Below are 187,744 nucleotides of genomic sequence, written 5' to 3'. Positions count from 1 at the left end.
AACCAGAAGTGGGTGACGGATGTGACCGAGTTCAGCGTCGGCGACCGGAAGCTCTACCTCTCACCGGTCATGGACCTCTTCGACCGGCAGATCATCTCCCACACCATCAGCTCAACCCCGAACCTGGAGCTGACCAACACGTCGCTGCGCGAGGCCCTGACCACGCTCGAGGACGGACAGCAACCGCTGGTGCATTCGGATCAGGGTTTCCAGTACCGGCACGTCTCCTGGCGCGTTCTTCTGGAGGGTGCCGGCGCGGTTCAATCGATGTCCCGTAAGGGCAACTGCTACGACAACGCGGTGATCGAGAACTTCTTCGGACACCTCAAGGAAGAGCTCTTCCACCATGTCCGGTTCATCAGCACCGACGCACTGGCAGCGGCGCTGCACGAGTACATCCGCTGGTACAACACCGAACGAATCTCAACAAAGCTCGAGGGCCTGAGCCCGCTGCAATACCGGACCCAGGCCCTCGCAGCCTAGGCTCTTACCAACCAGTCCAACTTTCGGGGACCAGTTCAAGCCCTGCGCCGGACATGATGCCATTGTGCCCACTCGAGCGAGCGAAAAATGGGCAAGTCCCGCGTGGGGAGCAGGGGCAATGGGGCCCCGTCCTGGCCAGTCTTTACCAGTCCTAGCCAGTCATCACCCGTCCTGGCCAGTCATCACCCGTTCTGGCCAGTCCTGGCCGGTCCGAGCCAGTCATCACCGGTCCTGGCCGGCCGGCCTCCTGTAGCGCCGGCACCAGGCGAGCATGGCCACAGTGATGCCTGCGATGCCGAAGACCCAGATATTGCCTGCGGCGTCGCCGATGACCAGGCGCTTGCCCGCTTCCAGGGTGGACCACCAGCCGGTCAGCGCGTAGCAGAGAACTCCGCAGGCCGCCGTCGGGACGACCGAACGGAACGCCGCCCCCAGCCACAACTGGACCGAGCCCAGCAGCACGAGGGCCGCGACGGCGCCCCACGGGAGCTCCACGCCGCCCAGGACCAGGTCGTGGCGGTGCAGGGCCGTGCCGGCCAGGGCAACAAAAAGAGCTGCCGGCACGGCGGCGGCAATGCCGCCTGCCGTACCGGCAGCTCTCTTAGTCACGTTGTGGCGGAAGCCCGGAGACCGGGATCAGACCTTGGCGCGGGCGCGGTTGGCCTTGGCACGCTCGTTGGTGTCCAGGATGACCTTGCGGATGCGGATTGAATCCGGGGTAACCTCAACGCACTCGTCTTCGCGGGCGAATTCGAGGGACTCTTCGAGGGTCAGGTCGCGCGGCGGCGTCAGGTTCTCGAAGGTGTCCGAGGAGGCTGCACGCATGTTGGTGAGCTTCTTTTCCTTCGTGATGTTCACGTCCATGTCGTCGGCGCGGGAGTTCTCGCCCACGATCATGCCCTCGTACACCTCGGAGGTGGGCTTGACGAAGAAGGAGCCACGTTCCTGCAGGTTGATCATGGCGAACGGGGTCACAACACCGGCGCGGTCGGCGATCATCGAACCGTTGGTGCGGTACTCGATGGGGCCGGCCCACGGCTCGTAGCCTTCGGAGATGGAGGCGGCGATGCCGGCGCCGCGGGTGTCCGTGAGGAACTTGGTGCGGAACCCGATCAGGCCACGGGCCGGAACGATGAACTCCATGCGGCACCAGCCGGTGCCGTGGTTGGCCATGTTGGTCATGCGGCCCTTGCGGGCGGCCATCAGCTGGGTGACGGCGCCGAGGTACTCTTCGGGCACGTCGATGGTCATGTGCTCCATCGGCTCGTGGACCTTGCCGTCGATGGTCTTGGTGACCACCTGCGGCTTGCCGACGGTCAGTTCAAAGCCTTCGCGGCGCATCTGCTCGACCAGGATGGCCAGTGCAAGCTCGCCACGGCCCTGGACTTCCCAGGCGTCGGGACGCTCGGTGGGGAGAACCTTGATGGAGACGTTACCGATCAGTTCCTTGTCGAGGCGGTCCTTGACCTGGCGGGCCGTGACCTTGGCGCCCTTGACCTTGCCGGCCAGCGGCGAGGTGTTGATACCGATGGTCATGGAGATGGCCGGGTCGTCAACCGTGATCAGCGGCAGCGGCTGCGGGTTCTCGGCGTCGGTCAGGGTCTCGCCGATGGTGATTTCCTCGATGCCGGCAACAGCAACGATTTCGCCGGGGCCGGCGGATTCCGCGGGAACACGGTCAAGTGCCTTGGTGGCCAGCAGTTCGGTGATCTTGACGTTCTTCAGCTCACCGTTGGCACGTGCCCAAGCGACGGTCTGGCCCTTGCGCAGGGTGCCGTTGTAGATGCGCAGCAGCGCCAGGCGGCCCAGGAACGGGGAGGCGTCAAGGTTGGTGACGTGCGCCTGCAGGACACCGTTCGGGTTGTAGGTCGGGGCCGGGATGTGCTCGATGATGGCCTGGAAGAGCGGCTCGAGGTCCTCGTTTTCGGGGGCGCTGCCGTCGGCGGGCTGCTCGAGGGAGGCGCGGCCGACCTTGGCGGCGGCGTAAACAACCGGAACGTTCAGGATCTTGTCCAGGTCGAGGTCCGGAACTTCGTCGGCGAGGTCCGAGGCCAGGCCCAGGAGCAGGTCCATGGACTCGTGGACAACTTCTTCGATCCGCGCGTCGGGGCGGTCGGTCTTGTTGACCAGGAGGATCACCGGCAGGTGCGCGGCGAGGGCCTTGCGCAGCACAAACCGGGTCTGGGGCAGCGGGCCCTCAGAGGCATCAACGAGGAGGACGACGCCGTCGACCATGGACAGGCCGCGCTCGACCTCGCCACCGAAGTCGGCGTGGCCGGGGGTGTCGATGACGTTGATGGTGATGGTTTCGCCGTTGGAGGACGGTCCGTTGTAGGCCACCGTGGTGTTCTTGGCCAGGATGGTGATGCCCTTTTCGCGTTCCAGGTCACCGGAGTCCATGACGCGGTCTTCGAGGTGGTTGTGCTCGGCAAAGGAGTTGGTCTGCTTGAGCATGGCGTCGACCAGCGTGGTCTTGCCGTGGTCAACGTGGGCCACGATCGCGACGTTGCGCAGGTCACTGCGCGATGCAGTGGCTACCGCGGTGTTGGTGGTGGTTTCAGACATGCGTTATTGCTCGATTCAGTGGTGAAGTCAGCTGTGGTATCGCGACATTTCCAACCGGAACGCACGACAGATAAGTCCCTTTGGCACAGGGCACCTACTACCATTCTAAACGCTAGGTCATTTATTGGCCTAAAATGCGGATCGGCGACCGGCGGCCGGGCCGTCGCCAGAGCGTGACGGGCGCACGGAAGTGGTCTATTACGTGTGAGTAAAGTCACTGGATTTTCCGGGGCCCATGCACCATCATTGCTCTGATAGCAGCAAGCAAGCCCGGAGACATTCATGCGAAACGCCTCGGCCCTGTCCCGCTTCGTCGCAATGATGATCGCCACCGGCGTGGTTCTTGGCGGCTGCGGGCAGGCCTCTTATTCACCTGCGCCCGACTCGGGCTCTTCCGAACTCGGCTCTTCCGAAGTCGGCTCTTCCGACGCGGGATCATCAGAGGCGGGATCTTTGGGCGCGCCACTGACCGGCAGCGGGTCCGGAGCGGCCATGGGCGCGGGAGTGCCGGTCGCGGCGGGATCCGTGGCGAAGACACGCATCGGGTCCACCATCGACCCCGCCGCCCTGCCGAGTGGCTCGACCTACCGCAATCCTGACAACGGCCGCAACGAGATCATCGTCAAGGACACCAGCAACATCGCTGTGCTGATTGGCGACTCACAGTCGGAACCGGCCTATGGCTGGCCCAGGCAGGGTCTGGCCGCGGCTGGGTACAAGGTCTTCTTCTGTGGCCGGGGCGGCACCGGTTTCGTGGCGTCCAACGGCAAGACCGGCAACTACATTGACGCGCTTCAGCGCGGCGACTGGAAGCTCCCCTACGGCGCTCCTCCCCTCGTGGTGATCGAAGGCGGCGGGAACGATGCCGCACGGGGCGCCTCCGACGCGCAGATCGTCGCCAACGCGGAACGGCTGATCGCGAGCATCCAGCAGCGTTACCCCGCGGCCCGGATACTCATGGTGGGCACACTCGGGCGCGGCGCCCACTACGGCGGAGGACGCCGGAGCGAGGTGGACGCGCTTCTGGGGCGGGTGGCGGACCGTCACGGGCTGCCGTTCGTCAGCGCGGGCGACTGGCTCACCCGGTACAACCTGACAGGCTCGATGGCGGACCGTGTCCACCTGAACCGGCAGGGCCACGCGGCCCTGGGCGCCGTTTTCGGCCAGCGGCTGCAGTCCATGGGGTTTGACTACGCTGACCCGGGCATGCTCGCCGGCTTGTCCCACTACGCGGGACGGGCCGCCGGCGCCGGGTTGTCCCACTAGCGCAGGACCGGCCACTAACGCAGGCGGGCCACTACGCAGGACCGGCCCCCAGTTTCAGACGGACCACAGCACAGTAGACGGACCACATCACAGCAAAGGAGCCGGTGTCCGCCCCCAAGGGGAGGACACCGGCTCCTGTGCTGCCAGCTGCTGCGGTGCTGCTGGCGGCGGACTCGTTCAAGCCCTACGGAAGGCAGCCGCTCAGGCCACGTCCATTTCCGGCGGCAGCATGAGGCCGGCGCCGGGGATGGCGTTGAGCAGCGCCCGGGTGTAGTCCTGCTGGGGCGACTCGAAGACGTCGTCCGTTGAGCCCGTTTCCACCAGCTTGCCCTTCTCCATGACGCACACGCGGTCGGCGATCTGCCGGACCACCGCGAGGTCGTGGGTGATGAACAGGTAGGTCAGGCCGAGCCGGGACTGCAGTTCGGCGAGCAGGTTCAGCACCTGCGCCTGCACCAGCACATCCAGTGCCGAGACAGCCTCGTCGCAGATGATCACTTCGGGGTCCAGGGCCAGGGCGCGGGCGATCGCGACTCGCTGGCGCTGGCCGCCGGAGAGTTCGTTGGGGTACCGCTGCATGGTGGACTGCGGCAGTGCCACCTGGTCCAGCAGTTCCCGGACCTTCTTCTCGCGGCTGGCCTTGTCCCCGATCCTGTGGGTCCGCAGCGGTTCCTCGATGGTCCGGAAGATGTTGTACATCGGGTCCAGGGAACCGTACGGGTCCTGGAAGATCGGCTGCACCCGGCGCCTGAAGGCGAAGAGCTCTTTGCTGTTCAGCGTGGAGGTGTCCACGCCGTCGAAGATGATCTTGCCGGAGGTCGGCGTCAGGAGGTTCAGGACCATCTGCGCCACTGTGGACTTGCCGGATCCCGACTCCCCCACGATCGCCGTCGTGGTTCCCCGCTTGACGTTGAAGGAGATGTCGTCGACGGCGGTGAAGTCCGTGGACTTGCCCAGGCCCGAACGCAGCTTGAAGACCTTCCTGAGGTTCTGGATCTGCAGGACGTCGTCGGACTTGGCCGGCTCAACCACGCCGGTCTCGCCCGGGGCGAGCATGTCGTCGGTTTCCACGCCGAGTTCCTTCGCGGCCTGGATGCGCCGGGACGCCAGCGACGGCGCCGAGGCGACCAGCCGCTGGGTGTACGGGTGCTGCGGGTTCTGCAGCAGCTCCAGCGAGGGCCCGGATTCGACAACCTGGCCGCGGTACATGACCACCACCTGGTCGGCACGCTCGGCGGCGAGGCCGAGGTCGTGCGTGATCAGCAGCACCGCGGTGCCCAGTTCCGTGGTCATCTTGTCCAAGTGATCAAGGATCTGGCGCTGCACGGTCACATCGAGCGCCGACGTCGGCTCGTCCGCGATGAGCAGGCGCGGCTGGCAGGCGAGCCCGATCGCGATCAGCGCGCGCTGGCGCATGCCGCCGGAGAACTCGTGGGGGTACTGCTTGGCGCGGCTGCCGGCGTCGGGCAGCCCGGCCTGGGAAAGGACCTTGGCGACGTCGTCGGGGCCGCTGGGGAGTCCGTTGGCCTTCAGCGTCTCGCGGACCTGGTCACCGATCTTCCAGACCGGGTTGAGGTTGGACATCGGGTCCTGCGGGACCATGCCGATGCTGTTGCCGCGGAGTTCGATCATCCGCTTTTCGCTGGCGTTGGAGATGTCCTCGCCGTCGAACAGAATCTGGCCTGTCGTGACGCGCCCGTTGCCCGGGAGCAGGCCGATGGCAGCCAGCGCGGTGGTGGACTTGCCGGAACCCGACTCGCCCACGATCGCGACGGTTTCGCCCGGCATGACGGTGAGGCGGGCGTTGCGGACGGCGTTGACCTCGCCGTTGCTGGTGGTGAACCCGATGGCCAGGTCCTTGATTTCAAGCAGCGGGCGCTCAGTGGCGTACCCAGCTTCCTGGAAGTCAACAGAGGCGCTCATGGTGTCCCCTTTCATCGCTTGCGGGCTTTGGGATCGAGCGCATCACGCAGGGCGTCGCCCAGCATGATGAAGCTCAGGACGGTGATGGACAGCGCGATGGCCGGGTAGAGCAGCGGCATCGGGTTGGACCGGAGCGAGGCCTGCGCCGCCTGGATGTCGTTGCCCCAGGACATGACGCTGGGCGGCAGCCCGATGCCCAGGAAGGACAGCGTGGATTCGGCCACGATGAACGTGCCCAGGGAGATGGTGGCCACGACGATGATCGGGGCCAGCGAGTTCGGCATCACGTGGCGCATGAGGGCGCCGAACTTCGAGACACCCAGCGAGCGGGCGGCCGTGACGAAGTCGGCGTTGCGGACCTCGATGACGGCGCCGCGGGTGATGCGGGCAATCTGCGGCCAGCCGAAGGCAACCAGGATGAGCACCAGCGTCCAAACCGTCCGGTTCGTCCGGAACATCGGCAGCTGCATGAGCACGATCGCGCCCAGGATCAGGGGCAGGGCGAAGAAGATGTCGTTGATGCGGGCCAGGACAGAGTCGATCCAGCCGCCGTAATAGCCGGCCACGGCCCCGAGGATGCCGCCGATCAGCAGCACTCCGATGGTGGTGAAGAGGCCCACCGTCACCGAGGACCGCGTACCGAAGATGACGCGGGCGTAGACGTCGCAGCCCTGCTGGGTGAAGCCCAGCGGGTGGCCCGCGGCGGGGCCCGCGTCGGAGTTGGCCAGCTGGCAGGCCTCCGAGGTCGGGTCGATCTGCGAGAAGAATCCCGGGAAGACGGAGACCGCGACGACCACCAGGATCAGGAACGCGGAGATCAGGAAAAGCGGCTGCTTGCGCAGATTCTTCCACGCCGCGCCCCACAGGCTCAGCGGTGCGGCTTCGTCCTTAACCCGGTCCGTTACCAGGAGCGGGGTCTCGGAGACATCGGCCACGAAGTGCTCGGTCCGGCGGACCGGGCGGCGGGAATCGGAGTGCCGTGCGGTGGTGGTGTTATCAGGAGTCATAACGGATCCTCGGGTCAAGCCAGCCGTAAAGCAGGTCAACGAGCAGGTTGGAGAGGCAGTAGATCAGCACCAGGACGGTGACGATCGAGACCACCGTGGGCCCTTCCCCGGACAGCACGGCCCGGTAGAGCCGGTTGCCTACGCCCGGGACGTTGAAGATGCCTTCCGTGACGATTGCCCCGCCCATCAAGGCACCGAGGTCGGCGCCCAGGAACGTAATGACGGGAATCAGGGAGTTGCGCAGGATGTGGACGCGGACCACCTGGAACCGGGAGAGGCCCTTGGCGGTGGCAGTGCGCACATAGTCGGCGTTCATGTTTTCGATGACCGACGTGCGGGTCAGGCGCAGGACATAGGCGAACGATCCCAGTCCCAGCACGATCGCCGGCAGGATGAGGTCCGGGATGGTCGCGGCGGAGCTGACGGTCGGCTTGGCCCAGCCGAGCTGGACGCCGATGGTGAACTGCAGCAGGAAGCCGAGGACGAAGATCGGGATGCCGATCACGACCAGGGACGCGACCAGGACGGTGGCGTCGAAGAGCTTGCCCTTGCGCAGGCCGGCGATGAGGCCGAAAACGATGCCGAAAAAGGCCTCGAAGATCAGCGCCATGATGGCCAGCCGCGCCGTGACAGGGAAGACCTCGCCGAGCACGGCGGCGATGGGGCGTCCGGAGAAGTCCTGGCCCAGGTCAAACGTGAAGATGCTCTTGAGGTAGAGCAGGTATTGCATCCAGAACGGCTGGTCCAGGTGGTACTGCATGCGCAGCTTGGCTGCCACCGCCTCGTTCACCGGCTTGTCGCCGAACAGGGCCACGATGGGGTCCCCGGGCAGGCTGAAGACCAGGAAATAGACCAGCAGTGTTGCGCCCAGGAAGACGGGAATCAGTTGTAGGAAACGCTTGAGGATGTATGTCGACATCAGCGAGTCACACCCTCGTTGGCAGGCATCCTGTCCAGGGATGCGGCGGAGTTGTTCATCAAAGAACCTTTTCACTATGGATGCAGGCCGGCGCCGGTTCACTCACGGCGGCAGGGCTGCGAAAAGTTCGCCCGAAAGAGCCGGGCATCAAGAGAATAAATGGAGGGGAAGCACGACGACGGCGGAGGCCCCAGTATGGGCGGCCCCCGCCGTCGTTTTGTTGTTACTTACCGGTTACGTTGTAGTACAGCGGGACGCCGTCCCAGCCGTAGTCGACGTTGGTGACCTTGTCGCTCCAGCCGCCCTGGGCAACCTGGTACCACAGGGGGATGGCCGGCAGGTCCGTCAGGAGGATCTCCTGGGCCTTGTTCATGGCCTTGTTGCCGTCGCTGACCGACGCGGCGTTCAGGCCGTCAGAGATGGCCTTGTCAAACGTCGGGTTGGCGTAGTTGGCGTCGTTGGAGCCGGCACCGGTCTTGTAGATCGGGCCGAGGAAGTTGTACAGCGACGGGTAGTCTGCCTGCCAGCCGGCACGGATGGAGCCGGTGAGGGTCTTGGCGGTGGCGTCGTTGCGGGCTTCCTTGAAGGTGGCGTACGGCTTGCCTTCAACCTTGATGCCGAGCGTGTTCTTGAGCTGGTTGACTACAGCCTCAACCCAGGCCTTGTGGCCGCCCTTGTCGGCGTTGTAGGCAATGGTGAAGGTCTTGTTCGCGTCCCACTTCTGGATCGCGTCGGCCTTGGCCCAAGCTTCCTTGGCCTTGTCGGCGTTGAAAGTCAGGTTCTCAGCTCCGGCGATCGAGTCGCTGTAGCCGTCAAGCACGGGGGCCGTGAAGTCCTTGGCAGGCTGGCGTGCGCCGTTGAAGATCACCTTGGTGATCTCTTCGCGGTTGATCGCCATGGAGATCGCCTGGCGGCGGAGCTTGCCGGCCTCGCCGCTCCATTCCGGCAGGTATTCCGGGATGGCGATGGTCTGGTTGCCGGCGTACGGCTTGTTGATGGTGCGCTCGCCGAGGTCAGACTTGAAGTTCTTCAGCGCGCTGGTCGGGATCGTCTGCAGGATGTCCAGGTTGTTGGACATCAGGTCCTGGTATGCGGAGTCGTCGTTCTGGTAGATCTTGAACGTCACGCCGGCGTTCTTGGCCTTGCGCGGGCCGTTGTAGTCCGGGTTCGGAACGAGCTGGATCTGCACGTTGTGCTGCCAGCCGCCGTCCGCGAGCTTGTACGGGCCGTTGCCGACCGGCTTCTCGCCGAAGCCCTTCGGGTCCTTCAGGGCACCGGAGGGAACCGGAACAAACGCGGTGTAGCCCAGGCGAAGCGGCCAGTCAGATTCCGGCTGCTTCAGTTCCACGGTGAACGTCTGGTCGTCAACGACCTTCAGGCCGGACATGGTCTCGACGGTGGAGCCTTCTGCGCTGGCTTCGTCGTAGCCCTTGATGCTTTCGAAGAAGCCACCGCTGAGCTGCGCGTTCTTGGCTGCGGCACCGAAGTTCCAGGAATCGACGAAGGACTTGGCCGTGATGGCCTCGCCGTTCGTGAACTTCTGGTCCTTCTTAACCTTGATGGTGAAGTGCTGGCCGTCCTTGCCCTCGATGGACTCGGCGAGTTCGTTGACCGGCTTGCCGCTGGGGTCGTAGCTGACCAGGCCCGCGAAGATCATGTCGATGACCTTGCCGCCGCCGACTTCGTTGGTGTCGGCGGGCATGAGGGGACGCTGGGGTTCGGAGCCGTCGGCGAGGATCACTTTGCTGGTGTCGCCGCCGGTACTGCCGCTACCGGTCGCGGAGCCACTGGCACCGCATCCGGTCAGGGCGAGGGCGGCGATAGCCACCATGCCCAGTGCTTTGGAAGTGCGCGAAAAACGCATTCCGCCTCCTATGAGTTGTGGGAGTTCGTGAGGGAAAAACTTATGCTTCCCCGTAAGCAGGCACAGGGGTATCCCCTGTGACGTGCTTCATATGGAAGTAGCCTAGCCCTAAACCGTCCAAATGTTGGAACTCTGTTGCCAAACCGTGATCCGACAATCTCATGACGATTAACGTCAAGCGGAGTGTATTTCAAGTCACACGCTACCGACTGGTAGTATTCGCCCGCCGTGTGACCTGGGTTACCCGCGGTTAACTGGAATCCGCTGGGGTTTCCCCCATTTTCCAGCCCTGCGGATAGGCCTCAGCTCGCCCCGGACAGCAGCTGCGCGCGCAGTTCGCGGCGCTCGCGCTGCTTGTCCGGATCCGGCAGCGGAACCGCCGCCAGAAGCCGCTGGGTGTAGGGTTCCTGTGGGTTGCGAAGGATCTGGTCCCGGGTACCCTGCTCCACGATCCTGCCGCGCTGCATGACACAGATCCGGTCCGCGAGCACGTCCACCACCGCGAGGTCGTGGGTGACGAACAGGCAGGCGAACCCCAGTTCCTTTTGCAGGTTCTGGAACAGATCGAGCACCTTGGCCTGGACGGAGACATCGAGGGCGGAGGTGGGCTCGTCGGCGACCATGAGCTTCGGCTTGAGCGAAAGGGCACGAGCGATCCCCACGCGCTGTTTCTGCCCGCCGGAGAGCTCATGCGGGTAGCGGTTCCGGTAGTTCCGCGGCAGCTCGACCTGGTCAAGGAGCGCCTCGATCCGCTGCTGCAGTTCGGCCCCCTTCGCGGCCTTTGCCAGGAACATCGGCTCCCCGATGCTTTCCCCGATGGGCAGCCGGGGGTTGAGGGACGACGACGGATCCTGGAACACCATGCCGACATGCCGGCGCATCTCATGGAGCTGCCGGCCGTTCCTCTTGGCCGCGGAAATGTCCTGCCCGACGACGCGCATGGTGCCTGCCGCCACCGGCAGCAGCCCGACGGCGGCCCGGCCGATGGTGGTCTTGCCCGAACCCGACTCGCCGACGAGGCCGACCACCTGTCCGGGATAGATGACCAGGTTGGCCCCTTCCACAGCACGGAAGGCCGGAACCCGGCCCTGTTTCGGGTACTCGATGGCGACATCGGTGAGCTCCAGGACCGGCTCCCCCTTCGGTTTGGCCGCCTCGGCCGCGGCCAGGGCGGCGGCGTTTTCGCGCTCGCGCCGGATCAGCTCGTCTTCCGGAATGGACAGGATCTCAACGTGGGTCGCGGCGGCGAGGGCGGCGGTGACGTCCACGTCCGCCGCGGAATCCGCGCTGCCCTGTCCCAGGTGAGGGACCGCAGCCAGCAGCGCCCGGGTGTATTCGTGCTGCGGGTTGTGGAAGATCTGGGCTGCCGTACCTGTCTCCACGATGACGCCCCTGCGCATGACCGCGATCCGGTCGGCGAGGTCGGCCACCACTCCCATGTCGTGGGTGATGAGCACAATGGCACTGTCCAGTTTGTTGCGCAGGTTGCGCATGAGGTCAAGGATTTCGGCCTGGACAGTTACGTCGAGGGCCGTGGTCGGCTCATCAGCGATGAGCAGCTTCGGGTCGCAGGAGAGCGACTGCGCGATCATGGCGCGCTGGCGCTGGCCGCCGGAAAGCTGGTGCGGGTAGGACCGGAAGGCCTTCTCCGGATCGGGCAGTTCGACAAGTTCCAGCATCCGCAGGGCCCGGAGCCTCGCTTCTTCCGGGGAAACCTCATTGTGCAGACGCACAGTTTCCACAATCTGCGACCCCACGGTGTAGACCGGATTCAGGGCCGTCATCGGCTCCTGGAAGATCACCGCGACGTCCTTGCCGCGCACTGCGCGGATATTGCTCTCGTTGGTTCCCAGCAGCTCACGGCCGCCGAGCTTGACACTTCCTGTCACACGGCTGTTACTCGGCAGCAGGCCCAGCAGAGCCATCGAACTTGCACTCTTTCCGGAGCCGGACTCCCCCACGATGGCGAGCACTTCGCCGGCCCGGACCTCGTAGTTCAGGCCGATCGCAGCCGGGACCCATTTCTTGTCCACGCCGAAATCCACGCTGAGGTCCCGGACCTCCAGGACGGTTTCACCTTTGCCAGGCACGGGTGCGGCCGGCGGATCGAGGGTGATGAAGTCAGTCATGATGGGCTATCCTTCCGCCGGGCCGCCGGTGCACCGGGGATTAGTGCTGCGGCTCGGAATACTGAATTATTGGGGGCATGAGCTCTACGCCGCACGCCGGAAATGTTGAAGTCTTCAAAGCACGAACCAACAAGTGGTTCGCGTTGCTGTCCTGGGCGGTGGCCGCGTTCGGTGTCGTGGTCACGGTCGTCATGGCCGGTCCGGGGGCGCTGGGCGGCGTCGCCCCGCTGGCCTTCATCGCTTTCATGGGCTGGCAACTGTTCTGGATGCCGTCCGTTATAGTCCACGACGCGGGCGTCACCCTGGAGAATCCGTTCCGCTCGATTGAGGTGCCGTGGGCCGCGCTGGTGCACGTCGATACGCGCTTTGCCCTGACGCTTGTCACCGCCGAGAAGAGCTACACGTCCTGGGCCGCGCCCGCCCCCGGCATCTGGGGCGGGCGCCACGCCCGTCCGGAGGACCTCCACGGCCTGCCGGCAACCACCTACGGTCCCGGCAAGTCGGTCCGTCCGGGAGATCTGAAGACCACGGACTCCGGCCAGGCTGCCATGCTGGTGCGGGCACGGTGGCATGAGCTGGTGGAAGGCGGGCAGCTCGCCGCCGGCGACGCCGCCAGCACGGCCGCAACCGTGACCGTCCATTGGGTGGCGATTGGCGCCGTCGTACTGCTCCTGGCGGCGAGCTACCTGGCGATTACCGCCGGCTAGATCGGTCCTGCAGGGGGCCGGCACCTACTGGCCCCGTGTTCCGTCAGCAGGCCCGTCGTCGCGGAGATCCTTTGGCGCGGAAGCGTCGAGGCCAGTGCCAGCGCCCGCCTGCACGGCCGGATCCCCGTGATCCTTTGCCTTCTTGGCGTTGAACTTCTTCTGCCGCGGGTCAAACGCGTCCCGGAGTCCGTCACCGATGAAGTTGATGCTGAGGCAGATCAGCACGATGAACATGCCCGGGAACCAAAACAGCCAGGGCCGCGTGGCGAAGGCCTGCTGGTTCTGCGAGATGAGCAGGCCCAGGGACGTGTCCGGCGCCTTGACGCCGACGCCGAGGTAGCTCAGCGCCGTTTCGGTGAGGATCGCGGCGGACATGGTCAGTGTCACGTTCACGATCAGCACGCCGACGGCGTTGGGCAGAATGTGCTTGAAGATGATCCTGGCGTTGCTGGCGCCGGAAATCCGGGCCGCATCCACGAACTCGCGTTCGCGCAGGGACAGGAATTCGCCGCGCATCAGTCGGGCCAGCGCGACCCAGCTGATCAGGCCCAGGAAGATTCCGAGGGCCAGGACGCCGTTGGTGCTGGCGAAGGAGGCGAACCAGCTGCCCTGGTCCCGGCGGCCGGCGAGCTGCGCCATGACGGCGGCCAGCAGCAGGGCGGGAATGATGATGATGACGTCGGTCAGGCGCATCAGGATGGCCTCGGACCAGCCGCGGAAGTAGCCGGAAATGGCACCGACCACGACACCGATCAGTCCGGCGATGAGGCCGATCACGATCATGATGGTGATGGACTGCTGCGCGCCGCGCATGGTCATGGCGAAGACGTCCCGGCCGATCCGGTCCTGGCCGAACGGATGCTCGCCCCAGGCCAGCGGCCACAACGATGAGGTGGGCGCGCCGCCGTTGACGAGCGGGGAGACTTCCTCGTGCGTGTACTTCCACCAGCCCGGGATGCCCAGGTAGCCCACGGAAGTGAACGCCAGGATGAAGATGAAGGAGAACACCACGAGGCCGATAATGGCGCCGGAGTGTCCGAGGAAACGCTTCCGGACGATCTGGCCCTGGCTGAGGCCCTTGGCCTCAAGGACCGGCTCAATGCCGGCCGCGGCTGATATCCGCGAGGCTTCGTCTTCGGCCATGATTACTTCCTGCTGACTTGGCTGGCTCATGCTTTTACCCTTACGCGCGGATCCAGTGCGGAGTAGGCGAGGTCCGCGATGAGGTTGAAGACCATGGCCGTGATGGCGACGCAGATGAAGACGCCCATGACCGGGTTGGGATCGACGTGCGCGATCCCGTCCAGGAAGAGGAAGCCCATGCCGCGGACCGAGAAGACGGTTTCGGTGATGACGGCACCGCCGATCAATGCCCCAATGTCGAAGGCCACGATCGTGGCGATCGGGATCAGGGCGTTGCGGAAGGCGTGGCGCATGATGACGGTCCGCTCGCTCAGACCCTTGGCCCGGGCCGTGCGGATGTAGTCCATGTTCATGATTTCGAGCATCGAGGCCCGGGTGAAGCGTGTGTAACTGGCCAGGGAAATGAGGATCAGGGCCAGGGTGGGCAGGATCAGGTGGGTAAAGGAGTCGAGGCCCAGGACCCAGAAGTCGCCCTCAATGTTCGGCGTGCTGGCGCCGATGGTGGCGATCGGCCGGCCCCGCACACGGCTGTTGTTGAAGTACGTGGGCCATGCCTGCATGTACCGGTCCAGCAGGATCAGGACACCGACGAGGAACGAGGTGATGCCCGCGGCCCGCATGGACTGCCCGCGGTCGTAGCCGCCCACCAGGTAGCCGATCCCGACGCCAATCAGGACGAAGGCGACCGACAGCACCACGATCATCAGGAAGGTGGCCTCGTTGAGCAGCGGCTGGAGGAGGAAGTACAGCACGACCCCTACGCCGACGGCGATGAGGGCCGACTGCAGGGCCTTGCGGTTTTTCAGCCCGGCGGAGAGCAGGGTCACGGCGAAGGCGATGCCGACGCCGGCGATGGCGATGACCACCGGGCCCAGGCCCGGGGTCTTGAACCATTCGGTGGCGGAGAAGTAAATGAGCACCGCGGCGACGAAGCCGAAGACCACGGCGCCGGCGAGCAGCCGGCGCCGCATGGGCCCGCCCAACGCGACGGCTGTCACTGCGCCGACGACGACGCCGATCCCGAGCGCCACAGGCAGCGGCACCTCGGGGTTCCGCAGGAAGTTGTTGAAGCCGATGGCGCCGAACTCCTTGAGCAGGACGGCCACCCAGAAGATCGGCAGCGAGAAGAACAGGAACGCCATGAACGTCACGCCGTAATCCAGGGTGCTGTACTGCCGCAGGGCAGTAATGATGCCCAGGGTGATCCCGATCAGGATGGCGAGCACCGTTGCCGCGGTGACGAGCGTCAGGGTCTGGACCAGCGCGTTGCCCAGGGCATCCGTGATGGGCTGGCCGGCGATGTTCTTCCCGAGGTCACAGGAGTTGGCGAACGGAACGAGGCACTGGACAGCGCCGCCGAACCATTTGAAGTACCGCAGCGGGGCCGGAGTGTCCAGCTGCAGGAGCTCGGTCCTCGCGTCCATGAGCTGCTGCTTCTGCGGCGTGGGGTTGGCGCGGAATTCCTCGAGGGGATCACCGGACGCCGCTGTCAGGAGATACACGAAGTAGGACGCGCCGAGAAGGATGAGGGCGGCAGTGACGAGCCGCCGGAAGATGTAGGTCACCATTGAAATAGAACCTCGGAATTCGGGTCCAGGGATTGCCCGGACCGGTCGCGGAGTTTGGCCGGTTCCCGCCGATGTGGCGGCGGGCCACGGCATCGCCAGGATATCGCCAGAAAGGCGCCGGGACCGAAGAAGCTGTGGTCCCGACGCCTTTCCAGCAGTGTTACTTGGGGTCGCGGGCTACTTCTGAGCCCATTCCCAGAAGTTCCACCAAACGCCGGTCTGGTTCGGCATGTACTTCACACCGGTGATGCGGTCGCTGTACGCGTCCACGCCAACCGACTGGAACAGCGGCAGGCCGTAGGCCGAATCCCAGATCATCTTGTCGATCTGCGCGACGAGGCCGTCCTGCTTGCTCTTGTCGGTGGTGACAATCAGTTCGTCCATCAGCTTGTCGGCTGCAGGGTCGCTGAACTGGTTGAAGTTGGAGTCGTTGCCGGACTTGAAGATCTGCGGGACGCCGGACACGCCGACCCCCGAGTTGCTCCAGCCAAAGATGGTGGCATCGTAGCTGCCGTCACCGAGGGCCTTGCCCCAGTCAGACTTACCGAGGCCGCCGTCGACGATCTTGAAGCCGGCCTTGGTGGCGGACTCGCTGATCAGGGAGAAAGCGTCAACACGGTTGGGGTTGTCCTTGTTGTACATGATGCGAACTTCGGGGGTGGCGCCGTTGAGGAGCTTCTTGGCACCCTCGATGTCCACACCCTGGTAGGCGGAGGAACCGTTGTTCTTGGCCGACTCGGCGTACGGGGCCTGGTCCGGAACGAAGAGCTGGGAGTCAAGCGGTGCAGCCTTCGGATCCAGCTTCTTGACGATCTTGTCGACGATGTCCGCACGCGGGACGGCCTTCATGAACGCTTCGCGGACGTTCTTGTCGGCAAACGGGCCCGAGTAGTTCAGGTCGATGTGGTCGTACGCGAGCTGGTTGCCGACCTCGACCGTCACGCCCTGGCTTTCGAGTGCCTTGAGCTGCTCCACGGTGTCCGCGGATGCCTGCGGGGCGATGATGTCGGCCTCGCCGTTCTTGAGCGCCTGGACCTGGGCGGGTGCCTCACCGATGTAGCGGACGGTGATTTCGTCCAGATTGGCTTCCGGTCCCCAGTTGTAGTCCTTGTTCTTGACCATGGTCAGGGACTGGTCCTGGTTAATGCTCTTGACGAGGAACGGGCCGTTGGAGAGGTACAGGCTCGGATCAGCCGGCAGGGTCTTGGTGTCAAAGCCGGTGTTCCACATGTCCGCCATAGCCTTGAGCTGGGCGTTCGCCGGCTTGGGGGCCTTGGAATCGCCGCGGGGCATGCCCTTCAGCAGGTCAATGAACGCCTTGGTGTCCGCCAGGCCTGCCTTCTTTGCCAGGACGTGGGCGGGGATGTCGATGCCGGGGCCGCCGATGGCGATTTCCCAGTCCGCGAAGGGCTTGGAGTACTTCAGCGTCATGCTGCGGCCGTCGTCACCGAGTTCCGGGAAGTCGGTGAGCGCGATGCCGGTGGGGTCGCCGGCGTAGGAGAAGTAGGACGTTCCAGTCTTACCTTCCGCATCGGCGTCGTTGTAGTAACCCGAGAAGGCGGCCCACTGCAGCACGAGGTCGGCCGCGGTGACGGGAGTGCCGTCGGACCACTTCACGCCGTCGTTGATGGTGTACTTCACCGTCAGCGGATCGTCAGAGACCTTTTCCATCTTGCCGAACTTCTCATTGCGGACAACGTTGAGCTTGTTGTCGATGTAGAAGAAGCCCGAGTGCGTGGCGTAGCTGACCTTTGAGTTGATGTCAGTGTTTCCATCGGCCGTATTCGGGTTGAACGTATTAAACGCGTTGACCTCTACTACGGTTGCCGATCCGCCTTGCTTGCTTGCTGCCGCCGCAGTCGTCGGGGTTGTCCCGCCGCTGTTGCCCGCGCAGGCGCTGAGGGCGATGGCAGCTGCTGCCGCCACGCCCACTGCTTTGGAAATACGACCCAAGCGCATTCCGCCTCCTTGTTTCTGTGGTGTGGGTGAGACCGGCGCCGAAGGCGCCAGACAGACGTCCACACTCCCCCAGCGGCAGTGTGGCCCGTCTCACATGGCATGAAGCGTAACCCCAAAGAGCGTTCGGAGCCACCAAAGTTGACTCACCGTAAAGTTCGTTATGGAGCTGCAACATTGGACGGGTTCCGCGGGGCGAGCTTTCCCACAAAACGTTGACGGCGGCGTAACAAAAAGATAAGAGGGCCGTATACAGGAAAAGCCCCGATCCGAGAATCGGGGCTCCTCCAGTTAATCCTTAATTACTTGGCAGAATGACCGCGCTGCCGGGCGGCGGACGTCAAACGTTGAAACGGAATTCGACCACATTCCGCAGTCGAACAACGTCACGGGTGGCCATTCGTTCGTCTCAGAACGGGATGTCGAGAATGACGGCTTCACTGGACGGGGCGCCTAAATGGGTCGGGCCACCACCAGCGATGTCGCGATCGGCGCTCAGCCCTGAGGCGGGCCGCGTCCAGATAGTCCTCGCGGGCAGCATCAAAGACCTCGTGCGGCAAACTCAGCGTTGCACGGCTCAACTGGCGTCCTACCAGCAGATCGCTGATTGCCCCCGGGATCTCCCGCATCCCCCGAGCACCTTTCACGGACCGCCTGAGCTGCACGCCCTGCTCCGTGAGCCGCATCCCCCAGGATGAGTCGACCTCAGCAAGGCTGGAACCGACCAGGATCGCTATTGCCGTCTCTACCCGATCCCGTGAAGGAACGTCGGCCTGCAGCATGTCCCACCCCGACAGCAGCGCCCTGATCGACGACGGCCGCTTCGCATCATGCAGCAGGGTCATGAGCGTCGCAGCGTCAGACATTTCCATGCGGTCCATGCCGCTCAGGCTAGCGCAATTCGAGCAGCCCACGCCTCGGGAGCGATTTCCATCTCGGAAGAACGTCATTTTCCCCAACTTTTTACTAGTTGCAGTGGAACTCCAGCACGGTTCCGTCGCCGAGCAACGTCTTAGTGTTTGCTTCCGTGAGCCGAAAACCGTCACGATAACATCCAACGTGGGCACGTTGCTGCTGAGCCGTCGTCAACCGATCATGTAGGCGAATCCCCGCCCGCCTGAGGCCGCCGCGTGGACAAAGCCTCTGGCTTTATGAAGGAACGCGGTGGCATAGGCCACCTCGGACTCCAGCACCTGGCCAAGCGAGTAGGTCCCGCTCAGGCCGGCTTTGATGTCGTGGTCGTTGATCGTCTCAAGGTCCCGGGCGATCAACGCGACGTCGTGAGGCGGGAGTGCGCGCACCCACGGGCGCCATGTAAAACCATCGTCGGCATATGTCACCTGCCCTTCAAACATTCGGTAGGCCGCTCTGGCTGCAGCACCGGAAGAGCGCGGAGCAGTGAGCCGCTGCAGGTACGGTCACGCCTTGTCGAGGTAGAGGAGGTCCCGCTCCGGCAGGGATTGCCGGAAGTCTGTGACGCCCTGCCTGAATCCAGGTTCGAGACCGTACGCGTCCGCGAGCGGATCGGAACCGATCACCGTGAGTGGGTCAGCAAGTGCTTTCCCGGTCTGATCGCTGTCAAACGCGTATGCGTAGTATCTAATTCCCATGCGACGATTCTGAGCGGGCAACATGCTGCGCGGGCCAGAATCCTTCCGTGTGTGGATAACTTGAGGCCACGGACCAACGGTATGGGCTGGCATATAACGTGCATGCTCCTCATCCCCGCGGCCAGGAACGTCTTCGACGCCGTCAACTTAGGCGTTCCAAGTCAAGTTGGCCAAGTCATCCAAAAAAAGCCGCCCGGCACTCGAAAGTACCGGGCGGCGTCTAAGCAGGATGAGCAGGGGAACTAGACGTTGAAGCGGAACTCCACGACGTCGCCGTCGGCCATGATGTATTCCTTGCCTTCGATCCGGACCTTGCCGCGGGCCTTCGCCTCGGCCATGGAACCGGCCTCGATCAGGTCATCGAAGGAGACGACCTCGGCCTTGATGAAGCCGCGCTGGAAGTCGGAGTGGATCACGCCGGCAGCCTGCGGGGCAGTGTCGCCCTGGCGGATGGTCCACGCGCGGGTTTCCTTGGGGCCGGCCGTCAGGTAGGTCTGCAGTCCGAGGGTGTGGAAGCCGACGCGGGCCAGCTGGTCCAGCCCGGATTCATCCTGGCCGTTCATTTCCAGCATCTCGCGCGCTTCTGCCTCGTCGAGCTCCACCAGGTCGGACTCGAGCTTGGCGTCCAGGAAGATGGCGTCGGCCGGGGCCACGAGGGCCCGCAGTTCCGCCTGTTTCTCCTGGCTGCCGAGGATTCCTTCGTCGGAGTTGAAGACATAGATGAAAGGCTTGGCCGTGAGCAGGCCGAGTTCCTTGAGGTGCTCCATCTCGAGCTTGTCGCTCTTGATGGACGAGAAGATGGTGTCGCCGCGTTCCAGTACTGCCTGCGCCGCCAGGATGGCTGCCAGCTCGGCGGCCTCCCGCTTCTTGATCTTGACTTCTTTTTCGATCCGCGGGATGGCCTTTTCGATGGTCTGCAGATCGGCCAGGATCAGCTCGGTGTTGATCGTCTCCATGTCGGAGCTGGGATCGACCTTGCCGTCGACGTGGATGACGTCCGGGTCATCGAACACGCGGACAACCTGCGCGATGGCCTCGGCCTCGCGGATGTTGGCGAGGAACTGGTTGCCGAGGCCCTCGCCCTCGGAGGCGCCCTTGACGATGCCGGCGATGTCCACGAAGGACACGGCGGCGGGCAGCAGGCGCGCGGAGCCGAAGATGCCGGCCAGCTTTTCAAGCCGGGCATCCGGCAGGTTCACGACGCCGATGTTGGGCTCGATCGTGGCGAACGGATAGTTCGCCGCGAGGACCTGGTTTCGGGTCAGTGCGTTGAAAAGGGTTGATTTGCCGACGTTGGGCAGTCCGACGATGCCAATAGTAAGAGCCACGAGCATATATTCTACCCGCACCGGCCGCCGGCCGTTGCGGCGGCCGGCGCGTGCGCCCGTGCGGCGGCATGGTGCCGGCGGGTGTGCGGGGCGGTGGGGGTTGTTCCCGGGGTGTCCCCGGGTGTGTTGTAGCGGGTGAGTCCCGGGTGTTCCGGGCGTCGGAGCCAAAACTGTCACAGGGGCATGCCACAGTGAAGGCATGGAAGCATTTTCACTGATTCTCGCCCTGCTCATGCTGCTCACGGGCGCCATAACGGGCGCCGCCGTCGTCTATGTCCTGCTGCGCCGGCGCTACGTGGCCGTCGAACAGGACTTCGACGCCGTGTCCGCCCGGCTCTCCGACGTCAGCGCCCAGTTCGCCGCCGCCGACGCCGAGAGGCGCCTGCTCGCGGCCCAGAACCGCGAGCTCGGCGAGTCCCGGAACCACGACGGCAGTGTGCTCCGTGCGCTGGCGCCCGTGGCGGCAAAGCTCACCGCCGTGCAGCAGCAGGTAGCCCTGCTTGAACGCGACCGGCTGGAGCAGTACGGCCAGCTGGCCCAGCAGCTGCAGGAGGCCCGCCTGTCCGATGAGCAGCTGCTGCGGTCCACGCATGCGCTGGAGTCTGCCCTGCGCTCCAACAGCGCCCGCGGCCAGTGGGGCGAGGTCCAGCTGCGCCGGGTGGTCGAGGCGGCAGGCATGCTGCGGCACGTGGACTTCCACGAACAGGTCCACAGCGGGCAGGCCCACAGCTCCGGCACGGACGGCACCCTCCGGCCCGACCTCGTGGTGCAGCTGCCCGGCGACAAGCAGCTGGTAGTCGACGCAAAGGTCCCGCTGGCGTCGTATCTCGCCGCCCAGGACCTCGGCGCCGCCCAGGCCGGCCAGCAGTCCTCGCAGCTGCCCGGCAGCCAGCAGGCGCACCTCGCCGCCCACGCCAAGGCCCTGAAGGCCCACGTGGACGCGCTGGGCAGCAAGAAGTACTGGGACATCCCCGGCAACTCTCCGGAGCTGGTGGTCTGCTTCCTGCCGGCGGAGTCGATCCTGGCCGCCGCCCTCACGGCCGACCCGGCCCTGCTGGACTACGCACTGGCCAAGAACGTGGTCCTGGCCTCCCCCGGGACCTTGCTGGCCGTGCTGAAGTCGGTGGCGTTCACGTGGCGGCAGGACGTGTTGACGGACAGTGCCCGGGAACTCTTTGAGCTCGCCCGGCAGCTCTACGACCGGATGGGCACACTCGGCGAAAACGTCACCAAGCTGGGATCCTCGCTGAAGACCTCGGTGGAGCGGTACAACTCCATGGTCGGGACCCTTGAGGCCCGGGTCCTGCCCACCGCGAGGAAGCTGAACGCCCTGGAAGCCGCCGGACTGGCCACTCCCCCGGCCGTCGAAGTCACGCCGCGGGCAGTCGCGGCCCCGGAACTTCAGCCCCGTGACGAGTCAGAAGAGTCCGCGGCCTAGGCGTACTGCGCGCTTAGGTCTCAGGCCTAGGACTGTCCGGGGCCCAGGACTGTCCAGTACCTGGGACTGTCCAGCGTCTAGGACTGTTCAGTACCTAGGACTGTTCAGGGCGGGTGCCGCGGCCGCCGAGGGCGCGGGTGACGTCGCCGGCCTGCTTCAGGGTGGCCCGGAGCTCCTTCGGCAGGGAGAACAGGAGGTCTTCCTCGGCCGTGACGACTTCCTCGACCGATCCGTAGCCGTAGTCGGCGAGGAGCCGCAGCACGTCCTTGACGAGGACTTCCGGGACAGAGGCCCCCGACGTCACGCCCACCGTGGCGACGCCCTCGAACCACGTCTCGTCAACCTCGTTGGCGAAGTCGACGCGGTAGGAGGCCTTGGCGCCGTATTCCAGTGCCACCTCCACGAGGCGGACGGAGTTTGAGGAGTTGGCGGAGCCCACCACGATCACCAGGTCCGCCTGGGGCGAGATCTTCTTGATGGCCACCTGGCGGTTGGTGGTGGCGTAGCAGATGTCGTCGCTGGGCGGGTCCTGCAGGGTGGGGAACCGCTCCTTGAGCAGGCGCACCGTCTCCATGGTCTCGTCCACGCTGAGGGTGGTCTGTGAGAGCCAGATGACCTTTTCCGGGTCGCGGACCGTGACCTTGTCGACCTCGTGCGGGCCGTTGATGATCTGGATGTGCTCGGGAGCCTCGCCAGCGGTGCCTTCGACTTCCTCATGGCCGTCGTGGCCGATCAGCAGGATGTCGAAGTCATCCTTGGCGAACCGGACGGCTTCGCGGTGCACCTTGGTGACCAGCGGGCAGGTCGCGTCAATGGTGCGCAGGCCGCGGTCCTCGGCGGACTGGACGACGGCGGGCGAGACTCCGTGCGCGGAAAAGATCACGAGGGCGCCTTCCGGGACCTCGTCGGTTTCATCGACGAAGATGGCGCCCTTCTCCTCGAGGGAGCTGACCACGTGGACGTTGTGCACGATCTGCTTGCGCACATAGACCGGCGGGCCGTAGTGTTCCAGGGCTTTTTCCACCGCGATGACCGCACGGTCCACGCCGGCGCAGTAGCCGCGCGGGGCTGCCAGGAGAACCTTCTTGGGACCGGCGACCGGGGCCGCCGCCAGGACGTCTTCCGGTGAACGCCGCCGGCGCGGAACGGAGGGCATCGGAACGGAAACAGCGGTGGTGGTCATGCTCCCATGCTACCGGTGTTCGATCCTGCCCCGATTGCGGCCACCGGCTGCCCGGACAGCCACTCCCGTGCCCAGCAGCACTGCTCCCGCAACTGCCGCAGCGACGATCCACTGGCCGAAACTGGCAGAGCACGCCGCGACGAACTCGTTCTTGAACAGTTCCGCCACATCGTTGCCGCTCGAGGTCCCGGCGACGGCGGCGCCGGCGGCATCGCTGGCCAGCTTCCACACCCCCGCGAGCACCAGCGCTCCAACGCCCATTCCGACCAGCACGGTCCACCGGCGTCGGGCCGCAACGAACGCCAGCATGAACGCGATGGCCGCGCCGACCGCAACGGCGTAGCCCATCGGGGCATAGACGGTGACGCGTTCGATCATCTGGCGCTGGTCAGACTGCCCGATATGGACCAGCACCTGGCCAGGCGCCTCCAGCGGAAGGGTGGTCGCTTCAGTGACCTGTTTGGCCACCAGCCCGGCCAGCGGGGCGACATCAAGGGTGAGCGAGGAGGTGCCGTCCACCTCCGGCGGCAGCGTGCTGGGGTCCGCGAACGTGAGGCGGTGGCTCTTGCGCAGGGTTTCAGCCCAGGCCTCGGGGTAGCCGGGCAGTCCCGTCAGCGAGCGCGCCGCGCTGTCCAGGACCGGCCGCGCCAGCTCCGTGAAGGCTTCGGGAATGCCGGCACTGGCGGCCAGGCCGTCGACGGCGGCCGCGGCCAGCCGCTGCTGGAACGCCGGATCCTTGCCCAGCGGTGCGGTCAAGGCAACGAAGCCGTCTTCCTGGACGATGTTCTGGTCCACCCACATGGCTGGAACGGCGACGGCTGTCATCAGGAGCCCGACAAGGACGGCGACGGCAGAGACAAAAGTGCGCAAGGGATTCCTAGAAGGTTGATGGCATCCCTCCCATCCTAGGGCGGTGCCGGGCGCGGCCATAAAGTCGGGCCCCGGTGGTAGAGCTATGGATAGAGTTGAACGTGACAACTTCCGGCTGCCGGCCGGCCCACCCGCCCGGGACCGGGCCGCCGGCCGTCCCGGTGGTAAAGGACTTGCCGTAAACGGCACGCAGCAAAGGACACGCACGCATATGCACAAGGCACTCCACCAGGCATTCCCGGCCATGGAGCCCACGCATGCCTGAGGACGCGGCGGCGGCCACCACGCTACCGGCCACCGCGGCCCAAACCAGTCCGGACAATCCCTGGCCGCTGCAGTTGCTGTCCCAGAAGCTCAAAATGCATATCGACCGCGCGCCCTCGGCATGGGTTGAGGGGCAGGTGATCGAGCTCAACCGGCGTGGCAGCAACGCCTACCTGACGCTCCGGGACATCGACGCCGAAATCTCGCTGCCGGCATCGGTCTGGACCACAGTGCTGGACCGCCAGGCCGCCCCGCTGGAACGCGGCTCCCGGGTTGTGGCCCTGATCAAGGCCGAATTTTGGCTCAAGACGGGCCGGCTGAACATGTCCGTGAAGGACATCCGGCCCGTGGGCCTCGGCGATCTCCTGGCCAGGATCGAGCGGCTGCGCCAGGCCCTCGCTGCCGAAGGCCTCTTTGCCGATTCCCGCAAGAAGCGGCTCCCCTTACTCCCGCACCGGATCGGCCTGATCACCGGCCGCGACTCTGACGCCAAGAAGGATGTGCTGCGCAATGCCGCCCTGCGCTGGCCGGCCGTCGAATTCGAGATCCGCGAAGTGGCGGTCCAGGGGAACACCGCCGTGGCCCAGATGATCGCGGCGTTGCGGGAGCTCGATGCCCACCCGGTGGTCGACGTCATCGTCATCGCCCGCGGCGGAGGCGCCCTGGAGGACCTGTTGCCGTTCAGCAGCGAGGAGCTCATCCGGGCGGTCGCGGACGCGTCCACCCCCGTGGTGAGCGCGATCGGGCACGAAGCGGACCGGCCCATCCTCGATGACGTAGCCGACCTCAGGGCATCAACGCCCACCGACGCCGCGAAGAGGATTGTTCCCGACGTCGCCGAGGAGCTTGTCAGGGTCCGGCAGGCACGGGATCAGCTCCGCCGCGGGGTCACCCGGCTCGTGGAACGCGAGGGCGACCGGCTGGCGTCCCTGCGTTCCCGCCCCGTGCTGCTCTCCCCCGACGTCATGATCAGCCAGCGCCACGAGGACGTCGAACGGCTAAAGGTCCGCTCGCATTCGGCGATCAGCGCCGCCGTCGTGCGGGCAGCGGACCAACTGGTCCACCTCAAGGCGCAGGTGCGTGCACTCTCGCCGCAAAAGACGCTGGATCGCGGCTACGCGGTGGTCCAGCTCGCCGGCGCCGGAACCGGCCCCGCGACGCACCGGGATGTGGTGCGGCACCCCTCGCAGGCGCCCGCCGGCACGGACCTCACGGTTCGGGTGGCCGGCGGCCGGTTCACCGCCCAATCCACCGGCGGCCAGGAACCGGCCGAGGAATAACCTCCGCGTTCGAACACGGCCACACGTCAGCGCCACCGACCGGCGCCACCGAACAGCAGCACCGCGGCAGAGACCGCGACAACCAAGGAGCACCCACATGGCAGCAGAACCCAACCCGAACGCCGACATCGAGGCCCTCAGCTACGAGGACGCCCGCGAGCAGCTGGTCGCCGTCGTGGGCAAGCTGGAGGCAGGCGGCGCCAGCCTGGAGGAATCCCTCGCGCTGTGGGAGCGCGGCGAGGCCCTCGCCAAGCGCTGCGAACAATGGCTGGAAGGCGCCCGCAAACGGCTCGCCGCCGCCCGGGACCAGGCTGCGGACAAGAACTAGGCGCCCGCCTTCCAGGACCGCCGGTCAGGACCGCCGCACCAGCTCGCGTTCCAGGTCCAGGTCCAGGTCCGGAACCGGCCACTGGAGATTCAGGTCGTCGAGGGCCTCCAGGAGGAGCTGCTGCACCGCGATGCGGGCGTACCACTTCTTATTGGCCGGCACGACATGCCACGGCGCCGACTCCGTGTTGGTCTTCTCAAAGGCCTTCTGGTACGCGTCCATGTAGTCGGGCCAGAAAGCCCGTTCCTTCAGGTCTCCACTGCTGTACTTCCACTGTTTCGCGGGGTCATCCAGCCGGGCCAGGAGCCGGTCTTTCTGCTCGTCGCGGCTGATATGCAGCATGACCTTGACGATCTTCGCTCCGGCAGCTGCCTGCCGGGCCTCAAACTCGTTGATGGCCCGGTAGCGGCGCTCCAGTTCCTCGGCGTCCGCCCAGCGGTGGACGCGGTGGATCAGGACGTCCTCATAGTGGGAACGGTCGAAGACCCCCACCATGCCGGCCGCCGGCACTTCCTTTTCGATCCGCCAGAGGAAGTCGTAGGACTGCTCCTCGGGCGTGGGCGCCTTGAACGACTTCAGCTGCACGCCCTGCGGATTCATCTGGCCCATCACGTGGTTGACTATGCCGCCCTTGCCCGCGGTGTCCATGGCCTGCAGGACCAGCAGCACGCGTTTCCTGCCGCCGGTCCTGGACTCGGCGAACAGCTGCTCCTGCAGTTGCGTGAGCTTGCCGTCAAGTTCGGCGAGCAGCTGCTCGCCGTCGGCCTTGTCGCCGTCGTAGCCCGGCGTCGAGTCCGGGTCCAACGACTCCAGGCTAAAGCCCTTCCCGACCTTCAGGAGTTTCCAGGGGCGGTCATCGAATGTCGCGGAGCCTGCCATCAATGCCTCTTTCCGGTTGGCGCAGCCGCAGTAGACGGAGCAGGAGCCCCGTTGCGCTGCTGACCGAAGCCTAGTTCCCCTTATACCGGCTCAGGAAGTCCGCCATGCGGTTGATTGCTTCTTCGAGGTCCTTGACGTTGGGCAGCGTCACCATCCTGAAGTGGTCCGGACGGACCCAGTTGAACGCCCTTCCGTGTGACAGGAGAATCTTCTGCTCGCGCAGCAGGTCCAGGACAAACTTCTCGTCGTCGCGGATGTGATAGACCTCGGGGTCCAGCTTCGGGAACAGATACATGGCCCCGCGGGCCTGTTGCGTGCTGACGCCCGGGATGGCGTTGAGCATGTCGTAGGCCTTGTTCCGCTGCTCCAGGAGGCGTCCTCCGGGCAGGATCAGGTCGTTGATGCTCTGGTAGCCGCCGAGGGCGGTCTGGATGGCATGCTGGGCCGGAACATTGGCGCAGAGGCGCATGTTGGCCAGCAGGTTGATGCCCTCGAGATAGTCCGCGGCGTCCTTTTTCGGCCCGGAAATGGCCATCCAGCCGGCCCGGAAGCCGCAGACCCGGTAGGCCTTGGAGAGCCCGCTGAAGGTCAGGCACAGGACATCGTCCCCCGTGAGCGAGGCGAGGTTTACGTGTACCGCGTCTTCGTAAAGGATCTTCTCGTAGATTTCGTCGGCGAAGAGCACCAGGCCGTGCTTCTCCGCCAGGGCGACGATCTTTTTCAGCGTCGCCTTCGGGTACACCGCACCCGTCGGGTTGTTCGGGTTGATGACCACGATGCCCTTGGTGCGCGGCGTGATCTTCGCTTCCATGTCCTCGAGGTCGGGCTGCCAGCCGGTTTCCTCGTCGCAGAGGTAGTGCACGGGCTTCCCGCCGGCCAGGGCAACCGAGGCAGTCCACAGCGGGTAGTCCGGAGTGGGGATGAGGACCTCATCGCCGTCGTCGAGCAGGGCCATGAGCGACATGGTGATCAGTTCGCTGACGCCGTTGCCGAGGTAGATGTCATCCACGTGGATGTTCTGGATCCCGCGGGTCTGGTAGTACTGCGAGACGGCGGTGCGGGCCGAAAAAATGCCGCGCGAGTCGCTGTAGCCCTGGGCATGCGGCAGATGGCGGATCATGTCCACCAGGATCGCGTCCGGCGCTTCAAACCCGAACGGAGCCGGGTTTCCGATGTTCAGTTTGAGGATGCGATGACCCTCCGCCTCCATCTGCTGGGCGGCCTGAAGGATCGGTCCACGGATGTCGTAAAGGACATTATGAAGCTTGGTGGACTGCTTGAATTCTGCCATTCATCAAATATGCCATATGGAGGATGTACTTCTGCTGAGACATGACTCACACGCGGACGCCGCGTTAACAACAACGACGCCGGCACCCAGGCTGTGAGCCCGGGCACCGGCGTCGCAGGGTCGCCAGTGGTCTACTGCTGGGCGAGGCCCTTTTCCTTCAGCCACGCCTCGGCGGCATCTTTCGGGTTCTGTTTCTGGCTGCCGCTCACGGCACGGTTGAGGTTGATGAGGTCTTCCGTGGTGAGGACCTTGGACACGGCGTTAAGCGTTTCCTTTGCCTTGTCCGTCATCTTGGCCGAGTTGTACAGCGGCAGCACCTGCTGGGCGATGAAGTTGTTCTTCGGGTCCTCCAGCACCACGAGGTCGTTGTCCGGGATGGACGGGGTGGTGGTGTAGATGTCCGCGACCTGGACCTGATCCGAGAGCAGCGCCTTGAGCGTGACGGCGCCGCCGCCGTCGCTGAACGGCTCGAGTTTCTTGGGCACGCAGTTGTAGTTCTTCGCCAGGCCCGGCAGGCCGTATGCGCGCTCGGCGAAGGTCGCCGGGGCGCCGATGACGAGATCGCTGCAGACCTTTGCCATGTCTTCGATGGACTTCAGCTGGTACTTCTCGGCCGTGGCCTTGGTGACCACCATGGCGTCCTTGTCCTCGGCCTTGGAGGCCTCGAGCACGGCCAGGCCCTGTGGGAGCTTGGTCGGGAGTGCCTTCGCGATGTCCTCGGCAGAGACCTCGGTGGCGTCCTTGTTTACATACAGCAGCAGGTTGCCGCTGTAGTCGGGAACGACGTCCACCGAGCCGTCCTGGACTGCCTTGATGTAGACCTCGCGCGAGCCGATGTTCGGCTTGGTGCTGGCGGTGACGCCGGCGGCGTTCAGGGCGCCGGCGTAGACCTCGGCCAGGATCTGGCTCTCGGGGAAATCAGCCGAGCCGATCACCAGGGCGCTGCCGGAACCGGAGGCGGCACCGCTGCTGGCCGGGGCCGAGCTCAGCGGGTTTGATGAGCCTCCGCAGGCGGACAGGGCCATGGCCAGGCCGACGCCGACGGCCAGGCCGCCGAATGCGCGCCGGCCAAGGCCTCGTTGGCGGGATTCCTTCATGACGTACCTCCTTGAACAACAGTCTCCGCGATTACGGGGTCTGTGAGATCAACCGCAGCCTGCTGGCTGCGGTTCGGCTTGGACGAGGCGCCCCGTGACAGGAACAGCCTCTGGATGAGGGCAAGGACGAGGTCGACGCTGATGGCAAGGGCGGCGATCAGCAGCGAGCCGCCCAGCATCTGCGGGAAGTCGGAGAGCACGAGCCCGTCGAACAGGTAACGGCCCAGGCCGCCCAGGTTGATGTAGGCGACCACGGAAACGGTGGCGATCACCTGGAGCACCCCGGTCCGGAACCCGCCGTACATCACCGGCAGCGCGTTCGGGAATTCCGCCCGGAACAGGACCTGCCATTCGGTCATGCCCATGGCGCGGGCGGCATCCACCACGTTGCGGTCGACGCTGGAGATTCCGGCGTACGTGCCGGCGAGCAGCGGCGGCACGGTCAGGATCACGAGTGCCCAGATCGGCGGCATCAGCCCGATGCCGGCGAGCAGGACGAACAAGGTGAGCAAGCCGAGGGTGGGCAGGGCGCGCAGCGCGCCCGCGACGGACACGATCGCAACCCGCCCGCGGCCCGTGTGCCCGACGAACAGGCCGATGGGGACGGCGATGGCGATGGCGATCACCATCACCAGGCCCGTGTAGAACAGGTGTTCGGCCAGCCGCACCGGGATTCCGGCACTGCCGGACCAGTTCTCCGGATCGCTGAGCCAAGCGAAGGTGTCCGTGACGACGTTATTCACGCGTTTCCCCCTCCGGTCTTGGGACGCGAAAACCGCAGCGCCGCGGCGGCACGGCCAGTCTTGTCCGGTCCCGCATCTGAACCGGCGCCGGCACCCGTGGCCGCCGCGGCCCGGGTCCAGGGTGTCAGCAGGCGTTCAAGCAGCACCAGGACGGCGTCCATCAGCAGCGCCAGGATAAGGATGGCGATGATGCCCACCACCACTTCGGTGACGAAGTCACGCTGGAGGCCGGAGGTGAAGAGCATTCCGAGGTTGCCGATGCCGAGCAGGGCCGCGACGCTGACCAGCGAGATATTGCTGACCGAGACCACGCGCAGCCCGGCGAACAGCACCGGCAAGGACAGCGGCAGGTCGATCTGCATGAAGCGGGCGAAAGGTTTGAACCCCATGGCGACGGCGGCCTGCCGGAGGTCTTCATCCACCGAGTCAAAGGCATCCAGCGTGGCGCGCACCAGCAGGGCGACGGCGTAGATGGTCAGGGCCACCACCACGTTGACCGGATCCAGGATCCGGGTTCCGAGGATGGTCGGCAGGATGATGAAAAGCGCCAGCGAGGGGATCGTGTACAGCAGCGAGGACCCGGTGAGCACCACGGACCGGAGCCCGCGGCTCTGCCGGGCGAGCTGGGCCAGCGGAACGGCGATGAGGACCCCGAACACCATCGGCAGGATGGCCAGGATGAGGTGCTGGCCGGCGAGGTTGAAGACTTCCGCCCTGTTGGCCAGGAACCATTCCATCAGAGCCCTCCGTGCCGGACGCTGCGGTCCGACTCGATGACGGCGAGGACTTCGGCGGCTGCGATGACGCCGGCCACCCGGCCGTCGTCGTCCACGGCGACGCCGAGGCCCGAGGGTGAGGACAGGGCTGCGTCCAGGGCCCGGCGGAGCGTGTCGCCCTTGCGGAACAGGGATCCTCCAGGAACCATCGCCGGACCGGCTCCGGTGCCGGTGCGGGGCCCTGCCCAGCCCAGGGGCCGGAGCGCGTCGTCGACCACCAGCTGCCATTCATCGGAGCTGCCCTCTGCCCGGAGCTGATCGGGTGTGAGGGTGGGGACGGGGTGGATGGTGACACCGTCCGAGGGGCTGAACGCAAGGTGCCGGAACCCGCGGTCGCGGCCCACGAAGGAGGCCACGAACTCGTTCGCCGGGGCCCGCAGGATCTCCGCCGGGGCGGCGTACTGCGCCAGCTTGCCGCCGACGGCGAACACGGCCACTTTGTCCCCCAGGACGGTGGCCTCGTCGATGTCGTGAGTGACGAAGACGATCGTCTTGGCCAGGTCATGCTGGAGCCGGAGCAGCTCCTTCTGGAGTTCATCGCGGACCACCGGGTCCACGGCGCTGAAGGGCTCGTCCATGAGCAGCACCGGAGGATCGGCCGCGAGCGCCCGGGCCACGCCGACGCGCTGCTGCTGTCCGCCGGAGAGCTGGGACGGATACCGTTTGCCGAGGGAGGAGGCCAGCCCGACGACGTCGAGCAGTTCCTGGGCGCGCTTGCGGGCCTCGGCTTTGGACACCCCGTTGAGCCGGGGAACGGTGGCAATGTTGTCCAGCACGGAGCGGTGCGGCATCAACCCCGAGGACTGCATGACGTAGCCCATGGACCGCCGCAGCTGCGCGGCAGGGATTGAAGTGACATCGGCCCCGTCGACGGTGATGACACCGGACGTGGGCTCCACCATGCGGTTGATCATCCGCAGGGACGTGGTCTTACCGCAGCCGGAGGGTCCGACGAAGACAGTGATGGCGCCCTTATCGATGGACATGGTCAGCCCGTCAACGGCGGCCTGACCGCCTTGGTACTGCTTAGTGACGTTCTGGAACTCGATCATGGCTTCGGCCATTTCCGGGCTTACCTAACTGTTGGCGGCAACATTGGTCGGGGCAGCGCACTGTTAGTCAGCGTGCTGGCCATAAAGCAGTTAGCTCATAGACTAACCAGCACCCCAGACTATGTCAGCGGCACGGGGCTCCCGTAAGGCTTCGGAAGCACAACGATTTTGGATGGGTGGCGCGCCGGAATTCCTTCCGGCGCGCCACCGGGGCCAATGTGTCACCGGGCGGTGTGCTTCAGCGCGGCCGCCGCCCACCCTTCGCGCCACTGCTGTTTCCGCCGTGGCGGCCCTTCCCGCTGTTCTTGCCACTGCCGTGGCCCTGCCCGTTCTCGTGGTTGTCCCGTTCGGCCGACCGCTGGCTCTTGCCCGCCACGGCGATCTTCTGGTGCCATTCGCGCTGGTAGGCGCGCCGTGCGGCCGCGTCGTGGCGGCGGGCCAGTGCGGCGAGTTCGCGCTGCAGCTTCAGGTAGCTGGCCCACCGGCGGTCCTCCAGGGTGCCGTCGGCAAGCGCGGCCTGCACGGCACAGCCGGGCTCCCGGCCGTGCGCGCAGTCCGAGAAGCGGCAGTGCTCGAAGAGCTCTTCGAGGTCGCCGAACATCTCCTCCATTCCTCCCTCGGCGTCGAAAACCCCGAAGCCGCGCACCCCCGGCGTGTCCATCAGGACGGCGCCGCCGGGCAGGGGAACGAGCGCGCGGGACGTGGTGGTGTGCCTGCCTTTGCCGTCGCCCGCGCGCACTGCCCCCGTCTCCTGGGCCGGGACGCCGGCGAGGGCATTGATGAGCGTGGATTTTCCGGCGCCCGAGGGCCCCAGCAGCACCAGCGTGCCGCCGGGCGGCAGATGGCCCAGCACTTCGTCCAGGCCATCGCCGTTCTCGGCAGAGGTGGTGACGACGTCCACGCCGGCTGCCTGGCGCACGACCGTCCCCACGACGTCGCCAGCGAGGTCCGCGATGTCCGCCTTCGTGATGATCACGAGCGGCGTGGCACCGGAGTCCCACGCCGCGACCAGGGTCCGTTCGAGCCGGTTGTGCGTGAGCGGACGATCCACCGGAACGACGATCCCGACGACGTCCATGTTGGCTCCAAGGACCTGTGCCTCGGACGAGGCCTCGAAGGCACGCTTGCGGCTCAGCTCCGAGTGGCGGGGCAGAATGCCCACGATCGCGGGCTCCCCCGCCGCGTTCGGGCCCAGCCAGACCCAGTCCCCGGTGGCGGGAAGCTCCCCGCCGCGCGGGTAGGGCAGGTGGTTTGTTCCGCCGCCGTCGGCCACCAGGACGAGGTTGCGGTCCACCCGGATGACGCGGCCCGGGCGGTCGCCTCCCGGCACCGGCTGGGCCGCGAACCGCTTGGCGACGCCGGCTGTGTAGCCGTAGTGGACAGGACCGTCCGGGAACGCCTCATCGGAGGGTCCCAATGAATTGAATGCCGGTGAAGTGAATACCGGCGAAATGAATACGGATGAATTAATTGCAGATGACGGAGGTACGGATGTATTGGTGAAGGTGGCGCTGCCGGCGCCCGGGGATGCAGGATGAATGGTCAACGAAAACCCTTTGGTGGGGCCCCGTGGTGCGGCGCGTGCGCGCGGCGGCGGCTTGTATGCCGCCCAGCGACCAGCGTTTGATGGCTAGGCTGCGGCGTGGGACGGGGCAGGAGTAATGACATGGCTTGCATCGGTGCGCTGCGCGCTCAGAAATATCGCATTCATTGCTTCCACCTCCCCGTCGATTGCCAGCCTGCTCCGGCCGGCGGTTTCTACAGAATAGCCATCGTGCCGGTGCCTGGCTAGTGATTTAGCCGGAAAGTTTTCCGTTCAGCGGCCTCTCGCGGTACAGGCGCAACCCGGCATCCACGAGCGAGACGCGGTTCAGCTCCGCCACCTCATCCAGCGGAATCCAGGCCGCGTGGGTGGTGCTGCCGTTCACCTCGTGGCGCAGTTCCCCGCCCGTGATCGTCGCCTCGTAGACCAGCCGGAGCGACTGGAAGTCCCGCTCGCCGCCGTCGAGCCGGACTTCGGATGGCCAGTGCCCGACGTCGATCCCCAGCATGGCGCCGACGTCGGCGTCGTAGCCGGTTTCCTCGTGGATCTCGCGGCGGCACCCGTCCACCGGGTGTTCGGCCAGGTCCAGGCCGCCGCCGGGCAGCGTCCAGCCCTCGCGTCCGTCCTGCTTCCAGTACGCCAGGAGGATCCCGGCGTCGCGGATGATGACGGCGTAGGCGGCGGGCCGGGTATCGAATTGCATGCTCATCCCTCCAGCGTAGTGGCCTGCGGATTGCCGCCGGCTAGTCCTGTTCCGCCACCAGCTGCAGCACGCCGAAGACCGGCTCCTGCGCCAGGACCCGGACATCGGTGATCCCCGCGGCGGCCAGGGCCCCGCGGAACGATTCCTGCAGCCGCGGCACGTTCATGCCGAGTCCGCCGCCCAGGATGACGGGGCCCTCGATGCCGAGCTGCCGGACGGTCTGCGCGGCGAGGTCGGCGAGGTCGCGCCCGGCCTGGTCCATCAGGGCGAGGCTCGGCGCATGGCCGGCGTCTGCGGCCTCCACCACGAGCCGGGCCTGCTGGGCCCAGAACCGGCGCCCGGTCTCGGGCGAATGGAACATGGCGATCAGCTTGTTCGGGTCATCCACCCCGCAGGATGCCAGCAGGGCCGTGGAGAGCTCGTCCGGTTCCAGCCCCTGGTTCATCCGGCGCAGGCTGTGGCGGACGGCCTCCCTGCCCAGCCAGTAGCCGCTGCCCTCGTCGCCGAGCAGGTAGCCCCAGCCCCCGGCCCGGGCTTCCTCGCCGCGGCCGTTCTTCCCCCACGCGGCCGAACCGGTGCCGGCGATGACGGCGACGCCGGTGCTGGCACCTCCGGCGGCGAGCAGCAGACGGGAGTCGTGGACCACCGTGATCCGGGCGCCGGGCACGTGCGGGGCAATCAGTGCCGCGAGCGCCGCGGCGTCGTCGTCGGTGTCGATGCCGCCGGCTCCTGCGTAGACCTGGGCGACGCCTCCCCCGCCGATCCTGGCGAAGAGTTCCGCCAGGTTGACCGCGGCTTCCTCGGGGCTGACGTTCTGGACATTGGAGCTGCCTACCGATTCATCGGCCACGGGCGCGCCGTCCTCGAACCGGACGCCCCGGGTTTTGGTGCCGCCAATGTCCAGGCCGATCACGGCACCCGTCCCCGCCGTGGCAGATGGCGTGGTGGAAGATGGAACGGAGTCCGCCGCCGGCGGCATGTCAGTGTTAGTCACTGGAACAGGTTACTGAATCGCTGCAAGGAGCCCGCAATGCCCCACGATCTTTTCGGCACACCCGTCATCGCGGCGCCCATGGCCGGAGGCACCTCTACACCGGCCTTTGTCGAGGCCGTGCACCGCGCCGGCGGTCTGGGCTTCCTGGCGGCCGGCTACAAGAGCGTGGCCGCCATGCAGGCGGAAATCCGCACCGTCCGGGAGTCCGGCGCCCGGTTCGGCATGAACGTGTTCGTCCCGGACCCGGCCCAGCTGCCGCCGTCCGCGGCGGTGCTGGCGGAGCTCGAGGACTACCGGCTGCAGCTGCGCGCCGACGCCCGGCGCTACGGCGCGGAGCTCCCGCAGTTGCGGCTCGATGACGACGACGAATGGCAGGGAAAGATCGATGCCCTGCTGTCGGACCCCGTGGAGCTGGTCAGTTTCGCCTTCGGCCTGCCCGGCCCCGATGTCGTCCGGGCCCTGCAGCGGGCGGGATCGGCGGTGCTTGCCACTGTCACCACCGCCGACGAGGCCGTGCAGGCAGCCGGGCAGGGCGTGGACGCCCTGGTGGTGCAGCACACGAGCGCCGGCGGACACAGCGCGGCGTTCCTTCCGGCCCCGGAGGCGCATCTGGCGCCGCCGGGCGGGTCACAGCTGGCACTGCCGGGCGGCACGACGGCGGAGCTGCTCGCCGAGGTGCGGTCCGCCGTCGGCCTCCCGCTGGTGGCTGCGGGCGGCATCATGGATGCGGCCGGGCTGGACGCCGTGCTGCGCGCCGGGGCCGTTGCAGCCCAGCTCGGCACCGCGTTCCTCCGCACGGACCAAAGCGGCGCGAAGCAGCTGCACAAGGATGCCCTGGCGGATCCGCATTTCACCCGGACCCGGCTGACACGCGCCTTCACCGGCCGGCAGGCGCGGGCCCTGGAGAACGAATTCGTCCGCGACCACCCCGGGGCGCCGGGGGCCTACCCTGCCGTCCATCACCTCACGGCACCCCTCCGGGCCGCGGCCGCCGCTGCCGGCGACGCGGAACGCCTGAACCTGTGGGCGGGCACGGGCTGGCAGAAGGCACAGGCCGGACCAGTGGCCGGCGTCGTGCACGGGCTGCTCGCCGCCCGCTGACCCCGCCCGTACCCCGAAGTCGCCGGAAACGTGCCAAACCGCCGTCACCTTACGGCGACTTCGGGGCCAACCGGCGACCTCAGCGCACCGGTGCACCCGCCGGCCCGGCTCAGCCTGCCGAGCGTTCGCGCACGAAGCCTGCGAGGAGCGCCGGACCGTCACGGAGCACGAGTTCGCGGAACAACCGCACGGGATCGGGCTCGGCATCGGCCTTGGCATTTCGCGAAACCGGCTCCCGCCAGGCGAGGCCGATCTCGCGGAACGCCAGGTCCGATTCCAGGGGAATCTCCACCCAGCCGGGACCGCCGTCATTGGCTTCCATGCCCCGCGAGGGGTTGTGGCTGTCCTGTGCGGCCCTGCCGGGTGCGGAGCCGCCGGGCGGCAGGATGCTGACCCCGAGACCGGCCGAGACGAGGCCGCGGACCGTGTGCGAGTCCTGGCTCTCGAAGGCGATGCGCGGGCGGAACCCCGCCTCCCGGAACAACGCGTCGGTCAGCGAGCGCATGCCGTAGCCGGGCCCCATCGCCACGAACGGTTCCTGCCGGATCTCGGCGACCCGGGCACGACGGCGGCCGGCCAGGGCATGACGGTGGTGGACCACCAGGCGCAGCGGTTCCCGATACAGCGCGGCCGAACCGATCCTCTTGCTGGGCGTGGCAACGGGTGCCGTGAGCGCCACGTCGGCGGAGCCCGCGGCCAGTTCCGCGAGGCAGCCGTCCCGTGCGCCCTGGCTAAGGTCAAAGGCAGTCTGCGGGTGCCGGCTCCGGAACGCACTGATGAGCAGCGGCAGCATTGCCTCACCGAAGGTGTGCTGGAACGACACGGCGATCCGGCCGCGGACCACTTCCGATTCGTGCCTGACACTGTCCAGCCCCGTCTGGAATTCGGCCAGGGCGGCCTCGATGTGGGGCATGAGCGCCCTCGCCGCGGGCGTCAACCGCACACCCCGGCCGTCCCGGATCAGCAGCTCCGTCCCCACAATGGCGCTGGCACGGGCAATGGCACGGCTCACGGTCGACTGCGGCAGGCCCAGGAGCTCGGCCGTCTCGGTAATGTGCTCCGTCCGCCCCAGTTCCGCCAGCAGCGGCAGCAGGGGCAGCAGCTGCACCAGCTGCCTGTGTTCGACGTCCATGTTCCGCTCCCCTGCACTGATCCATATTTGCTATCTATCCTATGGAAATCATGCATTAGAAGCATCCCTCGTGCAGGCTTTAGCCTGAAAGCATGCCACGTTTTTCCGCACCCTCCGGCACCGGCCCACGCCCCTCAACCCAGCCCGCAGCCCGGCCCGCAGCTGATCCTGCAGCTGACGCTGCCGCGTGGGCGGGCCATCCGAAGGGCTCCACAGCCTACCGCCGGATCCTCGCCGGGCTTGCCTTTGCCGGCGTCGCAACCTTCGCCCAGCTCTACTCCACCCAGGCGGTGCTCCCGCTCCTGGCGGCGGATCTTCGCGTCTCGGCCGCCGAGGCCGCGCTGACGATTTCCCTGGCGACGGTGGGGCTGGCCCTGACGGTGCTCCCGTGGTCCTTCCTGGCCGACCGGATCGGCCGGGTCCGGGCAATGATGTGGGGCATCTCCGCGGCCACCGTCCTGGGCCTGCTGGTCCCTCTGGCCCCCAGCTTCCCCGTGCTGCTGTGCCTGCGGATGCTGGAGGGGATGGCCCTCGGCGGCATCCCGGCGATCGCGATCGCGTACCTCAACGAGGAGGTCAACAAGGCCCATGCCGCCCTTGCCGCCGGGAGTTATGTCGCCGGGACCACCCTGGGCGGCCTGGCCGGCCGGCTGGTGGCCGGGCCTGCGGGCGAACTGTGGGGCTGGCGGGCCGCGGCCCTGGCCGTCTCCGTTCTGGCCACCGGAGCGGCAGTCCTGTTCCTCGTTCTCGTGCCGCGCGCCCAGGGCTTCAGCGCCGCGGCCGCGGGCGGCTTCCGCGGGGCCCTGCGCACGCTGGCCGGCCATGGCCGCAATCCCCGGCTGCTGGCCCTGTACGTCCAGGCGTTCCTGCTCATGGGCGGTTTCGTGGCCGTCTACAACTACCTCGGATTCCGGCTCTCCGGGGCACCGTTCAGCCTGCCCGCCACCGCGATCAGCCTGATCTTCCTGGCCTACCTCTCCGGAACCGTCTCGGCGCGCTGGGCAGCGGGGCTGACGTCGCGGTTCGGCCGGCGCACCGTCCTGATCGCCGGCACCGCACTGATGGCAGGCGGCCTGGCCCTGACGCTCGCGGAACAGCTGGCCGCGATCCTGGTGGGATTACTGCTGTTCACCGGCGGATTCTTCGCGGCGCACAGCATCGGCTCCGGCTGGACCGGGCTGATCGCCACGACGGGCCGGGCGCAGGCCGCCTCGCTGTACAACCTGGCGTACTACCTCGGCTCCAGCGTGCTTGGCTGGGCCGGCGGCCTCATCTTCCAGCGGCTCGGCTGGACGGCCCTTGCCCTGACGGTCATCGGACTGGCCGGCGCGACGGCGGCAATCACCGCCGTCGCGCATCCCGCTCCGGCGCCCGCGCCCGCGCCGGCAACAACAGCCGCCGGCGGCCGGGCCACAGCAGCGGGCTAGGCATCGGGCCCGCGGGCTACCGCGTTGCCTCGATCGCCTGTACGAGGTCGGCGACGATATCGGCCGGGTCCTCCAGCCCCACCGAGATCCGCAGCAGGTTCGCGTGCGGCTTGGCCGTGGCCTCGACCGGCCGGTGGGTCAGGCCGGCCGGGTGCTGGATGAGCGTGTCGATGCCGCCGAGGGAGACGGCGTGGGTGATCATGCCGACGGCGGCCGGGATCCGCTCGGCGTGCTCGGCGCTGGCGAGCTCGAAGGCCATGAGCGATCCCGGCCCGGACATCTGCGTGCCCACGAGGCCCTGCGGGTCGCATTCGGCCAGTCCCGGATAGTAGACCCGCCTCACGAGCCCGTGCCCTGCCAGGGCCACCGCGACTTTTTCGGCGCTGGCCTGCTGGGCGCGGACCCGGACCGGGAGCGTTGCCAGGCCGCGGTGCAGCAGGTAGGCCGGCCACGGGGTCAGGATGCCGCCGGTCACGGCCCGGATCTGGCGCAGGCGCACCGCCCATTCAGAGCCGGCGGCCACCACGCCGCCCATGGCGTCCCCGTGGCCGCCCAGGAACTTCGTGGCACTGTGCAGCACCATGGCCGCGCCGTGCTTGAAGGGTTGCTGCAGCACCGGGCTGGCGAAGGTGTTGTCCACCAGGAGCGGCACGCCGTCGGCGGCGGCGGCCACGCGGGTGATGTCCACCAGCTCGAGGGTCGGGTTGGCCGGCGTCTCCAGGATCACCAGGCCGGTGTCCGGGCGCAGGGCGGCGCCGACGCCCTCCGGCGTCGTGAAGGTGACCTCGTTGCCCAGGACGCCGGAGGCCAAAAGGTAGTCGCTGCCTCCGTAGAGCGGACGGACGGCGACGACGTGCTTCTTGCCCGCGGCCACAACCGCCAGGAGCACGGCGCTCAGCGCCGCCATGCCGGTGGCAAAGGCGACAGACTCGGGCGCGCCTTCCAGGACGGCGACGCCCTCTTCGAAGCGTGCCACCGTGGGGTTCCACAGCCGCTGATAGACCGTGCTTTGCCCCTCCACATGTGAGCCGCCGGTGGCCATGTGCTCGTAGGCAAGGCCTCCGTCGTGCACGGACGGCAGGGGCGCCGTCGTGGACAGATCGATAGGCACCGCGTGGACGCCCAGTTCCGTGAGCCCGCTCCGGCCTGCGTGGACCGCCAATGAATCTTGAGAAAGCACCCTAGCTCCTTACGAATATTCACCATTGAATTCCGCAAGTATCTGGCAATAATTCGCGCTTTTGTAGGGGTTCTGAATGGAACTGTCGGATAACGCCGTTTATGATGAACGGAGAACACTACTAGGAGGATCCGTGAGCAGCACTGCGAAGAATGTTCGGCCGGGGGCCAGCGAGCCGCTGGACGCGATCGACGAGCGCCTGCTCGCTGCCCTCGTCGCGGACGCCCGCATCTCGAACAAACAGCTGGCAGAGCTCGTGGGGATCGCGCCGTCGACCGCGCTGATGCGCACCCGCGCCCTGTCCGAGCGCGGCATCATCGAAGGCTTCGAGGCCAACCTGAGCCTGTCCGCGATCGGGCGTTCGGTCCAGGCCCTCATTGCGGTCCGGCTCCGCGCCCATGACCGGGAGCAGATCGACCGCTTCACTGCCCGGGTGCCCAAACTGCCGGCAGTGCTCTCGACCTTCCACACATCCGGGTCAGTGGACTACCTGCTGCACATCGCCGTCGCCACCACTGAGGACCTCCGGGACTGGGTTCTGGACAACCTGGCCACCGACCCCGTGGTGGGCCACACCGAAACCACGCTGGTCTTCGACCACATCCAGGGCAACCACGGTCCGCTGCCCTAGCGGGCCCCGCCGGTGCAGCTAGACGCAGTGCAGTTAGACCCGGCTCCGCACCGGACCCGCCGGGGCCCTTAGACCCGGCGCAGGGCGCTCCGCAGCGTAACGGCCGCCAGCGTCAGCGCGGCGGCGGCGCACACCGTGACGAAGCCGGCGACGGCGCTCTGCAGCCCGACGATCCCCGCCGCGAGCCCCAACCCGATCACCGGGAAGGCGCTGCCAAGGTACGTGATGACATAGACGGTGCTGATGATCTGGGCGTGCCGGGCGGCTTCCACCCTGCCGGCAACGTCGTTGAACACGGTCCGGAAGGCCACGCCCTGCCCCACGCCGGCTGTGATGCTGGCCAGAATCAGCAGCCAGGGGCTGCTCCAGGCGGCGGCCGCGGCGATCAGCAGGACGGAGACGCCCAGGACGGCCAGTCCGGCGGACACGGCAAACCGTCCGCGGATGGCCAGCAGCTGGCTCAGGGCTGAGGACCCCAGCGTCAGGCCCGCCAGCAGGCCGATCAGCGGCCGCGAATCGGCGTGGACAATCTGGGCGAAATAGCCGGGGGCGAGCGAGAGGCAGAAGCCAAAGACGGTGAAGCTCAGGAAGCCCACGGAGGAGGCCAGCCAGAAGGCGCCGCGCGCGTCGCTGGAGACCGAGGGCCGCCGCGGCGCCAGGACCCGCAGGGTCTGGGGACCGGCGTGCAGGCTGATGGCGGGCCGCGCCTTGAGCAGGTAGAGGGGCACCAGCACGGCGGCGAGGACGATGGAGTGCAGGTAGTACGGCGTCGACGTCGGGCCCGGCAGGAGGGACAGCATTCCGCCGATTGCGGGACCGGCCGCCACGCCGCCGGCCGAGGCCAGGAGCGTGAACCGCGAGGCCCACTCCGGCCGGCTGGGCAGCAGCTCGCGCAGGGCAGCCGAGCTGGCCCCGGTGGCGAGCGCCACGGCGACGCCCTGCAGGGCGCGCCCGGCGGAGAGCGCCACGAGGCTGCCCGCGGTGGCGAAGACAAAGCCGCCGGCCAGGCCCACCAGGACTGCCAGCACGAGGGCGGCGCGGCGGCCGATATGGTCGGACCAGTGGCCGGCCAGGACGAGGGTGGCCACCAGCGCCAGGACGTAGGCCGAGAACGCCACCGTGACATCGAGCGCCGTAATTCCGAGTTTTGCCTGCAGCAGCGGGTACAGCGGCGTCGCCAGATTGGCGCCGACGAGCAGCGTGAAGATCACGACCCCGGCCATCACGAGTCGTGCGGTGGTGGAGGCGTCCCAGCCCCAGCGGTCAGCTGTGGCCGGGCGCATGCGGAGTTCGCTGAAGACAGTCATGGCCGTGCCCTTGCAAAGTGCAGGGCCGGGCTTTCCCTGTTGTGGGGGAACCGCCCGGCCCGGTTGAAAGATTGGTATGTACAGAATGCAATACCAGTGATCTGCATGGCCAAAATCTGTGTCAAAATTGAGCAAAACAGTCATTCTCGGGCTGTTGAAGTGAACCGGAGTGATGATTTGAACAGTCTGGACCCCACCGACCTGAAGATCCTGCTGGAGCTGATCCGGGATCCGCGGATCCAGATCGGCGAGCTCAGTGACGCCTTGGGCATCGCCCGGAACACCGCCCAGTCGCGCGTGCGGCGCATGCTGCGCTCGGGCGTCCTGCACGACGGCGGCCGTGAAATCGATCTGGAGGCGGTGGGGTACGACGTCGTCGCGTTCGTGACGATCGAGGTCAACCACCGGGAGCTCGACGGCGTCGTAGGGGCCCTGCGGCTGATCGCCCAGGTCCTGGAAGTCCATGAGATCTCGGGGCGCGGCGACGTCTGGTGCCGGGTGGTGGCGACGGATACGCACAATCTCCAGGCGGCCCTCCGGTCGATCCTTCGGGTCAAGGGAGTCATCCGCACCGAGACCGTCCTGGCGCTGCACACCCATATCCCCTACCGAACGGAGCCGCTGATCAGCCGGCTCGCGCAAGGCAGCGCACTGACGCCCGGCCGGTCCGCGTCGCGACGGGCCGGCTCCGCCGAATTCCAGGTGAACAAAGGATAATGTCCCGGTGACTATCATCGACAACGCCGTCTACGTTGACGGCATCCGCAGCGCCGAGCCGCGGAACCTCGAGCAGACTTTCGAGACCCTGACCGAGCACGGGGGTATGGCCTGGATCGGCCTGTACCGGCCGACCTCTGCGGAAATGGCGGCCGTGGCGGCCGAATTCAACCTGCACGGGCTGGCGGTGGAGGACGCGATCTCTGCCCATCAGCGCCCCAAACTCGAACGCTACGACGACAACCTGTTCACTGTGCTCCGGCCCGCCCGGTACCTGGACGAGACCGAGACCGTGGAATTCGGCGAACTCCACGTCTTCACGGGGCGCAACTTCGTGGTCACCGTCAGGCACGCCGAGACGAAAGTCGTGGGCAAGGTCCGGCGCCGGATGGAGGGCCGGCCCGATCTGCTCCGCCACGGGCCCGAGGCCGTCCTGTACGCACTCATGGACCAGGTGGTGGATGACTACGGTCCCGTGGTGGCCGGGCTGGAAAACGACATCGACGAGATCGAGGACCAGCTCTTCAGCGGCGACCCCCTGGTGTCCAGGCGGATCTACGAACTCGCCCGGGAAGTCATCCATTTCCAGCGCGCCATCCACCCGCTCCCGGCCATGATGCAACAGCTCCGGCGGGGCTTCGAGAAGTACCGGGTGGACACGGAACTGCAGCACAGCCTGCGCGACGTCGAGGACCACGTGGAGCGGCTGATTTCCCGCGCCGATTCGTTCCGTGACCTGTTGCAGAATGCGCTCACCCTGGACGGAACCCTGACCGCCAACCGCCAGAACGAGGCCAGCGCGGAACAAAACGAGCAGGTCAAGAAGATCTCGTCCTGGGCGGCGATCTTCTTCGCGCCGACATTTGTGGCCGGACTGTATGGCATGAACTTCGACCATATGCCGGAGCTGCACTGGACCCTTGGCTACCCGATGGCAATCGCGCTCATGGCCGGCACGGCGGCGCTGATGTACGCCATATTCAAGAAGAAGGGCTGGCTCTAGCCAGCGGCGCGGCGGTTCCGGACCTGGACCATGAGCCGGCGGAACGCCAGGACGAAGACCACCTCGATCAGCACCATCAGCCCGAGCAGCAGCCACTTCCCGCTGCTGATGAAAACGATGGCCCCGGTGAGGACCAGAATGCTCCCCAGCGCCAGGGAGTAGACGGCAAATCCGAGGGCTACCCGGGCACTGCGGACGCCCGTGCGGAAGCCGAAGCCCTGCGGTTCCCCACCGGGGTACCCGGCAACCCGGTCCGGACCGGCGGGCTGGAGTTTATCGAACTCTTCCCAGGGGTCGCGGTCCTGCTGCTGATTGGTCATGTTCTTATTATCCCGCGGACCGGATCATCACGCCGCTGAGACCGATCCGATGTGAGTCGGTGGAAGATTCTCGTACCGTCACATTTTCGTGCTGTCACGACGACGGGGCCCGGACCAGTGGTCCGGGCCCCGTCATTGCAGACCTGTTGGCTACTTGTCGTGGCCATGCCCGCGAGAGTCGCCGTGCTCGCGCGAGTCGCCCTGCTCGTTGGACTTGCCGGTGTGTTCGCTTCCGCGCCCGGCCGGCGCGGCACGGTGTTCAGCGGCATTGGCCTGGCCGGCGGCGCGGTGTTCAGCGGCGTTTTGGTGCGCCCAAACGCTATTGCCGTTCGATACGTGGGACCCGTCGGCTTCCGGCGCGTCGGCGGAGTCCTGCGAATCATCTTCTGCAGGTGCCGGGGACTCCGGAACAACGGGTGCCGGTGCTGCGGGGGCTTCCGGGGCCGGAGCGGGGGCAACAGGCTCCTGCGCGTCCGGGCCCTCTTCGGCGCCCTGATCGTCCGCGCCCTGGTCTTCCGCACCCTGGTCTTCCGCGCCCTGATCAACGGTGCCCGCGGCTGTGCCCTGATCATCCGCGCCTTGATCATCCGCACCCTGATCGTCCGACTCCTGGTCATCCGACTCAACCGGTTCGCCGGATTCAGACGGTTCGCCGGGTTCGGACGATTCTTGATCAGCGGCTTCCTGGTCGTCCACTCCCGGCGTCTCCGACTCGGCCGGATCGGCCGAGTCGGCCGGATCGGCCGAGTCGGCCGGATCGGCCGAGTCGGCCGGATCGGCCGAGTCGGCCGGTTCAGAGGTTGCCGTGTCCGTCGCCGTCGTGGTCGACGTCGGGTCGGCCGGGAGATTGGCGGTCGCGGTGGCGGCCGCCGCGCCGGCGCCGCCAGTGATGACGACGGAGGCGACTACTACTGCCTTGCCGGTAGTGCCCAGCGCACTGAGCCAGCCGATGATTCCTGCCACGGGAGATTCCTTTCAAAGCGGTTAAGAGACCGCTGCCGTCCCCCCGGTCGGCAGCCAGCGCCACATTACCGCCCGCAACAGAACAATGGTCGGCCCTTCAGCCGTTTAGGCCACATCCTGAGCCAATGCTGATCAAACCCTGAGCCTCGGGGCGATCGTCACGCGGCTCTAGGCGGCGCGCACGTCGACCTCGCCGGGTTCCGCTCCGTCGCTGCCGAAGACCAGGTGCCGGTTGGCGACTTTCTCGCTGAAGAAGCGGTCGTGGCTGACCACGACGACGGCCCCGGGGAAGTGGAGCAGTGCCCGCTCCATGACCTGGGTGCTGGACATGTCCAGATGGTTGGTGGGCTCATCAAGCAGCAGCACCGAGGCCCCGGACAGCAGGCACTGGGCCATGGCGACGCGGGCCTTCTGTCCGCCGGAAAGGTTCCCGATCTTCTGTTTGAGATCGGCCTCCGAGAACTGGAACATGGCGAGAAACCTGTTGACGGACTTCTTCGTGGCGCTGAAGGCCAGGCTGTCCGGCAGCGCGTTGACCGCGTGCGAGACGGTGTCGGCGTCGTCGAGCTCTTCCAGCATTTTGTTGTAGGAAACAAAACCCGGCCCCTTCGCCCAGACCACTTCACCGGAATCCGTCGGTTCCTCCCCGGTCAGCACTTTCAGCAGCGTGGACTTGCCGCTGCCGTTGGAGCCCAGGACCACAATCCTGTTGCCGCGGCGGATCTCGAAGCTCAGGTCCTCGAACAAGACCTTGTCGCCGTAGGACTTGCCCAGCCCTTCGACCCGGCAGAGGACATCCTTCACGTGCAGCCCGCCGTAGATCTCGGTGACGATCTGGTCCACCGGACGGGGTGTCCGCGCTTTCTTGATCTTGGCCAGCTGGTTCCCCAACCCGCGGCTGGCGGCTTTGGCGGCCTCGCGGCGGTCGGCGATGCCCTCCGCTTCAAAGGCCAGGAGCTCGGACTCATGGACGAACTGCGCCTCGAGCGTTTTGAGCCGGAACTGCTTCTGGACCACGTACTCGGCGAAGTTTCCCGGGTATTCGTGCAGATGGAAGTTTTCCACTTCGATGATCCGGGTGACCACCGCATCGAGGAACTTCCTGTCGTGCGAGACGATGATCGCGGCGCCGCGGTAGTCGCGGAACCAGTTTTCGAGCCATTCGACGCCGGCCACGTCGAGGTAGTTGGTGGGTTCATCGAGCAGCAGGACGTCCGGACCCTCCAGCAGGATCTTGGCCAGGGCGGCGCGGTTGCGCCACCCGCCGGAGAGTTCGTCAATCGCGCACGTGCGGTGGGCGTCGCTGAACCCCAACGTGGTCAGGACTGTGTCGATGCGCCGCTTGTAATCCCACCCGTCGAGGCGGTCCATGTCCTCGAAGAGTTCGGCCTGGCGCCGGATCAGCCGGTCGAGCTCGGCGCCGGCGGGGTCCGCCGCAATAGCGGTGTCGATGGCCGCCAGCTCTGCCTCGGCAGCTTTGATCTCGACGAACAGTCCGTCAAGGACCTCAAGGATGGTTGCCTCGCCGTCGAGCTCGGAAAACTGGGAGAAGTACCCCACCCGGGTTCCCTGCTCCACAGTGACCGTTCCTGCGTCCGGGGAGACCTGGTCCAGGATGAGCTTGAGGATGGACGTCTTGCCGGAGCCGTTTTTGCCGATCAGGCCCACCCGGTCCCCGGGCTCCAGACGGAAGAACGCCTCGCGGAGGATCTGTGTGTTGTCGAAGCGGACGCTGACGTCGTGCAGCCGGATCAGGCTCACTGCTGCGCGAGACGGTTGCGGACGATTTCGCTAACGGCCTTGCCGTCAAAACGTCCGGCCACCGTGGCGGTGACGGGCTTCATCACTGCCCCCAGCTGACGCATGGACAGCTCGACGCCGTCGGCCTTGAGCGCCGCGATGGCCTCGTCCACGATCGTCTCGACTTCCGCCGCGGTCAGAGGCTTGGGCAGGTAGGCCTCGATCACCTCGGCCTCGGCGATCTCGGCGGCGGCACGCTCGGCTTCGCCGGCCTCGGTGTAGATGCGGGCCGTGTCGCGGCGCTTGGCGGCTTCCTTTTGCAGGAGTGCGGTCACCTGTGCGTCGTCCAGCACGATCGGCGTCTTACCCGACTTCTCCCGGGTTTCGATCTCGCCCAGGACGTTGCGCACGGTGGTCAGGGCAACCTTGTTGCGGTCCTTCATGTGGTTCACGACGTCGGCGTGCAGGCGTTCTTTCAGGGTGGTCATAGTTCTCCTCGTGTTGTTAACAAGGCTAGCGGCAGAACCCGTTGGCCCCGATCGCCGAGATGATCCGCTGGGCGTCGTCGTCCGAGAGGGCGGGGACGTCCCCGCTGAACTCCGCCTTTGCGGCGGCGATGAGCTGGTCCGCCGTCGATTGCCCCACCAGGCGGCCGCACAGGCGGCGGGCCTTGTCGACTGCCTGGTCGCCTGGCAGGCGGGGGTTGATCTTGGCGAGCGAGGCCAGGAGCGCTTCCCGCTGGGCCTGGTCAGGCTTGGGCAGCGACGCCGGCAGGCCCGCCGTTGGGGTCCCGGCGGACGGCTCGGGGCTCGGGGAGGCGGAGCAGGCCGCGGTCAGCAGAACAGAGAGCAGGGTCAGTGCGATCGCGGTGGTGTTCTTCATCGGTGGTGGCCTTGTCTGCACTGGATGTCCATCTGGGATGCCTGCGCTTGATTCGGTTGCCATGCCGCTGTTACTAGGTTGGGTTTTGCCGCGCGGATTGCTGCGCCGGCGCGGCCACGGCGCCGATCACGCAGGTTCACACCATCTCATGAAAACTCTTTTTGCCCCCACCCGGGGTCGCCGGCAATGCGACACGTTGCGGCTGTTCCAAATGGCGAGAGACTGGCGTAGCGTGACCCTCGTCACATCCGGTTGAGGATTGGTATCGGCCCGCTTCGCTTCGGAAGAAGGAATCCATGGATCGCCGGACTTTTCTCGCTGCAATGGCGGCTGCCCTGGCTGCGGCCGGGGCCAGTTCCGCTGCCACACCCCCTGGGCCGGGTCCGGCCCCCTCCACGCCATCCCTTGCCCGTACGGCCACCTCTGCCTCCCGGGCTCTCAAAGGCGCAGCCCACGGCGGAGATGATGCGCTGGCATTGAGACAAATCCGGAGTCTGAACGCCAACTGGTACTACTCCTGGGGATCCGCGTATACCGTCACGACCAACCCGGCCTTTGTCCCGATGGTGTGGAGCGCGAATGCTTTGCTCCGAAAGGACGCCCTTGGCGACGTGGCCAGGCAACTTCCCCAGACGAGGACCAAACACCTCCTCGCTTTCAACGAGCCGGACCACCCGGGCCAGGCCAGCATGTCCGTCGATGAGGCCATCCGGTTGTGGCCCCACCTTCAGTCCACCGGCCTGCGTCTGGGGTCTCCGGCCACGGTCGGTGTCAGGAGCCCGTGGCTGGACCACTTCATGGCCAGGGCGCGGGAGGCGAACCTCCGCATCGACTTCATGACGATGCATCACTACGGCCCGCCGAACCCAGAGAGTTTCCTCGCAAGAGTCTGGTACCTGCATCACCGGTATGGAAGGCCGGTCTGGGTTACCGAATTTGCGGTTGCGGACTGGCAGGCAACCCCGGCACGCCCCTCCCGGTACACCACCCGCGAGACCGCCCACTTCATGCAGGCTGCGGTCGCCGGCATGCGAGTGATGCCCTTCGTCGAACGGTTTGCGTGGAAAACCAGGGAACCCAGTGACCCCGTCATGGGCCCGTCAGCCCTCTATCAAACGAACGGCGGGCTGACCTCACTGGGCCGGCTGTACGCTTCGCTGTGACTGCCCGTCGAGAGTCGGAGGGAGACCCGCCGCTACTTGTCCGTGCTGTTCGGCCCATCCCTTCGGGTGGGAAGCACGAGGAGTGCGTCACCGACGGGACGTTCCGCGCCGCCCGAGGGGATATTCAGAACAGCCCCTCCGGCAACTGCTGTTGTCGAACCGCCACCGTCCAGGTTAATCGCCTGGACCATGCCAAGGGACGCGGCGACGTCGGCCTCTTCCTTCAGGCTTAGGCCCAGTGAGGCCGTCGAGCGTCCATCGGCTGTCACCAGCATGGTTCTCCCTTGGGCATCGGTGCCGGCGAAAGTCCGCGGGTTTCGCTTGTGGACCCAGCCGTAGTAGAAGCTGTTCCCGTCATTGGGGTGGACCATGCCGTCACGCTTGGCGGTGACCACTGCCTTGCCGTTCTTGACCAGCAGCGGGCCGCCGTTGACGACGGTGGTGGCCCTGTCCGTGGAGAAGGACCTTCCGTCCTGGTCGAGCAGACCGGTGTTAATTTTCAGCTTGGCGCCCACCGTGGCGATTGTCCGCAGCCGTGCGACGTTGGTCCCGGTTGCCTGGACGGTGCGTCCGCCGGCAGGAACGGCCGTGCCGCGTGTCCCGGCAATTGCGGTGACGGTGCCGTGGCTGTCCACCGCCACTTCAAGGCCCGGACCGGCCGGGGTGGACGGCCCGAATTCAGGCGTGAAGGCCACGAGTTCGTTGGCGTTCGTGCAGGTGACGTCGTGGAGTGCGAGCGGGGTGGGCAGGCCGTTGGCGCCGCCGCAGTTGCGGATCAGGCCCGGCACCCGGTCAGTGCCGTCCAGAGCCGCCGAACCGGAAGCGGAGGAGACGGAACCGGCCCAGGTCAGCCGCTGAATGCTGGTGCTGTTCTTCTTGCCGTCGATGACCAGGGCCGGGCGGTCCGCGACTGGTTCGCTGAGGGTCTTGCCGCCGTAGACGCCGACCCCGGCGGGGTCACCTTCGGCGCCGGCTGCCGGGTCGAAGACGAAGTAGCCCGCGTTGACGGCGGCGATGGCGCTGGCGTCAGCAGCGAGCTGGCTGGTGGTCTCCGGTTTTTCCAGGTCCGGGCCGAAGGAGCCGGCGAGCCGGCCCGTGAAGGTCTTGGGATCGATGGTGATGACCTCCAGGTTCCAGGGCCCGCGAGTGTTCGTGCTGGCGTCGGCGTCGCCGTCCCAACCCGTATAGATCACGGAGGAGGCAAACCCGGCCGCCTTGATCTGCGCGACCACCGGGTTGCCATCGGCCTTGGCGGCGAGGTGACCGGCACGGACCCGGTACCCCAGATCCCCGCCGGCGTCGGCCAGCTGCGGGGACTGGACATGTTCGACGCGGGCATCGACCCCTGCCGCATCGAGTTTGTCGGCGATGTGCTGCGCTGTGGCCTGGCTGGAGAGCGCCGAGGCTGGGGCGTCAGGATCCGGTGAATCCGAGGGTATGGCCACTTCGGCTGTCCAGAACAATGACGGGTCTGCTCCGCCGCGGCTGATCTTTGTCCGGGTAACGCCCGGGGCGAGGGCGGTCACCGTCCGGTTCTCGGGCAGGTCGGCGGGGCCAAGGTCGAGGTGGGCGCCCTGGGCCGCTCCGGTGTCACCTTTCTGGCTGCCTTCCGCATGAGTCGGGCCGACGGGGCTGAGGAGCGCTGAACAGACGGCGAGAACAAGGCCGCCGGTCAGGGCGCCGCGGTGCTGTAGGGAGGCTTTCATCCGTCCACCGTAGACAAGCCGCCATGCCGATTCCGCCTGTTTCACGCGGCGTTGGGCACCTGTTGGCCGAACCTTCGCAGGACGTTTACCGATGCCGCGGCGACCGGTCGGGAGCACCGAACCACCCCGCACCCGCCGTGCCGCCGCACCGCACCTGCCTTGCCGCCTGCCACTGTCCGGCCCGCGGCTTAGGCTGGTCGCATGCCACCAACGCCTGCCCCGTCTCCGGTCCCGGTTGAAGTCCTCGTCCCGCCAGGTACGGCCGAGTGGTGGCAGATCGTTGCCGCACTTGCCCCGGTTGCGGTACTCGTTGCTGCAGCCGTGGGAGCGTTCATGGCCTGGCGGACGCTGCGCCAGAAGGCCGTCGCCGACGACCGGGCGGAGTGGTGGAAACGGACCCAGTGGGCGCTGGACCGTGCCCTGGATGAGGACCGGGACAGCAAGGCCCTGGGGCTGGCAGCGCTGGATGTGCTCGCCCGCAGCGAGTTGGCCCGCGACGAGGAGCTCGAGCTCCTGGACATCGCGTGGGAGTCCGTGAACGGGGCCGAGGAGAGCACCGGCAGCGGGCAGCACGTCTCTGCGAAGTTTTCCGGCTCTGCGGCCGTCTCGCAGCACCGGGTTCAGGTCACCGCCGCCAGACTGCGCGTCAGACTCGACGAGCGGCTCGGCCGCACAACGCCTCCCGGCACCGCGGCCCTGGCCAAGGAAGCGCCCTAGCCGCGGTTGGCCCTGTCCATGAGTGGGAGCACCATGATGACGGCCGCGCAGACGCACCCGGCGCCGCACAGGGGGCAGAGGTAGCCGACCGCCCTCTGGTCGTCCGCCCAGAAGGCGGGGATCGTGGCCACCTGCGCAAAGCCGGCCCGCTCCAGCATCCCCAGGGAAGAATGCTGTGGATCGGCCGAGACCCAGGACGCCGACACGACGTCGTGGCAGCCGCGGGCCTTCAGAAAGTCCAGGCAGGCCGCGAGCACGGTCGAGCCGACGCCCATCCCCCTGGCTGCGGGTGCGACGACAATGGACTTCAGCTCCCCGACCCGGCGCCCGACCAGGCCGGCGTCGACCCCAGGAAAGCGCAGGCGGTCCTGCAGTACGGCGCGTGACGCCTGGTCCAGGACGCGGGCGGTCCCCGCGCCCAGGAGCTCACCGCCCCTGCCGCGGGCGCGGATGAGGACTCCCCCGCCCTCGGCTGTCAGTTCCGCCAGAGCTGATGGCTGGATGAAACCGGAGCCGAGGGACTCGTTGAGGAGGGCGGCTGTTTCTCTGGCCACGGCGGACCCTGGTGCCCCGACGTGCAAGGTTACGTTCGACGCCGGCCGGGTCACGATCCCTGTGGCTGCCATGTTGCTCCTCTTCCCGGACGGGCTAGTCTGGCCTCCCGGACCACGCCCGCATGCGGCGGGACCGGGAAAGCCGTTGGTCAGCCGACGAGGTACGCTCCGCTGGTCCGCGACACGGTGGTGTAGCCGAACCGTGAGCCGGTGACGCGGACGCTGAGCTTGGTGCCCTTGTCGGCGGTCCGGACCTTGTAGCTGGATGCATAGGCGTCAGAGATCGGGACGCCGTTGCGCAGCCAGCGGTACGTGAAGGCAGTGCCCCAGGACCAAGTGCCCCGCTGCACGGTCACGACGTTTCCAACCTTGACGGTGCCCGCAATCGTCGGGGTGGCCGAAATCAGGGGCAGACCCGCCACCCTCCCCGACGCGCTGATCGTCTGGTACAGGCCGCCCGTCGCGATCGGGGACACACTGACCGAGATCTTCTTGCCGGCATCGTCCCTCGTCAGGACGTAACTCCAGGCGTAGGCCCCGTCGATCGGTACGCCGTCACGCCGCCAAATTACGTCCGATTCGACCCGGTCGTACCAGGGATCGCGAGTCAGGGTCAGCTTCGACCCGACGCCCAGGGTCCCGGTAATGGCCCGCGTCGACACTCGCGCGGTCACGGGCTTTGGCGCAGTGACTTTCACCCGGGCGGTGATGTAGCCGGGGGCGGAGGCGGCCACCAGGACGCTCGGGGTCTTGCCAACCTGGGACTCATTCGGAGTATAGGTCGAGCCGGTGGCAGCTACCGTCCCGTCCGGGGCGAACCAGCTGTAGGTGAACTTCAGCTTGTCGGAGGGTAGGGACCAACTTCCGGTCGACACCTTCATCGGAGAGCCGGTCACGGCGTCTCCGGTCACCACCGGTTTGGTGACGTTGGTCAGCTGCTTCAGCTCCCCGGCCGCCGGCACGGCGACCGGGTTGGAGTAGATTTTGGTGTCGTACCAGGAAGGATTGGTCATGAGCACCAGGGTGCGGCCCTGGTCCGCGGCCGTGATCTTGTAGGTCAGCGCTGTAGCCCCGGGAATCGTGCCGCCGTCCCGAAGCCACTGGTAGGTGTGCGGGGTAGAACCGGCCCAGGGAACGTCATCAGCCGCCGTGAGGACCTCCCCGAGGCCCGTGCTGCCGGTGACTACGGCGCCGGGCTGGGGGTCGAAGTCAGAAACCTTTCGCTGTTTAGAGGTCGCGGCGGCCGGCTTGAACCCGGGCGCGTGGCCGGTGATCCTGACGCTCAGCAGCCCCGTTGATCCCCAGCCCTTCGGGTCGAACATTTCCGCGGTGGCACCCGGGATGGGCTTGCCGTCGCGAAGCCACTGGTACTGGCGGTAGATGACCGGAGCCCCGCTAAAAGACCCCCCAGCGAACACGAGGCGGCTGGGCCTATCCGGGTGGGTGTCCAATTGAGCGATGACAACGTCCCCCGCAACGACGGACGGGACAGCGCCGCCGGCGTTCGTGACGGGGGCGGTCTTGGCGGACTGCAGGGTCGTCTTTGCATAGCTCGGCGCAGCCGCCGTGGTCTTGACCCGGAGGCCCGTGCCGAGGTCCGCCGTGGTGAGCAGGTAGGTGGGGCCGGTGGCGCCCGGGATAGGCACGTCGTTGCGCAGCCACTGGTGCGTGAGCTTGGCGTCCGCAGGATCCCAGGCGCCGTCAACAACGGTCAGGGTGCTGCCGACCTGGGGGGGCCCGCCAATGCCGGGCCGCGGGCCGGCGACGGCGCCGCCGTTGACCAACATCGGGTACGGATGCCCGTCCGGCGCCGTGCAGAACCTGACTGAGTCGACCACCGGGCCGCAGGAATCGATGTTCGGTGGAATGGCCCACTGATCGGGATCGGCCTGCGCCGGAACGGCGAGGCCCGCAAGCGAGAGTGCGGTGAGCGAGAGCGCGGTGAGTGCCCCGGCGATGCCTAAGCGGGTGGTCTTCTTGTTCAATTTTTCCCCCAAGTCTTTGAGCCGGCTCCCGGCTCCCCCGTCGCCGAGCATAATACCCAGACACCATTTCGACAATGATTGCGCAGGTCAGGGGCCTGGAATGATGGTATTGCTCTGCACCGGTCACGGGTCCGCGGGCAACGCGGCCCACCGTACTCAGTCGGGCTGACGGCCGCGGATCCTGAATGATCCGGCCTTACAGCCGGACCAAACAGTCGGGCCACGCACTCAAAGGTTCAAAAACCCTTGAAATCTGTGGAGCTAAGGAGATTCGAACTCCTGACCTCTTCGATGCGAACGAAGCGCTCTACCAACTGAGCTATAGCCCCGAAGCAACGCCGGTCCTGACGGAACGGCGTTGCCGGTGTCCCTAGGCTACAAACTATCTGCGCTGTTTTCCAGCCAGCCCCGGAAAGTCTCGGTGCCGTGTCGCGCGGCCGGCACCAGATCTAGCCCCGGGACATGAAAAACCCCGGGCAGCCATTGCTGGCTGCCCGGGGTAATCTCGGGAAGGACGGGCCGGATCAGGCGCGGCGCCGCTGGAGGACGTCATCCAGGTTGCTCAAGGCGCTCTGGGCCTTGCTGAGCTGCTTGGTCTCGGAATCCTCGGCGGTCTGCGGATCGGACGCTGCCGGCCGCGCTGAGGCCTGCTTGAGGGACGGCTTTCCTACGGCCTTCGGCGCTTCGGGAAGGTCGAGTGGCATCGGGGCTGCACGTTCGGCCTTCGGGGCTTCGACGTAGGTGGGCTTGGGAACCTCGACGGGCTCCCAGCTGGTGCCCTCCGCTACTGCACCCGTGCCGGCGGCCGCAGCCGCCGAGGCATCCCCCGAGGCTACGGCTTCGGCGAGGGCGGCCTGGCGGAGTTCCAGTGCGGTCAGTGGCTTCGGCGCGGGCTCGGGCGTGTTGCGGCCCGCTTCGGCGTCGAAGAGCGGGCTTTCCGGCCGGGTGCCGGGGCGGCCGGCGGGAACCGAGGGGGTCTGTTCAGGCACGGACGGCCGCGCAGGAGTGCGTTCCGGGCTGGCCATGGCTGCACGGAATGCAGCGTTCATTTTCCGCCGGCGATCGCGGACGGCCAGGCGGCGGAGCAGCGCCACTGCGGCGACGGCGCCCAGGAGGGCGGTCACCGGCAGCCAGCCTGAACCGATGCCGAAAAGTCGAAGGGCTCCGGATACCACTGCCGTGAGGAGAGCCAGGAGCCCGGCTACCGCCAGCACCAGGCGCCCCCACCGAATCCGGAACGGCGGGGAGCCCTCCGCAGCAATCGGGCTCAGCTGAGGGGTCGCCGCCTTGCCCGCACCGGGCCCAGGTGTGCCGCCGGCCGGTTCTGCGCGCTGAGTGCTGATCATGGGTTTCTCCTGCTGCGCCGCCATTTTCATAACCTTCCCCGCCTGTGGATCTGCTGGTTCCATGTCAACGACGTCCGCCAGGAATTCGCCTGCAGGCTGCAGCTGGTGGCGTCCGTTCCGGAGAACGTAAGGCGCCACCCACACGATCCAGAGCGCAACAGCAATGACAAGGATCACAGAGCTGCTAAGAGGGAAGTCCACACTCAAAACCGTATGAGGTATATGGGGTGCTGGCCCGCATTGTCAGGGGTGTGTCGTGCGTGCGGCGGCCGCTGCCCGACGTCGGGGCGTTGTGGCTGGTCAGGCGGCTGTCGCGGGCTTCAGGACTGGCGGGTTCTCAGCCACCGTGCGAGGAGGCCTTCCGGTACTTCTTCCGCCGTGAGCGCAAAGGTCCGGTGGTCCGCCCATTCACCGTTGATGTGCAGGAACCTGGGCCGGAATCCCTCGTCGCGAAAGCCGAGTTTCTCCACCACGCGCAGGCTCGGCGCGTTCTCCGGCCTGATGTTGATCTCCATGCGGTGCAGGCCAAGGGTGCCGAAGCAATAGTCCGTCGCCATGGCCACCGCGGTGGGGGCGATCCCCCGGCCGGCCCGTTCCTTGTCAACCCAATAGCCAAGCGTCGCCATCATGGCCGATCCCCATACGATCGAGGACACCGTCAGCTGCCCCACGATCACCGGTGCCTGATGGCCGGGTGTCCATTCCGCGATCACGAAGGGCAGCGCCGTCGCCTGCGCGGCTTGGGCCTTGAGCGAACGCACCATCTGCCGGTAGTCCGGCAGACCGCCGCCGGGGACCGGGTTCGATGCCTCCCAGGGGGCCAGCCACTCGCAGTTGCGGGACCTGAGTGCTGTCCACTCCTTGCGGTCCCGGTACCGGATCGGGCGCAACACGATGTCGCCGCTCTCCAGGGTCACCGGCCAGGTGAAGCTGCCCCCCACGGGAGTTATTTGGCGAGGCTGGGGGCCAGGCTGGACGCGAAGCCGGGCAGCCATTCGCGCAGGCCCGGGCCGAGGTCCTCGCTGTCGCAGGCGAGCTGGACGCAGGCCTTGAGGTAGCTGAGCTTGTCGCCGGTGTCATAGCGGCGGCCGCGGAAGATGACGCCATATACGCCGTAGCCCTCGCCGGTGCCGGCCGAGAGTTCCTGCAGGGCGTCCGTGAGCTGGATTTCCCCGCCGCGGCCGGGCGCAGTGCGCTCCAGCACTTCAAAGACGGCCGGGTGCAGCACATAGCGGCCAATTACGGCCAGGTTGGACGGGGCGTCCGCGGCGTCGGGCTTCTCCACGAGCTGGTTGATGCGGACGTAGTCCTCACCGCCGATTGCCTCGACGTCGGCGCAGCCGTAGGCACTGATCTGGGACGGGTCCACCTCGATCAGAGCGACCACCGACCCGCCGGTCTTGGCCTGGACGTCGATCATGGTGCTGAGCAGCTCATCGCGGGCGTCAATGAGGTCATCGCCCAGGAGGACAGCGAACGGCTCCTGCCCGACGTGCTGCTTGGCCCGGAGGACGGCGTGGCCAAGGCCCATGGGATCGCCCTGGCGGACGTAGTGGATGTCGCCGAGGTTGCTGGCGGCCTGGATGGACTCGAGCTTCGCGGTGTCGCCCTTAGCCTTCAGGGTGGACTCCAGCGCGGGGACGCGGTCGAAGTGGTCCTCCAACGCCCTCTTGTTGCGGCCGGTGATCATCAGGATGTCGTTCAGGCCGACGTTCACGGCCTCCTCGACGACGTACTGGATGGCCGGCTTGTCAACGACAGGCAGCATTTCCTTGGGCATGGCCTTCGTGGCGGGGAGGAACCTGGTACCAAGGCCCGCGGCGGGGATTACGGCCTTGCGGACGGAAGCGTTGGGTGTATTCACACGACTAATCTAACGGAGGGACGAATCATTGCGTAATCATTGTGCGAACCGCCCGCCGGGCCTGCCCGGTGCAGCGCGGCCGCAAGAGGCAGGGGAAGGGCCAAGATGGCGTCAAAAGAAGAAATACGCTCCGGCCACAGGGCGGCGCGTTCCGTGCTGCCGCCGGCCGCGCAGGATGCCGCCGCGGCGGGCATCGCCAGCCATGGGCTCCAGTGGGCCTCCGGGCTGGCCAGCGGCCGCCAGGGCACCTTCGCGGCGTACCTCGGGGTGGGCGCCGAACCGCCCACATTGCCGCTGCTGACGGCCCTGGTCGATGCCGGTCACCGGGTGCTGCTGCCGGTTTGCGAACCCGATATCGAGCTCAGCTGGGTGTACTGGACTCCCTTGTCCGGATTTGTCCGCAGCCGTTACGCGCCCATCCAGGAGCCTGTCGGTGAGCGACACGGCGCCGACGTCATGCGGGACGCCACCGCCATCTTCCTCCCGGCCACGGCGGTGGATTTCTCGGGCAACCGAATCGGACAAGGCGGCGGCTACTACGACAAGTTTCTTGCCGCCCTGGCCGCCATGTCCTCCGCGTCCGGCGGGGCGCCCGGCGGGGCGTTCGAGGGAGTCGCGTTGCCGACTGCCGCCGTCGTGTATGACACGGAGGTGCTGCCCGCCGGCAGCATTCCGGCGGAGTCGTTCGACCGGAAAGTCGACACGGCGCTGACACCGGGCGGGATCATCCGGCTCGGCTGATCCCGCCCCACTGATCCGGGCTCGTGCCAAGGTGATAGAATTGGCACTCAGGCCCTGCGACTGCTAAGGACGGAACCGGTCGATAGACATATCGGCGGTGATCCGGACTCGACAGCACGGGACCTGCTCGTTTGCCCCTGAGGAGGATTTCCAGTGCCCACGTATGCATACGCCTGCAAGGACTGCAGCCACGCCTTCGAGATCGTGCAGTCGTTCAGCGACAACTCCTTGACGTCCTGCCCCGAGTGCCAGGGCACGCTGCGCAAGAAGTTCAACAGCGTCGGCGTAGTGTTCAAGGGCTCCGGCTTCTACCGGACCGATTCGCGCGACGCCAAGGGCAGCACGGTTTCTCCGGCTCCTGCTGCGCCCGCGGCCACCCCCGCAGCCGCAGCCGCGGCCAGCTAAGGCATCTGCCGGGTTGGCGCCGGCTGCCAGCTGGGCCACGGCCGGCTGAGCCTGGGCACTGCCTGAACCGCTGGGCCCTGTCCGCTGTGGCCGTTGTCCACATAGGACGCTCCCCAGCTCCCGCCGCCCTGGGCGGATCCGTAGCGTGGCGGCATGGCACTTTTCCTCAGCGCGGTTTTCCCGCCCTCGTTCCGGACGGCTGCCCCGGCGGCATCCGGGCCCTCTTCCACGCCTTCGTTCAGGCCGTTCCGCGTCGCAATGCCCGAAGTGGCCTCCGGCCGCTGGTCCCGCACCGGGATCCGCCCCGTCAGCCCTCCTCCCGCCACGTCTTCCACCGCCGGCCGTCCGTTCCGGAGCCGGATCCGTCCCGCGAAACCCCGCAGTCAACCGCCCCGTGGCCACCCATCGCGGCGCCGCCTGCGCGGCTGGCTGAACCGGAACCGGCGCCTTATCGCGGTCCTCCTGTTCTGCATCCCCGCCGGTCTGACGGTTCAGCAGCTGGCTCCCCCGCCCGCTGACACGGTCGCAGCCTTCGCCGCAGCGGCCGACCTGCCGGCCGGAAAGACCCTGGAACCCGGCGATGTCAGCAGGATCAGCGTGCCGCCCGGCCTCGTTCCTGCCGGCAACCCGGGCAGCGAGACCGCGTTCGAGGGCAAACAGCTGGCCGCACCGCTGCGCCAGGGCCAGCTCCTCACCGACGCCCAGATCCTTGGGCCGGGCTTGCTCGCCGGAAGCCCGCCCGGCTCTGCGGCCGTGCCGCTGAGGATGGCGGATCCGGCCTCCATCCAGCTCGTCTCACCCGGGCAGTTCGTCAACGTGGTGCTCACCGGCGGCAACGGCACGGAACAACCCGGCGAAAGCCAAGTCCTGGCCGAAGCCGTGCCGGTGCTCTGGACGTCGGCGCAGGGCGGTAAGGCCGGCCCCTGGCCCGCCGCTGCGGAGACTGACGGGCTGGTGGTGGTGGCAGCACCGGCCGACCAGGCACGCAGGCTGGCGGGCGCGTCTACCCAGGGCAAGCTGTTTTTCGTGCTCGTAGCGTCACCGCCGGGCTAGCGTTCCCGCAGTGCCAGCGTGCCAGCCGTGCCAGGGTGCCCGGGCAGTTGGCTCGGGCCGACGCCTGCTGCGCCCACAGGCTCTGCTGCGGACGGCTGCGTCAGCCCCAGTGCGGTGGCTTCTGTTCCTGGAGCCAGGCGTCGTGATCGTAATTATCAGGCTGGTCACCCCAGCGCCGGGGGTCGTCTTCCGCCGCCTTGTTCGGCAGCACACCCTCGGCCACGGTGGCCTGTGCCTCCGAACGGCGGGAAGTCCCCTTCGCGGGGTCCATGTCCGGCCCGTCGCCGGTCGATTCGCCGGGCTTTGGCCCAGCGGTCGTCGGCCCAGCGGTGTGGGCCGCGGCCCCCGCCGCGGCGTTGGTTGCGGCGGCTTCGTGGGCGCCGGTGTTGCCATTGTCGCCGGTGTTCGAGGTGTCGCCAGTGTTGCCGTTGTCGCCGGTGTTCGAGGTGTTGCCGGTGATGCCGTCCGCATTCATGCCGCCGGCCTCCTTACTGCCTGTGTTGCTTGTCATTGCTGATGCGGGTGCCTGCCGGCGGAGTTCCTGGCCGGCAGTTTCGTGGCCGCGGAATACCTGTCCCGCGGGTTCGGCCGCCACGTGGTACTCGGCGGCCCGGGCCTCGTCGATCGCCAGGTGCTCGATGCCGTCGTCGAAGAACCCGTGCGCTGTCCGCAGCCGGCTGGACGCTGTGGGCTTCTCCAGCCCGAGGTAGCCGCCAATCCGATCGGCGCAGGCCGAGGGGTCGGTGAAGACCTCTATGGTCCATAGTGGCATGTACCGCCAGCCAAGCCGCTCCAAAAGCTGCGGCCGGAGCCTGCTCCGTTCCCGGACGCTCATCCGCCGGTAGTGGCCGGTGCCATCGGACTCGATCGCCACCGGACGGGGAATCTCCGCGTCGTCCTGGCCGATGGTGGTCATCGGATCGGCGGCCGCCACCATGTTCAGGACACCGTCGTACTGGTGCCACACGCGTGCCCCGCGTGCCCGGAGCCGGTCGCCCAGGTCGGCCACCAGCGGATCGGCGCCGAGCGCCTGCTCGCTGGCCGCGGCCCGGGAGGCGGGGCTGCCAAGGTCCGTGTTGCCCGCGATCTCACGGTCCAGGAGTTCGTAGAAGTCCACGGCGCCGTGGCTGAGGCGGCTGACATCGAGGTCTTCGGGGCGGAAGCAACTGAGCACGTGCAGGGACCGGCGCGCACGCGTCATCGCCAGGGCGAATTTTGCGCGGCCCCCCTCGGCGGAAAGCGGCCCGAGGCTGTGGAGGGTGCGCCCGTGCGGGGTGCGGCCGTAGCCCGGGGAAAAGATGACGTGGTCGCGGACCAGGCCCTGGGCCCGTTCCAGATCCACCACGCGGAAGGACTCATCCCCCGCCGTGAAAAAGCTGCCGAGCATGGGGTAGTTGGGCAGTTGGGCCCTGATGGCCTCGCCGATCCGGGCGGCATGGCGGAGGCTGCCGGTCACCACGGCCAGCGACGTGCGGGGGCGGAGCCGGGCGTGCTCGAAGACCAGTTCCACGGCACGGTTGACCTCGGCAACAACCGATTCGACGCCGTCGTGGTCAGCGCTGGGCAGCCCCGTGCCGTCGGGGAGATACTCCACGCTGAGGGTACGGTCAAGGCCCGTGGCGGATTGCCCCTCCGGGAGGCGGGTGAGTTCCCCGCCGTAAAAACCCTTGCTGAGCTGGCGCACCAGGTCTTCATCGACCGCACGGTACACGGTCCTCAGGTTCCAGACCGGAAGCACGGCAGAGAGTGCCCGGTACGAGCTCTCCACGCTTTGGTAGGAGCTCTCCCCCGCGGCGAGCCGTTCGACGCCCACGGTAAAGGTCCGCGGGCTGGCGATCTGTTCGTCGCCGAACGCGATGACCTGCCGGGACCGGGCGATCGCCGGGAGGACGGCCTGCAACGAGGTCGTCTCGGCGTCGAGGATCACGACGGCATCGAAGGTCTGCTCGATCGGCAGGAGGCCGGTCATGAGGTAGGGGCTGACGGACCACACGGGTACCAGTGTGGGCAGCAGCTCCTGCGCCTGGCCGCTCAGGGCTGCCAGGGTCACCCGGCCGTCCTTCAGCAGGCTGCGCAACAGCTCGGCCTGGCGGGGGTAGGCTGCGATGGCCGTGCGCCAGCGCTCGGACAGGTTCCACCGCAGCCGGGCAGCGCCGCTGGCGATATGGGCGTTGTCCGCGAGCCGGTACTCCGCCTCAAGCTGGCGCAGGGCGTCGCCGTCGGACATGGCGAGGTAGTCATCGCCGCTGATCATGGCTTCGAGGGCCGACTGCCACCAGGCGAGCTCAAGTTCGGCGGTCACCGAACCTTCCGGGACCTCGCGCTCGGCAAGGTCGGCGAGGAGCTCGCCCAGGCCGTGCTCACGCATGCTTTCGACGAGCAGCGTGCGCTCCGGAAGGGTCTCAAGGGTCGCGGTGTCGGCGACGAGCCGCCGCACCCGGGGCAGGAGTTCGTCGTAGGGTGCGCGGTCCAGCTCGCCGCCGGCGGCGGTGTGCTTGACCGCCAGGCCGAGTTCAGCCAGTTCCGCTGCGAGCTCCCGGTACAGGCCGGTGATTTCACCCAGCCCGGACGGCACGGCCGGGTGCCGCTGCGTGGTCGCGTAGCCGGACCAGGCGGCGCGCTGTTCCTGGACGAGGACCAGGGAGCTGTGCAGGTCCGCGATGTGCACGCCGGGCCGGACGTACTCCTTGGCCACCCTGCGCAGCCGTGAGCGCTGCATGGACGGCATTTCGATCCCGCGTTCCCTGCGCCAGGCGGAAGACGCCGTGGCCGAAATCAGGTCGTGCACGGGCCGGTCAAAGATGTCGGGAGTGAATTTGTCCAGGCTTTCGCGGACGGCCACGAGAAGTTCAATCTGCTCGCCCCATTCGGCGAAGGTCCGGCCGAGCCGGATCTCTGCGTGTTCCGCCACGGCATCCATGCGCCCGCGCAGCAACGGCAGTTTTTCCGCCACGGACTGGGCAACGCCCTGCGCTTCCTGCGTCTCCTTGCGGGTCAGCAGGCGCGCGCCGTGCCAGGGGCTGGTGGTCGACGCGCGGCTGAAGCTGCCGAGCTCGGCGGCGCGGCGGAGCCGGCCCGCGAGTTCCTCGCGGTCCCGGATGTTGTCCAGCACGCTGCGCTTGAGCCGGACGGTCGTCGCCGGTGCCGGCTGGATGGAGGTCAGCTCTGCCAGCGACTGCATGGCCTCATACGGCGAGCAACCCCAGCGCGCCCGGACGTTGTGCAGGGAGGCCACGTGGTCCATCAGGGCGTGGCGGTGCCCGGTCAGTGTGGCGTGCAGGTTGGTCAGTTGCGGCTGCAGCGACTTCTCGTTGCGGACGATCGCCCGGACCAGCTGGCCCTTGAGCTGCAGCGGGCTGGCGTTGCCGGTGAGCTGCAAGAGGACCGAGTCCAGGCCCAGGCCGTCCAGCTGCCCGGAGATCTCGGCGAGGCTGGCCCGCCGGTCGCCAACCACCAGGACGGACTTGCCCTCGTCCACGAGGGCGCCGATGGTGTTGATGACGGTCTGGGTCTGGCCGGTGCCCGGCGGGCTGCTGACCACCAGCGAGTCGCCCGCCCGGACGGCGTCGATCACATACTGCTGGTCCGTGTCGGCGTCGAGCAGCAGAAGCTCCTCGGCCGGGTCCCGGTCGTCCGTGCTGGGGAAGCGGCCGGGCTCCAGCGCAGGCACGTCGACCAGTTCGCCGGAACCGGACCGTGCCAGCGCGGTGACAAGGGGGTTGTTCTGGTTTATCCACGGATCATCGAGGTTGCCGGAGAGGTCGGCGAAGGTGGAGACGAGCAGATTGTGTTCGACCTCCGCGCCGTGAATCGGCTGGACCAGGGTGCCCAGGCGGTCCAGGACGGGCTGCGGGTCGTACCGTGCCGTGCTGTACGCCATCCGTGTCACCGCGTTGACGTCGAAAACGATCCCGTGGACGGTCTTGAGGTGCCGGACCAGCGCCGGGTTGATCTGCGCCTGTTCGGTGAGCTGCAGTTCGTAGTCGTCCTCGCCGGGGCGCACCGTGAGGGAGATGGCGGTGAGCATGACCGGGGCCGAGATCCGTTGCGGTTTACCGCCGACGGCGGACGTCCAGACGACCGTGCCGGCGGAGAAATACCCCGCGTCGATGCCGCGGTCGTTGGCGAGTTCGAAGATCTTGGAGCGCAGGTTCCGCGATGCCCTGGCCGCAACAACGTACTGCTGGCGGTCGCGGATCAGGGTCGAGAGCCGGGTGCGCCGCCCTGCCATCAGCTGCGCAAGCCCCGAGGGGTGGGCATGAGTGAGGTCAATTGAGCCTTCGGGCGTCTTCGTGAAGCGCAGCATGGTATCTGCACCGGTGACGGGCTTGAGCCCCGACAGCCATTTCCTGAACTCCTCGGAGCCCTCGGGGTGGCCTTGACCAACTGACACTGCTGCCTTCTTTTCTGTGCTCGACTTCTCTGTGCCGGACCGCGGCGGGCTCGACTCTGGCGCGTTCGTCGTATCAACGCTCGTCTGTGTTGCGTCCGCGCTTTCCCTGGCCGCATCTTGTGTGCTCGCGGTTGCCAGGCTCGCGCGGGACGCCTTGGACCATACCGGCATGCTTTCGAGGGTAGCCCGAATCCCCCGCAGGTGCGGGGCCGCAACACTGGTCGGTGCGAAATTCAGGCTGAATTGTCAGAAACATTGTCAGGAACAAAATGAAATGGCCGGCCTCGAAAGGCCGGCCATTCAGATTGCTATTCCCACTCGATGGTTCCCGGCGGCTTGCTGGTCACATCCAGCACCACGCGGTTGACGCCGTCCACTTCGTTGGTGATCCGGTTGGAAATCCGGGCCAGGAGCTCGTAGGGCAGCCGCGACCAGTCGGCGGTCATGGCGTCCTCGGAGGACACGGGGCGCAGGACAATCGGGTGTCCGTAAGTGCGGCCGTCGCCCTGGACGCCCACGCTGCGGACGTCCGCCAGCAGCACCACGGGCATCTGCCACACTTCGTCATCCAGTCCGGCCGCGGTCAGCTCGGCGCGGGCGATCGCGTCGGCCTTGCGCAGCAGGTCCAGGCGTTCCTTGGTGACATCGCCGACGATCCGGATGCCGAGGCCCGGGCCGGGGAAAGGCTGGCGACCGACGATTTCCTGCGGCAGGCCGAGCTGGGCACCGACCGCACGGACTTCGTCCTTGAACAGGGCACGCAGCGGTTCAACCAGTTCAAACTGCAGGTCCTCGGGAAGCCCGCCCACATTGTGGTGGCTCTTGATGTTGGCCGCACCTTCGCCGCCGCCGGATTCGACGACGTCGGGATACAGGGTGCCCTGGACGAGGAACTTGATCTTCTCGCCGTGAGCTGCTGCCTCGGCGATGATCGCCAGTTCGGCTTCCTCGAAGGCGCGGATGAATTCGCGGCCGATGATCTTGCGTTTGGTCTCGGGATCGCTGACGCCGGCAAGGGCGCTCAGGAAGCGCTCCTGTTCGTTGGCGACGTAGAGCTTGACGCCGGTGGCGGCCACGAAGTCACGTTCGACCTGTTCGGCTTCGCCCTCGCGCAACAGCCCGTGGTCCACGAAGACGCAGGTCAGCTGGTCGCCGACGGCGCGCTGGACCAGGGCAGCGGCCACTGCCGAGTCGACACCGCCGGAGAGCCCGCAGATGACCCGGGCGTCGCCGATCTGGTCACGGATCCGCTGGACCTGTTCTTCGAGGATGTTGCCGGTGGTCCAGTTCGGTTCCAGCCCGGCGCCCTTGAAGAGGAAGTTCTCCAGGACCTGCTGGCCGTAGGCCGAGTGCTTGACCTCGGGGTGCCACTGGACGCCGTAGAGGCGCTTGTCCTCATTGGCGAACGCCGCGACGTCGGCGCCCGCCGTCGTCGCGAGGACCTCAAAGCCCTGGGGGGCTTCGTGGACGGAGTCGCCGTGGCTCATCCAGGTGCTCTGGTGCTGGGGCATGCCGGCCAGGATGGAGCGGCCCTCGCCGAGGGTGGTGGTCTCGGTGGCGCCGTATTCGCGCAGGCCCGTCTGGGCCACCTTGCCGCCGAGGGCGTTGGCCATGGCCTGGAATCCGTAGCAGATGCCGAAGACCGGGACGCCGGCCTCGAAGAGGTCGGCACCGACGCTGGGGGCGCCGTCGGCGTAGACGCTCGAGGGGCCGCCCGAGAGGATGATCGCGGCGGGGTTCTTGGCCAGCAGCTGCTCGGTGCTGTACGTATGCGGAACCACTTCCGAATACACATTCGCTTCCCGGACGCGGCGGGCAATCAGCTGCGCGTACTGGGCACCGTAGTCAACAACCAGAACCGGCCTGTGGGACGTCTGGGATGCAGTGGGAGTAGTCACCCCACTAGCCTACTTTGCGCCGCCGCCCGCCCGCACATTGAGAAGCCGGTGCGGCCCCGAATCGCGGGCCGAGGTAAGCGAACTCACATGCCCGACGGCGGCTGCCGGCGTCGGGTTCCTGTTCAGGATGGCGCTGCTCCGGAGGGCTGCGTGTTCAGTACCGCTGGGGCGCCTGCGGGTTTGCTGCGAGTTCGGCCTCGACCTCTGCGTGGAACTTCTTCTCGACGAAGAAGGACAGGAACGGCACGACGCCGCCCAGGGCCATAACCACCAGCTTGGTGAACGGCCAGCGCATGAGCGACCAGAGCCGGAAGTTGGAAATCAGGTACACGACGTACATCCAGCCGTGCACGATCAGGACCGTGACGGAGAGGTTGACGCCCCCGATGACCCCGGGAGGCTCGGCGTCGGCGAATCCGAGGCCGAACGGCTGGCCGGTGACGGCGTTGGTGCCGCCGGCGAAGAGGTACTGCCCGAAGCCGTACCGGGCGATCAGTTCGGCGCAGAGCAGCAGCAGCATCGTGCCCGTCAGGTAGGCGAGCACCTTGTAGAACTTCAGGGCGGACCGGATTTGGGCCTCGGTGCCGCCGAAGCGGCGCTTCTTCCCGGCTTTCCCCGTGCCGTTGGTGGTCTGCGGCTGGATGGCGGGCTGGGGCTCGATCATGATTGCACTCTCGGGTCTGTGGGGTGGGGGGCTGTGGGGTGGGAGTCGGTGGGCTCGTCGGCCGCGTCGTGGGAGGCCGCGTGGCGGTCGTTGGGGGGTTCTTCCCCGGCCGGTTCCTCGTCGAGCGCGTCTTCGAGGTCGCGGCGGTAGTCGTCCTTCACGAGCCGCCACCAGATGAACAGCGCGAAGCCGGCAAAGACCACCCATTCCACGGAATAGAAGAGGTTCAGCCAGTTGACCTGCTGCGCGGGCGGCTGCGGACCGATCCGGAGGGGCTTGACGTCGCCGCCGGTGGCCGCAGCCCCGACGTCGGTGCCGCCGACCAGTTCGGTGGTTGCTGCGACAAAGCCCGGGTAGCTGCTGACGTTCCAGTCGTTGATGAGTTCGGCGACCGAGACGGCGCTGGCGCGGCCGGGTCCGGGATCGGTCTGCGGCAGCGGGGACTCGGACGGCAACAGCCGCCCGGTCAGCTCGATGGTGCCCGACGGCGGCGCCACGGCGTCCGCGGGATCCGCCACCCAGCCGCGTGCGACCGGAATCCAGGTCTGCGGTGTGGCCCCTCCGCCCTTGAGGACCGGGGCATCCTTGACCGCGAAAGCCGAAACGATCCAGTAGCCCTGCGCGCCGTCATTGAGGCGGCCGGCGACGAGGACCTGCTTCTGGGGGTCGTAGCTTCCCGTGGCGGTGACCATCTGGTCAGCCACGGATCCGGGGAAAAAGCCGCCCGGCTGCAGGACCGAGGTGAGCTGCCGCGTTTCCTCCGTTGTGGTGGAGACCGGGGCTTCGGCCTGCGTTGAACGGCCGAACTGCCACTGGCTGAGCAGCACAAAGACCCCGGAAATGGCGATCGCGAACACGAGTCCTGCGATCCAGCGGGGTTTGAGGGCAGTTTTCAGCACCCCTTAAAGGTACTTCGTCCCTGTGTAGAACACCGAAACGGGCCGTCGTCAGTGGTCGAAGAACACCAGGCTGGAATTGATCAGCTCGGCGATCACTTCGGCGTCGTAGGCGCGGCGGAGCGACTCACGGAAGGACTCTTTCGACAGTGAGCGTGCCAGGGTCGCGAGCACTTCGAGGTGATCGGAAAAGGAGCTCGCCGGTGTGGCGATGAGCAGGATCACCGTGGCCGGGCCGTCCGCCGCGCCGAAGTCCAGCGCCCTGCCGTACTTCGTGATGCCGACCGCGATGGATGTCTGTGACACGAGCTCGCTGCGGGCGTGCGGCAGGCCCACACCGCCGGGCAGGCCGGTGGCGAGCTGGTGCTCCCGGGCATTGACCTGCTTGAGGAAGCCCTCGAGATCGGAAATGCGTCCGGCAGCATGCATGCGTTCCGCGAGCTGGGAAGTGGCGTCGAGCTTGTCCGTGGCATCCATTTCGAGGATCACCATCTCGGGTGTGGTGAGCTCGGCGTCGTACCGGTCCAGTGGTTCCGCCAAGAGATGTCCCTTCGAAGTGGCGTCAGTGACGCCGGCCGGCAGTCCAATGACTAGCGTGATGATCCTGCACTGCCGGCCGGCGCTGAGTCTCAGCGCAGGGGCACAATGTCCTCCACGCCCAGCCGTGCGGCATCGGCGGATTCGTCGTCCGGCTGCTGTTGGCTCAGGCGCTCGGCATCAACCCGGGCCAGATAGTGCTTGATTTCGCCCTCGCGCTGCGCATCACTCCAGCCGAGAACGTCTCCCATTAGTTTAGCGACTACCGGAGCGGCGGACACACCGCGGTCCCACGCTTCGATCGAAATCCGGGTGCGGCGGGTCAAGACGTCCTGGACATGCCGGGCGCCCTCGTGCGTGGCCGCGTAGACGGCTTCGGCGGCCAGGTAGTCGTCAGCGCCCGGCAACGGCTCGGCCAGTTCCGGACTGTCCGCGATGAGCGCCAGCACCTCCGGCGTCATGGCACCGTAGCGGTTGAGGAGGTGTTCGATCCGGGCAACGTGCACGCCGGTCTCCTCCGCCATCCGGTTCCGCTGGTTCCATGCGGCCTTGAAACCGCTCGCCCCCAGCAGGGGGACGGACTCCGTGCAGCTGGCCGGGACACGCTCGTCCATGCTGCGCGTTGCCTCGTCGACCGCGTCCTTGGCCATGACCCGGTAGGTGGTCCATTTACCGCCTGCCACCACCACCAGACCCGGCACGGGGTGGGCCACCACGTGTTCGCGGGAGAGCTTGGCGGTGGAATCGCTTTCCCCGGCCAGCAGCGGCCGCAGCCCCGCATAGACGCCTTCGACGTCCTCGCGGGTCAGCGGGCGCTTGAGGACCTTGTTGACGTGTTCGAGGAGGTAGTCGATGTCCTTGCTGGAGGCCGCGGGGTGGGCCTTGTCGAGGTGCCAGTCGGTGTCAGTGGTCCCGATGATCCAGTGCCTGCCCCAGGGGATCACGAACAGCACGGATTTCTCGGTCCGCAGGATCAGCCCCACCGTGGACTGGATCCGGTCGCGGGGCACCACGAGGTGGATGCCCTTGGAGGCCCGTACCTTGAGCTGCCCGCGGTCTGTCACCATGGCCTGGGTTTCGTCGGTCCAGACACCGGTGGCATTGATGACCTGCTTGGCCCGGATTTTGAAGCTGGAGCCGTCCTCGTGGTTGACCACCTTGGCGCCGACCACGCGCTCGCCTTCGCGCACGAAGTCCACAACCGACATCTGGTTGACCGCGTGGGCGCCATAGTGCGCCGCGGTCCGCACGAGGTTGGCGACGTACTTGGCGTCGTCGACTTGCCCGTCGTAGTAGCGGATGGATCCGACGAAGGCGTCGTCCTTGAGGCTGGGGGCGGCGCGCAGGGTTCCGCGCCGGCTCAGGTGCTTGTGGAACGGGACGCCGCGGCTGTGCCCGCCGGTGATGGACATCGCGTCGTACAGGGCGATTCCGGCGCCGACATAGGGCCGCTCCAGGAACGGCTTGTGGAGCGGGTACAGGAACGGGACCGGCCGGGCCAGGTGCGGTGCCAGCACGGAGAGAATGAGGCCGCGCTCATGCAGTGCCTCTTTGACCAGGCCGAAGTCGAGCATTTCGAGGTACCGGAGGCCACCGTGGATGAGCTTGGAGGACCGCGATGACGTCCCGGCGGCCCAGTCGTTCGCCTCGACAATGCCGACGCTGAGCCCGCGGGTGACGGCGTCGAGGGCGGCGCCGGCACCCACGATGCCTCCGCCCACGATCAGGATGTCGAGTTCTTTGCCGGGGGCGGTGCTGCCCCTGAGCACAGTGAGTGAAGCCTCGCGTGCCGCTGGCCCGAGGGCACCTCCGGCCTCGGCAGAACCGCCGGGAAAACTGTTCATGTCACGCCTCCATCCGGATCGAACCTCGTAGGGCACCAGACTACGTCCAAGTTTCCCGGATGGGCAGGGCCAATCAACGCCCGGCGTGCGGTTTCAGTTGCCGGCGTACGGCGAGACGACGACGTCGACGCGCTGGAATTCCTTCAGGTCCGAGTAGCCGGTGGTCGCCATTGAACGGCGCAACGCGCCGACGAGGTTGGAGGTGCCGTTGGTGTGGTGGCCGGGCCCGAACAGGACCTCTTCGAGCGGCCCGACCGTTCCCACGTTGACCCTGTCGCCGCGGGGCAGTTCGAGGTGGTGGGCTTCCTGGCCCCAGTGCCAGCCCTTGCCGGGGGCTTCGTCGGCGCGGGCCAGGGCGCTGCCCAGCATCACGGCGTCGGCGCCCATGGCGATGGCCTTGACGATGTCACCGGAGGATCCCATGCCGCCGTCGGCGATCACATGGACGTAGCGTCCCCCGGACTCGTCCATGTAGTCCCGGCGGGCCGCCGCGACGTCGGAGATCGCGGAGGCCATCGGCGAGTGGATGCCCAGGGCGCGGCGGGTGGTGGTGGTGGCTCCGCCGCCGAAGCCGACCAGCACGCCGGCGGCGCCGGTGCGCATCAGGTGCAGGGCCGGGGTGTAGCCGGCTGCCCCGCCGACAATCACGGGAACGTCGAGTTCGTAGATGAACTGCTTGAGGTTCAGCGGCTCGTGGTCCTTGGAGACGTGCTCAGCCGAGACAGTGGTGCCGCGGATGACGAAGATGTCGACGCCGGCGGCCACCACGGTCTTGTAGTGTTCCTGCGTGCGCTGCGGGGTCAGGGAGCCGGCCACCGTGACGCCGGCGGCGCGGATCTCGGCGAGGCGGGAGGTGACCAGCTCGGGCTGGATCGGCGCCTGGTAAAGCTCCTGCATGCGCCGGGTGACGGCCGGGCTGTTGGTCTCGTCGGCCAGGCCCGCGATTTCGTCCAGTACGGACTGAGGGTCCTCGTACCGGGTCCACAGGCCTTCGAGGTCGAGCACACCGAGTCCGCCAAGGCGGCCCAGGGCGATGACCGTCTCCGGCGACATGGCCGAATCCATCGGCGCCGCGATGACCGGCATGTCGAACTTGTAGGCATCGATCTGCCAGGAGACGGAGACGTCCTTGGGGTCACGGGTGCGCCGGTTGGGGACGATCGCAATGTCATCCAGGGAGTAGGCACGACGCCCACGCTTGCCTCGGCCAATCTCAATCTCGTAAGTCACTGCTCTAGGTTATCCCAGCGGACGCGCGGCTCCGCTTCGACGTACTGTGAACGTCATGGACCAGCGCTGGATATTCGACGGACACATTGCCGGGATCGGCACGGGGTCGGGCCTGCGCGCGGTCGTGGGCCTGTGGACGCAGTCCCCCTTCGGGCCCCTCACCGACGCGATGGTCCAGCTGCCCTCCGGCCACCGGATCCTGCTCGCGCCGAGCGTCGAAGCCGCCGATTTCATCAGCGCGGTCTACAACTTCGACGAGACCTGCATCGTGTCCCTGGCATCAGAGCATCGGTCCGGGCAGCTCGGTCTCGACGCCGGCCCGCTGCGGATCCGCGCCCGGCTCGGGTCCCGCACCCGGCTGGGCGCCGTGGCGCGGCTGGTCCCCCGGGCTCTGGCGGTGCATCCGCGCTGGCTGCGCGCGGTCAGCCCCGTTGCGGCCAGGGTCCTCCCCGGCGTACGCACTGCGGGCACGGCCAAGGGCGGCCGGCGGGAATACTACGGGGTCACCGATCTGCATCGCATCGACTCCGCGACCGTCAGCTGGAACGGCGCCGACGCCGGCCCGCTCGCCGCCGTCCGCCCCGCCGTCGGCTTCGGTTTCAGCAGTGTCCCGCCGGAACCCAGCCTGGCCCGGGTGCGGACGACCATCGAGGGCGCTCCGCTTACTCGCCGCTGACGTTCTCGGTGTCCGGGACGGTGAGCTGGGACTCGAACATCCGGAAGTACCGGCCGCGGCGTGCCACCAGTTCCTTGTGGGTGCCTTGTTCCACGATGCGGCCGTCCTCGAGCATGTAGACCACATCGGCCTTCTCGATCGTGGCCAGGCGGTGGCTGATGGCGATGATGGTGCTGCTGCGGTCAGCGAAGAGCCGCGTGAAGATCCGGTGCTCCGCCAGCGCGTCGATGGCCGACGTCGGCTCGTCCATCACCATGAATGATGCGCCGCGGTAGAAGTTCCGGGCCATCGCCAGCCGCTGCCACTGCCCGCCGGAAAGGCCGGAGCCCTTCCGCCCGCGCGGGTCCTCCATCCAGTTGCTGACGTGGTTGTCCAGGCCGTTGGGCAGTTTGTTGATGAATTCGAGGGCTTCGGCATCCGCGGCGGAGCGGCGGACCCGTCCGTCGTCGCGGGGCGAATCGACGTCGCCGAAGAAGATGTTTTCCGCCGCGGTGGCGAATTCGTATTTGAGGAACTCCTGGCTGAGCACCGCCAGGTGCCGGTGCCAGGAGGTGACGTCGACGGCGGCGAGGTCCACGCCGTCGAGCATCACCTGCCCGGAATCGGGACGGTACAGCCCGGCCAGGATACGGATCAGGGTGGACTTGCCGGCGCCGTTCTCCCCCACGATCGCGATGTGCTGGCCTTGCCGGATGGTCAGCGAAATGCCGCGGATCACCTCCAGGTCGCTGCCGGTGTAGGTGAAGCGGATGTCCCGCAGTTCCACCGTCTTCGGCGCCTGCAGCAGCGGCGGGGCGTGGCCGGACGGCACGGGCAGGGCCATGAAGAGCTCGTAGTCCGTGAGGTTCGCCAGGTCCTCGTCGATCGAGCTCAGTGAGGAGACGAGGCTGTTGGCGGTCGAGAGGGCGCGGCTGACAATCTGCTGGACATAGAGGAACTGCCCCACCGGCTGGGCCCGGGCGATGATCTGGCCCACCACCCAGATCAGTGACACCACCTCCGCGCCGTACTGCAGGGCATCGGCCGCGAGCTGTTTGGGGATATAGCGCTTCTGGAAGTCCAGCCGGCGCTTTTCATCGGCGTCCCGCAGCCGGGAGCGCAGGCCCATCAGGTAGCCGACGATCCCGTAGAGCCGCATCTCGGCGATGTGCTGCGGGCGCAGGAGGTTGGTTTCGATCATCCTGCGCTGCCTGCGCGAATCGACCTGGGTGTTCCAGTGCGCGATCTGTTCGCGGGAGAGCTTGAACTGCAGGTAGACGCTGGGGACGATCGCAATCAGGACGATCACGGCGATCCACCAGCTGACCAGCAGCAGCGCGCCGATCGCGAGCAGCACGGAGATGAACTGGGTGAAGATGGCGGCGATCCGGTCCAGGACGCGGGCGTAGGAGTCGGAGAAACGCTTCGCCCGGTCGTACAGGTCCACGGTCTCTTTGTCGTCGTAGCGCCAGAAGTCCAGGGACAGGAAGCGCTCGTACATCAGGTCCCCGACGATCGCGCCGACCCGGAAGCTCATGAGCTGCTGGATGTAGCGGTCCACGCTGCTGAACGATCCCCAGAAGAGCCCGAGTGCCGCGGTGATGATGACGTACACGACGGCCTGCCGGCCGGCGTCGGCGTCGCCCGCGTAGGCGGCGGCCAGCGACGTGGTGGTCAGGGCCGCAAAATACGTTGTGACCAGCGGCAGCAGCGCCGAGATCAGGGAACCCAGGACCTTCATGACGACGGCGGCGGGCGAGGCCCGGAAGCTCACCCGCAGCACCTGCGCCACGGCCCGGGCGTAGGGCTTGAGCGCGAGCTTGCGTTTGGGCGCGCGGGCCGGCAGGAGTTCGGACATGCCTCCAGCCTAGTTCCGGGACCCGGAGCCGGCGTGAGCGGCACCGCTGCTGGGAATCGGGCCGCCCTGGAACCGGGTGAGCCCGCCGAAACCGTGGTTTCGGCGGGCTCACCCGGTTTTAGCGGAGGGTTTAGCGCGACCCGTAGTTCGGGGCTTCGACCGTCATCTGGATGTCGTGCGGGTGCGATTCCTTGAGCCCGGCGGCGGTGATGCGGACGAACTTGCCGCGCGCCTTCAGTTCGGCCACGGTCGGGGCGCCGGTGTAGAACATGGTCTGGCGGAGCCCGCCGACCAGCTGGTATGCCACCGACGACAGCGGACCGCGGTACGCGACCCGGCCCTCGATGCCTTCCGGGATGAGCTTGTCATCGCCGGAGACGTCGGCCTGGAAGTAGCGGTCCTTGGAGTAGGAGGTGTTCTTGCCGCGGGTCTGCATGGCGCCGAGGGAGCCCATGCCGCGGTAGCTCTTGAACTGCTTGCCGTTGACGAAAATCAGGTCGCCCGGGGATTCGTCGCAACCGGCCAGCAGGGAGCCGAGCATGACGGTGTCGGCGCCGGCGACGAGCGCCTTGCCGATGTCACCGGAGTACTGCAGGCCGCCGTCGGCGATCAGCGGGACGCCGGCCGGGATGGCTGCCTTCGCCGACTCGTAGATGGCGGTGATCTGCGGAACGCCGACGCCGGCCACCACGCGGGTGGTGCAGATGGACCCGGGACCGACGCCGACCTTGATGCCGTCGGCACCGGCGTCGATCAGTGCCTGCGCACCTTCGCGGGTGGCGGCCTGGCCGCCGATGATGTCCACGTGCGCGGCAACGGGATCGGACTTGAGCCGGCGGATCATTTCCAGCACACCCTGGGAGTGGCCGTTCGCGGTGTCCACGAAGAGGGCATCCACACCGGCATCGATGAGCGCCATGGCACGTTCCCAGCCGTCGCCGAAGAAGCCGATCGCCGCGCCGACGCGCAGGCGGCCCTCGTCGTCCTTGGTGGCGAGCGGGTACTGCTCGGCCTTGGTGAAGTCCTTCGTGGTGATCAGGCCCTTGAGCCGGCCCTGCTCGTCAACGAGCGGGAGCTTTTCGATCTTGTTCGTGGCCAGCTTGTGCGAGGCTTCCTCGCGGCTGATGCCGACGTGTCCGGTCACGAGCGGCATCTTGGTCATGACGTCGCTGACCAGCCGCAGCGGGAAGTCAGATTCGGGCACGAAGCGGGTGTCGCGGTTGGTGACGATGCCCAGCAACCTGTTGCCCTCGTCCACGACCGGCAGGCCGGAGACGCGGTAGCGGGCGCAGATTTCGTCCAGTTCCGCCAGCGTGGCCTCGGGGCCGATGGTCAGGGGGTTGGTGATCATGCCGGATTCGCTGCGCTTGACCCTGTCCACCTGGTCGGCCTGGTCGGCGATGGAGAGGTTGCGGTGCACGACGCCGAGGCCGCCCTGGCGGGCCATGGCGATGGCCATCCGGGACTCCGTGACGGTGTCCATCGCGGCGGAGAGCAGCGGGGTCTGGACCGTGATGCGCTTGGAGATCCGGGAAGACGTGTCCGCTTCCGAGGGGATCACGTCGGTGTGGCCGGGCAGGAGCAGGACGTCGTCGTACGTCAGGCCGATGAAGCCGAAGGGATCGTGTTCGGGCTGGGTCATGAGTGCGCCTCTTACCTTGGGTTACGGGGTCACGGGTAGGGGTTGCAACAGATGACCAGCCCGTCATTACGGGTCTGGCCTGTGCAGAAGGCCATGCAGAAGGTTCGTGCAGTTGATTCGTGCAGAAGTCCTCAATAAATAGTAGAACCTTGGCGGCCATAGCCATATTCCGGGCGGTAATGTCCGGCTTCAATGTGAGCCGCCCCATGCCCGGAGCGCTCCCCCGGCCGGCCGTCCTGCTTCCGGCCGGTGGCGGCCGGCTTACTTCCAGCCGGTGGCGGCGAGCAGCCGCCGTTCGAACATGGGGATCATGGACTGGACGTACGTCTTGGTCAGATGGTTGTCATCCTTGTAGACGTACACGTTGCCGACCACCGCGGGGCACGTTCCGTTGGCACAGATGAAATCGCTCATGTCCATGAGGTGCAGCCTGGGCACCTTGCCGCGGTACGCGTCCAGCGGCGAGGACCCCGCGAGCGATTCCTGCTCCGGCACGTTGCACTCCGAGGCATCCTCGCCGTTCTTCTGGACGCACTCGGGCATATTGATGTTGAAGCGGGGGTTGTCGCGGATGCCCACCACGTCCATGCCGGCGTCGGTGAAGGGCTTGATGCCCGCCAGGTACTCCGGCACTTCGGTCTCGAACGGCGCTTCCTTGTGGGTCAGGGACGCAACCGTGAAAACGGCGTCGGGGCGGTGGTCCAGGACGTACTGCGCGCTGGCCCGGTTGAAGGCGTTGCAGTCCGCGTCCCGTTCCGGGGACTCCCCGCCGAAGCGGCAGTTGCCCTTCAGGAGCGTGACAACTTCCCAGCCGTGGCTTTTCGCGATGGGGCCCAGCGCCGCCATGTACTGCTGGGCGTGCGAGTCACCGAGCACCACAATCCGCTTGGTGACTTTGTCCGGCTTGTTGTTCTGCAGGCAGCCCTGCAGCAGGGGGTCGCTGGGGACGTTTCCGTCCGTGCACAGCCCGTCGATGTCCGCCCACTCGTTCTTCATCGCCGCCGGCGCGGGGATGATCTTGGCTTCCGGCGTGGGCTTGCCGGCGTTTTCCGGTGCCAGGGCGGCCGCGCCGGGGGTCAGTTCCTTCGGCTGGGACGCCGCCTCGGCTTCGTCGGCCAGGAGCTGGCTCTGCCACACGGCGACGGGACCCGCCAGCAAGGCACCACAGGCGGCAATCACGACGGCGGTACGCCAGGCGCGGCGCTTGGGCCAGTGCCATTCGCGCAGCGGCTTCTCGACGAAACGGGTGGTGAGTACGGCCAGGACGACGGATGCGGCAACGATGCACAGACCCTGGAACAGGTTGGGCGCCGTGATGCCCGCCCCGGCGAGGGCCAGGACCAGCAGCGGCCAGTGCCAGAGGTAGAGCGCATAGGAGTTATCCCCCAGCGCCACCAGGGGTTTCCAGGTCAGGAAGCGGTCGACGCCGAATCGGCTGCCGCTTTGACCGGCGGTGATGATCGCGGCGGCGGCCAGCGTGGGCCACAGCGCGATGAAGCCGGGGAAGGAACGGTCCACGGTCAGCAGCAGCCCGCAGGAAAGCATGGCGGCGAGGCCGGCCCAGCCGAGCACGACGCGCAGGATCCTGCCCGGCTTCAGATACGGCAGGGCAAGGGCCAGGAGCGAGCCAAGCGCGAACTCCCAGAGCCGGGCGCCGGTATCGAAGTAGGCGTGGGCCTGGTTCGTGGCGGTCTGCTGGATCGAGTACGCCAGGGACACGGCGAAGATGGCACCGAAGGCCGCAACCAGCAGTGACCGGTAACGCAGCAGGATATGGTCCTGGCCGGTCCAGCGGCGGAGCAGCCGGGAAAGCAGCGCCGTGCCGGCGAAGACGAGCGGCCAGAGCACGAACACCTGGCCCTGGATCGAGAGTGACCAGAAGTGCTGGAGCGGGCTCGCCCCCGAATGGTCCTGGGCGTAGTAATCCACCGCGCTGTCCGCCAGGAGCCAGTTCTGCCGGTACAGCAGGGACGCCCAGGCCTGTTCAAGGACGTCGGGCCAGCGGCTTTGCGGCAGGATGGCCCAGGTGCCGGCGAGGACGCCGAGAATGACCACGACGACGGCGGGCAGCAGGCGCTTGAGCAGATGCAGCCAGTGGCTGAGCAGCCGGAGCGGCGCGCCGCTTTCGACCTTCCGCGTGAAGCTGAGCGTCATCAGGAAGGCGGAAATGAGCAGGAAGATGTCCACGCCGCCGGAGACCCGGCCCAGCCACACGTGGTACGTGACCACCATGAGGACCGCGAGGGCGCGAAGGCCCTGGACTTCGGGGCGGTAGCTGGTTTTTCGGGTCGCCGGGGAACCTGCATCCGCCCTTGGCGGGGTGACGATGGTTCGCTCGTTCGACACAAATAACCCTTCCGGCCGGTTTCCAAAACATCAATGTTACCGAAACGTAATTTTCTTGGCCAATCGCGCAGGTGCCTCGGGGGGCTCCGCGGGGCCGGGGCGGCGGCCTCCGTGCGCCCGGCTGGCGGCGCTCTCGGGGGGCCGGCGTCGTGGTGGGCCGCGTCGTCGGCCGCGCGGCGGAAGCTAGGCTGGTACGAGTCTGAGGAGGCCGCCAAGTGATCGTGCAGCTGCGCATTTGTGTTCCGGGTGAATTGTCCGGAGTTGTTCTCGAAAGTTGTACAAATCACGTCGGCGTCTCGGAAGTGGCGCTGGCGAAGGCTTCGTCCGTCACGCCGCCCGGGGACGTGATCGAGGTTCTGCTGGCCCGGGAATCCGTAGAGGGGCTCGTGGAGAAGCTGCACGCCCTCGATGTCCAGCAGCGGGGATCGATTACGGTCATCGCGCCGGACCTTGTGCTCTCGGACCGCGCCGACCGGGCGGAGGCGGAGGCTCCGGGTGAGGGCGCGGACGCCGTGATCTGGGACGAGGTGTCGCGGCAGACCGGCGAGGATTCGCGCCTGACGTGGAGTTTCCTGGCGTTCCTGGTCCTGGCGACGCAACTCGCGGCCATCGGCATCGTGACGGACTCCACCATTGCGATCGTCGGCGCCATGGCCGTTGGCCCGGAGTTCGGTCCGCTGGCTGCCCTGGCCGTGGCCCTGGTGCGGCGCCAGCGGCGGCTCGGACGTGACGCGGCGCTGGCCCTCGGCGTCGGCTTTCCCGTCGCGATGCTGGCCGCCGCGCTGACCGCGTGGCTCTCCATACCACTCGGGCTGTTCCCTACAGACGCGCTGGACCACGGTTCGGCAGTTGAATTCATCTACCACCCCGGCCCCTATTCCCTGATCGTCGCCGTCCTCGCCGGAACGGCCGGGATGCTGTCGGTCATCAGCCGGCGCTCGGCGGCGCTGATCGGGGTGTTCATCTCCGTCACCACGGTGCCGGCAGCCGGGTTTGTCGCCGTGGCATTGGTCCTGGGCGAGTACCAGAAGGCGGCCGGCTCCGCCCTGCAGCTGTTCCTGAACCTGCTGGGAATCGTGGTGGCCGCCGTCGCCGTCCTGCTGTTCTACCGGCTGGTGACCAAGCGGCTGGCGCCGGACGCCGCCCGGCAGCTGCGGCGCAAGGCGGACCGCTCCCAGCGTTGACGTATATGGGCCGCAGGTGCCCGCCCCGGGCCGGCCGGCCCGGGGACCGACGGGCTTATGGGCCCCATCCGGTTGCCGCGAGGAGCCTCTCGCTGAACATGGGGGCCATGCTGGCCGCATAGCTCCGGCTGAGGTGGTTGTTGTCCAGGTAGACGTAGGTGTTGCCGACCGCGCCCGGGCATTCCGTGCCGTTGCAGATCAGGTCCGTCATGTCCACGAACGCAACACCCGGCAGCTTGCCATCCAGCGCGGCCAGGGGATTCGTCGCCGCCAGGAGCCCCTGCTCGCGCGGCCTGCAGTCCGGCGCGTCGGCACCCTTGGTCGCCACGCACTCTGCCATGTTGAAGGAAAAGCGCGGATTGTCCCTGAGCGCCACGACCTTGATGCCCTCGTCCGCCCAAGACTTCGCGGTGGCTTCGAAGCCCGGAATCACGGTCTCGTGCGGCGACGACGGCGCCGCTTCGGTGCCCACGATGATAATCGCGTCCGGCGGGTTGTTCTTCACTTCCGACGCGACCGCCGCATTGAAATTGTCGCAATCCTCGGAGACGTGCTGCGGCGCAATGTTGGGTTTGCAGGCGCCCTTGAGCATGGCGTAGAGCCGCCAGCCCTTCTCATCGCTGAGGGGACCGATCGAGCCCAGCCACTGCTGGGCGTGGGAGTCACCGATCACCAGGACCTTTTTCGCTCCGGTGTCGGATTGATTGTTTTGGAAACAGTCCTTCTGAAGCGTCTTGTCCTTCGGCTGCAGGTCACCGGAACACGAATTCGGCAGGCTCGCCCAGTCCTGTGGCAGCGTCTGCGGGGTGGGGAGCAGGACGGCGTTGGCATCGGCCTGGTCCACAAAGCCCGGCGTCAGCGCCAAGGCGCCCGGGTTGTTCTTCGGGGCCTGTGCCAGGACTGCTTCGCTTTCGAGGTGCTGCTGGATCTGAATCCCGGCCAGCGGCACGGCTGCGGTGACCACGGCCACGGCGATGGCAACGAGGGCGCGGCGCCGCCGCACCTCCGGCCACTGCCACTCACGCCAAGGCTTCTCAATAAAGCGGGTGGTGAGGTACGCGAGCACCAGCGAAACGGCAACGATGACGGCGCCCGTGATCAGACCCGCCTTTTCCCTGTGCAGCACGGCCAGCGAGATGACCAGAACCGGCCAGTGCCACAGGTACAGGGCGTACGAAATGTCACCCAGCCGGACCAAAGGCTTCGAACTCAGGATCCGGTCGACGCCGAACTTGCTGCCCGACTGTCCGGCGGCGATGACGCAGGCTGCCGCCAGGGTGGGCCAGAGTGCCACGAACCCGGGGAAGGAGGCCTGGACATTGAGCAGGAGGCCGCAACTGAGCATGGCCACAATGCCAAGCCAGCCAAGCCCGATCCGCCAGCCGCGCGGAAGCCGCAGGGCAGGAAGGGCCAAAGCCACCAGGGTGCCCAGGGCAAACTCCCACAGCCGGGCCCATGTGTCAAAGTACGCCTCCGTTTGGCTCGCCTGGGTGAAGACGATGGAGTAGAGCAGCGAACCAACGAAGATCCCGGCGAAGACGTAGCACAGCAGCACCCGGTAGCGGAGCTTGAAGCGCTTGGCGACGACCGCGGCCCCCACAAAAATGAGCGGCCACAGGATAAAGACCTGGCCCTGGATCGAAAGGGACCAGAAATGCTGGAAGGGGCTGGCCTGGCTGTGGTCCGCGGCGTAGTAGTTCGTCGCCTGGGTCTGCAGGAACCAGTTCTCGGCATAGACCAAGGAGGCCCAGCCCTGGTTGATGATTTCCATCCACCGGGTCCGGGGCAGGAACAGGACAGTTGCGGCGAGTATGGCCACCAGGACGGTGACGGCGGCCGGGACGAGGCGCCGGAAAAGGTGCAGCCAGTGTTTGATGAGGGCCATGGACCGGCCCTGCTCGTAGCGGCCCACGAACTGCAGCGTCATGAGGAAGGCCGAGATCAGCAGGAAAACGTCCACGCCGCCGGAGACCCGGCCCAGCCAGATGTGATAGCTCATGACCATCAGCACGGCGAGGGACCGGAGTCCCTGGATTTCGGGCCTGAAGGTGGATTTTCGGCCGGCCTTGGGTGCGGGATCGTGCCCCGCCGCGGCATTGTGCCGGGCAGGCCGGGGCAAGGTTCCTTGCTGTGTCATAGAACTATCCCTCAACCAGATAACCAAAGCCTCCATGTTACCAAAACGTAATTTTGATGGCCAATCGCCGCGGCGGCCACTGATCCCCATTGAGACATGCCAACGTGGGAGTTTCCAGTGAACCTGGGACGCTGGAGCGGCGCCTGACGGGTTAACTCTGCCAGAATGACGGCACCTTCCGGCCAAGAACACGGCAGAACGGCAGCAGAGACTCGACAGAAAAAGGACGGCCCGGCAAGTTGCCGGACCGTCCCCCTGCGGGCAGAGCCTAGTGCTTGTGCCCTGCGTGCTCGTCTTCGTCAGCCGGCTTCTCCACCACGAGGGTTTCCGTGGTGAGGACCAGTGCTGCGATGGAGGCCGCGTTGCGCAGAGCCGCACGCGTCACCTTGACGGGGTCGATCACGCCGGCGGCGATCAGGTCTTCGTATTCGCCGGACTTGGCGTTGAAACCTTGGTTCACGGCGGACTCGGCGACCTTGGCAACGACGACATAGCCGTCGAAGCCGGCGTTCTGGGCGATCCAGCGCAGCGGCTGGGTCAGGGCCCGGCGAACGATGCCGACGGCGGCAGCCGCGTCACCTTCGAGGGCCTGGACGACAGCGTCCTCGTCGAGCGCCTTCAGGGCGTGGATGAGGGCGGAGCCGCCGCCGGCCACGATGCCTTCTTCGAGGGCAGCGCGGGTGGAGGACACGGCGTCCTCGATGCGGTGCTTCTTTTCCTTCAGCTCAACCTCGGTGGCAGCGCCGACCTTGATCACGCCGATGCCGCCGGCCAGCTTGGCCAGGCGTTCCTGCAGCTTTTCCTTGTCCCAGTCCGAATCGGTCCGGGTCAGCTCGGCGCGCAGCTGGGCAACACGGGCGGCGACGTCCTCGGCCGAACCGGCGCCGTCGACGATCGTGGTGTTGTCCTTGGTGACCGTGATGCGGCGTGCGGTGCCGAGCACCTCAAGGCCAACGGTGTCCAGGCTCAGGCCCAGCTCCGCGGAGACAACCTGCGCACCGGTGAGGGTCGCGATGTCCTGCAGCATGGCCTTGCGGCGGTCACCGAAGCCCGGTGCCTTGACGGCAACGACGTTCAGCGTGCCGCGGATGCGGTTGACGATCAGCGTGGACAGGGCCTCGCCCTCGACGTCTTCGGCGATGATGAAGAGCGGCTTGGAGCTCTGCAGCGCCTTTTCCAGCAGCGGCAGGAAGTCCTGCACCGAGGAGATCTTGCCCTGGTTGATCAGGATCAGCGCGTCCTCGAGGACGGCCTCCTGGCGTTCCGCGTCAGTGACGAAGTACGGGGACAGGTAGCCCTTGTCGAACTGCATGCCCTCGGTGAGGACCAGCTCGGTCTGCGTGGTGGAGGATTCCTCGATGGTGATCACACCATCCTTGCCGACCTTGCCGAACGCCTCGGCCAGGAGCTCGCCGACCTCGTCGCTCTGAGCGGAGATCGCGGCCACGTTGGCGACCTGCGTGCCTTCAACCGGGCGCGCGTTCTCCAGCAGGCGGGCAGCGACGGCCTCGACTGAGACCTCGATGCCACGCTTGATTTCGCCCGGAGCGGCGCCTGCCGCTACGTTGCGGAGGCCTTCCTTGACCAGGGCCTGGGCCAGGACGGTGGCGGTGGTGGTGCCGTCGCCGGCAACATCGTTGGTCTTGGTGGCGACCTCCTTGGCAAGCTGCGCGCCAAGGTTTTCGTAGGGGTCGTCCAGCTCGACTTCACGGGCGATGGTCACGCCATCGTTGGTGATCGTGGGGGCGCCCCACTTCTTGTCCAGTACGACGTTGCGGCCGCGGGGGCCCAGCGTGACCTTGACGGTGTTGGCGAGCTTATCGATGCCGGCTTCAAGCGACCGGCGGGCAGCGTCGTTAAACGCAAGCTGCTTTGCCATGGTTTTGTCCTTTCAAGACAGAACCCCGCGCAACTGATCCAGACAATGCGTAAGGATCGGCTGCGCGGGGGTCCAAGAGAGTTACTTTACGACGATCGCCAGAACGTCGCGGGCGGAGAGCACGAGGTACTCGGTGCCGCCGGTCTTGACTTCGGTTCCACCGTACTTGGAGTAGATGACGACGTCGCCGACGGCAACGTCGATGGGAACGCGGTTGCCGTTGTCATCGAAGCGACCGGGGCCTACTGCAACAACTTCGCCTTCCTGCGGCTTCTCCTGCGCGGAGTCCGGGATAACCAGGCCGGAAGCCGTGGTCTGCTCGGCTTCGAGCGGGCGGACAACAATACGATCCTCAAGAGGCTTAATAGAGACCGACACTCGGACCTCTCCTTTTCGTCAGCAAATTTGTGGACTATGAAGCGGTGATGCCAAGGCGCACAGACCGTCGTCGCGGTGCCGGCAGCGTGCCTGGCGGAGCGCGCTTCATGTGTTAGCACCCTCCTAGGGAGAGTGCTAATGACGACTCTATGTAAATGGTTAGCACTCGGTCAAGGCGAGTGCCAGAAATTCGTTCCGGGTGAACATGCCTCCCCGTGGGAGATGCCCATTTTTCGCTGCCGCCGGTGGACGCTTGGGCATCATGTTCGCTGCCCGCGCTGAGCGATGGACATGCCCAGCGTGCGCGGGCTACGCCGAGGGGACATGCCCAGCGGTTGCGGGCCACGCCGGAGGACATGCCCAATCTTCGCCACGGCCAGAGGACACTCGGGCATCATGTTCGCTGCCCGCGCTCAGCGATGGACATGCCCAGCGTGCTCGTGCCACGCCGGAGGACATGCCCAGCGTGCGCGGGCTACCCGGGAGGACATGCCCAATCTTCGCCACAGCCAGAGGACACTCGGGCATTATGTTCGCTGCCCGCGCTGAGCGATGGACATGCCCAGCGTGCGCGGGCCACGCCGGAGAACATGCCCAACGGTTGCGGGCTGCCCGGGAGGACATGCCCATTCGTGGCGCAGGAGGCTGGGCATGTCCTGTGGCCTGTGGCACCGTTTGGCGTTACGGGCGCTGGGCCCACGCGTTGCGCCCCCGCGGGCGCCTACTCGGTGGCTACTGGCCTGCGAGGTCGTCGAAGTCCACGTCCTCGCCGTCGTCTTCGTCCGTGTCCTGGCCTTCGTCGTTCCGGTGCCGGTACATCAGCACGGCACCGGCGGCGGCCAGCAGGATCCCTGCGATGAGGAAGATGATGCCGCCGAGCCGGGCCGCGGTATAGGTGTCGCGGATGGCCCGGGCCTCGTCCGTGGCGTCCTGGACGTTCTTGCCACCGACGGAATACACGGTGGCGTTAAAGGAGTCGAGGAAGAAGATGATCACCAAAAGTGCGACGGACACGACGGCGATCACCGCGCCGGCGATCAGCGCCGGTTTTGCGTAGCGGGCCAGCCCCTGCGGGCGCCGGCGCTCCTGCCCGGCGTCGTCGTTCCCGACCGTGCCCCGTCCGGCCGTGTCCGCTGAAATGTTGTCGCCTGTGCCGCTGTCTTCCATGCCGTCAAGCCTAGCCCCCGCCGTCCGGTCACAGCGCGCCCGCGGACCTCAACTACGCTGGATGGCATGACTGACGCACCGCAGGAACATATTGCCCCGATCCTCACCCCCGAGGGCTGGGAGCTGCTGGCGTCGTTGGGGCCGTACCACGAGGACGAGGCCTTCCGCCTCACGGCGGCGCTGCGCAAGGCCGGCCACTCCCCCGAAATGGTCTCGGCCGTGCTCACCCAGTCCCGGCTGCGGACCAAGGCCGAGGCGAAGTTCGGCGAGTTCGCCCGGCAGATGATCTTCACTAAGGCCGGCCTGGAACAGGCCACCCGGCTAACCGTGGCGGCACGGCACGCGCAGCGGTTCGCGGAGGCCGGGATCGGCCACGTCGCGGATCTCGGCTGCGGACTCGGGGCGGATTCGATGGCGCTGGCGTCCCTGGACCTGGTGGTCACCTCCGTGGAAATGGACGAGGCCACGGCCGCCTGCGCCACGATGAACCTGATCCCGTTCCGCAATGCCACCGTGGTGCATTCCGATGCCACGTCGGTATCGCTCGAGGGGATCGACGGCGTCTGGCTCGACCCCGCCCGGCGCACGACGTCCACTTCGGGAACCAAGCGGATCTGGGATCCGGAGGATTTCTCCCCGCCGCTGTCCTTCGTGGAGTCACTCGCCGGTTCCGGCCGCGCCGTCGGCGTGAAGATGGGCCCGGGCATGCCGCACGATTCCGTGCCGGCCGGCTGCGAGGCGCAGTGGGTCTCCGTGGGCGGGGACGTGACCGAGGTGGCCCTGTGGTTCAACGCGGTGCGGCGTCCCGGGGTGCGGCGCGCGGCCCTCGTACTCGGACCCCTTGGCTCTGCTGAGCTCACCAGCGGCGAGGACTTCGGCGCCGGCCCGGTGGCGCCCGTGGGACCCGTGGAGGGTTACCTGTATGAGCCCGACGGCGCGGTGATCCGCGCCGGCCTGGTGGCCGACGTCGCGCTCCAGCTCGGCGGGCACCTCGTGGACGAGCACATCGCCTACATCTGCGCCCCGGAGCTGCACGACACCCCGTTCGCCAGGGCGTACAGGGTCCTGGAGGTCATGCCGTTCAACGTCAAGGCACTCAAGTCCTGGGTCAAGGATCAAGGCATCGGGGTCCTGGACATCAAGAAGCGCGGCACGGCTGTCACGCCGGAAGAGCTGCGCAAGCAACTCCTGCCCGGCGGCAACGCCAAACACAAGGACAAGAAATCGGCCACCCTGGTCCTCACCAGGATCGGCGAGGACCGGGTGGCCATCTCGGTCGAGCCCGTCTAGCCCCGCCAGCGAAATCCCACGGGCGCTGGGCCCGCCGGCAGGATCCCAGGGAAGGGGGCGGGCGGCCGGGTTACTGGGCCCGCGTGAACTCCTCGGCGGCCCGGATTTGCTCGTCGGTCGGCCGGACGCCGGTGTACAGCACGAACTGCTCGAGCGCCTGGATCGTGGCCACCTCGGCTCCGGTGATCACGGTCTTGCCGGCCGCGCGGCCGGCCTTGATGAGGGGCGTCTCGGCGGGGAGCGCGACGACGTCGAACACCACCTTGGCGGCGTCGATGGCCTCCTGCGGGAAGGGCAGCGCGGCGGCGTCCGGGCCGCCTGCCATACCGATAGGGGTGACGTTGATCAGCATGTCGGCCCTGCCGGTACCGGACGCCGCAGAGCCCAGTTCGGCGCTCCAGGCGAAGCCGTACTGTTCGGCCAGGGCGCGGCCGGATTCTTCGTTGCGGGCCACGACGGTCACGTCCTTGAACCCGGCATCGCGCAGCGCGGCCACGGTGGCCTTGGCCATGCCGCCGGAGCCCAGGACCAGCACCGAATAGTCCGTGGGGACCGCATTGCTCTGCAGGAGCTGCTCGATTGCGGTGTAGTCGGTGTTGTAGGCCGTGAGCCGGCCGCCGTCGTTGACGATGGTGTTGACCGAGTCGATGGCCTTCGCCGACGGGTCCATGACGTCAACGAGGGCGATCACGTCCTCCTTGTAAGGCATGGACACCGCGCAGCCGCGGATGCCGAGGCCGCGCACCCCGGCGATCGCCTGGGCGAGGTCGGTGGGGGCAAAGGCCTTGTAGATCCAGTTCAGGCCCAGCTGTTCGTACAGGTGGTTGTGGAAGCGCGTCCCGTTGTTGCTGGGCCGGGCCGAGAGCGAGATACACAGGGTCATGTCTTTGTTCAGTATGGGCACAGCTCCATTAAACGCCAGGATGCGTCCGGCCACCCGCGGCTCACCGCGCGACTGCCCGCGCCGTCGCTGACCAGCCACGTTGTGAATACACTCACGCACCAGCGGCAACTTTGACACCGTCCCGGGGCCGGCCCTGCACTAGACTTGGACCACCCGTAGCCCTGCCAGCCGCCCGGCCGGCGCCCTGGTATGTGGGAAATTGCACGTGACACCGCCGGTGCCACGTCCAGGGGCATGTCCGAGGGTGTTTGCCAGCGCATCTCCCCACCAGGACCACGGCCAGGGACAGCAAAACAGTGAAGGGACCACATGAAGATCGAGTTCGCTTCATCCAGGCAGTCGACCCTAGGCGTGGAATGGGAGCTGGCGCTCGTCGACGCCGAGACCGGCGAGCTGGCCTCCGTGGCGAACCAGGTGCTGCGCGGCGTCGCTGCCCGGCATCCCGAACTCAATGAGGACGACGAGCACCCGCACATCAAGCAGGAGCTGCTGCTGAACACCGTGGAGCTCGTCACGGGCATCTGCACCACTGTTGCGGAGGCCAAGGCGGACCTGAGCAGCTCGCTCGCGGCGGTCCGGGACGTGACCGATCCGATGGGTGTGGAGATCTTTTGCGCCGGGAGCCACCCCTTCAGCCCGCCCCAGCTGCAGCCCGTCACGGACAAGGAACGCTACGCCAAGCTCATTGACCGGACCCAGTGGTGGGGCCGGCAGATGGTCATTTACGGCGTCCACGTGCACGTCGGACTCGACAGCCGGGACAAGGTCCTTCCGGTGCTGGACGGCCTGGTCAATTACTTCCCGCACTTCCAGGCGCTCTCCGCGTCCAGCCCTTTCTGGGGCGGCGAGGACACCGGATACGCCTCCCAGCGGGCGCTGATGTTCCAGCAGCTGCCGACCGCCGGGCTGCCCTTCCAGTTCTCCAGCTGGGAGGACTTCGAGGCATACGCCCAGGACATGTTCACCACCGGCGTGATCGATTCGCTCTCGGAGATCCGCTGGGACATCCGGCCCGTCCCGCACTTCGGCACCATCGAGATGCGCATCTGCGACGGCCTGGCCACGCTCGAGGAAGTCGGCGCCATCGCCGCCCTGACGCAGTGCCTCGTCGACGAGTTTTCCACGACGCTGGACAACGGCGGCACCATACCCACCATGCCGCCTTGGCATGTCCAGGAGAACAAATGGCGGGCGGCCCGTTATGGCCTGGACGCAATCATCATCCTCGACGCCGCGGGCAACGAGCAGCTCGTGACGGAGCACCTGCGCGAGACGCTCAAGCGGCTTGAGCCGGTGGCGGCGAAGCTGGGCTGCAGCGCCGAACTGGCCGACGTCGAGAAGATCATCGAGCGCGGCGCCGGCTACCAGCGGCAGCGCCGCGTCGCCGCCGAGCACGGCGGGGACCTGCGCGCCGTCGTCCTGGACCTGGTGAAGCAGATGCGCCAGGGCCCGGACGCCTAGCTCCGGCGCCAAGAGCCAGCACAGAGGCGGACGAAGCCGCAGGCCGTCCAAGCTTCAGGCGGACGCAGCCTCAGGCGGAGACTGTCGTGACCGGCATCGAGGAATCCGGCGCAAAGCCGATCCCGCTCGGTTTCACGCCGGCCATCACCAGTTGCGCCCCGAGCGCGGCCACCATGGCGCCGTTGTCCGTGCACAGCGGCAGCGGCGGCACTGTCAGCCGGATCCCGGCCGCGCTGCAGCGTTGCTCGGTGAGCTGGCGCAGCCGCGAGTTGGCGGCAACGCCCCCACCCAGGAGGACCTCTGTGATGCCGTTTTCGCGGCAGGCGAGCACCGCCTTGGCGGTAATCACATCCACCACGGCTTCCTGGAAGGCCGCGGCGATGTCGGCGACGGGGACCTCCTCGCCGCGGGCCTCGAACTGCTCCACGCAGCGGGCGACGGCGGTCTTGAGTCCGCTGAAGGACCAGTCGTAGCGGTGCGGTCCGGGTTCCTCGGCGGTCCCCATGTACTTGGGCTGGGTGAGCCCGCGCGGGAACCGGATGGCCTTGGCGTTGCCTGTGCGCGCCAGTTTGTCGATGGCCGGACCGCCCGGGTAGCCCAGGCCCAGGAGCCGCGCCACCTTGTCGTAGGCTTCGCCGGCGGCGTCGTCGATCGTGGAGCCCAGCAGTTCGACGTCGTCTGTGATGCTCCGGATCCGCAGGATCTCGGTGTGGCCGCCGGAGACCAGGAGCGCGCCCATGTTCTCGGGCAGGGTTGGCTGCGCGGTCTGCTGAGTGGTTTGCTGCGGCGCGCCGACCGGCGTCGCGTTGCCCATCGGATTCACTGCGCCGCCGCCCTGCTGCAGGAGCCCGACGCCGACATGCGCCACGAGGTGGTTGATGGCGTAGAGCGGTTTGCCGGTGGCGACGGCGAGCGCCTTGGCCGCGCAGACCCCCACCATGAGGGCCCCCGCCAGGCCCGGCCCGGAGGTGACGGCGATCGCGTCGATGTCCGCGAGCGTCACGTCCGCCTCCGCGAGGGCCTCCTCGAGGGTGGGGACGAATGCGTCGAGGTGGGCGCGGGAGGCGATCTCGGGGATCACGCCGCCGAAGCGGACGTGTTCGTCCATGGAGGACGAGACGGTGTTCGTCAGCAGGGTGGTCCCCCGGACGATGCCGACGCCGGTTTCGTCGCAGGAGGACTCGATGCCGAGCACGAGCGGCTGGGTGCGGTTCATGATCGGCCTGCTTCCGTTGGCTGGGGGCTGAGCGGTTCGCGGGGCAGCTGGAGCCGCATGATCAGGGCGTCGACGCCGTCGCGGTAGTAGCGGGGCCGGACGTGGATCTGTTCGAAGCCGAAGCGCTGGTAGAGCTGCTGGGCCCGGGGGTTGTCCGCCCTGACCTCGAGCAGCACGTCCTGGGCGTGGCGGCGCCGGCTTTCCGCGATCAGTTCGGTGAGCAGGGCCGAGCCGATGCCCTTGCCTTCCTGCTCGGGCACCACGGCGATGGTCTGGACGTCCGAGATCGGTACGATGCACATGAGCCCGGCATAGCCCACGATCCCGCCGTGGATCTCCGCCACAAGGTAGCGCCGGGTATCCGCCTGCGCCAGCTCGTCGTGGAACATCTGCAGCGGCCACGCATCCACGGGAAAGAGCCGGCATTCCAGGGCGTGGACGGCGGGGATGTCCGCGGCGTCCATGTCCCGCAAGGTGACCCCGCCGGGCAGCCGGACGGCTCGCGCCGCGCTCACAGGGCACGCTTCCGGGGTCCGGGCACCTGGGCGTCGGATTCGCGCAGGTACAGGGGGGTGGAGTCCAGGAGCTGTTCCCCCGCGGAGAGCCGGGCAAGTGCGAACTGGCCGAGTGAGAGGGCCTCCGGCTGGCTGGTGCTGAATTCGGCGACCGCCTTGACGACGTCGGAGTAGATTCCTGCCCCGGCACCGTAGACGGGCAGATCCGGCAGATCCGCGGCGAATCCCACGTGCGGGCCGTCCTCCAGGTGCGGCAGCTGGGCATCGGAGAGGGTGTACCGGGCCCAGTACACCTCCTTGCGGCGCGCATCGGTGGCGACAATGAACTCCGCGGCCGAGTCGGTGGATTCGGCTACTTCCAGGGCGATCGCGTCCAGGCTCATGACGCCGTACAGCGGCTTGCCCCAGACGAAGGCGAGGGTGCGGGCCGTGACGATCCCGGAGCGCAGTCCCGTGAACGGTCCGGGGCCGACGCCGGTGACAATAGCGTCGACGTCGCGCCCGCTGACGCCGGCCTCGGCCAGGAGCCCGTCGATTCCCGGGGCCAGGACCTCCGCATGGGTGCGCGTGTCCTCGGTGGCGAAGCTGGCCAGCACGGATTCCGGTGCGTCATCGGAGACCAGGGCGGCGCTGGCGACAGCTGAGGTGTCGATGGCGAGGATCAGCATCAGGGATTCCGTTCCGGGGTCTGGGGCAGGGGCTCGGCGCCGGGCGTGGTCGCGGGCAGCTCGGCGCCGGGCGTGGTCGCGGGCAGCGCCGCGGTGCCGGGCGTGGTCTCCGGCAGCGGCGCGGTGCCGGGCAGCGCCGGCGCTTCGGCCCAACGCGGGCCGAAGCCGCGGATCACGACGGTCCGCAGCTCGTCGTCGTCGTCCGTGTCGAAGTCCAGAACGGGACCGGCGGCGGGCGCGGCGGCGGGCATTTCGGCGGGCGCGGCGGCACCTCCGCGGGTGCGGTGGAGTTCCACCTCCAGCCGGCTGTCGCTGAGGTGCTCAACCCGGCCGCGGCCCCACTCGACCACCGTCACGGCGCTGTCCATGGTGTTTTCCAGATCGATGTCGTCGATTTCAGCGGCCGACTCCAGCCGGTAGGCGTCCACATGCACCAGGTCCGGTCCGCCCGGCCGAGGTCCTTCGGGCAGGTTGGGATGGATGCGCACCAGGACAAAGGTCGGCGAAATGATGCCGGCCCGCACTCCCAGTCCCTCCCCCAGCCCCTGCGTGAACGTGGTCTTGCCGGCACCCAGTTCGCCGGTCAGGACCAGCAGATCTCCGGTTTCCAGCACGGCGCCGAGAGCCGCGGCGAGCGCATGCGTCTGCGCCGCCGTGTGGACCTCAAGGCTCCGTTCCCACGCGGGCCCGCTCACGGCCGCTCTTCGCCGGTGGAGGGCTCTTCGTTCAGGTAGCGGCGCGGCACGCGCGGGCTGATCCTGGTGACGATCTCGTAGTTATTGGTACCGGCGGCCCTGGCCCAGTCATCTGCCGTGGGTCCGCCGTCGGCGCCGTCACCGAACAGCACCGCCTCGGCGCCGAGGATGCTCGGGCCTCCGGCCGCCACGTGGCGGGGTCCGAGGTCGATCACCATCTGGTCCATCGCGATGCGCCCCACCACCGGATAGTTCGTGCCCTCGACCCGGACGGGGCCACCGGTGGCGATGCGCGGGACGCCGTCGGCGTAGCCCAGCGGGATGAGCCCGAGGGTGCTGACACCGTCCGTGCGGTAGTTCAGCCCGTAGGAAACGCCCTGCCCGGCGGGCACGTCCTTGCAGTGCGAGACCACCGTGCGGACCGTCATGGCCGGGCGCAGCCCGAGCTCGGCCGGGCTCTGCCCTTCAAAGGGGGACAGCCCATACAGGCCCAGCCCCACGCGGACCAGGTCAAAGTGGGTGTCCGGCCGGGAGAGGGTGGCCGGGGTGTTGGCGAGGTGGCGGACCTCGGGGTCCACGCCGGCGTCCTGGGCGACGGCGAGGACCTGGCGGAACGCGGCGAGCTGCTCGTCGGTTTCGGGCCGTTCGGGTTCGTCGGCAACCGCCAGGTGGGAGAAGATCCCTACGACCCGGAGCAGGCCCTGGTCCTGGTGTTCCATGGCCTCGCCGACCAGGCTGTCCCAAGCGTCGAGGGTGGCGCCGTTGCGGCCGAGCCCGGTATCGACCTTCAGGTGCACGCGGGCGGGCCGTTCCTGCTCGCGGGCCGCGGCCACTATCCGGTCCAGTTCCCAGCCCGAGCAGCCGATGTCGATTCCGGCGGCCACCGCGGCGGCGAAGTTGCTGTCCGGGGTGTGCAGCCAGGCCAGCAGCGGCGCCTCGATCCCGGCGGCGCGCAGGGTGAGGGCCTCGGAGATGTGGGCGACGCCCAGCCAGCTGGCCCCCGCGCCGAGGGCGGCACGGGCCACCTGGACGGCGCCGTGGCCGTAGGCGTCGGCCTTGACCACGGCCATGACCTGCGCGGGTGAGGCCACGGCTGCGATGCGGCGGACGTTGTGCCGGATGGCGTCGAGGTCGATTACGGCTGAGCGCTCCTCAGCATGGGCCGGCGCTGCCGCCGAACCGGGCAGGAGATCGCCTGTTGCTGCTTGGTAAGTCACCTAACGATTCTAGGCGCGGGCGCTGCGGGCCGAATAATCGGCCGGGCCGCCCACCGCGGGACATGCCCATTCCTCCCCGCGGGACATGCCCAATCTTCACATCCAAGGCCGCGCAGAACAGGTCCATGCCCAAGCCCTGGCCCCAACGGAGGACATGTCCACTGGTGGCCCGAACCCGGCCGGCACCCACCACGGGACATGCCCAATCTTCACACCCAAGGCCGCGCACAACGGGTCCATGCCCAAACCCTGGCCCCAACGGAGGACATGTCCACTGGTGGCCTAAACCCGGCCGGCACCCACCACGGGACATGCCCACTGGTGCCAGCCACGAAAGCCCCGGCTGCCGCGCCCGGCTACGCGTCGGACAGGTGGGCGATCGTCGCCGTCGCGCGCCGCTGCGCCTCGGGCGGGACATCGCGCACGATCTCCTCCAGGAAGCGGTAGCGGCGAAGCCATTGGCTGCTTTGCCGTTCCTTCCGGGCGTTGGCCCGCTGCCACCAGTCGGCAATGTCGCCCCAGCCGGGCGCGGCCAGCGAGCCTCCCACCTCCTGGACGGCCAGGGCGGCGCACAGATTGGCGAAGCGAAGCCGGTCTCCCAGCGGCCAGCCGGCCAGGGAGCCGACAATGAAGGCCGCACCGAAGCAGTCACCGGCGCCGGTGGGGTCGTAGGCCCGGACCGGCAGGGACGGGACCCACTCCTCCTCCCCCGATTCCGAATCCACGGCCATGGATCCCTGGGCCCCGAGGGTGACAACCGCCACCGGAACGCGGTCCGCGAGCGAGTACAGGGCGGACCAGGGGTCGTCGCGGCCCGTGAAGTTCATGGCCTCGTGCTGGTTCGGCATGAAGGCGTGGAAATACTTCAGGTTGTCCAGCCGGGTCGAGGACCATGCGCCGGTGGGATCCCAGCCGACGTCGCCGAACAGCTGGACGCCGTTCTTGTGCGCGTCGACAGCCCACGGTTCGAGTTCCTCCCCCAGCTCCGCAACGGCTGCGAGCGCCGGCGGCGGGCATCCGACCAGCTCGGTGGAGGTCACCGGCGCCGGGTGCCCGTGCGTCACCATGGAGCGGTCCTTTTCCACGCTCAAGGACACCGTGACCGGAGAATGCCAGCCCGGAACACGCCGGGACAGGGACAGGTCCACGTGTTCCTGGGCGGAGAGGATCTTCCAGTTGTAGTCACCGTAGCCGTCATCGCCGAACACGGCGGCTAGACCGGTCCGCAGTCCCAGCCGGGACGCGGCGATGGCCTGGTTGGCGACGCCCCCGGGGCAGCTGCCCATCCCGTCGCTCCAGATTTCCGTCCCGGGCTGCGGCGCGTGGGGCAGCCCGGTGAAGATGATGTCCTGGAACACCGTCCCGGTCAGGAGCAGGTCGAACCCGTCCGCGGCCGGGCTGCGGACGGCAGAGAGCGGATCAAATCGCCGCGCCGGTGTCGCGTCCATATACGGCACACTACGCTGTACCGCCGTCGAGGGAAACCAGGGGAAACGGCGCCCCTTCCGACGCCCCGGCCGGCGGAAAATGCGGCGGGGAATAGACTGTCCGCATGCGGCTCACGATCGCCGGCGGGGGCGGCTTCCGCGTCCCCCTGGTCTACCGGGCGCTCTCTGCCGGGCCTTTCGCGGGGCTGGTGCGGGAGCTGGTGCTCTACGACGTCGACCCCGCCAGGCTGGCGGCCATCGAGGCGGTCCTGACCTCCCTCGCCCGGCAGGGCCTGCCGGGTTCCGGCCCGCAGATCCGTGCCGTTTCCTCGCTCCCCGAGGCCCTCGACGGCGCCGACGTGGTCTTCGCCGCCATCCGGCCCGGCGGCACCGCCGGGCGGATTGCCGACGAACGGATCGCCCTGGACCTCGGACTCCTGGGCCAGGAAACCACCGGCGCCGGCGGGATCTCCTATGCGCTGCGCTCCATTCCGCCGATGCTGCGGCTCGCGGAGCAAATGCGGAGCCGCTGCCCCGGGGCGTGGCTGCTGAACTTCACCAACCCCGCCGGCATGGTCACGGAGGCCCTGCTCCCGGTGCTCGGTCCCAGGGTGATCGGGATTTGCGACTCCGCCAGCGGCCTGGTGCACCGCGCGGCGCGGGCCGCCGGCGTCGCGCTGCCGGAGGGCACGCTCGACGGCGTGGGCTACTACGGCCTGAACCATCTCGGCTGGCTGTACCGGCTGGGGGCCGGGGGCCGGGACGCCCTCCCGGCACTGCTCGCGAACCCTGCGGCGCTGTCGGAATTCGAGGAAGGCCGGCTGTTCCCGCCCGGGTTGCTGGCCGGCCTTGGCTGCCTGCCGAATGAATACCTGTTCTACTACTACGACACCGTTCGGGCGGTGGCCGGCATGCGTGCCGCAGGGCAGACCCGGGGGGAATCCATCGCCCGGCAGCAGGCCGAACTGTATCCCGGGCTGGGTGCCGCCGGGCCGGAGGCCTTTGCGCTGTGGGAGGCCGCCCGCCGGTCCCGCGAGGAGGGCTACCTCGCGGAGGCCCGCGTCTCGGGCGAACGCCGCGACGAGACCGACCTCGCCGGCGGCGGCTACGAGCGGGTGGCGCTGGCGGCCATGCGCGCCCTCTCCGGCGGCGGCGCGGCGGACCTGATCCTGAATACGCGCAACACCGTCACCACTGCCGGGTCCGCGGTCCCGGAAGCGCCCGGCGCCAGGTCCACCGCCGGGTCCGGAACGCAGGCGGAGCAGGCGGTGCCGGCTGTCCCGGCTGTCCCGGCTGTCCCGGGGCTGCCGGCCGACGCCGTCGTCGAAGTTCCGTGCCGGGTGACGCCCGACGGCGCCGAGCCGGTCCCGCAGGACCGTCCGGGACCGGCGCAACTGGAGCTGCTGCGGCGCGTCAAGGACGTCGAACGGCTCGTGGTGGAGGCGGCGACGACCGGCCGGCGGGAGGCGGCCCTCGCCGCGTTCGCCAGGCATCCGCTCGTGGATTCGGATGTCCTCGCCGGCAAACTGTTGGCCGGCTATGAAGCGGCGTTCCCGGAGCTGGGCCGTCTCTGGCACGGCGGGCCCTAACGGCCCTGCCGGCAGCAGCGTCCTGCCGACACGAGCGTCCCGCGGCACCGGGGCCGGCAGCCCTACAGCTTTCGGTACATCACGTGAAGGCCCACGTAGCCCAGTTCAGGGTGGTTGAACGCCTCGGGAATGGTCGCGAGCACCTCAAAGCCCATGGATTTCCACGCGGCCACGGCCCGGACGTTGCTTTCCACGACGGCGTTGAACTGCATGGCCCGGAAGCCGGCGTCGCGGGCGGCGTCGAGCGAATAGGCGCACAGGGCCCGGGCCAGTCCGCGGCCGGCCTGCGCCGGGTGAACCATGTAGCCCGCGTTGGCGACGTGGCTGCCGCCGCCGCCTTGGTTGGGGTGCAGTTCGCCGGTGCCAAGAACCGCACCCGTGTCGGAGGCAACCGCGACGAACGTCTGGCCCGGCGCCTGCTTGAACCAGCGCCCGCGGGCCTCGGCCTCTCCTGTGTCCCGGTCCCAGGTGAAGGTCTCCCCCGAACGGATGACGGGTTCCAGGATCGTCCAGATGCCCGGCCAGTCCTCCGGGCGGGCCTCGCGGATGATCCAGCCGGCTGCGGGCTCTGGTCCTGTCGTTGTGTTCACAGCGGCCACGTTAGCAGCACGCCCCGGTCTGCGAACCGAACGGACCGTGAACCGGCCGGCACTTCAGGAGTAATGTTTTATCGACATGCATTTGGCAGAGAAAAATGGGCAGAGGAAAGGGGAACCGTGTCGCTGATCCGCCGCGTCGCCTTCCTTTCCCTGCACACCTCGCCCATGGAGCAGCCCGGCTCCGGTGACGCCGGCGGCATGAACGTTTACGTCCGGGCGCTGGCCGCAGCCCTCGCCGAGACCGGGGTGGAAGTGGAGATCTTCACCCGGTCCACCTCGGCCACTCAGCCCGCCGTCGAACATCCGTCCCCTGGCGTGTGCGTGCACAACGTCCTGGCCGGGCCGCCGCGGAAGCTACCCAAGGAGGAGCTCCCGGGGCTGCTGCACAGCATGGTCGCCGAGATCAACCGGATCCGCCAGCTCCAGCCGCACGGCCGCTATGACGTCGTCCATTCCCACTACTGGGTTTCCGGGGTGGCCGGGCTGGAGCTCGCGGAGCTGTGGGGGCTGCCCCTCGTCCACACCATGCACACGATGGCGAAGGTCAAGAACCAGCTCCTCGAGTCCGGCGAACAGCCCGAGCCGCGGCGTCGTGAGGACGGCGAGCACCGGATTGTCGACGGCGCCACCCGGCTGATCGCCAACACCGGCACCGAAGCGGCCGAGCTGGTCTCGCACTACAACGCCGACATCGACCGCATCGACGTCGCGCCGCCCGGCGTGGACCTGGCCGTCTTCACCCCGGCCTTCCGGAACCGGGCCAGGGCCCAGCACGGCATCGCCCCGGGCAAGTTCCATCTGCTGTTCGCGGGTCGGATCCAGCGGCTCAAGGGCCCGCAGATCCTGATCAAGGCGGCCGCGCTCCTGCGCTCCCGGCGCCCGGACATCGACCTGCAGCTGACCATTCTGGGGGCCGTCAGCGGCGCCAAGGACTTCAACCTCAAGACGCTGATCAGCGCCGCCGGAATGGACGACGTCGCCACCCACCACCCGCCGGTGAACGCCCCGGAGCTGGCCGGCTGGTACCGGTCCGCCGACGTCGTGGTGATGCCCTCCTACAGCGAGTCCTTTGGCTTGGTGGCGCTGGAGGCGCAGGCCTGCGGGACGCCGGTCCTCGCCACGAAAGTCGGCGGCCTCTCCCGCGCCGTCCAGGACGGGCGGACCGGGATGCTGATCGAGGGCCACAAGGCCAGCGACTGGGCGGACGCCCTCGAGTCGCTCTTCGACGATGCCCAAACGCGTACCGACATGGGGCGCGCCGCCGCGATCCATGCCCAGGATTTCGGCTGGCAGCGCACCGCCGCGATTACGCTGGAGAGCTACCACACGGCCGTGAGCCAGTATTTTGGAAGCCTGACCATCCCGGTGGGCCACACACCCTGAACCGGATCCATCCCCTCGACCCGCTCCAACCCCGCCCGGCAACACCGGACCGGGACTAACCCGCCGACGCCACGAGCCGAAGGACAACGATGTCTGAGACCACCACTGCCGGGAACACCGTCCCCAGCGACCTGGAAATTGCCCAGCGGGCAGTCATGAAGCCGATCGGGGAGATTGCGGCGGCCGCCGGCATCAACCCGGACGCGCTGGAACTCTACGGACCCTACAAGGCCAAGATCGATCCGGCGAAGCTGACCGTTCCGGCGGGCGCCCGCGCGCCCGGCAAAGTGGTGCTGGTCTCCGCGATGTCGCCCACCCCCGCCGGCGAAGGCAAGTCCACCACGACGGTGGGGCTCGCGGATTCCCTGGCCCGGGCCGGTCACAGCGTAATGATCGCGCTGCGCGAACCCTCGCTCGGCCCCATCCTGGGCATGAAGGGCGGCGCGACCGGCGGCGGCTACTCCCAGGTGCTGCCGATGGACCAGATCAACCTGCACTTCACCGGCGATTTCCACGCCATCACCTCGGCGAACAATGCCCTCATGGCCCTCGTGGACAACCACATCTTCCAGGGCAACGAGCTGAACATCGATCCGCGCCGGATGACGTTCAAACGCGTCCTGGACATGAACGACCGGTCCCTCCGGGAGGTCGTGATCGGCCTCGGCGGTCCGGCCCAGGGCACGCCGCGGCAGGACGGCTTCGACATCACCGTGGCCTCGGAGATCATGGCCGTGTTCTGCCTCGCCACGGACCTGAACGATTTGCGCGACCGGCTGGGCCGGATCACGTTCGGCTACACCTACGACCGCCGGCCCGTCACCGTGGCCGAGCTCGGCGTCCAGGGCGCCCTGACCATGCTGCTCAAGGACGCGATCAAGCCCAACCTCGTGCAGACCATCGCCGGCACCCCGGCGCTGGTGCACGGCGGGCCCTTCGCCAACATCGCCCACGGCTGCAACTCCCTCATCGCCACGCAGACGGCCCGCAGCCTGGCGGACATCGTCGTCACCGAGGCAGGATTCGGCGCGGACCTCGGGGCCGAAAAGTACATGGACATCAAGGCGCGGATGGCCGACGTCGCCCCGTCCGCCGTCGTCCTCGTGGCCACCGTCCGGGCGCTGAAGATGCACGGCGGCGTGCCGAAAGACATGCTCAAGGAGCCCAACGTGGAGGCGCTGGCCGCCGGCGTCGCCAATCTGCGGCGCCATATCCGCAACGTCGAGAAGTTCGGCATCATCCCGGTCGTGGCGGTCAACAAATTCGCCACGGACACCGCCGAGGAACTGGACTGGCTGCTTCAGTGGTGCGCCGCGGAGGGGGTTCAGGCCGCGGTGGCGGATGTCTGGGGCCGCGGCGGTGGTGGCGACGGCGGGGACGAGCTCGCGGCGAAGGTGGCCGCCGCGATCGATGCCCCGCACGGCTTCCGGCACCTGTACCCACTGGAGATGTCCGTGGAGGACAAGATCCGGACCATCGTGCAGGAGGTCTACGGCGCCGACGGCGTAGACTTCTCCGTGCCGGCGCTCAAACGGCTGGCCGAGATCGAGAAGAACGGCTGGTCCGGGATGCCGGTATGCATGGCGAAGACCCAGTACTCCTTCACCGACGACGCCACCCGGCTCGGCGCGCCCAAGGGTTTCACCATCCACGTCCGGGACCTCATCCCCAAGACCGGCGCGGGCTTCATCGTGGCCCTCACCGGCGCCGTGATGACCATGCCGGGCCTGCCCAAGGTGCCGGCGGCGATGCGGATGGACGTCGACGACGCCGGCAACCCCGTCGGCCTCTTCTAAAGCCCCCGACGCTCCCGCAGGTCCGGCGCGCCGCCAACCGACGCTCCCTCACCTCCGGCGCGGCGCCAACCGACGCTCCCTCACCTCCGGCGCGGCGCCAACCGACGCTCCCTCACCTCCGGCGCGGCGCTCGCGCCCGCCGCCGGCAGGCCAGGGACATCTGTGGATAACTTCTGCGCGGCTTTCCAAATAGTTTCAAAATTCCAGCATGGAGAAACTAACGAAGCTTCCCGGTCCGCTCACCGCAGGTCCCTTTACTATCGCTGATGCACGGTCCTTGGGAGTGCCGAGAACCAGACTCCGGAGCTCCGACGTAATTCACGTCAGTCGAGGTCTTTACCGGCCCGCGGATTGGAACTTCGAGCTGGAGACGGCGGCGCGTGCATTGGCCGCAGCGTCGCCCGGCGCCTGGATCTCCCACGTCACCGCCGCCAGGCTCCGATGCCAGATATTGCCTCCATGGCTCTCGGACTCGGAGGAGCTACACCTGAGCAAGCCGCGGGCGCTCCCGGAGGTCCGGCGCAAAGGCATCCTCGGTCACACGGTTCTTGCGTTGGAGGGCGAGGTCGAAACAGTGGACGGGATCCGGATCAGCACGCGCTCCCGCACGTGGCTCGACCTCGCCCGGCGGTTGAGCCTGCCGGAGTTGGTCTGCATGGGTGACGAGCTGGTGCGGATTCCCCGGCTGGGGTTGGAAGGGCGTAGTGATCCCTTTGCGACCATCGATGAGCTGCGTTGGATGGTGGGCCGGCACCCGAACCTGCAGGGAATCGTCCGCGCGCGTGCCGCACTCGACTTGATGCGCGTGGGCTCGGATTCAGCGCCGGAGACGTTGCTGCGCCTAGCGATGTGCGACGCCGGGCTCCCGGAACCGGAACTGCAGCTCCGGCTGCGATCGGACGGTCCTGCCGCGCCGACGGCGGACTTGGGGTATCGCCGTCGGCGGCTGGCGGTTCAGTACGACGGCGGGCACCATCTGCTCACCGCACAGATCTTGAGCGACCGCCGCCGTGACAAGGCCTTCGAGGCAGCGGGATGGACGGTGCTCGTCCTGACAAAAGATGACCTCGCCGACGGCTTCTCCGGCGCCGTCGCCAAGATGAAGCGAATCCTCCGCACGTCATACCTCAGTCCGCCGGCCGCAGCTGGCTTTTCCAGCGCAATCTGAGGCAGCGAGCCCCCGATGTCTGCAAAACGTGAGGGAGGATCGGGGCGGTATCGACCAAAAGTGAGGGAGCGTCCCGGGGCCCAATCCGAAAACCCGACGCTCCCCCACCATTGGTGAGGGAGCGTCGGGTTGGAACACGCCAAACGTGAGGGCGCGTCCGGGGACAGCGGGGCGGGTTAGCGCTCCAGGTCGCCGCGGATGAAGGCCTCGACCTTTTCACGGGCGAGGTCGTCGTTGAACTGCTCCGGCGGGGACTTCATGAAGTAGCTCGACGCCGAGACCAGCGGGCCGCCGATGCCGCGGTCCAGGCCGATCTTGGCGGCACGGATGGCGTCGATGATCACGCCGGCGGAGTTGGGCGAGTCCCAGACTTCGAGCTTGTATTCCAGGGACACCGGGGCGTCGCCGAAGTTGCGGCCCTCGAGGCGGACGAAGGCCCACTTGCGGTCATCGAGCCACTGGACGTAGTCGGACGGGCCGATGTGGACGTCCTTGGCGGCGAGCTCGGCCTCGACGTTGGAGGTGACGGCCTGGGTCTTGGAGATCTTCTTGGACTCCAGGCGGTCGCGCTCAAGCATGTTCTTGAAGTCCATGTTGCCGCCGACGTTCAGCTGGTAGGTGCGGTCCAGGGTGACGCCGCGGTCCTCGAACAGTTTGGCCATGACGCGGTGCGTGATGGTGGCACCGATCTGGCTCTTGATGTCATCGCCCACGATCGGCACGCCCGCGGCGGTGAACTTGTCCGCCCACTCCTTGGTGCCGGCCAGGAACACCGGCAGGGCGTTGACGAACGCCACGCCGGCATCGATCGCGCACTGGGCGTAGAACTCGGCGGCCTGCTGGGAACCGACCGGCAGGTAGCAGACCATGACGTCAACCTGGGCGTCCTTGAGGGCCTGGACGACGTCGACCGGCTCCTCCGGGGACTGCTCGATGGTCTCGAGGTAGTACTTGCCCAGGCCGTCCAGGGTGTGGCCGCGCTGGACGGTGACACCGGTCGGCGGGACGTCGGCGATCTTGATGGTGTTGTTTTCGCTGGCCAGGATGGCGTCGGACAGGTCCTGCCCCACCTTCTTGCCGTCGACGTCGAAGGCGGCAACGAACTGGACGTCGCCGACGTGGTACTGGCCGAACTCCACGTGCATCAGGCCCGGGATCGTGGCCTTGGGGTCGGCGTCTTTGTAGTACTGGACGCCCTGGACCAGCGAAGCGGCGCAGTTACCTACGCCGACGATTGCAACACGAATCGGATGTGAAGACACGGAACTCCTTTTGAGAAACAAGGGTGACCGGCGCGGCCGCACTCTGGTGTACTGCATCAGTTGTGCGGGCGGCAGGCGGACACGGCGCCGTAAGGCGCCCTTAGTAGTCTAGTCAACGCCACCGGGGCCGCGGTTGTTCCCCGGCGGCCCCGGCGCTTGCGTAACTGCGGGTGCCTTCTACTTCTGCGCCCACAGGTTGATGTCGGATTCGACGGCGAATTCATCGATCGCGTCGACCTCATCGGCGGTGAAACCCAGGTTGTTGATCGCAGACAGGGTGTCCTCGAGCTGCCGGACGCTGGACGCGCCGACCAGCGCCGACGTGACCGAGGTGCCCTTGCCCTGCTCGCGCAGGATCCAGGCGATGGCCATCTGCGCGAGGGACTGCCCGCGGCTTTCGGCGATCCGGTTGAGCCCGCGTATCCGGTCCAGCTTGTCCTCGGTGATCATGCCTTGGTCCAGGGACTTGTCCTGGGCGGCGCGGGAGTCGGCCGGAATGCCCGCCAGGTAGCGGTCGGTCAGCATGCCCTGCGCCAGCGGCGAGAACGCGATCGACCCGGCGCCCACCTGCTCCAGCGCCTCGAAGAGGTTGGGGCTGCCGTTCTCGGTCCAGCGGTTGAGCATGGAGTAGCTGGGCTGGTGGATCAGCAGCGGCGTGCCGAGTTCCTTCAGGATCCGGGCCGCCTCGAGAGTCTGTTCCGGGGTGTAGGAGGAGATGCCGGCGTAGAGCGCCTTGCCGGAGCGGACGGCCTGGTCCAGGGCCCCCATGGTCTCTTCCATGGGCGTCTCGGGGTCCGGGCGGTGGCTGTAGAAGATGTCCACGTAGTCCAGGCCCATCCGGCCCAGCGACTGGTCCAGGCTGGCCAGCAGGTACTTGCGGGAGCCAAAGTTGCCGTACGGGCCGGGCCACATGTCGTAGCCGGCCTTGCTGGAGATGATCAGCTCGTCGCGGTACGGCTTGAAGTCGTCCTTGAAGTGGCGGCCAAAGTTGGTCTCGGCGCTGCCGTAGGGCGGCCCGTAGTTGTTGGCGAGGTCGAAGTGGGTGACGCCGAGGTCGAAGGCGCGGCGCAGGATGGCGCGCTGGACCTCGAACGGCTTGTCGTCGCCGAAGTTGTGCCACAGGCCCAGTGAGATGGCCGGGAGTTTCAGGCCGCTGCGCCCCACGCGGCGGTAGGGCATGGAGTCGTAGCGGGTGTCAGCTGCCAAATATGTCATACGTCAGATCCTGCCTTAGTGGGTGAGTATCGCGGCGCTGTGGCCGGGTAGATGCAGCGGTGTCGCCGACGCCGCGCCGCCGGAAGCCGGGTCCAGCCGGACGCCGTCGTCGGTTGCCAGGGCCAGGGCCGCGCCGCGGACCGGGACCCGTCGCGCCTCGGCGGAAAAGTTCATCGCCACCTCGGTGCTGCCGCGGCGCAGCAGCAGCCAGCCCTCGTCCTCGCTGATGTCGACGGCGGTGTCCTCGAACCCTGGTTCCGTCAGGTCCGGCGTGGCGCGGCGGAGCGCGATGAGTGCCCGGTACAGCTCCAGGAGGCGGGCGTGGTCGCCTCCGGAAGCCTCCGCCCAGTTCAGCTTGGACCGGGTGAAAGTCTCCGGATCCTGCGGATCGGGGACGACGGCGGGGTCCCAGCCCATGCGCTCGAACTCCCTGATCCGGCCCTCGGCCGTCGCCTTGCCCAGCTCCGGTTCCGGGTGGGAGGTGAAGAACTGCCACGGGGTGGTGGCCCCGTATTCCTCGCCCATGAACAGCATGGGCGTGAACGGCGAGGTCAGGGTGGCGACGGCGGCGAGCGCGAGCGGCCCGTAGCCCAGGGTCTGGGACAGCCTGTCCCCGGTGGCCCGGTTGCCGATCTGGTCGTGGTTCTGGCTGCACACCACCAGCGCGGCCGGGTGGACCTGGGCCGGGTCGATGGGCCGGCCGTGGTGGCGGGCGCGGAAGCTGGAGTAGCTGCCGTCGTGGAAGAAGCCGCGCTCCAGGACCTTGGCCAGCGCCCCGAGCGAGTCGAAGTCGGCGTAGTAGCCGGTGGTTTCGCCACTGACGTTGACGTGGACGGCGTGGTGGAAGTCATCGCTCCACTGCCCGGCCAGCCCGTACCCGTTGGTGTCCCGCGGGTAGAGCAGGCGCGGGTTGTTCAGGTCCGATTCCGCGATCATCGTGGCCGGGCGTCCGGTCTCGGCGGCTATTTCGTCGGCGAGGGCGCCGAAGTCCTCCAGCAGGTGCACGGCGCGCTCGTCCTTGAAGGCGTGCACGGCGTCCAGCCGCAGGCCGTCCACATGGTAGTCCCGCAGCCACATCGCGGCGTTGTCCAGGATGTAGCGGCGCACCTCGTCCGACTCCGGGCCGTCCAGGTTGACCGAGTCGCCCCAGGTGTTGCCCTCCCCCGATTTCAGGTAGGGCCCGAACCGGGGAAGATAGTTCCCGCTGGGGCCGAGGTGGTTGTAGACCACGTCCTGGATGACGCCGAGGCCGGCGGCGTGGGCGGCGTCCACGAAGCGCTGGTACGCGGCGGGTCCGCCGTAGCCTTCGTGCACGGCGTACCAGAGGACACCGTCGTAGCCCCAGTTGTGGGTGCCGTTGAACCCGTTGACCGGCAGCAGCTCCACGAAGTCGATGCCCAGCTCCGCCAGGTACGCCAGCTTCCCTGCCGCGGCGTCCAGTGTTCCCTCCGGCGTGAAGGTGCCCACATGGAGTTCGTAAATGACAGCGCCCTTGAGCTCCCGGCCCGCCCACTGGCCGTCGGCCCACTGGTGGCGTCCGGCGTCGAACGTGCGGGAGAGCGCGTGCACGCCCGCGGGCTGGCGGCGGGAGCGCGGGTCCGGCAGCGGGGTGGGATCCCCGTCCACCAGGTAGCCGTAGTCCACGTCCCCGGCGGCGGGCGCCCCGGCGGCGGTCCACCAGCCGGGCGCCTCCGCGCCGCGGCGGGTCATGTCGTACTTCCGGCCGTCAGCGAGGAGCGTGACCGCCTGCGCTTCCGGTGCCCAGAGATCGAAGCGGTCGCTTCCGTGTGCAGGCAAGGTCATGGCATTCTTCCGTTCCCCATGTCGGTACTTCTTCGTGCTACAGGTTCTGCTTAGGCGGTGGGCACCAGGAGGGCCACGGGGTAGTCCCGCAGGATCTCCCCCACGGCCACGGTGCCCGGACCGTGCGTGGACCCGGTCAGTTCATCGGCCATGGCCGCGGCGAGCTCGATGGTCGTGTCCTGCCATCCGCCGCGCTGCTCCAGGCCGCGGGGCAGCCGGGTGGCGAGCGTCAGCGCGCCTGGGGCTGCGGGAGTCCCGCGGTCGAAGGCGAGCAGGTGCGCAGCAGCGGCGCCCGTGGCTGTGACCGGGGTGTACCCCGTGAACAGCTCCGGCCGGTCCCGCCGCAGCCGCAGGGCCCGCGAGGTGACGAGGAGTTTCGCCGCCTCGTCCAGGAACGACGCCGGACGCTCACCGGCGTCGAGCGCGGCGAGGGCGCGCCGGCGGGCGCCGAAGTCGAACGGCCGCCGGTTGTCTGGATCGGTCAGCGAACGGTCCCAGAACTCAGTGCCCTGGTAGACGTCCGGCACCCCGGGCATGGTGAGCTGCACGAGCTTGGCGCCGAGGGAGTTGGCGGCCCCGTACGGCTCCAGCAGGGCCACGAGGGACTCCAGCTCGGCGGTCACCTCCGGGGTGTCGAAGGCGGCGTCGACGGCGGCTGAAAGTTCCGCCTCGAAGGCCTCGTCCGGATCGATCCAGTTGGTCGAGTTCCCGGCCTCCCGGGCGGCTTTTTGCGCGTAGGACTGCAGCCGGTCGCGGTCTGCGGGCCAGACGCCCGCGATGGCCTGCCACAGCAGGTTGGCCAGCGGCCCGTCCGGCAGCGGCGCCAGCTTCTGCAGCCGCTGCAGGGATGCCTGCCATTCCGGTGCGAGCTCGGCAAGGACCGAGATCCGGGCGCGGGTGTCCTCGCTGCGCTTCGTGTCGTGGGTGCTGAGCGTGGTCATGGACAACGGCAATTCGGCCTGGCGCCGGGTCATCCGGGTGTGGAATTCCTCCGGCGTCACGGCGAACTCGGTGGGGTCGGCGCCGACTTCGGTCAGGGTGCCCAGCCGGGTGTAGCGGAAGAATGCGGTGTCTTCCACGCCCTTGGCCATGACCATCCCGGAGGTCTGCTGGAAGCGTATGCCCAGCTCTGCGTAGGGGGCAGAGCCAGTGTCGAGCAGCAGCGGCAGCAGCACGCCGACGGCGCCTTCGAGTTCGGGGCGGCGGCGGACCGCGAGTTCGCATGCCTCTTTCAGGACGTCCGCACCCTCCGGAAGATAGCTGCGGTAGACCGGGAACGCGGCGATGATCTCGGACAGTGCGTCCGCCGCGGCTTCCTGGCCCAGTCCTGCCCCGGCAGGGACCAGCCGTGCCAGCCGGAGCATTTCCGAGTGCAGGATTCCGTCCGTGATCCGCCGTTTGGTGCCGCGGATCATGTCCTCGTAGTCGGCGGCGCCGCCGCGCAGTTCGGCGTCGAGCGCGTCAAGCGGGCCCTGGCCGGCGGCGTCGACGAACACCCGGTCCACGTCCGCGAGGGCGTCGTAGCCGGTGGTGCCCTCGCACTCGAAGCCGGCCGGCAGGGCCTCGCCCGGTTCCAGGATCTTCTCGATCAGCAGGTAGGTGCCGCCCGTGGCCTCCCGCAGCCGGTGCAGGTATCCCTCCGGATCGGCGAGGCCGTCCGGGTGGTCGATCCGCAGCCCGTCGACGAGACCTTCCCGGAACCAGCGCACAACCTCCGCGTGGGCCTCATCGAAGACCTCGGGGATCTCCACCCGGATCCCGGCCAGGCTGTTGACGGCAAAGAACCGGCGGTAGTTCAGGTCTGTGTCGGCCCGGCGCCAGCCGATCAGTTCGTAATGCTGCCGGTCGTGGACCTCGCGGGGATCGTCACCTTCGGTGTACGTGCCCTCGGCGAGCGGGAAGCGGTGATCGTAGTAGCGCAGTTCCCCGTCCTTGATTTCCAGCGCGTCGACGTCGGAGTCGTCCCCCAACACGGGGATCCGCACCCGGCCGCCGCCGAAGTCCCAGTCGACGTCGAACGCCTGCGCGTAGCGGGACTGCTGCCCCTCCTTCAGGAGGGACCACCACCACGGGTTCTGGGCCGGGGTCGCGACGCCGACGTGGTTGGGCACGATGTCGACCAGCACGCCCATGCCGGCCTCCTGCGCTGCTGCCGATGCCGCCAGCAGGCCGTCCGCGCCGCCCCGGTCCGGATCGATGGCGGAGGGATCGGTGACGTCGTAGCCGTGGTCCGAGCCACGCTCCGCCGTGAGGATCGGCGAGAGGTAGATCCAATCCACGCCCAGGGACTTCAGGTACGGCACGGTCTGCGCGGCGTCCTGCAGCGTAAACCCGGGCCGGATCTGCAGCCGGTACGTCGAGACGGGGGTTCTCATTTAGCCCGGCCCTTCCGCGTCTTCGGCTTCTCGGCCCCCGTCTTCTTCGAACCGGAGGCCTTCGCGGAGCCCTTGGAGGCGCCGGTTGCCGGGGCCTCCGGAGCCGACTCTGCCGGGTCCGCCGGAGCCGACTCGGCCGGAGCCTCCGGAGCGGGGTCCGCCTGAGCTTCCGGTGCCGGGACCGCAGAATCGGCACCCGCCGAATCCTCGTGCTCGGCCATCGCGGCGAGGGAGGCGGCCGCGGAGTAGTCCACTTCCACCTCGGGGCCGGAGTGGGCCCGGAGTACCACCATCGACTTTGCCGCCAGCTTCAGCACGGACCCGGCTTTCAGTGGCGCCTCAGTGTCCGCCTGGTCCGCGGTGTCCACCAGCACGTCCCAGAACCGTGAGTATTCCTCGGCCGGCAGGGCGAAGTCCACGTCGTCGTCGTGGGCGTTGAAGCCGAGCAGGAAACTGTCATCGGTGATCCGGCGTCCGCGGGAGTCCTGTTCCTGGATGCCGTGGCCGTTGTAGAACACACCGATGGTCCGGCCGAAGCCGCTGCCCCAGTCCTCCGGGAGCATTTCGGTGCCGTCCGTTTTCAGCCAGACGATGTCCGGCAGCTTCTCGCCCTCGCCGCGGCGCACCGGGCGGCCGTCGAAGAAGCGGCTGCGCCGGAAGGTCGGGTGGTCGTGCCGGATCTTGTTGACGACGGCGGTGAACTCCACCAGCGGCTGGTCCATCGCGTCCCAGTGGATCCAGCTCAGCTCGGAGTCCTGGCAGTAGGTGTTGTTGTTGCCCTGCTGGGTGCGGCCGAGCTCGTCGCCGTGCAGGAGCATCGGGACGCCCTGCGAGAGCAGCAGGGTGGCGATGAAGTTGCGCTGCTGGCGGGCGCGGAGGGTCAGGACGTGGTCGTTGTCCGTGTCCCCTTCCTCGCCGCAGTTCCAGGAGCGGTTGTGGGATTCGCCGTCGTTGTTGCCCTCGCCGTTGGCGTCGTTGTGCTTCTCGTTATAGGACACGAGGTCGCGCATGGTGAAGCCGTCGTGCGCCGTGACGAAGTTGATCGAGGCCACCGGGCGCCGGGCGGAGCTTTCGTAGAGGTCCGCGGAGCCGGTCAGGCGGGAGGCGAATTCGCCCAGGGTCGAGGGCTCGCCGCGCCAGAAGTCGCGGACCGTGTCGCGGTATTTGCCGTTCCACTCGGTCCACTGGGGCGGGAAGTTGCCCACCTGGTAGCCGCCCGGGCCGATGTCCCACGGCTCGGCGATCAGCTTGACCTGGGAGACGATCGGGTCCTGCTGGATAAGTTCGAAGAAGGTGGACAGCTTGTCCACGTCGTAGAACTCGCGGGCCAGGGTGGAGGCGAGGTCGAAGCGGAAGCCGTCGACGTGCATTTCGGTCACCCAGTAGCGCAGGGAGTCCATCAGCAGCTGGAGGGAGTGCGGATGCCGGACATTGAGGGAGTTGCCGGTGCCGGTGTAGTCCATGTAATGCTTCAGGTCATCGTCCACCAACCGGTAGTAGGCCTGGTTGTCGATGCCCTTGAAGGACAGCGTGGGGCCGAGGTGGTTGCCTTCAGCGGTGTGGTTGTACACCACGTCCAGGATCACTTCGATGCCGGCCTTGTGCAGCTCGCGAACCATGGCCTTGAATTCCTGCACCTGGTGTCCGACGTCGCCGGAGGAGCTGTAGGTGTTTTGCGGCGCGAAGAAGCCGATCGTGTTGTAGCCCCAGTAGTTGTTGAGGCCCTTCTCCTCGAGCGTGCCGTCGTTGACGAACTGGTGGACGGGCATGAGCTCGATCGCGGTGACGCCGAGCTTCTTCAGGTGCTCAATCACGGCCGGGTGCGACACGCCGGCATAGGTGCCGCGCTGCTCTTCGGGAATTTCCGGGTGGAGCTCGGTCAGGCCCTTGACGTGTGCCTCGTAGATGACCGACTGGTGGTAGGGGATCCGCAGCTGGCGGTCGCCGTCCCACTCGAAGAAGGGGTTGATGACCACGCCGTGCATGGTGTGCGGCGCCGAGTCGCTGTCATTGCGCGAGTCGGGGTCGCCGAATTCGTAGGTGAAGAGCGCCGGGTCCCAGTCGATCTGGCCCTGGACGGCCTTGGCGTAGGGGTCCATCAGCAGCTTGTTGGGGTTAAAGCGGTTGCCGTTCTCCGGTTCGTACGGGCCGTGGACCCGGTAACCGTACTTCTGTCCGGGCTGGACCTGCGGCAGGTAACAGTGCCATACGTAGCCGTCCACCTCGGTCAGTTCGATCCGGGTCTCGGTCAGGTCGTCAGCAAGGAGGCACAGTTCCACCCGCTCGGCGCGCTCGCTGAACAGGGCAAAGTTGGTGCCAGTGCCGTCAAAGGTGGCTCCCAGCGGGTAAGCCGATCCGGGCCAGACTTCCATGTGTACTCCTCGTGCGGAACGAATATTCTCTAGACAGACTACTTGTAAGTAGGGTTAGTAATTGTTCGGGCGCTCGGAGCGCCCCCGTTTGTTACAGCTCCCGCATCACCTCCGGAACGGCACGGGCAATGGCCGTTGCGGTCACCGGGCCCCCGTGGGAAGCCCGGACCCCGGCGAGACCATGGATACTGGCTGCCATCGCCGCGATCGCCGCCCATCGGGCGTCGGGATCGATGTCATGTTCGCCGAAGCGCCCGACGTCGGCGCCCAACTGGGCCGCCAGTGCACCGATTACTCCGGCCAGGACGTCACCGCTGCCTGCCGTGGCGAGCCAGGGCGTGCCCTCGGCCTGGCTGTAGAAGTCCTGGAAGGGCGAGGCCACAAGGGTCGTGGCACCCTTGAGCAGCACGGTAGCTTCGGTCAGGCCCGCAGCCCGCCGCACGGCGCTGAGCGTTGATGCCTCGACCGCGGAACGGTCCACTGGAGCCCCGAGGCGCTGAAGCAATGCCGACAGTTCACCGGCGTGGGGTGTCAGGATTACTTGCGGAGCCAGAACGTCCGGCAGGGCCGGTAACGCGCCGGCGTCGGCGACCGTCGGCAGGCCCGAGTCTGCGGCGTCACGTGCGCGCTGCAACTGCTGCTCATCGGAGTCATCGAGTCCGGAGCCAACGAGCCAGGCCTGAACGTGCGTGTCGGCCACGGCGCCGGCGCTGCACACCACCTCGGGACAGGACCGGCGGACCAGGTCGGCGACGTCCGGCGGCCCAAGGTAACGCACCATTCCGGCGCCGGCAGCCAAGGCACCCTGGCAGGCCAGCACCGCGGCCCCCGGATAAGCGCCGGAGCCTGCGACCACCCCCAGCACCCCCCTGGAGTACTTGTGCGCCCGCCGCTGCGGGCGTGGCAGGAGGGCGGACAGGTCTGCGGCCTCCAGCCGCCGCAGGGACGGCCATGGCAGCGCCTGCTCAATTCCGATCGGGACTACCCGGATGATGCCCGCGAAGTCCGCGCCCGGGTCCGCCAACAGGCCGGCCTTGGCGGCTCCGAACGTCACCGTCATGTCGGCCGCCAGCACCGGCGCGTGCGACTCCCCCGTGTCCGCGTCGACGCCGCTGGGGATGTCGCAGGCCACCACCAAGGGGGAACGGGAGCCCGGCCGGGAGCGCCCCAGGGCCGCGACCAGCTCGGCGGCCGGTCCCCGCAGCCCGCCCTGGGCCCCGGTCCCGAGGACTGCGTCGATCACGACGTCGGCGCCACCGGCCAGCGCGGCGAGTCCGGCCACGTTGTCCCCGGTCAGGGCCACGGCATGGCCGCCGGCCTTCCGGAACGCCGCCAGCCCGGCGTCGTGGGCGGCGCCGGCGGTGAGTACCGCCGTCGTGCGCATGCCGCGGCGGGCCAGCAGCGCGGCGGCGAAGAGCCCGTCTCCGCCGTTGTTGCCCTTGCCCGCCAGCACGGCCACGCTGGAGCCGTACAGCCGCTGCCCGCGGCTCCGCAGTTCGCGGATCACGGCGTTGGCGAGCCCGTACGCGGCCCGCTGCATGAGAACAGCGCCCGCACCGGAGCCCAGGCTGTCGTCGAGAAATGGCTTTTCGGCCTCTCGCACCTGGGTTCCGGTGTAGGCGCTGATCATGGTTTCAGTCCATTCGCGGTCGCTGGGGAATGCCTGGCACTGGGGCCGGTCCTGCCTGGACGGCCGTCTCAGCCTTCGGCGACAACCGTCGCGGTGGCGATCCCGCCGTCGTGGCTCATGGACAAGTGCCAGCGCTTGACGCCCTTGGACTCCGCCACGGCCAGCACGGTGCCTTTGACCTGCACGGTGGGGCCGTTCTGGTCCAGCCCGATCCAGCAGTCCTGCCAGTTCATGCCGGCCGGTGCCCCCAGCACCTTGGCCACGGCCTCCTTCGCGGCAAACCGCGCGGCGAGGGAGCGCGTGTTCAGTTCCCGCTCGGCGGGGACGAACAGCCTGTCGCGCAGCCCGGGGGTGCGCTCGAGCTGGCGCCCGAACCGCTCAATGTCTACGACGTCTACGCCTATGCCAACAATCATGGCGTTATTCTACGGTCACGCTCTTGGCCAGGTTGCGTGGCTGGTCCACGTCGTAACCCTTGGCCGAGGCGAGTGCGAGGGCGAAGATCTGCAGCGGAACCGTTGCGAGCAGCGGTGCCAGGAGCGTGGGGGTCTCCGGGATGTAGAAGACGTGCTCGGCGTACGCCTTGACGGCCTCGTCGCCTTCTTCGGCGATCACGATCGTCTTGGCGCCGCGGGCACGGACTTCCTGGATGTTGGAGACCACCTTGGAGTGCAGCGAGTCGCGGCCGCGCGGGGACGGGACCACCACGAAGACGGGCTGGCCTTCCTCGATCAGCGCGATCGGGCCGTGCTTGAGCTCTCCGGCGGCGAAGCCTTCGGCATGGATGTACGCGAGCTCCTTGAGCTTCAGCGCGCCCTCCATCGCAACGGGGAAACCGACGTGGCGGCCCAGGAACAGCACGGACTTGGCGTCCGCCATGGACTGGCCGAGTTCCTTGATCTGGGCCTCGTTGTCGAGGATGCGCTGGATCTTGGCCGGGATCTTGCCAAGGTCGGCCAGGATGTCCTTGATCTCGCCCTGGAACTTGTTGCCGCGCAGCTGTGCCAAATAAAGACCCAGCAGGTAGGCGGCGGTGATCTGGGCCAGGAACGCCTTGGTCGAGGCCACGGCGATCTCGGGTCCGGCGTGCGTGTAGAGCACGGCATCCGATTCCCGGGGGATGGTGGACCCGTTGGTGTTGCAGATGGAGACCGTCTTGGCGCCCTGTTCCTTGGCGTAGCGGACCGCCATGAGGGTGTCCATGGTCTCGCCGGACTGGGAGATGGAGACAATCAGCGTGTTCTCGTCCACGATCGGATCCCGGTAGCGGAATTCGTGCGAGAGTTCGACCTCGGTGGGGATCCGGCACCAGTGCTCAATGGCGTATTTCGCCACCTGGCCGGCGTAGGCGGAGGTGCCGCACGCGAGGACGATGATCTTGTTGACGTTCTTGAGCAGCTGCGGATCAACACGGAGCTCATCAAGCGTCAGCTTGCCGTGGATGTCTGAGCGGCCCAGCAGGGTCTGGAGCACGGCATCCGGCTGGTCGTGGATTTCCTTTTCCATGAAGGACGGGAAGCCGCCCTTTTCGGCCGAGGCGGGGTCCCAGTTGACGTGGTATTCCTTGCCCTCGGCGGGGGCGCCGTAGAAGTCCGTGATTTCCACGGAGTCGGCGGTGATCGTCACGATCTGGTCCTGGCCGAGTTCCACGGCACGCCGGGTGTAGTCGATGAAGCCGGAGACGTCGGAGCCGAGGAAGTTCTCGCCTTCGCCGAGGCCGACGACGAGCGGGGAGTTCCGGCGGGCCGCGACCACCACGTCGGGCTGGTCGGCGTGGACGGCGAGGAGCGTGAACGCGCCTTCGAGCCGCTGGCAGGCAAGCTGCATGGCCCGGGTGAGGCCGCCGTTGGTTGCGTCACCGCCGAGCTGGTTACGGTAGATGTCCCCGAGCAGGGCAGCCGCCACTTCCGTGTCGGTCTCGGACTCGAAGGTGACGCCCTTGCGCTGGAGTTCGAGCTTGAGCTCGGCGAAGTTCTCGATGATGCCGTTGTGGATCAGGGCCAGCTTGCCGCCGTCGGACAGGTGCGGGTGCGCGTTCTGGTCCGTCGGGCCGCCGTGCGTCGCCCAGCGCGTGTGGCCGATTCCCGTGAGGGATTCCGGCAGCGGGCGGGTGTCCAGCTCCGCAATGAGGTTGCTCAGTTTGCCCGACTTCTTCCGGGAAGAAATGGTGCCGTCGGCCACTACTGCAATACCCGCGGAGTCGTAGCCGCGGTACTCCAGGCGCCGCAGTCCTTCAAGGACAACGTCCAAGGCATTGTGTCCAGTATTTACCCGGCCATCTGAGTGGCCCACATATCCAACGATTCCACACATGGTCATAAGCCTAGCGGGTTTCCGGGAGGGAGGACGTGGGACGGCGGGGCGTGAAGGGCCCTGCGCGGGGCTGCGGAGGGCCGGCCCCGGCTCCCACCGGCCAGTCCATTTCGCTCTCGGCGTTGTGAAGGGCAGAATCTCTAGGGTGACTTTGCAACGCAATGAAGCGAACGGAGAAGGTGTCTCCCCGTTCGTGGAGCTGGACCGGCAGACCTGGTCCCGGCTCGCTGCCCAGATGGAGCAGCCCCTTAATGAAGAGGATGTGTTCCGCCTTCGCGGCCTCGGGGACCCCCTCGACATCAAGGAAGTGCGCGAGGTCTACCTGCCGCTGTCCCGGCTCCTGCACCTATATGTGGAAGCCGCGGGCCAGCTTCACGCGGCCACCACCACCTTCCTCGGCGAAAGCACCCAGCGCACGCCGTTCGTGATCGGCGTGGCCGGTTCGGTGGCCGTGGGCAAGTCCACCATCGCCCGCGTCCTGCGCGAAATGCTCCGGCGCTGGCCCGGTACCCCCAACGTGGAGCTCATCACCACGGATGGATTCCTCTACCCGCTCGCCGAGCTCAAGCGCCGGCAACTGCTCGAGCGCAAGGGTTTTCCGGAGTCCTACGACCGCCGCGCCCTGCTGCGCTTCGTGAGCGAGATCAAGGGCGGGGCCGAGGAGGTCCGTGCCCCTTGGTATTCCCACGTCACCTATGACATCGTCCCCGGCAAGGAAGTGGTGGTGCGCCGCCCGGACGTGCTGATTGTCGAGGGACTGAACGTCCTGGCTCCGGCCCGGCCGCGGCAGGACGGCAGGCAGGGCCTGGCCCTGAGCGACTTCTTCGATTTCTCCATCTACGTCGACGCGAAGACCTCGTATATCGAGGAGTGGTACGTGGACCGGTTCCGCAAACTGCGGAGCACGGCCTTCGCCCAGCCGGAATCGTACTTCCACCGCTACGCAACACTCTCCGATGCCGAGGCCGAAGAGACCGCCCGCGAGATCTGGAAGCGCATCAACGAGCCCAACCTCGAGGAAAACGTCCTCCCGACCCGGGGCCGCGCGCAGCTGGTCCTGACCAAGGACGCCGACCACTCCATCCGCCGGATGCTGCTGAGGAAGGTCTAGCACAGATGTGCTACGACGACGCGGACGGGACGGCGGGACGGCAGGACGCCGGCCCGGAATCGCCGAGCCGGCGGGCCTTCAGCCGCCTCCTGCTGGCGGGCACCGGCCTCGCGGCGCTGTCCGCCTGCACCCCGGCCCAGTCCTTCACACCGTCCGGCACGCCGGGTCCGCCGCCGGGCACAGGCAGTGCGACGCCGACCGCCGCCGCGGCGTCGAACCCGCCTCCGACAAGCCCGGCCCCGGAGTCTTCCACACCGTCGGCACCAGAGGCACCCGCGACGGCGTCGCCTGTCCCGCCGTCGGCCGCGGCGCGCCCTCCTTCGGCCGCGGCGCCGGGGCCGCAGCATTCCCTCTCGGACCCCACCAGCCCATGGGTGATCGTCAACAAGCACCGCCCGCTCTCCCCCGCCACCTTTGTGCCGCCGGATCTGGTCCGGCCGGCCGTCCGCTTGGCCACCTCTGGCGAGGCGGCGCTGCTGAACAGCACGACGGCGGCTGCCGCCGAAAAGATGTTCGCGGCCGCGGCCGCCGACGGCGTCATCATCACCCTGGCCAGCGGATACCGTTCGTTCACGACGCAGAGGGCCACCTACGGCAGCTACGTGAATTCCCGCGGCCAGGCGGAGGCCGACACCGCATCGGCCCGGCCCGGCTACTCAGAGCACCAGACGGGGTGGGCATTCGACATCGGCGACGGCAGCGGGGCGGACGCGTTCACGCCCCAGTTCAAGGACCGTACGGCGGCGATCTGGGCCAAGGCGAACGCCCACCGCTTCGGCTTCGTGGTCCGCTACCCGTGGATGCTGCACGAAATCACCGGCTATTTCTACGAGCCGTGGCATCTGCGCTTCGTCGGGAAAGAGGCGGCCGCGGACATGCGTGCCCGCGGCATCGGCACGCTCGAGCAGTACTTCGGCCTGGAAGCCGCCCCGGCGTACTTGTAGCGCGGCGCCCGCCAACCTGTAAGGCGGCGTCGGTCCGGGCGGAATTCCCCACCTTTGCCACCACGACGCCGGGACACGCCGGCGCAATCGGCGGACACGCCGTCGGACGCGGGCGTAGGTGGGGAAATTCGGCGGCGCCGGCACAGCGATTCGCGGACGGAACCGCTGCCGGCCGGCTACTCGGGGACGAGCTCCAAAGCCAGTTCGGTCCGGACCACCTGCGCCAGGCGCTCCGCGACGCCCTGGGCGGTCTCGTGGTCTGCGGCCTCCACCATCACGCGCACCACCGGCTCGGTGCCGGAGGGGCGCAGCAGGACGCGTCCGGTGTCGCCGAGTTCGGCTTCGGCAACGGACACCGCCTGCGCCACCACCACGTCGCCCTTGACCCGGGTACGGTCCACGCCCTTGACGTTGATGAGGACCTGGGGCAGCTTGGTCATCACCGTGGACAGCTCCTTGAGCGGGCGCCCGGTGAGGGCCACCTGGGCTGCAATCTGCAGGCCGGTCAGGACACCGTCGCCGGTGGTGGCGTAGTCGGCAAAGATTACGTGCCCCGACTGCTCGCCGCCCAGGCTGTAGCTGCCGTTGCGCATTTCCTCGAGGACGTAGCGGTCCCCCACGCCGGTTTCGCGCAGGCTGATCCCGGCGTCGCGCAGGGCGAGCTTCAGGCCGAGGTTGCTCATGACGGTGGCCACGAGGACATCGTCCTTGAGCTTCCCGGCGTCCTTGAGGGCCACGGCAAGGATGGCCATGATCTGGTCGCCGTCCACCTCGTTGCCTTCGTGGTCCACGGCGAGGCAGCGGTCGGCGTCGCCGTCGTGCGCGATGCCGAGGTCTGCCCCGTGGTCCAGGACGGCGCGCTTGAGCGGGCCGAGGTGCGTGGAGCCGACCCCTTCGTTGATGTTGAGCCCGTCCGGTTCGGCGCCAATGACGATCACGTTGGCGCCGGCGTCCTTGAACACCTGCGGGGAACAGCCGCTGGCCGCGCCGTGGGCGCAGTCGAGGACGACCTTCAGGCCGTCCAGGCGGTGCGGAAGCGTGCCGAGCAGGTGCACGATGTAGCGGTCCTCGGCGTCGGAGAAGCGCTGGATCCGTCCCACCTCACCGCCGACGGGCCGGACAGGCTCCTTGGCGAGCTGCACTTCGATGGCATCCTCGACGTCGTCGGGCAGCTTCTGGCCGCCGCGGGCGAAGAATTTGATGCCGTTGTCCGGCGCGGGATTGTGGGACGCGGAGATCATGACGCCGAAGTCGGCGTTGAGGTCCGCCACGAGGTAGGCGGCGGCCGGGGTGGGCAGCACGCCGGCGTCGTAGACGTCGATTCCCGAGCTGGAGAGCCCCGCCTCCACTGCGGCCGCGAGGAACTCGCCGCTGGCCCGCGGGTCCCGCGCCACCACGGCGCGCGGCCGCTTCCCGGTCGTGTTGCGGTCATGGCCAAGTACGACGGCGGCGGCCTGGGCCAGCTGCAACGCGAGCTCGGCGGTCAGCAACCCGTTCGCCAGGCCCCGGACTCCATCGGTTCCAAATAATCTAGACATCGGACCAAGTTTAGTCGATGGCCGGGGCAAGTCCGGCTTAAACAGCGAAGGCCCGCCCCGCCAAGTGGCGGGACGGGCCTTTGAAGAGGCGCTTTGCGCGCCCGGAAGCTAAATTAACGCTTCGAGTACTGCTGAGCCTTGCGGGCCTTCTTGAGACCGGCCTTCTTACGCTCGATGACGCGAGCGTCGCGGCGCAGGTAACCGGCCTTCTTCAGGGTGGCGCGGTTGTTCTCGGTGTCGATCTCGTTCAGCGAACGGGCGATGCCGAGGCGCAGGGCACCGGCCTGGCCGGAGATGCCGCCACCGTGGATGCGGGCGATGACGTCGTAGGCGCCGTCAAGATCGAGGATCTTGAAGGGCTCGTTGACGTCCTGCTGGTGCAGCTTGTTCGGGAAGTAGTTCGCCAGCTCGCGGCCGTTGATGGTCCACTTGCCGGAGCCCGGCACAACGCGAACGCGTGCAACGGCTTCCTTGCGACGGCCAACTGCAGCGCCGGCAACGGTCAGCGCCGGGCGTTCCTTCTTCGGCGCAGCTGCTTCCGCAGCACCGCTCTCCGAGGTGTAGCTGGTCAGGTTTTCCTCAGCCTCGACGGCTTCGGTGGTCAGTTCTTCGTTCTGAGCCACGATTCTCCTTGATAAAAAGTTGGTTGGTGGCCAGGACTACTGGGCGACCTGGGTGATTTCGAAAGTCTTGGGCTGCTGGGCGGCGTGGGGGTGCTCTGCACCGCGGTACACCTTCAGCTTGCCCAGCTGCTGAGCAGCGAGGGAGTTCTTCGGGAGCATGCCCTTGATGGCCTTCTCCACGGCGCGAACCGGGTTGGACTCAAGCAGCTCCGCGTAGTTGACGGAGGTCAGGCCGCCCGGGTAGCCGGAGTGGCGGTATGCGCGCTTCTGCTCCAGCTTGGCGCCGGTGAGGGCAACCTTTTCAGCGTTGATGATGATGACGAAGTCGCCCATGTCCATGTGGGACGCAAAGGTGGCCTTGTGCTTGCCGCGCAGCAGGATTGCGGTCTGGCTCGCGAGACGACCAAGGACAACGTCGGTGGCGTCAATGACGTGCCACTGGCGGTTGATATCGCCGGGCTTCGGGGTGTACGTACGCACGGTGTTTGCCTCGTTCTTGTTCTGGCGTTCTTGTTTTAGGCGTCACTCTTACGGTGCACCTACTATCTATGCGCTACCGGAACAGAGGTGAGGGCTCCATGTAACCAGTCATCCTGAGGTCTCGAATGTGCACGTTGAGTAGCTATCCTGCAACCGGATTCTCAAGCGGGCACGCACCATCGAGATAGGACACGCACAACGACTACCAAGAATAGCCGACGGCGGCCTCTTGGGTCAAAATAGGGTGTCCGGATGCATCCCGTCTGCTCTTTTTCGCAGACTGCCCCGTGCCGGCCCGTCGCATCCCTGGAGGAACCGTGTCCGATCCCGCCGCCGTCGGCTCCGTCTCACTGCTGCTTGCCCAGCCGAGCGGGTCACTCACCGGGGTCCTGTTCATAGCCGGCGTCGCTCTCGCCGGCGCATGCTTGTCCCTGTTGGCCGAGCTCCTCCTCCGGCGCACGCTCCCCCGCCTGCGCGGACCCGTGACGGTACGCATAAGACTTACGACGGCGGCAGCCACCTTTACACTGTCCGCCCTGCTGGCCTGGCGCTTCGGCGCCTCCCCGGAGCTCCCCGCGTACGTCCTGCTGGCAGTTGCCGGCGTCCAGCTGGCCCGGATCGACTTGCAGCACCACCTTTTGCCCAACCGGATGGTCCTGCCGCTATTGGGGGCCGGAATTGTGCTGCTCGGGATAGCCTCTGTGGCTTCCGGCGAGGGCGGAAACCTCCTGCGAGGGGTGGCCGGGGCCTTAATTTTGTTCGTTTTGTACCTTTTTCTTGCCCTGACCAGCCGAAACGGTCTCGGAATGGGCGATGTGAAGCTCGCAGCACCACTTGGCTTGTACTTGGGCTACCTAGGCTGGTCCCACTTGTTCTATGGCGGGGCCTTGGGATTCGTCGCCGGCGGCGTTGCCTCCGCGCTTCTGGTCCTAAAAAACCGCGGAAACAAGCCGAAGGAAGTGCCCTACGGGCCTTCGATGCTGGCCGCCGGACTGGCAATCATTCTGCTGCTCCCCTAGGTGGTCTCCGCCTTCACCTGGACCGCAGATTAAGTAAGACGGCTTATCAAACCAAGTAATCGGACCCGAGCCCTACTTGGAAACTGAGTACACCCCCTTTGCGGGCGAGTGGTGCCCATATTTTCCTTCCAAAAAGTCGAGTATCGAACATCATTGCCGTGCCGATTGCGCCCGTGCAAATGTTGTCCCAACGAAGCTCCAGCAAATAAGCAATCGGGGATTTGCCGGAAATTCGTTCACTACTCAATCTCTGGAAAAGGACAAATAAAATGACTGGTCTCATGGTCTCAATGCTCGCTTTTGTTGCCGGCGTCAAGGACAAGCTCACCTCCGAAAAGGGTGCGACCGCGACGGAATACTCGCTGCTCGTGGCCTTTATCGCCTTCGGCATCATTCTGGGTGTCACAGCCTTCGGAAACGAACTGAACACCTGGTTCAACGACCTCGGCACCACCGTGAAGGGCTGGAAGAACTAGACACGGCGTCAAAGCACAACAACAGGTCTCAGCAACACCCAATGTGCCGCGTCCGTGTCTCGCGGACGCGGCACATTTTTCTTAATCATCCAGCTGCATCTATCCCTGGGGGGATCCCATGAAGCGCAGCAGTCCACCGTCGCCCCGGTCTCGGGCGCAAGGCCGGCAGCGCGGCGCGGCAGCCGTCGAGTTCGCCCTCGTTCTACCCATCCTGCTCGCCCTGGTCGGCGGGATCATCGAATTTTCGTACATCTACAACCTTCAGATTTCCGTCACGCAGGCCGCCCGCGAGGCGGCACGGACCATGGCGATCAAGAACGACGTGGGTCTTGCAAAAGCCGCCGCAATTGCCGGCGCTCCTGGGCTGACGGCAGGAAACTTCGGGTTCGCCTTCTCCGGCGCCTGCGCGAAAGATTTGAACGCAACTGTGACTGTCACTTACAAGGCCGGCGGCATGACCGGCATGTTCGGTGATCTCTACACCCTCACCGGCGTAGGAGCAATGCGATGCGGAGGCTAATCGCGCGAGACGACCAGGAGCGCGGCGCCACCGCCGTCTTCGTTGCCGTCATGATGGTGGTCCTTCTCGGTGCCGGCGCGATGGCCGTGGACGTCGGCCAGATCTACGCCGAACGGGCACAACTGCAGAACGCCGCGGACGCGGGGGCACTCGCCGTCGCCCAGCAGTGTCATCGCACTCCTGCCGCATGCTCTGCAAATGCACTCGTCTGGGCGAAGGAGCTCACAGGCGGCAATTCCAACGATGGTGCCACCGATATCGAGTCTGTGAAGGTGGATCTGGCGAACAGCCAGGTCACGGTGGTCACCTCCACCCGCAGCGGCTCTAACGCCTTTCTCACCAAAATGTTTGCCAGCGCGCTCAATGCGCCGCCTGTCACCGTAGGGGCGCATGCGACAGCCTCCATGGCACCACCCACAGGTGGCTCCAGTTTCCCGTTGGCAATTTCGAACAACTGCTACAACCTCTCGACCGCAGACACCACCGGCCAGGTGCAGAAGATCTCCTACAAGCCTGGCGGAACGTGCACGGGACCTTCCGGAACGGAGATCCCGGGCGGCTGGGGCTGGCTGGACCAGGACTCCCCCTGCGTGGCGATCACGGAACTTGGCAGCAATCAGGTCGGATCCGATCCGGGCAACAACCCGCCCTCTGGGTGCTCCGAAATCCTCAAGGGCTGGGCCGACACAATCACCGGCGGCGGCGAAGTCCATGTCGCGTTCCCTGTCTTCGACGACGCCACCAACAAGGGCCAGAACGGCTCCTTCCACATCATCGGCTACGCCACCTTCAAGATCTGGGGCTGGAAGTTCGGCAACAACCACGAGTACGAATTTCGCAACACAAAGAACGATCCCGGAATGACGGCCGACCTCGCCTGCGCGAATGGCAACGACCGCTGCCTTATCGGCCAATTCATCAAGTTTGAATCCATCGACTCCTGGACGGGGGCAGGTGGTGGCACAGGAGCAAATCTTGGAACGGCTGATATCAAGCTAATCAAATAGACAAATTTCTAAGGGGATATCATGAAAACACGCCTGCTGGGGGGCATCGCCGCATTACTTGTGGCAATTATAGGAACCGTATTGCTGGTGACGTACGTTCAAAATGCTGATAAACGCGCACTGGCCAGTACCGAAACTGAAAACATCTACATCGTCCAGAAAACCATTCCTGCCGGCGCCTCCGCCGAGACGATCGCCGATTCTGTGGCCAGGAAGTCAGTGCCTAAGCTCGCCATCGCCCAAAACAGCGTCACGGACCTCGGGTCCCTCGGCGCCAAGGTCTCGGCCGTAGCCCTCATGCCGGGCGAGCAACTGTTGTCCTCGCGGATGGTGGAACAAAACGCATTTCTTGGCCCGGCCCGGGTTCAGATCCCCACCGGACTCCAGGAACTCACGCTCAAGCTTCCTATCGAACGTGTCGCGGGTGGCGTCCTCAAGGCCGGGGACACCGTGGGTGTCTTCCTCTCGCTGGAAGACGCGGGTGCCACCCAGGCCGGTAGCAAAGCCAGGACCCAGCTGACCTTCCACAAGGTCCTCGTGACGGCGGCGCAATTCAGCAACGGCACGGCCACCCAGACGGGGGGCTCGGACGCCACAGCAGGAACGGCCCAGGCGTCGTCGACGTCCAGCAGCAACGAGCAGACGGACGACACATATCTCGTGACGCTCGCCCGGAACTCCGCCGACGCCGAACGCATCGTGTTTGCCGCGGAGTTCGGCAAGATCTACCTGTCCAAGGAACCTGGCGACGCGCTCGAGAAGAGCAACGGCGTCGTTGACACGGCGGGACTGTTCCGATGAGCCGCTACGTTCTCATCACCCCGAACAGTGACTTCGAGCGACTGGTCCGGCTTGCCGTGACCGGAATGCACGGTGCACTGCATGTCTTCCAGGCAGACTACCTGCCGGAAGGCCCCGCAGATATCCTGCGCCAGATGCAGGGAGAACCTCCGGAGGTCCTGATCCTCGGACCCGGCCTGCCAGTGGAGGGTTCCCTCAAGCTCGCATCCGTGATGGACCTCCAGTACCCGGAAATCAGCGTAGTGCTCGCCGCCACGGCGACTCCGGAGAGCGTGCTGCAGGCTATGCGGGCCGGCGTCCGGGACTTTCTCGACCCGGCGGCCGACGCGGACACCATTCGCGTCATGCTGGAGCGGGCCAGTCTTGCAGCTGCGGGCCGGCGGCGCGGGCTCGCCCCGCAGGCGTCGGAGCACGCAGACCACGGCGGCAACGGCCGAGTCATCGCGGTGATGTCGCCCAAGGGCGGCGTCGGCAAGACAACGGTGGCGACCAACCTCGCCGTCGGACTTGGCAAGAGCTCCCCGATGAGCGTGGTGATCGTCGATCTCGACCTACAGTTCGGCGATGTGGCCAGCGGCCTGCTGCTGGAGCCGGAGTTCACCATCACAGATGCCGTGATGGGAGCCGCAAGCCAGGATTCGATGGTCCTCAAGACATACCTGACCGTTCACCCGGCCGGTATCTACGCCCTGTGCGCCCCGCTTAGTCCGATCGACATGGACAAGATCACGGCTGCCCATGTCTCCCACCTGCTCGAACAGCTGCGGCAGGAATTCCAATACATCGTGGTGGATACGGCCCCAGGGCTGGGAGAGCACGTCCTGGCGACGCTCGAACAGGCCACGGATGCCGTCTGGATCTGCGGAATGGACGTTCCCAGCATCCGCGGCATGCGCACCGGTTTCCAGATTCTGGATGAACTCAACCTGACACCCGAACGCCGTCACATCGTCCTGAACATGGCGGACCGGCGGGCGGGCCTGACCTTGAAGGACGTCGAAGCTACTGTCGGTGTCCCCGTGGATGTGGTGCTGCCGCGTTCCAAGAACCTTCCCTACTCCACCAACAAGGGAGTCCCCGTCCTCCAGGACGGCAGCAGGGATCCCGCGTCCAAGGGACTGCGACAGCTCGTGGATCGCTTCAAACCCGGGTGGGAAGCAAGACCTCACAAACAGCTGCACAGAAGGGCGGTATTCCAGTGAGCCTCACCGACCGATTCGCACAACTGCGCGGGGATGCCCCCGCCAGGAAGTCGCCTGAAGCGCAACCTGCCCCGGTGGACGTCTTCCAGGCCCCGTCGACGCTCGGCCGCATACATGAGGCCAAGACCGCTGCGGAATCGCGCAGCGACGTCGCTGAAGTCCAGCAGACCGCTTCCATCGCCAGCGAGGCGCTCAACACGCTCAAGGAGCGGGCCAGCCAGGCCCTGTTTGAACGGCTCGGGTCCAGGATTACCGATTCCTCAATCGGCGAGGCTGAGCTCCACCAATCGGTCAAAGACGAACTCAAGGCCGTCGTCGACGAGGAACAGATTCCGCTCTCCGGCCAGGAACGCCAGCGGCTGATCCGCGAGATTATCGATGATGTGTTGGGGCACGGTCCCATCCAGAGATTCCTGGACGACCCCGCCGTCACCGAAGTCATGGTCAACCGCTTTGACCAGATCTACGTGGAGCGCGGCGGGCAGCTGCACCTGACGGAAACGAAATTCACCTCAGATGAAGCGCTTCGGCGAGTTATCGAGCGGATCGTGTCAAACGTGGGCCGGCGGATCGACGAGTCGTCACCCTTGGTGGACGCCCGCCTCGCCGACGGATCACGAGTCAACGCCATTATTCCGCCGTTGGCGGTCAATGGACCGGCTCTCACAATCCGGAAATTCGGGCGCGACCCGCTGACAGTCAACAATCTGATCTCGATGGGCAGCCTGTCCCCCGAGATGGCCGAACTGCTCCAGGCCTGTGTTCTGGCACGCATGAACATCATCGTGTCCGGCGGCACCGGCACGGGCAAGACGACGCTGCTGAATGTGCTGTCTTCGTTCATTCCGGCGTCGGACCGAATCGTCACGATCGAGGACGCGGTGGAACTGCAGTTGCAGCAGGACCACGTGGTCCGGCTGGAAAGCCGGCCGCAGAACATCGAGGGCAAGGGCGAGATCTCCATTCGGGACCTCGTTCGTAACTCCCTGCGCATGCGGCCGGACCGGATCGTCGTCGGCGAAGTCCGCGGCGGGGAATGCCTGGACATGCTCCAGGCCATGAACACCGGCCACGACGGCTCCATCTCCACAGTCCACGCCAACTCCCCCCGGGACGCCATCGCCAGGCTCGAAACCCTGGTCCTCATGGCCGGCATGGACCTGCCCTTGCGGGCCGTCCGCGAGCAGGTGGCCTCGGCCGTCAACCTGATCGTGCACATCTCCCGGCTCCGTGACGGCTCGCGCCGCGTCACGCATATCACCGAGGTCCAGGGCATGGAAGGCGACATCGTCACGCTCCAGGACGCGTTCGTCTTCGACTACTCGGCCGGTGTGGACAGCAGCGGCCGGTTCCTGGGCAAACCGGTGCCCACCGGCGTCCGGCCACGGTTCACTGACCGCTTTGCCGATCTCGGGATTACCATCTCCCCGGCGGTCTTCGGCGTGCAGCCGACAAGGGGGCGGTAACCATGCTCCCGGAGCTTTCCCCCCTCGCCTTCGTGGGCGGCCTGCTGCTGGTCTATGCAGCGCTGGCGATCGTCTTCACGTTCGTCTTCAAGTCCCGGTCGGCGGTACCGCTATCCCGGCGCAGGCCGGAAATGGGGCCGCAGACCTCCTCGTTCAGCAGACTGACCAACCAGGCGGTCGACGCCCTCAATAAGGGCGTGCGCCGCGGCCGCACCGGCATACTCAACAGCGACAAGCTCGACGCCGCCGGTCTCAAGAAGGGCCCCGGCGATTACCTGCTGATGGGCGGCGCTTTGACCTTCGTCGCAGTGGTGATCGGGTTCCTGACGGGCGGGGCGTTCTTCGCGGTTCTGCTGCTGGTGCTCACCCCTGTAGCCCTCGTGACATTCCTGAACATCATGGTTTCCCGGCGGAGAAAGAAATTCGACGACCAGGTGCCGGACACCCTGCAAATGTTTTCCGGCGGTCTCAGGGCCGGACACAGCTTGCTCCGCGCCATTGACGCCGCCGCACAGGAAAATGAAGCGCCCATGGCCGAGGAACTGAACAGGGTGGTCAATGAGACCAGGATCGGCCGGGATCTCGGCGAGTCCCTCGACGAAGTGGCGCGCCGGACAGACAACGAGGACTTCGGCTGGATCGCCCGGGCAGTCGAGATCCACCGGGAAGTTGGCGGAGACCTGGCCGAGGTCCTGGACCATGTTGGCGAAACTATCCGCGACCGGAACCAGATCCGAGGTCAAGTCAGGGCGCTTAGCGCTGAAGGCCGAATCTCTGCTTTGGTCCTCATAGCCCTCCCGATCGTGATGTTCATTGGCCTGACCCTGTTCAACCCCCTCTACTCCAGGGTGTTCACGAGTACGCTGCCCGGCTATCTCATGATCGCCGGCGTGGTGGTCCTCCTCGGGATCGGCAGCTTCTGGCTCAGCCGGCTCATCAAACCGAAGTTCTAGGGAAGCAGGGAGAGAACAGTGCAAACCATCGCTTATGCCGCCATCCTGGCGATCATCGCCCCGCTGTCGGTCATGACGTGGCTGGTTCTGACAGGCGACCGTGCCGGACTCAGAAACATCCAATCCAACCTTGGCAAGCGGCCGAAGGCGGGGACGGCGGCGGCCGGTGCCAACGAGCAGCTTGCGTCGCTGGCGAGGAAGGCCATGCCGAAAGGTTACGCAGCATGGCTGGACAAGCAATTGGCCGGCGCCGGCCGGCCAAAGGCCTGGCCGCTGGCCCGTGTCGTCATGGTCAAGCCCCTGCTGGCCTTGGCCGGAGCCGTGCTGGGCATCCTGCTCTACACCGCTGATCCCAAGCCAATGAAGCTTGGCATCGCCCTGGGAGTCACCGCGCTCTGTTACTTCGTCCCCGACATCCTCCTTCGCAACTATGCGGAGAAGCGCCGGACCGCAATCAAGATGGAACTGCCAAACGCCCTGGATCAGATGCTCATTTCCGTCCAGGCAGGCCTGGGTTTCGAAACCGCCATGGCCCGCGTCGGCGAGACCGGGAAGGGACCTTTGGCCGATGAACTCGTCAGGACCCTACAGGACATGCAAGTGGGACGCTCCCGCAAAGAGGCCTACCTGGCCATGGCCCAACGCGTGGATGTGCCTGACTTGCGGTCCTTCGTCCGGGCGGTCGTCCAGGCGGACAGCTACGGTATCGCGATCGCAAATGTCCTCAAGTCCCAGGCGACAGTTATGCGGGTCAAGCGTCGGCAGCGGGCTGAGGAGCACGCGATGAAGATGCCCGTGAAGATGCTTTTCCCGCTGATTGTCTCCATCCTTCCAGCCCTGTTTATCGTGGTGCTCGGACCCACCGTCCTCAGCATCATGGACGTCTTCACCGGCCGCTAGGCAGGCGAACGCGCCACTGCCCGTTCTGCAGGCAGCTCCACAGACCGGACCCCCTTGGACCCAGAGCCGAGGGGGTCCTCCTGTGTGTTCGACGCAGAATGGGCGCAGGGAATCTACAGGAAACGTGCAGTTTGGGAAGCCTTAGCACAGGATGCGTCAAAGGCGAATCGTCGGCGTGTCGTCCGTTGCTATGTTCCTCTCAGTGCTGGTGCAGGGCCAGCCTCCCAACTCGCTCAGGAGTCTCCAATGCGTTCCTTCATCTCCGCTTTCGCAACCCGTCTTTGCCGCGACCAGCGCGGCGCCACCGCCGTCGAATACGGCATCATGGTCTCCCTCATCGCCGTCGTGATCATCGTCGCGGTCACGATGCTCGGCGGCACTTTGACCGACACCTTCACACAGGTCCAGTGCTCCGTCAGCGGCGGCACTTACACCGCCGGCGCTGACGCCGGCGGTGGCACCTGCGCACCGTAGGCACCTCAGACCAGGCACGGTACTTCGGCCAATGACAGTGTGGTGGCGGCAGCATGCCGCCACCACATGGTCGTCTCAGGCAACCATCGCGGGAAGGCGGTCCCCATGTGCAAGACATCCGAACGGGGCGCCGTCGCCGTGGAATTCGCACTTCTCGCGCCTGTGCTGGTCATGTTACTGCTCGGCATCACGGAATTCGGCCGGGCGTACAACGCGCAAGTCACACTCTCCAGCGCCGCCCGCGAAGGCGTCCGGGTCATGGCCATTGGCAGCAGCCCCAGCGCCGCGCGAACGGCGGCCAAGAACGCGGCCACGGCGCTGAAACCGGCGCTGGCCGACACCAACATCACCATCAGCCCCGCCACCTGCACCGCCGGTACCCAAGTGACGCTCAAGATCACCTACTCGCTCTCCACGATGACCGGCATCGCAGGCCCGTTCACCATGGAAGGCAAAGGAGTCATGCTGTGCGGAGGCTAGGAACCACACCCGCCGGAGGCGAGCGCGGGGCCATCAGCGTCCTGGTCGCCATCCTCATGGTGACTTTGCTCGGCTTCACCGCTCTGGCCGTGGATGTCGGCATGCTGTACGCCGAGCGGACCCAGCTGCGTAACGGAGCCGACTCCGCAGCCCTGGCCATTGCTCAGAAGTGCTCCCGGAACATCAACGACGCCGACTGCTCCACCACCTCCGCCCTCGCCCGGAGCCTCGCCAATAGCAATGCTGGCGACGGGAAAAGCAACATTGCGGACCTCGTTCTGGATAAAGCGGCCGGCACAGTGAAAGTGACCGCGGGGGCGCAGGAAGCCGGGAAAACGCCGAACCGGGTCTCGCTCTTCTTCGCCCGCGTCCTCGGCTTCAACGACGCCACGGTTACCGCCCGTGCCACCGTCCAGTGGGGCCGGCCTGTGGCTGGTCCGACGGCGTTCCCCATCGCCTTCTCCATCTGCCAGGTGAAGACTCACGTCGACGGCGGTCTGCAACTGCTGGTGAGCCACGGCAGCAAGGGCGAGGCGACCTGCAATTACGGGCCGTCGGGCGCCGTCGTTCCGGGTGGATTCGGCTGGCTCAATCGCCCCTCCGGTACCTGTGCAGGAATCGTCAACGCCACGAGTTGGTCCCCGAGCGATCCCGGAAACAGCTATCCCGGTGTGTGCGATGACCAGTTGCGGGCCTGGGCCGCAGACATCACGGCCGGAAAGGATGTCACAGTCCTGCTCCCGATCTTTGATGAGGTGGCCGGTACCGGTTCCAGCACCACCTACAAACTCATCTCGTTTGCGGCCTTCGTCGTAAAAGGCTGGAGCTTCAACGGCAACAAGTTCCCCATTACGTTTCACAACAAGCCTCCCTTCGTCGATGCCGCCTTGACCTGCGACGGCAGCTGCACCGGCATCATCGGCAACTTCGTCCATTACGTTTCCCTGGACAACGCCTACACCCTCGGGCCTGCGCCCGACTTCGGCGCCGGCGTCGTCAAGCTCACGCAATAGGACATCCGTCGCCACACCGTCCACCAACCAGTTCAGGAGCAGTTTTTGAAGTCACGCCTATTGGCAGGGATCGCGGCCCTGGTGCTGGCCGTCGTCGGGGCCATCCTGGTAGTCAGCTACGCGCAGGGGGCCGACGCACGGGCAGTGCAAGGACTGGCGCCGGTCTCCGTCATGATGGTGCAAAAGGCCGTCCCCGCCGGTACCCCGGTGGCGTCGCTGTCGGCGTTTGTCACCACGCAGGAGCTTCCCGGCAAGGCTGTCTCTAAGACAGCGCTGAAGAATCTCGATGGCCTTGCAGGCAAAGTCACTGCCGTCGACCTCCTGCCTGGGGAACAGCTCGTGGCCGAGCGGCTGATTGAACCGGAAGCACTCAAGACCAGCGGTTCCGTTGACGTGCCAAAGGGGTTGCAGGAGGTCTCTTTCCAGCTGGAGCCGCAGCGCGTTGTCGGTGGCCGGATCGTGGCGGGTGACCACATCGGCATTTTCATATCGCTGAAGAGCGGCGGCATCGAGACCAAACCGGAGAAGGAAGCCACCCAGCTGACCATCCACAAGGTCCTGGTGACCGCCGTGCAACGCGCCCCCGTCGCTACCCCGCCTGCCCAGCCCTCAGCAGATGGCGCCACCGCACCGCCCGAAGATACCTCGCTCCCCACCGGCCTGCTGATGCTGACCGTCGCGGTGAACGATGTGGATGCCACGAAAATCGTCTACGCATCGGAATACGCAAGCATCTGGCTGAGCAAGGAGCCGCTCAACGCCACGGACAGCGGCCGGCCAGGAATCATGACGAAACCCGAGGTGTACAAATGAGCCGCTTTGTCCTGATTTCGCCGCACACGGACTTCGATGCCCGCGTGCGGCAGGCACTGGCTGGCGGCCTTCCGGGTGGCCTGCAGACCTTCGCGTTCGTCAATCCGGCGAACCCGGCGGAGCTCTTCGCCAGCCTCAACCAGGAACGGCCCGAGGTCCTGATCCTGGGACCCGACGTGCCGGTGGAGGACGCCCTGCGCCTGGCGACGGTGTTCGACGTCCAGCTTCCCGAGCTCAGCGTCATCCTGGTCGGCGAGCCAGATCCGAACTTCGTCCTGCTGGCCATGCGGGCCGGCATCCGCGACATCCTTAGCCCGGCGGCGGACCCGGCCCAGATCCGGGTGCTGCTGGAGCGGGCCTGCCAGTCGTTCGCCACGCGCAACCGGACCAGCGCGGCCAGCCAGCCGGACAGCCCCAAGGGATTGGTGATCGGCGTCTTCTCCCCCAAGGGCGGAGTGGGCAAAACCACGATCGCCACCAACATCGCCATCGGACTCGGCCAAGTGGCGCCCATGGGCGTGGTGATCGTAGACCTGGATCTGCAGTTCGGGGACGTGGCCTCGGGCCTGTACCTGAACCCGGAACACACGGTGACCGACGCCGTCTCGTCCGCGGCCAGCCAGGATTCCCTCGTCCTCAAGGCCTTCCTCACCGTCCACCCCGGGAGCATCTACGCCCTTTGCGCCCCCCGGACGCCCGAGGAGGCTGACGACATCACACCGCAGCAGGTCACGCGCCTGCTCGAACAACTGGCCGAACAGTTCCAGTACGTCGTGGTCGACACCGCGCCCGGGCTCCCGGAGGTCGGGTTGGCCGCCCTCGAACAATGCACCGACGCCGTCTGGGTGACTGCCATGGACGTGCCGAGTATTCGCGGGCTGCGCTCCGGCCTGGAAATCCTCCGGCGCCTGGACCTGCTTCCCGAGACGCGCCACGTGGTGCTGAACATGGCGGATTCCAAGTCGGGGCTGAGCGTCCAGGACGTCGAAGCGACCATCGGCGCGCCCGTGGACGTCAGCATCCCCCGGTCCAAGGCAGTGGCGTTCTCCACCAACCGCGGCGTCCCGGTCCTTCAGGACGGACGCAAGGATCCGGCCATCAAAGGACTGAAACAGCTCGTCCACCGGTTCGATCCCGCCTGGCGCGCCACCGCCCAGAAGAAGCTGCACCGCCGGGTGGTGGTCTAGATGAAGCTTTCCGAACGGCTCCGCTCCGCCGAGGGAACGGCTGCAGTTGCCCCGCAGGCCGTCTCGCCCCAGGCCGCAGCTCCGGTGGCCCTGTCCCCCACCGGAGGAAGTGGGACGACGGCGGCCCCGCCAGCCGCCGTCGTGCTCCAGAAAAGCAACCGCCCACCAGTGCCGGGCTTCCCGGAGCACCAGGACTCCCGCGCCCGGGGCCAGCAGCCCGTCGACGCCTTCGCGGCCCTCAAGCAGCGGGCCGCCACCGCGTTGTTCGAACGCATGGGAACCCGCTTCAACGATTCGGCAACCACGGAAGATGACCTCCGCACCTCCGCGAGGGAGGAGCTGACGCGCATCATCGACGCCGAGCAGGTCCCCCTGTCCGCCGAGGAGCGCTCCCGGCTGGTCCGCGACGTGGCCGACGACGTCCTGGGCTACGGCCCGTTGCAGCGCCTCCTCGACGACCCCGCCGTCACGGAAATCATGGTCAACCGGATGGACCAGATCTACGTGGAACGCAACGGCAAACTGACCCTGACGGAATCGCGGTTCAGCTCCGAGGACCATCTCCGCAAGGTGATCGAGCGCATCGTGTCCAAGGTGGGCCGGCGCATTGACGAGTCCTCGCCCCTCGTGGACGCGCGGCTCGAGGACGGGTCCCGCGTCAACGCCGTCATTCCGCCGCTCGCCGTCGGCGGTTCGTCGCTGACCATCCGTAAGTTCAGCAAGGTGCCGCTGACTGTCCGGAATCTCATCGAGTTCGGCACGCTGACGCCGGAAATGGCGGAACTGCTGAACGCCTGCGTGAAGGCCAAGCTCAACATCATCGTCTCCGGCGGCACCGGCACGGGAAAGACGACACTGCTGAATGTCCTTTCCTCGTTCCTGCCCCACGACGAGCGGATCGTGACGATCGAGGACGCCGTCGAGCTCCAGATCCAGCAGGAACACGTGGTGCGTCTGGAAAGCCGGCCGTCGAACACCGAGGGCAAGGGCGAGGTGACCATCCGCGAACTGCTGCGGAACTCCCTGCGCATGCGCCCGGACCGGATCGTGGTGGGCGAGGTCCGCGGCGGCGAATCACTGGACATGCTCCAGGCGATGAACACCGGCCACGACGGTTCGCTCTCGACCGTGCACTCCAACTCGCCCCGGGATGCCGTGGCCCGCCTGGAGACCCTCGTGCTCATGGCCGGCATGGACCTGCCGCTGCGGGCCATCCGGGAACAGATCGCCTCGGCCGTCAACCTGATTATCCAGATCTCCCGGCTGCGGGACGGCACCCGGCGGATCACCCACGTCACCGAGGTCCAAGGCATGGAAGGAGACATCGTCACGCTCCAGGACGCCTTCGTGTTCGACTACGCCGCCGGCGTCGACGCCCATGGCCGGTTCCTCGGAAAACCGGTCCCCACCGGCATCCGCCCGCGCTTCATCGACCGTTTCGAGGACCTGGGCATCTACGTCTCCCCCGCCGTGTTTGCCGCGCCGCTGACGCCGGCCGGAAGGGCGTGATCTGTCCATGACCCTGCTGCCCATCGGCGTCGGCCTGCTCTTCAGCGCTGTGCTGGTCCTCGGGATCGTGCTGCTCGCACCCGGCGGGGCCAGTCTCCCACTGGACCGGCGCAGGCCCGTCCGGGGCCAGGCCGACTCGCAGCTGACCCGGTTCGCCGGCTCGGCCGTCCACCTGGTCGACGGATTCTTCTCCGGCCGCAAGATCCGACTCTTCAACCGCGAGTCGCTGGAACAGGCCGGCCTGCGCCTGAGCCAGGCCGACTTCTACGTCCTGCTCCTGGCCGGAGCTGTTGCGGGGGGCCTTGCCGGGTTCGTCGTCGCGGGGCCGTTGCTGGCGGTCCTGCTGGTGCTGCTGGCGCCGGCCGTGGGCCACCTCGTGATCGGCATCCTGACCGGCAAGCGCCGCACCAAGTTCGACCAGCAGCTCGGCGACACCCTGCAGCTGCTCTCCGGCGGGCTCAGGGCCGGGCACAGCATCATGCGCGCCATTGACGCCGCCGCGTCCGAATCGCAAAGCCCGACGTCGGAAGAGATGCGCCGCGTGGTTACGGAGACCAGCCTGGGCCGGGACCTCCTGGACTCCCTGACCGACACCGCGGACCGGATGCGGAACGAGGACTTCGTCTGGATTGCCCAGGCCATCCAAATCAACCGCGAAGTGGGCGGGAACCTGGCCGAAGTCCTTGACCAGGTCAACGAGACCATCCGCGAGCGCAGCGAGATCAAAGGGCACATCAAATCCCTCGCCGCCGAGGGAAAGTTCTCCGCCTACATCCTCATGGCCATGCCGATCGGGATTGTGGTGATGCTGATGCTGGTCAATCCCGGCTACATGAACGCCATGTTCACGCACCCGCTGGGCTGGGGCATGATGGCCGCTTCCGTCATCCTCATGACCATTGGTGGCCTGTGGATGCGCAAAATCATCGACCTGAAGTTCTGAGGCGGCCATGGCACCTGCTGTACTTCTTGCCACGCTGCTGGTGGCGTTGCCGCTCGGCTATCTCGCATGGTCGCTGCTCTCCGTTGACCGGAGGTCGCAGCGCGCCATGCGGGAGATTCTCGCGCTGGGCACGGACCCTGCCCAACGCACCCAGCAGGAGCGCAGCAGCCTGCTGGAACGGGCCGGCCACCGGCTGACTCCCGCAGCGTACGTCCGCAAACTGGACCGGCTGCTGTCCCTCGCCGGGCGTCCCGCGTCACTGCCTTTGGGCCGCGTGCTCGCGGCCAAGCCGCTCCTGGGGCTGCTGGGCGCCCTCTTGGGCTCCTGGATCAGCGCCAACAGCCCGACGCCGATCCTCAAGCTCGTGGGAATCTTTGTATTCCTGCTGGGCTACTTCATCCCTGATCTCCTGCTGTACAGCAAGGGGCAGGAGCGGCAGAAGACCATGCAGCTGGAACTGGCCAACACGCTGGACCAGATGCTGATCTCCGTGGAAGCGGGCCTGGGCTTCGAAGGCGCCATGGCCCGGGCCGGCGAGAACGGCAAGGGCCCGCTGGCGGAGGAACTGATCCGGACCCTGCAGGACATGCAGGTAGGACGCAGCCGGCGCGAGTCCTACGTGGCACTGGCGGCACGGACCAACGTGCCCGAGCTGCGCAGCTTCGTCCAGGCCGTGGTCCAGGCCGACACCTACGGCATTGCCATCAGCCGGGTGCTGCGGGTGCAGGCGAAGGTCATGCGGGTCAAACGCCGGCAACGGGCCGAGGAGAAGGCCATGAAGCTGCCCGTCACCATCCTGTTCCCCCTGCTGTTCTTCATTTTCCCTGTGCTGTTCATCGCCATCCTGGGCCCCGCCGTCATCAACGCCATTGACACGTTCAGCGGCCAGTAGCAGCCGCCACCGCGAGAACACACCGGAACGTGCCGTTTGATCGGAGCGCAGGTTCCGGGATCTGGCCGGGATCTATGGCAACATCTGGACCATGAACGACACCACACGTGAGGACACGCCCCCTTCACGCTCCGAAATGGGCCAGGGGAGCGTCTTCGCAAGGAAGTTTCCGCTGCTGGCCCGTTCGGTGCCCTTCCTGCTGTGGCCTTTGGCCGTTGTGGCCGTGTTTGTGTCGGTCCGGCACGTCGTCACCGGCAACGCAATCGGGTACGACTCGCACGCCTACTGGCTCGCGGCGCAGGGCGGGCTTTCCTATAGCTCAAGTCCCGGACAGCCGGACGCGTATTTGTATTCGCCCGCGTTTGCAGCGGCGATCTGGCCGCTGGCGTTGCTTCCCTGGCCCCTGTTCTGCGCGGCGTGGTTTGCGATCGAGGCAGCAGCAGTGGCGTGGCTGGTGAGACCCCTCCGGGCGCGGTGGGCCATTCCGGTGTCCCTGCTGTGCCTCCCCGAACTCGTCGTCGGAAACATCTACATCTTGCTCGCCGCGGCCGCCGTGGTCGGCATGCGAAGGCCTGCCGCCTGGTCTTTCGCCGTCCTCACGAAGGTCACCACCGGCGTAGGCCTCCTCTGGTTCGCCACTCGTGGCGAATGGAAGAGACTGCTTCAAGGAATTGGCGCAACGCTGCTCATCGTCGCCGTGTCCTATGCAGTCGACCCGACAGCGTGGAGCGACTGGATTCGGTTCCTGTTCGAGAACAGGGATGGAACGCCTGACAGCCGCGTCAGCTTCGTCGTGCGGTGCCTCATCGCTGTGGCCCTGGTCGTCATCGGCGCCCGGAAGCAATGGCCCTTTCTCGTCGCTCCGGCGATGGTGCTGGCCTCGCCGGTCCTCGTCTCGGTCGTTCCGTGGACCATCCTCATTGCCGTACCGCGGCTTCTCATGGAGGGAAGTAACCACGGGACGCGGCAATAGCTGCGGACGTGGCTGGTTCCCTCGGGAAAGCCTCAGGGTTTCCGCAGGATAGAGCGGGCTGCACGGCATCGGCCGCGTCAGCAAGTAGCGTGGTCACATGTCCCTTCCAAGCGCCTGCCCCGACGACGGAGAAGCGAGCATTGCCCTCGCTCCCACAACCTCTCCGGGACTGCCGGCGCCTGCCCTCACGGCAAACAGTGCGCCTGTGACCCTCCCGCAGGTCCTCCCCGAGGACCTGCCGCCGGCCCCGCTCGTGGACCCTGCCGCGCTTCAGGACCTGGGTGCCCAGCTCGAGAATCCAGCCGTGGCGAAGGGATTTGCCAGGGACTACACCCGGATGTGGGACCAGCGCTACCGCACGCTGGCCTCGGCCCTCGAACGCGGGGATCTCGCGGGCTCGATGGACGCTGTGCTGAGCCTGAAGACGTCCTCGGCCATGGTCGGCGGCCTGCGCCTGGCCCAGCTCGCCGGCGAACTGGAGAACGCCCTCAGGGCCGGCGACATTGGCCTCGCCCTGTCGCTCCTGCGCGACGTTGCCGCACGCGGCGGGGAAACGGTGGACGAGCTCCAGTTCAGCTATGTCCTGTGGGACAGCTAGGGCCGGCGGGACCGCTGCCCCCTACAGGTGGCCCGGGCGCCGGGCACCGGACGCCCTGCTGTGGGCTACCGGGCCGGCGACAGCCGGTAGCCCACGCCGCGGACGGTCTGCAGCCAGCGCGGCTGCACCGGGTCCTCGCCCAGTTTCCTCCGGAGGTTGCCGATATGCACCTCGACGGCGCGTTCGTCGGATTCGCTGATATAGGCGTCCGCCCGGTAGTAATCGCCCCGGACCACGCGCACCAGCTCGGTCTTGGACCGCACGGCGCCGGCGCCCTTCAGGAGCGCCTGGAGGAGGTCGAACTCGCTGCGGGTCAGGCTGACCGCCACGCCGTCGACACTCACGGACCGGGTCTCGGGGTTCAGGTCCAAGCCGTTGTGGTGCAGCACCGGACTCTGGGACGCTGCCGGGGCGGCAGCGGCCCCGGGATCCGTCCCGGATATTTCCGCGGCGCGGAGGTCCTGCCGGGGCCGGCGCATCATGGCGCCCACACGGGCGCGCAACTCCCGGGGCCGGAAAGGCTTAGCCAAGAAGTCATCAGCACCGGTATGAAACGCCGTCAGCGTATCCAGTTCGTCGGTCCGCGCCGTCAGCATGACCACGTACGCGTCGCTGAACTGCCGGATCCGGCGCAGCACCTCGAACCCGTCGATATCGGGAAGCCCGACATCCAGGGTGACCACGCTTGCCTCCCGTGCCCTGACGACGTCGACCCCTTCACGCCCGCCGGCCGCCGAATGGACTTCGAACCCTGCCTGGCTCAATACGGCTTCGACAAGGTTCCGAACATCTTCGTCGTCTTCTACTACGACGGCGACTCCCAGGTCGGTCATGGCCCCCCTCATGTGTCACGCTACGCTGCCGTTCGCGGATGCGGCGGCAGCAATGATCCCGCCGGCCCCCACCGGCAATGTCAGAATACCTACCCTAGGGGGCAAATTCGCGGCGGCCCGGTAACAGAAATGGCAAAACTTCGATTTATGTCAAATTTGCGTGACACAAGGTGTAAAACTGGAGCAACGGGAAGGGGGCACGGCGTCTTTGCTTAGACAGCGGCTGATCCGCGGTGTGGATCGATACGGCAAGGCTTTGGGGCCGCGCGGGCGGGTCCTCGTGTGCCAGTTGCCGCTGGCCGTGATGCTGGTCGGAATCGTCCTTGCTGCCCCGGCCGCCTGGCCCGGCCTTCCGGACAGCATCCTGTGCCGGTATGCCTTTGGCCTGCAGGCCGGGCTCCTTGCGGCCTGCGTGCTGGTCCCCTGGCAGCGTTTTGGGCCGCTGGCGCCGCTCGTCATCCCCGTCCTGGACCTGGTCGCGATTGGGCTGCTCCGGGACGGCATCACCGCCGGGCTGCCGGATCCCGGTGTGCTCTCCGTCCTGCCCGTGGTGTGGATTTCGGCGTCCAGGCTCTCCGCGCCCGCGAGCCTTTCACTGAGCTTCTCGGTGCCCCTGCTGGCCGCCCTGCCTTGGCTCCTGGCGGACCGGTCGGCACCGCTTGCAGCCCGCACGGCCGAAGCCTTGCTGGTGCCCCTGATGATGTTCGCGGTCTCCCTGGCCATGCGTTTCGCGCGGGCGCGCCTGCGGCACGAGCAGTGGCGGATCAAGTCCAAGGAGGCCGAGCTGGAGGTCCTGCTCGCGGACAGCAGGGAGCGCGAACGGCTCCTGAACACCATTCTTGACACCGTCGACGTCGGGATCGTGGCAGTGGACGCCAACGGCCGCCGGCTGCTGACGAACACGTGGCAGGCCGAACTGGAGGAATCCGCGGCCGCGGCGCCCCGGCTGACGGCCGAACCGGCGGGGCAGGCACGGCCGGAGGAAGAGGGCCAGCTCCTGCTGACCGGGCAGGACCGGAGCACCCCGCTGCCGCTGGAGCGCCGTCCCATCCGGCGGGCGCTGGCCGGCGAGTCCTTTGCCGACTACCTCGTCTGCTTCGGTGAGGCGGAGGCCAGCCGCGTGGTCTCGACGGGGGCCCGGCCCCTGAAGGACGACGCCGGCGACTTCCGCGGCGCCGTCGTGGTCTTCAACGAGGTCACCGGCCTGGTGGACGCCCTGGCCGCGAAGGACGAGGTCGTTTCCACCGTCTCCCACGAATTCCGCACGCCGCTGACGTCCATCATCGGCAACCTGGACCTGGTGCTCGCCGACACCGAGGGCCTGGACAGCCCGGTGGTCCGCCGCGTCGAAGTGGCGCAGCGCAACGCGGAGCGGCTGCTGGCCCTGGTCTCGGACCTTCTCATGTCCGCCAGCGCCGCCGTCCACCTCCATCCCCGCCGGACCGACCTGGCCGGGCTCGTGGAGGCGAGCCTGGGCTCAGCCCAGGCCCACGCCCAGGCGTCCCGTGTCTGCCTCGCCATGGACGTCCAGGGACCGCTCTGGGCACACGTGGACCCGCTCCGGATCAGCCAGGCCTTGGACAACCTCGTTTCCAACGCGATCAAGTACTCACCCGACGGCGGATCGGTGCGGGTCTCCGCCAGCGCCGGCGACGGCCTGGTCCGCCTGCATGTCGCGGACACCGGGATGGGCATGACCGCTGCCGACGCCGGGCGGGTCTTCACACGTTTCTTCCGCAGCCCTGCCGTCCGGGACGGATCCATTCCGGGCGCCGGCCTGGGGCTGTCCATTACCAAGGCCATCGTGGAGGGGCACGGCGGCTCCATCTCGTGCCGCACCAGTCCGGGACACGGCAGCACCTTCACCCTCGAGCTGCCCGCGTAGTTTACGCCCGCAGGGCCCGCGTCAGCTCGGCGCGGGCCAGCATGCCGCCGTCAGTCGGGTAGGCCACTTCCTCGAGCACCAGCGGGTGCGGGGCTGCCAGCACGGAACGGGCGTCGCGCTGCCGGGCAAGGAGCCGCTCGTAAAGCCATCCCGGGGCCTCTTCGCCCTCCCCCACGTACAGCGCCGAGCCCACCAGGGAGCGGACCATGTTGTGGCAGAACGCGTCGGCCTGGACGGTGGCAACAATGACCCCGTCGGTGCCGCGCGCGAATTCGAAGCGCTGCAGCTCCCGGATGGTCGTGGCGCCCTCGCGGGGCTTGCAGTACGAGCGGAAGTCCTGCAGGCCCAGCAGCGGTGCGGCGCCCTCGTTGAGCAGCCCAACGTCCAGCGGAACCTTGTGCCACAGGGTCGAGGCGCGTCCCAGCGGGTCCCACAGCGCGGGGCCGTCCGCGATCCGGTAGGAATAGCGGCGCCAGAGGGCGGAGAACCGGGCATCGAAGCCCTCGGGCGCCACACTCACCCGGTGCACCTCGATGGCCCCGCTGAGGTCGCCCAGGCCCCGGCTCAGGGCACCGCGGATGCGGCGGAGCAGGGCGACGGCGGGGTCCAGTTCGGCGCCCCGGTTCAGGCCCTGCCACTCCGCTTCGCTGAGGTCCAGGTGGACCACCTGGCCGCGGGCATGCACCCCGGCGTCGGTGCGGCCCGCGACCGTGACCCGGACGGGGCGGCGGATCAGCAGCGCGAGGGCCTCCTCCAGGACGCCCTGGACGGTGCGCAGTCCCGGCTGCACGGCCCACCCGCTGAACGGGCCGCCGTCGTACGCCACATCAAGCCTGATACGCAAAAACCCGCCGCCCCCCATGACGGGGGCAGCGGGTTTGAGCTCGTTCATAGACTTAAGTCTATAAGAAAGATTTAGCGAATTACTTCGCGTCCTTCTCGGACTCAGCGGCTGCTTCCTCAGCGGCCGGAGCCTCTTCGGCAACGGCTTCGGTCTCGGCGACCGGAGCCTCTTCGGTCTCAGCAGCCTCTTCGGTCTCGGCAACCGGAGCTGCTTCGGCCTTCTCGGCGTCCTTCTTGTCAGCATCCTTCTTAGCAGCGTCCCGCTGGGCAGCGGAGGTAGCCTCGGCTACAACGGCCTGCTTCGCGGAAACCGGCTCGAGAACCAGTTCGATGACAGCCATGGGAGCGTTGTCGCCCTTGCGGTTGCCGATCTTGGTGATGCGGGTGTAGCCGCCATCGCGGTTCTCCACTGCCTGTGCAATGTCGGTGAACAGCTCGTGGACGACGCCCTTGTTGCTGATCAGGCCGAGTACACGACGGCGGGAAGCGAGGTCGCCACGCTTGGCGAAAGTCACCAGGCGCTCGGCGTACGGCTTCAGGCGCTTGGCCTTGGTCACCGTGGTGGTGATCCGCTTGTGCTCGAACAGTGCGGCGGACAGGTTCGCGAGCATAAGACGCTCGTGAGCCGCTCCGCCTCCGAGGCGCGGACCCTTAGCGGGGGTAGGCATAATAGTTTCTCCTCATAGGAAGCCGTTGGGCTGTGCACGCCAGGGTGCATCAGCCAGCCGGCCAAGATCTGTTGGTTAGAGCTCGTCGTCGCTGAACGCGGCGTCGTCCTCTTCGATGGCTGCGGCACGCGCTGCGAGATCGAAACCGGGAGGGGAGTCCTTGAGGGACAGACCCAGTTCGACCAGCTTGGCCTTGACCTCATCGATGGACTTCGCGCCGAAGTTGCGGATGTCCATGAGGTCAGCCTCGGAGCGGGCAACGAGTTCACCCACGGTGTGGATGCCCTCACGCTTGAGGCAGTTGTAGGAACGGACCGTCAGGTCCAGATCCTCGATCGGCAGTGCCATGTCGGCTGCCAGGGCAGCGTCCGTCGGCGACGGACCGATCTCGATACCTTCAGCTGCGGTGTTCAGCTCGCGGGCCAGACCGAACAGTTCCACCAGGGTGGTACCTGCCGAAGCAACGGCGTCGCGCGGGGCGATTGCCTGCTTGGTCTCGACGTCGACAATGAGCTTGTCGAAGTCAGTGCGCTGCTCAACACGGGTAGCTTCCACGCGGAAAGTAACCTTCAGGACCGGCGAGTAGATCGAGTCGACCGGGATGCGGCCGATCTCGGAGTCTCCGGACTTGTTCTGAGCTGCCGAAACGTAGCCGCGACCGCGCTCGATGGTCAGTTCGAGTTCGAACTTGCCCTTCGAGTTCAGCGTGGCAATGTGCAGATCCGGGTTATGGAATTCGACGCCGGCCGGCGGAGCGATGTCCGCGGCGGTGACGACTCCCGGGCCCTGCTTGCGCAGGTAAGCAACAACCGGCTCGTCGTGCTCGGAGGAAACCGACAGGTTCTTGATGTTCAGGATGATCTCGGTGACATCTTCCTTGACACCCGGAACCGTGGTGAACTCGTGCAGCACGCCATCGATCCGGATGCTCGTTACAGAGGCACCGGGGATGGAGGAGAGCAGGGTACGGCGGAGGGAGTTTCCGAGGGTGTAACCAAAGCCCGGCTCCAGCGGTTCGATGATGAACCGTGAGCGGTTTTCGGAGACGACCTCTTCGGAGAGGGTGGGGCGCTGTGCAATGAGCACTTAGGTTTCCTTTCGGCGAGCATCCGCTATATGACGCAACACAGGTGGTGGAAAGATCGGTCTGAAGACTTAACGCGGCCGGGCCTGCCCGGACCGGTGAGGGTCCGGGCAAGCTCCTGGGCGCTGGAAAGCCTTAGACGCGGCGGCGCTTCGGCGGACGGCAGCCGTTGTGGGCGCTGGGGGTGACGTCCTGGATGGAGCCAACCTCGAGGCCAGCGGCCTGCAGCGAGCGGATGGCGGTTTCGCGTCCGGAACCCGGTCCCTTGACGAACACGTCAACCTTGCGCATGCCGTGCTCCTGTGCACGCTTTGCGGCGGCTTCGGCGGCCATCTGGGCAGCGAACGGGGTGGACTTACGCGAGCCCTTGAAGCCAACCTCACCGGACGAAGCCCAGGAGATGACAGCACCGTTCGGGTCCGTGATGGACACGATGGTGTTGTTAAAGGTGCTCTTGATGTGCGCCTGGCCAAGCGCGATATTCTTCTTGTCCTTCTTACGCGGCTTGCGAACCGCGCCACGAGTCTTCGGGGGCATTTTTTCTCCTACAGAAAGTTATCGGGGGAAGCCGAGTTAATCCCTCAGGGATTAACGGGCCTTCTTCTTGCCGGCGACGGTACGCTTCGGACCCTTGCGGGTACGGGCGTTGGTCTTCGTACGCTGACCGCGTACGGGCAGGCCCTTGCGGTGACGCAGGCCTTCGTAGCTGCCGATTTCAACCTTGCGGCGGATATCAGCGGCCACTTCGCGGCGAAGGTCACCCTCAACCTTGTAGTTGCCTTCAATGTAGTCACGCAGCTCAACCAGCTGCGCGTCCGTCAGGTCCTTGACCCGAACGTCAGCGCTGATGCCGGTAGCAGCCAGGGTTTCGTGTGCACGGGTCTTGCCCACGCCGTAGATGTAAGTAAGCGCAATTTCCAGCCGCTTTTCGCGGGGAATGTCTACGCCAGCGAGACGAGCCATATTGGCAGTACTCCTTGTATAAACCGGAGGTCGTAGGCAGTACACCCGCACTTACAGTGCGGCCCCAGCCTCCGACCGGGGGTTAGCTGTCCGGGCTCAATACGTCCCAGTTCAGCTTGTGCTGCCTTTATTTACTTGCGTGGGTTAGCAACCCAGGGTTTCCCGTGAAGGAAATTAGCCCTGGCGCTGCTTGTGGCGCGGGTTCTCGCAGATCACCATGACCCGGCCATTACGGCGGATCACTTTGCACTTTTCGCAGATCTGCTTGACGCTCGGCTTGACCTTCATGGCGTTCCTTTGCGTGTTGCAGTTGGTCAGCTGGACCGGCCCTCGGCTGTCGCCCTGGCCGCCCAGTGTTTACTTGTAGCGGTAGACGATACGACCACGTGTCAGGTCGTAAGGGCTCAGCTCCACCACTACGCGGTCCTCGGGGAGGATCCTGATGTAGTGCTGGCGCATCTTTCCAGAGATGTGTGCCAGAACGATGTGCTTGTTGGTGAGCTCAACGCGAAACATCGCGTTGGGCAGCGCCTCGGTCACAACGCCCTCGATCTCAATGACCCCGTCCTTCTTGGCCATACCCTCCGCTAACTGTTGTTGCCGCAGCCTCCCGGTTTGCACCGGTCATGACCGCGGACGTTTTTGATTGATTGGCTGGTGCCACCCGACCCCAAAAGGGCACAACGGGGCAGACAACCAACAGACAACACTACGCCATCACGGCCCGATTGTTAAATCCAAAGTTAAATCCGCCCATCGTAGCGCACTCAGCGTCCGTACGCACCTAGCGTCCCGGCCGCCGTCGTCACTGCTTCCGCCTGCGAGATCCCGTCGAGGATGGCCAGCCGAACGACGTCGGCAGCCGCGCCCTGCAGGGTAATGAGGCTGATCTGCCGGGCCGTCGGGGTGCTGCGGTCGAGCGCGACGGCGCCCGTCGCCAGGGCGAACACGGTGTCGCCGTCGGCGAGGGTGTGGCTTGGATTCAGAGCCCGGGCCAGTCCGGCGTGGGCCGCGGAGGCCGTCCGTTTGCAGTCCGCCTTGTCCAGGACGGCGTCCGTGGCGACGACGACGAGCGTGGTGTTGAGCGGCGGGGGCTGCGACGGCGGAGCGCTGCCGGGTTCCGCCTGCTGCGGCGATGTGCCGAATGGAAGTCCCAGCGCGTTGACTACCGCTAGCGCCGCTACAACGACTCCGTTCTCCAGCGTGCGGGAGGCTGTGCCCACTCCCCCTTTGTACGTGCCCCGGCCGATCGCTGCTCCTGTGCCGGCGCCGACGTTGCCGCGCTCCACGTCGTGCCCATCCGGCTGCCCGGCGGCGGCGGCCGTCGCCGCGTAGCCCATCGCCTCGCCGGGGCGGGCGGAGAAATCGCCGCCGCGGCCCAGGTCGAAGATCGCGGCCGCCGGCACGATCGGCACAAGCCCGCCGGGGACCGGGAAGCCGCGGCCGTTCTCCTCGCACCAGCGCTGGGCGCCCTGCGCCGCGGCGAGGCCAAAGGCGCTCCCCCCGGTCAGGACCACGGCGTCCACGGTTTGGGACAGCGTGGTGGGATCCAGCGCGTCAGTCTCGTGCGTCGCGGGACCGCCGCCCCGGACGTCGACCGAGCCCACCGTCCCCGGCGGCGGGAGGACCACCGTCACCCCGCTCAGCCAGCCGTCGCCGGACTTCTGGACATGGCCTACCCGGATCCCGGCGACGTCGGTGATGGCTCCCGTTGCTCCCGTTACTCCCATGGCTCCATTGTGCGCCCCAGCTGACCTGCGACACGCAAAATCCCTGGCGCTACGGCATTCCGGTGTCGCCAGGGATTTGCGCGTCGCCAAAAAACTTGCGAGGCGCCGCGTGCTTCGGGCTTAGGGGATCGGGACGGGCACGACGCCGAGCGGCGCCAGTTTCGCCGCTCCCCCGTCCGGTGCCGAGAGGACCCAGATCCCCTTTTCGTGCACGGCGACCGAGTGCTCCCATTGGCAGGAGCGCTTGCCGTCCGTGGTGACAACGGTCCAGTCATCGTCGAGGATTGCGGTTTCGATGCTGCCGCGGACCAGCATGGGCTCGATTGCGAGGCACAGCCCCGGGCGGATCTTCGGCCCGCGATGGCCGGTACGGTAGTTCAGCACGTCCGGCGCCATGTGCATCTCGGAGCCGATTCCGTGGCCCACATAGTCCTCCAGGATGCCCAGCGGCTTGCCCGGCACGGAGGAGACGTAGTCGTCCACCGCGTTGCCGATATCGCCCACGAATTTTCCGGTGGCCAGGGCTGCGATGCCACGCCACATGGCTTCCTCGGTGACCTCGGAGAGGCGAACGTCCTCCGGATCGGCGGTGCCGACAATCACGGTCCGCGCCGAATCGGAGTGCCAGCCGTCCACGATCGCGCCGCCGTCGATCGAGATGATGTCGCCGTCCTGGAGCACCCGGCCGCCGGGGATGCCGTGCACCACCTCTTCGTTCACCGAGGTGCAGATCGTGGCCGGAAACCCGTGGTAGCCGAGGAAGTTGGACTTGGCGCCGGCGTCCTGGAGCACGGCGGCGAAGACCTCGTCCAGCCGGGCCGTGGTGACGCCGGGGGCCGCGGCGGCCACTGCCGCGTCCAGTGCCCGGCTCAGGACCAGCCCGGCCTCGTGCATCGTGCGCATCTGGGCGTTGGTCTTGTATTCAATGCGTGCCTGGCCGAATGCCATCGCTACCTCAGTGTTTTCTCTCGCGGTCCGGGCGCGCTAGAACCCGGGCCTCCACCATGGGTCATCAACCCAAGTCTTCAAGCTCTATTCTCCCGCACCGGCTCAACGGTTCGGAACGGGCCCGCGGCGGGCCGCCCACGCCGAAGGGCGCGTCCCGTACACGATGGTACGGAACGCGCCCTTCGGGAGTGCGCAAGTGGCACTGCAAGCGTGGATCAGTGGGTGTGGATCAGGCGGCCTGGGCCGACTTGATCGCTTCCATGACGCGCTCGGTGACTTCGTCGATGCCGCCGATGCCGTCCACCTGGGTGAGGATGCCGCGCTCGGCATACTTGGCCACCACGGGCTCGGTCTGCTCGTGGTACAGGTCCAGCCGGTGACGGATAACGCCTTCGTTGTCGTCGCTGCGGCCGGTTTCCTTGGCACGGCCCAGGAGGCGGGTGACCAGTTCCTCGTCGTCAGCGGTGAGCTGAAGCACGACGTCGAGCTTCTGGTCGGCGCCGGCGAGGATGTCTTCGAGGTAGTCCACCTGCGCGGTCGTGCGCGGGTACCCGTCGAGCAGGAAGCCTGCCTCCACGTCGTCCTCGCTGAGGCGGTCGCGCACCATCTTGTTGGTGACGCTGTCCGGGACGAAGTCGCCGGCGTCCATGTACTTCTTGGCTTCGACGCCGAGCGGAGTCTCACCCTTGACGTTGGCGCGGAAGATGTCTCCGGTGGAGATCGCAACGACGCCGAGGCGTTCGGAAATGCGTTCCGCCTGCGTTCCCTTGCCGGACCCGGGAGGTCCGATAATCAACATTCTCGTCATCGCAAAAGCCCTTCGTAGTGACGTTGCTGTAGTTGCGCATCAATCTGCTTCACGGTCTCCAGACCGACGCCCACCATGATCAGGATCGAGGTGCCGCCGAACGGGAAGTTCTGGTTCGCGTTGATCAGGACCAGTGCAACCAGCGGGATCAGTGCCACGAAGCCAAGGTAGAAGGCGCCGGGCAGGGTGATCCGGGATAGGACGTACTGAAGATAGTCCGCGGTCGGTTTGCCGGCGCGGATGCCCGGAATGAAGCCGCCGTACTTCTTCATGTTGTCCGAGACCTCTTCAGGGTTGAAAGTAATCGCAACATAGAAGTAGGTGAAAAACACAATCATGGCGAAATACAGTGCCATATAGATCGGGTGGTCGCCCTTGGTCAGGTTGTTGTTGATCCACTCAACCCAGGGCTGCACCGGCTCGCCGGCCTTGGGCTGGTTGAACTGTGAGATCAGCCCCGGCAGGTACAGCATGGACGAGGCGAAGATGACGGGCACGACGCCGGCCATGTTCACCTTGATGGGGATGTAGGTGCTGGTTCCGCCAACCGTGCGGCGGCCGATCATCCGCTTGGCGTACTGCACCGGGATCCGGCGCTGGGACTGCTCCACGAAGACCACGAGGGCCACCGTGAGCAGGCCGATGATCAGGACCAGGAAGAACGTGCCGGGGCCCTGGGCCTTCCAGATCGCACCGAGAGAGCCGGGGAAACCTGCGGCGATGGACGTGAAGATGAGCAGGGACATGCCGTTGCCGACGCCCTTCTCCGTCACGAGCTCACCCATCCACATGATCAGGCCGGTGCCGGCCGTGAGCGTGATGATGATCAGGACCGTGGTGACGATCGAGCTGTCCGGGATGATGGGCAGCTGGCAGTTAGGCAGCAACTGGCCGGACCGTGCCAGCGACACCAGCGTCGTGGCATTGAGCAGGCCGAGGGCGATCGTGAGGTAACGGGTGTACTGGGTCAGCTTGGACTGGCCCGAGGCGCCCTCTTCGTAGAGCTGCTGGAAGCGGGGAATGACCACCCGGAGCAGCTGGACGATGATACTGGCGGTGATGTACGGCATGATGCCGAGGGCAAAGATGGACACCTGCAGCAATGCACCGCCGCTGAACAGGTTGACGAGCTGGTAGATCCCGCCCGAGGTCTGACCGTTCTGCAAGCATTGCTGGACATTCTGGTAGCTCACACCAGGCGAGGGGATGAAGGCACCCAAGCGGAAGATTGTGATGATTCCCAGCGTGAACAACAACTTGCGTCGCAGATCAGGCGTGCGAAAGGCCCGGCCAAATGCGCTAAGCAAGCGTCCTCCTGAGTAATAAGTAAAGTCGTGTGAGACAGGTCAAATAAACCCAACAACCGAGTCTAACGGGTGGATGCGCCCGGCGAACAATCGGCGGGGCCCGGAAAATGAAAAAAACTCCCGGCACCGGGGGCGTGAGCCCCTGGTACCGGGAGTTTCAACAACGGGCAATTGCCCCGCCGCCTCGTTAGAGGGCGGTGGTGCTTCCGCCTGCTGCAGCAATCTTGTCAGCAGCGCTGGCCGAGAATGCGTGGACGGTGACGTCAACCTTGACGGTGATGTCGCCGGTGCCCAGCACCTTGACGGGCTGGTTCTTGCGAACGGCACCCTTTTCGACCAGGTTCTCCACGGTGACAGCGCCACCTTCCGGGAACAGCTCGTTGAGCTTGTCCAGGTTTACAACCTGGTACTCAACCCGGAACGGGTTCTTGAAGCCGCGCAGCTTCGGCAGGCGCATGTGCAGCGGCAGCTGGCCGCCGGCAAAGCCAGCCTTGATCTGGTAGCGGGCCTTCGTACCCTTGGTACCGCGACCGGCGGTCTTACCCTTGGAACCTTCACCACGACCAACACGGGTCTTGGCGGTCTTGGCACCCGGGGCGGGACGCAGGTGGTGAACCTTCAGTGCGTTCTGCTTCTCAGCGGCGCCCTGTGCCTTTTCGGCGGTGTTCTTCTCTGCCATTTACTTCGCCTCCTCTACCTTTACCAGGTGCGGAACCGTGTTGAGCATCCCGACGGTCACGGCGTCGGCGGTGCGGACAACGGTGTGTCCGATCCGCTTCAGGCCGAGGGACCGCAGGGTGTCGCGCTGGTTCTGCTTGCCGCCAATGGCGGACTTGATCTGAGTGATCTCCAACTTTGCGTCGGAGACAAGCACGTTCTTAGCCATGACTCAGACACCTGCCTTCTGGTTCAGGAGCGCCTTGACCATTGCCGGCGGGGCGATCTCGTCGAGCGGGAGGCCGCGGCGTGCTGCCACTGCTGCCGGCTCTTCGAGGCGCTTCAGCGCGTCAACGGTCGCGTGAACGATGTTGATGGCGTTGGAAGAACCGAGCGACTTGGAGAGGATGTCGTGGATGCCCACGCACTCCAGTACTGCACGGACCGGGCCACCGGCGATAACACCGGTACCGGCGGAAGCCGGGCGCAGCATGACGACGCCTGCGGCGGCCTCACCCTGAACGCGGTGCGGGATGGTGCTGCCGATGCGGGGAACGCGGAAGAAGGACTTCTTGGCCTCTTCAACGCCCTTCGCGATAGCGGCAGGAACTTCCTTTGCCTTGCCGTAGCCAACGCCGACCATGCCGTTGCCGTCACCGACGACGACGAGGGCGGTGAAGCTGAAGCGACGACCACCCTTGACGACCTTGGAAACGCGGTTGATGGTTACGACGCGCTCTACGAACTGGCTCTTCTCGGCCTCGCGGCCGCCGTCACGGCCACCACGGCCGCCACGGTCGCCACGGCCCTGGCCGCGGTCGCCACGCTCGCCACGACGAGCGCCACCACGGCGGTCGTCAGTGGTAGCAGGCGCAGCGGTCTCAGTTGCCGGAGCAGCTACAGCTTCAGTCACCTGAATGTCCTTTTCGTTATTTTCGGTCACAGTGCCAGCCCACCTTCACGTGCGCCGTCAGCGACGGCGGCGATCCGGCCGTGGTACTTGTTACCACCGCGGTCGAAGACAACTGCTTCGATACCGGCAGCCTTGGCACGCTCGGCGACCAGTTCGCCAACGCGCTTGGCCTTGGCGGTCTTGTCACCGTCGAATGCACGAAGGTCGGCTTCCAGTGTGGAGGCGCTTGCCACGGTCAGGCCCTTGGTGTCATCGACAACCTGGACGAATACGTGACGTGCGGAACGGTTGACGACCAGACGCGGGCGTACAGCCGTACCGGAGATGCGCTTGCGGATACGAAGCTGGCGGCGGCTGCGCTGGGCAGACTTGCTCTTGTTCGTACGCTTCTTGTTAATTGCGATCGCCATGGTTACTTACCAGCCTTTCCGACCTTGCGGCGGATGACTTCGCCTGCGTAACGGATGCCCTTGCCCTTGTAGGGGTCCGGCTTCCGCAGCTTGCGAATGTTGGCAGCAACCTCGCCGACCTGCTGCTTGGAGATACCTGAAACAGAGAGCTTGGTCGGGGTCTCAACTGCAAAGGTGATGCCGTTCGGTGCCGAGACGTTAACCGGGTGGCTGTAGCCCAGAGCGAACTCCAGGTCAGAACCCTTGGCCTGGACGCGGTAACCGGTACCGACAATCTCAAGCTTCTTCTCGTAGCCTGCGGTGACACCCTGGATCATGTTGGCGATCAGGGTGCGGGTCAGGCCGTGCAGCGAACGTGAGGCGCGCTCGTCGTTCGGGCGGGCGACAGTCAGGGTGCCATCTTCCAGGGAAACCTCGATCGGGCTGGCCACAGTGTGGCTCAGCTCGCCTTTGGAACCCTTGACGCTGACGACAGAGCCGTCAACCTTGACCTCAACGCCGGCAGGAACGGTGATGGGGAGACGTCCAATACGTGACATTATTCTCTTCCTTTCCCGTTACCAGACGTAAGCGAGGACTTCGCCGCCCACGCCCTTCTTGCCGGCCTGCTTGTCAGTCAAGAGGCCGGAAGAGGTGGACAGGATTGCGACACCCAGGCCACCGAGCACGTGCGGCAGGTTGGTGGACTTTGCGTAAACGCGCAGTCCCGGCTTGGAAATACGACGAACGCCAGCGATTGAACGCTCGCGGTTCGGACCGAACTTGAGCTCGAGGGTCAGCTTCTTGCCAACCTCAGCGTCTTCTTCTTTCCAGGAGGCGATGTAACCTTCAGCCTTCAGGATGTCGGCAACGCGTGCCTTGAGCTTGCTGTACGGCATGGTCACGGAGTCGTGGTATGCCGAGTTAGCGTTGCGCAGACGCGTAAGCATGTCTGCGACGGGATCTGTCATTGTCATGTGGGCTCTTGCCCTTCCTCATAACGGTTTCCGCCGTGCCGATGGTCCCGAACAGAATTCGGAAAAGTGCGCGGGCGGACCTTTTACGTAGCTAGATTAGTCTTCGGTCTTGAACGGGAAGCCAAGCGCCTTCAGCAGCGCGCGGCCTTCGTCGTCGGTCTTGGCAGTGGTCACGACGGTGATGTCCATACCGCGAACGCGGTCAATGGAATCCTGGTCGATCTCGTGGAACATAACCTGCTCGGTCAGACCGAAGGTGTAGTTGCCGTTGCCATCGAACTGCTTGCCGCTGAGGCCACGGAAGTCGCGGATACGCGGCAGGGCCAGCGTGACCAGACGGTCCAGGAATTCCCACATGCGGTCCCCACGCAGAGTTGCGTGTGCACCGATCGGCATGCCTTCGCGCAGCTTGAACTGTGCGATCGACTTGCGGGCCTTGGTTACCTGCGGCTTCTGGCCGGTGATCAGGGTCAGATCGCGGACAGCGCCGTCGATCAGCTTGGAGTCCTTGGCGGCATCTCCAACACCCATGTTCACAACGACCTTCACCAGGCGGGGAACCTGGTTGACGTTCTGGTACTTGAATTCCTCAGTCAGCGTGTTCTTGATGGAATCGGCGTACTTGGTCTTCAGACGAGGAACGATCTTGCTTGCCGGAGTCTCGAGAGTCTCAGTCATTAGATGTCCTTCCCTGAGCTCTTGGCCACGCGGACGCGCACTTCACGCTTCACGCCATCGCGCTCAACGGTCTCGGTGCGGAAACCGACGCGGGTGGGCTTCTTGGTGGACGGGTCAACCAGAGCCACGTTGGAGATGTGGATCGAAGCCTCGACGACCTCGATGCCACCGGTCTTGGTGCCGCGCTGCGACTGACCGACCTTGGTGTGCTTGGTTACGCGGTTAATGCCTTCAACCAACACGCGGTTGGTCTCCGGGTAGACGCGCAGAACCTTGCCCTGCTTACCCTTGTCGCCGCCGCGCTCAGCCTTGGCGCCAGTGATGACCTGAACGAGGTCACCCTTTTTGATCTTAGCCATGGACTAGAGCACCTCCGGAGCCAGAGAAACGATCTTCATGAACTTCTTGTCGCGAAGTTCACGACCAACCGGTCCGAAGATACGGGTACCGCGGGGGTCACCGTCGTTCTTCAGGATGACGGCTGCGTTCTCGTCAAACTTGATGTAGGAACCATCCGCACGGCGGCGTTCCTTCTTGGTACGGACGATGACAGCCTTGACGACGTCGCCCTTCTTTACGTTGCCGCCCGGAATTGCGTCCTTGACGGTAGCGACGATTACGTCGCCAATGCCTGCGTAGCGACGGCCAGATCCACCGAGAACGCGAATGGTAAGGATTTCCTTAGCACCCGTGTTGTCGGCGACCTTGAGTCGCGACTCCTGCTGAATCACTATTTACTCCTTGCGTCGCGCTGGTTCTCAGACCGAAAATCTTCCTACGGAATGAGCCTTGCGGAACGGTTGATCGGGGTGTCTCTTGACCTGCCTGGATTTTGCCAGACCAGGCCTAAACGCCCGTGCCAAAAACATTTGCTTCCCAGGCGGTTCCCGACGAGTCGGGGCGCAAGGGGGCACTATGCCGTGGCACGATTGTTTACGAGGTTGATGACGGCGCGCAAAAGGCGCCATACAAACTCAAAATCTTAGCACGTTTTGGGCGTATCCCCATATCACAGCCATGGCGCCTGCACACCCCGGCCCGCTGCCGTCACGCCGGACAGGCTTTAGGGCGCGCCCGCTGCCGGGCAAACCCGGGAACCCGGCCGGCCGCCGTCGCAGGCCTCCCAAAGGCTGCTCCGCGTGACGCGCCCGGCAAACGGCTGCCGCCGGGCGCAGGCGGCCGGCACGGGCTGTTGCCGGCAACGCGGAAGCCCCCGCTCCCCCAGAGGGGAACGAGGGCTTCTGCTGTATCACCAGGCACCAGGTGCAGGTGTTACTTGGCCTTCTCGAGGATCTCGACCAGACGCCACCGCTTGGTAGCGGAGAGCGGGCGGGTCTCGGCGAGGAGCACGAGGTCGCCGATGCCGGCGCTGTTCTCTTCGTCGTGAGCCTTGATCTTGGCGTTGCGGCGGATGACCTTGCCGTAGAGGGCGTGCTTCACGCGGTCTTCGACCTGGACAGTGATGGTCTTTTCCATCTTGTCCGAGACGACGTAGCCGCGCTTCGTCTTACGGTAACCGCGCTCGTCAGCCTTGGCTGCGTCGGAAACAGTTTCCGTCACGTTCTCGTCCTTTTCACTCACTTGGCATCCTCCTCGGATTCAACCGTTTCAGCCTTTTCGGCCTTCTTGGTTGCAGCCTTCTTGGATTTCTTCTCTTCCTTGGCTTCCACAACCGGTGCGGCAACCTCGGCACGAATGCCGAGCTCGCGCTCACGGAGAACGGTGTAGATGCGGGCGATGTCCTTCTTTACCGCGCGCAGACGACCGTGGTTCTCCAGCTGACCGGTGGCGGACTGGAAACGCAGGTTGAACAGCTCTTCCTTGGCCTTGCGGAGTTCTTCAACGAGACGCTCGTTGTCGAAACCGTCCAGCTGTGCGGATGCAAGTTCCTTGGATCCTACTGCCATTTCTACTCACCACCTTCGCGACGCACAATGCGTGCCTTCAACGGCAGCTTGTGGATTGCCAGGCGCAGGGCCTCGCGAGCTACCTCTTCACTGACACCGGAGAGTTCGAAGAGAACCCGGCCCGGCTTGACGTTTGAGACCCACCATTCCGGAGAACCCTTACCGGAACCCATGCGGGTTTCGGCCGGCTTCTTCGTCAGCGGACGGTCCGGGTAAATGTTGATCCAGACCTTTCCGCCACGCTTGATGTGGCGGGTCATCGCGATACGGGCAGATTCGATCTGACGGTTCGTGACGTAGGCCGGGCTCAGCGCCTGGATGCCCCACTCACCGAAGGAGACCTGGGTGCCGCCCGTAGCAGCGCCGGAACGACCCGGGTGGTGCTGCTTACGGTGCTTGACTCGACGTGGGATAAGCATTTAAGCCTGTCCTCCTTCTACTGCCGGTGCAGCTGCTGCTTCGACAGCCGGAGCTTCGGCGGCAGGTGCTGCCTCAGCTGCGGGGCGGTCGGGACGACGGCGGCGGTCACCACGGTCGGCGCCACCCGGGCGGCCCGGGCGGTCGCCGGCACGGCCACGGGACGGAGCAGCAGCTGCCTGCTGAGCCAGTTCCTTGGCAGTGACGTCGCCCTTGTAGATCCAGACCTTCACGCCGATGCGGCCGAAGGTGGTCTTGGCCTCGTAGAAGCCGTAGTCGATGTTCGCACGCAGGGTGTGCAGGGGCACACGGCCTTCGCGGTAGAACTCCGAGCGGGACATTTCTGCGCCGCCCAGTCGACCCGAGCAAGCGATCCGGATGCCCTTGGCACCGGCACGCTGTGCGGACTGCATGGCCTTCTTCATCGCACGGCGGAAAGCCACGCGGGAAGTCAGCTGCTCAGCAACGCCCTGGGCAACAAGCTGGGCTTCCATCTCGGGGTTCTTGACCTCGAGGATGTTCAGCTGTACCTGCTTGCCCGTGAGCTTCTCAAGCTCGCCGCGGATGCGGTCTGCTTCAGCGCCGCGGCGGCCGATGACGATGCCCGGACGTGCCGTGTGGATATCCACACGGACACGGTCGCGGGTGCGCTCGATTTCGACCTTGGCGATACCGGCGCGCTCCATGCCCGTGGACATGAGCTGGCGGATACGGATGTCTTCGCGAACGAAGTCCTTGTACCGCTGGCCGGCCTTGGTGCTGTCAGCAAACCAGTGCGATACGTGATCGGTGGTGATGCCGAGTCGGAACCCGTGCGGGTTAACTTTCTGTCCCACTTAGCGAGCCTCCTCTTTCTCCGGGGTAGCGACTACCACGGTGATGTGGCTCGTGCGCTTCTTGATCTGAAATGCACGACCCTGGGCTCGCGGCTGGAACCGCTTCATGGTCGGGCCTTCATCAACAAACGCTTCGCTGATGATGAGGTCACCTTCGTCAAACGCCACGCCGTCGCGGTCCGCGAGGACCCGGGCGTTGGAGATTGCCGACTGAACTACCTTGAATACCGGCTCCGAAGCTGCCTGGGGGGCAAACTTCAGAATTGCCAGAGCCTCATTCGCTTGCTTACCACGAACAAGGTTGACGACGCGCCGGGCCTTCATAGGCGTTACGCGGATGTGACGCGCAATTGCCTTGGCTTCCATTGCTTTCCTTCTCTCGTCTTTGACGTAAGTGCAGGCGCCTAGCGGCGCTTGCCCTTACGGTCGTCCTTGACATGGCCGCGGAATGTCCGCGTGGGAGCGAATTCGCCGAGCTTGTGCCCGACCATCGACTCAGTGACAAACACGGGGATGTGCTTGCGTCCGTCGTGTACGGCGATCGTGTGGCCGAGCATGTCGGGGACGATCATCGAACGGCGGGACCAGGTCTTGATGACGTTCTTGGTGCCCTTTTCGTTTTCCCTGGCTACCTTTACAAAGAGGTGCTGGTCAACGAAAGGACCTTTTTTCAGGCTGCGTGGCATGTGTCCAGGCTCCTATCGCTTGTTCTTGCCAGTACGACGGCGACGAACAATAAGCTTGTCGCTCTCTTTGTTGGGACGGCGGGTGCGGCCTTCGCGCTTACCGTTCGGGTTGACGGGGTGACGTCCACCGGACGTCTTACCCTCGCCACCACCGTGGGGGTGGTCAACCGGGTTCATGGCGACACCACGGACGGTCGGGCGAACGCCCTTCCACCGCATACGGCCGGCCTTGCCCCAGTTGATGTTCGACTGCTCGGCGTTGCCGACCTCGCCGACGGTTGCGCGGCAGCGCACGTCAACGTTGCGGATTTCGCCGGAAGGCAGACGCAGCTGGGCGAAACGGCCTTCCTTTGCAACGAGCTGGATCGATGCGCCGGCGGAGCGGCCCATCTTGGCGCCGCCACCCGGACGCAGTTCGACTGCGTGGATTACGGTACCGACCGGGATGTTGCGCAGCGGAAGGTTGTTGCCGGGCTTGATGTCAGCGTCGGCGCCGGCCTCTACGAAGTCGCCCTGGGACAGCTTGTTCGGGGCGATGATGTAACGCTTGGTGCCATCAACGTAGTGCAGGAGGGCGATCCGAGCCGTGCGGTTCGGGTCGTACTCGATTTCGGCAACGCGGGCGTTGACGCCGTCCTTGTCGTGGCGACGGAAGTCGATCAGACGGTACTGGCGCTTGTGTCCACCACCCTTGTGACGGGTCGTGATCTTACCGGAGTTGTTACGGCCACCCTTTTTCGGGAGGGGACGTACCAACGACTTTTCCGGCGTCGACCGCGTGATTTCAGTGAAGTCCGCTACGCTCGAGCCACGACGGCCCGGGGTAGTCGGCTTGTATTTACGGATTCCCATAATTTATTTCCTCGTTAAAGTGGTCTCCGCTATGAAAGCGGACCGCCGAAGATGTCGATAGTGCCTTCTTTGAGGCTCACAATGGCACGCTTGGTGTTCTTGCGGGTACCCCAGCCGAATTTGGTGCGCTTGCGCTTACCGGCACGGTTGATGGTGTTGATCGATTCGACCTTGACGGAGAAAATCTTCTCCACGGCCAGCTTGATCTCGGTCTTGTTCGAGCGGGGGTCCACCAGGAAGGTGTACTTGCCCTCATCGATCAGGCCGTAGCTCTTTTCCGAGACGACGGGTGCAAGCACGACGTCGCGCGGGTCTTTGATGGTGGCTGCACTCACTTGGCATCCTCCTCGTTCTTTGCAACCTTGTCAGCAACGAATGCTTCGTAGGCAGCCTTGGTGAAGACTACGTCGTCGGAAACGAGAACGTCGTAGGTGTTCAGCTGGTCTGCGTACAGAACGTGAACTTCCTCGAGGTTGCGCACGGACAGTGCAGCAACATCGTTGGCGCGCTCAATGACAACGAGCAGGTTCTTGCGCTCGGAAACTCCGCGCAGGGTTGCCAGTGCTTCCTTGGAGGACGGCTTGGAGCCGGCAACCAGGTCAGCAACGACGTGGACGCGGCCGTTGCGGGCGCGGTCCGAGAGTGCGCCGCGCAGTGCAGCAGCAATCATCTTCTTGGGGGTGCGCTGGCTGTAGTCACGCGGCGTGGGGCCGTGGACAACGCCACCACCGGTCATGTGAGGAGCACGGATGGAACCCTGACGGGCGCGGCCGGTGCCCTTCTGCTTGAACGGCTTGCGACCTGCACCGGAAACCTCGGCGCGGGTCTTGGTCTTGTGGGTACCCTGGCGAGCAGCAGCGAGCTGGGCAACGACGACCTGGTGCAGCAGCGGCACGTTGGTCTGTACGTCGAAGATCTCTGCAGGCAGGTCAACCTTGACAGTGCTAGTCATTGAACTAGGCTCCCTTCACGGCGGTGCGTACGAGTACGACCTGGCCGCGGGCGCCGGGGACGGCGCCCTTGATCAGGAGCAGCGACTTCTCGACGTCAACCGCGTGGACCGTGAGGTTCAGCGTGGTGTGACGAACGGCGCCCATGCGGCCGGCCATTTTCATGCCCTTGAAGACGCGGCTCGGGGTGGATGCGCCACCGATTGAACCGGGCTTACGGTGGTTCTTGTGGGCACCGTGGGAAGCTCCAACGCCGTGGAAGCCGTGACGCTTCATAACACCGGCGAAGCCCTTACCCTTGGTGGTGCCAACGACGTCGATCTTCTGGCCGGCTTCGAAGAGCTCTACGGAGAGCTCCTGGCCCAGCTCGTAAGAGTCAGCATCTGCAGTGCGCAGTTCTACGACGTGGCGGCGAGGCGTGACGCCTGCCTTTTCAAAGTGACCAGCCAGCGGCTTGGTGACCTTGCGGGGATCGATCTGGCCGTAGCCGATCTGAACGGCGACATAGCCATCAGTTTCTGCATTGCGCAGCTGCGTGATGACGTTCGAGTCAGCCTGGACCACAGTGACGGGGATGAGCTTGTTGTTCTCGTCCCAGACCTGGGTCATGCCGAGCTTCGTGCCCAGCAGGCCCTTTACGTTACGGGTTGCGGTCATAGTCTCTCAGCACCTCCCTACAGCTTGATTTCGATGTTCACGTCGGCCGGCAGGTCGAGACGCATGAGCGAATCAACAGCCTTGGGCGTGGGATCGATGATGTCGATAAGACGCTTGTGCGTGCGCATTTCAAAGTGCTCGCGGCTGTCCTTGTACTTGTGCGGAGAGCGGATAACGCAGTAAACGTTCTTCTCCGTCGGCAGCGGCACGGGGCCAACTACAGTTGCGCCTGCGCGCGTGACCGTCTCAACGATCTTCCGTGCTGAAACGTCAATGACCTCGTGGTCATATGACTTCAGCCGGATGCGGATTTTTTGTCCCGCCATGTCGCCTGACTCTCTTTCAGTCTGTGCTTCCCCTGATTAGGGCTGCCCTGTTCACTTACTAGTTGTATGGCTGCCGAAGCATTTGAAGTCGTGACTACCATCCGCCGCACAAGCTGAATCCGGAAAGATCCGGGTTCCTCAACCTGCCGACGCAACCGACCCCCGCGGTCGGGCGTGTCGCATGTTTTCACACGTACGCGTCCGCAATTCCATGGGGAGTGGGTTATGTTTGGTCTCTCACTTGGACCCTGGCACCCGGCATTATCCGGATCGGGACGCGAAAGAGCGCTTGAACAACTCATCTAGTATGCCGGAATATTCGGGCAGAAGCGAATCAGCCCATAGCAGGCACTGCAGTCGCCGCACTGCAACCGCGGTGGTGCAATCCCCGTGCTGCAATCGCTGCGCTGGGGGCCATTGTCCTGAATCGCCGTCGAATGGATGATAGGGGCATGACTGTGCAGGACTCTGTGGCAGTTCAGGCCCTCGCCGCGCGCCTGAGCCCGGGATTCACCCTGGGTGTTTCCTCCGCGGCTTTCCAGATCGAGGGGAGCCTCGCCGCCGGCGGCCGCGGGCCCTCGGGCTGGGACGCCTTTGCCGAAAAGCCCGGCAACATCCTGCACGGGCACTCCCCCGCCGTCGCCTGCGACCACTATAACCGCGCCGAGGAAGACATCGAACTGATGCGCGATCTCGGGATCGATTCCTATCGCTTCTCGATCTCCTGGCCGCGGGTCCAGCCCGAGGGCAGCGGCCGCTTCAATGCGGCCGGCCTGGACTTCTACGACCGCCTGATCGACCGGCTCCTCGCCGCCGGCATCTCCCCCATGGCCACCCTGTACCACTGGGATACGCCGTTGCCCCTCGAGCACCGGGGCGGCTGGATGGACCGTTCGACGGCGGAGCGGTTCGCCGAGTACAGCGCGGCCGCAGGCAAGCGGTTCGGCGACCGCGTGGCGCAGTGGGTGACGCTGAACGAGCCTGCCTCGGTTACCCTGAACGGCTACGCCCTGGGCGTCCACGCGCCCGGCCGCGGCCTGCTCTTCGATGCCCTGCCGTCGGTGCGGCACCAGCTCCTGGGGCACGGGCTGGCGGTTCAGGCGTTGCGCGCGGAGGGTGTCGCCGGCGCCGTCGGCGTCACGAACCTGCATTCCCCCGTCAGGCCTGCCTCCGGTTCGCCAACGGACAGGCTGCTGGCCAGGGTGTTCGACTTCGTGCTGAACCGGCTCTACGCTGACCCGATCCTCCTGGGCCGCTTTCCCCGGCTGCCGCTGATCGCCCGGCCGTGGTTCCGTTCAATGCGGACCATCAGCGACGCGGACCTGGCCACGATCCACCAGCCGCTGGATTTCTATGGCCTGAACTATTACTACCCCGTCAAGGTGGCCACGGGGCGCGGCGTCGACAGCCCTTCGGCAACCGCGGAGGCGATGCTCAAAGTTCCGTTCCACATGGCCGCGTTCCCGGAATACGAGCGCACGGGATTCGGCTGGCCGGTCGCTCCGGACCACCTGGGGATCCTGCTCCGGGAGCTGAAGGACCGGTACGGTGCCTCGCTGCCGCCGCTCTACATCACCGAGAGCGGGGCGAGCTTCCCCGAACCGGACCACGTCACCGGTCCCATCCCCGACGCCGGGCGGATCAGCTACCTCGCCGCGCACCTCAGCCAGGCGGTGGAGGCCACTTCCCCCGGGGGCGTGGCCCACGACGTCGAGCTGCTCGGCTACTACGTCTGGACGCTGATGGACAACTTCGAATGGGCGGCCGGCTACTCGCAGCGCTTCGGCCTGGTGCACGTCGATTTCACGAGCCTCAAGCGCACGCCGAAAGACTCGTACTACTGGTACCAGGCCCTCGCGCGGGCACGCCGGGCCTGAGTCCCGCCCGGCCGCTGCTACTGGTTGCGGTTGGCCCGGTTGATGCGCTTGGCGCGCTCGATTTCCTGGCGGAAGTGCTTCTTCGCCCAGAAGAACGCGACGACGACCGCTGCGGCGATCAGCAGAAAAATGATCCAGCCCATGGTGAGCTCCTTTCCCTTCCTGCAAAGGTATCAGGAACTTAAAAGGAACAGCCCCGCTGCAAGTGCAGCGGGGCTGTTCCCGATCCTCTGGTCAGCTGCCGGACGGCGGGCTGATCAGGGGCAAAGCATCAGATCGGCAAGTAATTACTTGATGATCTTGGTGACGCGTCCTGAACCAACGGTGCGGCCGCCTTCGCGGATAGCGAAGCCGAGGCCCTCTTCCATTGCGATCGGCTGGATGAGCGCAACGGTCATCTCAGTGTTGTCGCCGGGCATAACCATTTCCGTGCCTTCCGGCAGGGTGATAACGCCGGTTACGTCCGTGGTGCGGAAGTAGAACTGCGGGCGGTAGTTGGAGTAGAACGGGTTGTGACGTCCGCCTTCGTCCTTGGAGAGGATGTAGACGTTAGCCTCGAAGTCGGTGTGCGGGGTGATGGAACCCGGCTTGACGACAACCTGGCCACGCTCGACATCGTCGCGCTTCAGACCGCGGAGCAGGAGGCCACAGTTCTCGCCAGCCCATGCTTCGTCGAGCTGCTTGTGGAACATCTCGATACCGGTAACCGTGGTCTTCTGGACCGGGCGGATGCCGACGATCTCGACCTCGGAGTTGATGGCGAGGGTTCCACGCTCGGCGCGGCCCGTAACAACGGTGCCACGGCCGGTGATCGTGAAGACATCTTCGATCGGCATCAGGAAGGGCTTGTCACGGTCACGTACGGGGTCCGGAACGGACTCGTCGACAGCTGCCATGAGGTCCTCAACGGACTTGACCCAGACGGGGTCACCTTCGAGGGCCTTCAGGCCGGAAACGCGGACAACCGGAGCCTCGTCGCCATCGAAGCCCTGCGAGCTGAGCAGCTCGCGAACTTCCATTTCAACGAGGTCGAGGAGCTCTTCGTCGTCAACCATGTCAGCCTTGTTCAGCGCGACCAGCAGGTAGGGAACGCCAACCTGGCGGGCGAGCAGAACGTGCTCGCGGGTCTGAGCCATCGGGCCGTCAGTGGCGGCAACCACGAGGATTGCACCGTCCATCTGAGCAGCGCCGGTGATCATGTTCTTGATGTAGTCAGCGTGACCCGGAGCGTCTACGTGTGCGTAGTGGCGCTTCTCGGTCTGGTACTCAACGTGGGAGATGTTGATGGTAATGCCGCGCTGACGCTCTTCGGGAGCAGAGTCAATCGACGCGAAGTCACGCTTCTCGTTGAGAGTCGGGTACTTGTCGTACAGCACCTTGGAAATGGCGGCCGTCAGCGTCGTCTTACCGTGGTCAACGTGACCAATGGTACCGATGTTAACGTGCGGCTTAGTCCGCTCGAACTTTGCCTTTGCCACAGGTTCCTCCTAGAACGTTTTCAAATGACTTACCCTTCGGCCGCGCTTGTCGCGGCAGAAACTCCAGTAAGTCTACTTGGGGGGCTTTGGATTGATGAAATTGCAGATTCAGGTACTAATGCTAGTGCCTAGAGCCTGTTCGTGCAGGCGGCCTGACTCCGGCCTGGCCGGACTACAGCTGACCGGAGCCCGGCCACTTGCACCAGATGTATCTCCGCTGGCGGAGACGCACCCGAGTTTCTTGTTGCTGCGAGGCGTCCTAGGGACTACTCGCCGCGGTTCTTCTGGATGATCTCGTCGGCAACTGCCTTCGGGACCTCGGCGTAGCTGTTGAACGTCATGGAGTACACAGCGCGGCCCTGGGTCTTCGAGCGCAGGTCACCGATGTAGCCGAACATGCCGGACAGCGGGACGTGTGCGCGAATAACCTTGACGCCCTGCGCATCTTCCATGGACTGCATCTGGCCACGGCGGGAGTTGAGGTCACCGATAACTTCACCCATGTATTCCTCAGGGGTGCGGACCTCGACATCCATCAGCGGTTCGAGCAGGACAGGGTTCGCCTTGCGTGCGGCTTCCTTGAAAGCCATACGGCCGGCGATCTTGAACGCCATTTCCGAGGAGTCAACATCGTGGTAAGCGCCGTCAATCAGCGTCGCCTTGATGCCGACAACCGGGTAACCGGCCAGGACGCCGTCGTTAAGCGCATCCTGGATGCCGGCGTCGACCGACGGGATGTACTCGCGCGGAACGCGGCCACCAGTGACCTTGTTCTCGAACTCGTACAGCTCGCCACCCGAGGTGTCCAGCGGCTCGATCGCGATCTGGATCTTTGCGAACTGGCCGGAACCACCGGTCTGCTTCTTGTGCGTGTAGTCGTGACGCTCTACAGCACGCTTGATGGTTTCGCGGTAAGCAACCTGCGGCTTGCCAACGTTTGCCTCGACCTTGAATTCGCGGCGCATGCGGTCCACCAGGATGTCCAGGTGGAGCTCGCCCATGCCGGCGATGATGGTCTGGCCGGTGTCCTCGTTGAGGGAGACCTGGAAGGTCGGGTCCTCAGCGGAGAGCTTCTGGATGGCCGTGGAGAGCTTCTCCTGGTCACCCTTCGTGTTCGGCTCGATCGCAACCGAGATCACGGGCTCCGGGAAGCTCATGGACTCGAGGACAATCTGGTTGGCCGGATCGCACAGGGTGTCGCCCGTGGTGGTGTCCTTCAGGCCGATCGCTGCGTAGATGTGGCCGGCGGTAGCGCCCTCGACGGGCATTTCCTTGTTGGCGTGCATCTGGAACAGCTTGCCGATGCGCTCCTTCTTGCCCTTGGTGGAGTTGACCACCTGCGAGCCTGCTTCCACGTGACCGGAGTACACGCGGATGAAGGTCAGCTGGCCGAAGAAGGGGTGCGCGGCGATCTTGAAGGCCAGTGCGGAGAAGGGCTCTTCAGAGGAGGGCTTACGGGTAAGTTCCTTCTCTTCGTCGCGGGGATCGTGACCGATCATCGGCGGGACGTCGAGCGGGTTCGGCAGGTAGTCCACCACTGCGTCGAGCATCGGCTGGACGCCGCGGTTCTTGAATGCGGAACCACAGAACACCGGGTACAGCTCAGAGTTGATCGTCATCTTGCGGATGCCGGCCTTGAGCTCATCGATGCTGATCTCTTCGCCCTCGAGGTACTTCTCCATGAGTTCCTCGGAGGCCTCGGCAACAGTCTCAACGAGAGTTGCGCGGTACTCTTCGGCCTTCGCCTGGAGGTCAGCCGGGATCTCGCGGATCTCGTACTTGGCACCCATGGTGACGTCACCCTTGGCGTCGCCGGGCCAGACCAGCGCACGCATGTAAAGGAGGTCGACGACGCCGATGAAGTCGTTCTCGGCGCCGATCGGCAGCTGCATGACGAGCGGCTTGGCACCGAGGCGGCCGATGATGGTGTCGACGGTGAAGTAGAAGTCAGCGCCGAGCTTGTCCATCTTGTTGACGAAGCAGATGCGCGGAACGTTGTACTTGTCAGCCTGGCGCCAAACAGTCTCAGACTGCGGCTCCACGCCTTCCTTGCCGTCGAACACGGCGACTGCGCCGTCGAGGACGCGCAGGGAGCGCTCAACCTCGACCGTGAAGTCAACGTGGCCGGGGGTGTCGATGATGTTGATCTGGTTGTTTTCCCAGAAGCAGGTCACGGCGGCAGACGTGATGGTGATGCCGCGTTCCTTTTCCTGTTCCATCCAGTCAGTCGTCGAAGCGCCGTCGTGCGTTTCGCCGATCTTGTGGTTCACACCTGTGTAGAACAGGATGCGCTCGGTAGTAGTGGTCTTGCCGGCATCGATGTGGGCCATGATGCCGATATTGCGGACCTTGCTAAGGTCGGTAAGCACGTCCTGTGCCACGGTGTCTCCCTTTCGGATGGACTGCACGTTCGCCGCCGGCTCAGTCGAGCCGGCGGCGTCCGGGAAGTATTACCAGCGGTAGTGTGCGAAGGCCTTGTTGGACTCGGCCATCTTGTGGGTGTCTTCGCGACGCTTCACAGCGGCACCGAGACCGTTCGAGGCATCCAGGATTTCGTTCTGGAGGCGCTCGGTCATGGTCTTTTCGCGGCGGGCCTTGGAGTAGCCAACCAGCCAGCGGAGGGCGAGGGCCGTGGAACGGCCCGGCTTGACCTCAACGGGAACCTGGTAGGTGGCGCCACCAACACGGCGGGAGCGGACCTCAAGCGAAGGCTTGACGTTCTCCATGGCCTTCTTGAGGGCTGCAACGGGGTCGCCGCCGGACTTGGCGCGAGCACCCTCGAGGGCACCGTAAACGATGCGCTCTGCGGTGGACTTCTTGCCGTCAACCAGCACCTTGTTGATGAGCTGGGTGACCAGCGGGGAGCCGTAAACGGGATCTAGAACTAGCGGCCGCTTGGGGGCCGGACCCTTGCGAGGCATATTACTTCTTCTCCATCTTTGCGCCGTAGCGGCTGCGAGCCTGCTTACGGTTCTTGACACCCTGGGTATCGAGGGCGCCACGGACGATCTTGTAGCGGACACCCGGAAGGTCCTTCACGCGGCCGCCGCGGACGAGCACAATGGAGTGCTCCTGCAGGTTGTGGCCTACACCGGGGATGTATGCGGTGACTTCAATGCCGCCGTTGAGGCGCACGCGAGCAACCTTACGCAGAGCCGAGTTCGGCTTCTTCGGGGTCGTCGTGTAAACGCGGGTGCAAACACCGCGGCGCATCGGGCTGCCGTTAAGCGCGGGAGCCTTGGTCTTTTTGACCTTAGGCGTGCGGCCCTTGCGGACCAGCTGGTTAATCGTAGGCACTCTCGTGTTCTCCGTTTTATCCGGAGCGGCCGTTGGCGGCCGCTCTCTTGTCGCTGCGCCTCGCCGCCCGAGCTTTGAAGTTCTCTCCAGAGCAGCTGAGGCGAAGCCTTAATAGTCGGACCGCACGCCGGGGTCCAAGGACTTTCGACCCGAACTGCCCCTAGGCATGCGAAAATGTGGCATACGTTGCACAAGAACCCTGCAAACCGGAAACGTCGTCCTGGTTGAACCTTTCAGCTGCAAGCTGTCTGACCCAAACCGGCGCACTCATCCACTGCCACAATAACAATTAGTCTCAAGTCTAACACGGACGGGTCCCAGCCCTTAATCGGCGGGCGGGAGGCGTCCTCCCGACGTCCGGCCCCTCCCCCATCGATTGCTCCGATAACGCCGTTCTGGGGCTCCAAAAGGGCGGCACCTCAGCAGTCGATCGTTGAATGGGGTCAAACGGAAGGGCCCCGCCCCCGCTCCGCAGAAATGCGGAGTGGTGACGGGGCCCGACGTCGAGCTAGCGGCTAGCGGAAGTCGCTGCCGAGATCGTAGTCATCCAGCGGGATGGCGTGGAACTCGGGAGCTCCGTCGCCGCCCAGGCTGTCGTAGGAGAAGTCACTGAATGCGCTGGGGCCGGTGAACAGGTTGGCCTTTGCTTCTTCAGTGGGTTCCACCGTGACCTCGGTGTAGCGCGGGAGACCCGTGCCGGCCGGGATGAGCTTACCGATGATGACGTTTTCCTTGAGGCCGAGCAGCGGATCGCTCTTGCCTTCCATGGCCGCCTGCGTCAGGACGCGGGTGGTCTCCTGGAAGGAAGCTGCGGACAGCCAGGACTCGGTCGCCAGGGACGCCTTGGTGATGCCCATGAGCTCGGGACGGCCGGATGCCGGCGTCTTGCCCTCGGACACAACACGGCGGTTGGCCTCTTCGAAACGGCTGCGTTCGGCGAGCTCGCCGGGCAGCAGATCCGATTCGCCGGACTCGATGACCGTGACGCGGCGCAGCATCTGGCGGACGATAACCTCGACGTGCTTGTCGTGGATACCGATGCCCTGGCTGCGGTACACGCCCTGGACTTCGTCCACCAGGAACTTCTGCGCGGCACGGGGACCCATGATGCGCAGCACCTGCTTGGGGTCGACCGGGCCGTTGATGAGCTTCTGGCCAACGCTGACGTGATCGCCGTCTTCGATGAGAAGACGTGAACGGCGCAGCACCGGGTAGGCGATCTCTTCAGATCCGTCATCCGGGGTGATGACCAGGCGCATCTGGCGCTCGGACTCTTCGATGGTGATGCGGCCGGCTGCTTCAGCAATCGGTGCGACACCCTTCGGAGTACGGGCTTCGAAGAGCTCCTGGATACGGGGCAGACCCTGGGTGATGTCGTCGCCGCCGCTGGCGGAAACAGCACCACCGGTGTGGAACGTACGCATGGTCAGCTGGGTACCCGGCTCACCGATGGACTGTGCGGCAATGATGCCCACGGCCTCACCGATGTCGACGGTCTTGCCAGTGGCCAGCGAACGGCCGTAGCACAGGGCGCAGGTGCCGACGCTGGACTCACAGGTGAGTACGGAGCGGACCTTGACCTCGGTGATGCCGGCTGCGAACAGTTCGGCAATGACGACGTCACCGCAGTCGGTGCCGGCAGCTGCCAGGACCTTGCCCTTGGAGTCGACGACGTCGACGGCCAGGGTGCGGGCGTAGGCGCTGTTCTCGACGTTCTCGTCCAGGACGAGGACGCCGTTGGCGTCGGCCACCGCGATGGCGGTCATCAGGCCGCGCTCGGTACCGCAGTCCTCCTCGCGGACAATGACGTCCTGCGAAACGTCCACCAGACGACGGGTCAGGTAACCCGAGTTGGCGGTACGCAGGGCGGTGTCGGCCAGACCCTTACGGGCACCGTGCGTGGCGATGAAGTATTCCAGCACCGAGAGGCCCTCACGGTAGGAGGACTTAATCGGACGCGGGATGATTTCACCCTTAGGGTTGGCCACCAGGCCACGGATACCCGCGATCTGACGGACCTGCATCCAGTTACCACGGGCACCGGAGGACACCATGCGGTTGATGGTGTTCATCGGGGACAGGCTGTCACGCATCGCCTGGGCGATCTCGTTCGTTGCCTTGTTCCAGATCTCGATCAGTTCCTGGCGACGCTCGTCGTCGTCGATCAGGCCCTTGTCGTACTGGCCCTGGATCTTGGCGGCCATGGTCTCGTAACCGGCGAGGATCCGCGGCTTGTCCGTGGGCACCTCGATGTCGGAGATGGCAACGGTCACGCCGGACCGGGTGGCCCAGTAGAAACCGGCATCCTTCAGGTTGTCCAGCGTTGCCGCCGTGATCACCTTCGGGTAGCGCTCGGCGAGGTCGTTGACGATCCGGGACAGCTCGCCCTTGTCGGCAACATCCTCAACCCACGGGTAATCCGCGGGCAGCGTCTGGTTGAAGATGACCTGGCCGAGGGAGGTCTCGACCAATGCGGTCTGACCGGGCTCCCAGCCCTCCGGGGCTTCCCAGCCGGCGTAGGGCACGAAGCCCTCGAGGCGGATCTTGACCTTGGAGTTCAGGTGCAGCTCGTGGAGGTCGTAGGCCATGATGGCTTCCGCGACCGAGGAGAAGATCCGGCCTTCGCCAGCTGAACCGACACGCTTGGTGGTCAGGTGGTAGAGACCGATGATCATATCCTGCGACGGCAGGGTCACCGGGCGGCCGTCAGACGGCTTCAGGATGTTGTTCGAGGAGAGCATCAGGATGCGGGCCTCGGCCTGGGCTTCGGGGCTCAGCGGCAGGTGGACTGCCATCTGGTCGCCGTCGAAGTCGGCGTTGAAGGCGCCACAAACCAGCGGGTGCAGCTGGATTGCCTTGCCTTCAACAAGCTGCGGCTCGAACGCCTGGATGCCGAGGCGGTGCAGGGTAGGTGCACGGTTCAGCAGCACGGGGTGCTCGGTGATGATCTCTTCGAGGACGTCCCAGACCTGCGGACGGTAACGCTCCACCATGCGCTTGGCCGACTTGATGTTCTGGGCGTGGTTGAGGTCAACCAGGCGCTTCATCACGAACGGCTTGAAGAGCTCCAAGGCCATCTGCTTGGGCAGACCACACTGGTGCAGCTTCAGCTGCGGGCCGACGACAATGACCGAACGGCCGGAGTAGTCGACGCGCTTGCCGAGGAGGTTCTGGCGGAAACGGCCCTGCTTGCCCTTGAGCATGTCGCTCAGGGACTTCAGCGGACGGTTGCCCGGTCCGGTGACCGGACGGCCGCGGCGGCCGTTGTCGAAGAGGCTGTCAACAGCTTCCTGAAGCATGCGCTTCTCGTTGTTGACGATGATCTCCGGAGCACCGAGGTCAAGCAGGCGCTTGAGGCGGTTGTTGCGGTTGATCACGCGGCGGTAGAGGTCGTTGAGGTCGGAGGTCGCGAAGCGGCCACCGTCCAGCTGGACCATCGGGCGCAGTTCCGGCGGGATCACCGGGACGGCGTCCAGCACCATGCCGAGCGGGCTGTTGTTGGTCGTCAGGAACGCGTTGACCACCTTGAGCCGCTTCAGGGCGCGGGTCTTGCGCTGGCCCTTGCCGTTGGCGATGATGTCGCGCAGCATGTCCGACTCGGCCTGCATGTCGAAGTTCTCAAGACGCTTCTTGATGGCCTCGGCACCCATGGAGCCTTCGAAGTACATGCCGTAGCGGTCGCGCAGTTCGCGGTACAGGCCTTCGTCACCTTCGAGGTCTGCGACCTTGAGGTTCTTGAAGCGGTCCCAGACCTGCTCGAGGCGCTCGATTTCGGCGTCGGCGCGCTTGCGGACGTTCGCCATCTGGCGGTCAGCGGAGTCGCGGGCCTTCTTCTTGTCGGCAGCCTTCGCGCCTTCGCCTTCGAGACGGGCAAGCTCGTTCTCGAGGTCGCGGGCGATCGTGGCGATGTCCGAGTCGCGGTTGTCGATCAGCTGCTTCTTCTCGATGTCGTGCTCAACCTGGAGGTTGGGCAGTTCTTCGTGGCGGCTGTCGGCGTCGACGCTCGTGATCATGTAGGCGGCGAAGTAAATGACCTTTTCGAGGTCCTTCGGTGCCAGGTCAAGGAGGTAGCCCAGACGGGAGGGAACACCCTTGAAGTACCAGATATGCGTGACCGGGGCGGCGAGCTCGATGTGGCCCATGCGCTCACGGCGGACCTTCGCACGGGTGACCTCAACGCCACACCGCTCGCAGATGATGCCCTTGAAGCGCACGCGCTTGTACTTACCGCAGTAGCATTCCCAGTCGCGGGACGGGCCGAAGATCTTCTCGCAGAAGAGGCCGTCCTTCTCGGGCTTGAGCGTGCGGTAGTTGATGGTTTCCGGCTTCTTAACCTCGCCGTACGACCAGCCACGGATGTCTTCCGCGGTGGCGAGGCCGATCTGCATGAGGCCGAAGGAGGATTCGCTGGACATATGGTCCCTGTTCTCTCTTGTTCTCTAAATTCTGAAGTCTTGGGTTACGGGAAGAGGGAGGTGGCGTTCGACGGCGAGTGGTGACCCGCCGTCGAACCCCGCCTGCTAAACCTCTTCTACGGAACTGGGCTCTGCACGAGACAGATCGATGCCCAGTTCTTCCGCAGCCGTGAAGACTGCGTCATCAGAGTCACGCATTTCAATTGTGGTTCCGTCCGTGGAAAGCACTTCCACGTTCAGGCACAGCGACTGCATTTCCTTGATCAAGACCTTGAAGGACTCAGGAACGCCCGGCTCGGGGATGTTCTCGCCCTTGACGATGGCTTCGTAGACCTTCACACGACCGTGGATATCATCCGACTTGATCGTCAGCAGTTCCTGGAGCGTGTACGCGGCGCCGTAAGCCTCGAGCGCCCAGACTTCCATTTCACCGAAGCGCTGGCCACCGAACTGTGCCTTACCACCCAGCGGCTGCTGCGTGATCATGGAGTACGGGCCGGTGGAGCGCGCGTGGATCTTGTCGTCCACCAGGTGGTGGAGCTTCAGGATGTACATGTAGCCGACCGAGATCGGATCCGGGAACGGCTCGCCGGAGCGGCCGTCGAACAGACGGGTCTTGCCGGAGGAGTTGATCAGGCGGTCGCCGTCGCGGGTGACGTTGGTGGAATCGAGCAGGCCCGTGATTTCTTCTTCACGCGCACCGTCGAAGACCGGCGTCGCCACAGTGGTCTGGCCACTCTCGCGCGGCAGGTTCGGCAGCTGCTTGACCCACTCGGGCTCGCCCTCGATCTTCCAGCCGGTCTTGGCAACCCAGCCGAGGTGCGTTTCCAGCACCTGGCCGACGTTCATGCGGCCCGGAACACCCAGCGGGTTCAGGACGATATCAACGGGGGTGCCGTCGGCAAGGAAGGGCATGTCCTCGATCGGAAGGATCTTGGAGATGACACCCTTGTTGCCGTGGCGGCCGGCGAGCTTGTCGCCGTCGGTGATCTTGCGCTTGGCAGCGACGTATACGCGCACCAGCTGGTTGACGCCCGGGGGCAGCTCGTCGTCGTTGTCGCGGTCGAAGACGCGGACACCGATCACGGTGCCGGACTCGCCGTGCGGCACCTTCAGGGAGGTGTCGCGCACTTCGCGGGACTTCTCACCAAAGATGGCGCGCAGCAGGCGCTCTTCCGGGGTCAGTTCGGTCTCGCCCTTGGGGGTGACCTTACCGACCAGGATGTCGCCGGCCTCAACCTCGGCACCGATGTGGATGATGCCGCGCTCGTCCAGGCCTGCCAGGACTTCCTCAGACACGTTGGGGATGTCACGGGTGATTTCCTCGGCACCAAGCTTGGTGTCGCGGGCATCGATCTCGTGCTCCTCGATGTGGATGGAGGACAGGACGTCCTCGGCCACGATGCGCTGGGACAGGATGATGGCATCCTCGAAGTTGTGGCCTTCCCATGACATGAATGCCACGAGCAGGTTCTTACCCAGGGCGAGCTCGCCCTGGTCCGTTGCCGGGCCGTCAGCGATGATGCCGCCGACCTCCAGGCGCTGGCCTTCGTTCACCAGGACACGGTGGTTGTAGCAGTTGCCCTGGTTGGAGCGGGCGAACTTGTTGATGCGGTAGTTGGTTTCCGTACCGTCGTCGTTGAGCATGATGACCAGCTCAGCGGAGACCTCGGTAACCACACCGGCCTTCTTCGCGATGACAACGTCACCGGCGTCGACGGCTGCGGCGCGCTCCATGCCGGTACCGACGAACGGTGCCTCGGAACGGACCAGCGGCACGGCCTGGCGCTGCATGTTGGCACCCATGAGTGCACGGTTGGCATCGTCATGCTCGAGGAACGGGATCAGGGCGGTAGCCACGGACACCATCTGGCGCGGGGAAACGTCCATGAACTCGACGTCGGCGGCGGGAACCAGCACGGGCTCGCCTCCACCACCGCGGGCACGGACCAGGACGGTCTCTTCCGCGAAACGCTTGTTCTCGTCCAGCGGTGCGTTGGCCTGTGCGATCAGGACCTCGGCTTCGTCGTCGGCCGTGAGGTACTTGACCTCATCGGAGACGACACCCTCGGCGACAAGGCGGTACGGGGTTTCGATGAAACCGAACGGGTTGATGCGTCCGTAGGAAGCCAGCGAACCGATCAGACCAATGTTCGGGCCTTCAGGAGTTTCGATGGGGCACATACGTCCGTAGTGGGACGGGTGCACGTCACGAACTTCCATGCCGGCACGGTCACGGGACAGACCACCCGGGCCAAGCGCGGACAGGCGGCGCTTGTGGGTCAGACCCGAGAGCGGGTTGTTCTGGTCCATGAACTGGGACAGCTGGGAGGTTCCGAAGAACTCCTTGATGGCTGCCACGACGGGACGGATGTTGATCAGGGTCTGCGGCGTGATGGCCTCGACGTCCTGGGTTGTCATACGTTCGCGGACAACGCGCTCCATGCGGGACAGGCCGGTGCGGACCTGGTTCTCGATGAGCTCGCCGACGGCGCGGATGCGGCGGTTGCCGAAGTGGTCGATGTCATCGATCTCGACGCGGAGCTCGTGGTCCTGGCCGTCGCGCTTGCCCATGAGGGTCTTCTCACCGGCGTGCAGCGCAACCAGGAACTTGATCATGGCCACAATGTCTTCAACGTGCAGGACCGAAGCTTCCTTGTCGCCAAGGGAGCGGTCAATGCCAAGCTTGCGGTTGATCTTGTAACGGCCGACCTTGGCCAGATCGTAGCGCTTGGAGTTGAAGTACAGGTTGTCCAGCAGGGACTGGGCAGCCTCAACCGTGGGCGGCTCGCCCGGTCGCAGCTTCCGGTAGATGTCCAGCAACGCGTCTTCGCGGGTCTCGGTGGCGTCCTTCTCCAGCGTGGCGCGCATGGAGTCGTACTGGCCGAATTCCTCGAGGATCTGGCCTTCGGTCCAGCCGAGGGCCTTCAGCAGCACGGTGACGGACTGCTTGCGCTTGCGGTCAAGACGGACGCCGACCTGGTCGCGCTTGTCGATTTCGAGCTCGAACCAGGCGCCGCGGGAGGGGATGATCTTCGCGGTGAAGATGTCCTTGTCGCTGGTCTTGTCGGCGGTGCGCTCAAAGTAGGCGCCCGGCGAGCGGACCAGCTGGGAGACGACGACACGCTCGGTGCCGTTGACGACGAAGGTGCCCTTCTCGGTCATCAGCGGGAAGTCACCCATGAACACGGTCTGCTGCTTGATTTCGCCCGTGTTGTTGTTCATGAACTCGGCCTTGACGTACAGCGGAGCCGAGTACGTTGCGTCCCGGTCCTTGCACTCAGCCATGGTGTATTTGGGGTCAGCGAACTCCGGCTCGGAGAAGCTCAGGGACATAGTGCCCTGGAAGTCTTCGATCGGGGAGATCTCTTCGAAGATGTCGGACAGACCCGAGGAGGTGGCGACGCTGAGGTCGCCTTCTTCGACGGCCTTCGCAACGCGCGCCTGCCAGCGTTCGTTTCCGACCAGCCAGTCAAAGCTGTCGGTTTGCAGGGCGAGCAGATTCGGAACATCAAGGGGTTCGTGAATCTTTGCGAATGAGAGCCGGCGGGTTGCACCGTCGGTGCTGTCGGCATTGATAGCGGTAGCGTTGTTTACATTAGAGGTGCTCGAGGCGACCAAGAGGGATCCTTCCACAGACCTTCAGGCGTTGTCAGATCTCCCCCGTTATGCACTCTGCAGAATGACTCCGCAGCGCTACCAGTCCGGTTCCGCTATATGACCCGGGACCCGCACTGTCCATGGCTGGTGCACGTGGTAGACGGCACATTGATGGAACAGCTGTCAGGCTAAGCCCACCGCTATATGAAGGCTGAAGGTAAACAGGGAAGACGCAAATATCTACGATACGGCAAAGCAACCTACTTGTCTACCCCACTTCCGGCGGGATTGCAAGCACGAACTTTCGGCGGAATTTTCCCGGCCTCCTCGCGGCGGCGGCCTCCACCCTGGCGAATGGATAGGTGACGGGGCTCACGATAACGTAGATATAAGTCGAAGTAGATCGGAAGAAAACACCATGAGCAATCCTGCAGACAACAACGATGTTGTCATTCTCGCCGCCGCCCGCACCCCCCAGGGGCGCCTGAACGGGCAGCTGGCCAGCTTCACCGCCGTCGAGCTCGGCACGCACGCCATCCGCGCGGCCCTGGCCGCCAGCGGCGTCAAGGCCGACCAGGTGGACAGCGTGATCATCGGCCAGGTCCTGCAGGCCGGAGTGGGCCAGAACCCTGCGCGCCAGAGCGCTATCGGTGCCGGCATCGGCTGGAACGTGCCGACGGTGACCATCAACAAGGTCTGCCTCTCCGGTCTTACAGCCGTGATCGACGCCGCCCGGATGATCCGCAGCGGGGACGCCACGGTGGTGGTCGCCGGCGGCCAGGAGTCCATGACCCGCGCACCGCACGTGCTGCCCGGCTCCCGGCAGGGCTGGGCGTACGGTACGGTCCAGGCACTCGACGTGGCCGCGCACGACGGCCTGACCGACGCCTTCGACGGGCAGTCCATGGGACTGTCGACCGAGAGCAAGAACCTGACCCTCGGCATCGACCGGGCCTCCCAGGACGAGGTGGCGGCCCAGTCGCACCAGCGTGCCGCCCGGGCCGCGAAGGACGGCGTCTTCGACGGCGAGATCGCCGCGATGAGCGTCAAGCAGCGCAAGGGCGATCCGATCGCCGTCACCTCTGACGAAGGCATCCGGCCGGACACGACCGTCGAATCTCTGGCCAGTCTGCGCGCGGCGTTCGTCACGGACGGAACCATTACCGCCGGCAACTCCTCTCCCCTGTCCGACGGCGCTGCTGCCCTGGTGCTGAGCAGCCGGAAGTTCGCCGAGGACAACGGCCTCGAGTACCTCGCGGTGGTCGGCAAGCCGGGCCAGGTCGCCGGGCCGGACAACTCGCTGCATTCCCAGCCGTCGAACGCCATCAAGAACGCCCTGGACAAGGCCGGCTGGTCCGCCGCGGACCTCGATTTCATCGAAATCAACGAGGCTTTCGGTTCCGTCGCGGTGCAGTCCCTGAAGGACCTCAACTACCCGCTGGAGCAGTGCAACATCCATGGCGGAGCCATCGCCCTGGGCCACCCGATCGGGGCTTCCGGGGCCCGGCTTGCCCTGCACGCGGCCCACGAACTCAAGCGCCGGGGTACCGGCAAGGCGGCCGTTTCCCTGTGCGGCGGCGGCGGCCAGGGCGAGGCGCTGCTGCTGTACCGCGACTAAAACCGGCAACCGGCCCGGGCCGGCGGGAACACCCGGCCCCCGGGCCGGGAACACGGGGCGGACCGGGAAACCCACCAGGAGTCAGGAAGGTTTGACGCGATGCCAGAGCAGAAAACGGCCAACGGCCGCGAGCGGTTCCTTGCCGACGCCGCGGCGCGCGGGCTGCACGTCGAGATCGTAGAACGCCTCACCGCCCGCAGCCTTGAGGAGGCGGCCGGCATCCTCGGGATCCGGCCCGCGGATATCGTGAAGTCGCTCGTGGTCAAGCACAAGGACGGCAGTTTCCTGTTCGCTTTGGTCCCCGGCGACCGGCAGATTTCCTGGCCCAAGCTGCGGGCGCTGCTGGGCGTCAACAAGCTCTCGCTGCCGGCGGCGGATACCGCCTTCGAGGCCACCGGGTACGAGCGCGGGACCATCACACCGCTTGGCAGCATCCGCCCTTGGCCGGTCTACGCCGACCAGACCATCATGGGCCGGCGGATCTCCATGGGCGCCGGGGAGCATGGCTACAGCGCGTTCGTGGACGCGGACGCCCTGACGGCGGCGCTGGGCGCCGTCGTCGCCGACATCACCGAACCCAACTAGCCCGCCCGGGTTAAAAGCAACGCGGGGTCACTTCGCGCCCATCCGGACGGTCGGGATGGGCGCGAAGTGACCCCGCGTTGCCGTTTTAACCGGGTGTCAGGCGGTGACCGTCAGCGGCGCCCCGTTGACGGTGAGCCGCCAGTTGGCCTGGCTGAACACGGCGACGTCCAGGGTGCCGCGGTCCACTACGTAGTCGATGATGCGCTGCCGGATCTCCTGCTGGCTGTTCGAGAGCACCGGGGCGCTCTTCACGGCCGGGAAGTTGCCTCCGCCGCTCTGCCGGTAGTTGTTGATGGCCAGGGCGAATTCCTGCTCGGGCCGCAACGCCTGGCCGCCGTAGCTGAGGTTGGCGATCCGGTCCCCCACCGGCCGGGCAAGGTCGATCTCGTAGTTCAGCGGCGCGTCGAGTCCGTAAACGACGTCGTAGTTATAGTCGGGCGTGCCGTTCGGGGCCACGGCCGTCACGGCATTGGTGACGTCCTGGGCCCTGGCCGTGGTGCCCGCCACCGGCTTGAAGTACTGCGCGGACCACTCCAGGTAGGCCTTGACCTGCGCTCCGGTGACCTTGATGGCGAGCAGCGTGTTGTCGAAGATGTACAGCCCCGCGACATCGCGGATGGTCAGCGGTCCGGCTTTGACGTCGACGGCACGGGAGAAGGCCGCCGCAATGGACAGGACGGGCAGCCCGGCCGCCGGACCGTTGGCGAGCTCGGCCTTGATGGTGCTGGCCTGGACGTAATTGATGGCGTCAATCGCGGCAGAGTCCTCCCAGCAGGCGGTGGCCGTGCTCAGCGGCGCCGTCGAGGTCCCGATCACCTCGTTGACGTAGCGCACCGTGGCGTCGTGCCCGGCCTCGACGGCCCGGACGACGGCGGGATCGGCGTCGGCGGTCTTGGCGTCCAATAGGTGCGAATGCGCCGCGGTGACCGTCCACCGCCCCTTGTCCCTGGCGAGCTCGAGGTCCATGACGGAGACGCGCATGCCCCACTTGAGCGGCTCGGTCAGTAGCACCTGCCTGCCCGTCTCCTTGTTCGTGACGAAGCGCTCGGGGATCTCCAGGTGGGCGTGCCCGACCAGGATGGCGTCGATGCCGGGGACTTCCTCGGCAAGCTGGGTGGATGCGTTCTCGGGGAAGGGCAAGGCGTCGCCGTAGGAGGATCCGGGGGTTGCCCCCGAATGGCTCGTGACGATCACGACGTCGGCCCCGGCCGCCTTGACCTGCGGGATGACAGTCCGGGCCTCTTCGACGATGCCGTTGAAGTCGAGCTTGCCCTGGACGTTGTCGCGGTCCCAGAGCGCGCAGCCCGGCGTCACAAAGCCGACCAGGCCGACCGTCAGCCAGCCGCTGCCGGTCTTGACCCGCTTCAGGACGTAGGGGGTGAAGGCGCGCCCGCCCGTCACGGCGTCGTGGACGTTGGCGCCCAGCAGGGGGAAGTCCAGTTGCCGCTCCCAAGTCCGCAGCAGTCCAATGCCGTAGTTGAACTCGTGGTTGCCCAGCCCCACGGCGTCGTAGCCGATCGCGTTCATGGCCAGCGCCATGGGGTGTTTCACGGTTGCCGAGGCGGGGTTGATCTTGGCGAAGTAGTAGGCCAGGGGTGTGCCCTGGATGGTGTCCCCGGCGTCGATGGTCAGCGTGTTGGCCGCGCCGCGTTCGGCCCGCATGGCGTTGATCAGCGTCGCGGCCTGGGCGATCCCGATCCTGTTCCCGGCGGCATCGGCATAGGGCGCGTTCTTGAAGTAGTCCCAGTTGAAGACGTTGTTGTGCAGGTCCGTGGTGCCGAGCACCGTCAGGGTGAACGGCTTCTTTGTGTTTGCCTGGCCGGGGGCGGCCTGTGCCGCCGGGGCTCCGGCCAGCGCGGCGGCGGCGGCTCCGCCGCCCACAAGGGCTGCCGCGAGCATGGCGCGGCGGGAAGGGGAAGTGATTGGGTCCGTCATTGTGGGTGAACTCCTGGACGTTGGGGGCCGGTGGGCACAAATCCAAAGTCTAGGGTCGCGCCGTCAAGTGCGACAGGGGTATCAGAAAAACTTTGCCCAATCCTTGGTTACAGTTCACCGGCGGCCGTTTCCGGCGCGCCCACTACGCTGTCCGGCCGCAGAACGCAGGAAACCCCGCCCACTGAGTGGACGGGGTTTCCTTCGAGCAGTGCGGACCGCGATTGATCCGGACGGCGGGAATTACTTGAGGGTAACGCGGGCGCCAGCTTCTTCGAGCTGAGCCTTTGCCTTCTCGGCAGCTTCCTTGGTGGCGCCTTCGAGAACAGCCTTGGGTGCGCTGTCAACCAGGTCCTTGGCTTCCTTGAGGCCCAGGGAGGTGATGGCGCGAACTTCCTTGATCACTGCGATCTTCTTGTCGCCAGCAGCTTCGAGGATGACGTCGAAGTCAGTCTTCTCTTCAGCTTCTTCAGCAGCACCGGCAGCGGGGCCGGCAACGGCAACAGCGGCAGCGGTAACTTCGAAAGTCTCTTCGAAGAGCTTGACGAACTCGGAGAGCTCGATGATGGTCAGTTCCTTGAAAGCTTCAATGAGCTCTTCGTTGGTGAGCTTCGCCATGGTGTGGCGTCCTTCCTATAGTGGTGCCCGGCGGGCCTGAGGCTCGCTGTCGCACCGGAGTCTTATGGAGAAGAGGACTAGTTCTCTTCGGGGGCTGCGGCTTCGGCCGGTGCTTCGGCCTCGGCTGCTGCATCTGCTGCGGGAGCTTCTTCAGCGGCGGGTGCTTCGGCTGCTGCCGGGGCACCGTTCTCTTCTTCAAGCTTGAGGCGCAGTGCGTCGATGATGCGTGCAGCGGCGGCGGCAGGAGCCTTGAGGATCCCTGCAACCTTGGCGAGCTGCAGCTCACGGGACTCGAGTGCTGCCAGGGCAGCAACTTCGCTGGCGTTCAGTGCCTTGCCCTCGAAGTAACCGGTCTTGATGACCAGCTGCTTGTTGGCCTTGGCAAAATCCGTCAGGCTCTTGGCAGCTGCAACTGCGTCACCCTTGATGAACGCGATTGCAGTGGGGCCGGCGAGCTGACCGTCGAATGCTTCGACACCAGCTTCCTTGGCTGCAATGGCGGTCAGGGTGTTCTTGACGACCGAGAACTTGGTTTCCTGGCCGAGAGAGACACGCAGCTGCTTGAGCTGTGCAACGGTGAGCCCGCGGTATTCGGTCAGGACAGCGGCGTTCGATTCCTTGAAATCGTTAGTGATCTCAGCTACTGCTGAAACCTTGCTAGGCGTTGCCATAACCCTCCTTCCGGGGATAGTGCCGGTATGTCCGGGTCCCCGCTCAAAAGAGCTAAAACTAAAAAACGCCCCGCGCAGATGCACGGGGCTTGTCTCGACGCGGTCCATGACCGCGGAGCTTTGCTTCGTTCACCTGCGCCGGCCGCCCTATGTTCAGGGTCCTTCGTCCGGAAATCCACTGCGCTCTCCCGGCGCGACTGCAGAAGTGAGTCTTGCTTGGGAGAGTGGATTTCCAACAACCGACGGTCTTTGGTCCTCCAAGCTTACGGGACGCGGCGCGCGTGTTCCAAATCGGCGGCCGGACGACGCCCGTCGGACAGGGGTCGGGCAGGGGTCGCGGTGGAATTCGGCCCGGAGCCTCAGCTGACGGCTGGTCCGAAGTTGGGGAGTTCCTTTTGCCAGAGACCCGTCACGCCCGCCGTCGTGAAGCCGAGCTGCTGGTTGACCTTCAGGAGGTAGCGGTTCTCCGGGGCGTTCCATGTGTACAGGACACGGGCGTCCGGAAACTGCTCGCTGAGCCGTTCCATGTTGGCGACCTTGATCAGCAGCCCGAGCTTGTTGCCGCGGTGTTCCTGCAGGACCACGGTGTCGTCCTGGAAGACGACGTCCGGGCGCAGTGCCAGGACACTGATGGTGGTCAGGCCCACGAGCGTCCCGCTGGCGATGTGCTCGACGGCGGTGACCACCGTCCGGCGGCCCTGGGCAATGGTGACTTCCTCCGCTTCCCGGAGGATGCCGCCGTCGAACACCATCTCCTGGGCATCCGGCCCCGGCACTTCGTCCTCGCCTGCCTGGTTTTCCAGGGCGGCGACGGCCTCGAGCCACTGGTCAGGACACCGGTCCGTCCAGTGGTGCAGACGGTAGCGGCCGGCATTGGCTTCCTCGGCCTCGGCCTCAAGGTCGGCGACGAGTTTGGTGTCCAGCGGCAACGCGCAGGAGCTGAACTGTTCGATGTGCTGCAGGGTGTAGCCGGTGTGGCGGGCAAATTCCACGTCACGGCTGCCCAACGGGACGAACCCGACACCGCTGCCGGGCACGAGCTGTTCGGCCTCAGGGTCCGTCAGGGTTGATCCCGGGTGGTTGGTGTCGATCAGGATCGTGTGGCGGCCCTCGTCCCGGGCGAAATGTTCGGCGGCCTCCAGCAGCTGCCTCCCCACGCCCTGGCGCCGGAATTCGGGCAGGATGTCGAGCGTAAATTCGGCGAGATCGAGGTTGTCCACGAGCGGCAGGGCGATGTCCGCCGTCCCGACAATCACGCCGTCGATCTTGGCGACGAGGATCACCTGGCGTTCGTAGGGGTCCGCCATCTCAAGAAGCTTTTCTTGTGGCGCGTAGGCGAGGTCGTCGGTGCCCCAGGTCTGCATCCGGACCCTGCGCCCCACCTCGATGGCGGCGAGAAAGTCGGCGGCATCGGGCGCGTCAAGGGAATCGGGGATCCACAGCTGCTCAATCCGTACATCGTTTGCCATAGAGGGCATCTTCCCAGCCGTCGTGCCACCCACCCTCGGTACGGCCCGGCTCAAGCCGGGCTTTCAACCGCCAGCATATGCCGGTTTGGGCCGCTGTTCCATTGGTGACGCCGGGCAGTTTCGTCGCGCCCGGCGTGCGGCCCCCGCGGGGTGCGGAGGGGCTGGGTTTGATGAGGCTGACCGGGTGGGGCGCCGGGCTTGGCTGGCAGGGCGTCCGCGGGACATGCCCAACCCTGATCGTGAGCGATGGACATCATGCCTTGATGCCCCATCGTCAGGGCAACGAATGAGCATGTCCCCCAAAGCTGAAGGCAAAGAATGAGCATGCCCCGAAGCTTCGCCTGAAAAATGAGCATGCTCCGCATGATGGCCGACGGAGAGCGGACATGCCCGGCCCTGATCGCGAGCGATGGACATCATGCCTTGATGCCCCTTTGTCAGGGCGACAAATGAGCATGTCCCCCAAGCTGCGCGTGACGAACGAGCATGTCCCTAGAACGTGCGGAGCAGCATGCCAGCCCCCAACGTCAGTCCCGGGGTATCAGTTCCCGGCTGCGCCCGCGGCGGCAGCGGTCCGCTGCCACTCGCCGTCGTAGCCCGCCGGCTTGAAGCCCAGCGCGATGTTGATGCCGAGCATGTGATCGTTTTCGGCCGCGTTATAGGTCAGGACGCGCCGGACTGCGGGGTACGCCTCCCGCAGCAGGCGCAGGTTGCGGATCTTGATGAGCATGCCAAGCCGGTGGCCGCGGTGGCCCACCGCGACCAGGGTGTCGTCCTGGTTGGCCAGCCATGGCTTGTCGGCTGTTGTCTGCAGGACGGTATAGGCGGCCAGTTCACCGCTGGACCGGTGCCGTGCCGCCACCACGAGGGATGACTGGCCGGCCCGCCGCCAGGTGTCCTCGACGTGGCGGACCCGGGCGACGTCCCAGATTTCCGGTTCGTAGCTCAGCGCTCCGGAGGGGGCATCGGTGCTCATCCGGGACATCAGCACCGCGAGCTGGGCGGCATGTTCCTCCGGGCAGGAATCGGTCCAGTGCAGCAGTTCGTAGTCCGCCGAGCGGGCCAGGGCGTCCCGTTCCAGGGCGTCGAGGTCCGCAGCGGGCGGGACGTCGAGCGCACTAAACCGTTCGACCTGTTCCAGGCGGTAGCCGGCTTTTCCGGCGAAACGGACTCCCGGCGCGCCGGCGGGCAGCGCCCCGGTCCCCGTGGCGGGCCTAATGAGGTTGGGGCCATCGACGTCGAAATCGGCCGGGTGCTCGGTGAAGGTCTGCAGGATTGTCCGCCCATCGGCGGCGGCCAGCGCCTCGGCGTGCTCCAGCAGTGCCCGGCCGATCCCCCGCCCGGCGAACGCATCCAGGACGCTCACGTGCAGCAGCGCACTGCCCAGGTTCTCCTGCAGTTCGCAGCGGACCCAGGAGTTGGCCGCCATGCGTCCGTCGACGCGGACGAAGAAGAGCCGCAGCCGGGAGTACGCAGTGTCCCGCCAGTACTGCAGGCGGGCCGCCGCGGACGATGCCCGGTCCAGGTTGCCCCAGGTCTGCAGGATGAGCTCATCGCAGAGGCCCATGAATTCGAGGAACTCCGCCGTGTCAGCGGCATCGGGGTCAGCGGGATCAAGGCCGGCGGGCAGGGAGAGTTCCTCGATGAGGTACGACGGCGTAGTCACCGGGACAGCCTAACCGGCAAGTCCGGCGGCTCCAAGGGTCCCGGACGCCCGGGATTCCCGGACTCCCGGGGTCCCCGGGCGTCCGGCGTCCCCGGGGCAGGACGGCGAAAGGCCGCCCCGCAGTTGCGGGACGGCCTTTCGCTGGAACCGGCGACGCCAGCGTGGCTGACGGAACCGTTGATCCGTGGATCCGTGGATCCGTTGATCCGGTGAGGACTAGACCTCGGTCAGGACCTTGGTGACGTTGGGGTCAACCGAGATGCCCGGGCCGAACGTGGTGGCCACGGTGGCCTTCTGGATGTAGCGGCCCTTGGAAGCGGACGGCTTGAGGCGAAGAACCTCTTCCAGTGCGGCTGCGTAGTTCTCGGCCAGCTTGATGGCGTCGAACGAAACCTTGCCGATGATGAAGTGCAGGTTCGAGTGCTTGTCGACGCGGAAGTCGATCTTGCCGCCCTTGATGTCGTTGACGGCCTTGGCGACGTCAGCGGTCACGGTGCCGGTCTTCGGGTTCGGCATCAGGTTACGCGGACCCAGGACCTTGCCGAGGCGGCCAACCTTGCCCATGAGGTCAGGGGTGGCGACGGCGGCGTCGAAGTCGGTCCAGCCGCCGGCGATCTTTTCGATCAGGTCATCGGAACCAACGAAGTCGGCGCCGGCTGCGATTGCAGCCTCAGCCTTGTCGCCCGTTGCGAAGACGAGGACGCGGGCGACCTTACCGGTGCCGTGCGGCAGGTTGACGGTGCCGCGGACCATCTGGTCGGCCTTACGCGGGTCAACGCCGAGGCGGAAAGCGACCTCAACGGTGGCGTCGAACTTGGACGGGTTGGTGTCCTTGGCGAGCGTCACTGCCTCGAACGGCGCGTAGAACTTCTCCGCGTCGATCTTGGCCGCGGCTGCCTCATATGCTTTGCTGCGCTTTGCCATGCTGCTTATTTCTCCTTGTGCAGTTGTGGTCTGCGGACCGCGCTGGGCCCTGCCACAGGCGGCATTCCGGCTGGTGTAGCCGTTCCGGAATTCCGCTTTTCATTGTTTAGGTGGTGCCGGCTGGCCGGCGGTGCTGACGGCGTCGTGACCGGTTTCCCGATCCCGGCGCATCAGCGGTGGGGAATTAACCCTCGACGGTGATACCCATGGAGCGGGCGGTGCCGGCGATGATCTTCGCTGCGCCTTCGAGGCTGGTGGCGTTGAGGTCTTCCATCTTGGTGGTGGCGATCTCGTTGACCTGGGCCTGGGTCAGCTTGGCAACCTTGACGGTGTGCGGGGTAGCCGAACCCTTGGCGACGCCTGCAGCCTTCTTGATGAGCTCTGCAGCCGGCGGGGTCTTGGTGATGAACGTGAAGGAACGGTCTTCGTAGACCGTGATCTCCACGGGGATAACGTTGCCGCGCTGGGCTTCCGTCGCAGCGTTGTACGCCTTGCAGAATTCCATGATGTTGACACCGTGCTGGCCAAGCGCAGGACCGATCGGCGGGGCCGGGTTAGCGGCACCTGCCTGGATCTGCAGCTTGATGAGGCCGGTGACCTTCTTCTTGGGAGCCAATGTAGGTCCTTCTCTCAAATACGTCCTGGGGCACAGGAGCGTGCCTCAGGTTGGTGGCCGCCATGGCGAGGCGGCCGGCCGCCCCGTGGCTGCTAAGCGGGCAGCCCGGGGCGAATTCTTGTAGTCCAGCTGGAACTTACGGTTCAGCTAGATCTTGCTGACCTGGTTGAACGCCAGGGTGACCGGAGTCTCGCGTTCGAAGATGGACACCAGGACCACGAGGGTCTGGGAATCGATCTTGATCTCGGAGATCGTGGCGGGGAGGGTCTCGAACGGGCCTTCCTTGACGATGACCGACTCGCCAACCTCGAAGTCGACGTCGACCTGGGCGGCGGCGTGCTTGACCGGCTTGCCCTTCTCGGCCTGCTCTTCTTCGAAGACAGGCGCGAGCATGGAGAAGACCTCATCGAGGCGCAGCGGGACCGGGTTGTGGGCGTTGCCCACGAAGCCGGTGACACCGGGAGTGTGGCGGACGGCGCCCCAGGAAGCGTCCGTCAGGTCCATGCGGACCAGGACGTAGCCGGGGATGCGGACGCGGTTGATGACCTTGCGCTGAGCGTTCTTGATCTCAACGACTTCCTCCATCGGAACCTGGATTTCGAAGATGTAATCTTCCATGTCCAGGGTCTGGATGCGGGTCTCAAGGTTGGCCTTGACGCGGTTCTCGTAGCCTGCGTAGGAGTGGATGACGTACCAGTCACCCTCCTGGCGGCGCAGCTTGGCCTTGAACTCGTCGGCGGGGTCGACGTCGGCCTTGGCGGCCGCCGCTGCCAGCACGTCGGCGTCGTCAGCGTCAGCCTCATCAGCGTCGGTGTCGTCAGCGTCGCCTGCTTCTGCGTCGTCTGCCGCTTCTTCCGTGGCTACGGCCTCGTCAGTGACGTCGGATTCGGGCGCAGCAGACACAGCCTCGGATTCTTCCGCGGCTTCCACCGCGGCGTCCTGGCTCTTATCCAGCTCAGTCTCAGTTACCTCGAGCTCCTGCTCAGACACTTGGTCTCCTGCTTCCTCATTGCCTAACATGCCTATTTAAATGACTCAATTCCGCACACCCCGTGGAATCTCCGGTTTCCCGGGGAATCCACGCAGTCTGCGGACCGGTCGCCTTAGCTGTCCGTGGGGGCGCTGCCGCCGAAGACCCAGCTGACCGCGGTCCCAAAGGCCAGGTCCAGCAAGGTGACGATCACCATCATGATGGTCACGAACACCAGTACCACGAGTGTGTAGTTGATCAGTTCTTTACGGGTCGGTGCGACGACCTTCTTCAGTTCGCCAATGACCTGGCGGATGAAGATCGCGATACGAGCGAAGAAGCCGGGCTTGGCGGCATTCTTGGCGGGGCGGCCTTTGGAGCTGCTGGCAGCTGTTTCGGTCACCTGGTCCTCACTCATCCTCGCAATGATCGGATACCCGGCTCTGAACTGAACCATGGTTGCTGCGCTGGTTCCGGATGATCCGGAACAGCATGCGCAGGGCAGACAGGACTCGAACCTGCAACCTGCGGTTTTGGAGACCGCTGCGCTACCAATTGCGCCACTACCCTTCGGGGAGAAAATTCGCTCCGGCCGACGCGTCCCACAGGCTTCCCTGAGGCGCAGGCCATCATCGTGTTTTCAACACCGGAGAACCAGTCTACGCAACAACTGCGCCTACGTCGAACCGGCCCTCTTCCGGACCCCCGCGTGCCTGCGAAAACCAACTGACAGCCGCCAGTCACATTCGGGTTCAGGCACCCCGGGGGATCCGCTGAACAGCATAGAGTAGATTTCGTCGAATCCCATATCCAGCCTTCCAGCTGCCAGCGAAGAACGGACCCGCCCATGTCTGCTGCCCGCATTTCCCAGCGCATTTCCGCCATAGCCGAATCCGCCACTCTGGCCGTCGATGCCAAGGCGAAGGCGCTGAAGGCAGCCGGCCGGCCGGTCATCGGCTTCGGTGCCGGGGAACCCGATTTCCCGACCCCCGGCTATATTGTGCAGGCCGCCATCGAGGCCGCCAGCCAGCCGAAGTACCACCGCTACTCCCCCGCCGGCGGGCTTCCCGAGCTGAAGCAGGCCATCGCGGACAAAACCTTCCGGGATTCCGGGTACCAGGCGGCGGCGTCCCAGGTGCTGGTGACCAACGGCGGCAAGCAGGCCGTCTACAACACCTTCGCCACCCTGCTGGATCCGGGCGACGAGGTCATTGTTCCCACCCCGTTTTGGACCACCTACCCGGAGGCCATCCGGCTGGCCGGCGGCGTGCCGGTGGAGGTCTTCGCGGGCCCGGAGCAGGGCTACCTGGTCACCGTGGACCAGCTGGAAGCGGCCCTGACCGAGCGCACCAAGATCCTGCTCTTCGTTTCCCCGTCCAACCCCACCGGCGCCGTGTACTCGCCGGAGCAGGTCAGGGAGATCGGCCAGTGGGCAGCGTCCAAGGGCCTCTGGGTTGTCACAGACGAGATCTACGAGCACCTGACCTACGACGGCGTGCCGTTCACCTCGATCGCCACCGCAGTTCCCGAGCTGGGCGACAAGGTGGTCATCCTCAACGGCGTCGCCAAGACCTATGCCATGACCGGCTGGCGTGTGGGCTGGATGATCGGGCCCGCGGACGTCATCAAGGCCGCAACCAACCTGCAGTCGCACGCGACCTCGAACGTCTCCAACATCCCCCAGGTCGCCGCCCTCGCGGCAGTGTCCGGGCCGCTGACCGCCGTCGATGAGATGAAGGTGGCCTTTGACCGCCGCCGCAAGGCGATCGTCGCGGGCCTGAACGCAATCGACGGCGTTGACTGCCCGACGCCGAAGGGCGCCTTCTACGTGTACGCGGACGTCCGCGCGCTGCTGGGCAAGGAGTTCCCGTCCGCGAACGGTCCGGTGCGGCCGGCCACCTCTGCCGAACTCGCGGCGCTGATCCTTGACGAGGTCGAAGTGGCCGTGGTTCCCGGCGAAGCGTTCGGCCCGTCCGGCTACCTGCGCCTGTCCTACGCGCTCGGCGACGACGACCTGGCCACGGGCGTCGGCCGCCTGCAGGACTTCCTCGGCAAGGCCATATAGGACGCTCCCTCACTTTTCGCAGAAAAAACCCAGACGCTCCCTCACCCGTGCAGGTTCACGGGTGAGGGAGCGTTTGTCCTCCCGCCACCGAAACTGAGGGAGCGTTTGTACTCCCGCACCGAAACTGAGGGAACGTCCATCATCCCGCCACCGAAACTGAGGGAGCGTTCGTCGTTCGGCCACCGGAACTGAGGGAGCGTTCGGGCGGGTTTAAAGCAGGCGGCGCTCGGCGGCCCAGCGGGTCAGCTCGTGGCGGCTGGAAAGCTGAAGCTTGCGGAGCACGGCCGAGACGTGGGTTTCAACGGTCTTGATCGAGATGAACAGTTCCTTGGCCACTTCCTTGTAGCTGTAGCCGCGGGCGATAAGGCGCATCACTTCGAGCTCCCGTGCCGAGAGCTTGTCGAGCTCGTCGTCGGCGATGTCCGCGGGGGCCGTGCCGAACGCGTCCAGGACGAAGCCCGCGAGCCGGGGTGAGAAGACGGCGTCGCCGCCGGCCACGCGGCGGACGGCGCCGCTGATCTCCGCGCCGGAAATTGACTTGGTGACATAGCCGCGTGCGCCGGCCCGGATCACGGACACCACGTCTTCCGCTGCGTCGGAGACGCTCAGGGCCAGGAACCGCGTGGCGCCCAGCAGCGGCGCCGAGCCGGCCAGGACCTCGCGTCCGCCGCCACCCCGTCCGCCGGGAAGGTGGACGTCAAGCAGCACGACGTCGGGGCGCTGGACTGCGATGACGGCGATTGCCTCCTCCACGGTTCCGGCCTCCCCCGCGACGACGATGTCCGGGTCCAGGTCCGCTTTCAACCCGGAGCGGAAGATGGCGTGGTCGTCCACGATCACCACCCGGACCGGTGCAGGATTTCCCGGTGTCGGGCTTCCTGGCGCAGGGTTTCCTGATGCGGGGCTGGTCACGGTTTGGCCTCTCCGTTGGCGTTGTTGGCAGCGGCAGGTGCGGCGGCGGTGGCGGGCAGCCGGAGCCGCACCTCGGTACCGTCCGGGCTGCTGATGATGGCGGCGGTGCCGCCGTGGCGGTTCATCCGGCCGATGATCGATTCCCGGACGCCGAGCCGGTCCGGGGGAACGGAATCTGTGTCGAAGCCCGGTCCCCGGTCCTTGACGAAAACTTCCGCGGCGGCGTCGGTGACTTCCAGGTACACGGACACGGCGCCGCCGCCGTGCCGGGCGGCGTTCAGCATGGCCTCGCGGGATGCCTGGACGAGGGCCTCGTGGCGCTGGGACATGACGCAGTCCCCCACGCTGACCACCTCAACCGCGTGTCCCAGGGCGTCTTCAACCTCTGCGGCGGCGGCCTTGATGCCGTCGGACAGCTGGCCGGATTCCCTGTCGGCGTCCCGGTACAGCCAGCCCCGCAGTTCGCGCTCCTGCGCGCGGGCCAGCCTGATGACATCGTGCTCGTTGCCGGCACGGCGCTGGATCAGGGCGAGGGTCTGCAGCACGGAGTCATGGAGGTGGGCGGCGATCTCGGCACGCTCGGTGGCGCGGACCCGCCCCGCGCGCTCGGTTTCCAGGTCGCGCCAGAACTTCAGCCCCCATGGCAGCAGCACCAGGGCCACGCCGCCCAGCACGGCCACCGAGGCCAGGAGGGCGAGCCAGGTCTGCTCCCAGGACCCCGAGCCGGAAACCATAACCAGCACTCCGGCCACGACGAGGGCGAGCCCGGCCGCGAGGCGGGCCCAGCCGCCGGCCTGGTCCGCCTTGGTCTTGTCCACGAGCCCTGCCCGGCGGGTCTCGTCCAGTTGCATCCAGGCGATCGCGGCTCCGCCCAGGATGGCCGCGACCGGGATCAGGGTGCCCAGCGGCACGTCAACACCCAGGAGGCGTGCGATCAGGATCCCGGCGGCCAGCAGCAGGCCTGCGCCCAGCAGGATCTCCTTGCCGAACGGCATGCCGGAGAATTTGGTCCGCCAGGGCCCCGTCGGCCCTGTTGCGGGCGTGCCACGGGGATCAGGGGCTCCCGGCGCGTCGGGCCTGTTTGCGACGTCGGGGGTCTCCGGGAAGCTCACTGCCGGAGCGATGGGCGACGCAGGGCGGCGGGCGTTGCGCCGGGCGCTTTCATCCGCCGTGGGGACCATGATCCAGAGCCAGGCGTAGAAGGCCACACCGGCCCCGCCAGCGAGCGCAGCCACCACCATGCCGATCCTGACCATCCGCACCGGCCAGCCCAGGTGGTTGGCGAGGCCTGCGCACACGCCGGCAATCACGCGATCGCTGCTGCGGACCAGCGGCGGGCGGGCGGGCGCGGTTGTCATGGATCAATCCAAGCATGGATCGGGGTTCCCCGGACGCGTTTGAGGGCCCAACCCGGGGGCCACTCAGGGACCGTTCAGGGTGTTCCCCAGTAGAGCCCGGCGCCGGGAACGGGAAGGATCGAAGCATGAACCCGCACACTCCGCACCCCGATGAAGGCACGGCCTCCGCAGACCGGCCGGCCACGGATCGATCCCACCCGGAACGTCCAAACCCGGATCTTCCGGAACCGGAACTTCCAAACCCGGAACGTCCCGCCACGGATCTTCCGGCCCCAGAGCTTCCAGGCACGGGCCAGCCCGCGCCGGCCTTCTCCGGGCCGGGCGGCGCGCCGCCGGAGCCGCCGCCGCTTTACCCGCCCGGGGACCCGAATGGACCGTTGCCCGGCCGGCAAACCCAGAATTTCTTCGACTGGATCCGCAGCCAGGGCATCTACCGCGGACGCGACCGCTGGATCGGCGGCGTGGCCAGTGGCATAGCCCACCGGCTCGGCGTCGACCCGTTGATTATCCGCGGTGTCCTGATTGTCCTGACCGTCTTCGCCGGAGTTGGCGTGCTCGCCTACGGCCTGGCCTGGGCGTTGCTGCCTGAGCCTGACGGCCGCATTCACGTCCAGGAGGCCGCCGCGGGCCGGTGGACGGCCGGCATGACCGGCGCCCTCATCACCTCGGTCATCGGTTTCCCCAGCCTGGGCACCGGGGTCTGGGGCTGGGACCGCTTCGGCTTCGGCGCCTTCGTCTGGACCGTCTTCTGGGTGGGCGGCGCCATCTACCTCGTCTATTACCTGACCCAGCGCAACAAGATCCGGAACGGAGCCACTCCCATGTCCTCGCGTTACGACTCCGGCAGCCCGGCCGGCGGCGCGGCTTTCGTGGTCAACCCCCGCACCGACACCGGGCCGCAATCCGCAGGCAGCTTCCCGCAGGGCGGCGGCCAGGCATATGGCGACCCCGCTGACAGCTCTCGAGCCACCGGCGCCGGCCCGGACTGGGGTACGCCTCCGCCGTCAGGACCCCTAGCGTCCGGCCCCGTTCCCCCGGGCGGCTATGGCCCGGGGTCCGGCGCCACACCGCCCCCTCCGGCCGCGCGCAACCTTGGCCCCGGCACTCCGGCGGTGGCCATCACCGTCGGCTCCGCCCTCCTGGTGGGCGGCGGCATCAAGGCCCTCGACGCCGCCAACGTGATCGATCTCGGCGATGCCGGCAATGCGCTGGTCTGGGCCTTCGGCGCGGCCATCCTGGGTCTCGGGATCCTCGTCGCGGGGCTGCGGGGACGGACCTCCGGGATCCTGGGCTTCTTCGCGATCGTGGCCCTGCTGATCGGCGCGATCTTCAGCGTGGTCCCGCACGGGGACAGGTTCCGCTTCCAGAACGCCGATTGGACGCCCGCGAGCATTGAAGAGGCCCAAGGCGGCTTCGAGATCACCGGAGGCACCGGGACCGCCGACCTGACCAAGTTGGCGCTGAATCCGCCCCTGGGCTCCGACGTCGTAGTTCCGATCGACGCGACGGCCAGCAACCTCACCGTCGTCATCCCCACCACTGTCCCGGTGCACGTCCAGGCGGACATGACCATGGGCAACCTCCACGACGGCAACCAGGACCGCGGCGGCATCACGAAGCAGCAAAGTGACTACAACGCCTCGAAGCCGGGCGCCCGGCTGGTCCTGGAGATCTCCGGCACCGTCAGCAACGTGACCATCAAGGAAGGCAACTGACATGAGCATCTATGACGACTCGCGGCCGGCCGACGTCGGGCAGGACCCGGAAGCCGCGTCCCCCGCCCGGGTGGGCACAGTGGTCTGGGGACTGATAGTGGTGGCACTGGCCGCGCTGATCATCATTTCCGGGCTCGGCCTCGTGGCCCTGAACGGCACCTATGTGCTGATCGGCCTGATGATCGGGGCCGGGGCCGCCCTGGTCGTGGGCGGCCTGGTCTCGGCAGGCAGGCGTGACAATAAGTCGACTACAGGGAAGGCTTGACCCAT

The 187,744-nt window shown here is 66.4% G+C and carries 176 protein-coding genes and 2 tRNA genes (1 of these 178 cut by a window edge); 53 read left to right on the top strand and 125 right to left on the bottom strand.

The features are described 5' to 3' along the window. On the top strand, positions 1 to 483 hold a 483-nt coding region (locus C560_RS0107180), incomplete at its 5' end, for an IS3 family transposase (protein WP_026537665.1). Positions 484 to 705: 222 nt separating this feature from the next. On the opposite strand, the gene C560_RS21390 is transcribed toward C560_RS0107180, so the two are convergent. Beyond that, the gene (locus C560_RS21390; RefSeq protein ID WP_043422693.1) at positions 706 to 1,092 is read right to left on the bottom strand and encodes a hypothetical protein; all 387 of its coding nucleotides are present in this window, start codon (positions 1,090 to 1,092) and stop codon (positions 706 to 708) included. A 27-nt stretch (positions 1,093 to 1,119) separates the two neighbouring features. Beyond that, entirely contained in the window at positions 1,120 to 3,048 is a 1,929-nt protein-coding gene (gene typA / locus C560_RS0107170; RefSeq protein ID WP_018773801.1) for a translational GTPase TypA, read from the bottom strand. Positions 3,049 to 3,330: 282 nt separating this feature from the next. Here typA and C560_RS0107165 point away from each other — a divergent pair, with 282 nt between their 5' ends. Next, positions 3,331 to 4,314 (top strand): SGNH/GDSL hydrolase family protein, encoded by a 984-nt coding sequence (locus C560_RS0107165; RefSeq protein WP_026537664.1) that lies wholly within the window; start codon positions 3,331 to 3,333, stop codon positions 4,312 to 4,314. A gap of 201 nt (positions 4,315 to 4,515) precedes the next feature. Here C560_RS0107165 and C560_RS0107160 read toward each other — a convergent pair whose 3' ends face one another. The 5 genes from C560_RS0107160 to C560_RS0107140 form a co-directional block, all read right to left on the bottom strand. Continuing rightward, positions 4,516 to 6,237 (bottom strand): ABC transporter ATP-binding protein, encoded by a 1,722-nt coding sequence (locus C560_RS0107160; RefSeq protein WP_026537663.1) that lies wholly within the window; start codon positions 6,235 to 6,237, stop codon positions 4,516 to 4,518. Between the two features lie 11 nt (positions 6,238 to 6,248). Next, positions 6,249 to 7,244 (bottom strand): ABC transporter permease, encoded by a 996-nt coding sequence (locus C560_RS0107155; RefSeq protein WP_026537662.1) that lies wholly within the window; start codon positions 7,242 to 7,244, stop codon positions 6,249 to 6,251. Next, entirely contained in the window at positions 7,234 to 8,163 is a 930-nt protein-coding gene (locus C560_RS0107150) for an ABC transporter permease (protein ID WP_018773796.1), read from the bottom strand. The genes C560_RS0107155 and C560_RS0107150 overlap by 11 nt, the downstream gene beginning before the upstream one ends. Positions 8,164 to 8,386: 223 nt before the next feature. Next, positions 8,387 to 10,027 carry a peptide ABC transporter substrate-binding protein gene (locus C560_RS0107145; protein ID WP_026537661.1) on the bottom strand — a complete coding sequence of 547 codons (1,641 nt, stop codon included), beginning with the start codon at positions 10,025 to 10,027 and terminating at the stop codon, positions 8,387 to 8,389. Between the two features lie 302 nt (positions 10,028 to 10,329). After that, entirely contained in the window at positions 10,330 to 12,156 is a 1,827-nt protein-coding gene (locus C560_RS0107140) for an ABC transporter ATP-binding protein (RefSeq protein ID WP_026537660.1), read from the bottom strand. A gap of 77 nt (positions 12,157 to 12,233) precedes the next feature. Here C560_RS0107140 and C560_RS0107135 point away from each other — a divergent pair, with 77 nt between their 5' ends. Next, positions 12,234 to 12,863, top strand: coding sequence for a PH domain-containing protein (locus C560_RS0107135; protein ID WP_026537659.1), 630 nt, complete (start codon positions 12,234 to 12,236; stop codon positions 12,861 to 12,863). Between the two features lie 24 nt (positions 12,864 to 12,887). Here C560_RS0107135 and C560_RS21385 read toward each other — a convergent pair whose 3' ends face one another. The 7 genes from C560_RS21385 to ychF form a co-directional block, all read right to left on the bottom strand. Further along, positions 12,888 to 14,006 (bottom strand): ABC transporter permease, encoded by a 1,119-nt coding sequence (locus C560_RS21385; protein WP_043422691.1) that lies wholly within the window; start codon positions 14,004 to 14,006, stop codon positions 12,888 to 12,890. 26 nt (positions 14,007 to 14,032) lie between these two features. Then, complete coding sequence (locus tag C560_RS0107125; RefSeq protein ID WP_026537658.1) at positions 14,033 to 15,574, bottom strand: ABC transporter permease; 1,542 nt, start codon at positions 15,572 to 15,574, stop codon at positions 14,033 to 14,035. Between the two features lie 177 nt (positions 15,575 to 15,751). Next, entirely contained in the window at positions 15,752 to 17,533 is a 1,782-nt protein-coding gene (locus C560_RS0107120) for an ABC transporter family substrate-binding protein (RefSeq protein WP_026537657.1), read from the bottom strand. A gap of 434 nt (positions 17,534 to 17,967) precedes the next feature. Continuing rightward, positions 17,968 to 18,411, bottom strand: coding sequence for a hypothetical protein (locus C560_RS0107115; protein ID WP_155855750.1), 444 nt, complete (start codon positions 18,409 to 18,411; stop codon positions 17,968 to 17,970). 204 nt (positions 18,412 to 18,615) lie between these two features. Continuing rightward, a complete protein-coding gene (locus C560_RS0107110; protein WP_043422690.1) occupies positions 18,616 to 18,831 on the bottom strand; it encodes a hypothetical protein in 216 nt (71 codons plus the stop codon). A 117-nt stretch (positions 18,832 to 18,948) separates the two neighbouring features. Continuing rightward, a complete protein-coding gene (locus C560_RS0107105; protein ID WP_026537654.1) occupies positions 18,949 to 19,140 on the bottom strand; it encodes a hypothetical protein in 192 nt (63 codons plus the stop codon). Between the two features lie 242 nt (positions 19,141 to 19,382). Beyond that, positions 19,383 to 20,468, bottom strand: coding sequence for a redox-regulated ATPase YchF (ychF, locus tag C560_RS0107095; protein ID WP_026537653.1), 1,086 nt, complete (start codon positions 20,466 to 20,468; stop codon positions 19,383 to 19,385). Positions 20,469 to 20,667: 199 nt separating this feature from the next. Between ychF and C560_RS0107090 the strand changes: the two genes are divergently transcribed. Next, positions 20,668 to 21,906, top strand: a complete 1,239-nt coding sequence (locus C560_RS0107090; RefSeq protein ID WP_026537652.1) for a DNA recombination protein RmuC — start codon at positions 20,668 to 20,670, stop codon at positions 21,904 to 21,906. 94 nt (positions 21,907 to 22,000) lie between these two features. Here C560_RS0107090 and C560_RS0107085 read toward each other — a convergent pair whose 3' ends face one another. Together C560_RS0107085 and C560_RS0107080 are read right to left on the bottom strand one after the other, a co-directional pair. Beyond that, the gene (locus tag C560_RS0107085; protein WP_018773787.1) at positions 22,001 to 23,089 is read right to left on the bottom strand and encodes a 4-hydroxy-3-methylbut-2-enyl diphosphate reductase; all 1,089 of its coding nucleotides are present in this window, start codon (positions 23,087 to 23,089) and stop codon (positions 22,001 to 22,003) included. Between the two features lie 9 nt (positions 23,090 to 23,098). Continuing rightward, positions 23,099 to 23,959, bottom strand: coding sequence for a hypothetical protein (locus C560_RS0107080; RefSeq protein WP_026537651.1), 861 nt, complete (start codon positions 23,957 to 23,959; stop codon positions 23,099 to 23,101). A gap of 257 nt (positions 23,960 to 24,216) precedes the next feature. Between C560_RS0107080 and xseA the strand changes: the two genes are divergently transcribed. After that, positions 24,217 to 25,503 (top strand): exodeoxyribonuclease VII large subunit, encoded by a 1,287-nt coding sequence (gene xseA, locus C560_RS0107075; RefSeq protein WP_026537650.1) that lies wholly within the window; start codon positions 24,217 to 24,219, stop codon positions 25,501 to 25,503. A gap of 97 nt (positions 25,504 to 25,600) precedes the next feature. Then, positions 25,601 to 25,831, top strand: coding sequence for an exodeoxyribonuclease VII small subunit (locus C560_RS0107070; RefSeq protein ID WP_018773784.1), 231 nt, complete (start codon positions 25,601 to 25,603; stop codon positions 25,829 to 25,831). 24 nt (positions 25,832 to 25,855) lie between these two features. Here the strand turns inward: C560_RS0107070 and C560_RS0107065 are convergent, their stop codons facing one another. The 9 genes from C560_RS0107065 to C560_RS0107025 form a co-directional block, all read right to left on the bottom strand. Beyond that, on the bottom strand, positions 25,856 to 26,710 hold the full coding sequence (locus C560_RS0107065) for a polyphosphate kinase 2 family protein (protein ID WP_026537649.1): 855 nt from the start codon (positions 26,708 to 26,710) through the stop codon (positions 25,856 to 25,858). 70 nt (positions 26,711 to 26,780) lie between these two features. Then, complete coding sequence (locus C560_RS0107060) at positions 26,781 to 28,001, bottom strand: pyridoxal phosphate-dependent aminotransferase (protein WP_018773782.1); 1,221 nt, start codon at positions 27,999 to 28,001, stop codon at positions 26,781 to 26,783. A gap of 131 nt (positions 28,002 to 28,132) precedes the next feature. After that, complete coding sequence (locus tag C560_RS0107055; protein WP_018773781.1) at positions 28,133 to 29,098, bottom strand: ABC transporter substrate-binding protein; 966 nt, start codon at positions 29,096 to 29,098, stop codon at positions 28,133 to 28,135. Next, positions 29,095 to 29,841, bottom strand: a complete 747-nt coding sequence (locus tag C560_RS0107050; protein WP_018773780.1) for an ABC transporter permease — start codon at positions 29,839 to 29,841, stop codon at positions 29,095 to 29,097. Before C560_RS0107050 ends, C560_RS0107055 begins: the two co-directional genes overlap by 4 nt. After that, positions 29,838 to 30,578, bottom strand: a complete 741-nt coding sequence (locus C560_RS0107045; RefSeq protein ID WP_018773779.1) for an ABC transporter permease — start codon at positions 30,576 to 30,578, stop codon at positions 29,838 to 29,840. Before C560_RS0107045 ends, C560_RS0107050 begins: the two co-directional genes overlap by 4 nt. Continuing rightward, entirely contained in the window at positions 30,578 to 31,681 is a 1,104-nt protein-coding gene (locus C560_RS0107040) for an ABC transporter ATP-binding protein (protein ID WP_018773778.1), read from the bottom strand. The genes C560_RS0107045 and C560_RS0107040 overlap by 1 nt, the downstream gene beginning before the upstream one ends. A gap of 226 nt (positions 31,682 to 31,907) precedes the next feature. Then, entirely contained in the window at positions 31,908 to 33,086 is a 1,179-nt protein-coding gene (gene rsgA, locus C560_RS21380) for a ribosome small subunit-dependent GTPase A (RefSeq protein ID WP_155855749.1), read from the bottom strand. A 379-nt stretch (positions 33,087 to 33,465) separates the two neighbouring features. Further along, entirely contained in the window at positions 33,466 to 33,921 is a 456-nt protein-coding gene (locus tag C560_RS0107030) for an NUDIX hydrolase (RefSeq protein WP_026537648.1), read from the bottom strand. 34 nt (positions 33,922 to 33,955) lie between these two features. After that, positions 33,956 to 34,894 carry a BadF/BadG/BcrA/BcrD ATPase family protein gene (locus C560_RS0107025; protein WP_043422687.1) on the bottom strand — a complete coding sequence of 313 codons (939 nt, stop codon included), beginning with the start codon at positions 34,892 to 34,894 and terminating at the stop codon, positions 33,956 to 33,958. Positions 34,895 to 34,945: 51 nt separating this feature from the next. Between C560_RS0107025 and C560_RS0107020 the strand changes: the two genes are divergently transcribed. Further along, positions 34,946 to 36,010, top strand: a complete 1,065-nt coding sequence (locus tag C560_RS0107020) for a nitronate monooxygenase (protein ID WP_026537646.1) — start codon at positions 34,946 to 34,948, stop codon at positions 36,008 to 36,010. A 109-nt stretch (positions 36,011 to 36,119) separates the two neighbouring features. On the opposite strand, the gene C560_RS0107015 is transcribed toward C560_RS0107020, so the two are convergent. Next, on the bottom strand, positions 36,120 to 37,142 hold the full coding sequence (locus tag C560_RS0107015; RefSeq protein WP_026537645.1) for a LysR family transcriptional regulator: 1,023 nt from the start codon (positions 37,140 to 37,142) through the stop codon (positions 36,120 to 36,122). Positions 37,143 to 37,234: 92 nt separating this feature from the next. Between C560_RS0107015 and C560_RS0107010 the strand changes: the two genes are divergently transcribed. Beyond that, positions 37,235 to 38,569, top strand: coding sequence for an MFS transporter (locus C560_RS0107010; RefSeq protein ID WP_026537644.1), 1,335 nt, complete (start codon positions 37,235 to 37,237; stop codon positions 38,567 to 38,569). A gap of 16 nt (positions 38,570 to 38,585) precedes the next feature. Here the strand turns inward: C560_RS0107010 and C560_RS0107005 are convergent, their stop codons facing one another. Next, positions 38,586 to 39,749: a trans-sulfuration enzyme family protein gene (locus C560_RS0107005; protein ID WP_026537643.1), complete on the bottom strand. Its 1,164-nt coding sequence runs from the start codon at positions 39,747 to 39,749 to the stop codon at positions 38,586 to 38,588. A 133-nt stretch (positions 39,750 to 39,882) separates the two neighbouring features. Between C560_RS0107005 and C560_RS0107000 the strand changes: the two genes are divergently transcribed. Then, the gene (locus tag C560_RS0107000; RefSeq protein WP_018773770.1) at positions 39,883 to 40,380 is read left to right on the top strand and encodes an Lrp/AsnC family transcriptional regulator; all 498 of its coding nucleotides are present in this window, start codon (positions 39,883 to 39,885) and stop codon (positions 40,378 to 40,380) included. Positions 40,381 to 40,448: 68 nt separating this feature from the next. Here the strand turns inward: C560_RS0107000 and C560_RS0106995 are convergent, their stop codons facing one another. Then, a complete protein-coding gene (locus tag C560_RS0106995; protein WP_026537642.1) occupies positions 40,449 to 41,687 on the bottom strand; it encodes an MFS transporter in 1,239 nt (412 codons plus the stop codon). A gap of 177 nt (positions 41,688 to 41,864) precedes the next feature. Here C560_RS0106995 and C560_RS0106990 point away from each other — a divergent pair, with 177 nt between their 5' ends. Next, positions 41,865 to 42,404 (top strand): Lrp/AsnC family transcriptional regulator, encoded by a 540-nt coding sequence (locus tag C560_RS0106990; RefSeq protein WP_026537641.1) that lies wholly within the window; start codon positions 41,865 to 41,867, stop codon positions 42,402 to 42,404. Between the two features lie 7 nt (positions 42,405 to 42,411). Further along, positions 42,412 to 43,407: a magnesium/cobalt transporter CorA gene (corA, locus tag C560_RS0106985; RefSeq protein WP_026537640.1), complete on the top strand. Its 996-nt coding sequence runs from the start codon at positions 42,412 to 42,414 to the stop codon at positions 43,405 to 43,407. Here the strand turns inward: corA and C560_RS0106980 are convergent. The 5 genes from C560_RS0106980 to C560_RS0106960 form a co-directional block, all read right to left on the bottom strand. Continuing rightward, positions 43,404 to 43,727, bottom strand: a complete 324-nt coding sequence (locus tag C560_RS0106980; RefSeq protein ID WP_018773766.1) for a hypothetical protein — start codon at positions 43,725 to 43,727, stop codon at positions 43,404 to 43,406. The two genes, corA and C560_RS0106980, sit on opposite strands and share 4 nt — an antisense overlap. Before the next feature lie 150 nt (positions 43,728 to 43,877). Then, positions 43,878 to 44,690 (bottom strand): hypothetical protein, encoded by an 813-nt coding sequence (locus tag C560_RS23315; RefSeq protein ID WP_026537639.1) that lies wholly within the window; start codon positions 44,688 to 44,690, stop codon positions 43,878 to 43,880. 168 nt (positions 44,691 to 44,858) lie between these two features. Beyond that, positions 44,859 to 46,451, bottom strand: coding sequence for an ABC-F family ATP-binding cassette domain-containing protein (locus C560_RS0106970; RefSeq protein ID WP_026537638.1), 1,593 nt, complete (start codon positions 46,449 to 46,451; stop codon positions 44,859 to 44,861). Beyond that, on the bottom strand, positions 46,448 to 46,918 hold the full coding sequence (locus C560_RS0106965; protein WP_026537637.1) for a GatB/YqeY domain-containing protein: 471 nt from the start codon (positions 46,916 to 46,918) through the stop codon (positions 46,448 to 46,450). The genes C560_RS0106970 and C560_RS0106965 overlap by 4 nt, the downstream gene beginning before the upstream one ends. 25 nt (positions 46,919 to 46,943) lie before the next feature. Beyond that, the gene (locus tag C560_RS0106960) at positions 46,944 to 47,312 is read right to left on the bottom strand and encodes a hypothetical protein (RefSeq protein WP_026537636.1); all 369 of its coding nucleotides are present in this window, start codon (positions 47,310 to 47,312) and stop codon (positions 46,944 to 46,946) included. 476 nt (positions 47,313 to 47,788) lie between these two features. Between C560_RS0106960 and C560_RS21375 the strand changes: the two genes are divergently transcribed. Continuing rightward, entirely contained in the window at positions 47,789 to 48,475 is a 687-nt protein-coding gene (locus tag C560_RS21375) for a glycosyl hydrolase (RefSeq protein ID WP_051533039.1), read from the top strand. Positions 48,476 to 48,507: 32 nt separating this feature from the next. On the opposite strand, the gene C560_RS0106950 is transcribed toward C560_RS21375, so the two are convergent. Beyond that, the gene (locus C560_RS0106950; RefSeq protein ID WP_026537635.1) at positions 48,508 to 50,181 is read right to left on the bottom strand and encodes a phosphodiester glycosidase family protein; all 1,674 of its coding nucleotides are present in this window, start codon (positions 50,179 to 50,181) and stop codon (positions 48,508 to 48,510) included. Positions 50,182 to 50,382: 201 nt separating this feature from the next. Here C560_RS0106950 and C560_RS22970 point away from each other — a divergent pair, with 201 nt between their 5' ends. Continuing rightward, positions 50,383 to 50,898 carry a hypothetical protein gene (locus C560_RS22970; protein ID WP_197026122.1) on the top strand — a complete coding sequence of 172 codons (516 nt, stop codon included), beginning with the start codon at positions 50,383 to 50,385 and terminating at the stop codon, positions 50,896 to 50,898. Here C560_RS22970 and C560_RS0106935 read toward each other — a convergent pair. From C560_RS0106935 to galU, 6 genes are all read right to left on the bottom strand, one after another. Beyond that, on the bottom strand, positions 50,895 to 51,524 hold the full coding sequence (locus C560_RS0106935; RefSeq protein WP_026537633.1) for a GNAT family N-acetyltransferase: 630 nt from the start codon (positions 51,522 to 51,524) through the stop codon (positions 50,895 to 50,897). The genes C560_RS22970 and C560_RS0106935 overlap by 4 nt on opposite strands. Positions 51,525 to 51,601: 77 nt before the next feature. Next, positions 51,602 to 53,437 carry a hypothetical protein gene (locus C560_RS0106930; RefSeq protein ID WP_231494286.1) on the bottom strand — a complete coding sequence of 612 codons (1,836 nt, stop codon included), beginning with the start codon at positions 53,435 to 53,437 and terminating at the stop codon, positions 51,602 to 51,604. Between the two features lie 256 nt (positions 53,438 to 53,693). Beyond that, a tRNA-Ala gene (locus tag C560_RS0106925) sits at positions 53,694 to 53,766 on the bottom strand. A 195-nt stretch (positions 53,767 to 53,961) separates the two neighbouring features. Next, on the bottom strand, positions 53,962 to 54,960 hold the full coding sequence (locus C560_RS0106920) for a hypothetical protein (protein ID WP_026537631.1): 999 nt from the start codon (positions 54,958 to 54,960) through the stop codon (positions 53,962 to 53,964). A 143-nt stretch (positions 54,961 to 55,103) separates the two neighbouring features. Beyond that, entirely contained in the window at positions 55,104 to 55,724 is a 621-nt protein-coding gene (locus C560_RS0106915; RefSeq protein ID WP_026537630.1) for a GNAT family N-acetyltransferase, read from the bottom strand. Positions 55,725 to 55,729: 5 nt separating this feature from the next. After that, positions 55,730 to 56,647 (bottom strand): UTP--glucose-1-phosphate uridylyltransferase GalU, encoded by a 918-nt coding sequence (gene galU, locus C560_RS0106910; protein WP_026266488.1) that lies wholly within the window; start codon positions 56,645 to 56,647, stop codon positions 55,730 to 55,732. Positions 56,648 to 56,752: 105 nt separating this feature from the next. On the opposite strand from galU, the gene C560_RS0106905 reads away from it, so the two are divergent. The 3 genes from C560_RS0106905 to C560_RS0106890 all read left to right on the top strand — a co-directional run bounded on the left by C560_RS0106905 (position 56,753) and on the right by C560_RS0106890 (position 58,846). Beyond that, positions 56,753 to 57,388 carry a 5-formyltetrahydrofolate cyclo-ligase gene (locus tag C560_RS0106905; protein WP_026537629.1) on the top strand — a complete coding sequence of 212 codons (636 nt, stop codon included), beginning with the start codon at positions 56,753 to 56,755 and terminating at the stop codon, positions 57,386 to 57,388. 153 nt (positions 57,389 to 57,541) lie between these two features. Next, positions 57,542 to 57,793 (top strand): FmdB family zinc ribbon protein, encoded by a 252-nt coding sequence (locus C560_RS0106900; protein WP_026537628.1) that lies wholly within the window; start codon positions 57,542 to 57,544, stop codon positions 57,791 to 57,793. A 153-nt stretch (positions 57,794 to 57,946) separates the two neighbouring features. After that, the gene (locus tag C560_RS0106890) at positions 57,947 to 58,846 is read left to right on the top strand and encodes an RcpC/CpaB family pilus assembly protein (protein ID WP_231494285.1); all 900 of its coding nucleotides are present in this window, start codon (positions 57,947 to 57,949) and stop codon (positions 58,844 to 58,846) included. A 100-nt stretch (positions 58,847 to 58,946) separates the two neighbouring features. Here the strand turns inward: C560_RS0106890 and C560_RS0106885 are convergent, their stop codons facing one another. The 7 genes from C560_RS0106885 to C560_RS0106855 form a co-directional block, all read right to left on the bottom strand. Beyond that, the gene (locus C560_RS0106885) at positions 58,947 to 63,239 is read right to left on the bottom strand and encodes an ATPase AAA (RefSeq protein ID WP_026537625.1); all 4,293 of its coding nucleotides are present in this window, start codon (positions 63,237 to 63,239) and stop codon (positions 58,947 to 58,949) included. A 308-nt stretch (positions 63,240 to 63,547) separates the two neighbouring features. Then, positions 63,548 to 65,137 (bottom strand): glutamine-hydrolyzing GMP synthase, encoded by a 1,590-nt coding sequence (gene guaA, locus C560_RS0106880; protein ID WP_026537624.1) that lies wholly within the window; start codon positions 65,135 to 65,137, stop codon positions 63,548 to 63,550. 154 nt (positions 65,138 to 65,291) lie between these two features. Continuing rightward, positions 65,292 to 65,801, bottom strand: coding sequence for a DUF3817 domain-containing protein (locus tag C560_RS0106875; RefSeq protein WP_018773747.1), 510 nt, complete (start codon positions 65,799 to 65,801; stop codon positions 65,292 to 65,294). Next, complete coding sequence (locus C560_RS0106870; RefSeq protein ID WP_026537623.1) at positions 65,798 to 66,700, bottom strand: SURF1 family protein; 903 nt, start codon at positions 66,698 to 66,700, stop codon at positions 65,798 to 65,800. The genes C560_RS0106875 and C560_RS0106870 overlap by 4 nt, the downstream gene beginning before the upstream one ends. A 48-nt stretch (positions 66,701 to 66,748) precedes the next feature. Further along, positions 66,749 to 67,237: a PTS sugar transporter subunit IIA gene (locus C560_RS0106865; RefSeq protein ID WP_018773745.1), complete on the bottom strand. Its 489-nt coding sequence runs from the start codon at positions 67,235 to 67,237 to the stop codon at positions 66,749 to 66,751. 89 nt (positions 67,238 to 67,326) lie between these two features. Next, a complete protein-coding gene (locus tag C560_RS0106860; protein WP_018773744.1) occupies positions 67,327 to 69,078 on the bottom strand; it encodes a glycerol-3-phosphate dehydrogenase/oxidase in 1,752 nt (583 codons plus the stop codon). 93 nt (positions 69,079 to 69,171) lie between these two features. After that, positions 69,172 to 70,308: a GuaB3 family IMP dehydrogenase-related protein gene (locus tag C560_RS0106855; protein WP_018773743.1), complete on the bottom strand. Its 1,137-nt coding sequence runs from the start codon at positions 70,306 to 70,308 to the stop codon at positions 69,172 to 69,174. Between the two features lie 55 nt (positions 70,309 to 70,363). On the opposite strand from C560_RS0106855, the gene C560_RS0106850 reads away from it, so the two are divergent. Beyond that, complete coding sequence (locus C560_RS0106850; RefSeq protein ID WP_026537622.1) at positions 70,364 to 70,984, top strand: hypothetical protein; 621 nt, start codon at positions 70,364 to 70,366, stop codon at positions 70,982 to 70,984. Here C560_RS0106850 and C560_RS0106845 read toward each other — a convergent pair. The 3 genes from C560_RS0106845 to C560_RS0106835 form a co-directional block, all read right to left on the bottom strand. Further along, a complete protein-coding gene (locus C560_RS0106845) occupies positions 70,971 to 72,821 on the bottom strand; it encodes an ABC transporter ATP-binding protein (RefSeq protein ID WP_026537621.1) in 1,851 nt (616 codons plus the stop codon). The genes C560_RS0106850 and C560_RS0106845 overlap by 14 nt on opposite strands. A gap of 130 nt (positions 72,822 to 72,951) precedes the next feature. Beyond that, positions 72,952 to 74,463, bottom strand: coding sequence for an IMP dehydrogenase (guaB, locus tag C560_RS0106840; protein WP_018773740.1), 1,512 nt, complete (start codon positions 74,461 to 74,463; stop codon positions 72,952 to 72,954). Positions 74,464 to 74,724: 261 nt separating this feature from the next. Further along, positions 74,725 to 76,809, bottom strand: coding sequence for an acyltransferase family protein (locus C560_RS0106835; protein WP_197026117.1), 2,085 nt, complete (start codon positions 76,807 to 76,809; stop codon positions 74,725 to 74,727). Between the two features lie 302 nt (positions 76,810 to 77,111). Here C560_RS0106835 and C560_RS0106830 point away from each other — a divergent pair, with 302 nt between their 5' ends. Continuing rightward, entirely contained in the window at positions 77,112 to 77,993 is an 882-nt protein-coding gene (locus C560_RS0106830) for a DUF389 domain-containing protein (protein ID WP_231494284.1), read from the top strand. 55 nt (positions 77,994 to 78,048) lie between these two features. Here the strand turns inward: C560_RS0106830 and C560_RS0106825 are convergent, their stop codons facing one another. The 4 genes from C560_RS0106825 to C560_RS21365 all read right to left on the bottom strand — a co-directional run bounded on the left by C560_RS0106825 (position 78,049) and on the right by C560_RS21365 (position 83,554). Beyond that, positions 78,049 to 80,130 carry an acyltransferase family protein gene (locus tag C560_RS0106825; protein ID WP_026537618.1) on the bottom strand — a complete coding sequence of 694 codons (2,082 nt, stop codon included), beginning with the start codon at positions 80,128 to 80,130 and terminating at the stop codon, positions 78,049 to 78,051. A gap of 268 nt (positions 80,131 to 80,398) precedes the next feature. Beyond that, positions 80,399 to 82,009 (bottom strand): chaperonin GroEL, encoded by a 1,611-nt coding sequence (gene groL, locus C560_RS0106820; RefSeq protein ID WP_026537617.1) that lies wholly within the window; start codon positions 82,007 to 82,009, stop codon positions 80,399 to 80,401. Between the two features lie 81 nt (positions 82,010 to 82,090). After that, entirely contained in the window at positions 82,091 to 82,387 is a 297-nt protein-coding gene (gene groES, locus C560_RS0106815; RefSeq protein WP_018773735.1) for a co-chaperone GroES, read from the bottom strand. Between the two features lie 732 nt (positions 82,388 to 83,119). Continuing rightward, a complete protein-coding gene (locus tag C560_RS21365; protein WP_026537616.1) occupies positions 83,120 to 83,554 on the bottom strand; it encodes a hypothetical protein in 435 nt (144 codons plus the stop codon). Between the two features lie 66 nt (positions 83,555 to 83,620). Between C560_RS21365 and C560_RS0106805 the strand changes: the two genes are divergently transcribed. Then, positions 83,621 to 84,844, top strand: coding sequence for a class I SAM-dependent methyltransferase (locus C560_RS0106805; RefSeq protein WP_026537615.1), 1,224 nt, complete (start codon positions 83,621 to 83,623; stop codon positions 84,842 to 84,844). Positions 84,845 to 84,914: 70 nt separating this feature from the next. On the opposite strand, the gene C560_RS0106800 is transcribed toward C560_RS0106805, so the two are convergent. Then, a complete protein-coding gene (locus C560_RS0106800) occupies positions 84,915 to 85,748 on the bottom strand; it encodes a shikimate 5-dehydrogenase (protein ID WP_269320020.1) in 834 nt (277 codons plus the stop codon). A gap of 309 nt (positions 85,749 to 86,057) precedes the next feature. On the opposite strand from C560_RS0106800, the gene C560_RS0106795 reads away from it, so the two are divergent. Then, complete coding sequence (locus C560_RS0106795; RefSeq protein ID WP_018773731.1) at positions 86,058 to 87,209, top strand: glutamate--cysteine ligase; 1,152 nt, start codon at positions 86,058 to 86,060, stop codon at positions 87,207 to 87,209. 70 nt (positions 87,210 to 87,279) lie between these two features. On the opposite strand, the gene tsaD is transcribed toward C560_RS0106795, so the two are convergent. From tsaD to C560_RS0106765, 6 genes are all read right to left on the bottom strand, one after another. Beyond that, positions 87,280 to 88,425: a tRNA (adenosine(37)-N6)-threonylcarbamoyltransferase complex transferase subunit TsaD gene (tsaD, locus tag C560_RS0106790; RefSeq protein WP_026537613.1), complete on the bottom strand. Its 1,146-nt coding sequence runs from the start codon at positions 88,423 to 88,425 to the stop codon at positions 87,280 to 87,282. Next, a complete protein-coding gene (gene rimI / locus C560_RS0106785) occupies positions 88,422 to 88,889 on the bottom strand; it encodes a ribosomal protein S18-alanine N-acetyltransferase (protein WP_051533043.1) in 468 nt (155 codons plus the stop codon). Before rimI ends, tsaD begins: the two co-directional genes overlap by 4 nt. A gap of 47 nt (positions 88,890 to 88,936) precedes the next feature. Beyond that, a complete protein-coding gene (gene tsaB, locus C560_RS0106780; protein ID WP_026537611.1) occupies positions 88,937 to 89,608 on the bottom strand; it encodes a tRNA (adenosine(37)-N6)-threonylcarbamoyltransferase complex dimerization subunit type 1 TsaB in 672 nt (223 codons plus the stop codon). After that, a complete protein-coding gene (gene tsaE, locus C560_RS0106775; RefSeq protein WP_026537610.1) occupies positions 89,608 to 90,303 on the bottom strand; it encodes a tRNA (adenosine(37)-N6)-threonylcarbamoyltransferase complex ATPase subunit type 1 TsaE in 696 nt (231 codons plus the stop codon). Before tsaE ends, tsaB begins: the two co-directional genes overlap by 1 nt. Then, positions 90,300 to 91,520, bottom strand: a complete 1,221-nt coding sequence (alr, locus tag C560_RS0106770) for an alanine racemase (protein WP_026537609.1) — start codon at positions 91,518 to 91,520, stop codon at positions 90,300 to 90,302. Before alr ends, tsaE begins: the two co-directional genes overlap by 4 nt. Positions 91,521 to 91,876: 356 nt before the next feature. Beyond that, positions 91,877 to 92,968 carry a carbohydrate kinase family protein gene (locus C560_RS0106765; RefSeq protein ID WP_026537608.1) on the bottom strand — a complete coding sequence of 364 codons (1,092 nt, stop codon included), beginning with the start codon at positions 92,966 to 92,968 and terminating at the stop codon, positions 91,877 to 91,879. 104 nt (positions 92,969 to 93,072) lie between these two features. On the opposite strand from C560_RS0106765, the gene C560_RS0106760 reads away from it, so the two are divergent. Beyond that, the gene (locus C560_RS0106760; protein WP_026537607.1) at positions 93,073 to 94,536 is read left to right on the top strand and encodes a family 4 glycosyl hydrolase; all 1,464 of its coding nucleotides are present in this window, start codon (positions 93,073 to 93,075) and stop codon (positions 94,534 to 94,536) included. A 62-nt stretch (positions 94,537 to 94,598) separates the two neighbouring features. Here the strand turns inward: C560_RS0106760 and C560_RS0106755 are convergent, their stop codons facing one another. Beyond that, positions 94,599 to 95,126 carry a GNAT family N-acetyltransferase gene (locus C560_RS0106755; RefSeq protein WP_043422685.1) on the bottom strand — a complete coding sequence of 176 codons (528 nt, stop codon included), beginning with the start codon at positions 95,124 to 95,126 and terminating at the stop codon, positions 94,599 to 94,601. Between the two features lie 126 nt (positions 95,127 to 95,252). Between C560_RS0106755 and mshA the strand changes: the two genes are divergently transcribed. The 3 genes from mshA to C560_RS0106740 all read left to right on the top strand — a co-directional run bounded on the left by mshA (position 95,253) and on the right by C560_RS0106740 (position 99,482). Beyond that, entirely contained in the window at positions 95,253 to 96,518 is a 1,266-nt protein-coding gene (gene mshA / locus C560_RS0106750; RefSeq protein ID WP_018773722.1) for a D-inositol-3-phosphate glycosyltransferase, read from the top strand. A gap of 89 nt (positions 96,519 to 96,607) precedes the next feature. Continuing rightward, positions 96,608 to 98,314, top strand: coding sequence for a formate--tetrahydrofolate ligase (locus tag C560_RS0106745; RefSeq protein ID WP_026537605.1), 1,707 nt, complete (start codon positions 96,608 to 96,610; stop codon positions 98,312 to 98,314). A gap of 385 nt (positions 98,315 to 98,699) precedes the next feature. After that, entirely contained in the window at positions 98,700 to 99,482 is a 783-nt protein-coding gene (locus C560_RS0106740) for an endonuclease domain-containing protein (protein WP_331280265.1), read from the top strand. 176 nt (positions 99,483 to 99,658) lie between these two features. On the opposite strand, the gene C560_RS0106735 is transcribed toward C560_RS0106740, so the two are convergent. From C560_RS0106735 to glmS, 8 genes are all read right to left on the bottom strand, one after another. After that, positions 99,659 to 100,744, bottom strand: coding sequence for an inositol-3-phosphate synthase (locus C560_RS0106735; protein ID WP_018773719.1), 1,086 nt, complete (start codon positions 100,742 to 100,744; stop codon positions 99,659 to 99,661). Between the two features lie 177 nt (positions 100,745 to 100,921). After that, positions 100,922 to 101,959, bottom strand: a complete 1,038-nt coding sequence (gene mgrA, locus C560_RS0106730; protein ID WP_026537603.1) for an L-glyceraldehyde 3-phosphate reductase — start codon at positions 101,957 to 101,959, stop codon at positions 100,922 to 100,924. A 15-nt stretch (positions 101,960 to 101,974) separates the two neighbouring features. Continuing rightward, positions 101,975 to 103,762 carry a malto-oligosyltrehalose trehalohydrolase gene (gene treZ, locus C560_RS0106725; RefSeq protein ID WP_026537602.1) on the bottom strand — a complete coding sequence of 596 codons (1,788 nt, stop codon included), beginning with the start codon at positions 103,760 to 103,762 and terminating at the stop codon, positions 101,975 to 101,977. A 50-nt stretch (positions 103,763 to 103,812) separates the two neighbouring features. After that, positions 103,813 to 106,137, bottom strand: coding sequence for a malto-oligosyltrehalose synthase (gene treY / locus C560_RS0106720; protein WP_026537601.1), 2,325 nt, complete (start codon positions 106,135 to 106,137; stop codon positions 103,813 to 103,815). Further along, a complete protein-coding gene (gene glgX / locus C560_RS0106715) occupies positions 106,134 to 108,509 on the bottom strand; it encodes a glycogen debranching protein GlgX (protein WP_026537600.1) in 2,376 nt (791 codons plus the stop codon). The genes treY and glgX overlap by 4 nt, the downstream gene beginning before the upstream one ends. 91 nt (positions 108,510 to 108,600) lie before the next feature. Beyond that, complete coding sequence (locus C560_RS0106710) at positions 108,601 to 110,139, bottom strand: NAD(P)H-hydrate epimerase (RefSeq protein WP_026537599.1); 1,539 nt, start codon at positions 110,137 to 110,139, stop codon at positions 108,601 to 108,603. 68 nt (positions 110,140 to 110,207) lie between these two features. Next, entirely contained in the window at positions 110,208 to 110,555 is a 348-nt protein-coding gene (locus tag C560_RS0106705) for a holo-ACP synthase (protein ID WP_018773713.1), read from the bottom strand. A gap of 4 nt (positions 110,556 to 110,559) precedes the next feature. Then, complete coding sequence (gene glmS, locus C560_RS0106700) at positions 110,560 to 112,452, bottom strand: glutamine--fructose-6-phosphate transaminase (isomerizing) (protein WP_026537598.1); 1,893 nt, start codon at positions 112,450 to 112,452, stop codon at positions 110,560 to 110,562. A gap of 145 nt (positions 112,453 to 112,597) precedes the next feature. Here glmS and coaA point away from each other — a divergent pair, with 145 nt between their 5' ends. After that, positions 112,598 to 113,563: a type I pantothenate kinase gene (gene coaA, locus C560_RS0106695; protein ID WP_026266484.1), complete on the top strand. Its 966-nt coding sequence runs from the start codon at positions 112,598 to 112,600 to the stop codon at positions 113,561 to 113,563. A 10-nt stretch (positions 113,564 to 113,573) separates the two neighbouring features. Here the strand turns inward: coaA and C560_RS24085 are convergent, their stop codons facing one another. Continuing rightward, positions 113,574 to 113,948, bottom strand: coding sequence for a hypothetical protein (locus C560_RS24085; RefSeq protein WP_026537597.1), 375 nt, complete (start codon positions 113,946 to 113,948; stop codon positions 113,574 to 113,576). Here C560_RS24085 and C560_RS24080 point away from each other — a divergent pair. Then, positions 113,938 to 114,507, top strand: a complete 570-nt coding sequence (locus tag C560_RS24080) for a M15 family metallopeptidase (protein WP_026537596.1) — start codon at positions 113,938 to 113,940, stop codon at positions 114,505 to 114,507. The two genes, C560_RS24085 and C560_RS24080, sit on opposite strands and share 11 nt — an antisense overlap. A gap of 176 nt (positions 114,508 to 114,683) precedes the next feature. Here C560_RS24080 and glmM read toward each other — a convergent pair whose 3' ends face one another. From glmM to rplM, 3 genes are all read right to left on the bottom strand, one after another. After that, on the bottom strand, positions 114,684 to 116,045 hold the full coding sequence (glmM, locus tag C560_RS0106680) for a phosphoglucosamine mutase (RefSeq protein WP_026537595.1): 1,362 nt from the start codon (positions 116,043 to 116,045) through the stop codon (positions 114,684 to 114,686). A 113-nt stretch (positions 116,046 to 116,158) separates the two neighbouring features. After that, entirely contained in the window at positions 116,159 to 116,668 is a 510-nt protein-coding gene (gene rpsI / locus C560_RS0106675; protein ID WP_018773707.1) for a 30S ribosomal protein S9, read from the bottom strand. Between the two features lie 36 nt (positions 116,669 to 116,704). After that, positions 116,705 to 117,148 carry a 50S ribosomal protein L13 gene (rplM, locus tag C560_RS0106670; RefSeq protein ID WP_015937805.1) on the bottom strand — a complete coding sequence of 148 codons (444 nt, stop codon included), beginning with the start codon at positions 117,146 to 117,148 and terminating at the stop codon, positions 116,705 to 116,707. Between the two features lie 317 nt (positions 117,149 to 117,465). On the opposite strand from rplM, the gene C560_RS0106665 reads away from it, so the two are divergent. From C560_RS0106665 to C560_RS0106575, 19 genes are all read left to right on the top strand, one after another. Then, positions 117,466 to 118,167, top strand: coding sequence for a prepilin peptidase (locus tag C560_RS0106665; RefSeq protein ID WP_081801641.1), 702 nt, complete (start codon positions 117,466 to 117,468; stop codon positions 118,165 to 118,167). A gap of 269 nt (positions 118,168 to 118,436) precedes the next feature. Beyond that, positions 118,437 to 118,643 (top strand): Flp family type IVb pilin, encoded by a 207-nt coding sequence (locus tag C560_RS0106660; protein WP_043422680.1) that lies wholly within the window; start codon positions 118,437 to 118,439, stop codon positions 118,641 to 118,643. Between the two features lie 118 nt (positions 118,644 to 118,761). Continuing rightward, positions 118,762 to 119,163 carry a TadE/TadG family type IV pilus assembly protein gene (locus C560_RS0106655; protein WP_018773704.1) on the top strand — a complete coding sequence of 134 codons (402 nt, stop codon included), beginning with the start codon at positions 118,762 to 118,764 and terminating at the stop codon, positions 119,161 to 119,163. Beyond that, positions 119,151 to 120,170: a pilus assembly protein TadG-related protein gene (locus C560_RS0106650; protein WP_026537591.1), complete on the top strand. Its 1,020-nt coding sequence runs from the start codon at positions 119,151 to 119,153 to the stop codon at positions 120,168 to 120,170. The genes C560_RS0106655 and C560_RS0106650 overlap by 13 nt, the downstream gene beginning before the upstream one ends. An 87-nt stretch (positions 120,171 to 120,257) precedes the next feature. Then, a complete protein-coding gene (gene cpaB, locus C560_RS0106645; protein ID WP_231494283.1) occupies positions 120,258 to 120,971 on the top strand; it encodes a Flp pilus assembly protein CpaB in 714 nt (237 codons plus the stop codon). Continuing rightward, on the top strand, positions 120,968 to 122,173 hold the full coding sequence (locus tag C560_RS0106640) for an AAA family ATPase (RefSeq protein ID WP_026537589.1): 1,206 nt from the start codon (positions 120,968 to 120,970) through the stop codon (positions 122,171 to 122,173). The genes cpaB (C560_RS0106645) and C560_RS0106640 overlap by 4 nt, the downstream gene beginning before the upstream one ends. 74 nt (positions 122,174 to 122,247) lie before the next feature. Further along, positions 122,248 to 123,639: a CpaF family protein gene (locus C560_RS0106635; protein WP_442853144.1), complete on the top strand. Its 1,392-nt coding sequence runs from the start codon at positions 122,248 to 122,250 to the stop codon at positions 123,637 to 123,639. Positions 123,640 to 123,641: 2 nt separating this feature from the next. Continuing rightward, positions 123,642 to 124,592: a type II secretion system F family protein gene (locus C560_RS0106630; protein ID WP_026537587.1), complete on the top strand. Its 951-nt coding sequence runs from the start codon at positions 123,642 to 123,644 to the stop codon at positions 124,590 to 124,592. 18 nt (positions 124,593 to 124,610) lie between these two features. Then, the gene (locus C560_RS0106625) at positions 124,611 to 125,492 is read left to right on the top strand and encodes a type II secretion system F family protein (RefSeq protein ID WP_026537586.1); all 882 of its coding nucleotides are present in this window, start codon (positions 124,611 to 124,613) and stop codon (positions 125,490 to 125,492) included. Between the two features lie 246 nt (positions 125,493 to 125,738). Then, the gene (locus C560_RS0106620) at positions 125,739 to 125,966 is read left to right on the top strand and encodes a Flp family type IVb pilin (protein ID WP_026537585.1); all 228 of its coding nucleotides are present in this window, start codon (positions 125,739 to 125,741) and stop codon (positions 125,964 to 125,966) included. A gap of 105 nt (positions 125,967 to 126,071) precedes the next feature. Next, positions 126,072 to 126,446: a TadE/TadG family type IV pilus assembly protein gene (locus tag C560_RS0106615; protein ID WP_026537584.1), complete on the top strand. Its 375-nt coding sequence runs from the start codon at positions 126,072 to 126,074 to the stop codon at positions 126,444 to 126,446. After that, positions 126,434 to 127,459 carry a Tad domain-containing protein gene (locus C560_RS0106610; RefSeq protein WP_026537583.1) on the top strand — a complete coding sequence of 342 codons (1,026 nt, stop codon included), beginning with the start codon at positions 126,434 to 126,436 and terminating at the stop codon, positions 127,457 to 127,459. Before C560_RS0106615 ends, C560_RS0106610 begins: the two co-directional genes overlap by 13 nt. A gap of 45 nt (positions 127,460 to 127,504) precedes the next feature. Beyond that, positions 127,505 to 128,272, top strand: coding sequence for a Flp pilus assembly protein CpaB (gene cpaB / locus C560_RS0106605; RefSeq protein WP_026537582.1), 768 nt, complete (start codon positions 127,505 to 127,507; stop codon positions 128,270 to 128,272). Next, entirely contained in the window at positions 128,269 to 129,459 is a 1,191-nt protein-coding gene (locus C560_RS0106600; protein ID WP_026537581.1) for an AAA family ATPase, read from the top strand. Before cpaB (C560_RS0106605) ends, C560_RS0106600 begins: the two co-directional genes overlap by 4 nt. Continuing rightward, the gene (locus C560_RS0106595) at positions 129,460 to 130,968 is read left to right on the top strand and encodes a CpaF family protein (protein ID WP_026537580.1); all 1,509 of its coding nucleotides are present in this window, start codon (positions 129,460 to 129,462) and stop codon (positions 130,966 to 130,968) included. It begins immediately after the preceding gene. A gap of 7 nt (positions 130,969 to 130,975) precedes the next feature. Further along, on the top strand, positions 130,976 to 131,911 hold the full coding sequence (locus C560_RS0106590) for a type II secretion system F family protein (protein WP_026537579.1): 936 nt from the start codon (positions 130,976 to 130,978) through the stop codon (positions 131,909 to 131,911). A gap of 7 nt (positions 131,912 to 131,918) precedes the next feature. After that, positions 131,919 to 132,803, top strand: a complete 885-nt coding sequence (locus C560_RS0106585) for a type II secretion system F family protein (RefSeq protein ID WP_026537578.1) — start codon at positions 131,919 to 131,921, stop codon at positions 132,801 to 132,803. Between the two features lie 91 nt (positions 132,804 to 132,894). After that, positions 132,895 to 133,776: a glycosyltransferase family 87 protein gene (locus C560_RS0106580; RefSeq protein WP_026537577.1), complete on the top strand. Its 882-nt coding sequence runs from the start codon at positions 132,895 to 132,897 to the stop codon at positions 133,774 to 133,776. A gap of 205 nt (positions 133,777 to 133,981) precedes the next feature. Further along, entirely contained in the window at positions 133,982 to 134,374 is a 393-nt protein-coding gene (locus tag C560_RS0106575) for an Hpt domain-containing protein (protein WP_026537576.1), read from the top strand. A gap of 65 nt (positions 134,375 to 134,439) precedes the next feature. Here the strand turns inward: C560_RS0106575 and C560_RS0106570 are convergent, their stop codons facing one another. After that, positions 134,440 to 135,207 (bottom strand): response regulator transcription factor, encoded by a 768-nt coding sequence (locus C560_RS0106570; RefSeq protein ID WP_026537575.1) that lies wholly within the window; start codon positions 135,205 to 135,207, stop codon positions 134,440 to 134,442. Between the two features lie 208 nt (positions 135,208 to 135,415). On the opposite strand from C560_RS0106570, the gene C560_RS0106565 reads away from it, so the two are divergent. Continuing rightward, complete coding sequence (locus C560_RS0106565) at positions 135,416 to 137,092, top strand: sensor histidine kinase (RefSeq protein WP_043422675.1); 1,677 nt, start codon at positions 135,416 to 135,418, stop codon at positions 137,090 to 137,092. Between the two features lies 1 nt (position 137,093). On the opposite strand, the gene C560_RS0106560 is transcribed toward C560_RS0106565, so the two are convergent. The 31 genes from C560_RS0106560 to rpsJ all read right to left on the bottom strand — a co-directional run bounded on the left by C560_RS0106560 (position 137,094) and on the right by rpsJ (position 155,688). After that, entirely contained in the window at positions 137,094 to 137,984 is an 891-nt protein-coding gene (locus C560_RS0106560; protein ID WP_018773685.1) for a tRNA pseudouridine synthase A, read from the bottom strand. 31 nt (positions 137,985 to 138,015) lie between these two features. Beyond that, positions 138,016 to 138,603 (bottom strand): 50S ribosomal protein L17, encoded by a 588-nt coding sequence (gene rplQ, locus C560_RS0106555; protein WP_026537573.1) that lies wholly within the window; start codon positions 138,601 to 138,603, stop codon positions 138,016 to 138,018. 75 nt (positions 138,604 to 138,678) lie between these two features. After that, positions 138,679 to 139,689 carry a DNA-directed RNA polymerase subunit alpha gene (locus C560_RS0106550; protein ID WP_018773683.1) on the bottom strand — a complete coding sequence of 337 codons (1,011 nt, stop codon included), beginning with the start codon at positions 139,687 to 139,689 and terminating at the stop codon, positions 138,679 to 138,681. Between the two features lie 133 nt (positions 139,690 to 139,822). Continuing rightward, positions 139,823 to 140,224, bottom strand: a complete 402-nt coding sequence (rpsK, locus tag C560_RS0106545) for a 30S ribosomal protein S11 (protein ID WP_018773682.1) — start codon at positions 140,222 to 140,224, stop codon at positions 139,823 to 139,825. A 51-nt stretch (positions 140,225 to 140,275) separates the two neighbouring features. Then, positions 140,276 to 140,650 carry a 30S ribosomal protein S13 gene (gene rpsM, locus C560_RS0106540; protein WP_003803743.1) on the bottom strand — a complete coding sequence of 125 codons (375 nt, stop codon included), beginning with the start codon at positions 140,648 to 140,650 and terminating at the stop codon, positions 140,276 to 140,278. A gap of 174 nt (positions 140,651 to 140,824) precedes the next feature. Continuing rightward, a complete protein-coding gene (gene rpmJ, locus C560_RS0106535) occupies positions 140,825 to 140,938 on the bottom strand; it encodes a 50S ribosomal protein L36 (RefSeq protein ID WP_009358722.1) in 114 nt (37 codons plus the stop codon). 69 nt (positions 140,939 to 141,007) lie between these two features. Further along, positions 141,008 to 141,229 (bottom strand): translation initiation factor IF-1, encoded by a 222-nt coding sequence (infA, locus tag C560_RS0106530; RefSeq protein WP_009358723.1) that lies wholly within the window; start codon positions 141,227 to 141,229, stop codon positions 141,008 to 141,010. A gap of 188 nt (positions 141,230 to 141,417) precedes the next feature. After that, a complete protein-coding gene (locus tag C560_RS0106525) occupies positions 141,418 to 142,380 on the bottom strand; it encodes a P1 family peptidase (protein ID WP_026537572.1) in 963 nt (320 codons plus the stop codon). Between the two features lie 120 nt (positions 142,381 to 142,500). Next, on the bottom strand, positions 142,501 to 143,328 hold the full coding sequence (gene map / locus C560_RS0106520) for a type I methionyl aminopeptidase (RefSeq protein WP_026537571.1): 828 nt from the start codon (positions 143,326 to 143,328) through the stop codon (positions 142,501 to 142,503). A 229-nt stretch (positions 143,329 to 143,557) separates the two neighbouring features. Further along, positions 143,558 to 144,127 carry an adenylate kinase gene (locus C560_RS0106515; RefSeq protein WP_018773679.1) on the bottom strand — a complete coding sequence of 190 codons (570 nt, stop codon included), beginning with the start codon at positions 144,125 to 144,127 and terminating at the stop codon, positions 143,558 to 143,560. 5 nt (positions 144,128 to 144,132) lie between these two features. Further along, the gene (secY, locus tag C560_RS0106510) at positions 144,133 to 145,443 is read right to left on the bottom strand and encodes a preprotein translocase subunit SecY (RefSeq protein WP_026266474.1); all 1,311 of its coding nucleotides are present in this window, start codon (positions 145,441 to 145,443) and stop codon (positions 144,133 to 144,135) included. A gap of 187 nt (positions 145,444 to 145,630) precedes the next feature. Next, complete coding sequence (rplO, locus tag C560_RS0106505; protein WP_018773677.1) at positions 145,631 to 146,122, bottom strand: 50S ribosomal protein L15; 492 nt, start codon at positions 146,120 to 146,122, stop codon at positions 145,631 to 145,633. Beyond that, entirely contained in the window at positions 146,123 to 146,329 is a 207-nt protein-coding gene (gene rpmD, locus C560_RS0106500) for a 50S ribosomal protein L30 (RefSeq protein ID WP_018773676.1), read from the bottom strand. It lies immediately after the preceding gene. Between the two features lie 3 nt (positions 146,330 to 146,332). Then, positions 146,333 to 147,013, bottom strand: a complete 681-nt coding sequence (rpsE, locus tag C560_RS0106495; protein WP_173403037.1) for a 30S ribosomal protein S5 — start codon at positions 147,011 to 147,013, stop codon at positions 146,333 to 146,335. 26 nt (positions 147,014 to 147,039) lie between these two features. Beyond that, positions 147,040 to 147,423 (bottom strand): 50S ribosomal protein L18, encoded by a 384-nt coding sequence (rplR, locus tag C560_RS0106490; protein WP_018773674.1) that lies wholly within the window; start codon positions 147,421 to 147,423, stop codon positions 147,040 to 147,042. Between the two features lie 2 nt (positions 147,424 to 147,425). After that, positions 147,426 to 147,962 (bottom strand): 50S ribosomal protein L6, encoded by a 537-nt coding sequence (rplF, locus tag C560_RS0106485; RefSeq protein WP_011692797.1) that lies wholly within the window; start codon positions 147,960 to 147,962, stop codon positions 147,426 to 147,428. 18 nt (positions 147,963 to 147,980) lie between these two features. Beyond that, positions 147,981 to 148,379 carry a 30S ribosomal protein S8 gene (rpsH, locus tag C560_RS0106480; protein WP_018773673.1) on the bottom strand — a complete coding sequence of 133 codons (399 nt, stop codon included), beginning with the start codon at positions 148,377 to 148,379 and terminating at the stop codon, positions 147,981 to 147,983. A 96-nt stretch (positions 148,380 to 148,475) separates the two neighbouring features. Beyond that, the gene (gene rplE, locus C560_RS0106475; protein WP_018773672.1) at positions 148,476 to 149,057 is read right to left on the bottom strand and encodes a 50S ribosomal protein L5; all 582 of its coding nucleotides are present in this window, start codon (positions 149,055 to 149,057) and stop codon (positions 148,476 to 148,478) included. Then, positions 149,057 to 149,416, bottom strand: coding sequence for a 50S ribosomal protein L24 (gene rplX / locus C560_RS0106470; RefSeq protein WP_018773671.1), 360 nt, complete (start codon positions 149,414 to 149,416; stop codon positions 149,057 to 149,059). Before rplX ends, rplE begins: the two co-directional genes overlap by 1 nt. Positions 149,417 to 149,419: 3 nt before the next feature. Further along, positions 149,420 to 149,788 carry a 50S ribosomal protein L14 gene (rplN, locus tag C560_RS0106465; RefSeq protein WP_003803789.1) on the bottom strand — a complete coding sequence of 123 codons (369 nt, stop codon included), beginning with the start codon at positions 149,786 to 149,788 and terminating at the stop codon, positions 149,420 to 149,422. Between the two features lie 541 nt (positions 149,789 to 150,329). Further along, positions 150,330 to 150,638 (bottom strand): 30S ribosomal protein S17, encoded by a 309-nt coding sequence (rpsQ, locus tag C560_RS0106460; RefSeq protein ID WP_018773670.1) that lies wholly within the window; start codon positions 150,636 to 150,638, stop codon positions 150,330 to 150,332. Then, positions 150,635 to 150,964: a 50S ribosomal protein L29 gene (gene rpmC, locus C560_RS23955; protein WP_018773669.1), complete on the bottom strand. Its 330-nt coding sequence runs from the start codon at positions 150,962 to 150,964 to the stop codon at positions 150,635 to 150,637. The genes rpsQ and rpmC overlap by 4 nt, the downstream gene beginning before the upstream one ends. A gap of 2 nt (positions 150,965 to 150,966) precedes the next feature. Next, positions 150,967 to 151,383 (bottom strand): 50S ribosomal protein L16, encoded by a 417-nt coding sequence (gene rplP / locus C560_RS0106450; protein ID WP_018773668.1) that lies wholly within the window; start codon positions 151,381 to 151,383, stop codon positions 150,967 to 150,969. Then, the gene (rpsC, locus tag C560_RS0106445; protein WP_018773667.1) at positions 151,384 to 152,217 is read right to left on the bottom strand and encodes a 30S ribosomal protein S3; all 834 of its coding nucleotides are present in this window, start codon (positions 152,215 to 152,217) and stop codon (positions 151,384 to 151,386) included. Then, positions 152,218 to 152,583 (bottom strand): 50S ribosomal protein L22, encoded by a 366-nt coding sequence (gene rplV, locus C560_RS0106440; RefSeq protein ID WP_003803798.1) that lies wholly within the window; start codon positions 152,581 to 152,583, stop codon positions 152,218 to 152,220. A gap of 38 nt (positions 152,584 to 152,621) precedes the next feature. Next, entirely contained in the window at positions 152,622 to 152,903 is a 282-nt protein-coding gene (gene rpsS, locus C560_RS0106435) for a 30S ribosomal protein S19 (protein WP_018773666.1), read from the bottom strand. Positions 152,904 to 152,915: 12 nt separating this feature from the next. Then, positions 152,916 to 153,755, bottom strand: coding sequence for a 50S ribosomal protein L2 (rplB, locus tag C560_RS0106430; protein ID WP_026266473.1), 840 nt, complete (start codon positions 153,753 to 153,755; stop codon positions 152,916 to 152,918). A gap of 29 nt (positions 153,756 to 153,784) precedes the next feature. Continuing rightward, on the bottom strand, positions 153,785 to 154,090 hold the full coding sequence (rplW, locus tag C560_RS0106425; protein ID WP_018773664.1) for a 50S ribosomal protein L23: 306 nt from the start codon (positions 154,088 to 154,090) through the stop codon (positions 153,785 to 153,787). Next, positions 154,087 to 154,707 (bottom strand): 50S ribosomal protein L4, encoded by a 621-nt coding sequence (gene rplD, locus C560_RS0106420; RefSeq protein ID WP_026537568.1) that lies wholly within the window; start codon positions 154,705 to 154,707, stop codon positions 154,087 to 154,089. Before rplD ends, rplW begins: the two co-directional genes overlap by 4 nt. A gap of 4 nt (positions 154,708 to 154,711) precedes the next feature. Further along, positions 154,712 to 155,362, bottom strand: a complete 651-nt coding sequence (rplC, locus tag C560_RS0106415) for a 50S ribosomal protein L3 (RefSeq protein ID WP_003803812.1) — start codon at positions 155,360 to 155,362, stop codon at positions 154,712 to 154,714. Between the two features lie 17 nt (positions 155,363 to 155,379). Further along, positions 155,380 to 155,688 (bottom strand): 30S ribosomal protein S10, encoded by a 309-nt coding sequence (gene rpsJ, locus C560_RS0106410; protein ID WP_003803825.1) that lies wholly within the window; start codon positions 155,686 to 155,688, stop codon positions 155,380 to 155,382. 452 nt (positions 155,689 to 156,140) lie between these two features. Here rpsJ and C560_RS0106405 point away from each other — a divergent pair, with 452 nt between their 5' ends. Beyond that, positions 156,141 to 157,565, top strand: a complete 1,425-nt coding sequence (locus C560_RS0106405) for a GH1 family beta-glucosidase (RefSeq protein WP_026537567.1) — start codon at positions 156,141 to 156,143, stop codon at positions 157,563 to 157,565. 17 nt (positions 157,566 to 157,582) lie between these two features. Here C560_RS0106405 and C560_RS23950 read toward each other — a convergent pair whose 3' ends face one another. The 7 genes from C560_RS23950 to rpoB form a co-directional block, all read right to left on the bottom strand. Beyond that, on the bottom strand, positions 157,583 to 157,708 hold the full coding sequence (locus C560_RS23950) for a hypothetical protein (protein WP_269320019.1): 126 nt from the start codon (positions 157,706 to 157,708) through the stop codon (positions 157,583 to 157,585). A gap of 144 nt (positions 157,709 to 157,852) precedes the next feature. Further along, on the bottom strand, positions 157,853 to 159,043 hold the full coding sequence (gene tuf / locus C560_RS0106395) for an elongation factor Tu (RefSeq protein WP_018773660.1): 1,191 nt from the start codon (positions 159,041 to 159,043) through the stop codon (positions 157,853 to 157,855). Positions 159,044 to 159,309: 266 nt separating this feature from the next. After that, the gene (gene fusA, locus C560_RS0106390; RefSeq protein ID WP_026537566.1) at positions 159,310 to 161,424 is read right to left on the bottom strand and encodes an elongation factor G; all 2,115 of its coding nucleotides are present in this window, start codon (positions 161,422 to 161,424) and stop codon (positions 159,310 to 159,312) included. 69 nt (positions 161,425 to 161,493) lie between these two features. Next, positions 161,494 to 161,964 (bottom strand): 30S ribosomal protein S7, encoded by a 471-nt coding sequence (gene rpsG / locus C560_RS0106385; RefSeq protein WP_011692813.1) that lies wholly within the window; start codon positions 161,962 to 161,964, stop codon positions 161,494 to 161,496. A 1-nt stretch (position 161,965) separates the two neighbouring features. Further along, on the bottom strand, positions 161,966 to 162,340 hold the full coding sequence (rpsL, locus tag C560_RS0106380) for a 30S ribosomal protein S12 (protein WP_018773658.1): 375 nt from the start codon (positions 162,338 to 162,340) through the stop codon (positions 161,966 to 161,968). 515 nt (positions 162,341 to 162,855) lie between these two features. Then, a complete protein-coding gene (locus tag C560_RS0106375) occupies positions 162,856 to 166,755 on the bottom strand; it encodes a DNA-directed RNA polymerase subunit beta' (RefSeq protein ID WP_018773657.1) in 3,900 nt (1,299 codons plus the stop codon). Positions 166,756 to 166,860: 105 nt separating this feature from the next. Further along, positions 166,861 to 170,376 (bottom strand): DNA-directed RNA polymerase subunit beta, encoded by a 3,516-nt coding sequence (gene rpoB / locus C560_RS0106370; RefSeq protein WP_018773656.1) that lies wholly within the window; start codon positions 170,374 to 170,376, stop codon positions 166,861 to 166,863. A gap of 397 nt (positions 170,377 to 170,773) precedes the next feature. Between rpoB and C560_RS0106365 the strand changes: the two genes are divergently transcribed. Beyond that, on the top strand, positions 170,774 to 171,973 hold the full coding sequence (locus C560_RS0106365) for an acetyl-CoA C-acetyltransferase (RefSeq protein ID WP_026537565.1): 1,200 nt from the start codon (positions 170,774 to 170,776) through the stop codon (positions 171,971 to 171,973). 99 nt (positions 171,974 to 172,072) lie between these two features. Then, positions 172,073 to 172,558, top strand: coding sequence for an aminoacyl-tRNA deacylase (locus C560_RS0106360; RefSeq protein WP_026537564.1), 486 nt, complete (start codon positions 172,073 to 172,075; stop codon positions 172,556 to 172,558). 96 nt (positions 172,559 to 172,654) lie between these two features. On the opposite strand, the gene C560_RS0106355 is transcribed toward C560_RS0106360, so the two are convergent. The 10 genes from C560_RS0106355 to C560_RS0106310 all read right to left on the bottom strand — a co-directional run bounded on the left by C560_RS0106355 (position 172,655) and on the right by C560_RS0106310 (position 181,994). Continuing rightward, complete coding sequence (locus C560_RS0106355; protein ID WP_026537563.1) at positions 172,655 to 174,493, bottom strand: bifunctional metallophosphatase/5'-nucleotidase; 1,839 nt, start codon at positions 174,491 to 174,493, stop codon at positions 172,655 to 172,657. A 240-nt stretch (positions 174,494 to 174,733) separates the two neighbouring features. Beyond that, complete coding sequence (gene rplL / locus C560_RS0106350; RefSeq protein ID WP_018773652.1) at positions 174,734 to 175,108, bottom strand: 50S ribosomal protein L7/L12; 375 nt, start codon at positions 175,106 to 175,108, stop codon at positions 174,734 to 174,736. Between the two features lie 77 nt (positions 175,109 to 175,185). Beyond that, positions 175,186 to 175,779, bottom strand: a complete 594-nt coding sequence (gene rplJ / locus C560_RS0106345; RefSeq protein WP_018773651.1) for a 50S ribosomal protein L10 — start codon at positions 175,777 to 175,779, stop codon at positions 175,186 to 175,188. A gap of 359 nt (positions 175,780 to 176,138) precedes the next feature. Next, positions 176,139 to 177,248, bottom strand: a complete 1,110-nt coding sequence (locus C560_RS0106340; RefSeq protein WP_018773650.1) for a GNAT family N-acetyltransferase — start codon at positions 177,246 to 177,248, stop codon at positions 176,139 to 176,141. Positions 177,249 to 177,789: 541 nt separating this feature from the next. Further along, positions 177,790 to 178,914 carry a GNAT family N-acetyltransferase gene (locus tag C560_RS0106335; protein ID WP_026537562.1) on the bottom strand — a complete coding sequence of 375 codons (1,125 nt, stop codon included), beginning with the start codon at positions 178,912 to 178,914 and terminating at the stop codon, positions 177,790 to 177,792. A 216-nt stretch (positions 178,915 to 179,130) separates the two neighbouring features. After that, entirely contained in the window at positions 179,131 to 179,838 is a 708-nt protein-coding gene (gene rplA / locus C560_RS0106330) for a 50S ribosomal protein L1 (protein WP_018773648.1), read from the bottom strand. Positions 179,839 to 180,022: 184 nt separating this feature from the next. Further along, positions 180,023 to 180,454, bottom strand: coding sequence for a 50S ribosomal protein L11 (rplK, locus tag C560_RS0106325; RefSeq protein ID WP_018773647.1), 432 nt, complete (start codon positions 180,452 to 180,454; stop codon positions 180,023 to 180,025). A gap of 147 nt (positions 180,455 to 180,601) precedes the next feature. Continuing rightward, a complete protein-coding gene (nusG, locus tag C560_RS0106320) occupies positions 180,602 to 181,444 on the bottom strand; it encodes a transcription termination/antitermination protein NusG (protein ID WP_026537561.1) in 843 nt (280 codons plus the stop codon). A 113-nt stretch (positions 181,445 to 181,557) separates the two neighbouring features. Then, complete coding sequence (gene secE / locus C560_RS0106315) at positions 181,558 to 181,842, bottom strand: preprotein translocase subunit SecE (protein ID WP_026266472.1); 285 nt, start codon at positions 181,840 to 181,842, stop codon at positions 181,558 to 181,560. 79 nt (positions 181,843 to 181,921) lie between these two features. Next, positions 181,922 to 181,994 (bottom strand) — tRNA-Trp (locus tag C560_RS0106310). Positions 181,995 to 182,271: 277 nt separating this feature from the next. On the opposite strand from C560_RS0106310, the gene C560_RS0106305 reads away from it, so the two are divergent. Beyond that, positions 182,272 to 183,489, top strand: coding sequence for a pyridoxal phosphate-dependent aminotransferase (locus C560_RS0106305; RefSeq protein WP_026537560.1), 1,218 nt, complete (start codon positions 182,272 to 182,274; stop codon positions 183,487 to 183,489). 210 nt (positions 183,490 to 183,699) lie between these two features. On the opposite strand, the gene C560_RS0106300 is transcribed toward C560_RS0106305, so the two are convergent. Both C560_RS0106300 and C560_RS0106295 read right to left on the bottom strand, forming a co-directional pair. Beyond that, positions 183,700 to 184,332 (bottom strand): LuxR C-terminal-related transcriptional regulator, encoded by a 633-nt coding sequence (locus C560_RS0106300; protein ID WP_026537559.1) that lies wholly within the window; start codon positions 184,330 to 184,332, stop codon positions 183,700 to 183,702. A 65-nt stretch (positions 184,333 to 184,397) separates the two neighbouring features. Continuing rightward, positions 184,398 to 185,759 (bottom strand): ATP-binding protein, encoded by a 1,362-nt coding sequence (locus C560_RS0106295; RefSeq protein WP_026537558.1) that lies wholly within the window; start codon positions 185,757 to 185,759, stop codon positions 184,398 to 184,400. Between the two features lie 125 nt (positions 185,760 to 185,884). Here C560_RS0106295 and C560_RS0106290 point away from each other — a divergent pair, with 125 nt between their 5' ends. The 3 genes in view from C560_RS0106290 to C560_RS0106280 are tightly spaced (at most 3 nt apart) and all read left to right on the top strand, a layout consistent with a single transcriptional unit that may run on beyond the window. Further along, positions 185,885 to 187,474 carry a PspC domain-containing protein gene (locus C560_RS0106290; protein WP_026537557.1) on the top strand — a complete coding sequence of 530 codons (1,590 nt, stop codon included), beginning with the start codon at positions 185,885 to 185,887 and terminating at the stop codon, positions 187,472 to 187,474. Position 187,475: 1 nt separating this feature from the next. Then, on the top strand, positions 187,476 to 187,739 hold the full coding sequence (locus C560_RS0106285) for a hypothetical protein (protein WP_026537556.1): 264 nt from the start codon (positions 187,476 to 187,478) through the stop codon (positions 187,737 to 187,739). Between the two features lie 3 nt (positions 187,740 to 187,742). Beyond that, positions 187,743 to 187,744, top strand: a 2-nt sliver of a protein-coding gene (locus C560_RS0106280; protein ID WP_026537555.1) for a PspC domain-containing protein. The gene runs 253 nt beyond the window's last position; a 2-nt sliver of its 255-nt coding sequence is all that appears in the window; only part of the start codon is in view: it crosses the right edge, with 2 bases visible at positions 187,743 to 187,744; the stop codon falls past the right edge of the window.

This window comes from Arthrobacter sp. 9MFCol3.1, from assembly GCF_000620385.1.
GTDB lineage: Bacteria > Actinomycetota > Actinomycetes > Actinomycetales > Micrococcaceae > Arthrobacter.
Note: the sequence above shows the minus strand (reverse complement) of the source record. Positions and strands in the feature narration are given on the sequence as shown.

What these genes read in the sequence shown, in the direction of transcription:
- typA (WP_018773801.1), bottom strand. Translation starts at nt 3,048, where the DNA reads ATGTCTGAAACCACCACCAACACCGCGGTAGCCACTGCATCGCGCAGT.
- C560_RS0107165 (WP_026537664.1), top strand. Translation starts at nt 3,331, where the DNA reads ATGCGAAACGCCTCGGCCCTGTCCCGCTTCGTCGCAATGATGATCGCC.
- C560_RS0107160 (WP_026537663.1), bottom strand. Translation starts at nt 6,237, where the DNA reads ATGAGCGCCTCTGTTGACTTCCAGGAAGCTGGGTACGCCACTGAGCGC.
- C560_RS0107155 (WP_026537662.1), bottom strand. Translation starts at nt 7,244, where the DNA reads ATGACTCCTGATAACACCACCACCGCACGGCACTCCGATTCCCGCCGC.
- C560_RS0107150 (WP_018773796.1), bottom strand. Translation starts at nt 8,163, where the DNA reads ATGTCGACATACATCCTCAAGCGTTTCCTACAACTGATTCCCGTCTTC.
- C560_RS0107145 (WP_026537661.1), bottom strand. Translation starts at nt 10,027, where the DNA reads ATGCGTTTTTCGCGCACTTCCAAAGCACTGGGCATGGTGGCTATCGCC.
- C560_RS0107140 (WP_026537660.1), bottom strand. Translation starts at nt 12,156, where the DNA reads ATGACTGACTTCATCACCCTCGATCCGCCGGCCGCACCCGTGCCTGGC.
- C560_RS0107135 (WP_026537659.1), top strand. Translation starts at nt 12,234, where the DNA reads ATGAGCTCTACGCCGCACGCCGGAAATGTTGAAGTCTTCAAAGCACGA.
- C560_RS21385 (WP_043422691.1), bottom strand. Translation starts at nt 14,006, where the DNA reads ATGGCCGAAGACGAAGCCTCGCGGATATCAGCCGCGGCCGGCATTGAG.
- C560_RS0107125 (WP_026537658.1), bottom strand. Translation starts at nt 15,574, where the DNA reads ATGGTGACCTACATCTTCCGGCGGCTCGTCACTGCCGCCCTCATCCTT.
- C560_RS0107120 (WP_026537657.1), bottom strand. Translation starts at nt 17,533, where the DNA reads ATGCGCTTGGGTCGTATTTCCAAAGCAGTGGGCGTGGCGGCAGCAGCT.
- C560_RS0107115 (WP_155855750.1), bottom strand. Translation starts at nt 18,411, where the DNA reads ATGGACCGCATGGAAATGTCTGACGCTGCGACGCTCATGACCCTGCTG.
- C560_RS0107105 (WP_026537654.1), bottom strand. Translation starts at nt 19,140, where the DNA reads ATGGGAATTAGATACTACGCATACGCGTTTGACAGCGATCAGACCGGG.
- C560_RS0107090 (WP_026537652.1), top strand. Translation starts at nt 20,668, where the DNA reads ATGGAAGCATTTTCACTGATTCTCGCCCTGCTCATGCTGCTCACGGGC.
- C560_RS0107085 (WP_018773787.1), bottom strand. Translation starts at nt 23,089, where the DNA reads ATGACCACCACCGCTGTTTCCGTTCCGATGCCCTCCGTTCCGCGCCGG.
- xseA (WP_026537650.1), top strand. Translation starts at nt 24,217, where the DNA reads ATGCCTGAGGACGCGGCGGCGGCCACCACGCTACCGGCCACCGCGGCC.
- C560_RS0107070 (WP_018773784.1), top strand. Translation starts at nt 25,601, where the DNA reads ATGGCAGCAGAACCCAACCCGAACGCCGACATCGAGGCCCTCAGCTAC.
- C560_RS0107065 (WP_026537649.1), bottom strand. Translation starts at nt 26,710, where the DNA reads ATGGCAGGCTCCGCGACATTCGATGACCGCCCCTGGAAACTCCTGAAG.
- C560_RS0107060 (WP_018773782.1), bottom strand. Translation starts at nt 28,001, where the DNA reads ATGGCAGAATTCAAGCAGTCCACCAAGCTTCATAATGTCCTTTACGAC.
- C560_RS0107055 (WP_018773781.1), bottom strand. Translation starts at nt 29,098, where the DNA reads ATGAAGGAATCCCGCCAACGAGGCCTTGGCCGGCGCGCATTCGGCGGC.
- C560_RS0107045 (WP_018773779.1), bottom strand. Translation starts at nt 30,578, where the DNA reads ATGGAATGGTTCCTGGCCAACAGGGCGGAAGTCTTCAACCTCGCCGGC.
- C560_RS0107040 (WP_018773778.1), bottom strand. Translation starts at nt 31,681, where the DNA reads ATGGCCGAAGCCATGATCGAGTTCCAGAACGTCACTAAGCAGTACCAA.
- C560_RS0107030 (WP_026537648.1), bottom strand. Translation starts at nt 33,921, where the DNA reads ATGAGCATGCAATTCGATACCCGGCCCGCCGCCTACGCCGTCATCATC.
- C560_RS0107025 (WP_043422687.1), bottom strand. Translation starts at nt 34,894, where the DNA reads ATGCCGCCGGCGGCGGACTCCGTTCCATCTTCCACCACGCCATCTGCC.
- C560_RS0107020 (WP_026537646.1), top strand. Translation starts at nt 34,946, where the DNA reads ATGCCCCACGATCTTTTCGGCACACCCGTCATCGCGGCGCCCATGGCC.
- C560_RS0107015 (WP_026537645.1), bottom strand. Translation starts at nt 37,142, where the DNA reads ATGGACGTCGAACACAGGCAGCTGGTGCAGCTGCTGCCCCTGCTGCCG.
- C560_RS0107010 (WP_026537644.1), top strand. Translation starts at nt 37,235, where the DNA reads ATGCCACGTTTTTCCGCACCCTCCGGCACCGGCCCACGCCCCTCAACC.
- C560_RS0106995 (WP_026537642.1), bottom strand. Translation starts at nt 41,687, where the DNA reads ATGACTGTCTTCAGCGAACTCCGCATGCGCCCGGCCACAGCTGACCGC.
- C560_RS0106980 (WP_018773766.1), bottom strand. Translation starts at nt 43,727, where the DNA reads ATGACCAATCAGCAGCAGGACCGCGACCCCTGGGAAGAGTTCGATAAA.
- C560_RS0106965 (WP_026537637.1), bottom strand. Translation starts at nt 46,918, where the DNA reads ATGACCACCCTGAAAGAACGCCTGCACGCCGACGTCGTGAACCACATG.
- C560_RS0106960 (WP_026537636.1), bottom strand. Translation starts at nt 47,312, where the DNA reads ATGAAGAACACCACCGCGATCGCACTGACCCTGCTCTCTGTTCTGCTG.
- C560_RS0106950 (WP_026537635.1), bottom strand. Translation starts at nt 50,181, where the DNA reads ATGAAAGCCTCCCTACAGCACCGCGGCGCCCTGACCGGCGGCCTTGTT.
- C560_RS22970 (WP_197026122.1), top strand. Translation starts at nt 50,383, where the DNA reads ATGCCACCAACGCCTGCCCCGTCTCCGGTCCCGGTTGAAGTCCTCGTC.
- C560_RS0106935 (WP_026537633.1), bottom strand. Translation starts at nt 51,524, where the DNA reads ATGGCAGCCACAGGGATCGTGACCCGGCCGGCGTCGAACGTAACCTTG.
- C560_RS0106905 (WP_026537629.1), top strand. Translation starts at nt 56,753, where the DNA reads ATGGCGTCAAAAGAAGAAATACGCTCCGGCCACAGGGCGGCGCGTTCC.
- C560_RS0106890 (WP_231494285.1), top strand. Translation starts at nt 57,947, where the DNA reads ATGGCACTTTTCCTCAGCGCGGTTTTCCCGCCCTCGTTCCGGACGGCT.
- C560_RS0106875 (WP_018773747.1), bottom strand. Translation starts at nt 65,801, where the DNA reads ATGATCGAGCCCCAGCCCGCCATCCAGCCGCAGACCACCAACGGCACG.
- C560_RS0106860 (WP_018773744.1), bottom strand. Translation starts at nt 69,078, where the DNA reads ATGAACAGTTTTCCCGGCGGTTCTGCCGAGGCCGGAGGTGCCCTCGGG.
- C560_RS0106850 (WP_026537622.1), top strand. Translation starts at nt 70,364, where the DNA reads ATGGACCAGCGCTGGATATTCGACGGACACATTGCCGGGATCGGCACG.
- C560_RS0106845 (WP_026537621.1), bottom strand. Translation starts at nt 72,821, where the DNA reads ATGTCCGAACTCCTGCCGGCCCGCGCGCCCAAACGCAAGCTCGCGCTC.
- guaB (WP_018773740.1), bottom strand. Translation starts at nt 74,463, where the DNA reads ATGACCCAGCCCGAACACGATCCCTTCGGCTTCATCGGCCTGACGTAC.
- C560_RS0106825 (WP_026537618.1), bottom strand. Translation starts at nt 80,130, where the DNA reads ATGACACAGCAAGGAACCTTGCCCCGGCCTGCCCGGCACAATGCCGCG.
- groL (WP_026537617.1), bottom strand. Translation starts at nt 82,009, where the DNA reads ATGGCAAAGCAGCTTGCGTTTAACGACGCTGCCCGCCGGTCGCTTGAA.
- C560_RS21365 (WP_026537616.1), bottom strand. Translation starts at nt 83,554, where the DNA reads ATGGAAGACAGCGGCACAGGCGACAACATTTCAGCGGACACGGCCGGA.
- C560_RS0106805 (WP_026537615.1), top strand. Translation starts at nt 83,621, where the DNA reads ATGACTGACGCACCGCAGGAACATATTGCCCCGATCCTCACCCCCGAG.
- C560_RS0106795 (WP_018773731.1), top strand. Translation starts at nt 86,058, where the DNA reads ATGAAGATCGAGTTCGCTTCATCCAGGCAGTCGACCCTAGGCGTGGAA.
- tsaD (WP_026537613.1), bottom strand. Translation starts at nt 88,425, where the DNA reads ATGAACCGCACCCAGCCGCTCGTGCTCGGCATCGAGTCCTCCTGCGAC.
- rimI (WP_051533043.1), bottom strand. Translation starts at nt 88,889, where the DNA reads ATGGACGCCGCGGACATCCCCGCCGTCCACGCCCTGGAATGCCGGCTC.
- tsaB (WP_026537611.1), bottom strand. Translation starts at nt 89,608, where the DNA reads ATGCTGATCCTCGCCATCGACACCTCAGCTGTCGCCAGCGCCGCCCTG.
- C560_RS0106765 (WP_026537608.1), bottom strand. Translation starts at nt 92,968, where the DNA reads ATGGACGCGACACCGGCGCGGCGATTTGATCCGCTCTCTGCCGTCCGC.
- C560_RS0106760 (WP_026537607.1), top strand. Translation starts at nt 93,073, where the DNA reads ATGCGGCTCACGATCGCCGGCGGGGGCGGCTTCCGCGTCCCCCTGGTC.
- C560_RS0106745 (WP_026537605.1), top strand. Translation starts at nt 96,608, where the DNA reads ATGTCTGAGACCACCACTGCCGGGAACACCGTCCCCAGCGACCTGGAA.
- mgrA (WP_026537603.1), bottom strand. Translation starts at nt 101,959, where the DNA reads ATGACATATTTGGCAGCTGACACCCGCTACGACTCCATGCCCTACCGC.
- treZ (WP_026537602.1), bottom strand. Translation starts at nt 103,762, where the DNA reads ATGACCTTGCCTGCACACGGAAGCGACCGCTTCGATCTCTGGGCACCG.
- treY (WP_026537601.1), bottom strand. Translation starts at nt 106,137, where the DNA reads ATGAGAACCCCCGTCTCGACGTACCGGCTGCAGATCCGGCCCGGGTTT.
- glgX (WP_026537600.1), bottom strand. Translation starts at nt 108,509, where the DNA reads ATGGAAGTCTGGCCCGGATCGGCTTACCCGCTGGGAGCCACCTTTGAC.
- C560_RS0106710 (WP_026537599.1), bottom strand. Translation starts at nt 110,139, where the DNA reads ATGATCAGCGCCTACACCGGAACCCAGGTGCGAGAGGCCGAAAAGCCA.
- C560_RS0106705 (WP_018773713.1), bottom strand. Translation starts at nt 110,555, where the DNA reads ATGATTGTTGGCATAGGCGTAGACGTCGTAGACATTGAGCGGTTCGGG.
- glmS (WP_026537598.1), bottom strand. Translation starts at nt 112,452, where the DNA reads ATGTGTGGAATCGTTGGATATGTGGGCCACTCAGATGGCCGGGTAAAT.
- glmM (WP_026537595.1), bottom strand. Translation starts at nt 116,045, where the DNA reads ATGTCTAGATTATTTGGAACCGATGGAGTCCGGGGCCTGGCGAACGGG.
- C560_RS0106660 (WP_043422680.1), top strand. Translation starts at nt 118,437, where the DNA reads ATGACTGGTCTCATGGTCTCAATGCTCGCTTTTGTTGCCGGCGTCAAG.
- C560_RS0106655 (WP_018773704.1), top strand. Translation starts at nt 118,762, where the DNA reads ATGAAGCGCAGCAGTCCACCGTCGCCCCGGTCTCGGGCGCAAGGCCGG.
- C560_RS0106650 (WP_026537591.1), top strand. Translation starts at nt 119,151, where the DNA reads ATGCGGAGGCTAATCGCGCGAGACGACCAGGAGCGCGGCGCCACCGCC.
- C560_RS0106640 (WP_026537589.1), top strand. Translation starts at nt 120,968, where the DNA reads ATGAGCCGCTACGTTCTCATCACCCCGAACAGTGACTTCGAGCGACTG.
- C560_RS0106630 (WP_026537587.1), top strand. Translation starts at nt 123,642, where the DNA reads ATGCTCCCGGAGCTTTCCCCCCTCGCCTTCGTGGGCGGCCTGCTGCTG.
- C560_RS0106620 (WP_026537585.1), top strand. Translation starts at nt 125,739, where the DNA reads ATGCGTTCCTTCATCTCCGCTTTCGCAACCCGTCTTTGCCGCGACCAG.
- C560_RS0106615 (WP_026537584.1), top strand. Translation starts at nt 126,072, where the DNA reads ATGTGCAAGACATCCGAACGGGGCGCCGTCGCCGTGGAATTCGCACTT.
- C560_RS0106600 (WP_026537581.1), top strand. Translation starts at nt 128,269, where the DNA reads ATGAGCCGCTTTGTCCTGATTTCGCCGCACACGGACTTCGATGCCCGC.
- C560_RS0106595 (WP_026537580.1), top strand. Translation starts at nt 129,460, where the DNA reads ATGAAGCTTTCCGAACGGCTCCGCTCCGCCGAGGGAACGGCTGCAGTT.
- C560_RS0106590 (WP_026537579.1), top strand. Translation starts at nt 130,976, where the DNA reads ATGACCCTGCTGCCCATCGGCGTCGGCCTGCTCTTCAGCGCTGTGCTG.
- C560_RS0106585 (WP_026537578.1), top strand. Translation starts at nt 131,919, where the DNA reads ATGGCACCTGCTGTACTTCTTGCCACGCTGCTGGTGGCGTTGCCGCTC.
- C560_RS0106580 (WP_026537577.1), top strand. Translation starts at nt 132,895, where the DNA reads ATGAACGACACCACACGTGAGGACACGCCCCCTTCACGCTCCGAAATG.
- C560_RS0106570 (WP_026537575.1), bottom strand. Translation starts at nt 135,207, where the DNA reads ATGACCGACCTGGGAGTCGCCGTCGTAGTAGAAGACGACGAAGATGTT.
- C560_RS0106560 (WP_018773685.1), bottom strand. Translation starts at nt 137,984, where the DNA reads ATGAACGAGCTCAAACCCGCTGCCCCCGTCATGGGGGGCGGCGGGTTT.
- rplQ (WP_026537573.1), bottom strand. Translation starts at nt 138,603, where the DNA reads ATGCCTACCCCCGCTAAGGGTCCGCGCCTCGGAGGCGGAGCGGCTCAC.
- rpsK (WP_018773682.1), bottom strand. Translation starts at nt 140,224, where the DNA reads ATGCCCCCGAAGACTCGTGGCGCGGTTCGCAAGCCGCGTAAGAAGGAC.
- rpsM (WP_003803743.1), bottom strand. Translation starts at nt 140,650, where the DNA reads ATGGCTCGTCTCGCTGGCGTAGACATTCCCCGCGAAAAGCGGCTGGAA.
- rpmJ (WP_009358722.1), bottom strand. Translation starts at nt 140,938, where the DNA reads ATGAAGGTCAAGCCGAGCGTCAAGCAGATCTGCGAAAAGTGCAAAGTG.
- infA (WP_009358723.1), bottom strand. Translation starts at nt 141,229, where the DNA reads ATGGCCAAGAAGGACGGGGTCATTGAGATCGAGGGCGTTGTGACCGAG.
- C560_RS0106525 (WP_026537572.1), bottom strand. Translation starts at nt 142,380, where the DNA reads ATGGGAGTAACGGGAGCAACGGGAGCCATCACCGACGTCGCCGGGATC.
- map (WP_026537571.1), bottom strand. Translation starts at nt 143,328, where the DNA reads ATGGCATTCGGCCAGGCACGCATTGAATACAAGACCAACGCCCAGATG.
- C560_RS0106515 (WP_018773679.1), bottom strand. Translation starts at nt 144,127, where the DNA reads ATGTTGATTATCGGACCTCCCGGGTCCGGCAAGGGAACGCAGGCGGAA.
- rplO (WP_018773677.1), bottom strand. Translation starts at nt 146,122, where the DNA reads ATGGCAGAGAAGAACACCGCCGAAAAGGCACAGGGCGCCGCTGAGAAG.
- rpmD (WP_018773676.1), bottom strand. Translation starts at nt 146,329, where the DNA reads ATGGCTAAGAACGTGCTTGTCTCCGACGCAAAGTTGGAGATCACTCAG.
- rplR (WP_018773674.1), bottom strand. Translation starts at nt 147,423, where the DNA reads ATGGCGATCGCAATTAACAAGAAGCGTACGAACAAGAGCAAGTCTGCC.
- rplF (WP_011692797.1), bottom strand. Translation starts at nt 147,962, where the DNA reads ATGTCACGTATTGGACGTCTCCCCATCACCGTTCCTGCCGGCGTTGAG.
- rpsH (WP_018773673.1), bottom strand. Translation starts at nt 148,379, where the DNA reads ATGACAATGACAGATCCCGTCGCAGACATGCTTACGCGTCTGCGCAAC.
- rplE (WP_018773672.1), bottom strand. Translation starts at nt 149,057, where the DNA reads ATGACTGAGACTCTCGAGACTCCGGCAAGCAAGATCGTTCCTCGTCTG.
- rplX (WP_018773671.1), bottom strand. Translation starts at nt 149,416, where the DNA reads ATGGCTAAGATCAAAAAGGGTGACCTCGTTCAGGTCATCACTGGCGCC.
- rpmC (WP_018773669.1), bottom strand. Translation starts at nt 150,964, where the DNA reads ATGGCAGTAGGATCCAAGGAACTTGCATCCGCACAGCTGGACGGTTTC.
- rplP (WP_018773668.1), bottom strand. Translation starts at nt 151,383, where the DNA reads ATGCTTATCCCACGTCGAGTCAAGCACCGTAAGCAGCACCACCCGGGT.
- rplV (WP_003803798.1), bottom strand. Translation starts at nt 152,583, where the DNA reads ATGGAAGCCAAGGCAATTGCGCGTCACATCCGCGTAACGCCTATGAAG.
- rpsS (WP_018773666.1), bottom strand. Translation starts at nt 152,903, where the DNA reads ATGCCACGCAGCCTGAAAAAAGGTCCTTTCGTTGACCAGCACCTCTTT.
- rplB (WP_026266473.1), bottom strand. Translation starts at nt 153,755, where the DNA reads ATGGGAATCCGTAAATACAAGCCGACTACCCCGGGCCGTCGTGGCTCG.
- rplD (WP_026537568.1), bottom strand. Translation starts at nt 154,707, where the DNA reads ATGACTAGCACTGTCAAGGTTGACCTGCCTGCAGAGATCTTCGACGTA.
- rplC (WP_003803812.1), bottom strand. Translation starts at nt 155,362, where the DNA reads ATGACCGCAACCCGTAACGTAAAGGGCCTGCTGGGCACGAAGCTCGGC.
- rpsJ (WP_003803825.1), bottom strand. Translation starts at nt 155,688, where the DNA reads ATGGCGGGACAAAAAATCCGCATCCGGCTGAAGTCATATGACCACGAG.
- C560_RS0106405 (WP_026537567.1), top strand. Translation starts at nt 156,141, where the DNA reads ATGACTGTGCAGGACTCTGTGGCAGTTCAGGCCCTCGCCGCGCGCCTG.
- C560_RS23950 (WP_269320019.1), bottom strand. Translation starts at nt 157,708, where the DNA reads ATGGGCTGGATCATTTTTCTGCTGATCGCCGCAGCGGTCGTCGTCGCG.
- rpsG (WP_011692813.1), bottom strand. Translation starts at nt 161,964, where the DNA reads ATGCCTCGCAAGGGTCCGGCCCCCAAGCGGCCGCTAGTTCTAGATCCC.
- C560_RS0106375 (WP_018773657.1), bottom strand. Translation starts at nt 166,755, where the DNA reads ATGTCCAGCGAATCCTCCTTCGGCCTCATGCAGATCGGCCTCGCCACC.
- C560_RS0106365 (WP_026537565.1), top strand. Translation starts at nt 170,774, where the DNA reads ATGAGCAATCCTGCAGACAACAACGATGTTGTCATTCTCGCCGCCGCC.
- C560_RS0106360 (WP_026537564.1), top strand. Translation starts at nt 172,073, where the DNA reads ATGCCAGAGCAGAAAACGGCCAACGGCCGCGAGCGGTTCCTTGCCGAC.
- C560_RS0106355 (WP_026537563.1), bottom strand. Translation starts at nt 174,493, where the DNA reads ATGACGGACCCAATCACTTCCCCTTCCCGCCGCGCCATGCTCGCGGCA.
- rplL (WP_018773652.1), bottom strand. Translation starts at nt 175,108, where the DNA reads ATGGCGAAGCTCACCAACGAAGAGCTCATTGAAGCTTTCAAGGAACTG.
- rplJ (WP_018773651.1), bottom strand. Translation starts at nt 175,779, where the DNA reads ATGGCAACGCCTAGCAAGGTTTCAGCAGTAGCTGAGATCACTAACGAT.
- C560_RS0106340 (WP_018773650.1), bottom strand. Translation starts at nt 177,248, where the DNA reads ATGGCAAACGATGTACGGATTGAGCAGCTGTGGATCCCCGATTCCCTT.
- rplA (WP_018773648.1), bottom strand. Translation starts at nt 179,838, where the DNA reads ATGGCAAAGCGCAGCAAAGCATATGAGGCAGCCGCGGCCAAGATCGAC.
- secE (WP_026266472.1), bottom strand. Translation starts at nt 181,842, where the DNA reads ATGAGTGAGGACCAGGTGACCGAAACAGCTGCCAGCAGCTCCAAAGGC.
- C560_RS0106305 (WP_026537560.1), top strand. Translation starts at nt 182,272, where the DNA reads ATGTCTGCTGCCCGCATTTCCCAGCGCATTTCCGCCATAGCCGAATCC.
- C560_RS0106295 (WP_026537558.1), bottom strand. Translation starts at nt 185,759, where the DNA reads ATGACAACCGCGCCCGCCCGCCCGCCGCTGGTCCGCAGCAGCGATCGC.
- C560_RS0106290 (WP_026537557.1), top strand. Translation starts at nt 185,885, where the DNA reads ATGAACCCGCACACTCCGCACCCCGATGAAGGCACGGCCTCCGCAGAC.
- C560_RS0106285 (WP_026537556.1), top strand. Translation starts at nt 187,476, where the DNA reads ATGAGCATCTATGACGACTCGCGGCCGGCCGACGTCGGGCAGGACCCG.